Genomic DNA, 175,117 nt, shown 5'->3' with positions numbered 1-175,117 from the left:
CGCGTTGGAATGCGATGGAGATGCGGTACACATGCGCCGCAGTGCCGTGGAGCGGGACAAGCGCCGGAGCAACATCCTGCAAAGCCTGGGCTGGAGCACCCTTCAATTCACCACCAGGGAGCTCACCACCAACATGGACCATACGCTGAGCGTGGTGCAGGAGAGCATTGCACGATACGGCGGGCTGTGGCATCCGGGTGAAGGGTCAAAGCGAACGGAGTAGAATGTCCCCTTTCCTTCAGCCCTTTGCCAACACCGAACGAGCGATCTTTCTTACCTGCCATGAACGATAGCACATCCTTCCAGGAGACCCCATACTATCGATTCAATCGGGAGGAGCGCAACTATGCTGCCATCCTGTACCATCTGCTTCTGAGCGGGCAGCACAACCTGAAGGCCTTTCTCAACCTCATTGAACATCGCTCCGAACGATCGATTGAGCAATGTGACGTGTACTATGAGTTCGCCTTGCAACGGGATGCCTGGCACCAGATGGATGACGCGGCTAAGCGGGATTGGCTCCTTCTCAAATTACCGCTTGGGTTGGATCCGCCTTCGCATGAGGAGGGTTGGAACACATTCTTCGGGTTGACTAGGAATCCATCACGCACAGTGTATCAATCGCCCGCCAGCTGGGTCTTGTCTCGTATCGACGATTCGGTACAAGGTCAGCAATACCGGGACTTGGCCATGCTGAAGTGGTGCTTCAACATCAAGCCGGACCTCGTGATCATCACCGGAAGGAAGCAGGCCGTGTGCATTGAAGCGAAGGTGGAGAGCGGACAAGGCAAATACCCAACTTCCTCCATCGATAAAGCCGAATGGAAACGGCGTGTGGCTGGGTCCTACGTCGATCAGCTCGACTGCCAACGTCACTTGTTCCACCATGTACTGGAATTCCCGATTGAGGCGGTCACATACATCTTACTGGATGAAAAGGGGGCTGGCGCCGGAGAGGCAAAGGGCCTTTCGTGGAAGAGCGCCTTCGCTGCTATGGAAACGGCCCCAAGCCATCCGTTTGTAGAGAATTGGCTGCGGGATAGGAACTGGAAATAGTCGGCCCATGCACCTCCTCTCCAAATCCACCTACATGCGGGGCCGCCAATGCCCCAAGGCCTTGTGGCTGTACAAGCACCGCTGCGAGCTGCTGCCGCCGGTGGATGCGGCGCGCCAGGCCATCTACGACACCGGCACTGAGGTGGGACTCCTGGCCCAGCAGCTCTTCCCCGGCGGGGTGGACTGCACGCCGGAGTCGCCCACCGACTTCGCGCCGGCCATTGCCGCCACGCAGCGCGCCATCGCGGACGGCGCGCCGGTGATCTACGAGGCCGCCTTCCTGCACGAGGGCGTGCTGGCCGCGCTGGACATCCTGGTGAAGGACGCCGATGGCTGGAAGGCCTACGAGGTGAAGAGCAGCACCAGCGCCAAGGAATACCAGTGGCACGATGCGGCGCTGCAGGCGCATGTGATCGAGGGCTGCGGGATCGCATTGGCGGACGTGAGCATCGTGCACCTCAATAACCAGTACGTGCGGCAGGGCGCCATCAACGTGCTTGAGCTCTTCGGCATCACCTCCGTGAAGCACCTCGTGGATGCGGAGCGTAAGGACGTGCCCACGCGCATCGCCGCGCTCAAGGCCGCGCTGCAACAGCCCGAAGCTCCGGCGGTGGACATCGGCCCGCACTGCTCTTCACCATTCGATTGCGACTTCATGCACCATTGCTGGGCGCATGTGCCGAAGAAGGGGAGCGTGTTCGAGCTCACGCGCGCCATGGGCAGGGATTGGGACCTGTACCAGCGCGGCATCCTGCTGCTGAAGGACATCCCCGATGGCGAGCCGCTCACCGCTGCGCAACAGCGGCAGGTGGACGGCGCGAAGCACGGCACCGCCACGATCGACCGTCACGCCTTGCGCCGCTGGCTTGGCGAGCTGCGCTACCCGCTGCACCACCTCGACTTCGAGACGATCATGCCGGCCGTGCCGCTCTTCGACGGCACGCGGCCCTTCCAGCAACTGCCCTTCCAGTACAGCCTGCACGTGCAGCACGCACCAGGTGCGGAGCCTCTTCACCGCGCCTTCCTCGCCGATGGCACGGGCGATCCGCGCGAGGCCTTCGTGCAACGCCTGCTGAAGGACATCGGTCCGGAGGGCGACATCCTCGCGTACAATGCGCCCTTCGAGGTTTCGCGCATCAAGGAACTGGCGCGCGATCTTCCGCAGCATGCTGATTCCTTGCTTGCATTGCTTCCGCGCGTAAGAGACCTGCACACGCCCTTCAAGGCGGGCTGGTACGCGGTGCCGGACATGAATGGCCGCACGAGCATCAAGGTGGTGCTGCCCGCGCTGGTGCCGGACTTGAGCTACCAGGACCTCGCGGTGCAGGAGGGCGACACCGCCAGCGGCCTCTTCCTGCAACTGCTCAACGGCCGCTATGCAGGTGACCCCGCGCAGCTGCGCGCGGACCTGCTGGCCTATTGCGGGATGGATACGCTGGCCATGGTGAAGGTGCTCGGCGTGTTGGAGCGCGTGGTAGCTTGGGTGTGATGTGAGGAGGACGCCGACGTTCGGCTGCACGGGGAGCAGTGCGCTCGTATCCCCGCGCGCTCCGGGATGTCTTCTGAACAGAACACCGATTCAGAGGATCTCTTGCCGCGAAGCCTCCACTTATCTTTGAGCGACAACACGCAGGCGATGGTGTACACAGTGACCAAGAGGACCCCGAAAAGGCGGGCAGGTGCGGTGCTGAAACGCGCAGCCAAGCGCGCGCGCAAACCCGGTGCGGACTTCAGCGACCTGGTGGGCACGGCGCCCTTGCACAAGGACCCGGTGAGGTTCCAACGCGCGCTCCGCGATGAGGAATGAGCGCGTAGCCATCAATACCAACATCCTGCTCTACATCCTGGGCGGCGACATGTCTCTGGCGTCGCTGCTAACTGGCAAGGATGTGGTGGCCAGCGCCATGTTGCGTTGGGTGCTTATGTGGCGCTCAGTCACGCGCGCACGCTGACCGCCTCGCCCTGCAGCGCATGCCACAGCAGCACGTTGGCCTGGTGCGCGGCGTGGGCATTCACGTAGGGCTCCTGCCAGGTCAGCGGCGGGTGGATCCCTTGCGTGCTGAGCTCCAGTCGTTCGGCCTGTGCGTGCAGGGTGCGCTCATCGAGCGGCGCATCGTGGCGCAGGGCGTCGCGCAGCAGGAGGGTGAAGCGCGCGAGCTGGCGCTCATCGGCGCGCAGCGCCTCGAGCACTGTGGGCAGCGCCTGCTCCAGGTAGCGGCCCGTGCGGAGCAGCCTCGCCAGCAGCTCTTGCGCGTGCAGGGGCCCATTGGGCCCGAGGTAGCCCACGCCCTTCGCGGCGTACCCGGGCACATTGGCGATGGCGAAGAGCCAGCGGTAGGGGTGGGTGATGGTGACCTCGATGCGGTGCACCGTGCGGAGGGTGATGCGGCCGGTGACCAGCTCGCCATCGATGAGGGCGGTAACGACTTCCTGTGCTTCGCTCATGGTGTTGGGTGTTGGTGAAGCACCCGAACGCCCGCCTCTTGGAGGTCCACGACGCGCAACGGTCCCTGGTTCGACTTTTTTTGACCGGGCCGGTCCGCATCGTTCTCCCACCGTGGCGTCGAAGCTCGGTTGGGGGTCCGCCTTGCAGCGGACGCTCGGGATGCAGGGGCGAAAGTAATGCGCGTCGCGCAATGCCATAGGATGATGAAGTCGCGGCAGGCACGCAGCAGGCTGCGTGCGGTGGCTGTCCGTCATCTTGCTCGCGGCAGGCTGCGTGCGGTGGCGTCCGTCATCCAACTCGCGAGTGCTTGCTCGCGGCAGGATGCGTGCGGTGGCTGTCCACGGCCTGCGCGGGCGCGCCCAACTCGGGGAGCTCGTGCTGCGGGCCTGTGCGAGTTGGGCAGTGACTTGGCCGTGGCGGCTTTTTGGCTCCACCTTTTTGCCGCCAAAAAGGTGGAAAAAGAAATTTGACATGAACGTGTTCCTTTCGCTGAACGAGCAGCACGACTCCACAATCGCTGAAGCACTCGTGAGATTCCGAATACGCGGGTCCGCGCTGCACCGGTGAGCCTGCATTCGGAAAGCAGGCCCGCGTTCCGGAATGACGAGCTACGGAGAACCCGCGCGTGCTTGCTCACGGCAGGCTGCGTGCGTGGGCGTCCACCCCGGGTCTTCGCCCGGGGCAGGCTCCCGACGCGCGGTCGCCTTTTGGCGAAAGCCCCGCAGAATTGATGCGGGGTTGGCGAAGCATAAGGTGGAAAGAGAAGTTTGATCTGAACTCGTTCTTGCACTGAACGAATAATCCGGAACCACAATCACTGAAGCCCTTGTGAAACCAGCGCCTGCGCCGAACAGGTGGCATTCACCCCCCGCAATGGCAGTTCGGGCCCGGTTTCCACAGGGCCTCCACTAATCCCATGGACCACCCCAATCGCCACCCAATCACCCACCGCATGGGTCCGCCGACTTTTCTCATCAGCGAGGCTTACACGTTGCAACTAGTTCGGTGCCTACTTGAACTTGAATCCCAGATTCAGCCGCACCATGGCAGCCGGCCGGCTAGCTCCTTGTCCAGCCCATTCTCGCCCTCGCTGTCGTCGAACCACAGATTACCGATGGGCAGTTCAACGCCCGACATGAAACGGCCGGCCTTGAGGCCTACGTAAGGGCCGTGGGTGAAGCCCCAACTCGCATACGTATTGCTCCCAGGGCTTCGGCCTCGTGGCCCATCATTGCTCTGATTGATGAGCAGGACGCCCGCCGTGGGCATCACGATGTACTTCAGGTCAAGGACCGTGTTGCTGCCCACCAGCAGGCTCAGCAACAAGCCCGGCCGGAGCAACTGCATCTCCGGATAGAACTCCCATTCTTCGTAGTCGTTGCGGCCGGCATTCACCGAGATCTGGAGCCAATCCACGCTGAGGCCGTATCGTAGTTTGCGGTTGGCGCCAGAATCGAAGTAGTAATCGGTGCCCATGATCAGGTTGAGGCCAGATCCGGGCGTGAACTCATTCAGTGATCGGTTGTAGCCGCCACGTAGGAAACCGCTGCCCCGGATGACCGGCTCGGATTCCTGGGCTAGCACCATGTTGCCGGATCCCATGAAGAGGCAAGCGAGTTGCAGCATACGAATGCCATTCCCGGTCTTGTGGCGCATATGAAGGGCAGGTTTATCGCAATAGTATTGAATGGACCCGTTCCTCTCGTGGGGCACTGCTTGGCGGGCTTGAATGGAAGAGCCCCTTCGCCTTGCGGTTATCGTCTACATCCGGTCTCTGCAAATCCTATAACCCACCCCAATCGCCACCCCAACCACTCACCGCCGCATGGGTCCACCATCTTCAGCCACCCACTTCCAACACCTCACTCCTTCACCACTCGTACAGCCCCGGCGCTCCCCGCTTCGCGCAGCAGGTAGAGCCCGCGCGGCAGGTCCGCTAGCGTGAGCGTGGCCCGGGCTCCGTTCACGCGTTCGGTGCGCAGCACGCGCCCTTGCGCATCGCAGAGCAGCAGGGCATGCGCGCCATCGGTCGCGAATGACAGCGTGATCGCGCCGCCGGTGGGATTCGGGAACACCGCGAACGCATCGGTCGCGCGCGCGTCCACTGCGGTGGAGATGATCGACACGGGCACCGAGGGCGCGCTGGTGCAGCCCAGCGCATCGGTCACCACCACGGTGTAGTTGCCGGACGCATCGGCGGTGATGCAGGGCCCGGTGCCATCGGGCAGCGGCTCGCCGTTGAGGTACCACTGGATCTGCGGACGGTAGGCGGTGCACAGCGTGGAGCCGCTCTGCAGCACGCTGGGGATCTGCGGCGTGGGCGGACACTCCAGCGGCGCGCGGAACACATCGCCATGGTCGCCCACGGCCAGCAGGGCACCGTCCACGAGCTGCGCGTCGTTCAGGCCCACATCGAAGGGAGCGGGCACGATGGTCTCCCAGCTATCGCCGCCGTCGGTGGTGCGCAGCACGTAGCCGCTGTACTGCACCGCGTAGCCGGTGTCGGGGTCGGTGAAGAAGATGCTCATGGTGAACTGCGGCAATTCGTTGAGGATTGTCCACGTATCGCCGCCGTCGGTGGTGCGCGCGCCGCCGCTGCCCGAGAACCAGCCCAGTGTATCGTTGAGGAAGAAGAGGCTGTTGATGTCCGAGTTGGTCGGCGGGTCCAGCCATTCCCAGGTGGCGCCGCCATCGGTGGTGCGAGCCAGCACGCCGCCCTCGCCGCCGCAGAAGCCGAGGTTGTCGTTCACGAACCAGATATCGTAGATGTTGCCGCCATCGAGCACGTGGGTCCAGCTGCTGCCGCCGTTGGTGGTGCGGTAGCAGCCGCCGTTCACGTAGCCGCCGCAGGCCAGCGCGGTGGTGGTGCTGAAGGCCCAGGTGCTGCGGATGGCCACGCTGGGTCCGGGGTGATTGGTGCTGGTGGCGAAGTAGTCGGTGGTGTGTCGGTTGGCGCCCGAGCCGCCACCGAGCCAGCCGATGCCGTTGGACCGCAGGTGGATGCCCACCCAGGTGGCGCTGCCGGCGCTGGCGTTGGCCCAGTGGCGTCCGCCGTCGGTGGAGCGCATCACGCCGTTCTCGAAACCGCCCAGCGTCTGCCATCCGGCGGCGGCACCCAGCTGGTCGGTGCCGAAGCTCACCTTGCTCAGTTTGGTGTGGTAGGTGCCGATCTGCACCGGCGTCCACGTGGCGCCGTGGTCCGTGGTGCGGTACACGCGAGCTTCGCCGCCGAGCAATCCGAAGCCGCTGGGGTCCACGTACGCGTGGTAGAGGTCCTGGAAGGTCTCGAGGATCTGGGCGCTCCAGCTATCGCCGCCGTTGGTGCTGCGCATCACCACGCCGCCGTTGCCCACGGCGATCAGCAGGTTGCCGCGCGCGAAGAGGCTGAGCAGACTGTTGGTGGTGGGGCTGGTCTGTGCCGTCCACGTGAGGCCCGCGTCGCTGGTGCGGATGATCTCGCCCCCGATGCCCACTGCGAGCCCATTCAGCGCATCGGCGAAGTGGAAGCCGCGCATGTTATAGGTGATGGGCGCGGTGATCGGCGTCCACGTGTCGCCGCCGTTGGTGGTGCGCAGGAGCACCGCGCCGGTGGCCGATGCGAAGCCGAGGGTGTCGTTCACGAAATGGAGGCCCACGATGGCGTTGGTGGTGCCGCTCGTCTGCAGGGTCCAGTTGGCGCCGGCATCGGTGGTGCGGGCGATCTTGCCGCTCTCGCTCGCCGCCCAGCCCAGGGTATCGTTCACGAAGCTGAGGCAGGCGGCGTGGCCGAAGCCGAAGAGGTTCACCGAACTGGCGCTGCTCCAGTTGTCGGTGGTGCGGTAGAAGCGGCCGGACTCGGCACCGATGATGCCGCGCTGGTCATCCCACATCCACAGGCTGCGCGGCACGTTCAGCAGGTTGTAGGGCATGCGCTCCCAGCTGTCGCCCGCATCGTTGGTGCGCAGCACGTAGCCCAAGGTGCGGTCGATGGTGACGGCATCGGTGGGGCTGTGCATGCGCACGGCGGTCAGGTCGCTGCGGGTCTTGATCGGCGTCATCAGCTCCCAGGTCTGGGCGGAAGCAGTGAGCACGAGGAGGAGCGAAGACAGAAGAGCGGAGCGGTGCAGCATGGGTTTCATCCTTTCGGCGGAACGGCGAAGATCGTGCGGCGGGATTCGGAATGCATGACGAGGGGAATGCAACCGAGAGGGCATCGTGCGTGAACCGATCGAGCCGGCGTGCCGATGCCGGCCCGAATGCGCCAAGGCGTGATCCAGAGCGCTACTCTTTCAACACACGCAGCGAGCGCGCGGCCTGATGGCTTTGCTCATAGCGAACGGTGTACACGCCCGCCGGCAGCTCGGCTTGCACCACGGTGCGCTCTGCGTTGGTGCGCGCGCTATGCACAATCCGCCCAAGCGCATCGATCACCTGCAGGCTTCCATTCGCCACCGTACCGGGCACGGTGAACGCCTGTGTGAAGGGATTCGGGAAGGCCTGCAGCGCGATTTCCGCCATCGATGATGGCGTGCTCGTAGCGAGATCGTTGCTGAACCGCAACAGGAAGAGGTCGTAGTTGCTGCCGCTCAGGTAGCGTATACCGCCAACGATGATGCCGCCATCGCTCTGGAGGCCGATGGCGCGGCCATCGCCGAAGCCGCCTCCGGGCTGGTGCGTTGCGAAGCCGTTGCTGCCAAAGGACACGTCGGGGGTGCCGTCGGCATTGTAGCGGCCCAGGTACATGCCGTTGCCGGGGTTGAAGCCTCCTGTGATGAGCACCTTGTCCCAGGGCTGCCGGATGGCCTGGTACAAGGAAGTGGACGAGGCGCCCACCTGCACGATCACCTCGCCCTGATCGCCGAACGAGAGGTCGCTGCTGGCGTTGGGCATGATGCCCACCAGCGCGGCTTGGGTACCGCTGGGGCCGGCCAGTACGCAACGCTGATCGGGCATCAGTACGATGCTGTTGGCCGCATCATTGCCGGTGGTGAGGTCGTAGGTGTTCTCGAAATCGGCGGTCAGATGGCTGCCGTTGGCGCCGAAGGTGCCGTAGCCCATGCGCTGATTGGGGGCATTGGCGCTCACGGTGCCCACCACGAATTTCCCGTCGGCGCGAATAGCCATGCTGTTGCCCACATCGGAGAGGTCATCATCGAAGAGGTCGGTGAAAGTGGCGGAGCTGCCGCCGCCGACGGTGGGGTCGATGCCGCCCGTGGACGTGGTCTTCCAGAACGACACCGCATTGTAGTTGGGCTGGGTGAGCGTGTAATGCTCGTAGCCCAGCACCATGATGCCGCCGTCATCCATGCAGACCACGTCACGCGCGTAGCTGCCATCGTTGTACACGCTGGTGGCCCGGGTGACCTCTCCGTTGCCGGAGAAGCTGTTGTCGTAGCTGCCATCGGGCAGCAGGCATAGGATGAACATCTGCATTTCGCCGCTGGCGAGCTCGGTCTCGCCCGCCGCCACGATGCGGCCTTGATCATCGATGTCCACCGCGGCAAGGCGGTCATCGCCGCCGGTGCCGGTCCAGACCACCTGGCCGTTGGTGCCGAAATCGGTGTCGGGTGTGCCGTCGGCATTATAGCGGATGATGATGGCATCCTGGAAGGCTCCGCCACCGATGGCGCCGATGCTGCCGACCACCACGATCTTGTTATCGGGCTGTATGACCAGATCGTTCATCCAGTCGTACCCCGAGCCCGCGTCGATGAGCGCCTCGCCGTTCGTTCCGAAGCTGAGGTCGAGCGTGCCGGGCTGGGCAGTGGCTGCTGCCACAGAGATGGCTGCCAGGGCAGGAAGGATGGTTCTCATGGATGTACGGGTGCTACGCGCAAAGGTGGTGAACCGCCTGTACCCTGCGTGTACACGTTGGAACGGGCTGGCGCGTTGGGTGAAGGGGGCTTTCCATCCTCTGGGATTTCGCCATCCGGACCGAACGATGGCTGAGCCAAATGCGCATGGGCCGATCGTGCGGATCGAGTAAGCAAGGCACATGCGCATTTCCGGGCCGTGGAACGCTTGCGGGATCCGCACGCACGCGGCATGAGCGTGGCCATTCGAGCGGGCATGATGACGTGCATCATCCTTGCCCATGCCGCTTGCCGCTAGCTTGCCTCGAAATCACGTCCACCATGCGTCTCCTTACGCTGTTCACCGCAGCCTTGTCCGCCGCCGCGCTCACCGCTCAGCCCACCCTCACCCAAGCCACCAACGGCTTCACCATCGGCCAGAGCCTCTCGTTGAACTACAGCCCCTACGCTGACCCGGGCTTCGCGGGGCCCAACCAGACCTGGGACTTCGCATCGCTCGTGGTGGACAGCAGCACCACCGTGCAATGGGTGGATCCCGCCACCACCACCAGCGGCGCGCTCTTCCCGCAGGCCACCATCGCGGAGCTTTGGGACGTGGTCTCCTTCAGTGACCAGGACGCCACCGGCCTCTATGTGCAGGGCAGCGATGAGCAGGGCACCGTGGTGGCGCTCACCGACACCCGCCGCGCGCTGTTGTGGCCGCTCACCTACGATGACAGCTGGACCGACACCTATGCCGGCACCTATTCCGTGGCCGGCTTCGATGTGACGCGCACTGGCACGTACAGCGGTGAGGCCGATGCCTATGGCACGCTGCAGTTGCCATGGGGCACCGTGGTGAACGCGCTCCGCGTGCACATCACTGCCGAGCAGAGCGATGAGTCGCCCTTCGCCACCCTCGAGCAGGACATCGACTCGTACCAATGGTTCGTGGTGGGGGAGCCCTGGCCGGTGCTGGAAGTCGTGAGCAACACCATCAACAGCCCGCTGGGCACCTTCACCACCACCTATAGCCTGTGGAGGGCCGATGCCATTACCGGCATGCCGGATCCTGGTTCCGCGGTGTCGGATGCCCTGCAGGGCTGGGTCGTGCCCGGAGGCGCGTCGCTGTGGCTCAACCGTCCGGTGAGCGGGGTGCTGCTCGATGCTTCGGGCCGTGTGGCCGCCGCGCTGAATCGCCAATCGCTCATCGACTTGGCTTGTCTTGCGCCGGGCCTGTACACCGTGCGCACCGAAGACGGGGCCACGCTGCGGCTCTTGCGCTGAGCGGCCCGGGCGCCGGGTTGCCGGTGATCCCGTGCTCTTCAGCCCAGCATCCTCAGGGCACCAGTTCGACCATGACCTCGTTGCGACGGCCCACCAGGCGGTAGGGCGGGTCGTAGCCCATGAAGCTCCATTGGCCCGTATGCGCGATCCCTTCGCGCTCCAGCGCGGCGAAGAGCTTCTCCTTGTGCTCCAGGATGCGCGCATCGTTGGCGAATCCTCCGAAGGTGATGGCCGCCATGGTGCGCTCGGCCTCGGTCTTGAATTGCACCTCGGCGTTGTCCGGTTTCGGCAGGTCCTTCGGATCGTGCTCGGCGGGCAGCATGAATTTCATGGTCATCGGGCCGTCCATCTCCATCTCCACCGGGCTGGTCATGGCGATCTTCTGACCGGTTTCGTTGCCGCCGAAGATGTAGCCCGCCAGGGTCCGGAAGCCCCGGCTGCTCCCGCCCCGGTAGCTGTCGGCATCGATCGTCACGTAGATGAAGTTGGCCGAATGGTAGCGGCGCACCTCGAAGTCCGCGTAGGCCTTGACCACCTCGCAGGGGTACATCTCGATGTTGCGCACCTGTCCGTAGGCCCAAAGTTGAGAGAGCGCGAAGAGCCCCGCGAGGACAAGCGCGATGATGGCGAAGGTTTTCATGGTTCGATGAAGGGGAACAGACGAAGGGGCGTTCGGGTTCGGAGCAGGGCGGCGGTAGCTCCTTGATGCACGCGATGGAACGCTGCGAGCCCCGCCACGCACACGACGGCTACTTTCGCCGCCGCCAATCTTCCGATAACCTCGCTCCTCAAAGCCAAACACCTTGAAGCTTGAATCTTGAAGCTTGAGCCTGAATCTTGTGACTTGATACTTGAATCTTGACATGGCCACCAAGCCTTCCATCCCCAAGGGCACCCGCGACTTCGGTCCCGTGGAGATGCTCCGCCGCATCAAATCGCGCTGAGCAAGGGGACAGCGCTGGTCTGCGACCCTATCGGGTCGAACGCGGTACAATGAACTGACTCTCTCTCTAATTTCTTGGACCCCTTCGGGGTCTAAATCCTCGGAGCCATCGACCCCAAAGGGGTCAAAGACGTTAGGAATGTTCACCTGGGCATCGCCTGACGGGTCGCAGACGCACTCCGGGAGTATGTGATAACGTGGCCATCGCTTCCGGAGGTTACGCGTATCCTCTACGGCTACTTTCGCCGCCATGTCCAAGCCGAGTATCCCTAAGGGCACCCGCGACTTCGGTCCCGTGGAGATGCTCCGCCGCAAGTACATCTTCGGCACCATCGAGAAGGTCTTCCAGAAGTACGGTTACCTGCCGCTGGAAACGCCCGCCATGGAGCACCTGGAGACGCTCACGGGCAAGTACGGTGAGGAAGGGGACAGGCTCATATTCAAGATCCTGAAGCGCGGCGCCGATCGAAGCGCGCGGTGCAGGATGGAAGCAAGAGCCTCGCGGGCAAGCGTTGCGTTATGACCTCACCGTTCCCTTCGCGCGCTACGTGGTCCAGAACCAGAACGAGCTCGCCTTCCCCTTCAAGCGCTACCAGATCCAGCCGGTGTGGCGCGCCGATCGTCCACAGAAGGGCCGGTACCGCGAGTTCTACCAGTGCGATGCCGATGTGATCGGGAGCACGAGCCTCTTGAGCGAAGTGGAGCTGGTGCAACTCTTCGATGAGGTCTTCACCGCACTTGGCCTGCGCGTGGTGATCAAGATCAACGACCGCAAGGTGCTCAGCGGCATCGCCGAGGTGTGCGGACAGCCGGAGAAGGTGGTCGATATTGTCACGGCCATCGACAAGCTCGACAAGATCGGCCGCGAGAAGGTGGAGGAGGAGATGCGTGCGAAAGGAGTGAGCGACGATGCGATCAACGGCATCGCGCCGCTCTTCGATTTGAAGGGCAGTTGGAGCGAACAGCGGCCATTGCTGGAAAAGTGGCTGGCCTCATCCATCATCGCGCAGCAAGGATTGAAGGACCTCTCCTTCACCTTCGATGAGGTGGGCGCCTTGAAGAGCGCGACGCTCGAGTTCGACCCGACGCTCGCGCGCGGCCTCGACTACTACACCGGCGCGATCTTCGAGGTAAAGGCTGCCGAAGGCAACATGCCCGGCAGCATCTGCGGTGGCGGCCGCTACGATGATCTCACCGGCGTCTTCGGACTCAAGGGCATGAGCGGCGTGGGCATCAGCTTCGGCGCAGACCGCATCTACGATGTGCTGTTGGAGACGAACAAGTTCCCGGCGGAACTGGGCGGCAGCACGCAATTGCTCTTCGCCAATTTCGGGGAGAAGGAAGCGATGCATTGCTTGAAGCTCCTTCGCCAAGTGCGCGAGGCGGGCATCGCCGCGGAGCTTTATCCCGACCAAGTGAAGCTGCCGAAGCAATTCACCTACGCCGAGAAGAAGGGCATCCCCTACGTGGCAATCGTGGGCGAGACGGAGATGAACGCCGGCCTGGTGACCCTGAAGAAGATGGGGGCGGGGAAGAAGGGCCAGGCGATGTCAATAGAGGAGGTGATCGATCAATTGTCGCAGCACCCGTAGCGTCGACCCACTGGGTCGACCCGCCGAAGCCCATGCCCCCGAAACCACGCGCCATTACCACCACCGGGCCTGAGCCTTACGGAGCTGGATGCCATCCTGCGCGAGCGCCGGCCCATCGCCCTGGCGAAGGATGCCGTGAGCGCCGTGAAGCGCAGCCATGCCTGGTTGCTGCAGAAGCTGAAGGACAGCGATACGCCGATCTACGGCGTGAACACCGGCTTCGGAGCCTTGCATGATCGCAGCATCGCGAAGCGCGACCTGGCGCAATTGCAGAAGAACCTGGTGATGAGCCACGCCTGCGGCAGCGGTGATGCCGTGCCCGCGGAGATCGTGCGCGCCATGCTGGTGCTCAAAGTGCAGCACATGGCCTTCGGGCATAGCGCGGTGGCGCTCGCCACCGTTCAGCGCTTGGTCGACATGCACAATGCCGATGTGCTGCCCGTGGTGTACGAGCGCGGCTCGCTCGGCGCATCGGGAGACCTCGCGCCGCTCGCGCACCTCGCGTTGCCGCTGCTTGGTCTTGGCGAAGTGGTGATGGGCGGCAGGCGCATGACGAGCGCTGCCGCGTTGAAGAAGCTCGGTTGGGCGCCGTTGGAGCTCGGACCGAAGGAAGGACTCGCGCTGCTCAACGGCACGCAGTTCATGAACGCCTACGCCGCGCTGCTCACCGTGAAGAGCATGCGCCTCGCGCACCTCGCCGACATGATCGCCGCGGTCTCGCTCGATGCCTTCGACGGAAGGATGGAGCCCTTCCATCCGAGCGTGCATGCCGTGCGCCCGCATCCCGGTCAGGCGCAAGTGGCGGGGCACATGCGCGAACTGCTCGCCGGCAGCGCGATCGCCCTGCGCGAGAAGCACCACGTGCAGGATCCGTATTCGTTCCGCTGCATCCCGCAGGTGCATGGCGCCAGCCGCGATGCCATCGCGCACGTGGCCACCGTGGTGCAGCGCGAATTGGAGTCCGTCACCGACAACCCGACGGTCTTCGACGACGACAATCTGATCATCAGCGCGGGCAATTTCCACGGACAGCCGCTCGCGCTCTCGCTCGACTTCCTCGCCATCGCCATGGCCGAACTGGGCAGCATCAGCGAGCGCCGCATCTACAAGCTCATCAGCGGTCAGCGCGGCTTGCCGCCCTTCCTCGTCGCGAAGAGCGGCTTGAACAGCGGCTTCATGATCCCGCAGTACACGGCCGCATCATTGGTGAGCGCCAACAAGCAGCGGTGCATGCCCAACAGCGTCGATACCATCGACAGCAGCAACGGGCAGGAGGACCATGTGAGCATGGGCGCCGCAGCGGCCATCAAGACCTGGGATGTCGTGCATGATGTGGAGCGTGTGCTCGCTATCGAGCTGCTCACCGCGGCGCAAGCGCTGGAGTTCCGCAGGCCTTTGCGCAGCGCCAAGCCCGTGGAAGCCCTTGGTGACCGGTCTGCGCAAACGCGTGCCCTTCATCACCGACGATGTGGTGATGCACGGCCCGATGGAAGCGGCGCTAGCGATGCTGCGCGAGTTGGCCCTAGGCCATGGATCTCTACCTGCTCCCCGGCCTCGGCGCCGATGGCCGCCTCTTCAGCAAGCTGGAATTGCCCGGCCATGAGGAGCACGCATTGGATTGGCCGCAGATGCCGGAAGGCAGCACGCTCCGCGACTACGCCGAGGTGCTGGCTCGCCGCGTGAACGCCACGAAGCCGCATGCCCTCATCGGCGTGAGCATGGGCGGCATGGTTGCGCAGGAGATGGCTGCGATCACTAAGCCCGTGCGGACCATCCTCATCAGCAGCTGGAAGGGGCCGCACGAGATGCCCATGCACCTGCGCTTGCTCCGCGGCACGCATGCGGAGAAACTGCTCACGCCGGCCTTCATGAAACGCGTGATGCCCATGGTGCGCTACCAGATGGGGCTGGAGACGCGGGAGGACATCGCGCTCTTTGATGCCTTCACCGCCGCGATGCCGTTGGCCCAGCTGCGAATCCAGATCGCTGCCGTGCTGGGGTGGGAGGGGCCGGCTCAACCGGTGAAGGGATTGGCACACATCCACGGCGATCACGACCGGCTGATGCCCATCGCGCACGTGAAGGCGCCGGTGGTGATTCCGGGCGGTGGGCACTTCATGGTCTTCAATCGCGCACTGGAGGTGAGCTCAGCGGTGCAAAGGCAGCTTTCGTCGATCTAGTTGAAGGCAACGGACCCCGCTGGACGCTCGTCCATCTACAGCGGCACGGTTGATAACCCGGGGTCTCGCTGCCCATCCGGAAGTGAATGCCCCGGTAGTTTCGCACCCGCAGAATTGCGCCCATACATGACATTCACTCTCAGGGCCTTGGCCCTTGCGGTCTTGGGCTTCGCTTGCAGCGAGGGGTGGGCGCAGCCGTGCAACATGACCGTGAATGCCACGCCGAACGGCGTGCAGACGATCTGTGAGGGCGCATCGGTGCAGCTCAATTCGAACGTGAGCAATGGCAACGCGCCGTACACCTATAGCTGGACCCCCATCGCAGGACTGAGCGATCCCGCGATCGCCAATCCGGTGGCCAGTCCCACCACGAACACGGTGTACACGCTCACCGTCACCGATGACGATGGCTGCACCGCTAGCGACCAGGTGACCGTCAACGTGAACGCGGCGCCACCGGCGCAGCTCACGAGCACCGGCCCGGAGCAGATCACCACCTTCAACGGCCTCACCACCTTCAGCATCTGCGATCCCAGCGGCTCGTGGAACTTCAGCTTCACGGACCAGACGGCGGGCGGCACCTCGCGCACCATCAATTGGGGCGATGGCAGTCCGGTGGTGAACCCCGCGCAGGGATGGAGCCTGAGCCACACCTACAACCAGGGCCTGTGGACGATGACCTATTCGGTGACCTACGGCAACGGCTGCGTGCGCACCCAGCAGTACCAGGTCTTCCTCGGCACGAATCCGGGCGGCGGCATCAGCACCGACCCCAACACCAACATCTGCACCGGCGGCACGCTGCCTTTCTACATCAACAGTGTGGCTGGCAATTCGCCGGGCACCACCTACATCATCAACTTCGGTGATGGCAACAGCATCACCCTGAACCATCCGCCGCCGGCCTCGGTGAACCACACCTATCTCACCAGCACCTGCGGACTGCCGGGCGGGCAGCTCAACGTCACCTTCACCGCGCAGAATCCCTGTGACCAGACCCAAGGGCAGATCGGTCCTATCCGCGTGAGCGAGACGCCGCAGGCGCAGTTCACGCAGAGCACGGATACCGCCTGCGTGAATACCACGGTCACCTTCACCGACCAGAGCATCGGCCTCACCGCTCCGGGCTGTGCCACGCCTCCGCGCAACATCTGGAGCATTGCGCCGCTGGCCGGCTGGACCCTTGCGAGCGGCACCCTGGGCAACGACAATGGCCAGCCCGCGAACCCCGGCCTTTGGACCGATGGCAGCACCAGCATCGGCGTGCAGTTCACCGCGGCAGGCACCTACACCATCACCGACCGCACGGGCAATAGCTGCGGAACGCACACCCTCCAGCGCACCGTCTGCGTGGAAGAGCCGCCTGTTCCGTCCTTCACCCTGCCCACCCCGGGCTGCGCGCCCTACCAGCCGGTGAACACCAACACCAGCACCTACGGGCAGAATTGCCTGCTCACGCACTTGTGGACGGTGAATGGCGTGGCCTCACCATGCGGTGGACCGGCGTGGAGCTTCGCCAACGGCAATGCCCAGAGCCAGCAGCCGCAGTTCCTCTTCAGCGAGCCGGGCACCTACACCGTGCAGTACCGCGCGGTCAATTCGTGCAACGTGCCGCCGGTGCAGCAGGTGATCACCGTGAATGCGCCGCCGCAGGTGAACATGAACGCGCTGGCCGGCATCTGCGCGGGGCAATGCGTGAATCCATCGGCCGTCGTGCAGCCATGCGGGGATAACAACCTCACCTACGCCTGGACCTTCCCGGGCGGTGCACCCGCCAATGCGAACACCGCATCACCGGGCCAGGTGTGCTATGCGAATGCGGGCAATTCAACCATTTCCCTCACGGTGACCAATGGATGCGGCAATGCCACGGTGAACCAGAACCTCGCCATCGGCACCGCGCCGCCGCTGCCGGTGGTGGCCAGCAACAGCCCGGTATGCGCGGGGCAGACCCTCTCGTTGAGCGCGGCGCTCATTCCCGGGGCCACCTTCCAATGGACCAATCCGCAGGGCACGGTGATCAGCAACTCGCCGTCCGTGACGATCAACAACGTGAGCGCGGCCAATGGGGGCGTGTATGCCGTGGTGGCGATCAGCAATGGCTGCACCGGGCCGGCAGCCACGGTGAATGTGCAGGTGATCGCCGCGCCCACCCTGACCGTGGATCCGCCGAGCGCGGCGATCTGCAACGGCCAGAGCACCTCGCTCACCGCCAATGGCGCGGGCAACTATCAATGGTTCATCGGCGCCACGCAGATCGGCACAGGGCCCACGCTCACCACCAGTCCGGCGCTCACCACCACCTACACGGTGAGCGGCGATCTGGGCGGATGCCCCGGCAGCGCCACGGTCACGGTGACGGTGTACCCCTTGCCGATCGTGAACGCAGGGGCTGACCAGACCTTCTGTGATCAGGCGATCCCGGTGAACCTCATCGGCAATCCCGCACCGGGCACATGGAGCGGCGCGGGGGTGACGGCGGGCGGCGTGTTCACTCCCACGCCTGGTCAATTGGGCACGGTCACCTTGACCTACACGCATACGAATGCGAACGGGTGCACCAGTTCGGACCAAGTGGACATCGCCGTGCAAGCTGTGCCAGTGTTCGCTGATGCGGGTCCCGATGCCACGATCTGCCAGGGCAACACACCGGTGCAGCTCAATGGATGGAGCCCCGCGGGCGGTACGTGGGTGGGCGCTGGCGTGGGTGGTTGGTTCACGCCCAGCAACACGGGCAATTTCAACGTCACCTACAACTATGGAACGGGCACCTGCGCCACCAGCGATCAAGTAGTGGTGAGCGTGGTGCCGGCGACCTTGCTGAACGTGATGCCCGCATTCGCGCAATGCGCCGATGAAGCACCGACGGCGCTCGTGGGCAATCCGGTCGGCGGCACCTGGAGCGGCAGCGGCGTGAGCGGACCTCCTTGGCAATTCGATCCAGGCGCGGTCGCTCCCGCCACGCACACGCTTACCTACACGTTCAACAACGCGAACGGCTGTGTGTCCTCAGCATCGGTGGATGCCACGGTGAACCCATTGCCGAACGTGAATGCCGGGCCGGATGTGGTGCTCTGCGATCAACCCATCCCGTACCAGCTCAATGGGGCGCCCGCTGGCGGCACCTGGAGCGGCAGCACCATCGCGGTGACGCCCACCGGTGAGATCACACCCAACGGTGTGGCGAATGATGTGCTCACTTACAGCTTCACCGATGGCAACGGTTGCACGGCCACCGATCAGCTCACCGTCGATATCCAGCCCATCGTCAACCCGGCCTTCGCGGGGAATGATACCAGCGTGTGCGTGAACAGCGGCGCATTGCAGTTGAATGGCTCACCGGCGGGCGGCACCTGGAGCGGTTCTCCGCAAGTGACGGCCGGCGGCTCGCTGAGCTCGAACGTGCCGGGCTCCTACACGCTCACCTATTCATTCGGCACCGCTACCTGTTTGCTGCAGGATCAGATCACTGTGGTGGTGAATGCGCTGCCGGTGGTCGATGCGGGCACCGACATCAGCGTGTGCCTCGATGGCGGCGTGCAATTGCTCACCGCCGATCCGCCCGGAGGCACGTGGAGCGGCACAGGCGTGGATGCGGCCGGCAACTTCGATCCGATGCTCGCGCTGCCCGGCGGCAATCCGGTCACCTACGATTACACCGATCCGCTCACGGGCTGCAGCAACAGCGATGCGGCCACGGTCACCGTGCAGTCACTGCCGGTGGCGGGCTTCACCTATGCACCGGTGGCCTGCGCCAACGTGCCCTTCCAGTTCACGAACACCAGCGCGAACTACAGCGGATCCGAATGGGACTTCGGCGATGGCAGCGCATCGTTCGCTGATTCGCCTTTCCATGTGTTCACGGCGACCGGGACCTACGATGTAACGCTCGTGGTGAGCACCGGCGCCAATTGCACCGACACGATCACCAGCACCGTGCTCGTGTGGGACGTGCCCGAAGCGGAGCCCGTGCTCTCCGCCGATAACGGCTGCGGGCCGCTCACCATTGACTTCGACAACAACTCGTTGGGCGATGGCCTGAGCTATTGGTGGGACTTCGGCGTGCTGGGGACGAGCGCCCTTCAATGGCCTCCGCCCTTCACCTTCCCGATGGATCCGCAGGATGCGGTCGTGTATCCCGTGACGCTCACCGCCAGCAATGCCTGCGGATCGGATGCGCAGACGATCAACGTGACGGTGATGCCTTCGCCCACGGCCGTATTCGGCCCGAACGTGGACGAGCACTGCGCCTTCAGCCAGGTGCCCTTCGCGAATGTCAGCTACGGCCTGCCCGACAGCTTCCAATGGGACTTCGGCGATGGCGCCACGAGCGCATCGGATGCCACGATCGTCACGCATGCCTATGCGGCCGACACGGTGAACACGCCCTACACCATTACGCTCATCGCCAGCAACGCCTGCGGAAGCGACACCGCGCAGTACACGATCACGGTGCTGCCCAACCAGGTCACCTCGTTCTTCAATTTGGATCCCGTTCAAGGCTGCGCGCCGCTCACCGTGGAGCTCACGCACCTCACGGCGGGCGATACCGCGCTGTACTGGACGCTCGGCGATGGCAACACGAGCATCGCACCCGATCTCTCGCATACCTATAACCAGCCCGGCACCTACACCATTACGCTCGAGGCCTTCGGTTGCGGCTATGACAGCTACAGTCAGGAGGTAACGGTGTTCCCCGCGCCGCAGCCCTCCTTCACCGTGGCGCCGCAGGGCACCTGCGTAGGCGGAGAGTTCACCTTCACCAACACCTCGCCCGGCATCAGCGGCTCGCAGTGGGAATTCGGTGATGGAACCACCAGCACGCTCACCTCGCCCACCCACAGCTATGCCACCAGCGGGGTCTTCCCGGTCACGCTCACCATCACGAGCGCGCTCAATGGATGCACCGCCACCATCGCCCAATTCGTGAATGTGAGCATAACCCCCGTGGCCGCATTCACGCCAGCGCCCGACAACGGCTGTATCGACCTCGACGTGGCTTTCACCAACCAGAGCACCGGCGCCAGCTTCTACCAATGGAGCTTCGGCGATGGCAATTCCAGCGGCCAGGCCGAGCCTTTCCACACCTACACGCAGGCCGGCACCTACACGGTGACCATGATCGCCGAGAATCTGAATGGTTGCGCCGATACGGTGAGCCTCAACGTGGTGGCCCATCCGCTGCCGGATGCGCTCTTCGCGCTCTCCCAGGCGCAGAGCTGCGTATCGCCGGTGACGATCCAGTCCATCAATGCATCGCAAGGCGCCATCGGCTATACGTGGGACCTCGGCAACGGGCAAGCCTCCTTGCTGAACCAGCCTGAGATCACCTTCGATGCGCCGGGCACCTACACCGTCACGCTCACGGCACTGAACCAGTACGGCTGCACGGATACGCACGCGGTGGACTTCACCGTGCATCCCTCACCGGTGGCGGCCTTCACCGCCCAGCCGCAGCCCGCGTGCGCGGGGCGCCCGATCGAGTTCATCAACGAGTCCCAGAACGCTTCCTCGTTCCGCTGGCGCTTCGGCGATGGCAGCCAGAGCCTTGCCGATGCGCCCTTGCACAGCTATGCCCAGCCGGGGCAATACACGGTAACGCTCATTGCGACGGGCGCTGGTGGGTGCACCGATACGCTCATCGCCGTGAATGCGATCACGGTGAACCCGACGCCGATCGCGGATTTCACCGGTGATACCCTGGTGAGCGTCCGCAACGCGATCCAGTTCAGCAACCTGAGCCAGGGCGCCGTGCTCTACACTTGGGATTTCGGTGACGGGGAAGGCAGCGATGAGACGCACCCGTTGCACCTCTTCCCGGCCGATGGCGGGCTCTTCACCGTGTGCCTCGTGGCCGTGAACAGTTTCACCTGCCCGGATACGATCTGCAAGATCCAACCCGTCGGCAGTGACCCGCTGATCTTCGTCCCCAACACCTTCACCCCGAACAACGACGACCGCAATGAGGTGTTCCGGCCGATCATCGCTGGCTATGAAGGCTGGCGCTACAAGCTCACCATCTTCGACCGATGGGGCCTGGCGATCTGGAGCACCGAGGACCGGAACGTGGGCTGGGACGGCCGCAAGGAAGGTGCAGAGCCGGTGATCGATGTGTACGTGTGGAAGGTGATCGTGGAACGCGATGGCGATGCCCGCGACTTCATCGGGCACGTCACCCTGCTGCGCTGACGGGTCCCAAGGGCTTCCCGCAGTGCGGGCAAAAGCGCGCATCGGCCAGTTCGAAGAGCTTCCCGCATGCGGTGCAGGCCCGTTGCGAGGAACGCGTCCCCTGCCTCGAGAGCTCCACGCTGACGATGCCCGTGGGGATGGCGATGATGGCATAGCCCAGGATCATGATCACCGACGCGATGGCCTGTCCGAGCGGAGTGATCGGCGCGATGTCGCCGTATCCGACCGTGGTGAGGGTGACGATGGCCCAGTAGATGCTCCGCGGCACGCTGGTGAAGCCGGCCTCCGGCGATTCCACCACGTACATGATCGCGCCGAAGAGCGTGACCAGCGCAAGGACCGCCAGCATGAAGACGATGATGCGGTGGCGACTGGCGAGCAGCGCGAGCAGCAGCAGCCGCGCCTCGCGCACATAGATGAACAGGTTGAGGATGCGGAATACGCGCATGAGCCGCATGGCCCGCACCACGCCCAGCGCCTGCGCGCCGGGAATGAGCACGCTCAGGTACGAGGGCAGGATGGCCAGCAGGTCCACTGCGCCGAAGAAACTGAGCGCGTACCGGCGCGGCGGCTCACTGATCCAGAGCCGGATGAGGTACTCGATGGTGAACAGGATCGTGACCGCCCACTCCGCGGCTTTGAGCGCAGCGCCGTGCTGTTCCCTGATCTCCGAGACGCTCTCCAGGAAGACCAGCGCGACGCTGAGGAGGATGAAGGCGATGAGGACAAGGTCGAAGGCTATGCCGGCCCGCGTGTCCGATCCGAAGATGATGATGCGCAATTGCTGCTTCAACCGCTCCATGCCTCACTGCCTGGTTCAGGAACGCCAAGGAATCCCGCATGACGAATCATGGACGCGCGCTGGAATCAAGCACGGGCGCATCGCCCGGGCTGCGGGAGCCTCTCGCGTCGCTCGTGGCCTGCTTCGTCTTCTCGGCTGGGCCGGGCGCTCGCGCGAAGCGCTCTGCAGAGTACCGCGAAACCGTTCCGTCGGGCAGTACTTCGTCCGCCCGATTGGCGGCTACCGTCCACGTGAAGGGCGTATTGCTCGTGCCGTTCATCAGTTCCACCACGTCGAAGCCAGCGCCGCTCTTGTTGGTCACGAAGACTCCGTTGCAGTCGCCTTCAAGCTGCACGAATACGCGCAACGGATGCGCCGCATCCACGACGATGTTCTTCGAGAGGATGGGGTCGAGCGTGATGCGCGCACGGCCATTCACGAGCTGCCCGGTCCCGTAATCCTGGAACAGGTTCTCGGGCGCTTCGGGGCAGGAGAGGGCCACCTGATTGCCGTCGAGGTCCTTCACGATCGTGTTCACCGTGCCCGGCCCGATGATCTTGCGCAGGATCCCCAGGTTGTCGCGCACCGCCACATAGCTCCAGGTCTGGGCCGTTCCAGCGGTCTGCACCTCGAAATAGCCGCCCGAGGACGCGTTGGCGCCATTGAAGGCGCTGTTGTTGTTCGCAGTGGTGCTCACCGTGGTCGTGGCGAAGCCCACCACGCCGTACTGGTTGCCAGTGCCCACCACTCCAGCGCCTCGGGCAGGCGTGAAGATGGCTCCACCGTTGTTGCCCACGCCGACCACACCGATGCCATTGACCGCATTGCGCCCATAGCCGAAGTGCCCGACGATGGTGCCGTTGGCCGCCGTGCCTGTGCCGGCTACAAGGAAGGTGGTGGCGGCGTTGTTCCCGGTGAAGATCGCACCTGTTCCGCCTGCATTCGTATTCCACGCCTGCATGCCGAAGCCGGTGTTGATCGCCGCTTGGCCATAGACCCCCACCGGGTTCAGCGCTGCGGCCGCGATGGTGGAGAAGCCCGCCACGCCGATGCCATCATTCGCCGGCGATGCGCCGTTCACGCCACGGGCATCACCGGTGGCCATGGTTGCATTGATCACGGCCTGAACGCCTATGCCGACGGCCGTGCCCGCCAAGGTGCCATTGAGTTGCCCGAAGATGGCGCGGCTCGTGGTTCCCGTGGTGACCGCGGTGGCGCCTACGTTCCCGATGGCGGCAATGGGGATGGCCTGATGGAAGGTGGCCTCGCCGCGGATGCCGTTGGCAGTACCGGATACCGCGTTCGAGCTGCCATACACGCCAAAGGTGGTGCCCACGGTTCCCGAGGTGAAGCCCGCCACGCCGAAGCCCGTGCTCGTGTACCCATTGATCGCCCGAGTGCCCAGCGCAGAGGTGTTCGTGGTGGTGCCATTGGTGGTGCCGGTAGCATACACGCTGAACACATCGTTGGCGAATCCGCCCACGCCCACGTTGTTCACCACCACCTTGCCGCCGCTGAGCACGCGCGCCCGCTCATTCGCCGCTGCGATGCCTCCGGTCTTGATCACCCAGTCGGCTGCGTCATTCGTGCCAATCCAATTCGTGCCCGCCACGGTGCCGTAGTTGCCCGTGGTGAGCCAGCCATCGCCGGTGGCAGCGAAGCGCACCCACGCCACGCCGTTCCAGTAGTAGTAGCCGGGCACCACGTTGTTCGGCGCCGCGCCGGCCGTGGCCGTATTGTACACCAGCAGCGAGGCGGCAGGACCCACCACGGGCGCTGCCACGTTCGTTGCCGTGAGCGCCACGCGAGGCACCAGCAACCCGCGCTTGTTGTTGGCGGGCAGCGCGGTCACATCCACATCGAGCATCGCGCTCGCATTGGGCGCGGCGCCATCGGCGTTGATGGCCACGTTCTGCGCGGCAGCGCTGAAAGCGAACAGGCCGAAAAGGGCTAGGGCAATGGTCTGCTTCATGACGGCGGGGGTTGATGGGCAGACGAAAGGTAGGGGGGATGGGTGGTCTGGCAAGCAGCCGGGTTTCGTGTTCATGAACGGTGGAAGGTCAGGGTGTCTTTCCAGCGCCAAGCCCGGAGCAGATGCAAGGCCCGGTTCATATCCGGTTCGTGATTGGTGCAAAACTCGCAGTTCGGTTTCCGGGATCTTGAAGCATAGCTTGTGAACTCCAAGCCGAACCATGAGCCGCAGCGTACTTCGCAACATTCCTAGGCTAACATTGCTGCGCTGGTCAACAGTGCACTGCTCGGACCGCTGGGCCGCTGGGCCGCTGGGCCGCTGGGCCGCTGGGCCGCTGGACTCGAAGTTCTGACCCGCATCGGCTTCGCGGTCGCATCCATTCCGCATTCCGTCAACAACCGCGTGCGGCTATTGCCGTGCGCCGCAACACCCTTCGCGCATGAAAGCCCTGCTCGCCACCATGGCTGGCCTGGTCGCGCTGGCCATGGCCTTGTTCCCATCGGAACCGGAAGAGCGCAATAAGCACGGGATCGCAGCCGTGCGCGAAGCGCCGCCGTCCAACACCTGTGCGGATGAACGCCGCCACGCCCTCAGGCTCTTGCGGAACCCGCTGGCCGAGTGGTGCGAAATTGCCGACCGCCATCGTTGCGTTCACATGGACACTTTGCCCATGCAGCCGCAGGACCTGGTTCTCTTCGCCAGCATCGGGGAGTCGCCATTCGCACGGTTGCGCATACCGGAAGCGTTCTTGGATGGTTCCACAGATGGCTACCGGCCGTGGATGCACGGGAGTGATAGGATCATCTGGCCAACGTTTCAACAGGAGGATTCCATCCGCACGGACAGCACCGCCCCAGCAGGCGAAGCTCCCCTTGACAGCGCCGCAGCACTGCGCCATAGCCTCTACCTGAGTCCTTCCACTGTGCCGGCGTTCGATTGGGAGCGATGGGTGCAGCGCAACTTCGATCCGCATGGGATATTCGATGCCGCGCCTGTGGACAGCGCAGCGCGCGATACCATTCCTTCAACAACAAAACGCTACCCCATGGAGCAAGCACCACCATTCCATAAGTAGGCGCGGTCAGCTGATTGCATGCGCCTGCGGGCGCTTGGCCGCTCCCGGCCGCCGTAAGGGAAGGCATGCATGCGCGATTCCTACGCCCTGCATTCGTACGTTTACTTGAACAAGATCGAGGAACAATGCGCTTGGCACTGCTGCTTTCTTGCTTGCTGCTGCTAGTGCCACGCCTGTGGGCCCAGAACCTCGTGCCCAACTGGAGCTTCGAGGAGATCAGCAGCTGCCCGCAAAATCTAGGCGAAATCGAGAAGGCCATCGGTTGGCGCACCTTCAGAGGCGATTATTCCTGCGACCTGTACCATGTGTGCGGCCATCCGGATTCGTGCGGAGTGCCGCTGAACATGACCGGGGAACAACTACCCTCGTATGGCCAAGCCTATGCCGGCATCATCACTTTCAGTGAAGATGACGGCTGGCCTTGGTATTTGAGGGAGTGGATAGGTGCGCAGTTAACTACCCCATTAGAGGTAGGGACCACGTACTACGCTTCGCTCAAGGTCAACCTCACGCTAGGTTGGGGCACTGGATTTCCGGCGCTCGATAGAGTCCTCTTCGCCAGCGATCACCACGGTTTGCTTTTCACCATGAGCCAATGGCTTCAGGACGACTTTGATCCTGTTCCTGGTTATGCCCACGTGTTCGGCACTGAAGTGGTCGAAGACACGGTTGGCTGGACGGTGATCAGCGGCAGTTTCGTCGCCGATAGTGCATACCAGTACGTGGTAGTGGGCAACTTCTTCAGCGACGAGGAGACCAACTGGACGCTGATGGACCCCAATGGCACCAATAACCTGACCTATTCCTACATCGACGACGTGTGCGTTTCTCCGGATCCGCTGTATTGCGCCATTGCGTCTGGCTTGGCAATCAGGCCGCGGCAAGGGTTCAGGGTTTGGACTGATCCTTCGAGCGGCTACTTGCATGCAGCAGGACTTCTGGGACTCGGTGTCCGGCACATTTCGGTTGTGGATACACTAGGCCGGGAAGTCGCAACGCCGCTGGCGCTAACGGGCTCCGACAATTGGAGCGTTTCCGTCGGCACATGGGCGAGTGGCGCGTACATCGTGGTAGCCGAACTGGATGATGGCAGCCGAATAGCTGAGCGCGTGTTCCTCGGTTGTTGAACCGAGAACAATGAGACAGATCGATCGAGCGATGAGCCTGTCAATAGGCCTCTTCGCAATGACAACGTGCGCAAACGCGCAATTCACCAATGCTGGTGCAGGTTGGTGGCGAACCAATCCGATCGGACCGAACCAGGGAAGGGGCTTTGCCATAGGGAACCTGACAACAACGCCTTTCCCGGCAGCGTTTCAGATTCATGGGGATCTGACAGCCACACTAACGGGCGAGGTATTCCGCACCAACGCTTCCCAAACCATACTTGGCGTGGCGAACCCCACTTACTGGCGCATGTTTCATGGTGGTAGCACGCCAGCCGACGAGCGCGGGCAGTTGTTCGCGGTGCCCACACTAGGGCACTTCAACATCAATTCGCCCAATGGGCACTTCCAGCTGCATACGGAAACCGTTCAGCGCGCACGGTTGAACGGCAACGTGACCAGCAATATGGGCCCGCCCACCGCACCGCCCTTCACCAATGTGAACCGCGATGGCTTCTTCGCGCTGAGCGGCACAGCCGATGCCTTCACCAATATCGGGAGCCAGGCGCCATTCACACGGCTGCACTTGTTGGACAATGCCGTGAACCCCAACGACCCGGTGGTGTACGCGCAACAGCACGGCTTCCGCCCCTGGCAGCGCAATGGCATCACCTTCACGGGCAACAGCGACCAGAGCTACATCGGCCATAAGTACGATGCCAACGATAACACGGATTTCGTGATCCAGTGGAGCGACAATCCGAACGGCAGTCCATGGGGCACGGACCGAATGAAGTTCGTCTTCACAACGGAATACAATGCCGGTCAAGCGCGTGGCGCGCAATCGGTCAATGGCCTTGAAGCCATCCGGTTATGGCCACGGACCAATTTCGATGTCAACGTTGGCATCGGTGATTTCTTCGCAGGCAACCAGTTGACACCGGCGGTGGTAACGGATCCAACGGAACGGGTCGATATCCTCAATGGGCGGTTACGCATTCGGCAGCTACCGGACGATTCGGCTGCTGTTGATTCGTTCTACGTAATGGTTGTGGACCGCACCACGCTTACACCGGGCAATCAGGAACGCGGCGTGGTGAAGTGGGTTCCTCCTGCATCCATCGGTGGTGGCGCTGCGGATTGTGATTGGGAGGTGACACCAAATTCCGATGTGGTAACAGCTTACCTGCCTGACGGCAGCAATGGCAATTGCCCTGAGGAGGATGACCTGGTTGGAATTGGCATCGATTCACCGGAAGCGAAGCTGCATGTGAAGAAAGCGCTCGTGATTGACCCTGGTAACGACCGCGCGGCACTTTTCCACAACCCCAACGGGGCCTTCACTTCTGTTGGAGGAGAGGGAATGGCCGATGGTGGAATCAACAATATAGGCTTGCGCGGCATCGCCGAGAACAGTAGTCGTCTCTACGGCGTTTGGGGCATTGCGCGCAACGGCGGTGGCGGAGCAGTTGGCGTAAGAGCCGAGGCCTATGCAAGTGCAGCTCCAACCGCTGTTGAAGGCACTGCATGGGGTGGGGCCACCGCAAAGGCATTCCAAGGTGTAGCGTCTAATGCGAGCAATTTGAATCATGCTGGTGATTTCTCGGCGCTTGGAGGCCAGGAAACGCGTGGGGTAACCACAACGGGACAAGGCGGTGCCAGTGCGAACTATGGCATATGGGCCGATGCGAATGGTGCGAATCCGTGGGCGGGATGGTTCGTCGGCGATATCTGGGTGCAGAACACTGGTTGGTTCTCCAATGGCACGGCGACGATCTCGGACGAGGGCCTCAAGGTTGATATTGAGGATCTCAGCGGTGCGTTGTCATTGGTTTCGCAACTCCAACCGAAAACATACCTGTTCAATACGGCCGATTTCGCGTTGTTGGAGCTGAGCACGGCTCCTCAGATTGGTCTTCTGGCTCAAGAGGTTGAAGAGGTTATACCGGAGGCCGTATTGAGCACCGTGGTCCCAGCCAGGTTTGATAGCCTAGGGAACGAGACCAGCGCTGAGTTGCCGGTGAAGGGCATCGATTACAACAAGATCACCCCGGTGCTCATCGGGGCGATCAAGGAGCAGCAAGCAATCATTACAATCATTCAACAGCAATTGGCCGACTTACAAGAGCAACTCGCCGCTTGCTGCGCCTCACCCACCGATAGCGACCAACGCTCCGGCTCCGCTGTGGATGACGAGAAACTCACCCCCGCCCAAGAGCGCACCCTGCCTGCCGAAGGCACGGTGCTCCGCATCGCGCCAAACCCCTTCACGGATCGCACCACATTGTTCTGCACCTTGGAGCGCGCGGGCCGCATGCATCTCATGGCCAACAGCGCCGATGGCCGCAGCCTGATGGTGCTGAGCGAGGGCCAGCGCGAGGCCGGTGAGTTCCAGACCGAGTGGAGCACCGAGAGGCTCGCGCCCGGCGTGTACTACATCACCCTCTTGCTCGACGGTGAGCCGCTGGTGAAGCGCGCGGTGAAGGTGGGGCGGTAGTCACTAGGCCGCTGGATGCGCGGGATGCCACGTAATAAGGGTGCAAGGGAGCGAGCGTTCGCGCCCTTGCACCCTTTCGCGTTACAGCTACTCAGACGGCAACAAAGAGCTGGTCGATAGCAACCAAGGTTGGGAAGGATGAGGAAGTGATGGAGGTGATGGAGGACGCAGCCTCCCTCACATCCCTCTCCTCCATTGCGCCCCTTGCCTAGTTCGGATCTTATCCACCGTCTCGGTAGAACGGCGCCCTGCCGCTGAAGATGAAGGCCCCAATGCGAATGGAAGGACCCGATTCCGATCGTGCTGCATTCCTGCCTTGCAGCAATGGGCCACAAGGCTGAAGCATCCCTGTCGCCAAGGACCTACCGGAAGATGTCCGTCCGGAACTCCCCGTCGCTGCCCACCTGCCCGCGGTACATGCCCGTGCAGTTGAAGTCGAGCACGATGTTGCCGCTGCGGTCCACCGCGATGAGGCCGCCGTCGCCATCCAAGGGAGGCAGTTTCTCATGCACCACCACGCGCACGGCCTCCTGCAAGGAGAGGCCCTTGTAGGCCATGAGCGCATGCACATCGTGCGCGGCCACCGCGCGGATGAAGCTCTCGCCATGGCCGGTGCAGCTCACCGCGCAGGTGGCATCGTTGGCGTAGGTGCCAGCGCCGATGATGGGGCTATCGCCGATGCGCTGCCACTTCTTGTTGGTCATGCCGCCAGTGCTGGTGGCGGCGGCGAGGTGGCCGCGGGCATCGAGCGCCACGGCGCCTACGGTGCCGAATTTCTTCTCCTTGTCGCTGTGATCGAGCTGGTACGCATCGGTGCCCTGGGTCTCCTTCCATTGGTCGTACCGGAACTGGTCGAAGAAGTAGAGGTCGTCCTCCAGCTCGATCTTCTGCTTGTGCGCGAACTCGAAGGCGCCCATGCCGCTGATGAGCACGTGGCTGCTCCTTTCCATCACGCGACGGGCAAGGGTGATCGGGTTCTTCACGTTCTGCACCCCGGCGACGGCGCCCGCGCGCAGGTCGCTGCCGTTCATGAGGCTGGCATCCATCTCATGCTGGCCATCGGCGTTGAAGACCGATCCTTTGCCGGCGTTGAAGTGCGGCGAATCCTCGAGGGCGCGCACGGCGGCCTCCACGGCATCGAGCGCATCGCCGCCATCCAGCAGGATCGCATGGCCGCGCTTCAAGGCGAGTTCCAGCGCATCGTGATAGGCCTTCTCCCGCTCGGGCGTCATCAGTTCCCGGGCGATGGTGCCGGCGCCTCCGTGCACGGCCAGGGCGATCTTGCTCATGGTACTTTGTATGATTCAGATTCGCGGTGAAAGTAGGGGACCGCCAATCCCACGGCAGTGCCGACCAGCGCGCCTACGAACACATCGGTGAGGAAATGCTTGCCGGCCCGCATGCGCAGATAGCCCATGCAGAGGGGCGCAGCCAAAGCTCCAGCCCAGACCGCGCCTTTCATCCCTGGCGATGCATCGGAGCGCTGCACGAGCGCGGCCATACTGAATCCAACGGCGGCGGTGTTGGCTGCATGGCCGCTCCAGAAGCTCACGAAATCCTCACGTGGGTGATGCATGGCGTCCGGCACGTCCGGGTTGAAGCGATAGGGCCGGGGCCGGCGCACCAGTTCCTTGGCGATGCTCGTGAGCCCGGAGGTGAGCAGGAAGCTCTCAGCCGTGATGGCGGCTGCGTCGAAGGGGCGATCGCTGCCTTGCAGCACGAAACCACCTGCGAAGGAAGCTGTGACCGCACCAAGGAATAGCACGTTGCTGGCGCGGTGCGCCCCCGGTTGCCATTGCTGTGTGCTCCATCGGTCGATCGCAGGCACGCGCTCCATGTTGATCCCTGGGGCAGGCTTCGGTGAATTCATGTGGCGCAGCAGCAGGCCGATGCCGTTCACGCCCAGGCCAGCGCCTGCGAATGCCAGCTCGCGCCCCAGCTGCAGGCCGTGAGCGGTCTGAGCGGTTGAGGCGAGCGGGACCACGGAAAAGAGCAAGGCCCGGAAGAATCTCCCGGGCCTTGGTCGCGATGCAAGCGGCACCGTCTCGCGATCAGAAGGTGATGAGCACGCCGTCGGCGAGGAACATCAGGTTGTTCTCCGGCTCCGTGATCTTCTCGATCTCCTCCTTGCTCTTGCCAGCGTCCTCGGCGTAGTGGCGCAGGGTGGCCACATCAACCACTTCCTTGGTGGCATAGCCCTGAAGCACGGCGCGCTTGCCCTCGAGTCCCTTGGTGGGCACGAAAAAGCCGTAGTCCTTGAAGCGCACCATCATGTCCTGTCCGTCGGGGAGCTGCACCGTCATCCAGCAGCCTTTCTTGGTGCAGCTGGTGATGATGTCGCATTCGACCTTGGCTGCCAGTGAATCGGTGTTCGCCATCTGCTGCACGAGGTAGGCGATGTGCATGGCGCCATCAGGTGTGATGGCTGCGCCATAGCTCTTCACATTGTCCTGCGCGGTGGCGGGAACGGTGGCGGTGTTGCAGGCCAGCAAGATGGCGGCTGCGGCAACGGCGGAGTGGATGTTCTTCATGGTTGAGCGTTGGGCTTGCCCGCCTGAGCGGGGCGACGAAGATCGGCGTTCGGACTGAGTGTCCGGCATGACGAAGCGCAGGTTGCGTATTTTGGTCTGAAGGAGAGTATGCCACTGCATCTACATTGCGGCCAATGCGAACCAAGCTCCACCACCTCTTGATCGCCGGGGCGTTTCCGCTCATCGCTTCGGCCCAAGGCCCCACCATCCCCGTCACCGACAACCTCGTGGCCGAAGGCATACCTCCATTGCCCGCGAGCCTCATCAGCGAGGTGCGGGCGTACACCGAAGGACGCGGCGCTGGCCTCGCAGCGTGGCACCCTGTGCGCAAGGAGATGCTCATCAGCACGCGCTTCGGCAACACCAGCCAGCTGCACCAGGTGAGGTTCCCCGGCGGCGCGCGCATGCAGATCACCTTCTACGAGGATGCCGTGGGCGGCGCCAACTACGAGCCCAACGAGGGACGCTATTTCCTCTTCAACAAGGATGCGGGCGGCAACGAGTTCAGCCAGCTCTACCGCATGGATGCCGATGGCAAGGCTACGCTGCTCACCGATGGCAAGCGATCGCAGAATGGGAGAGGGGCGTGGAGCCGCGATGGCAAGCGCATCGCCTACAGCAGCACCATGCGCAATGGCAAGGACCGCGACATCCGCGTGATGGATCCCCTGGACCCGGCGACCGACCGCGTGGTGGCCGAGAACAGCGGCGGTGGCTGGGGCATCAGCGATTGGAGCATCGATGACAAGCAATTGCTGATCGGCGAAGGCATCTCGGTGAATGAGAGCCGCATCTATGTGCTCGACATTGCCACCGGGGTGAAGACGCGTTTGCTTCCGTTGAAGGACGAGCGCACCACCTACCGCGCAATCGCCTGGAATGCGGAGGGCACGGGCATCTTCCTCACCAGCAACAAGGACAGCGAGTTCAATCGCCTCTGCATCTACGATCTGAGGACGCGCAAGCTCAAGGCGATCACGGAGAGCATCCCGTGGGATGTTGGAGGCGTGGAACTCGCGCACGATCGCTCGCGCATGGCTTTCACCACCAATGAGGACGGCCTCTCGAAGCTCTACCTCCTTGACACGCGCACGCTCGCCTACGAGGAAGTGCCGGGCATGCCCGTGGGCCTCATCGGCGGCCTGAGCTTCACGAAGGATGGCCGCGCGCTCGGCCTGACGCTCACCACGCACGCCAGCACCAGCGATGTCTTCGAGCTGGATCTGGCCAGCGGGAAGCTGCTGCGCTGGACCGAGAGCGAGCTCGGCGGCATGGATGTGAGCGGCCTGCGCGCACCTGAGCTGGTGAAGTGGCCTTCATTCGACAAGCGCACGATCAGCGGCTACCTCTACCGGCCACACGCGAGGTTCACCGGCAAGCGGCCCGTGATCATCAACATCCATGGAGGGCCGGAGGGGCAATCGCGGCCGGGCTTCCAAGGGCGCAATAATTACTACCTGAATGAACTGGGCGTGGCCATCATCTACCCCAATGTGCGCGGCAGCAGCGGCTACGGCAAGACCTTCCTTGACCTGGATAATGGCTACAAACGCGAAGAGAGCGTGAAGGACATCGGCGCGCTGCTCGATTGGATCGCAACGCAACCGGATCTCGATGCCGACCGCGTGATGGTGACCGGTGGCAGCTACGGCGGCTACATGACATTGGCCGTTAGCGTCCACTACGCCGATCGCATCCGCTGCGCGCTCGATGTGGTGGGCATCAGCAACTTCAACACCTTCCTGAAGAACACAGAGGATTATCGCCGCGACCTGCGCCGTGTGGAATACGGTGATGAGCGCGATCCGAAGATGGCCGCCTTCCTCGAGGGCATCTCACCGCTCAACCGCGCCGAGAAGATCACCAAGCCGCTCTTCATCGTGCAGGGCGGCAATGACCCGCGCGTGCCCGCCAGCGAAGCGGTGCAGATGAAGGAACGCATCAAGGAGAAAGGCGGCACCGTCTGGTTCCTCATGGCCAACGACGAGGGGCACGGCTTCCGCAAGAAGGGCAACAGCGATTTCCAGTTCTATGCGACGATTGCCTTCGTCCGCGAGCACTTGCTGAAGTGAGGTCGGATGGAGCCGGTGGCTTTGTCGATGGCGTTCGTCCTGCTGCTTGGCGGCGGCATCGGCTGCATCCCCTTGGCGCTGCTCTTCGTTGATTATCGAAGGCGCGGCGAGATCCATAAGCCCTTCCTCTATATCGCTGCCTTCGGTCTCACGTTCACGGTGCTACTGCCCTTCATGCTGAAGAGCCTGGGCATCTGGATAGCGCTGGCTGCACCGATCGCTCTTTTCGTCCTGGTGCTTGTCGCGCGAAGACGGACATGGCCCTGATGCGATTGCACATGAACGGACTGATCAAGCAAGGTCTTTTGGTCCTCTCCATCCTTTGCGGTGCGCACAGAGCCATTGGTTCGGCAGAAGCGGGGGAGCGGGAGGTGCTGGTCGAGGTGCAGTCTTTCGGCAACAACCCCGGCAACCTGCGCATGTTCATGCGTGCGCCCCAGGGGGCTGGATCGCTCGAGGGCAAGCGGCCCATGGTGATGGTGCTGCACGGCTGCGGCCAGGATGCCGAGTCGATCCTCAAGCTCAGCGGCTGGGGCGCCATCGCCGATAGCGTGGGCGCCTACCTCGTCTTCGCGCAGCAGAGGCGCAGCAACAGCCCGATGCGCTGCTTCAACTGGTTCCGTGAAGGCGATGCCTTGCCCGGCATGGGCGAAGTGTTCTCGCTTGCGCAGATGATCGAGCACGCGTTCGCGCGTTATCCGGTCGATCCCTCAGGCGTGAGTGCGTACGGTGTGTCTGCGGGCGCGGCCATGGCGGTGGCGCTGGCGGCCTGCCATCCGAGGCTGCTGCAGCAGGCCGCGATCGTGGCGGGGGCGCCATATGGGGGAGTCGCGAAGGGCGATGCGGAGCGCAGGCCGGTGGTGCATCCCGAAGCGCTCACGCCGATGCAATGGGCTGAGCGTGTGCGCCAGGTGGCGCTCGATCCGGTTGTACGTTACCCGAGGATCGTGGTGGTTCATGGGGTTCGTGACCACGTGGCCGATTTCGAGCTGGCGCGCGCGCTCGTGGCCCAATGGACATCTGTTGCAGGAGCCGACAGCGTCCCTGAGTCCAAGGAGCGGGTCGATGCGCGTGCCACTGTGGTGCGCATGAGCTTCCGCGATTCAACCGGTGCAGAACCCGTGGTGCTCTACCGCATCGAGGAATTGGGCCATCGCTTGGCGCAGGATGATCAGGGAAGAGGCGGCTGGACCGGCAAGGATGTCGGCTTCAACAGCACACGGGCGATCGCGCGGGAGTTCGGGCTGGTGCGCTAGAGCACAGCGCTCGAATCACCCTTGCCTTTGCGAACCACCAAGGGCTCTCCTTGGCTGAGGTCGATCACCGTGCTCGGCTCCAATCCGCATGGACCCGCATCGAGCACCATGCCCAACTGATGCCCGAAGAGCTCTTCGATCCGCCACGCCTCGGAGGTGTGGTCCAGCAGGGTGTCCGGGTCGTGCACGCTGGTGGCGGCGAGCGCATGCCCCAATTCCTTCACCAACGCTTGCGGCACGGCATGGTCGGGCACACGGATGCCGATGGTCCTGCGGTTGTTCTTGAACAGTTTCGGGATGGCCGCGCTGGCAGGCAGGATGAAGGTGAATGGTCCGGGCAGCGCGCGCTTCACGATGCGGTATGCAGCGGTATCCGTCACCCGCGCATAGTCGCTGAGGTGGCTCAGGCTCTCGCAGATCAATGAGAGTTCCGCTTTGCCGCGCTTGCCGCCCTTCAATCGCGCCAGCTCTTCCACGGCACGCGCGCTCTCCGCACTGCATACGAAGGCATGCACCGTGTCCGTGGGGCACACGATCACTTCGCCGGCGCGCAGCGCATCAGCCGCCGCCTTGATCTTGCGCGGCTCTGGATGCGTGGGGTGGATGTCGATCAGCACGGCAGCGCTCAGGCCTTCACCGCTGCGGCCTTGCGGTGGTCCGCGAGGAATTTCTCCAGGCCGATGGTGGTGAGCGGATGGTCGAACAGCGCGGTGATCGCGCTCAGCGGGCAGGTGGCCACATCAGCGCCCACCTCCGCGCATTGGACGATGTGCATCGGGTGGCGGATGCTTGCCGCGAGCACCTCGGTGCGGTAGCCGTAGTTGTCGTAGATCAAACGGATCTGCTCGATGAGCGCAACGCCGTCGGTGCTCACATCGTCGAGGCGGCCGATGAATGGCGATACGAAAGTGGCGCCCGCTTTGGCGGCGAGCAGGGCCTGCCCGGCGGAGAACACCAGCGTGCAGTTCGTCTTGATGCCTTTACCGCTGAAGTGCTTCAGCGCCTTCACGCCATCGCGGATCATGGGCACCTTCACCACGATGTTGGGGTGCAGCGCGGCCAGCGCTTCGCCCTCGCGCACGATGCCTGCGAGGTCGGTGCTGATCACTTCGGCGCTCACCGGGCCGTCAACGATATCGCAGATGTCGATGTAATGCTGCCGGACGCGCTCTTCACCGCTGACGCCCTCCTTGGCCATGAGCGACGGGTTGGTCGTCACGCCGTCGAGCACGCCGAGGTCCTGGGCTTCCTTGATCTGCGCGAGGCTCGCGGTGTCGATGAAGAATTTCATGCTTGGATCGCCGCAGCCATTGGTGCGTTGGCGCGGCGGCGAAGGTATTCAGCGGTTGGCGGTTGGGCAGTGGGGGGGTATTCTGTTGAAGGTCGGGTCCAAGGATCGCTCAATGGTCCAGCACGCCGATCTTCAGTTGGTATAGCACCAGCGGGTCGGAGCCATCCTCCAATCCGTACCAGCGGAGGTAGCGGTGCGACCAACCAGGGCACCCGGTGGCCAATCGTTCCAAGCTCACCACACTGTCCATATTCCTGCTCTCGGGAGCCAGCACCAGGTGGATCGAATTCGATTTCGCAGGGACGACCTTTTCGGTGATGGTCTCGGTGCTTCCCGCTGACAGGTAGAAAGGCGGTATCCATTGCCGCCAATCACCGAGCAGGTCGATGTGGACCTGTTCAGCGCCGAATCGCTCGTGGATCTCCTTCGCGAGGGCGATGCGTCCGTTGCCTGCGGGAGTGAGGGCCGCCACGACCAGCGCGAGCAGGTTGATCGCCGCGAAAGGGAACAGCAGCCGCAGCCACAGATCGCGCTTCATCGTCACCGGCCATCGGATGCATAGGGCATCCCAAGCTGCTGCCAGGAGCCAGGGCATCAAGGGCGCAAGAGGAACGAGGAAGCGCGGCTCTTTGATGGGCAGCACGGAGTGCGCGACCAGGAAGGGGAGCAGCAGCCAGACGAGGATATGCTTCGGCTTCAGCAGAACGAGGGTCGTCAGCGCTCCGAACAAGAGCAGGGCGATAGGAGGCGTGGCGTACTTCACGACGAAGAGCACGTGCTGGTACCAGGGCAATGCGGTGAAGCGGGAGGCCTCCTCACCGGAGATCGCGGCGAGCGCATAATTCCAAAGCGAGAACGTGAGGGTGCCGTATGCCGCTGCATCAATGCCGGCGCCAACGGTCAAGGCTGCCGCGCCGCCGCCGATCATCCGCAGCAGCCGCGATCGGGATTCCTGCTTCACGAAAAGCAGCCAGAGCATTGCGGCCGCCGGCAGCAAAGCCACTGCAGGCCTGCAGATCACGGCGGCCCCCCACCAAGCACCGATGGCCCATGGATTACGCGGCTTCTCCCCCAGGACCAGCGTGAGCCCACGTGCGAAGAGCAAGGCGCTCCACGCCTCTCCGGAGAAGCGGATCAGCAGTACCGGCACGAACCAGAGGAACCAGCTGAGCGCGTCCAAGGCCTGGTGGCTTTCGGTGCGCAACCGCGCTTTGAAGGCACCCACGAGGCCATGCATCACCCAGAGCGCGATCAAGGCGGTGATCAGCCGCAGCAGTAAGGTGAGGATGAAGGGATCGCTGATGCCGATCGCTTCGCAGGCTGAGAAAGCCCCGGCGGCGATCACCGGGAGCAGCGTGCCCCGCCACCCGCGCTGATAGTCGATCGGCATGGCATCGGCCTCTACGTTGCCGCGCAGGTGCTCAGCGATCAGGATCACATGTTGGAACTCGTCCTCGGAGGAATGCCCCACGCCGAACCATGCGCAGGTGAGGAAGGCCAATGAAGCGAAGAGGATGTTCCAGCGGTGCGCCATGGTGAGCGGTGGCCGCTAAGATGGTGCGGTTGGCTCAAGTCCGTTCGGCCACCTGCATCCGACTCGCCAAGGAGCTCGGTGCAATGAGGCTGTGCGATCCGCAAGCATTCATACCGTTCGCATAGGTCGCTGGGAGCTCCGGTGCTGATTCACTCAGTGGGCGGCGGGAGCCCCGGCTCGATCCGCCCGCCCATTGATCAGCATCACGGTCCAGGTCACATTCACCACATGGTCCGCGAATGCGGCATCGCCCCGGACGAAGGTGCCGGTCTCCGTGCTTCGCTCCATATCGGGCACGCTCTGCACGCGCTCACGCACCACAGCGAACGGTACGCTCACATTCAGGTCGTGACGGCCTCGCATCCAATCGAGGCCCGGTTCGAGGGATAGCACATACCCCGGCCTGCGGAAGCCTTTGCTGCCGCCCACCAGATCCTTGGCGGGTATCCCTTCGATCCGGCCTCCGCAGAATGCGTTGAGGCCTTTGGATGGCACAACGGTATAGTTGAGTCCGGCGCGCGCCATGTACTGATCGGGGACGCTGCACACCATTTCATTCGCTCGGCTCCGGTAGGTCAATGTGCCATTGGTCTCCATCGGGTTCAACAGATAGAAGGCATTCACGTAGCCGTAGAGTTGTCCGGCGAGCTTCGCGAAACCCTGCATCTCCAGCGTGAAGCCCAGCCCACCATCACCGAGCTGAATGCTCTGGTCCACGGGCTGTAACTGGCCCCATGGATTGGATGCTGTGTTCGGCACGGTGTCCGTGCCTTCGCTGTAGAAGAAGTCCATCGCCCTGAAATCTCCGGTGGGCAGCTTCACGCCGGCGCTCACCATCACATTGCCCTTCCTCGTGCTGTCCGGATGCCAGAGCCAGCGGTTGTACTGCACGCGTATATCGCCGATGCCGACCGACCGCGTGCTCTGGCGGGAGCGTCCGCCGTGCTCATACAGGGAGGAGCGGGTGTTGTAGGCCCAGGGAAGCACGAAGGTGATTCCCTGCCGCTTATCCGTGTTGTAGGTGAATGCGGCATTCAGCTGGTTGGTCCAATTGAACACCTGGGTCTTAAGCTCATTGCGGTGGACGTGCTCATCCTGGCCGTTGAAGTGGCGATGCGATTCGAAGTACCTGTAGCTCGTGCTCAGCTGCCAGCCCTTTCCGACCAGATTGCTGTTCGTGAAGCTGTTCGGATTGCACGAGGTGAAGCTGCGGATGGCCACGCAGCCTTGTGCATGGAGCCATGCGGGGAAGATGGGCGCCAGAAGTGCGAGAAGGCGCAGTCGGTTCAGCATGGGCAGTGGTTTGTTGAGCGAAGGCTGAGAAGGACAGGACATCCCGTATTCAGCACCAGCCAACCGCTCGCGTCCGGATTACACAAGGTTAGGCAAGGATCCGTTCCAATCCAAGGCCCCGATCGATGAATTCAGGCGCGTTCCATCCCTTCCCGGAGCGCGTCCATGAATTTCTCCGTGGTGAGGTAATGGTCGGCGCTCACCTTCTCTCCATGTATGCACGCTGCAAGGTCCTTGGTCATCTTGCCGCTCTCCACCGCGCGGATGCACACGCTCTCCAGCTTCGTGCAGAAGTCGATGAGCGCTTGATTGCCATCAATCTTGCCGCGGAAGGCCAGGCCGCGCGTCCACGCGAAGATGCTCGCGATGGGGTTGGTGCTGGTGGGCTTGCCTTGCTGGTGCATGCGGTAGTGGCGCGTCACGGTGCCGTGCGCGGCTTCCGCTTCCATCGTCTTGCCATCGGGGGTGATGAGCACGCTGGTCATCAGGCCTAATGAGCCGAAGCCTTGCGCCACGGTGTCGCTCTGCACATCGCCGTCGTAGTTCTTGCAGGCCCACACGTAGCCTCCGCTCCACTTCATGGCGCTGGCAACCATGTCGTCGATCAAACGGTGCTCGTAAACGATGCCGGCTTCTTTGAAGGCGGCCTTGAAATCCTTCTGGTAGACCTCCTCGAAGATGTCCTTGAAGCGGCCATCGTACTTCTTCAGGATGGTGTTCTTGGTGCTCAGGTAGAGCGGCCACTTCTTCGCCAATGCGAGGTTGAAGCAACTGCGAGCGAAGCCCTCGATGCTCTCGTCGGTGTTGTACATGCTCAGGGCCACGCCGTTGCCCTCGAAGTCGTACACGTTCCAGGTCTGCGCTTCGCCGCCATCATCAGGGGTGAAGGTCATGGTGAGCTTGCCCTTGCCCTTGATCACGGCATCCGTCGCACGGTACTGATCGCCGAAGGCGTGACGGCCGATCACGATGGGCTGTGTCCAGCCCGGTACCAGCCGCGGTATGTTGCTGATCACGATCGGCTCGCGGAAGACCGTGCCGCCAAGGATGTTGCGGATAGTGCCGTTGGGGCTTTTCCACATCTGCTTCAGCCCGAACTCCGCAACACGCGCTTCATCGGGCGTGATCGTCGCGCATTTGATCCCCACGCTGTGCTTCAGGATGGCCTTGGCGCTCTCGACGGTCACCTTGTCGTCGGTCCTGTCGCGGCTCTCCATGCCCAGGTCGTAGTACTCGATCGGCACATCCACGTATGGAAGGATCAGTTGCTCCTTGATCCACTTCCAGATGATGCGGGTCATTTCATCGCCATCGAGCTCGACTACGGGGTTAGCTACTTTGATCTTCGACATATCCTATGGAACGGTTGGGGGGGCGGTTGAACGAAAGGCAGGTTGGGGGTTGGCTGCGCTGTGTTTCGGCGGCGAATGTACCCGCGCAAATTGAAGAAGATGTACGCGAGCAGGTAGTGCGCTTCAACCCTCGACCCTCAACCGCCTCAACATTCAACATCCAACCAGCGCTCACACCTCACTCATTCCCTTTCGAAGATCCTCAACGGTCTTCTCTGGCAGCTTGTTGAGGTCGAGCACCATGAGTCCGTCGAGGGCGTCGTTGAATTTGGGGTCTCGGTTGAAGCCGATGATGCGCGCATTGAGGAGCAGGTACTTCTTCAGCAACACGGGCATCGCGGTCTCGTGCGGGTCGATCTCCGCGATCAGGCGATCCATCTTCTTCAGGTCTGCCTTGCTGGCTTCCACCAAGGCCTCGCTGTCGGCCTTATCGGGCTTGATGCGGAAGCGGTGGCGCGGATGCACGTGCTGGGCCAGCTCATGGTCGTAGTGGTTGAGCCGCACGAATTCCATGATGAGCGTGCGCGAGAACCGGCTATAGGTGCCGCTGATGCTCACCGGGCCGATGAGAAAGTGCTGGTCGGGGTTGGCGATCAGGTGCAGCAGCAATCCTCTCCAGAGCATGAAGAGCGGGAGCCGCTGGCGCTGGTATTCGGGTGAGATGAAGGAGCGGCCGAGCTCGAAGCTGCGCCTGAGCACGCGCTCCATGGGCCGGCCCATGCGGAAGAGGGTGCTGGTATAGAAGCCGCGTTTGCCGTAGCGCGCCATGATCTTGCGGCCGTCGCCGATGCGGTAGGCGCCGACAAGCTGTTGCTTCTCGCGGTCCCAGAGGAATAGGTGCTCGTAGTATAGGTCGAACTCATCGAGGTCGATGGACTTATTGGTGCCTTCACCGACGGCCCGGAAAGTGAGTTCGCGCAAACGGCCGATCTCGCGAAGGATTCCGGGGATGCGATGGCTCGACGCGAGGTAGAGGTCGAACTCAGCTTGATGGTTGATGCGCAGATCCCCGATCGAGGCGATCTCACGGAGCAGCGCGTCATGGTCAACGGCTTCCACCACATCCTTGGGCTTCGCAGGGAAGCGCAGGGGGGCGAAGAGCTCGCGCTTCACTTGCAAGCCGCTGCCCAGGGCGTAGGTCTTCGCCCTGAGATAGCGGGCCAGGTGCTCGGCGTTGCCGAAGGCGGCAAGGTCCTTCGGGGCGATGGCTTTGCCGATGCGCATGCGCACGGTGCGGCCGCGCATCCGGAGCATTTCGTTCGGGAGCACCAAGGTGCGCAGGTTGGGGTGGATCATGCCCAGCATCTGGAACACGAGGCTGTTGGCCCCATCGAACCAAACGGGCACCACTGGCACCTCAGCGCGCTGAAGGATCTTGATCGCCGGGGTCTTCCAGCGGGGATCGGCAACGGCCCGCAATTCGGTGCGCCAGCTGCTCACCTCGCCCGCCGGGAACACCCCGAGCGCATGGCCCTCGGTGACATGGGCCAACGCTTGCCGCATGCCTTGGAAGCTGCTCTGGGAGCTGATCCCCTCCAGCGGATTCACCCCGATGAAGCGGTCGCGCAAAGGCTCGAGCTGCCGAAGCAGGAAATTCGCCATCACCTTCAGGTCCGGGCGCTTTCGGCCCAGCACCTTAACCATGGCCAGCCCGTCAATGGCGCCGTAGGGGTGATTGGCTACGAATACCAATCCGCCGCTTTCCGGAACATGATCGAGATCCTCTGCCGGTATCTCCACCTCGAGGTTCAGCTCCCGGAACACGGCTTCCGTGAACTCGATGTCGCTGAGATGCGCGATGTTGGAATAGACACGCTCTAATCGCTTCAGCCCGCTCACCTCGGTGAGCAGCGCGATTCGTGGATCGCCTTCGCGCATATGGCTCGCCTTAGCCAGTTCGGCAGGCGCAACGATCCGCTTCATCGCGAGCGAAAGTACCCTTGGGCCTCATCCTCGCAGGTCCTGTTGATAAGATGAGAGGGATTGAGGGGCGAGCAGGTCATCTACGGTCATGACCCGAAACCAGGCAAGCAGGCCTTAACCAACGTTAACCCGCGTTCATTGATATGATTGAGCCCTTGGTCGAACGAGATTGAAGGTCCATCGACTTGATTGGCGCGTTGTGGGAAGTTGGCAGCCCGCGCGCATTGCAGAGCGGCATGCCCGGATAGTTTTGCCGGCGACCATGCTGAACCTGCGAATGATTGCACTGTCCTGGGCCCTTGTTGGGGGCTTCTGGGTGCATGGGCAGGTTACCGACACCGTCAGCTTCGGCGGGCCGGATGGAATTGACATCTTCGATGAGCTGGCACCGGAGGAGGGTCCGGAGCATGCCCGATTGGAGATCAACCGAGCCGCGAATGCACTGGGCATCCTGTGCGATGTGAGCGATTCCCTGGCCATGATCCCCGGTTATGACCTCTATTGCCATTGGAATACCGAGACCATCTTCGATCGCGAGAATGCGCCGGCGGTTCATGATACCCTTTGCCTGGACCTGAGCGTCACCGGCGATGATTTCGCCATGCCATGCCCGGGCCATCTCACCTCGCCCTTCGGACCGCGCCGCGGGCGCATGCACTATGGCCTCGATCTGAAGCTGCAGACCGGTGATCCCGTGGTCTGCGCGTTCCCGGGGGTGGTGCGCATCTCCAAGTACAACAAGTCATACGGGCATGTGGTGGTGGTTCGGCACCACAACGGCCTGGAGACGCTCTATGCGCATCTCAGCAAGCGCTTTGTTGAGCCCGGACGGATCGTTGAGGCTGGTGATACGCTCGGCAAGGGCGGCAATACCGGCAGGAGCTATGGCAGCCATTTGCATTTTGAGGTGCGCTTCCTCGACCAGCCCATCGATCCATCGCTCATCGTCGATGTGGGGAACGGCATGCTGAAGGCCAAGACCTTCGACATCCACAAGGGCACCTTCGCCACCATGGCGGCGGCCAAGGCGCAAGTAGGCGCGCGCAAGTATCATGTGGTGCGCAGCGGCGATACCCTTTCCGCCATTGCCAGGCGCTACGGCACCAGCGTTAGCGCCCTGTGCAGGATCAATGGCATCAGCCAGCGATCCCTGCTTCGCTTGGGCCAGCGCGTGCGCTACAATTGAAGCGGGGCGGCGTTGCCGTCCTCGTGCCTGCGCTTGAGCTTCGAGATCTGCTCGACGAAATCCTGATTCCGTTCCGGGGAGAGCAGGAATTCCACTCCATTCTTCGCCCGTAGGAGGATCAGGTCGTGCCGCGAGCTCTCCATGCGATCAATGAACAGCCTGCCCAATCCGAAGGTGAACGAGCGTAAACCGATGTCGATGGTGCAGTAACGCAGGAAGCGTTGCTGAGCCGCCCGAGGGCTGGGAAGCCCGTCGCGGTTCTTCTTCACCACCTTGCGCTGCACATAATGCCGCCCCACCACGCGCTCCATCATGCTCGCGTCAATGATGTCAGCAGCAAGGACCCGGTCCTGGAAGCGGCCTCGCTCGAGTTCCAAGGCTTGCTCTGTGATCCGGTAGGTTGCCGGCCGCTTCCGATCACGGATGAACGCTATGATCAGCGCTGAGGCGACCGCAGCGGCCGTTCCGCCGATGAGCTTGATATGGCCCGTTGAGAACCCTATGCCAGCGGCTCCCGAGAGCATGAATGGCGCGGCCATGGCCACCACCTTCACGTTGTGCCACTCCAGCCGGGTCTTGTAAACCTTGTCAGTCATGCCTGCCGAACATGCCGCCGATAACACGAAGAGCGGCCCTCACAGCCGCTCTTGGTACCGGAGAAGGGACTCGAACCCTTACAACCTTACGGTCACACGCCCCTGAAACGTGCGCGTCTACCAATTCCGCCACTCCGGTGAGTGCCCCTTAACTCAGGGGGCGCAAATATAGGCGCGCATTCCAGCCGTGGTAGTTGGCATATTCAAGCATGAGAAGCACGTCGATAACGAAGGGCCCGAAAGCACGAAGCCCCCATCCGCCGGAGCGGACAGGGGCGACGTGACTCTTCAGACTGACCTTTGAACTACTTGGACAGGCCGGTTCAACGGGCGTGCCCGATCCCGGGTTTCACGTCCTTATCGCTGTTGCTGCCCACCAAGGGCAGCGATGCCACTGATCTCAACGTTCGCGCCACGTGGCAGGCCCTTCACCGCCAAGGCCTCGCGCGCCGGCGGTGTATCGGTGAAGCAGCTTCCGTACACCTCATTCACTGCTGCATAGTGGCCCATGTCGCTCAGGAAGATGGTCACCTTCACCAGGTGGTCAAAGCTGAGACCTGACGCATTGAGCAATACCCTCAGGTTCTCCATCACCTGCCGCGTCTCCGAAATGATGTCCTCCGATACGAGCCGCCCTTGGGCATCGAGCGCGATCTGGCCGCTGATGAAGAGGAATCCGCCTGCCGCGATGGCGGGCGAATAAGGCGCGATCGGACGCGCCGAATCCGGAGGATGAATGGCCTGCTTCATGTTCAAGGACCCGTGTGTTGGTGGGCTGGCAAAGTATCATGCATGCGGATGCGCCGGTCATGGGGCACGGCACCTTGGCTGGCGGATAGATTTGCCGCTCGCCATCGCCTTTGGGCCCGGCGAATTGCGCATGCCTGAACGCCCGCTCATCCTGGTCACTAACGACGATGGCATCTTCGCTCCCGGCATACTTGTGCTTGCGGAGGAGATGCTCCGGTACGGCCGGGTGCTGGTGGTGGCTCCCGACAAGCCGCAGAGCGCCATGGGCCACGCCATCACCATCCACAGCTTCCTTCGGCTGCAGCGCGTGGAGCAGGTCGATGGCGTGGAGGCCTGGAGCTGCTCCGGGACCCCGGTGGATTGCGTGAAGCTCGCCATCTACAAGCTGCTCGGCGGCAAGCGTCCGGACCTGCTAGTGAGCGGGATCAACCACGGGGCCAACATTAGCATCAATGTGCTCTACAGCGGCACCATGAGCGCAGCGGTCGAGGGGGCCATGGAAGGCATCCCCAGCATCGGATTCAGCCTCATGGATCATAGCATCGAAGCTGATTTCTCGCCGGTAAGGCCGGTGGTGCGCAGCGTGGTGGCCAATGCGCTGCAGCATGGCCTGGCACATGGCGCCTGCCTCAACGTGAACGTTCCCTTGACCCACGGCGCGCCCTTGAAAGGCATCCGAGTTTGCCGACAGGCCAAGGCCAATTGGGAGGATGAGTTCGAGACCCGGAGCGATCCCGGCGGCAAGGAATATTACTGGCTGCGCGGCGAGTTCCGAAGCCACGACCAAGGCGAGGATACCGATGTGTGGGCTGTGGAGAACGGATACGTGAGCATCGTGCCCACCCAGTACGACATGACGGCGCACCATGCCATCGCGGAATTGAACACCTGGCACCATGAAATTGGATAGCCGGTTAGCGGGATTCATCCTTGGACTGGGGGCGCCGTTGCTCGGGTTCGCCGCCTACGGCGGCATCTATGTCACCGCCATCAGGCCGCACCATGATTTCGCATGGTTCGTGAACGAGCTCTTCCTGGGCACAGCCGCCTACCGCCCGCGCATCGTGAGCCTGAGCCTGATCGCCGATGCCGGGCTCTTCTTCCTCTTCGATCGCCGGGGCATGCACCAGGCCATGCGCGGCGTGATCGTGGCCATGCTGATCTACGGCGCTTACATCGTGGGTGCCTTCATCCTGAATGAGCTCGCGGAGCAAGGCTGGCTGTGATGGAAGAGCGCTTGCCAACCCGACCCGGTGATCGCGGCTCCCGGGTGTACATGATCGCCGGCGAAGCCAGCGGCGACCTGCATGGCAGCAATCTCGTGCGCGAGCTCTTCATGTTGGCCAAGGGCCAGCCGAAGGCCTCGACTGATACGCTGCGCATCCGAGCTTGGGGCGGCGACCGCATGGCCGGAGCAGGGGCAGAGGTGGTGAAGCACTACCGCGAGCTCGCGTTCATGGGCTTCACGCAGGTGATCATGAACCTGCGCACCATCCTGCGCAACATGGAGGCGTGTAAGCGCGATATCGCGTCCTTCCAACCCGATGCGCTTGTGCTCATCGACTACCCGGGCTTCAACCTGCGGATCGCGGAGTGGGCGCATGCGAAGGGCATACCGGTTCACTATTACATCAGCCCGCAGGTCTGGGCATGGAAGAAGGGCCGTGTGCACTTGATCAAGCGCGTGGTGGATCGCATGTACTGCATCCTTCCGTTCGAAGAGTCATGGTATGCGCGCTACGGCGTCAAGGTCGACTTTGTCGGGCACCCGTTGCTCGATGCGATCGAGCAGGAGGGCAGGAGCCCGCTGCTGCCGCTGCCGGCCGAAGATCAGCGGTCCGTGGTGGCCCTGCTCCCCGGCAGCCGTCGGCAGGAGATCAGCCGGGTGCTCCCGCTGATGGCCGAGGTGGCGCGTCAACGCCCACAGCACCGATTCGTACTGGCAGCAGCGCCGTCGGTGCCGGATGATGCATATGAAGCGCTGATCGCCGGAACCGGGATCACCGTGGTGAAGGGCCGCACCTACGATGTGCTACGGCATGCGCGCGCCGCGCTGGTCACCAGTGGCACCGCTACGCTGGAGACCGCGCTCCTGGGCATTCCGCAGGCCGTATGCTACAGCGGAGGCGCGCTCAACGTTTGGATCGCGCGGCGCCTGGTCGACATCAAGTTCATCAGCCTGGTGAACCTGATCATGGACCGCGAAGTGGTGCGCGAGCTGATCCAAGGCGAGCTCACCGTGGAAACCCTTTGCGCGGAACTCGACCGGATCACGAGCGATGGACCCGCCAGGAAGCGCATGATCGACGACCTCGATAAGCTGAAGCAGAAGCTGGGCGGGCCCGGTGCAAGCGCGAAGGTGGCTGCGGCCGTGTGGAAAAGTCTGGCCCGCGGCACCTAAGGCCGCCGCTCGTCCCGGTAGTTTCGCGCCGATGCTCCGGAACCTTGTCCTGCTCGTTGCACTGGCGGGCCATGCTATGCAGGCTTTCCCGCAAGCCATGGAGCGCACGCTGCGCATCGGCCTGTTGCGCGATCAACGGGTGAAGCAGGTGCTGGTGATGAGCACGCGCGGCAGCTGCCGGGTGCTGGCCGATGGTGAGCCGAAGGGCGAGCTGAAGAGCACCGATGGGCTGCGGCTCGAAGCGGCGGGCACGGTGATCACCGCGAAATCGCTGGCCATGTCCTTCACCGCATCGCGCATCGAGCTCGTTCCCTATGGTGATGGCGGGATCAAGGTGAAGCCCGATGGCTCCAAGAATGGAAGGGAGTATGCGGGGCGCCTGATCGCGGGTGTCGTGGGCGGAAGGATGATGTTGGTGAACGAGGTGCCCATCGAAGCATATGTAGCGGGGGTGGTGAGCGCCGAAGCTGGTCCTGACCAGCACATGGAGTACTACAAGCTGCAGTCTGTGAGCTGCCGCACCTACGCGCTCACCAATCAACGCAAGCATGCGGAGGAGGGCTTCGACCTGTGCGATGGCGTGCATTGCCAGGTGCATCACGGGCGCAATCGGAACGCGCTCATCGCTGCAGCTACTGAAGCCACCCGCGGCTTGGTGATCGTCGATGCGCAGATCAAGCTCATCCATGCCACCTTCCACAGCAATTGCGGCGGCGAGACCATGAATGCGGAGGACCTCTGGAGCAAGCAAGAGACCTATCTGCGTGCCGTGCGCGACACCTTCTGCCTGAGGGCGCCGCACGCGAACTGGGAGAAGCGCCTCACGCGCGCCGAGTGGCTCGGTTACCTGGATCGGCGATTCGGCTTCGTGGCTTCCGACAGCAGCCAGCTGCACGCGGCGCTCAACTTCGCGCCGCAGTGCCGCAGCCAATACCTGCAGGGCACATGGCCCTTGGTCCACCTGAAGCATGTGCGCGAGGACCTTAAGCTCCGCAGCACCTTCTTCACCGTGAGCCCCGATGGTGATCACGTGCTCCTGCGCGGTCGTGGTTTCGGCCATGCGGTGGGCCTTTGCCAGGAAGGGGCCATGAACATGGCGCGGGCCGGCTTCAGCTATACCGACATCCTTCACCATTACTACGCCAGCGTCCATTTGATCGACCTTGGCACGCTCGATTTCTTCCGCGATGAAGGCGACACCTTGAAGGTTGGCGGCGCCGGAACGCAGCAGCCCTGATATGGCCCAGGCCCGCATCCGCATCGATGACCGCAGCGACCGCGTGCTCCTAGGGCATCCGTGGGTGTACGCGACCCAGGTGCTGAAGGAGGAAGGGACGTACGCGCCAGGTGATGTCGTGCTCGTGACCGATGTGAAAGGGCGCGCCATCGGTCAGGGCTACATCAATCCGGCCAGCATGATCCGGGTCCGCCTGCTCACCTGGAACCCGGAGGAGCGGGTGAGCCGGCACTTCATCGCTGATCGCATCCAGAAGGCCTGGAACCGGCGTGTGCGACTGGGTTATGGCACCAGCTGCCGGGCCGTTTTCGGGGAGGCCGATGGATTGCCCGGCCTGGTGGCCGATCTCTTCCACGACGCGCGCGACGGACGTCGGGTGCTATCGCTGCAATTCCTCACCCTGGGCATGGAACGCTGGCGCGAGCCGGTGATCGAGGCGCTGCGGGAATGCGTGCGCCCCGATGGCGTGTACATGCGGAACGATGTTCCCATCCGCGAAAAGGAGGGGCTTCCGATGGAGAAGGGATTCGAGGGCAGGCCTTTCGACCCTGATCTGGTGATTGAGGAGGGAATGGGCGATCATGCCGTGCGCGTGCACGTGGATGTGGCCGGAGGCCAGAAGACAGGGCACTTCCTCGATCAAGTACAGAACCACCTCGCTGCGCAACGTTTCCTTTCGGGCATGCGTGTGCTCGATTGCTTCACGCATACCGGTGGTTTCGCCCTGCATGCGGCGAAGGCCGGGGCCACCGAGGTGCTCGGCCTCGACATCAGCACGGAAGCCGTGGCCATGGCAGCGCGCAACGCCACGCTGAACAGCCTGGCGCAGTGCAGCTTCCGCGCCGCCAATGTGTTCGACTTCCTCACCGATGCGAGCCGAAGCGGCAAGCGATGGGACGCCATCGTGCTCGATCCACCGGCCTTTGCCAAGAGCAAGGGTTCCATGGCGAATGCCTATCGCGGCTACAAGGAGATCAACCTGCGCGCCATGCTCTGCATCCCGCCAGGTGGTCGCTTGATCACCTGCAGTTGCTCCCAGCACATGTCGCCAGCCGATTTCCGCAGCATGGTGGCCGATGCCGCCCGTGATGCAGGCCGCAGGCTCCGTGAGCTGCATGATGGCGGACAGCCCCCGGACCATGCGCCGCATTGGAGCGTGCCGGAGACGCGCTACCTCAAGTGCCTGGTGCTTGAGCTGGATTGATCCGCCAGTTACCTTTTCCTCGCCATGAACGATGCGGACCTGCACGGACCGTGGAGCGCGATCGTGCGTGCGCCGATGGTGCGCATGGCCACGCCCTTCGCGTTGGGAGTCGGCATCGGCCACCTGCTGAGCCCCTCATCGGCGCTCCTGTTCCCCTTGTTCGGTGCGGCATCGCTCCCGGCATTCGTACTGGTGCTCTCTCCACAGCCCATCAGCACGCGATGGCATCGCGGCGCCGTGCTCATGCTGTGGTTCCTGACGTTCGGAATGACCTGGCAGTCGCTCATGGATCCCGCGCGCGATCCGCTCGCTGCCGCTGCCAAGGCCGACGCCAAGGGGGCCTTCCTCGTTCGTATCGATGCTGTGAATCGAAGCTCTGACAAGGCGCTCCACGCCGATGTGAGCATCAGGGCTGTCATCCGCGAGGGCAGTACCCTGCCGGTTCGGGGTCGCGCCATGGTCACCCTGCTAGGCAACGAGGAGCCCTGGCCGGGTGCCGGGGATTTGGTCGCAGTGGACGCGGCACTGGAGCCCATTGCCCGGGTTCCTGATCCCGGCGGATTCGATCGCGCTGCTTGGGCGTCCTCACGGGGCATCACGCACGAACTGTTCGCACCGGCGCAGCGCTGGCATCTGGTCGGCGAAGCCCCGCGATGGAGCGATGCGTTCCGGCATGCGCGCGAATCGGTCAGCGAATGGTTGAATGCCACCGCGTTGGGCGCCAGGGAACGGGCCTTGGTGAAAGCATTGGTGCTCGGGCAGCGCGACGAGCTTGATCCGGATCAATCCGCGGCCTTTGCGCGCAGCGGTACCGTGCATGTGCTGGCGGTCTCGGGCATGCACGTGGGGCTCATCTATGCGGCGCTCTCTTTCCTGCTCGGCTGGTGGGGCGGCGGGCATGGGAGCCGGGTAGTGCGCGGCGTGCTGATCCTGTTGGCGCTTTGGGCATACGCGGGCCTCACGGGCGCCGCTCCAAGCGTGCTGCGCGCGAGTTTCATGTTCAGCTTGTTCACGCTCGCAGGGATGGGGCGTCGCCGCCCCGATCATCTCAACAGCTTGTTCGCTGCGGTGCTCTTCCTGCTGTTATGGGACCCCGGAATGCTGCAGCACGCGGGCTTCCAGCTCTCGGTGCTGGCCGTGCTCGGCATCATCACATTCTATCGGCCCATTTCCTCACTCTGGTCGCCCAGCCAGAGGCTCTTGCGACATGCTTGGTCCTTGTTGGTGGTTTCCTTCGCCGCACAACTGCTCACCGCACCCTTGGCCATCTGGCAGTTCAAGGCTTTCCCGGTCTGGTTCCTGCCCGCCAACCTGATCGTGGTCACGGGAGTCACCTTCGCCGTCTTCGGCGGCGTAGCGCTCATTGTGCTGCACCGGGTGCCATGGCTCGGTGATGCGCTCGCGTGGTGCATGCAGTGGCTATTGACGGCGGTTGACCATGTCAGCGCATGGTTCGCCGATCTGCCGCATGCCTACCCAGCCGTGCGCATCGGCGCGGTCGACATGCTGGTGATGTACGCATTGATCGTTGCGCTGGCTGCTGAGCTGGTCTGGAAGTGGCGGCGAGCGCGCCTGGCGGCCTTGGGATGCACGGCGCTGTTGATCGTCCTAGCCGCCGGGCGCTCCAAGCACCGGGCCGAGGAGGTCGGCTTCGTGGTGTACGATGACCACCGGTCCATGATGGCCTGCATGCTTACCGGCCGCGAGTTGGTGGTCATGGCAACGCATGACAGCATCTTCGATGATCCTTTCACCAAGCGCCGGATCGAGCGGCATGAGCGATCCATCGGATCGGACTCCGTGGCCATCGTCGTACAACCCGAAGACCTGGCAATAGCGCGTGCCGGCTCAACATGGTTGTCTCGTGATCAGTGGCGCTCTGGAGCCTTTGATGTGCGCTTCATTACGGGTCGTTTCCAACCGCATGCGGACCTCGATTCGTGCGATGCAGTGGTGTTCCACGATATTCGGGTGGTGCGTGATGAGGTGCTGAATCGGTGCTCCAGAACGCGGCATTGGGTATTGGCCGCAACGCTTCCCGGCTACCTGAAGGAGCGATTGATCCAGAAGGCCCAAGAATTGGGAATTCAAGCTCATTCGATCAGGGATCAAGGTGCTTTCGTTCTGCGAGCGATTCGTTGAGCACAGAATATCAGTGGAGTATGGGCCCGGGTCGATTCTGGATCGGGAGCAAGCCACATGGAACCAGGTGCCCGGAAATCCAAGGATCTTGCTGGCGATACGTGTTTTTTCACAGGGGGTACCCCGTGTAAACCACGCTATTATCCTCTGAAGCAGGCATCGACGTTTGCGCCATGCAAACGTTCCATGCATTCCTGCGCGGCGAGCTGCAGCCGTCAGCGGCTTGGAATCTGGTGAACCGGATCTGCTTGCTGGCATTCGTTTCCGCCGTGCTGGGGATCGTGCTGATCGCGGTTGCTGGTTGAGTCTGGTTTTCTACGACGGACAATCGAGCGTGCCTGCCTATAATCCCGTCGCATGATGCAGCCCCGGCAGCGAATGCCGGGGTTGCCCGTTCTTGGGGCCGGCACCAACAAAAGAGGCCCCCGCTTGCGGAGGCCTCTTCGATGCAGGCGGCTACGGCTCAGTAATAGATCAGGCGCCGCACCTTGGCTACGTGCTTGGCCAGGCGGATCACTTGCTTGGTATAGCCGAATTCGTTGTCGTACCAGGCGTAGAGCACACAGCTCTTGCCGTCCGGGCCGACGATGGTGGCGTTGCTGTCGAACACGCTGCAGCAGCTGTCGCCGATGATGTCGCTGCTCACCAGTTCCGGGTCGATGTGGTAGTGGATCTGATTCACCAGTTCACCGTTGAGGGCGGCGTGGCGGATCAGTTCATTCACCTCGTCGCGGGTCACTTTGCGATTCAAGTTCAGGCTCATGATGGCCAGCGAGCCGTTGGGCGTGGGCACGCGCACGGCGTTGGCCGTGAGCTTGTCCTTCAGGCTGGGGATGGCCTTGGTCACCGCGCTTCCGGCTCCAGTGCTGGTGATCACCATGTTGATCGCTGCGCTGCGGCCACGGCGCGGCTTCTTGTGGTAGTTGTCGAGCAGGTTCTGGTCGTTGGTGTAGGCATGCACCGTTTCGATGTGGCCCTTCTCGATGCCGACGCTGTCCTCCATCACTTTCAGCACGGGCGAAATGGCGTTGGTGGTGCAGCTGGCTGCGCTGAAGAGCTGCTCCTTGTCCACATCGAGATCCTTGTGGTTGATGCCATAGACGATGTTGGGCATCTCCTTTCCCGGCGCGGTGAGGATCACCTTGTTCACGCCCTTGGCCTGCAAATGCCGGCCAAGCGCTTCACGCTTGGTGAAGGCGCCGGTGTTGTCGATGATCAAGGCGTTATTGATCCCATAGGCCGTGTAGTCGATGTCCTCCGGGTTGTTGGCGGCGATGAGCTGCACGCGCTGGCCATTGATGACGAGGGCCTTGCCCGCAACGTCCTCCACCACGCTGCCTTTGAACGCTCCATGCACGCTGTCGTTGCGGAGCAATGCGGCGCGCTTCACGATCTCCTCATCGGTGAGGGTGCGGGTGACGATGGCGCGGAGGCGGAGCTGCTGGCCCTTGCCGGCCTGTTTCACCAGTTCGCGCGCGGCGATGCGCCCGATGCGCCCGAATCCGTATAGCACCACATCGCGCGGCTCGAAGCTGTGCTTGTCGAGCCCGACGAATGAGCCGAGTGTGGTGCTCAGGAATTTATCCAGGTCGCGCTTGCCACCTTGAGTGAACTCCCAGGTGAGCTTGGCGATGTCGATCTTGCTCGGGGCCAGGTCCAAGTCGAGCAGGGCCTTGGCGATCTGCACGCAGGTGAACACGTCGATGGGCTTCTTCACCACATCGCTGGCGTAATGGAACCGCTTGAGAGCCTCACTGGTGCTGATGTCGATCAGCTGGTCACGGAAGAAGACGAGCTCCACGCCCTTGCCGTACATCAATTGGCCAGCGGCGCTGAGCAGTTCAACGGCTGCGCGCTCTCGCGCCACGAATTCCTTCAGGCCGGCCTCGTAACCGGCTTTCGCTTCGAGGGTTTCCATTCGGTTGTAGGTGGGAAGTGATTGGGTGGTACAGGACGAACACGCCCCGTTCATTGGAACGGGGCGCGATGCTTATCCGAGGTAGGCCTTCAGCAATTTGCTGCGGCTGGTATGCCTCAATCGCCGGATCGCCTTTTCCTTGATCTGGCGCACACGCTCACGGGTGAGGTCGAACTTGGCGCCGATCTCCTCCAACGTGAGGCCGTGGTTGATGCCGATGCCGAAGAAGAGCTTCACCACATCGCGCTCGCGCTCGGTGAGGGTGCTCAAGGCGCGCTCGATCTCCTTGCTCAGCGATTCGTTCAGGAGCAGGCGGTCGGCTGGGGTGCTGTCATTGTTGGGCAGCACATCCAGCAGGCTGTTGCTCTCGCCTTCCACGAAAGGCGCATCCATGCTGATGTGGCGGCCGCTCACCTTCATGGTGTCGGCCACCTTCTCCGGAGGCAGGTCGAGGCTGGCGGCCAGCTCATCCGCGCTGGGCGGGCGCTCGAACTCCTGCTCGAGCTTCGCGAAGGCCTTGTTGATCTTGTTGAGCGAGCCCACCTGGTTCAGCGGCAGGCGCACGATGCGGCTCTGCTCGGCCAAGGCCTGCAGGATGCTCTGGCGGATCCACCACACGGCATAGCTGATGAACTTGAAGCCGCGGGTCTCATCGAATCGCTGCGCCGCCTTGATCAGGCCAAGGTTGCCCTCGTTGATCAGGTCGGGGAGGCTCAGGCCCTGGTTCTGGTACTGCTTGGCCACCGATACCACGAAGCGGAGGTTGGCCTTTACCAGCTTTTCCAGCGCTTTCCCATCACCTTCTTTGATGCGCCGGGCCAGTTCCACCTCCATGTCGGCGGTGATCAGGCCTTCTTTGCCGATTTCCTGCAGGTACTTGTCCAGCGACTGGCTTTCCCGGTTGGTGATCGACTTGGTAATCTTGAGTTGACGCATCCTTGATGCCACGGTCGTCTGGGTATTAGGTGATTATGTAGTTTGAGGCGCGACCGTCGGTCAGTTGCGGATATACTGAAGACGGGCGGCGAAGGTAGGGGCCTCCTGCTTCACCGGACAAGCCCCCGGGCACCGCAATCTTCCGGAATCCGCGAACACGCGGCTTGAGCGTCAGAGGCCCAGGCCGTAATAGGCTTTCATGCCGTTGGGATACACGCCTTCAACCAGCACGCCGCCGCGCTTGCTGGCCAAGGCCTTCTCCACATCGGCCGGGCCGCTCACCGGTTGCTGATCGATGCGCGTGATGATGAAGCCTTCGCGGATACCGCTCGCGCGGAACTTGCCGCCATTCACTGCTGCCACCTTCACGCCGCTCTTCAGCCTCAGCGCCCGGAGCTCTTCGTCCGTTGCCGGGCGGAGTTCAGCGCCGAACGTCTCCATCGGCGCCTTGCTGGTCTTCATCGCCACGGTGCTGCCTTCGCGGCCGCGCAGGGTGAGTTCCACCACGCGCTCACCGCCCTCGCGGAGCACGGTCACCGGAACGCGGTCGCCGGGCTTGAATTTGCCCACCTGCTCCTGCAGCTGCGGCACGTTGTTCACGGCGATGCTGCCCACGCGGGTGATCACATCGCCCTTCTCCAATCCGGCATCGGCCGCTGCACCGCCATCGGTGAGGCCGTTCACATACACGCCCCGGGGCTTATCCATGAGCAGTTCCTGCGCGAGCTTCTGGTCGATGTCGCGGATGCTCACCCCGAGATAGGCGCGCTGCACGCTTCCGTACTCCACGATGTCGCCCGCCACCTTCTTCACGATGTTCACCGGCACGGCGAAGGAGTATCCCGTGTACTGCCCGGTGTTGCTCGCGATGGCGGTGTTGATGCCCACCAGTTCGCCGCTGGCATTCACCAAGGCTCCGCCGCTGTTGCCGGGGTTCACGGCCGCATCGGTCTGGATGAAGCTCTCGATCGGGAACACGTCGCGGCTCGGGTCGTACTGGAGCAGGTTGATGTTTCGCGCCTTGGCGCTCACGATGCCGGCGGTGACCGTGCTGGTAAGGTTCATCGGATTGCCCACGGCCAGCACCCATTCGCCCACGCGCACCTCATCGCTATTGCCGTAGCCGAGTGTGGCCAGGCCTTCGCCTTCCACTTTAAGAACTGCGATGTCCGTGCTGGGGTCGCGGCCCACGATGCGCGCTTCGAATTGGCGACGGTCGTTCAGGTGCACCATGATCTTGTCAGCGCCTTCCACCACGTGGTTGTTGGTGACGATGTACCCGTCGGCGCTGATGATCACGCCAGAGCCCGCGCCTTGCTGCTGGCGCTGCTGGCTGGGCGCACGATAACCCCAGAAGAAGTCGGCGAAGGGGTCGCGCACATTGATCGTCGTCTCGGTGGTGACGTGCACCACGGCATTCACGCTGCGCTCGGCGGCCTCGGCGAAATCCACCGCCACCACTGGCGTACCGCTGGCCGTGGGGATGCTCACATACGATACTGGGGTGCCCGGTGCCGGCTGAAGCTCGGATTGAAGGGCAGGAGACTCCGCGAAGAAGCGCTGATGGATGGAAAGGGCGATGAAACCGCCAACGATGCCGAATAGGAGAGGGCCGATCACACGTTTCATGCTGGTTCTGTTTTGCTGGGCGCGCCGATCAAAGGGCATGCCCGTCACCACGAAACAACGATCTGTCAGCGCGGAAGTGACGCGCTGTCGCGTTAAGGTGTGTTGATCGCCGGATGCATCAGGACTCCTCCGGTGAGCCGCTCAGCCCTGTATATCGAAGCGGCATTCTCGCCGTGTAGAAAGATGCACAGGTCTCCACTGCGCGCTACCCTTGCACCGAGCGAAGGTCCGCCACCTGGCGGATTCAGTTCTGGTCGGCGGGCCGTCCACTCCAAGAGCGGGCGGCTCCGCTGTTTCGGGGCGGTGGCGATCGCTGTTCACCATGGTTGATGCGGTGTTCGCCCGGTGAACTTGGCAGATCGATCCGGGCGGCTACTTTCACCTCGCCAAACCGCACCACCATGAAGAAGCTATACGCACTCGCTTTAGCAATCCTCGCCGGATCCGCCAACGCTCAGCTCACCGTCACCGACAGCCTGAGCCTATCCGATGTGGCGCAATTGCTTGAAGGCTTGAACGTCTCCATCCAGAACGTGACGGTGAATTGCGCGGGCAGTGCCATGGGTCAGTTCAGCGGGGCCTCGGAGATGGAGATTGAAGAGGGCCTGGTGCTCACCACGGGTAGCGCGGATCTGGTGGCTGGATTGGCGGCCGATTTCGCCTCCAGCGCTCCGGGCACCTCCGGAGACCCTGACCTTTCCGCAGCGGTGGCCGGCTTCCCTACCTACGACGCCTGCGTGCTCGAATTCGATTGCATCCCGACGGGCGATACGCTGCTCTTCAACTTCAGCTTCGGCAGTGAGGAGTACCCCGAATTCGTGGGCAGTGGATTCAATGATGTATTCGCGATCTGGCTCAGCGGCCCGGGCTTTCCGACACCCACCAATGTGGCTGCGCTGCCCGATGGCACACCGGTGGCGATCAATAACGTGAACGCGGGCCAGAACAGCGCCTACTTCGTGGACAATTTGACCGGCAGCGGACAGTACGTGGCCTATGATGGCTTCACCACCAACCTCACCGTCTTCGCCGAGGTCTCGCCCGATGATGTCTACCACTTCAAGGTGGCCATCGCCGATGTGAGCGACATGGCCTTCGACAGCGGCGTCTTCCTCGAGGCCTTCAGCTTCCGCAGCAACGATATCAGCACGCGCGTGCCAGAGGAGAACGCCTCAGCGATGCGCGTGATCGCCGGAACCGATGGCATCACCGTGCTGGCGCCTGCCGATGCGATCAGTGCCGAACTGCTCGTGCTCGATTCCAGCGGACGCCTCGTGCTGCGAGAGCGGATCAGTGGCGAGCGCACGGTCGTCGGCACCAACGAGCTTGGCCAGGGCGTGTACGTGGCGCACGCCGTCGGCATCGAGGGACTGCAACCCGTGCGCTTCGTGAAGGAATGAGCCCGCTCAGCGCATTACGCATGGCGCCGCGCGGTTCTTGATCGCCCGTCGCGTGAAGTTCGATCAACCGCATGCGTAATCTCCTCATCGCCCTTTTCAGCCTGGTTGCGATCGGCGGCCATGCGCAGCGCATCGAGAACGCCTCCCGCAGCACCACAGGTTACATCAACGCCGATGGCCGGATCGAGAACGCCTCGCGCAGCACTGTGGGCTACATCAACAAGGACGGACGCATCGAAAACGCCTCGCGCAGCACCATCGGCTACATCAACGACGATGGCCGGATCGAGAACAGCAGCCGCAGCACCGTGGGCTATGTGAACGACGATGGGCGCGTGGAGAACAGCAGCCGGAGCATCATCGGGTACGTGAACGAGGATGGCCGCGTGGAGAACGCATCGCGCAGCACCATCGGCTATGCAGCAGGAATCCCGAAGGAGTGGGCCGCGGTCCGCTACTTCTTCTTCACCTTCGAATAAAGGGCCTCAGCCGGCCTTCAGCGCCGCCAGCCGTGCATCGAAGCTCTCTTCTGATACCGGCGCATGCACGCGTTGGAATAGCTCCACGTATCCTTCGTTGTGCGTGGCCACCTTGCCCGTGCGCAGGTCGAAATGGATGAAGCTCATCCAGCAGAAACTCTTCAGTGCCTTGCGGCCTTCGTCCCACATGCGCATCTCCACCTGCACATGCTTGGGCGACCAGCTGATCAACTGCGTCTCGATGAGCACCTTCTCCATGGTGATGGCCGGGCGCAGGTAGGCGATCTGGCTCGTGCTCACCACCCAGCACAGCCCCGTCTCGCGCGCGATCTTGTAGATATCAAGACCGTAATGCTCCAGCAGATGGTCCTCGCGCGCATTGAGGAAGTAGTCGGTGTAACGCCCGTTGTTGAGATGGTTGAAGGGGTCGCAGTCCTGGAATCGGATGGTGAGGATGCTACCGGGGGTGGGGGAGTAGTCGAGGGCCATGGAGCGAAGGTGCGAAGCCTAGCGTGTTCCGCATTCACTTCATGCGCACCAGGATGCCTTTGCGCACCAAGGTGGCCACATCAGCAAAGCGTTGATCAGGCATTCGGCACCATGCACCGGAGCATGCTGTGCCCGAGGCCCACATCGTCGATCCGCTCCACGATGCGCAGCCCGGCGCGCTCAACCAGGGGCTCAAAGTGCTCGGCGCGATACATGCGGCTGTTGCCGTTGGCGATGGCCGTGAAGTAGAGGGAGGTGGCGGCCAAGGAGAACTCGGCAGCCTCGAAGCGCTGCCGATCGATGAAGGTCTCCATGATCCACAGCGATGCATCCGCGCTTAGAGCAGCCTTAGCCTTCTGCAGGATGGTCACCACTTCTTCCTCGCCGAAGCAGTCGAGGAATTGGCTCATCCAGATGGCATCGGCGCCTTGGGGGAGCGTGCTTGCCGGATCGAGCATGTCTGCGGGGTGCGTGGTCACGCGGGAGCTCATGCCTGCTTGGGCGATGTTGCGCTCGAGGTCGCGCAGCTGGCCGGGGAGGTCCACGGCGATCATGCGCACGTCCGGATCGTGACGCAGGCACGCCAGGCTCCATTTGCCGTTGTTGGCGCCTACATCCATGACCACGCGAGGGGAGCCGCGGAATACGATTCTAAGCGCTTCAGGATAGGAGCGGTCGCTGTAGTAGTTGTCGAACTCGAACCAGCTCTTGCGGAAATCACCAGGCAGGTGCGCCAGCCCCTGGTACACCGTGGGCCAGGAACCATGCTCGCGCAGCCCGGCTGGCGTTCCGGTGCGCACGGCCTCCTCGAGGTGGGCGAGACCCTTGTAGCAAACGTCGTCCACGAAGTCGAGGTTCACGCGCGTCATCTCATCGGTGGCGAGCATGTGTCCGGTCTTGGTGAGACCGAAGCGGTCGGCGCGCTGCCAGGCCACGTTCGCGGTGAGGGCCATGTCGATGAGCACGCGGAAGCCGTAGGGCGATATGCCGCAGGAGGCGATCAGCTCGGCTTCGGTGGCTCCTGCGGTGCGGGCCTCTGCCATCGCGTGCAGCAAGCCGATGCGGCGCATGGTTTGGCAGGCCTGGAAGAGCACAGGGCCGAATGCGATGCGCTGAGCTTCGGAGCGCGCATCGGCAGCACTGCTCTCGTCCGCGTCACCGCGCTTCCTTTCCACTTTGTTCATGAGCATGATGCCCCGTTCGTTGGGCGCCTAATGTAGGTCTGCGGCTGCCTGGGCTCCTCGACTGTCATCGCGCAGCCGGATCGCGTGCGCCAGGGCGCGGACCGCCTTGCCGTGCTTGATCACATAGGGATTGGTCCTGTCCCATACGTAGCCGGCGAGCACCGAGATGATGCGCTCCTTGTGCGATTGCTCCACATCATCTGCGAAGAAGACCTCTTGGAGGTCGCCGTCGTACCAGGTGTCCACGTACGTGCGGAACACCTCGGCGCCGCTGCGGATATGGTCCTCGTATTCACTCTTCCAATCGATGGCCTCGCCGCGCAGCTGCCGATCAAGGAGCTTGGCCGCGCAGAGCCCGCTCTCGGTGGCGAAGGCCACGCCGCTGCTGAACACGGGATCGAGGAAGCCCGCGCAGTTGCCGGTGAGCACGTAACGCTGGCCGGTTAGGGCGTGGTTGTAGTGCGTGTATTCGCGGATCACCTGCGGGCCATGCACGAACTCCACGTTGGAGTAGCGGTCGCCGAAGGCATTGGGGATCTGCAGCATGCGCTTCATGGCCAAGGCATCGGAGCCCAGCGCCATGGCTTCCGCGAAATGGCTCTTGTCACCCACGAAACCGATGGAGGTGCGGCCATTGGAGAAGGGGATGCTCCAGAGCCACAGCTCGCGGGCCAGCACATCGAAGCTGATCTGCATGGGCTCGAAGTAGCGGGCTCGGTGCTCGTCGGTCTCTTCCACGTGCGCGAAGAGGGCCATGCGGCCATTCTGGGAGGGCGGGTCCTGCAAGCCAAGCAATTTCACCAAGGTGCCGCCATAACCGCTGCTGTCGATGATGAAGCGGCCGGTGAAGCGGTGCTCGCGTCCTTCGTGCCGGGTGATTAGCTCCACGCCATCGGCATGCTCCAGATCCAAGCGCAACGCCTCATGGCCGAAGTGGACTTCAGCGCCCGATCGCTGCGCCTCCTGCGCGAGCACGTTGTCGAAGTGGTCGCGCGGCACCTGCCAGGTCCAGGTCCAGCCGGGCGTGAAGTTCTCCCCGAAGGCCAGATTGAACTGCTTGCCATCGCGGTAGAAGCGCGCGCCACGCTTGATGGCGTAGTTCTGGGCTTGCAGCGCGGGCAGCATGCCGGTCTCCTCCCAATGGCCCATGCTCAGTGGCAGCAGGCTCTCGCCGATCACGAAGCGAGGGAAGGTGGCGCGCTCGAGCACCGCGACGCGATGGCGCTGTTTCGCGAGCCAAGCCGCAGCCACGGTTCCCGAAGGGCCAGCGCCGATGATGAGGGCGTCGTACCGCGACTCAGGCGCGGCGGTCACTTACCCTTCACGTATTTGGCCTCCCACGCCTTGTAGTAGGTGCCCTTGATCTCCTTCAGCACACCGGCAACGGCGCCTGCCCAGAAATTGCGCAGGCCGAAGCCCGCAGGTTTGCCGCTGATCTGCTCGGCATGCAGCACTTCTTTGGTCTGTGCATCGAAGAAGACAACCACGAATTCGCCGCGGAGCGCAGGTTTGCTCAAGCTGTGCGCGAGGAGCACCACGCCTGCACCCTCGAAGCCGCTCATGTCGTAACGCGCGATCATATCAGGCACGCGCTCACGGTCGAAGGCTTGGATGGAGGCCGGGTAGCACTTCGAGAGGTCGATCGCATCGTTGATCGGCAGCACCACGCTGGTGGCGTGCTTCACGTAGCCCAGTTTCAGGGCGCCGGTCATGTCGAATTTGGCAGGTTCGGCTTCAAGAAGGTTGTTCCACCGGGCGAAGTATCCAGGGCCGTTGCTCTCCAATTCACCGAAGTCGGCGCGCGTGGCGAGCTGTACGGCGCTGAAGTCGATGCCCACCCAGGTGAGCGTGGTCTTGCCGGTGAGGATGGAATTCATGCTGGCCTGTGCACAGGCGTGCGAAGGGCTCAGCAGAAGGAGGCACACGATGGCGCAGAGAGTGATTGCTGATGAACGCATGGGCTCTTGGGGATTGATGAGTGTTTCGGGTGCGGCGCAAAGGTGCTACACCTGGGCGGTTCGATCGATGACGATCATCGGTTTCCGCTGCCTCGGGTCATGGATCAGCTTGTCGAGCTCGAATCTGCTGATGGCTTCCACCACAGGGCGCACGCGGAGCCGGTCGGCCAGCCGGTCTCCAAGGTCATGCAGCACGGGAGCCGGGGCTGCGGCCAGCACGCGCAGGGCATCGCCGCCGTGCTCATCGCGCTCGCGAATGATCGCGAAGCCTTCGAGCCCCTCCTCCGCATTGAGCGCATCAATGATCTGCTGTGGCCAGAGCGTGGTGCCCTTCACCTTGAGCCGTTGCTCCTTTCGCCCCAGCACAGGACCAAGCAGCTTGGCCGGATGGCCTTTCGCGTCGATGCCCCAACGCCAAGCGCACACATCGCCGGTGCGGAAGCGCAGCAGGGGCATGGCCTCGACCCCGAAGGGTGTGGCCACGACTTCACCGGCTTCGCCTTCGGGCACGGGCCTGCCTTCATCATCAACCACTTCGATGTGCATGAGATCGCTGGGCACCACGTGCCCCGCGAAAGGCCGTGCTTCGGTGCAAGCCGTGGCCATTTCGGTGCTGGCGTAGGTGCCGTTCAAGGACCATCCGCAAAGCTCCATGATGCGCTGCGCAAGCAGGTTGGGCGCGCCGAATCCGGATGCGATGGGCTCACCGATGCACACGGCGCGGGTGATGGACGTTTGGTCCACGCGCAGCCCGCGCTTCTCCCATTCGCGCAGCATGCGCAACAGGAAGGAAGGCACGCCGATGAGCGTGGTGGTCCCGCATTCCTTTGCCGTCTCCCACTGGCCCTCTGCATTGCCAGGACCGCTGCGCACCACGCCAGCGCCGATGGCCCGAAGCCCGAGCCAATAAGCCAGTCCGGCCATGAAGCGCTTGTCGAGCGTGGTGGTGATCTGCACGGTGTCGGCGGCGGTGATGCCGGCCATGGCGAGTGATTGGCGCTCATTGGCGCCCAAGCGATCCACATCGGTGGCGCTAAGCGCGAAGGGCACGGGCCTGCCCGTAGTCCCGCTGGTGAACACATGCTCCGCGATGTCGGATCGCGTCACGCTGAGGAAGCGGCCATGATGCTCGCTCAATTCCTGCTTGGTGGTGAAAGGGAGGCGCGTGAAGTCGTCGGCGGTGCGCAGGCTTCCCACGGTGGCGAGCCGTTCGCGGTACCACGGGGATCGCGAACGCAGGTCCTCCACATATGCCTGAAAGCGTTCGAATGATAGCGCGGCGAAAGAGGGAAGCGGGTCGCTCATGGCTCAGCGGCCGCCAAGGTGCAAGCGCGCAAGCGTTCCTCCAAGCGTTCACGTTCTTTCTCCGACGCAACGGGCAGGCGAAGCGCAGCGCTGTACCGCTCCGCTGCTAAGGCTTTCTCCTCGCGGGCGCGATGCAGATCGCCCAATGCCATGTGCGTGATGTAGCTGGCAGGTGCTGCCGCGACGAAGCGCTGCGATTCCTGAGCGGTTAGGGTGATGGGCGCGCCTGCAAGCACGCTGCTTGCGATCCGCGTGCGCTGCTGCTGCCACCATTGGTGCTCGGCGAATTGAGACGTGCGGAGGAAAGGGTCGGGACCAATGGTTCGCGCGGTATCGCGGATGATGGTGAGCCCGTCTATCGAAGCGCTGCGCGCGAACACGTCACGGAGATTATAGCAGGCGAAGGCGCCCAATTGGTAAGGCCATGCGCTCACATAGAGGCGGCGCTCGGCCGGCTGCATGATCACAGCATGATGCGCGATGAGCTGGTTGATCAATGCCGGGTTGCCCATGCCCAGTTCAGCGCCGTTGAGTCCTTTGCGATCGCGCAGGATCGCCGCCGCATTGCTCGGGTCAAGCGGGCCTGCCGAGTCAATGAGCTGCTGCATGCGCCTGTAGCGCGCCATGCTGTCACTCTCGCGGATGTTGGCTTGGTTGGGCGCGCTGTCTTTGAAGCGATCACTTTGATAGTGGTTGGCGCAAACGAGCAGATCGCTGCCGGGATCGTACACGTCCATGCCATCCGGGGCCTTCTCAATGATCACGGCGCGGCCATCACGCGCGCTGGCCACCAGGATGCTCTCGCTCACGAACACCTCATGCTTTGCGGCGATGGCGATGGCCTCGTCGATCGTTGCGGCATGCTGCACGATGGCGCGCGCCAGCAGTGCTATGGGGGTGCGCGCGCCGTAGGGCAGTTCGCTGCGCGCGGCGTTGATGGTTACGGATAGGCCCTCGAGGTTCATGGCCGAAGCGGCCCCCATGAAGCCGCCCCAACTCACCAATACGTGCGGGATCCCTTCATCGGGCCTGATGAAGAGGATGAGCTTTTTCCGGGCGAAGTCGTCGCCCATCCAGAAGTCGAAGTTGCGGCCGATGATCAGCTGGCCGTCTGCCGATCGTTCTCCCTTCGCCGCGAAAGAGGTGCAGCCCACCATGGCAAGGTCGGTGAGCGCATGGCCGATGTCGTGCGCCGCGTGGTAGTTGAGGGCGCGCATGTACTTCGGCCCTACGAAGTCGTACGCATCGGAGAAGGAGCGGCTCACGCCGTAGATCTCGCGCAGGTATTCGTGCGGCACGTGCTCGTCGAGGTCACGGTTGTACCAGGCGGTGAAGTACTTCAGGTAATCTAGCCGCACGGCTCCCGGCACCATCTCGCGCAAGCGGCCTACGAAGATCCGCTCCTGCTCTTCGATGAGTTCGTTGGCCAGGGCGCCATAGGCTAGGCCACGCTCCAGCTCCCCGCCTTCGATATGCGCCTCATAAAGGCCAAGGCTATCGCGACCGAGCCAATTGCGGCCTACGTGCCAGCGGCCATCGGGGCCGAGCGTGCGCACTGGCACCTGATCCGATTCGCCTTCCTTCAAAGGTGCGGATACATGCACCTCGATGGCGAACCACATGGCACCGATGACAAGCAGCGCTAATGCGGTGAGCGCGATGTTGCGGAGGCGGCGAAGCGCGCGGCGGGCGGGCATGATTCAGAACCCGATGCCGACGCCGCCGCCGAGGATTGGCCCGCGCCAGAAGCGGTACACGCTGTTGGGGTCCTGCATCACCTCATAGAGCAGTTGCACATAGAGCGAGCTGCCAGGGCTGATTCGTTGCATATAGCCCCCGCCTACGAGCAGGTGCGGGACCCAAGTGTTCACGAATCCGCGATCGGTAGGGCTCCACACCGGCACCCGCAGATGCAGGAACTCGGCGTGCAGGAACACCGGCGGAATCACCCGGAAGCGGTTGAAGGCGCGGTAGCCGAGGCCCGTCTCACGGTACTGGTAGCCCGGCGTGTTGTCGCGGAAATGCCAGTAGCTGCCACCCAGGCCCACCGAATAGCGGCCCTTCTGGTCCAGCTTATACCCGACCACGGGATCGATCTGCACAGCAGTGATGGTGCCGAAGCCGACATTCAATCCGCCGCCGAACCAGATGCGGTCGCGCCAGCTCTGCGGGGGATCGTCCCAATCACCGAAGTCCTGGGCTGCGCCCTGCACGGCGGCCAGGAGCAGGATCGCGAGAATCGGGCTTCGCATGGGACGAAGTTAGGCGGGCCGATGGTGCTTCTCGAAGTGCAGGGCGAGCAGCAGGCCGCGCACGGCCATCCACAGGAGGAATGCGGTCCACACCGCGAAGAGCCTGGCATCGAGCAGGTGCATGCCCCAGGCCACCGGGATGAAGACGCCGAAGGCCGAGATCAGCAGCACGTTGCGCAGGATCTTGCCGTTGCCGAGGCCCTTGTACACGCCGTCGAAGGCGAAGGCCACCGCGTTGATCGGCTGCGTGATCACCACCATCCAGAACACGGCATAGAGCAGTTCGAGCACCCGCTCATCCTGCGTGAACAGATGGCCGATGCTGCGATAGCCAATGAGGTAGATCAGCGCCAGCGCCGCTCCGATCAGCACGCTCATGCGCACCACCTGCCAGCTCACCCGGTGCAGCTCGCGCCAGTTGCGCTCCCCATTGAGCCGCCCTACCAGCACGCTGCCGGCAGCCGCATAGCCGTCGATGAAGAAGGCGCTGAAGAGCCAGATCTGCATGGCGATGCTGTGCGCGCCGATGTATGCCTCGCCATAGCCCGTAGCGTAGCGGTTGCCCAGGTAATAGCAGATGTTGAGGGCGATGGTGCGCGTAAAGAGATTCGTGCTGAGCAGCCAGAGGCCCTTCAGCTCCGGGTGATGCCAGCTCTTGGGTACTATGCTGAAGGGCGTATGCGCCTGCATGATCCATACGGCGATGGCGAACATCACGACCTGCGCGGACAGGCTGGCCCATGCGCTGCCAGCGATTCCCATCCCTTCAATCGGACCCCAGCCGAAGATCAGCAGCGGATTCAGTGCGCCGTTCACCGCCGCGCCGATGATGCTGATCCACATGCCCCATCTCAGGTTCTGGATGCCGCGGAAAGCGCCGGTGAGGGCGAAGGTGGCCAGCACGATCGGGTGGCCCAAGCTGCGGATGCGGTAGTACTCGACCGCCTTGTCCAGGATCTCGCCTTCGGCATTGTAAAGGCGGAAGATCGGCTCGGCAAGGGCGGTGGTAAGGGCGAAGAAGACGAAGCCCAGCGCGAAGTTCATCCAGATGGCTATGGGCACCAGGCCGGCCACCGCTTCCAGACGGTCCTCGCCGTAGTACCGCGCCACCACGGCGAGCACCGCGCTGCGTGTTTGGGCCAGCACCCAGACCACCAGCAGGAAGAAGCTGCTCGCAATGCCCACCGCCGCCAGATCCGCAGTGCCCAGTCGCCCCACGAAGGCCGTATCAACCAACGAGATCACTGGCTCCGCGATGCCGCTGATGATCGCCGGTACCGCCAGCCGGTCGATGTCCTTGCGTGAAATGGGTGGGCGCGCGCTCAAGGCGGCGCAAAGATGATGGCGCTCCGGTTGCCGTTGGGCGATGGCGCCGTCGGCCTTGTCTTTGCTCCTCGAGGGGCCTTCACCCCTCAACTACTTTCGCGCCGTGCGAACCCGTGCCTTCCTCATTGTCCTGTGCGTCCTTGCGGTGCTCTCTTCGGCCGCCCAGCCAGCACCCAACACCACCGATGCCAAAGGCCGCAAACAGGGTGCGTGGAGCAAAGCCTGGCCCAATGGTCAGCTGCGGTATAAGGGCCATTTCATCGACGATAAGCCTACGGGCGAATTCAGGCACTATGACGAGAAGGGGCGCCTGACCACTACGCAGCTCCACGCCGGCGATGGACGAACGAGCCGCGCGGAGCACTACCACATCAACGGTGCGGTGATGGCCCGAGGCAGATACACCGGGCAGCAGAAGGACAGCACTTGGAATTACTATTCGGAGGACGCCAGCCTGCGCAAGGTCGAGCGCTTCCGCGACGGAAAGCTCCACGGCGAGCAGCTCTCCTACTACCCCAACGGACAAATGGCCGAGCGTGAGGAGCGCGTGGCCGGCGAGCTTCACGGTGCAAGCAAGAGCTGGTTCGCCAATGGCAAGCTGAAGAGCGAAGCCACCTATGTGAACGGTGAGGCTGACGGCCGCATGACCTTCTACCACCCGAATGGCAAGAAGGAGATCGAGGGCGATGCAGTGAACGGCGTTCGCGAAGGGACCTGGCACTACTTCAATGCCGATGGATCACTGCAGCTGCAAGCGCTTTATGCCAAGGGCGAGCTGGTAAGGGAGCGCAAGGAGAACGGCACCTTCATCGAGTACTTCGACGATGAGCGCCCCAAGAGCGAGCATACCTACAAGAAGGGCAAGCGCGAGGGCAGATTCACCGAGTGGCACGACAACGGGAAGTGGGTGGTGAAGTCGGCCAAGCCCGATGAATCGATGGGACTGCCGGCCGACATGGAGCGCGTGCTCGAAGGGCAGACCAAGAAGCGCGAGGGCACCTATGTGAATGACCTGCTCGAAGGCGAGGTGAAGGAGTATGATGAGAAGGGCAAGCTATTGCGGACGGTGAAGTACAAGGCAGGGGAGGAGCAGAAGTAGGGAGTGAGGCAGGGAAGGGGCGAAGTGCGGAAGGGTGGTTGATCGGATAGCACGGAAGGAATCAAGAGGGAACGAGCATGAGCAAGCACGGACGCATCCTAGTGGCCATGAGCGGCGGAGTGGACAGCTCCGTTGCCGCGCTGATGCTGCACGAGCAGGGCTATGAGGTGATCGGCGTCACCATGAAGACCTGGGACTACGCCGATGCCAGCGGCGGCAAGCGGATCACGGGCTGCTGCGACCTCGATAGCATCAACGATGCACGGAACATGGCAGTGAGCCGCGGCTTCCACCACATGATCATCGACATCCGCGAGGAATTCGGCGATGCCATCATCGGCAACTTCACGCGCGAGTACATGGCCGGCCGAACGCCGAACCCCTGCGTGCTGTGCAACACCTTCATCAAATGGGAGGCCCTGCTCAAGCGCGCGGACATGATGGACTGCGAACTGATCGCCACGGGGCACTATGCGCAATCGCTCCAGCACGCCGACGGCCGATGGGCCGTGCGCAAGGGGCTCGATGAGACCAAGGACCAGAGCTACGTGCTGTGGGGCCTCGAGCAGAAGAACCTCGCGCGCACGCGATTCCCCATCGGACACTTCCGCAAGAGCGCCATCCGCCAGATGGCCATGGACAGCGGATTCCCTGAGCTCGCGCAGAAGAGTGAGAGCTATGAGATCTGCTTCATCCCCGATAACGACTATCGCGGGTTCCTGAAGCGGAAAGAGCCCGAGGCCACGGCCAAGCTGGCGCAAGGAAAGCTGGTGAGCACCGGCGGTGAAGCCCTCGGCGAGCACGATGGCTACCCCTTCTTCACCATCGGCCAGCGCAAAGGCCTGGGCATTGCCACCGGAGAGCCGATGTACGTGACCGACATCCAGCCGGAGTCCAATACCGTGGTGCTGGGCCGGAAGAGCGACCTGGACCGGTCCAGCATGTGGGTGCGCAAGCCGAACTTCCAGCTGGTGGAGGCGTTGGTAGGAGAGATGGAGGCCATGGTGAAGATCCGCTACAAGGACAAAGGCACGCCCGGAACACTGAAAATGGATGGCGAACGCGTGCAAGTGGAATTCCACGCCCCCGTGGCAGGCATCGCACCCGGGCAGAGCGCCGTCTTCTATCTGGGCGATGATGTGCTCGGCGGCGGGTTCATCGATAGGCCTTGACCATGAAGCACACCCTCATATTCGTGGTGAGCGCGATCGCTGCGCTCAGCTCCTGCAAGAAGGAGGAGGCCATGCAGCCCGATCTGGGCTACGGTTATTTCCCGCGCTCGGTGGGCGCTTGGATCGAGTACCAAGTGGACAGCTCTTGGCGCGATGATGGCGCCGCCGTGCAGGGCTCCGTGAGCTACCGCCTGAAGGAGAAGGTGGTGGAGCAGTACACGGATCCCGCCGGGCGCACCGCATGGAGGATCCATCGATCCGTGCTCGATGCGGACAGCAATTGGGTAGTGCGCGATGTCTGGACGAGCACCGTGGACGAGAATGCGGCCGAGGTCTCTGAGGAGAATCACCGGCGCTTGAAGCTCAGCTTCCCCGTGCGCGATGGTCGCCGCTGGGACCTTAACGTGTACAACATCGAGGATGAATTGGAAGTGGCCTTCCGCGAGGTCGGACTGCCATGGAGCGGTGGTGGCCTCAGCCATGGAGCCACCGTGCTGGTGAAGAACACCGTGCCACCGAACCTGGTGGATACGGTCGTCCACGAAGAGCGCTACAGCCAGGACATCGGCTTGGTGCACAAGCGCTGGGTGGTCTCCAATTCACAATGGCACTACCCGCCGCCGCCTGCCCCGGCCCAACTGAGGATCAGGGGGAATTATCTCACGATGGTGGCTGTGGCCCACGGAACCGATTAGCATGCGCGCAACCATCACTTCCGGGCTCTTCGTCTTCGCCTTCGGCGCCGCCGCGCAAACCGGCCCCGATACCTATTGGGTGCAGTTCACCGACAAGGACGCCACGCCTTATTCCATCGGTGAGCCGCAGGATTTCCTCTCGGAGCGTTCGATCGCCCGGAGGCAAGCGCAGGGCATCGCTGTCGACGAGAGCGACCTGCCCGTTGACCCGGCGTACATCAGCGCCGTGCTCGCCATCGGTGAAGTGCAGCTGATCAATCGGAGCAAGTGGCTCAACGCAATCACCATCCGCACCTCGGATGCAGACGCGCTGGATGCCATCGGACAGCTGCCCTTCGTGAGCAATGTTAGGAGTACCCGTCGCCTTTCCCTTTCCCCGCAGCCACTGGAGAAATTCGCCCTGGAGGCGCCGCCGCCCATGGTAGCGCGCGGAGGCCAGCCCGAGGATTACGGCTGGTCTTGGGCGCAGATCAGCATGCTCAACGGACATGAGCTGCATGCCATGGACGCCAAAGGGCAGGGCATGCTCATCGGCGTGCTCGATTCCGGCTTCGAGGACACCGATTCGCTGGCCGCCTTCGCCGACCTGCGCGCGCGCGAGGGCATCGTGCTCACCCGCGACATGGTGAACCACGACGGCGATGTGTACGACGATCACTGGCACGGCCGCAGCGTGCTCTCGTGCATGACCGGAATACTCCCCGGCTACCTTCAGGGCACCGCGCCCGCCGCCGATTACGCCTTGGTGCGCACCGAGGAGGTCGCCTTCGAAATGCCTGTTGAAGAGGACAACTGGGTGGCCGGCGCTGAATTACTCGACAGCCTGGGCTGCGATGTGCTCAACACCTCGCTCGGCTATACCACCTACGACGACTCGCTGCTGAGCCACACCTATGCGGAACTCGACGGCGCCACCACGCGCATCAGCATCGCAGCGGGCATGGCCGCGCAGAAGGGCATGATCCCGGTGCAGAGCGCGGGCAACAACGGCTGGGGGGCATGGCACTACATCAGCGCGCCAGCGGATGCCATCGACATCCTCGCAGTGGGCGCGGTGGGCGAGAACGAGTTGCACGCGGGGTTCAGCGCATTCGGCCCCAGTGCCGATGGCCGCGTGAAACCCGATGTGATGGCCATGGGCGCCGGGGCCATCGGACTCCGGCTGGAGGGCGATAGCGTGGCCGCGATCAATGGCACTTCCTTCAGCTCGCCGATCCTCGCCGGGCTCGTGGCCTGCCTCTGGCAATTGCATCCGCAGCGCACTGCGCATGATCTGATGGACGCCGTGCGACGCAGCGCCCACCTCTACCTCACGCCCAACGACAGCATGGGCTACGGCATCCCCGACTTCATGCAGGCGCATGCATGGCTCACGCTTACCACGGCGGTAGCGGACACCGGAGGCGCATCGCCAATATGGGCCTATCCCGTTCCCTTCGATGACAGGGTGACCCTGACCATACCGGGCATGGCCGATGGCCTCGCGACGGTGGGCATCCTCGATGCTTCCGGCCGATCGTCCTTTCAGCGCAGCGCGATGGTCGCCAATGGAACCTTGCAGGTCGGGTCGTTGGAAGAACTGCCGCGCGGCCTTTGGTTCTTCCAGGTCAGTGTGGATGGTGCAACGCGGACGGTGCGTGCCGTGAAGTGATGGTTGATGCTGAAGCGGGCATCGGTCTTTCTGCTGATGTGCTCTTGCAGCTCTATCAGCGCGGCTGGTTCCCGATGGTTGATAATGATGGGGTGATCCACATCCATCGGCCCGTGCGTCGAGCGGTGTTAGAACTGTCCAGCTTGAAGCCCGACACCACGACCGAGCGCCACCTCCGAACTGGTCGCTTCACCATCACGTTGAATCGCTGCTTTGAAGAAGTGATGCGCCGATGCGCCGATCGCGCTGAGACCTGGATCGATGATCGCATGATTGACGCCTACACCGAGCTTCATCGACAAGGCCATGCGCATTCAGTAGAGGCCTGGCGCGAGGGCAAGCTTGTAGGCGGCATCTACGGTGTGGCCTTTGGGGCGGCCTTCTTCGGTGAGAGCCTCTTCGGCTTGAACAATGCAGGCAAGGCGTCGTTCTTCGCACTCGCGGCTGAACTCAGAGCTGCACGATTCATGCTCTTCGATACCCAGTACATCAACCCCTTCACCCGGTCATTGGGCGCCTTCGAGATCAGTGCAACGGACTTCGACCGCCGATTGAAGGATGCCCTAGCAAGCAACGCGCGATTCCCATGCGAACCCTGATCCTCCTCATCGGCCTTCTCTCAGCATGCCTCGCTCAAGCGCAGGCCTCTCTAACCATCGACATGATCCTGAGCAAGCCCGAGGCTGGCGGCAAATTGCTGGTGGCCTTGTGCCCGAGTGAAGCGGCGTACACAACCGAGAAAGGGTGCTTGACCAAAGAGGTGACCGCAAACGGGGCCAAACCGCGTGTCGTGTTCCTGAGCTTGCCTCCCGGAGATCATGCCATCAAGGTCTTCCACGATGTGAACAGCAACGGTGCGCTCGACACGAATGCGATCGGAATCCCCAACGAGCCGTATGGTTTCGGCAATGATGCGCGCGGCCGGTTCGGACCTCCCACATTCGAGGAAGCAGCGGTGACCATCGGGCATGTGCCGGTAGTGACCGCCGTGAAGCTGAAGTAGGGGAGGGCTAGCGCGTGTTGCGCAGCACCACTGGCTCCACGGCTTGGCGCTCGCTCAGGTAGCGCTGATATGTTTCGGAGTAGGCCGTGCGGTGCGCGATCACGTCCGCTCCATTGCCCAGCAGTGCGATCACGGCATCCGTGGCTTCTCGTAAACCATTTGCGCCGCCGTTGTTCGCTGTTACAAGGTCCACCTCGCCACGCGCGATGGCCTGTTCCACGAGCCACGCCGTCACCGAGCTGCCGATCATCACCCGCAGGCCGCAGCGCGCAGCCACGGGCAGGTCCAGCACGTCATCGAAGAAGAAGGCCACTTCATCGGCCTGCAGGCCATGCTTCGCAAGGAAGGCATCGAAGGCCTCGGGCTTGTTGGTGAAGCCCATGTACACGCCATGCAGCCGCTCGCGCTGGGCGAATCGCTCCGCGTAGGGGTTGTGTTGGCCGGTGATTACTGCGGCCTTTGGCAGCGAGCTGTTCCGCAACCACAGGGCGAAGCGCAGCAGGTTCACGCCCATGCTGCCCACTTCGCTGAATGGGCTTCCGCCGTCGGCATCCTTGAATCCGTCGTTGAAGACGCCATCCCAATCGAAGAGCACGGCCTTGGTGCGCGCAAGTCGGCGCAGGAGTTCGGACTCGCTATGGATGGAACGCGGCATCGTGCGATTCGATCGAGCTGCATTCAAATTGCACCCCGTTCAACCTTCAACCCTCAACCCGCAATGGCCTTCATCAGGTCCTGGATGTCGAGCATGCCGAGCTGCTTGCCGTTCTCGCTCACGCTGAGCGTATCCACCTTGTGCTCCTTGAAGGCTTTCTGGGCCTCGTCGAGCAGGGCCTCGGGGCTGATGGTGAAGGGCGCGTTGAACTTCAGCGTGCTCAGCTTCTTGGCGAGGAACTTGTTGCCCTCCTTCTCGATGCCGCGACGCAGGCCGCCATCGGTGAAGACGCCGAGGTTCTTGCCTTTGGCATCCACCACCATCACCGCGCCGAAACCGTGCTTGGTCATTTCCACGAGCGCTTCGCTCACGGTGGCGCTGTCCTTCACGATGGGGTTGCTGCGCGAGAGCACGTCCTTCACTTTCATCGTGATCAGGCGCGTGTCCACATAGAACTGCTTGGTACCGATGGCCGTGAAGTGGTTGTCGGTGAGCTGCTTCATGAGCTTCCAAGGCACGGTGATCGTGTGAACGCCGAGGTCCACCGCATTGCGCACATGCTCCACGGTGCGCACGCTGCTGAACATGATCTTGGTGTCGTAGCCGTAGTAGTTCACGGCGCGCACGCACTGCTCCACAAGGGCGAGGGCATCGTGGCCCTGATCCTGCAATCGGCCTACAAGCGGGCATACGTAAGTGGCGCCGGCTTGCATGGCCATGTACGCCTGCTGGATGGTGTACACCAGGTGCACGTTCACCATGATGCCCTTGCTGCGCAGCATCTTGCACGCGCGCAACCCCTCCAGGCTCACGGGGATCTTGAAGACAGTGGTGTCCTTCTTCAGGCCCATCTTCAACTGGCGCTCCGCCTCCTTCACCACTTCTTCGGCGGTCTCGCCCAGGGCCTCCACCTGTAGGATGGGGACCTTCTTGGCGAGGTCGAGGATCATCTTGTCGATGTTCGTGACACCGCCGCGGTGCATGAACGTCGGGGTCGTGGTGAGGCCGGTGAGGAAGCCGAGCTTGAAGGCTTCATCGATTTCTTTGATGTCGGCGCTGTCGAGGTAGAGTTCCATGGTGGTGGTTTGGCCGCAGAGGCGCAAAGGCGCGGAGAATGCGGATGGTTGGTTCGTGTAGGTTTTCTCAGCGACTCTGCGTCTCTGCGGCGAACTGACGGTGCTTCACTTCCACCGCGTGCAATTCGAGCAAGGGTTTGATGAACTCCTCGAGGTCGTAAACGCAGAGCTGGCTGGCGGCGTCGCACTTGGCGGTCGCGGGATCGGGGTGCGTCTCGATGAAGACGCCGTCAACACCGGCAGCCACGCCGGCGCGAGCGATGGTGGGCATCACATCGCGGTTGCCGCCGCGCGGGTCGGCGCTGGGGATGCCGTACTTGCGGATGCTGTGCGTGATGTCGAAGACCAGCGGGTAGCCCGTCCTGCGCATGTGGTAGAAGGCGCGTGGGTCAACCACCAGGTCGTTGTAGCCGAAGGTGTAGCCGCGCTCGGTGAGGATGATCCTGCTGTTGCCGAGGCTCTCGCACTTCTTGGCCGGGTTGATCATGTTCTCCGGCGCGAGGAACTGCGCGTGCTTCAGGTTGATGACAGCGCCGGTCTTCGCGGCCTCGGTCACCAAGGTGGTTTGCATCACCAGGTAGGCGGGGATCTGCAGCACGTCAACCACTTCGGCTGCGGGCTTGGCTTGGCTGGGGTAGTGGATGTCGGTGAGGATTGGGAAGCCGAAGTCTTTCTTGATCCGCGCGAGCACCTTCAGCCCTTCATCCAGGCCGGGACCTTGGTAGAAATCGATGCTGCTGCGGTTGTCCTTGGTGAAGCTGCTCTTGTAGATGATGGGCAGCTTCAGGCGGTCGCTCACCTCTTTGAGCTTCTCGGCGGTGCGCAGCATCACGTCCTCGGTCTCGATCACGCAAGGACCGGAGATGAGGAAGAGCTGGTCGGAGCCGCAGGAAATATTGCCGACGTTGACGATCCGGGTCATGGGCGGCAAATGTACCCGACTAGGCCCTAGGGCCCTCTACGCTCAAGTCGAAACGCTTTCGATCCAGGAGGATCCCCTCCAACCGGTCGCCAGCGTTCAGCGGCCCCACGCCGGCCGGCGTCCCTGAGAAGAGCAGGTCGCCGTCCTCGATGCGCATGTACTTCTCCGTGCAGGTGATCAGCGTTCCCAAATCAAATATCATCTGCCCGTTGTGGCCTTCCTGCACCACCGTTCCGTTCTTGACCAGGCTGAAGGTCTGGTATCGCTGCGTAAGGGCTTCATCGCCGAGGAATGGCAGCGCCACGTAGGCTGAGCCATCGAAGGCCTTTGCCTTTTCCCATGGCAGTCCCTTCTTCTTCAATTGCTCCTGCACGTCGCGCGCGGTGAGGTCGAGCCCGATGGTGACGCCATTGGCCACCGCCTTTCCGTTCACGCGAGCGAGACGGTACACCAGTTCGATCTCGTGATGGATTTCTTTGCTGAAGATGGGTAGCCGGATGGGCCCTCCTGTCGGGATCAACGCGCTCTCAGGCTTCAGGAAGATCACGGGTTCATCGGGCACGGCATTGCCGAGCTCCTTGGCGTGGTCGCTGTAATTGCGGCCGATGCAGATGATCTTCATGCGTGCGGTGCTTGGTCGTGGTCCTTTGATCGATTCGGCGCAAGACTATCTTACTTCGTGATCGAGCCTCACGATGGCCTCAGGGCTGCCCAACAGGTAGAGCACGTCGTCGGTGAGGATGCGCGTGCTGCCGGAAACGTTGGTGATGTGCCGGTCCTTGCGCCGGATGGCGAGCACGGTGATGCCGTACTTCTCGCGCAGTCCTATCTCCGCCACGGTCCGGCCCACCACCTTGCCGCGCCCCAAGGTCACAGGCAGCGTGGCGATCTCGATGCCGGGTATGGGCAAAGGGGCCGTGGCGGGCTCCTCGGCCGCTTGGCTCACGCCGCGCAGCATGCGGTAGTGTCCCCCGCGGATGCGGGCTACCAGGTCCTGGATGCGCTGCTCGGGCACCAGGTATTTGCGCAGCACGCGGTAGAAGATCTCGATGCTGGTCTCGAATTCCTCTGGGATCACTTCGTTAGCGCCTGCGTCGAGGTTCGCCTGGATCTCTCGCACGTAGCGCGTCCGAACCAGGATGTACACGGTTCCGCTGATGGCGCGCACGGAGGCTACGATCTTCTTGGTGGCCTCCGGATCGCTGATGGCCACCACCACCACGCGGGCGCGCTCCACATGCGCCTCATGCAGCACATGGTCGTTGGTGGCGTCGCCATGAAGCACGGGCAGGCCTACGAGCTGGGCCTTGCGAGCCAAGTCGGGGTCCTCTTCCACCACGGCGCAGCGGATTCCGCTCTCCATGGCGGCTGTGGCCACGTTCTGCCCGTTGAGGCCGAAGCCGATGATCACCACGTGGTCCTTGAGCACCGTGGCCATGCGCCTTTCCTGCTCGCGCTTCACGCGCATGAGGCTGTCGAGGCGGTTGCTCACGCGCGCCGGCACGAATTGCAGGAAGACCTTGCGTACGATGCGCTCGCTGCGATCGAGCATGAAGGGCGTGATGGCCATTCCCAGGATGGCTACGGCGAGGAAGAGCTGGTAGTGCTCCTGGCTGAGCAGGCCGAGCTTCAAGCCGGGAATAGCGAGCACGAAGCCGAATTCGCCGAGCTGGAAGAGGCCGAGGGCACTGTGGAGCGCGGTGCGCAGGGGGTAGCGCATCACCCATACGGCCAGCGCGGCCACGATCACCTTGAGCGCGGTGGCTCCGGCGAAGAGGCCCAGGATCAACAAGGGGGCATCGAAGAAGAGCCGCAGATCGACCAGCATGCCGATGGAGACGAAGAAGAAGCTCAGGAAGAGCTCATGGAAGGGCTGCACGATGCCGGTGGCATGGTAGGCGTGCTCGGTCTCGCTGATCACCAATCCGGCGAAGAAGGCACCCAGTGCGAGCGATAGTCCCATGGCCTGCGTAGTGAATGCGGCCGCGAAGCAGATCACCACGATGGTGATGATGAAGAGCTCCTTGCCCCGGCCCTTGATGGCCGCCCGGAGCAGCTTGGGCACGAAGTACCGGCCGCCAACGAAGACCAGCACCAGGAGCAGGGCCATCTTGCCGAGCAGCACCAACATGTCGCCAGCGATGTCTTGGCTCTGCCCGGCCAGCAGCGGTGTCACCAGCATCATGGGCACCACGATGATGTCCTGGAAGATCAGGATGGCGGTGGCCACGCGCCCCGGCGCGCTGTCCATGCGGCCCTTCTCCTGCAGCACCCGCAGCACGATCGCGGTGCTGCTCAAACTGGCCAGGAAACCGATGAATACTGCGCTCTCCGGACGCACGCCAAAGGCGTGCAGCACCGCGCCCGCGCCGGCGATCGTGAGGCCGACCTGGAGCCCACCGCCACCGAACACCGTTTTACCCAAGCTCGCGAGCTTCTTCAGGCTGAACTCCATGCCGATCACGAAGAGGAGGAATACCACGCCGATCTCGGCCAGTGCCTCAACCTCCTTCACCTCCTTCACCCAGCCCCAGCCATGAGGGCCGGCGATCATGCCCGTGAGAATGAAGGCCAGGATGCCCGGCAATCTGAATCGGCGGAAAAGCAGCAGGATCCCCGCGGCCAGCGCGAGGATCACAACAAGTTCACCGAACAGGGGGAAGTGCATGCGGAGGTTGAAGGTCGTGAAGTTGAGGGTTGTAGGTTGACAGCCGTACGAAACAAGCGCACAAGATCCGAATCGACCTCCTGCCTGCCGTAGATAGGCGAGCATGCCTCGGCATCAACCCACAGCCTGCCTCTGCATCAATCAGCAACCGCCAACCTGCCACCCCGCGCTGCTTCTTGAACACGAGCCAAACCGCTGCCATGAGCAATGCGGCGGCGAGCGCGTGATTCCAGCGCAGGGCCTCGTGCTTGAAACGATGAGCGTGAACACAGCGAAAGCAACGCGCGTGATTGCTTCCTGCAGCACTTTCAGTTGGACCAAGTTGATGGGCCCACCAAGCAGATTGCTGCCGGTGCGGTTGGCTGGCACCTGCAACATGTATTCGAATACCGCGATGCCCCAACTGATGCCGACGATGGCGAAGAGCCCGAGGTCCTGTCCCAATCCTAGTCCTTGAAGCCCAGGTGCCCGTACCAGGCCAGGGTCATGTAGGGGTTGCGGAGGATCACCAGGCCGATGGTCCTAAGGGCTTTCATCCGCGCGGTGCGAGGCTCTGCTCCCAGCCGCGATCAGCGCGAAGCCCTGCGCATTCACGCTCAACGCGCGCTTGTAAATGGCAGTGCTCTTAGAGAGCCTCGATCACCATGGCACTGGCACCGCCGCCGCCGTTGCAGATGCCGGCACCGCCGAAGCGGGCTTTGTTCTGCTTCAGCACGTTGATCAGCGTAACGATGATGCGCGCACCGCTGCACCCCAGAGGGTGGCCCAGGCTCACGGCTCCGCCATTCACGTTCACCTTGGCGGGGTCGAGGCCCATGAGCCGGGTGTTGGCGATGCCCACCACGCTGAAGGCCTCATTCAGTTCAACGAATTGGAGGTCGCTCATTTTCAGACCGGCCTTTTCCACAGCACGGGGGAGGGCCTTCGCTGGCGTGGTGGTGAACCATTCAGGTGCCTGCTCCGCATCCGCATAGCTTAGGATCCGGGCAAGGGGCTTCAAACCAAGGGCCTTCGCTTTCTCCGCGGTCATGAGCACCAGTGCAGCGGCGCCGTCGTTGATGGTGCTGGCGTTCGCCGCGGTCACGGTGCCGTCTTTCTGGAACACCGGCTTAAGCGCGGGAACCTTGTCGAAGTTGACGTTCTTGTACTCTTCGTCCTCGGCCACTTGCACATCGCCTTTGCGCGTGGCAACGGTCACAGGCACCACTTCATCGGCGAAACGGCCTGCGGACCATGCGGCTGCGCTGCGTTTGTAGCTCTCGATGGCGAATGCGTCCTGTTCTTCGCGGGTGATCCTGTGCTCCTTGGCGCAGAGCTCGGCGCTCACGCCCATGGCGGTCTGGTGGTAAACGTCGGTGAGGCCGTCCCTGCCGATGCCGTCAATGAGCACTCCATTGCCGAATCGGTAGCCGTAGCGCGCCTTCTCGACATAATAGGGTGTCTGGCTCATGCTCTCCATGCCGCCGGCCACCACCACATCGGCATCGCCGAGAAGGATATCCTGCGCGGCCATCATGATTGCCTTCATGCCGCTTGCGCAGACCTTGTTCACCGTGGTGCATGCCACTTCATCCGGGAGGCCGGCGAACTTGGCGGCTTGCCTGGCCGGCGCCTGGCCCAGGTTGGCCTGCAGCACACTGCCCATGATCACCTCCTGCACTTCTTCGGCCTTGACCCCTGCCTTGGCAATCGCACCTTGTATCGCGGCCGCGCCCAGCTTGGTGGCGGGCACTTCGGAAAGACTGCCGCCGAAGCTGCCGATGGGGGTGCGCACTGCGGAAACGATGACGACTTCAAGTGCCATGTTGGTTCGGGTTTGATGGAAGGGCGGCAAAAGTAGCCGCTCGATCCCGCGATCGGTAGCGAACGGACGGTCCGTCTATATTTGCGCTCCCTTAACGGGGGCGTTCTTTGCAAGGATCATTCGGAGAGGTGGGTGAGTGGCTTAAACCAGTAGTTTGCTAAACTGCCGTACGGGTTAAACTGTACCGGGGGTTCGAATCCCCCCCTCTCCGCAAAGGCCCGTCAGCCGGGCCTTTTTCGTTCGGGGCGTAGCGTAGCCCGGTATCGCGCCTGCTTTGGGAGCAGGAGGTCGTCAGTTCGAATCTGGCCGCCCCGACAATGGAAAGGGTCAACCTCGGTTGGCCCTTTTTCGTGGCCACCTTTGCCGACCAAGGTCCCGTAGCTCAGCTGGATAGAGCACCTGCCTTCTAAGCAGGCGGCCGTTGGTTCGAATCCAACCGGGATCGCAGGGTGTTCTTCCCCATCGGCGGCTGGTCTGGGGGCGCATGGAGTCGCGCCGAGCTGCGCCTGAGAAAGCTCCCTTCGCTTCTGCAATGCGCCTTTCCTGAGGTTATCAACATCGATTGGGGGGGGCGCGTGCGGCAATCAACCGCATTCTCACCGGGTTGATGCGGGGTGCTCCGGCTCTATCGGGCACCAAGTGCCGCTGGTCGAATTGTGGATGGGCTGTTGATAGGGGAAGCCTAGAGCGGCGCGGGCTGGGGCCAATTTCGCGGCGCCCGGAACGGAACCACCGAGGCCCTGGAACAATGCGTCAACTGCTCTCGCTGTACCTCGCGCTTTGCGGCGCCTTCGCTCAAGCCGCTACCTACTATCTCTCGCCCACCGGCAACGATGCCAATAACGGTACGAGCAGTTCCACGCCTTGGCGCACCATCAACCGGGCCAACCAGCTCAGCAGCAGCTTTCAGCCCGGTGATCGCATCCTCTTCCAGCGCGGCGGGGAGTATCGCGGCAGGCTCAACATCCAGAACAGCGGCAACGCCAACGCCTACATCGAGGTGGGAGCGTATGGCAGCGGTGCCCAGCCGATCATCAGCGGGAGCGTAGCCATCACTGGTTGGACGCTCCACAGCGGGAACATCTGGAAGGCGCCCTTCACCCAAGCCACCAAGCAGGTCTTCGTGAACGGCGCCATTCAGCAGATCGCGCGCTTCCCCAACACCGGATGGCTGCGCGTGGACCAAGGCACGAGCACCAGCCTCACCGATAGTGAACTCAACCAATCGAACGGCTACTGGACCGGCGCAACGGCGGTGATCCGTACCACGAATTGGAGCTACGATACGGCCTTCGTCTCGGCCTTCAGCAACAGCACGCTCACGCACAGCTCCACGGGCAATAACCTGGGCACCTGGCAATGGGGCTATTACCTGCGCAACAAGCTGGCCTTGCTCGACGCACCGGGCGAGTGGTTCCTCGACCGCGCGGCCGGCATGCTCTACCTGTGGTGCCCCAGCAATGCCAATCCGAACAACGTGCTCGTGGAGGCCTCCGTGACCGACTATGGTGTGTACGTGGGCTGGCAGCGCCACCACATCAAGGTGAACGAGATCCATTTCCGGCACCAGACCTCGGCCAGCCTCCGGCTCTCGGGCAGCTACGACCTGCAGGCCTACAACTGCACCTTCAGTGATACCTGGCAGGCGATCTACAGCACGGGCAGCAATCAGCACTTCCACCACCTCGACATCCAGCGCACTTACGGAAGCGCTGTGGTCCTGCTCGACAACAACTCCGTGATCGAGCACTGCAACCTGCTGGACATCGCACTGGTGATCGGCCTGGGCGAGCAGAACATGGGCTACATCGCCATCCGCACCAACGGCACGGGCATGGTCGTGCGCGACAATCATGTGGAGAATGTCGGCTATTGCGGCATCGCCGTGAGCGCCAATGCCATCGTGGAGCGCAATGCGGTAATCAACAGCATGGCCATCCTGAATGATGGCGCGGGCATCACCTTCGATAGCACCGACGGAGCGATCATCCGGGACAATGTGGTGCGCGACCTGCAAGGCACCGTGGAGAGCAGCGCAATCGGGTGGGTGAACAGCATCCCGATCTGCCACGGGATCTACTTCGGGAACGTGTTCAACAAGAATGTGCTCGTGAAGGGAAACACCGTGATGAACTGCCGCGGCGCGGGGCTGCACGTGGATCATACCATGTTGGCCACCGGGAACCGCATCGAGGACAATGTGCTCTTCAACAACGAGATCCAGCTCTTCCTCTCGGACTACAGCAATTACAACGGCCCGGGCGCCACCGCGCCATTCCATGTGCCATCCTTCAACACCGTGTACAGCGGCAACGTGATGTATTGCCTGACCAAGGACCAGTTGTGCATGCGGCAGTACCATGTGTACAGTGCCAACCCGGTTGACTTCGGAACCTTCAGCGGCAACCGCTACTTCAATCCGTACAACGACCGCAGCATCTACGTGCGCAACTCGGTCACCGGCGCGCACACCTATTACACCCTCGAGCGCTGGCAGGCCGTCACGAACGATGATCAGGGCAGCACGCGCAGCCCCTTGTACCTGCCCAGCATGGAGCTTCAGCAGGTGCTCGCAACGCTGGCCGTACCCAATAGCACCTTCGCGAGCAACGTCACCGGCTGGACCGGCTGGCCCAGTCAGGGGGCGATCACGCACAACACCACGCGGCTTGACAACGGTTGCTTGAAGACCAGCTTCTCGAGCAATGCCACCTATGACACGCACAACCTGAACCACAGCGCCACCGTGGGCATCCAGCAGGGATCCTGGTACCGCATGCGCTTCAGCATGGTGGGCGATGTGATGGGCGAGCTCACCGTTGGATTCAAGGCGAACAGCCAGCTGAATGAGCCGTGGCGGGTGGGGGAGCGGGTCTATCCTTTTGATGCCAACCGCCGCGATGTGGAGCATTACTTCCAGAGCGATCGCACGGACCAGGGCGTCTGCATGTTCACCAGCCATTACGCGGCAGGCATCTATTACCTCGATAATGTCGCGCTCGAACGCGTGAATGCCTCGCCTGTGGATCCTTATCAGACCAGCATGATCCTCTTGAATGAAGCGGCCACAGCGCAGTCCATGGCTGTGCCCGCTGGTTGCTGGAAGGACACGGATGGGAACATAGTCTCAGGATCGGTCGTGATCCAGCCATACAGATCGCGCGTGATCTACCGCTACAGCACCAGCGGCACCTGCGCGCAGCAAACGGATTGCGCAGGCGTTCCGGGCGGTGCCGCAGTGCCCGGCACAGCATGCAATGACAACAATGCCTGCACGATCAACGACACTTGGAATGCCAGCTGCCAATGCGTGGGCACCCCATCAACCCCCACGGCGAGCATCACGGCAGGCGGGGCCACCAGCTTCTGCTCGGGTGGCAGCGTGGTACTCACCGCATCCACCGGAACAGGCTACAGCTATCAGTGGAGGAACAACGGCAGCAACATTAGCGGGGCCACGAGCAGCAGCTACTCCGCGACGGCGAGCGGCGCCTATTCCGTGGTGATCTCGAGCGGAGGATGCAGCGCGACCAGCAACGCCGTCACAGTCACGGTGAGCGCAGCGCCTTCGGCCACCATCAGCGCCGGGGGCAGCACCACCTTCTGCAGCGGCGGAAGCGTGGCGTTGAATGCGAGCACGGGCACTGGCCTCACCCATCAATGGCGGCGCAACGGCACGAGCATCAGTGGCGCAACGGCCAGCAGCTACACGGCCACCTTGGCGGGTTCGTACACCGTGGTGGTGAGCAACGGAGGCTGTAGCACCACCAGTTCGGCCATCAGCGTAACGGTGAATGCTGCTCCAGGAGCAAGCATCACTGCAGGAGGCGCTACCAGCTTCTGCACGGGCGGCAATGTGGCGCTCAGTGCATCCACGGGAACGGGCTACGCCTACCAGTGGCGCAACAACGGCAGCAACATCAGCGGCGCCACGGGTAGCAGCTACACGGCGTCAATAAGCGGCAGTTACACCGTGTTGATCACCAGTGGCGGCTGCAGCACCACCAGCAATGCCATCGCGGTCACGGTGAGCGCAGCGCCTTCGGCCACCATCACCGCCGGGGGCAGCACCACCTTCTGCAGCGGCGGAGGCGTGCCACTGAATGCGAATACTGGCACGGGCCTCACCCATCAATGGCGGCGCAACGGCACGAGCATGAGCGGCGCAACGGCCAGCAGCTACACGGCCACCTTGGCGGGTTCATACACCGTGGTGGTGAGCAACGGAGGCTGCAGCACCACCAGTTCGGCCATCAATGTCACGGTGAATACCGCCCCGAGCGTGAGCATCACCGCAGGTGGTCCAACGAGCTTCTGCACCGGTGGCAGCGTAGTGCTGAGCGCCACCTCGAGCTTGTCCTACAACTACCAGTGGCGGCGCAACGGCACGAACCTGAGCGGTGCGACCTCGAGCAACTACACCGCCTCCACCAGCGGCAGCTATTCCGTTGTGGTCACGCAGGGTGGCTGCAGCACCACCAGCGCCACGGTTTCTGTCACTGCGAGTGCGGCGCCTTCGGCCACCATCAGCGCAGGCGGGATAACCAGTTTCTGCGCCGGTGGCAGCGTGATGCTCACGGCGAATTCGGGTACGGGCCTCACGTATCAATGGCGAAGGGACGGTGCGATGATCAGCGGCGCCACCTCGGTGAGCTACTCGGCCACCCAGTCCGGCGCCTACACCGTGATGGTCGCCAGCGGCGGTTGCAGCGCCACATCTCCGGCAACCACGGTGACCGTGAAGGCAGCGCCAGTGGTGAGCTGTTCATCGAGTGCCAGCACGAGCACGGTGAGCGTTACGGCCACAGGCGGCCAATCGCCATACATCTATTCTTGGAATACCAGCCCTGTGCAGAACACGGCCACCGCTGCAGTGAGCGCTTCCGGCACCTATACCTGCACCGTGACCGGCAGCAATGGTTGCTCGGCTTCCTGTTCCACCACCATCACGCTGGCCGCGGCGAGCTGCGTCGGGATTCGCACCGAGACGCAGTCGACATGGGGGTCCACCAGCACCACTTCGGCTCAAGTGGCCTACCTGCACGGCAACTTCGCCGCGGCATTCCCAGCGCCCAATTACCTCACCATCGGGTGCGGTCAGCGGCAGGTCCGCTTCACCTCTTCACAGGCCGTGGCCGCTGCGCTGCCGCTCTACGGCGACTTCGCCCTGTTGCCCACGGGCACCACGATGAATCCGGGTGGGGCATTGAATAACGCGCTCCTCGGCAACCTCACTGCGCTGAAGCTGAATGTCCGCTTCGACGAGGTGAATGCCTCTTTCAGCTCATCGACGGTGATGCTCAAGGACATGGTCGTGGCCCAAGGCACCTTCGCCGGTTGGACCGTGCAGCAGATCGTGAATCTGGCGGACCAGACCCTGGGCGGCTGCGTGAGCACCTACACCTTCAACACGGTGAACACCATTGTGCGGAACATCAACTCCGGATATCAAGGGGGTACCATGAACAGCGGATTACTCACCTGCCCGGGCATGTCGGCATTCGCCGCGGAGAATGGGGAGGGCCATGGTTCGCTGACGGATGAGCTGCGGGCGGTTGCATTCCCGAACCCGACGTTGGGCGCAACGACCATCAGCATCACCGGCTTGGAAGCGGCTGCCCCACTAGAGGTGCGGGTTTTCGACCTGAGCGGCGCCATGGTGCGGAACCTCTATCTCGGCGAAGCGCCCGAGACGGGTGCGCTGCTGCTCCCGTGGGATGCAAGCGGACGTGCCGCCGGACTGTACTTCTATGAAGCCGTGAACGGCGATCGCGCGGTGCGCGGAAAGCTGATCGTCGAATAATTCAGATCCGCTCGAGCGAGGCGCAGCGCAGCCAACCGGTGCTGCCGTTGGGCAATTGCACGGAGCACCATCCATCGGCGTTGGGACCGGCCTGCAACTTGGCGCCTCGGTGCAGCACGAAGAGCGGCTTGGCTCCGTCGCGCGGCTCAGCGAGCGCTTCGGCCTTGGCCACCATGATGATTGCCTCCTGGTCCGATAGAAGCTCACGGTGGCTGATCCACGCCACCACCAGGCTGGTGAGCAGCGCCAGAGTGAAGAGCGCGCTGAGCGAATGTGCGAGCTGCCGTTTCCAGCCCTTGAGCATGGTGGCGGTTCCGAGCGCGATGAAAAGGAGAAGGCACGCGAAGAGCGAGTAGCGGGCCCACGCGTCCGGATCGTTGCCGCGCAGCAGTTGCCAGCTCACTCCCAGGCCCGCAGGGCGATCGGCCTCAATGCGGTCGCGGATCTGCTCGTCGGCCAGATCGAGGTTGGCCCGCAGGTCGTCATCGTTAGGCGCGAGGCGCAGCCCGCGCTCATACCAGAGGATCGCGTGCGCGACATTCCCGAGCTTGTAATGCGAATTGCCGAGCGCCAGGCAGAGCGATGCGGACCGGTGGTCGGCGGCGAGGCTGTCGAACGCGTTGAGCGCCTCGTGGTATTGGCCTTCCGCATAGGCCCGCTGCCCGATAGCGGCGAGCGAATCCGCGCTGGTGCCAGCAGTAGCAGCCGCATGCACGGCAACTGCAAGGGAGCAGGCGAGGAGCGTTGAGCGGATCATGCGTTCATGGCGCGTTCGATGCGCTGGATGAGTTGATTGGCTTCATCGTAGAGCGCCTGCTGCGGCGTTTCCTCCACCGGTGAGAAGCGGGCGCGGTCGCAGGTGCCGATCAGCCGCATCGCATCGTCCCCCATCCGCTCTGCATCGGCATGCGGGTGCAGGCGTTCGGCGATCCTCGCGGCGGTGATCTCCGCAAGGCCGAGCCCCAGCTTGTCACTGAGGTATCCGTGCAGGGCCTTGGAGAGCGCGCTGTGGAAAGCAGCCCGGTTGCCGGTCCGAAGCGCCTCCTCGGCCTCGCGCAATCGCTTTCGCGCCAGCCTGTCCGCGGCGCGGCGGCGCGTGCCGGCGGCGTCGGCCAGCTCACGCGTTCGCTTACGGCGCCAAAGCAGCAGGAGCGCGTAGGCCAATGGCGGGGCGCTCATGCCGGCGGTCCACGGCCAGGAACCGAGAAGGTAGCGGTCCTTGGCGCGCAGCTGCATGTTGCCGGCGCGGATGTAACGGATATCGCTGTCGAGCGTGGCCACTTCAGAGCGCTGCACGCGGTTGGGCGTTGCGCCGGGCTGCAGGCCGTCGCCAAGGGCCACGGTGATCGTGAGCGGCTGGCTGCGCAGCGTCTCGTACGCGCCGGTCTTCGGATCGAAGCAGCTGAGCGTGACCGAGCCAAGGTCGAAGGTACCGTCGTGCCGGGGGATCACGGTGTACTGGAAGCCGCGCGATCCACTCATGCCGCCGGTGCCCACGGAGATCCGGTCGGTGACGCGCGGCTCGTACACCTCGAAGTCCGACGGGAACAGCAGCTTGGGCGCTTCGATGAGCTTGAGGTTGGCCCGGCCGCTGAGGCGCAGCTCCACTTCGATGGCGTCGTCCACGCTCACGGTGTTCCGATCGGCGTTCACTGTGAGTTCGAGGTCACCCACGGCACCGGTGTAATCAGCCGGCGCTCCGTCCGGCAGCGGGAGCGCGGTGAACTCCACCGCGTTGCTCTTCACCTCGATGGTGCGTCCGGGATGGAAGAAGCTCCGGCCCACGATGCAGGTAATGCCCATTGGGTCGATCCGCAAGGTGCCCGCGCGCTGCGGGATCAGCAATTGCTGCTTCACGGTGATCACCCGGTAGCCCAGCCCGTTCACCACACGCTCCTCCCAGCGCGCGTTCTGCGTGTCGATCTCCTCGCTCCAGAATCCGTTCAGCTTCGGCGGGTCCATGCTCGGTGCCTCGAGTCCGGAGTAACGGTTGTAGATCTGGTAGGTGGCCACCACCTGCTCGCCCACGTAGGACTTGCTCTTGCTCAGGCTCAAGGCGATGAAGAGGTTCGGGTCCCGATGCTGCCCCTGCGCCACGGCAGGCTCCTGCGGCGCGGCGCTGCCTTTGGCCACCGTAATGGTGATCGGCTCCGTCTGGAGCAGGCGACCGCCCGCCTTCGCCTTGGCGGCGCCGATGGTGTAATTGCCGGGGCGCGTGGCCGTGAGCACCCAGCTGCGGCTCACCGTGCTGCTGCTGCGACCGTTGATGAAGTTGAAGCTGCTGCTCTCGAAGGGCCCCTGCACGATCACCAGGCCGCCGAGGTCGGGCGCCTCAAAGCGCTCTTGCGCATTGCTCAGGGTGAGCGTGAGCTTCACATGCTCGCCTGCCGCGATCTGCGTGCGATCCACTTGTGCCGTGAAGCTCGTTTCCTGCGCTACGGTGGCCAAGGTGGCCAAACCCGCTGCGAGCATGAGGATGATCGATCGCATCGCCTTCATCTCACCAATCTTTTTCAGGCCTTGGCCTGCGCGAAGAAAGCCGTTGCGATCGCGCGCGCTCCTGAACATCCTGCTCCTCGCGGTTCAATTCATCGAGCAGGCGCTCCGCGTCGCGTTTGTCCATCCCGCCGCTCTTTCGCTCTTCTTCCTGCTCTTGGGCCCGCTCTTGTGACTGCCTCTGCTCTTGCTTTTCCTGTTGCTCTTGCTGTTGTTCTTGCTGCTGCTGTTGTTCTTGCTGCTGCTGTTGCTCTTGCTCTTGCTGCTGATCATCCTTGAGCAAGGCTTCAGCGAGCTTCAGGAGCTTCGGGTCGCCCGGATGTGCGCGCAGGCCGCGGTCGAGCTCGCGCATGGCGCTGCCCTTGTCCTCTTTCACGTACTGCTTCGAGGCTCTGTTGAAGAAACCTTCGGCGTCCTTCGTTGCGGCGGAATCTGATTGGGCCGTTGCGCTCTGGGCACGACCCTGCATGGCGCTGAGCGCGAACGCTGCGGTGGCGATTACGATGCGTCCGTTCATGATGCTTGTGCGGCGCTGGTGACCGTCTCGAGCTTCTTCATGTACTCTTCCTTCTGTTTCAGGCTGGGGTCCTCGCGCAAGCCTTGCTGCAGGAGCTCCAGCGCCTTGTTGAACCGGTACTGCTCCACGAGCGAATCGGCCTGCTGCATGATCAACTGTGCGCGGGCGCTGAGCTCCTTGCCTGCGTCCTTGTCCTTGTTGCGCTCGTCCCGGGCCTCGCGCGCGCGCATGCGCGCATCATAGGCGCGCTGGGCTAGCACCAGGTTCAGGCGCGCATCATCATCTTCGGGCGTCACGCGCAGCGCGGCCTTGTTCCAGCGTATGGAAGCGGCGAACGAGGAATCGATGGAGCCTTCGAGGCGCACGAGTTCGCGGCGCAGGCTGTCGCGGAGCACGAAGGTGCTCACATCCTGCGCGATGTCATGCCCTTCTATCCGAAGGCCGCCGAGTTCGCGCGTAAGGCGCACGATGGTGGTGTCAGCGTCCCGGGCATCGGCCAGGTGCGCCGCGCCGAGATTAAAGGGCACATGGGCGCGGTGATCGAAGGCGCTGTCGAGGTGCTGCGCGGCGCGGAATCGTTCGATGGCATGGCTCCACCGGCCATCGCGGAAGGCACTGTTGCCGCTGTTGAAGAGGGCGCGTGCGTCGAAGGGCGCCATGCTGAAGAGACTGTCGGCCTCCGCGAATCGATCGGCATCGTAGGCATCCGTGCCGGTGCGGAGCGCATGCTCGGCCAGGCGCTCCCCGGGCGAGGCGCATCCCGTGAGCGCGATGATGAAGAGGGCGGCGAAGCGTCTCATGATGCGGTGGTGCGCCAGAAAGCACGCGGGTTGCGCCGCTCGCCTAGCAGCAGGAATCCGGAGATGCAGGCGATTGCAGCGCCCAAGGGCCACTGGAACTGATCGTCATAGGCGGTGTAGCGCATGGTGCCCACTTCGGCTTGCTCCATCTGCTTGAGTTGGGCGACCAGGTCAACGATGCCCATGTTGCTGTTGGAGGCGAGCACGAAGGAGCCGTTACCCGCCGCTGCGATGCGCCGGAGCAGGGCCTCATTCAGCCGGGTGACCACAGTGCTGCCGTTGCGGTCCTTGCGGTAGCCGAGGTGCTGGCCGCCCTTCTTCACCGGGATGGGCGCCCCTCCAGGAGTGCCGATGCCCACGGCATGCACCACGATGCCGGCAGCGGCGGCTTCCTGCGCCGCCGCCACGGCATCTGGCTCGTGGTCCTCGCCATCGCTGATCACGATGATGGCCTTGCCCGCCGGGCTCTCTTCCTTGAAGGCATGCTGTGCCAGGGCGATGGCCGCTCCGATGGCGGTGCCCTGCGTAGGCACTGAATGCGTGCCGATGGTGCGGATGAAGAGCTTGGCTGCGCTGCGGTCCGTGGTGAGCGGCAATTGCACGTAGGCATCGCCGGCGAAGACCACCAGGCCGATGCGATCGCCCTGCAGACGGTCAATGAGCTGGAGCATGGCGCGCCGGGTGGCCATCATGCGGCTAGGGCGAAGGTCCTCGCATTCCATGCTGTTGCTCACGTCAACGCACAGCACCAGGTCGATGCCCTTGCCTTTCACGGTCTCTGGCCGTGATCCGAGCTGCGGGGTGAGCAGCGCGGCTCCCGCGAGGCCGATGCCGGTGCGTAGCAGCAGGTATCGGCCCAGGTTCCGCGTGGCGCTCACGCCCGGCATCATCCTCCCGAGGGTACCGGCTTGCGCGAAGCGGCGCAGGGAGCGGTCGCGCCAGGCGCTGTTGAGCACGAAGACGAAAAGCGCTGCCGGCCCTGCGATCATCACGGGCCAGAATTCCGGATGGCCCAGGTGGAATGAGGGCACCCAGTTGCTGATGAACCACCAGGTGCCGATGGCGGCAGCCGTGAGGATGATCTCAAGGCCGATCGCGGCCCAGCTGGCCACGCCCCAGTGGTATGTGGTGCGGGCGCTCATGCGATGCCGCGCAACAGGCTGCGGTCAATCAGGAATCCGGTGAAGATCAGGCCTGCGCCGAGGAGGGCGAAGGGATGGAACTCCTCTTTGCGGCTGGTGAACTGCTCCACTTCGATGCGGGTGCGCTCCAGCTGGTCGATCTCATCGTAGATCGCGCGCAGGCGCTTCTCGTCGGTGGCGCGGAAGTACTTGCCGCCGGTGAGCCTTGCGATTTCGGTCATGGTGGCCTCATCGATTTCCACGTCCACGTACTCGAAGCGGTAACGCCCATCGGGATAGCGCGCCACAGGGGAGAGTGCCTTGCCGCGCGTGCCTACGCCAATGGTGTAAACGCGTACGCCCAGCGCCTCGGCGATGTGGGCCGCGTCGATGGGCTGCACGGATCCGGTGTTGTTCACGCCGTCGGTGAGCAACACCACTACCTTGCTCTTGGCCTCGCTCTCACGCAAGCGGTTCACTGCGGTGGCGAGGCCCATGCCCACGGCGGTTCCGCCGGCGATCAATCCGCTGCGCGCCTCGGCCAGCGATTGCTTCAGCGTGGCGTGATCGGTGGTGAGAGGGCACTGCGTGAAGGCCTCTCCTTCATAGACCACGAGCCCCAGCCGGTCGTTCGGCCGTGCATCTATGAAGCGAGCGCCGGTGCGCTTGGCGGCATCGAGGCGGTCGGGTTTCAGGTCCTTGGCGAGCATGCTGCCCGAGATGTCCATGGCGATCACGATATCGATGCCCTCCTGATGGACATCCTCACGGGTATCGTGGCTCTGTGGCCGCGCGAGGGCGATGACCAGCATCCCAACTCCTGCGAGGCTCATGGCCATCGGCATCGGCTTCAGCCAGGCCTTGAGGCTCGTGCGCCCGCCCAGATGCGTGCTGAGCGTGCTCAAGCGCGTGAGCACCGATCGTCGGCGCTCACGCCAGGCTTGAAGCGCGGCAGCGAGAGGGAGCACGGCGCAAAGCCCAAGCAGCTCGCGGTGAGCGAACGAGAAACGGGTGCCTGCGAACCAGGCGCCGCCAGCCACGATCACGAAGGCCGCACCGCACCAGATCCAGTAGGTGATATCGGCTTCAGGCTTACGCATGGGTGCTGGGGGACTCGGCGGTCGCGAGGATGAATCGGCGAGCGGAGGCCATGAGCTGTTCGTTCTCTTGGGGCCCCGGCAACGCCTTGGCGAATTTCACCAGGTCTGCGGCGCGCAGCATGTTGCCGAGCACCGTCTGCTGATCGGTGCTCAGGGGGCTCACGCGCAACTCGTGCATCAATTCGTCGGTGGTGCGCTCTAATGCGGGCACCTGGTAGCGCTCTTCGATGTAGCCGCGCAGCAGGTCGGTGAGGCGCGACTGATAGGCTTTGTGCTGTCCCCGCTGCCAGAGGCGCTCCTGATCCAAGGCGTCGAGCTCGGCGAGCATGCGTTCATGCAAGGGCACGGGTGCCGCTTCAGCCTCCTCCGGCGCTTTCGGTTTTCTGAGCCGCCGCAACAGCAGCATGATCGCCGCCACCAGAGCGGCGAGCACCGTCGCACCCGCGATCCATTGCCAATGCCGCCGCGCCCACCAGATCGGGCTGAACGGGAGCCTTACGATGGGCTTGATGTCCGCAGGCACCGCGCTTTCATCCACCGCGAACCCGTCAACGCGCAGCAGCAGCGGCTCGGTCTCTGCGGCTCGTCCGCCTGCCTTGAGCTCGAAGGGCGGAACTGCCCAATAGCCCGTGTCGAAGGAGGTGATGGTGATGCGGCGAACGACCCTGACCGCTGCAGGACTCCCCATTCCATCAAGCTCAACGGTGTCGGGCTCGGTGATCCCGATGACCTCGATATGGCCGGTGAGCGTATCGCCGATGGCCGGCCATTGCAGGGCGGGGCCGTCGGCTTTCGCGCTCAGGCTGATCACCGCGTGTTCGCCGATGCGGATCCTGAGAGGATCAAGTGCGGCGTGCACGGTTGCGGCCTCCTGCGCCATCATCAGCGCAGGCGCCATCATCGCTGCTATGGCCAAGGCACGGCTCATCGTCCACCCTCGCGCTGCTTCAGCAATTGCATCAACGGCTTCACATAGCCCGTGTCGGTGCCGATCACGGCATGGTCCACCCCGCTGCGGCGCAGGATCTCACGGGTGCGCTGCGCGTGCTTGAGGCCGGCAGCGCGATACGCGCTGCGCACTCGGCGGCTGCTGGTGTCCACCCATTGTTGCTCGCCGGTCTCGGGATCGGCCATGCGCACCAGGCCGATGTCCGGCAGCTCGCCTTCGCGCGGATCGGCCGTGCGAAGCACCACCAGGTCGTGGCGGCGGTTGGCGATCTTGATCGCATCCTCATAGCCGCTGGCCAGCAGGTCGCTCACCAGGAAGGCGATGCTGCGCTTCTTGATCACGCTGTTGAGGTATCGCAAGGCGCCGGCGATGTCGGTTCCGCTGCCCTTGGGCGTGAACTCGATGAGCTCACGGATGAGGCGCAGGATGTGCAGGCGGCCCTTCTTCGGCGGGATGAACTTCTCCACGCTGTCGGTGAAGAGCAGCAGGCCCACCTTGTCGTTGTTCTTGATGGCGCTGAAGGCAATGGTGGCGCAGGCCTCGGTCACGAGCTCGCGCTTAAGCTGGTGCGTGCTGCCGAAATCGCCGGATCCGCTGAGGTCGGCCACGAGCATCACGGTGAGCTCGCGCTCTTCCTCAAAGACCTTCACGAAGGGATGCCCGAAGCGCGCGGTCACGTTCCAGTCGATGGTGCGGACCTCGTCGCCGGGGCTGTATTCGCGCACTTCGCTGAAGGTCATGCCCCGCCCCTTGAACGCGCTGTGGTACTCGCCGCTGAAGATGTGCTCGCTGAGCCCGCGGGTCTTGAGCTCCACGAGCCGCACCTTCTTCAGGAGTTCCTTGGTATGCTGGACGGTGTTCATGCGGGGGTCAGGGGCAAAGGCTGGCGCAGGGTCATTGCGCCCCCACCTGCCCCTGCTTCTCGGGATCAGGGAACCTCAACGGTATTCAGCACACGGTCGATGATCTCGTTCACCGTGATGTTCTCAGCCTCGGCTTCGTAGGTGAGCCCGATGCGGTGGCGCAGGACATCGGGGCACATGGCCCTCACATCCTCGGGGATCACGTAGCCGCGACGCTTGGTGAAGGCCAAGGCCTTCGCGGCGAGTGCCATGTTGATGCTGGCGCGCGGGCTCCCACCGAAGGCGATCATGCCGGTGAGGTCACCGAGCCTGTGCTGGTCGGGCTTGCGCGTGGCATGCACGATATCGACGATGTAATGCTCGATCTTCTCATCCATGTAAACCTCGCGCACGAGCTGGCGCGCCGTGAGGATCTCCGTTGGGGAGACCACACGCTGCGGCTCGGGTTGCTTGCCGGCCCGCGTGTTCTGCCGGATGATGAGCTTCTCTTCCTCCTGGCGCGGATAGTCCAGCACCACCTTCAGCATGAAGCGATCAGTTTGCGCCTCGGGCAATGGATAGGTGCCTTCCTGTTCGATGGGGTTCATGGTGGCCAGCACAAGGAAGGGCTCCGGCAGGGGGTAGGTGGTCGAGCCGATGGTGACCTGCCGCTCCTGCATCGCCTCCAGCAAGGCGCTCTGCACCTTGGCGGGCGCTCGGTTGATCTCGTCAGCGAGGATGAAGTTGCTGAACACGGGCCCCTTCTTAACCGTGAACTCCTCGTTGCGCTGGCTGTAGATGAGCGTGCCGATGAGGTCGGCGGGGAGCAGGTCGGGCGTGAACTGGATGCGGCTGAAGCCGGCGTCGATGGTGCGCGCAAGCGATTTGATCGCGAGGGTCTTGGCCAGGCCGGGCACGCCCTCGAGCAGCGCATGGCCATCGGCCAGCAGGGCAACGAGGAGCTTCTGCACCATGTCCTTCTGCCCCACGATGGATTTCTCCATCTCGTGGTCGATCAGATCCACGAATGCGCTCGCTTGCTGGATGCGGTCGTTGAGCGCGCGGATACCCTCTGAGGTGACGCTCTGCTCGGATCGAGAGATGGTGGGTTCCATGAGGATAGCTGGTTGAAGGCAAAGGTGCCGGGGGCGCTTCCGGGGCGATGACGGCCCGCCGTTAAAGCGTGTTAACCAGCGCTGCCGCTACTTTCGGCGCATGCACAGCAATTCAACACCGCTCACGCTCGCCGAGGCCACCGCGCACGTGCGCGCCTTCCACGACGCCTTCGGGATCGCCAATGCGCAATCGCCGACCGGGAACATCGGTGACCGCGATGCCCTGCTCCGGTACAAGCTGATCCGCGAGGAGAACGAGGAATACCTCGAAGCGGCCTTGCGCGGCGATCTGGTGGAGGTTGCCGATGCGCTCGGCGATATCCTGTACATCCTCTGCGGCACTTTGCTCAAGCATGGGCTCGAGCACAAGATCGACGCGGTGTTCAGGGAGATCCAGCGCAGCAACATGAGCAAGCTAGGCGCCGATGGCAAGCCGATCTACCGGGCGGACGGCAAGGTGATGAAGGGGCCCGGTTACTTCAAGCCCGACATCGCCGCGCTGCTCGAGGGATCGAAGGCGTGATCAGCGCGATCATTCATAGGCGAGGCACCACGCAAAGAGAGCCTTGATCGCTGCTTCTTCCCGGTGCGGATCCGGAGCGTTGCGCCAAGGAAATCGGTGAAGGCCACGTGCCGGCGCAATGCCCCATCGCCGACAGCGCGACATCCATCAGGGCTGCTGCACGAACCGCAGCGAGCGTCGCCCTTCGCGTTCAACCAGCGTGACCAGGTATGTGCCATTCGGCAAGACATCCACCGGCAACAGGGCGTCCTCGCCGGCAGCCAACCGCAGCGCATGCCGCGCGACCAATCGCCCGGCGTCATCGCGCAGCTCGGCCGCGCCATCGAAGCGCCCGGCGCCGCGGATGATCAAGTGCCCGTGCGCAGGACCGAGCAATCGGAATCCATTCACCGCATCGCGCTCCGCTGACCCGGTCACCACATCGTGCAGGTCGAAGAAGTACGCGGTGGCCACATTGCCGGGACTGCCCCACGCAGCGCCCAACAGGCCATTGGCGAGCGGCACCAGCGCAGGCGCGCCATTGATGCCCTCCACGCGCGGCACGTTCTCGCTGAAGGCGGTGGCGCTGCTGAACGCACTGGGCAACCCGGCGCTGGCTGTGCGGTACTCGAGGCGATCCACGGCAGGGTCACCGGAGGCCGGCACCGAATAGCGCGCGTAGATCAGCTCGCATCGCGTGGTGCCCCCCCATCCGCGCGCAATGGCAGTGAAGCCGGCGATGCGCTCACCATTGCCGCCCGCCAATTGGAAGGGCGATCCGTACACGGCGCCGTTGTTGGTGCTCACGCGGCCATGCAAGGTGCTCGTGGCCGCTGGGCCCTGCTCCCAGAAGAACCAGACGCGGCCATTGCGGATCGCTGCGGCGTAGCGCCACTTGTCCACCGTATCATCGGTCACCACATCCTGGAAATTGGCGGCGCTCACGTTCAGGTTGCCCGGCGAGCTGGTGTTGTAGAACGCGGCGCGGATGCGGCTCTTGGGCCGATCCGCGAGCACGGGGCCATAGTAATTGAGGATCACGGTATCGGCGGGGCTCACCGAAACGCGCGGCACGGCGCCATTGCCGGTGACGAGCGCCTCGTTGCCGGTCCAAGTGATGCCGCCATCGCCGCTGCCCGCGCGGCGGATGGAGTTGCCCGTGCTCAGCTGCACGAAGAGGTAGATCCAGCCGGTGCTCGACACGGCCGCATCGAATTCAGAAGCGCTATAGGCCATGTACGCGCCGCTGTTTGCCGTGGCCGTGTTGTAGAAGCGCACCGTGGTCCCGTCGAGGTAGGCGCACACAACGGCATTCGGCAGCCGCAGCATGCGGACACGCTGGCAAACGCCGATGCCTGCAATGGAGTAGGGGGCATCGCTCCAAGTCTGGCCCTGATCATCGCTCACGAGGAAGTGAATGAGAATTCCGTCATTGGCGGCGGTATCAGCCAATGCCGCGATCAGCTGGCCGTTGGGCGCTTCGGCGGCATCGTGGCTCCCAGCCATCGTGATGCCCATGAAGCTGTCAGGGCCCCACGCCTGTGAAACGGAAGCGCTTACCAAGCCAAGAAGGAGTGTGAACAGCGGTTTCATGGGGTTGAAAGTAACGGTGGTGCGACCTTCGATTACGCGCGCCCGATAGCCTGCGCACCTTCAGGCTCCATAGGCCATCATACGCCGAACCGCCCATCACGCATCCGCATAAGCGATTGGATCGCTTCCCTAGGTTGCGCAAGCGCGATGGACGACAAACCCGTCATTGCGGAACAGATGGACATTACCACGAATGCACTCAACTGGTTCGAGATCGCCGTGAGCGATCTTGACCGCGCGCAACGCTTCTATGAGACCGTCTTCGGCATCAACATGGAGGCCATGGACTTCCCTGGCATGCAGATGCGCGCCTTCCCCGGCGATGGCATGAACGGCAAAGTGGGCGGCGCACTGGTGAAGAGCGAGCAGCACACGCCGAGCGCCACGGGCGCGGTGATCTACCTGAATGCGAATCCCGATCTGAGCGAGGCGCTGGGCCGCGTGGAGAAGGCCGGGGGCCAGGTGATGGTGCCCAAGACGCAGATCTCACCCGAGATCGGCTACATGGCTTTCTTCATGGACACCGAGGGCAACGCGGTGGCCATGCACAGCCAGGGTTGAGAACGGGTCACCGCTTCACCACCTTCACGCTTTGCCGCCCGGTCGCACTTTCGACCAGGAGGTGATAGGCGCCGGGGCTCAGGTAGCGCAGGTCGGCGAAGGCACGGCCATCAGCATGCATGGGTGCATCGTGGATCAGCATGGCCTCGCGGCCCAAGGCATCGCGAAGGCTGATGCGCACGCGTTGATTGCTGGTGCTGCCTAGGGTGATGGCGAGGATGTCGCTGGTGGGGTTGGGGTACACTTCGGTGAGGACCGGTCCCTGTGCTTCAATGCCCGCGTTGATGTCGAGCACGCGGAAGCGCCACCATCCGTGCGGCGCGGTGATGGGGCGCACCTGCTGCTTGCCGCTATTGGCCGTGGCGTGGATGTAGTAGTAGATGAGGCTGCCGGCGGGATGCGCGGGGATGGCGGCGTTCCAGCTATTGTTGGCGCCAGCCGTCATGCTCACCGGCGTATAGCCGGCGGTCGTGTCGGTGGTCCAATAGACCTCAGCTGATGCGATACCGCTCTTGTGCCGGATGTATGCCTCCACGTCGTAGGGGATGGCAGTCTCGTACGTGTCGGTGAGGCGCTGGTGGCGGATCAGCAAAGGATCGGCCACGCCGATGGTCTTGGTGATGCAGTGGATGGCGCCGCTCTGGCTGATGATGTTGTTGCCGCTGTCGTCGCAATCGATGCCCACCACGCGGTAGCCGGGCAGGTTCTCGCGCAGGATGCGCAAGCCGGTGGTGTCGTACTGTTCGCGGTAAGTGGGCACGATCACCGTTTTGTTGATGAAGATGTTGTTGGCATACGTGCGGTAGCTGGCCGTGGGAGGGTAGGCGCCCCCGGTGCTAGGCGGCATGGGGATGCGCGCGATTCGGTAGGGCGTGCCGAATACCGAGTTGTAGTTGGCCATGATGGCCTGGATGTTCTGCTCGAGTTGGGGGCCATCGCTCACGCCGGTAGGGAACTCCCCGATCAGCAGGGTCTCCTCATCGAGCAGCTTCATGTGCATGTCGATGTGGTGGATGCCGTCGTAGGGCAAAGTGTTCATCTTGATGTAGCGCCCGGGTTGGATGCCCATGAACTGGTTCATCACATTGTCCACGCCGGCCGCATCGCGAACCGTGGTGTTGTAATCGCCGTTGGGGCCGTTCTCCTCGAGCACCAGGTTGCTGCTGAATGCGGTGCCGAAGCCATCGGCCATGAAGTTGCCGCCGGTATGCACCAGGTCCCATGGCGCAGCGGTGGTGCTGTAGATGCCGATGTTCTTCGCCGCAGCGATCTCGTCGCTCAGCGCATTGTCCAGTGGACGCGGGCGATTATAGATCCAATCGAGCAGGTAGAGCGAGTCCACCTCGTTGGCGTAAATGCACTCCGGACCGTAATCGCGCATCCAGATGCTGTTGAAGGGCGCTTCGAGGAAGCTGATGTTATCGAGGTCTGTGATGGGGCCGCCGTTACTGGTGCTCTGCAGGGTGTTCATCACGGCATCCTGATCGCTGCACACGATCAGCACCTCGCACTCGTCCTTCGCGTAACGCACGATCTGCTTCAGGATCCCGGGAAAGCTCGTCCAAGTGATCACCAGGGTCTGCACCTCCTCCCATTCCGCCATGGTGCGGGGTGTGAAGGAGGGCGGAGTGGTGATCCCGCGCGCGCCTGCAGCGAGGCCTTCCCGATAAGCCGGGATCAGCGGCACCTCATGCGGCGCGATCTGGTGCGGAAGGTCCTGGGCTTGCAGGTTGATAGCCAAGGCAAGGGCGGAGAATGCAGCGAAGTGCTTCATGGTTCTGGATAGTGAGCCGCAAGGTAGCGCGCGGCCCTATGCGATCGAGTAGGCTTCGACCTAAGGCTGATTCCATCCGCTGGACCCATCGATGAAAGCTAGCCGCGCGCCATCTGTCGCGCTGAGCAATGAAAGGCTTGGATGCAGCGGGACAAGGCGCGCTGTGCGCTTCAATCATCAACCATTCACTCCGGGGACCGCGACGTGGGCCCTTTCCGCTTTCCTCCCAGCTGCTCGCGCACAGCCAGCACGCCGCGTACGTAGTTGAACACCTGGCTGCCGTTGCAATAGCCGTTCTTCATGCCAGGCCGCAGGTAGTAGCGGGGCTTGGCCAGCAGCAGCACTGCGCGTTCCACATGGCCATCCCAGCGCGTAGGGTCAAGGCCGAGCTGATCGGCAAGGCGCTGTGCGTCGATGATGTGCGCAGGACCGGCGTTGTAACTGGCCAGCACGAAGCGCATGCGCTGCTGGCGGTCGGGGATGGCGCGCAGCCAGATGGTGTCGAGCCGGGCGAGGTAGCGCGCAGCAGCGCGGATGTGGTCCTCTACCACGCTACTGGTATCGAGGCCGAAGCGGGCTGCGGTGCGCGGCATGATCTGCATGATGCCCATGGCGCCTTTGTGCGAGGTCACGGTACTATCGAATCGCGATTCCTTCCAGGCCATGGCGGCCAGCAGCTTCCAGTCGTAGGCTAGGCCCGAAGCGTGCGCGCGGAAGTACTGGTCGAAGGGCGAAATGCTATCGCGGGAGAGGCCTCTCATGCGGCGCGCGCGCAAGGGACCTGGTGGCGGCACAGGGGCCGTATGTGCCTTGATCAGTTTCGCCAACGCCATGAGCTCGCGTTCATCGCTCTGCCAGGCCTCTAATGATCTGCGCAGGGCCGGTGCGTTGCGGCGGATCACGAATCGCCAAGGCAGCGCCTCGCCTGCGGGTCCTTCGAATTGCAAGGCTGGGAGGCGCGTAGCTTCATGCTCGGCACGCAGGCGCGAAACGATGGCGGCGGGCACGCGGCCCAAGAGCACCTCGGTGAGCAATTCATCTTCCGTGTCAACGCTGTCGTGCAGCGCGCGCTGCACCGTGAATTTGTTCCATCCAGAATACCGTTGGTGCGCGAAAGGCGAGGAAATGGCAAGCGCTGCGCTGTCCATGACGGGACCCAGCGCCGGACCGGTGCTTTCTTGCGCATCAGGTCGCAGCCTGACGATCATAGGCACCGAAGAAGCGAAGGGGGCGGATTGATGGTAGTGGCGCCGTTCGGCACGGTCCAGGAAGAGAGGCGCAATGATGAGGTCTGCCCGGCCATCCCAGAGAGCGGCGAGCATGTCGTCGGGATGCTCCATAGGCACGGCGCTGACGTTTAGGCCTTGCGCCTTTGAGAAGCCCGTGATCCACTGCCACGCCAGTCCGCGTTCGCCTTTCGGCGTTTCTTCCCACACGAGGGGGTCTCGCAGCACGATCACGCGCAGTGTGTCGTTCGCGATGATGTCGAGATCACGTTCCGCTTCGATGCCGCTCCAGGGATCAATTGGGTCGTCATTCACTACGGTCCATTGAACCAGAGCGTACACCAGGATGAAGGCCGCTGCGGCCGCTACGAACACCCACCACCTGCGCTTCATGCTTCGGCCACGTGTACGATGATGCCTTGAAGGAAGGGTTCGAACTCCTGCTCGAATTGGCTACGGTGATCGAGGAGCACCTTTTCGGCGCCTGCCATCCGGGAACCATTCACCGCGCGCCGGCTGAGGCCGTGCAATGCCCTGGCCAAGCCATCGAGGCGGGCATAGCTGGTGAGCCAGTCTCCCGCGACCATGTACGGGAGCATGCGCTGCGTGCGCTCGGGCATGTGCGCCGCGTTGGCTTGCAGCACCTCATACATGCGCGCGGCGAAGCGGTGCAACGGTTCCGTGTGCCAGCGTTCCCATTGGTGCGCGAGCAAGTGGTCGAAGAAGAGGTCGAGCACCACGGGCGCGTAGTGGCCAGTGTGCGTTCGAAGCGCCGTGCGGCCTGTGTGCTCGGTCCGGTGCGCATCGGTGAAGGTGTCAATGCGGCGATGCAGGCGTATGCCTTGCTGCAGGCGAGGATCGAAACGGGATAGGTCGCGGCCCTTCACCGCGTCGGCCATGAAATTGCCAGTGATTACCAGCGGATCGTCGCCGCTGAGGAAGAGATGTCCGAGGAAATTCATGGCGGCGGCAAGGTAGCGTGGTGCCGGGGGCGCCTTCCGCCATGCGTTCTCGCCGCTCATGTAGGTGATTCAGGCCCACCGCACGGGCGGGTAACTTGCGCGGCGAACATGGACCACGCGCGCTCACGGCCCTTGCAGCGCATCCCGCGCTGGGCGATCTATTGGTCGGCGCAATTCATCGGATGGGGACTCTTCTTCGGGCTGAGCCTGCTGGCTTCATGGGTTGACGGCACCTACGATCCTCGGCTCTGGCGCATGCTACTGCCTGAGCTCGCCACCGGCATCGGCGTCAGCCATTTCCTGCGAGCGGTGATCGTTCACCGCCATTGGCTCGAGCGGCCCATCGGCGTGGTGCTGCCCCGCATCGCACTGGCTGCGGTGGTGCTCAGCGTACCGGCCTTCATCGTCGAAGGCGTACTGGTCTCGGCCGTGCTAGCCGATGCTTCGGCCATCGTGGCGCGCGCGACCTTGGAGCATGTTGCGCGCCTGATCAATTGGGCCCTGCTGCTGGCGGTGTGGAGCTTCCTGTACTTCGCCTACGGCTATTTCATGAGGCACCGGCGCGAGGAGATTCGCAACCTTCGGCTGGAGGCCGCCAACCGCGAGAACCAGCTGGGTACCCTGCGCGCGCAGATGAATCCCCATTTCATGTTCAATGCGCTCAATGGCATCCGCGCGCTCATCGACGAGGACCCTCACCAGGCCAAGCGCGCCATCACGCAGCTCAGCGCTATCCTGCGCAATGCGATGACCACCGTGCGGCGCCGCACCGTTCCGCTCGGCGAGGAGCTCGATATCGTGAAGAGCTACCTGGCGCTCGAGGCCATGCGTTACGAGGAGCGCCTGCGCGTGCGCTTCCACGTGGACGAATCGCTCGTGCGTGAGCACGTGCCGCCCATGCTGCTGCAGACCTTGGTGGAGAATGCCGTGCGCCACGGCGTAGCCCGCTTGCCGCAAGGCGGCGACCTCGTGATCGGCGCGCAGCGCGGCGTGCATGGCATGGTGCTCTCCGTGGCCAACAGCGGCCATTACGAGCCTGGCAAGGTGAACGGCTCGGGCATCGGCCTGCGGAACACGCGCAAGCGGCTCGATCTCATCTACGGGGGGAATGCGGCCATGCGCATCGGCAACCACGAAGGAATGGTGCTCATGGAGGTGGAATTGCCGCTGAACCCGGCCTACAGCACCCGACCTGACTCATCCCAACCTTCAACCTGAACGAGAAATGAAAGCCCTAGTGATCGATGACGAGCGCCTGGCGCGCAAAGAGCTCATCTCCCTGTTGGAGAAGCACGATTCCATCGAGGTGGTCGGTGAAGCGGCCAACGCCGATGAGGCGGAGGCACTGATCGCCGAGAAGAAGCCCGACCTGCTCTTCCTCGACATCAACATGCCAGGGCGCACCGGCTTCCAGCTGCTCGAGTCGCTCGACCATGCGCCGCATGTGGTCTTCGTCACGGCGTACGATGAGCACGCGCTCGAAGCCTTCAAGGTGAACGCGCTCGATTATGTGATGAAGCCAGTGGACCCGGAGCGCCTGGCCGCGGCCATCAGCAAATTGCCGCACAAGAGCGAAGAGGGCGCACCGCAGCGCGAAGTGCTGAAGGCGGAGGACCAGATCTTCCTCAAGGACGGCGAGAAGTGCTGGTTCGTGACACTCAAGGACGTGCGCTACTTCGAAAGCGAGGGCAACTATGTGCGCGTGCGCTTCGCCGACCAGAAGCCGCTGGTGCTACGCTCGCTGAACAAGCTGGAAGAGAAGCTCGATCCGCTCGTCTTCTTCCGCGCCAACCGCAAGCACATCATCAACCTGCGCTGGGTGGACAAAATCGAGCCATGGTTCAGCGGCGGCCTCATGGTGAAGCTCAAGCACCTGGGCAAGGACGGCGAGCCGGAGGCCATTGAGGTGAGCCGCAGGCAGGCCGCGCGATTCAAGGACTTGCTGAGCCTGTGAACGCGCTCACAGATTCTCTGGCAGCCACTTCATCCGGATCGCCTCGAATTCCTTCGGGAACCAGCGGCGGAGCACCGCCACATGATAGTTGTAGGGCTTGTGCTGATAGAATGAAGGCTCTTTGCGGTAGAGCTCAGGGTTGGTGAAATGGCCATCGGCATCGCGTGGCTCCAACCGAAGGATCGAATCGTTCCGCAAGCAGCTGCTGTCCTTCAGGCAAACGGGATAGGCGAACGGCGCCAGGTCCATGCGACCCTCCATCGGTGCATAGTTGATCTCGTCCCGGTAAGGCGGCAGTTCCACTTCACCCACGGTGCTCGCAATGCGCTTCTCCACGGAACCGCTCAAGTAAGCCGTGATCCCCGTGATCGGCCTGCGCAGCATCTTGATCGCGGCCGACCGCACCCGGCCCATCGGGTCCAACGGCTCTTGGCCGGTGATCACCGCGAAGACGCGATCGCTGCTCACCAAGCGGCCATCGTCGTAGGCCAGGGGCATGCGCGGCACCGGGTCAGCCGGATTCACCAGGCTGAAGCAGCCGGCGCCTTGCGCATTCATCTCGGAGAATTCATCCATGAAGGCACGGTTGCCCACCATGGGGTGCGCAAAGGCATAGGTCTTGATCCGGATCGGCGCACCGATCGCCGATGACGGCAGATGATGCAAGTAGGCGCGCAGCAGCAGCGCGAGCGCCCCGCCCTGGCTGTGGCCAGTGATGATGAGGTCTCGGACGCCGTTGTCGTTGAGATGGCGAATCCGCGCGACCGCGTCGTTCGCGATGCAGGCGATGCCAAGCGCATAGCCGGCATGCACGGCTGCTGCGGTGTCCTCCGCGAAGCGGTATGGGAAGGGCCGCCCATCGATGCGGATGACGCCTTGGGCCGGGATCATGGCGGCCTGGATATTCTCCATCCAGCTTATCGCGCTCGAGGTGGAGCCGCGGATCTCCAGCACGGCCATGTCACCCTTGCGGAAGAGCTGGAACTTGTTGTCCATGCCCATCACCGGCGATTCATACACGCGCTGGTAACCGTCGGGGATCATGTCGCCATCATCGCCATACAATTCCATGAAGGTGTGCGTGGTGCACAGCGCGCTGAGATCGCGGGCCTCGGCGGGGGCGAAACCCGGTTGGAGCTGGGCTTTCACGCCGGTGCCTGTTGCCGCTGCGAGAAGAATGATGATCACGTATCGGCAGGGCATGGCAATGGAACGCGTGTCGCGAAGGAAATCGCATGCCAAGGAATCTCAGCGGGTTGCTTTGGGCTCTTACCAACGACCGGATCAACAAGCGGGCTGCGTAGGATCAGGGATGAACTCCATGGCCGTGCCCCCAGTTCAGGATGCTGGTGCCCTTCGACCGGCGTGGTGCGGAAATCACGGGATGCCGCGAGAAGGTCAGTGCGATCCGGGAATGGATGGATCGAAAAAGCGCCTGAAGGTCTCCCTCCAGGCGCTTCGTCATTCGTTCGTGATGATTGCTACTCCACGCACTGCCCATTCGCGCAGGTAAAGCCTGGTGGGCAAGGGATTCCGCATTGGCCGCAATTCTGCGGATCGGTGAGCAGATCGATGCCTTCATCCGATTGGCCATCGCAATTGTCGTCGATGGTGTTGCAGGCCTCAGGTGCCGCCGGGTTGATGTCCGGATCCGTGTCATCGCAATCGGAGCTGTTGCTCACGTAACCGGCTGGCTGGTTGCAGGACTGCGCGGTGCTGTTCAGGTCGCCGAAACCATCGAGGTCCAGGTCGCGGTACCAGGTCTGGCCATCGATCGGGTCCTCGTCGATGAGGCCATCGCAATCGTTATCCACGCCATCGCACAGTTCACCAGCGGCATTGTAGGACGATGAAGCGTTCGCATAGTCTGCTGGAGCGCAAACGAGCCAGATGCCATTCACGCAGCTGGATGCCGGCTTCATGGCCCCGCCGCACGCGCCGACCTGGTTCTCGCATGGCACAAGCACAAGGTTGGGGTCGTCCGCATCGATCAGGCCATTGCCCGTGTTGTCGATGCCGTCACAGATCTCCGGGCAGCCGTTGTCATCCACAACGCCGTTGCAATCATTGTCCAGCCCGTCGCAGGGTTCCGGCGCTCCTGGGTACACGGTGTTGCTGTTGTCATCGCAGTCCTGCGGGCCCTGTACGCCATCGCCGTCCTGGTCCACCATGCCGGCGCAGGTGGCGAAGGCCCCATGGCATCCGCTCGCGATCATGCATTCGATGCATTGCGGGGTCCCGGCCACCACTTCGTTAGAACCGAGCAGCCAGGGCAGGCATTGTGGCCCGCAGTTGTTCATGGCACAGATGGCGCGCTCGGCGGCGCATTGCAAGCAGCTCGGAGCGAGCGGCGTTACTACCTGGAGGTAGCCGAGGACGCACTGCCACGCATCGGGTCCAGTTTGACCCTCGCACAAGGTCATGGCATTACCGGTCTCATTCCAAAGCTGCAGATAGTTGTCCTGGATCCATTGCTGATCAGCTGCGGAGCACGAGGGGCATCCGATGCCCGGACCAGCAAGCGGGTAGATGTTCATATCCTGATCATTGCAATCACCCGAGACGGAGACGAACCCGGGCGGCTGGATGCAATCGAAGGTGCCGGTTGAAGTAGTCCCGAAGCCGTCGCCATCTGAATCCTCGTACCAGGTGAAGCCTTCATCCGCTGTTCCGTTGCAATCGTTGTCGAGGCCGTCGCAGAGCTCGTTCGCACCAGGGAACACATCGGCATTGTCGTCGTCGCAATCCCCGTCGCAATTGGTGAACCCATCCTGGTCATTGTCCTCGCACGGCACGCAAACTCCATTCTCGCATATGCCGGATTCGCAAGTGCCTTGGTCAACACCGTAGAAGAAGCCGCACTCGAGGCCTGGGCACCCTTGGGCCGGGAACACGCTGGGGTTGGTGTCGTCGCAATCATGGCCATCCGTGGTGAACTCCGGCCCGGGGGCGTCGCAGGCTTCCACACCGGCGTTAATGTCTCCGAAGCCATCGCCATCCATGTCCGGGTACCAGGTGGTCTGCGCGCCTTCATCCACTTGGCCATTGCAGTTGTTATCGATGCCATCGCAGAACTCGGGAGCGCCGGGGTAGCGATCCGGGTTGGCGTCATCGCAATCCGAGCCGGAGGTCCAGCCATCACCATCCGCATCGGTAAGGCCGAGGCAGTTGATGTAGGCGGGGTCGCAATTGAGCTGCACGCACTCGACGCAACCCGTGCTTCCGAATCCACCGACACACTGGCTAAAGCATGAGCTGAACAGGCATTCCATGCGGTCCAGCGCACAGGAATGGCAGAGCTGTCCCACAGGGATGCTTCCTTCCAACTGTGCTTCCTCCAGTACCGCCTCCGTGCATGTCCGTGCTGCTGGAATGCTGAGTCCATTGGCGAGCAAGCAGCCTTGGAAGGCACCTGCGACGAAGTTCATGTAAGTCTCCTGGTTCTGGTCGATCCAATCCTGATCCGCCGCGGAACAGACCGTGCTGCAGCCTTGGCCGGGGAACCGTGCGGGATCAGTGTCGTCGCAATCCTCGTTGTTGCTGACGTAGCCGATTGGCTGTGCGCAGGCTATCTGGCTCACAGCGGCATCGCCGTAACCGTCATCATCGGCATCCTGGTGCCATGTGGCATGTGCGTTGACATCAGAATTGTTGTCGATGGCGCCATCGCAATCGTTGTCCTTACCGTCGGCACATAGCTCAGGAGCACCGGGGAACACGGTAGGGTCGTTGTCGTCGCAATCCAATGGATCGCTGCATCCGATATGGTCGTACACGCCATCGCCATCCAGGTCGAGGCATCCACCGTTGGCCGCGCTGATGCCCGGGATGATCACGAAGCACCCGTTCCCTTGCTTCAGCGTATCGCCGAGCAGTGAGACTGAGAAGCAATCCACGGCCCGCGCGTGCAGCGCATAAGGCACGCTGAGCAATTGCGTGGTGCCCATGTCTGTGAATGACGAACCACCGGATGCGTCCATCTCCACCTGGATGAAATGCGACGAGGCGCCCCAAGCGATGGCTGGGAAACTTCCCTGCGTTGGCGTGCCGGCACCCACGGCGATGGTGAATAGGCCGAAGGCGCTGGTGGTCAGCGTGTGGGTTTCCTGATAGGCTACCGGACCTCCGGGCGCTTCCGCATGCAGTGAGATCCGCAGGGCGATGGCCTGTGAGGAGAGCACTTGGCCCCCGGCATCCCGGGCCACGCCTTGGAAGTCGAAGCCTTGTGGTGCTTGTGCGAAAGCGCCAGCACTGATCAGCGCGGCGCACAGGATGTGGAGGAAGCGTTTCATGGCGGGATGGTTCAGGGGACTTGCTGCGTGCGGGTGTTTGTGGGCACGCTGCCACCGATGGTCTGCAGGATGGGATCGCGGTCGTTGTCCTCACCCACGTATTTCACCACGCCATCCAGGTTTATGTCCTCGGGCACATAGCCGCTTGATGTGTTGGTGGGCACGCTTCCGCCGATGGCCTGCAGGATGGGATCGCGGTCGTTGTCCTCGCCCACGTATTTGATGGTGCCATCGCCGGTCACATCGCCGGCCCAGAGCAAGCGAACGCTTCCGCGGAGGCGTTGCGCCTCGTTGCCGTAGGTGGCTACGCTGCCATTGGTGAAGTCGATGCTGTTGAGCCCCTGTGCGAGTGGAATCACGCTGGCTGTGAGCACCGGCAAGTGGTTCCGGTGATGGATCGCGATGCGGTAATCGGACGGAAGCGCAGGCAGCTCTACCGGTGATTCGCCATCCATGTCCACCACATCGCCATCGCGCTGAACCACCGCCGACCGCGTGGCCATCAGGGTCACGCCATCGGGTGCGCGCAACTCGATCAGCACCCAATCGACCACGGCGTCATGCCCTGAAACCGAAAGGGCGGAAGGCTGAAGTTGTTCGCCCCCGCCGCCGGAATGCGAGTATCCAAGCGCGGTGAAAGGCTCTTGCAATGGGAGCAGCGCGCTGGTGCGCAGACCGTCGTCCATCAATCCCGAGGATTCCCTGTAAGGGCCATCGAGCAAAGCGCGCATGTTGATCGCGAGCCGGATCGCATCAGGCTGCTGCACGCCAGCAGTGATCAATTCATCCGCAGCGTAGGTGCCGCTCGCAGCTTGGCCCAATGACCAGCCGAGCGAGGCATTGCCCGTAGTCCCGGACCCTCCTGCGGGAACGACAGCCCTTGGTTCGATGCTCTGTGCAAGGGTAAGCGCGCTGAGCGCACAGCAAGCTGAAGCAACGCTCCAGCGGGCGAGGATCCTCCAAGTGGTGCATGTGCGTGTCCGCATGATATTCTGGATTGCGCGTTGCGAAAGTCCCGGACCTGGCGCCAGCCGTCAATAGAACTTTCGTTAGGGTAGGGGACGCGCCGCTGCAAGGAGGATCCCGGACATGCTTCTCCGACTCGTCGAACTAGCTTCGGCCCGCAACCGGATCACATGAGCGACGGCTATGTCAATTCCACCACCGAGGGCAGCATCGCCACGGTCACCTTCCACCACCCTAAGAGCAACAGCCTGCCCGGCCGCATCCTGCGCGGAATCGCGGACGCGATCACGAGCGCAGGGAAGGACCCCTCCACGCGCGTCATTATCCTGCGGAGCGATGGCGACAAGGCCTTCTGCGCCGGCGCCAGCTTCGATGAGCTGGTGGCCATTGAAGATGATGCACGCGGACTGGACTTCTTCAGCGGCTTCGCGCACGTGATCAATGCCATACGCACCGCGCCTGTATTCGTCATCGGCCGCATCCACAGCCATTGCGTGGGCGGCGGCGTGGGCCTCGCCTGCGCGGTGGACATCGCCTATGCGCACAGCAGTGCCAGTGCGCGCCTCAGCGAGCTCGCCGTGGGCATCGGTCCATTCGTTGTCGGGCCTGCGGTGGAGCGGAAAGTGGGCACCGGCCATTTCGGCCTGCTCAGCGCCACGCCCGCCACGCGACGCAGTGCACAATGGTGCGAGCAGCATGGCATCTACGCGGAGGTCTTCGAGACGATGGAGGCGCTGGATGCGCGGATTGACGCACACGCCAGAGAGCTTTCGGCCTACAGCCCAGAAGCCATGGCCGACATCAAACAGGTGATGTGGAATGGCACCGAGGATTGGGATGTGCTCCTGATCGAGCGCGCCAAGATCAGCGGGCGGCTGGTGCTCTCGGAGTTCACGCGCAATGCCATCGCCAAGTTCAAGGCGGAAGCGGCAAAGCGTTGATCCTGCCCGTGCACGGGCTAGAGGGAATTTCCCAATTCCTGCCAAGACACTTGGGCACCGGTTGCTCGAAGGCTGGGGCGGACTCCCCGTAGGCCGCAAAGCCCTACTTTCGCGCGCCTTTTCGCAGGCCCGCCCATGAAAGAGCTCCGCAACATCGCCATCATCGCTCACGTCGACCACGGCAAGACAACGCTGGTGGACAAGATCCTGCACCAATGCCAGCTCTTCCGCGTGAATGAGGAGGTGAAGGACCTGCTGCTGGATAACAATGACTTGGAGCGCGAGCGCGGCATCACCATCCTGGCCAAGAACGTGAGCGTGCGGTACAAAGGCACCAAGATCAACATCATCGACACCCCCGGCCACAGCGATTTCGGCGGCGAGGTGGAGCGCGTGCTCAACATGGCCGATGGCGTGATCCTGCTGGTGGATGCCTTCGAGGGCCCCATGCCTCAGACGCGCTTCGTGCTGGGCAAGGCCATTGAGCTCGGCCTTAAGCCCGTCGTCGTGATCAACAAAGTGGATAAGCCGAACTGCACGCCGGAAGAGGTTCATGAAGCCGTCTTCGATCTCATGTTCGCCCTTGATGCGAGCGAGGACCAGCTCAACTTCCCCACGGTTTACGGCAGCAGCAAGCAAGGGTGGATGGGACCCGATTGGAAGACGCCGACGGAGGATGTGAGCCACCTGCTCGATGTGATCCTGGAGCACGTGCCTGCGCCCAAAGTGGTGGAAGGCACCTTGCAGATGCGCATCACCAGCCTCGACTACAGCAGCTTCCAAGGCCGCATCGCCGTGGGCCGCATCACGCGCGGCAGCATCAAGCCCGGCCAGCCGATCACGCTGATGAAGAACGATGGCACCGTGAAGAAGGGCCAGGTGAAGGAACTCATGGTCTTCGAAGGCCTCGGCAAGGAGAAGGTGAAGCAGGAGGTGGGCTGCGGCGAGATCGTGGCCGTGATGGGCCTCGAGAACTTCGACATCGGCGATACCGTGGCCGATGCCGAGAACCCCGAGGGACTGCCCAAGTTCAAGGTGGACGAGCCCACCATGAGCATGCTCTTCACCATCAACAACTCGCCTTTCTTCGGCAAGGAGGGCCAGTTCGTGACCAGCCGCCACGTGCGCGACCGGCTCTTCAAGGAGATCGAGAAGAACCTGGCCATGCGCCTGCAAGAGACCGACAGCCCGGACCGCCTGCTGGTCTTCGGCCGCGGCATCCTGCACCTGAGCATCCTGGTGGAGACCATGCGCCGAGAAGGCTACGAGTTCCAGCTCGGTCAGCCGCAGGTACTGTACAAGGAGATCGATGGCGAGCGCCATGAGCCGATCGAGTTCCTCACCGTGCAGGTGCCGGATCAATTCAGCAGCCGCGTGATCGATCACGTGACCCGGCGCAAGGGCGAGATCCTCAACATCGAGCAGAAGAGCGACCGCGCCGTGCTCGAGTTCAAGATCCCGGCACGAGGGATCATCGGCCTGCGCAACGCGCTGCTCACCGCCACCGAGGGCGAGGCCATCATCGCGCACCGCTTCGCCGGATACGAGCCGCACAAAGGCTCGATCGCCGCGCCGCGCCCAGGTTGCATCGTCAGCGGTGAGCAGGGCGCCGTGGTCGCCTACGCCATCGATAAGCTGCAGGACCGCGGCAAGTTCTTCGTGGATCCAGGCGATGAGATCTACGTGGGCCAGGTGATCGGCGAGAGCCCCAAGCCAGGCGAGGAACTGGTAGTGAACGTGGTGCGCACCAAGAAGCTCACGAACATGCGCGCCAGCGGCACCGACGAGAAGCTCAATATCGCCCCTGCGGTGAAGTTCAGCCTCGAGGAGTGCATGGAGTACATCGCCGATGATGAGTACCTGGAGGTGACGCCCAAGAGCCTGCGCATCCGCAAGATCCTATTGGACGAGAACGAGCGGAAGCGCGCGGCGAAGCGGATGCAGGAGGCCTGAGGCACCTGTGCCCAGAATCACCCCGCGGAATGGGATCACCGGTTCTTGATCTTGCATCAAGATGACCGAGGCGATGCTCGGTCATTGGACGGGTTGCAGGGAGATGCCCTGGATGCCGCGCAACGTGCGCCGCTCAGCTTTCCGCGTGGATCCGGCCCAGCAAGTAGGATTTGCCCACGATCTCCGAGCAGGTGGCAACGGCACTCACGGTCACGCCCAACAGTCCGTGCAGGTTCAGGTTCTGGCCGGTGAGCAGCAGGTTGGGCACTTTGGTGCGCGGTGCGATGAAGGTGCGCAACGGCGAGGCGCTGTCCTTGCGGATGCCGTAGATCGTGCCATCGGGCGTGCCGATGTAATCCCGGAAAGTGAGCGGCGTGGTGCTGTGCACCGATTTGATCCCTGCCCGCAGGCCCGGGAACCGCTCCTCGATGATGTCGATCAACTGCTGCTCACGCGCGTGCTTGAACTCGAGGTAAGCAGGATCACGTTCGCCCGGTTCGGCCACGGTGCTCCGGCTGCCGGCCCATTGTTCCACCTCGCGGTAGCGCATGTACGTCATCACGGTGATGGCCTCCGCTTGATCGGGTGATCGCTTGGTGGCCGGCGTGGAGAGCATGTAGCCCGATGGCCATCGGCCCTCGGTGTAATCCACGGCGTCCCACACGCCGCCGTATAGCATGCGGTACACATTGTAATTGAGGTAAGGGAAGGCTCCGGGCTTCATCACCAGGTGCAGCGCGTGCGATGCCACCGTGTTCTCCAGCGATTTGATCCGTGTGCGGTAAGCGGGCCGCAGATGTCCAGGCTCGATCATGTCCATCAGCACGGCCGGATGGATGTTGGCGATGCAATAGGTGCAGGCGAACGACTCGCCGGAAGCGGTCAGCACGGCGCGTACGCCATCCGGACCCATGTCGAATCCGGTGACGCGGGTGCGCGAGCGGATCTCGGCGCCGGCCGACCGGGCGTTGCTCGCCAGGTGCTTGGCGATCTGCGATCCTCCATCGACGCAGCGCCACGAGCTCTCTACGTAGGTGTTCTGCACCAGCGCGTGCACATAGAAGGGCGATGCATGATCGCCTGCGTAAAGGGCATTGTTGCCGGCGAGCACCGTGCGCAGGGTCTCATTGGCCGTAAGCGATGCGATCACCTGCTCCGCGTTCAGCGAGAGGCGCTCGTCCATCCAGTCCTTGGTATCGGTATCGCGCACGCGATAGAGCGGGAACAGGTCACAGGTCTCCTGCACCAGCTGCGCGTACCGTTCAATGGCACTGCGCTCACCGGGGAAGTGCTCGGCCAAGCGGGCCACGAAGTTGTCCCAGCCTTGCGCGTACGGGTAGCTCACCGGGTCGTTCGGCAACTCGATCCGGTCGAAGGCATCCATGTCCATGCGCCGCAGCTTCAGCTTGTCAATGATCCCGTAATAGCTGAAGTAGCGGTGCAGGTTCTGGCCGGGCATCAATCCGCCGATGTAGTGCACGCCCGTATCGAACACGGTCTTGTCGCGGCTGAATACCTGGAGCGTGCCGCCGAGCTGGTGGTTCTGCTCCAGCACCAGCACCTTCATCCCCTCGCGGGCCAGTGTCACGGCGCATTCCAGGCCGCCAAGCCCTGCGCCGACGATGACCACGTCGTAGCGCTCGCTGCTCATGCCTTGGAGAGGATGGCCAAGGCGTTGGAGGTCCTGTTCGCGTGGTGGGCCCATTCCACCTTCAGCCCTGCTGCTGAGGCCATTCCTTCGAATTCCGTACGCGAGATGAAATGCATGTCGTTCTCTGTTTTGCTGAAGCCGGCCGCTACCGCGAATCGTTCGGTCATGACCGTGCGCTCATGCCCTTCCCCGCTTGCCCGGAAGCCGTCGCGAACATAGATCGCCCCGCCCGGAGCCAAGGCCGATGCGCATCGGTCGAGCACCATGCGCTGCTCATCGGGAAACAGGTAATGCAGCACGTCCTTCAGCACGAAGGCATCGGAGAGCGGCAACGGAGAGGTCCGCGCATCGCCCTCGGCCACTGTGATGCCGGCCCAAGGCCGCGCGGCCTCGCGGGCAATGGCCACCTTCTCCGGATCGCGCTCGAGGGCGGTGACCGTGCGGCCGCGTGAGCACCAGTGCAGGAGCAGGGCCACTATGCCGTGCCCGCTGCCGATGTCCGTGATACGTGCATCCGGCGCGATCCTGGAATGGAGCAGTTCGTGAAGCTCCGCATCCATGCGCCCCTTGATGCGCGTATGCCATTCGAGCACCGGCCCTTTGTAGGTGAATGTGCGCACCAATCGCTCGTGGAAATAGCGCGGAGTCTCCCGTTCGCGCCGCAGCGCCCCGTATTGGGCCTTGTACCAGGCGGAGATCGCCTTCGTGCGGTCACGGGCACCGGTGCCGAATCGAGGATCGCCCGGCTCGATTGGCGGGAGCGGCCGCATGGTGATGGTGGCGTTCTTCAGCAGCGCATCGCCTTTGCTCATGGCATCGCCGAATCCGTGAAGCAGCACCGGCACGATGGGCGCGCCGATCGCCTCAGCGATATGGAAGGCACCCTTGTGGAAGCGGCCGATGCTGCCATCGCGCGATCGCGTGCCCTCTGGGAAGATGATCACTGAGATGCCATCCGCGATATGCTCCCGCGCGCGCTCCACGTTCGGCTCCGTTCCGTCCTCGCTGCGGAGATAGCCCGCATAGCGCACCACACGGCCGAAGAAGGGGCTGTTCCACACCCAGCGGTTGGTCATCATCACCGCCCGCGGGGTGATCATGAGCATGGCCAGGATGTCGATGAAGGAGGCATGGTTCGCGATCACGATCGCCGGCCGGTCCTTCAGCAGCGGCGCGAAGGAACGGATGTCCTTGCGGACGTTCGCCATCACGTAAACGAGCGATCCGGTGAAGAGCCGTACGACGCTGCGCGTCCAGTGCTGCTTGGCGCGCTTGGGCGCAGGCACCGCCATGAACAGCAGCCAGGAGATGCTCAGCAGGATGCAGCCCAGCAGGAAATAGCTGAAGGCGAAGAGCGAGATCAGCAGGGAAAGCAGCGTGAAGGGTTGCCGGCCCCTGGCCGCGCGGTCGCCGATGAAGAGGCCGAAGAGCGCCGGCTGCGCGGTGAGCGCTACCGCCAGAAGTGCCGCCATGCCGGTGACGGAGAGCGCAGCGATGGAGCGCAGGGCGGGATGCGCGGCCAGGAAGAGCGCACCGGTGCCGATGATGGTGGTGACTGCCGAGAGCACGATGGCGCTGCGGAAGGAGCGCGTATGGTCGGTGCCGGTGCGGTGCCTGGCGAGCAGGCCCTCGGTGGTGAAGATGCAGTAGTCGTCACCGAGGCCGAAGATGAAGGTGCACACCATGATGTTCACCAAGTCGAAGCGGATGTCGAGCAGCCCGCAGAGCCCGAGGATCCAGGACCAGCCCAGGGCCATGGGCATGAAGGTGAGCAGCGCCAGCTCGATGCGGCCGTAGGTGACCAGCAGTGCAACGAAGACGATCCCGATAGTGCGCCAGAGGATCCCGTTGAGGTCGTCCTCGATCACCTTCGCCACGTGCGCGCTGAGCTGGCCACGGTGCATCGCTTCCACGCCTTCGAGCGCGGCCATGCGCTGGCTGAGCGCATCCGCATCATCCGGTGGCACCAGCAGCCGGACGGCCACGAGGGTTTCACCATCCGCCGATCCGATGAATTCGCCGGGCAGTACCGGGCCCGTGGTCATCGGCAATGGCCGTTCGACACTTTCAATCTGCTGCACGAAGCCGTCGAAGGCTTCAGGCGTGAATCCGTTCCTGAATGCCGCTTCGCGAATGCGCCTGGCCAATCGATCCGCAGGCTCAGCATGGAAGGCGTCGCTCCAGGCCTTCAACCTGAATTGCGCTGTGCGCTTCGAAGGAGCCAGGTCGCATGGCAGCGCTTCTGCCCATCTCCCCGCGCTGCGCTCAACGGCAATGGCCTCCTCCAAGCGTTGCCGCGCTTCTTCCTGCGTTCGGCCCTTGCCGGCGATGAACACCGGCACCGCGCGATCGCCACGGCCTTCCATCCGGTCCCGCACCTCGCGCATGTCCTCCGGGATCAGGCTCAATCGCTCCGGATCGGCATCCTGCTGCACCTTTCCAGCGAAGGGAAGCAGGCCAGCGGTGACGATCACGATACCCAGTAGCGCGATCCATCGGCCTACACCCGGACGATGCGCATTCATTCCGCTTTGCGATCGGCTTCCTTGCATGGAGCGTGCGTACCCGGGCGGAACGAAATGCGGCAGCACCACCAGCACCATGAAGAGCGCCCCGGCCAGCATGAAGCCCGCGATCATGCCCAGATCGGCGAGCACGCGGCTGCTGGCGAATGACAAAGCACCGAAGGCGAGCACCGTGGTTATGCAGCCCAACAGCATGGGCGCCGTGACCTCGCGCAGCGTTTCGGCCGCATCTCGCCGGTGGCGCAGGTGCGTGAGGAAGTGGAAGGAATAATCGAGCGCGATGCCGAGCAGGGCGGAGCTGGCACCGATCGCCAGGCCGGAGATGCTGCCCCGGAAGAACGCCAGTGCGCCAACGCCAAGGACGAAGCCGAATGCCGGCGGCAACAGGAAGAGCGGCATGAAGCGCAGGTCGCGGTAATACCAGATCAGCAGCAACAGCACCAGCGCAAGGGCCACGGCCGACGTTCGCATGGAATCGGCGCCGATGGCGGTGCGATTGGCCACCTCCATGGGCCCAGTTCCGAACGCTTCCGCACGAACCACGGAGGAAGCTGCGGAGCTCATGCACCGGTTGATCGCGGCTACCAGGTGATCGGGTCCCGCAGCTCCTTCGGCAGTGGGCCAGAGCAAGGCCACCGCCATGCTGCTGTCCGGGCTGAAGAGCACGCCATCGATGAGCAGTGCGCTAGCCGTTGTGGGGCCTGCAGTGATCCGGTCGCGCAAGCCGCTCGTGAATCCGAAGGGGTCGGCGAGGAGCAACTCCGCATCGAATTCGCCACCGGGTGCCGCAAGGGCAGCCCGCAACGCGCCGAGGGCGCTATCGAGCGCCGCTTCGTCGGCCGATGCCAGCCAGCGGAGTCGGGTCGGATCGGCGTGGATCGGGATTCGATCGGTGATCGTACGCAGCAGGGCATCGGCCCATGCTGCATCCGGCCGGCAGAACACGCTGTCGATCACGCCCGATCGATCGGCATGCGCCGCTGCCACGAAACGATCCGCTGATGCGATAAGGCTGTCCCGATCCGGACCTTCACCGAAGAAACCGACCGTAATTGGTCCTCGGCTTCCGCTCTGATTGAGCAGCGCACGGAAATGCTTCAAGGAGGGATCGTCCGGGAGCGCATCGAACAGGTCGGTGCCGAAACGGGCTCGTGAAGCTGACCATACTGCGAGCCCGGCGATGATGGCGGCTACCAGTGCCCACCCCCAACGGCGGCCATGGGTGCGCTTGTACAATGCTGCCGCTGCTCCTCCCATCTGACCTTGGCGGGTAAACATAGGCGAAGGCCTACTTTCGTGGCCCCTTAGAAAAATGGCAACCGGAACAATGCTTGTGATGCGGGCAGAAGAGCTCGATCTGAACGCATTCGCCTGGATCGTGCGCGGTGAAGGCACCTTGGCCGTTGCCGAACCGGATTGGGCGCGAGTTCGTCGGGCATTCGATTACCTCAGTGGAGTGGCCGCCAAGCAGGTGGTGTACGGCATCAATACCGGCTTCGGGCCCATGGCCCAGCATGCGGTAAGCGCCGCCGACCAGCACGCCTTGCAGTACAACCTGGTTCGGAGCCATGCCTCCGGGGCCGGTGAGGACCTGCCAGAGCAAGCCGTGCGCGCCATGATGCTGGTGCGCGCCGTTACCTTCCTGCACGGGCGATCCGGCGTATCCGAACCGGTGGTGCAGCAACTGCTCACCTACCTCGAGCGCGGTATCTGTCCGCGCGTGCCCAGGCTCGGCGGAGTGGGCGCCAGCGGCGACCTCACGCAGCAAGCGCACCTGGCCTTGGGCCTGATCGGCGAAGGTCAAGGAACACAGCACGGCAAGCCCGGGAGCATGGCCTCCATCCTCGAGGCCAACGGGCTTGAACCGGTTGAGCTCCGCCTGCGCGACGGGCTCGCGCTGCTCAACGGCACGGCCGCCATGACCGGGATCGGCCTGCTCAACGTGCATCGGGCGCACGAGCTCGTGCACACCTCAGTCACGCTCTCCGCCCTGATCACCGAGGCCCTCGGCACCTGGACCGATCATCTGGGCGAGCCGTTGAACCACGCCAAGCGCCACGCCGGCCAGCGTGAAGTGGCCCTGCGCATGCGCGAGGCGCTTGAGGGATCAGGCTGCGTTCGAGACCGCATGGACCACCTGTCGCCGGGACGCACCAGCCCGAATGGCACCTTCAGCCACATGGTGCAGGAGCATTACAGCATCCGCTGCGTGCCGCAGGTGCTAGGCCCCATCCTCGATCAGGTTCGCAACAGCGAGCGCGTGCTCCTTGATGAATTGCACTCCATCGACGACAACCCTGTGATCGATCCCGACCGCGGCATCCACCATGGCGGCAATTTCCACGGCGATCAGGTCTCGCTGACCATGGATACGCTGCGGCTGGCCATGGTGAAACTGTGCATGCTCTGCGAGCGGCAGCTCAATTTCCTTCTGAACGACAAGGTGAACCTGCGCTTCCCGCCATTCCTGAACATGGAGGCGCCCGGCCTCACCTTGGGCATGCAGGGCATGCAGTTCACCGCCACGAGCACCACGGCTGAATGCCAGGCCCTGGCTACTTCGCTGTACGTGCACAGCATCCCGAACAACAACGACAACCAGGACATCGTGAGCATGGGAACCAATGCCGCGTTGGCCACTGCGCGCGTCATCGGCCATGCGCAGCGCGTGGCGTCGATACTGGCCATCGGAGCCGCGCAGGCCGCCGATCTCGCGGAGGCCGTTCCGCGCCTGTCGCCCATAGGGAAGGCCGCTCACGCGCGGATCCGCAGCGCTTCGGCCTCGATCCGCTCGAACAGCGATCCGGCCGCCGCGATCCAATCCGTTCACGACGAATTATTCGGAACCGCCAGCCACGCATGAGCAACGGTAAGAGCAAATGGGCCCTGGTCACCGGCGCATCACGCGGGATAGGCCGGGCCGTGTCGTTGGAACTGGCGCGCGCCCACGGCTTCAGCATCATCGTGAACTACGCCGCCAACGAAGCGGCCGCCCGCGAAACGGCCGATCAGGTGCGCGCGCTCGGCGCTGACGCCCACCTGGCAGGTTTCGACGTGCGCGATGCGGCCGCAGTGACGGCTGCGATCGAGGCATGGCGCGAAGCGCATCCGGAAGCGCGCCTCGAGGTGCTGGTGAACAATGCCGGCATCACGCGAGACAACCTCCTGGTATTCATGAAGCCCGAGGATTGGCATGCCGTGATCGACACGCACCTGAACGGATTCTTCAATGTGACCACGGCGGTGCTGCAAGGATTCGTGCGGCAGCGCGGCGGGCGCATCATCAATGTGGTATCCCTCAGCGGCGCCAAGGGTGTTCCCGGCCAGGCGAATTACTCAGCTGCCAAGGCTGGCGTGATCGGCGCCACGCGATCGCTGGCGCAGGAGGTCGCAAAGCGCGGCATCACGGTGAATGCCGTGGCTCCCGGCTTCATCGAGAGCGACATGACCAAGGACCTTCCCGTTGACCAGCTCAAGGGCCTGGTGCCGATGGGCCGGTTCGGAACGCCGGAGGAAGTCGCATCGGTGGTCAGCTTCCTTGCCTCGCCCGGCGCATCCTACATCACGGGCGAGGTGATCCATGTGAACGGAGGACTGCATTCATGATGGAACAGCGCGTCGTCATCACGGGAATGGGGCTCTGGAGCTGCCTGGGCACCAGCTTGCAGGAGGTGGAGGCATCGCTGCGCTCGGGCCGATCAGGCATTGGCTTCTCGCAGGCGAGGAAGGACATGGGCTATCGCAGCGCGCTCACCGGCGTGGTGCCCATGCCCGATCTGAAGAGCCGTCTCACCCGCCGCGAGCGCATCGGCATGGCCGAGCAGGCCTTCTACGCCTTTGCAGCCACCGAGCAAGCCATGGCTCAGGCCGGGATCGACCGTGCCTGGCTGGAGGCCAATGAAACGGGCATCATCTTCGGGAACGACAGCTCCGCGCTGGCCGTGATGGAATCAGTGGACACCATCCGCAAGAAGAAGGATACCACGCTGGTGGGCTCGGGGGCCATCTTCCAGGGCATGAACTGCACGGTGACCATGAACTTGAGCACGATCCTCAAGCTCAAGGGCATCAACTTCACGCTCAGCGGCGCTTGTGCGAGCGGATCCCACGCCATCGGCATCGGTTATCTGCTGATCAAGCAGGGGCTGCAGCGCATGGTGATATGTGGCGGAGCGCAGGAAGTGAACGATTACGCCTTCGGGAGCTTTGATGGCATCAGCGCATTCAGCACCAAGGAGGATGACCCTGCCGGCGCATCGCGCCCCTTCGATGCCAACCGCGACGGCCTGGTGCCCAGCGGCGGAGCGGCGGCCCTGATCATCGAGAGCCTCGATTCGGCCTTGGCCCGCGGCGCCACGATCCTGGGCGAGATCACCGGCTACGGATTCTCGTCCAATGGCGATCACATCTCGGACCCCAACCTCGACGGGCAGGTACGCGCCCTGCGCATGGCCCTGAACATGGCCGGCCTCACCGCGCACGACATCGATTATGTGAACGCGCATGCGACCGGAACCCCCGTTGGCGACCGCATCGAGGCCCAGGCGATCGATGCCGTATTCGGTGAACGGAGGCCCCTTGTGAGCAGCACCAAGAGCATGACCGGCCACGAATGCTGGATGGCCGGCGCCAGCGAGGTGGTGTATTCCATGCTCATGATGCTGGGCGGTTTCGTGGCGCCGAACGTTAATTTGCGCCAGCCCGACCAGGATAGCTCGAAGCTCAATCTCGTTCGGGACACCCTCGAAGCACCAATCAACAGGTTCCTCTCCAATTCCTTCGGTTTCGGTGGCACCAATTCCACCTTGATCGTGCAACGCCTTCAGGACTGACCTTCGCCATGGCCAACACCGCCCTTCGATCAGAGATCATCGAGAAGACCAAGAAGTTCCTCAGCGAGGAGTTCGAGGTCGATCCCGCCACCATTGCGCCCGAAGCACCGCTGAAGGAGACCTTGGCGCTCGATAGCCTCGATTATGTGGACCTGGTGGTGGTGATCGAAGAGAACTTCGGGTTCAAGGTGAAGGGGGAGGACTTCCTGAAGATGGCCACCTTCAACGACTTCTTCGACCACATCGAAGCGAACGTGGCCGCGCAGGCGTGAGCTCGCAAGGCGGAACCTGGCAAGGCACCAGCCGTGGCACACCGCTCGGCTATCGGTTCTTCATCCTCATCCTGCGCGCGCTCGGTCCTCGGATGGCGCACGCATTCCTGTGGTTCGTGGTGCCTTGGTACGCCCTTACGGCGCGAGCCAGCAACACGGCCATCCGCAGCTATTTCCGGCGGCTTCGCGCCGCGGGCCGTCGCGATAGCCTCACCGTTCTCGACTCGTACATGGCCTTCGGCCGGTCGCTCATTGATCGAGCCGCCATGCGCGCGGGCCGCGCCGGCGATTACACCTGGAATAAGCTCGGCACCGTGCAGCCCTTGAAGGATGCGGGTGGGGGGGTGGTGATCAGCGCCCATGTGGGTAACTGGGAGCTCGCTGGCAACCTGCTCGGTCATCAGTCCGACATGCCCGTGCATGTGCTCATGCAGGATGCCGAAGTGGCGGCCATCGCCCGTGCGCAGGAACAGGGCCAGGAGCGCCGTGCCTTCAATGTGATCGCGATCAAGGAAGACTTCTCGCACGTGTATGCCGCAGCCGAGGCCTTGCGCAGTGGAGGCCTGCTCTGCTTGCATGGCGATCGTTTCCTTCCCGGTGCGCGCACGGTCACAAAGCCCTTCCTCGGCGCCGATGCGAAATTCCCGGTCGGCCCCTTCGCGCTCGCACGTTCGCTGCAAGTGCCGGTGAGCTTCGCATTCGTGGTGAACACCGCGCCGCTCCAGTACGCTTTCCATGCCACGGCCCCGATGCCGGCAGGCTCCACCGTCGACACGCTCATCGATGCTTATGTGCTTGCATTGGAAGGGGTGGTGAACAAGTACCCGCTCCAGTGGTTCAATTATTATGACTTTTGGCGGCCATGACCAATCCATTGGCCAGCGGCGATGAGGCCCGTGCGCTGATCCCGCAAAAGGCGCCCTTCGTCCTGGTGGACACACTGATCGATGCAACCGCAGTGCGCTACCACAGCGGATTCACGGTTCCTACGGACCATGTGCTGGTGAACCATGGTGCCCTGAGCGAAGCCGGGCTCATGGAGAACGCGGCACAGACCGCCGCACTTGGCATGGGGCACTTGGCGAAGGAGCAGGGTGCAGCACCGCCCTTGGGCTTCATCGGCGCGCTCTCCAAGGTTGAGTTGCTCGGCCGGGCGCTCGTCGGTGATCGCATCGAGACCGTGGTGGAGCTGCGCCACGAGGTGATGAGCGCCCGCGTGCTGGAGGCTGTCGTGATGCGCCAGCGCGAGGTGATCGCACGGCTCGAGCTCAAGGTATTCCTCATTGATGAGCCGGCAGCACCATGATCGAGAGCCAGACGGAGCAAGCCATTTCCTTCGGCGATCTGGATCCGATGGGAATCGTGTGGCACGGGAACTACATCGGGTTCCTTGAACTCGGCCGCGAAGCCTTCGGCAGGCAGCACGGCCTCGATTCGGTGCACATGTACGAGCAGGGGTACTTTACGCCGATCGTTCGCATCACCATCGATCATAAGGCCATGCTCGCGTATGGCGATACCGTGGTGGTGAGCGCCCGGTTCATGCCCAGCCCGGCTGCAAAGATCATCTTCCATTACCAGCTCACGCGGAAGAAGGATGGCGTGGTGGTTGCCACCGCCGAAACGGTGCAGGTCTTCCTCGACCGGCAACGCAGGCTCCTGCTCGACGTGCCGGCGTTCTACCGCGAATGGCTGGAACGCCATCAGCTCAGCGTGCGATGAAGCGGACGTCCATTTGGATCGGAGCGCCCCGCTGCGTGAGCGCTCTTGGCGAGGGACTGCCGCAGCATGTGCAGCGCATGAAGGAAGGCGGCACCGCGCTCAGCTCGTGGAAAGGCGCTGCCAGCAAGCCCTTGATCGCCGGTGCGATCCCGGAAGGGCTTCTGCCCTTTGGCCCGCAGCGCATCCAGCGCTTGCTGGATCGCTGCCTGATGGATCTCGTGGAGCTACTGAAGCCGCGCCCCGCTGAGCGATGGCTGCTGGTGCTGGCCAGCACCAAGGGCGATATCGACGCACTGGAACGAGGGAATGCCGAGGCGAGCGCATTGCCGCTGCTCGGTGAGTACGTGCGGCGATGCGCGGGCATCAGCGCTCCGCCCATGGTGGTCTCCTTGGCCTGCGCATCCGGGACCGCGGCGCTCATGGCGGCTTGCAGCGCCATTGAACAGGACCGTTGCGATCATGCGCTGGTGATCGGTGCTGACGTGCTGAGCCGTTTCGTGCTCGAGGGCTTCGCATCGCTCTATGCGCTCGATGCAGGGCCTTGCCGCCCATTCGATGCCGGCCGCGCCGGAACCACCTTGGGTGAGGCATGCGCTGTGGTGATGGCAACGCGCGACCGTGACCGCATGCCCCAGGTGATCGGGCGATGGGTGGCCGGCGCCATCGCGCATGATGCCAATCACATCTCGGGCCCCTCGCGCACCGGCGAAGGGCTGTTGCGCGCGGTGAATGGAGCCTTGCGCTTGGCCGCTCTCGACCCCGGCGCGATCACCGCTGTGAATGCGCATGGCACCGGCACGCCTTACAACGACGCCATGGAATCCATCGCCTTCGAGCGCTGCGGCTTATCCGTTGTGCCGCTCAGCGGTTACAAGGGCTGGTTCGGGCACACCCTCGGCGCCGCCGGCCTGCTAGAAGCCATGATCGCCGTGCAAGCGCTCCGCGAGGGCACGGTGCTGCGCACCATGGGCTTGCAGGAGCAGGGCGTGCCCGGGAAGGTGAATGCCGTTCAAGAGGACTGCACCGTCACTGGCCGCACGCTGCTCAAGACCTCATCAGGCTTCGGCGGATGCAACGCCGCGGTGATCATCGAAGCTGAAGCATGAGCATCTTGGCCAGCACCACCTACCGCGATGGCGTATTCGCCCAGGCTGATACGCGCTTCAGTGCCGATCAAGGCGATGCCGATCAGCGTATGGCGGCTGCATGGGAACGGCTCGGAGCCGATTACCCGCGCTTCCATCGCGCAGACCGGCTCTCGCGCCTGGTGCTGCTCGGTGCGGCACCTTTCTTCGAGCCATCGGGACCGCTGGCCGGGGTTGACCGCGAAACCATCGGCATGCTGCTTTGCACCTGCACGGGCAGCATGGAATGCGATGCCCGGTACCATGCGCTGCTCCGTTCGGAAGGCACCGCAAGCCCGGCCCTCTTCGTGCCCACCCTGCCCAGCATCGCCGTGGGCGAGTTGAGCATCCGCCATGGCCTTCACGGCAGCGGCCTCTGCCTGATGATGCCATCACCGTCGGCAGTGGCCCTTGAACCCGCCATCGGCATGCTGCTCCAACAAGGCATGCGCTGGATCGTGTGCGGCTGGGCCGATACCTTCGCCAGCCATGCCCATGCAGCCTTCGCGGCGATTGACACCGCCGGATGGGACCGCTCCGCATTGAACCGACTCCAAACCATTTTCGATGAGCACTGAACCGACGACTGAATTGAAGCAGGAGCTGAAAGCACGGATCATCCAGCACTTGAACCTGCCGGGTGTCACCGTGGAGAGCATCGCGGACGATACGCCCCTCTTCGGCGAAGGGCTCGGGCTCGACAGCATCGATGTGCTGGAGCTGATCGTGCTGATGGACCGCCACTACGGGGTGCGCATCAGCGACCCCCAGGAAGGCCGAAGCGTTTTCCAGAACGTGACCACGATGGCCGAACACATCATGGCCAAGCGGTGAAAGGCCCGGCAATCGCGATCACCGGCGCCGGCGCGGTCTGCGCCATCGGCACGGGTGCTGCCGCGATCGCGCATTCGCTATCCGAGGGCCGGAGCGGCATCGTGCCGCGGCAGATGAAGGATTTCCCCGTCCTGCATTTCGGGGCCGTAGAGCTGAGCAACGAGGAACTCGCCGAACGCTTGGGGCTGAACACGCGTGCTCCGCGCTCGCGCACCTCGCTGCTGGCCCTTATGGCCGCGCGCGAAGCCCTGGGCCCGGGCATGCACACGGATACCGCAGTGATCAGCGCGAGCACCGTGGGCGGCATGGACATCACGGAAGACCTGTTCGATGGTTGGCGCCAAACGCGCATGGAACAAGCCAGGCTGGCGCGCGAGCATGCCGTCAGCGCGCACACCGATGCGATCGCGGAGGCGATCGGCTCGCAGGCGTTCCGATCAACGATCAGCACGGCCTGCAGCTCATCGGCCAATGCCATCGCCCTGGGCGCGCGCCTGTTGCAGCAGGGCCGCGCTCGGCGTGTGCTCGCCGGGGGCTCCGATGCGCTCTGCCGCTTCACCGTCGCAGGCTTCCGCGCGCTCAGCGCCATGGATCCCCTGCCGACCAGGCCATTCAGCCCGGACCGCAAAGGCATGAACCTCGGCGAAGGCGCTGCCTACCTGGTGCTCGAGCGACTTGATGATGCGCTTCGCAAAGGCCATGAGCCGCTCGGCCTGCTGGCCGGTTGGAGCAACCGCAACGATGCGCACCATGCCACCGCCACCTCACCCGAAGGCCACGGGCCCTTCCTGGCCATGCAGGAAGCCATCGCCCGTGCGGGGCTTGTTCCGGCGGACATCGATCACATCAACGCGCACGGCACGGGCACCGACAACAACGACGACACGGAGCTCCGCGCCATGGAGCGGCTCTTCGGAACCGTTCCGCCCTTTACCAGCACCAAGGCGCTCACCGGCCATACGCTCGCGGCGGCAGGCTCGCTCGAAGCCGTGATCGCGCTGCAATGCCTGCGCATCGGCCTGGTGCCAGCTGCTTCCTCCGCGATGGAGCCGATGGCTGGTCACGCTTGCATGCCGGTTGCGGCGCCCTTGCGCAAGAAGATCCGCAACGTGCTCAGCTGTTCCTTCGGATTCGGTGGCAATTGCTCCGCGATCGTGATCACCCAGCCTGTATGAGCACCGTGCGCAGCATATCTCGGTTGGGCCCCTGCAGGGGCGATCCCCCAGCGGTTCCTGCATCGGCAGCAAGGAGGCTATCGGGAATCCAGCACCGGGCCTGCCAACTCGCCCTCGCCGCGCTGCACCGTGCCGGCATCGAACGGCCCGACGCCATTGTGGCCAGCACGGCGCTCGGCTGCCTCGCGGACACCGAGCTGTTCCTCGCCGAGCTGCACGATGCGGGCGATGCACTGCTCTCCCCGCTGCCCTTCATGCGATCCACCCACAACACCATGGCGGGCCAGCTTGCGCTGATGCTGGGGTGCGATGGCCCGAATATCACGCACGCGCAAGGCTTCGAAGGTTTCCATGCCGCGCTGGTGGAGACGATGCTGCTGTTACAGGAGCACCCGGAATGGAATGTGCTGGTTCTGGCGATTGATGAGCGTACCGATGTCCTTGAGCGCGTGGCGCAGGCCATTGGGTCCGGCGCCCGGGTCGGCGAAGGGGGAGAAGCCTTCTTGATCACTGGTGCGGCGCTGTCGGGACTGGCGCGCATGGAATGGGCGGACGGGCGCGAAGGCGCGATCCTGCTGCCGGATACCGCAAGGGCCCTGCATGGCTCCGTGCTTGCCGTCCAATTGGGCGATGCCCTGATCGACGGCATTCGCACGCCGATCCGTTTGAGCAATGGCCGCGATCGAGCAACCGAGCTGTTATTCTCGATATGCTGACGCACGCTGTCACCCGCTGGCCCTTCGCGCTGCTCCATGTCATCGCCTTTGGGGGTCTGTTGCTAGGATGGTGGGGCGCTTGGCCGTTGGTGATTACGCTGGCCTTGCACCTGGCCCTGCTGGCATGGGGAAGCGCCACACCCGGCGCTGGCTTTTTCATTGTGCATGCGAGGTCGCTGCCGGATCGCGAGATCGCGCTCACGTACGACGATGGGCCTGTTCCGGAAAGGACACCTGCACTGCTCGACCTGCTGAAGCGCGAACAGGTACAGGCCACCTTCTTCTGCATTGGGGAACGCGTGGAGCGCGCGCCTGATCTGGCCAAGCGCATCGTCGATGAAGGCCATGCCATTGGCGTGCACACCCAGCGCCATGCGTGGTGGTGGGGCTTCATGCGCCCGCGCGCCGCCCGGCGCGAGATCGAACTTTGCGCAGACGCCATTGCTGCGGCCACTGGCATGCGTCCCGCGCTCATGCGGCCGCCCTTCGGAGTAACCAGCCCAGCAACCGCCCGAGCGATCCGTGATAGCGGAATGATCCCCGTGGCCTGGGACCTTCGCACCTTCGACACGGCTGTGACTAGCCGTGAATCGCTTATCGAGCGCAGCATCCCGCGGCTGAAGGGGGCTTCCATCGTGCTGATGCATGACCACGCCCCAGCTGTGATGGGCCTCACGAAGGCCATGATTCTCGAAGCGCACCGGCTTGGCAGGAAGTTGGTGAGGCTCGATGCCATGATGCTCTCTTCGCGCATGCTGTGCGCAGTGATCGCCTGCGGCACCTGGTTCAATGCCTCGGCCCAGCAGGGGCCTCAGCCCATCGGAAAGGATCACCAGTTGGTGCAGCGCTTGAATGCCCAAGCCAGCACCAGCGCTTCGGTGCAGGCCCGCTTCACGCAAGAGAAACGGATCAAGGGCCTGTCGCAGCCGATCATCAGCGAGGGCCGATTCGCGTTCCTGGCACCCGACCGCATGCGATGGGAGGTGAGTGCGCCGGAACCTTTGGTCGCCGTGGTCGTTGGCAAGAGCGTACGCATGCACGAGCATGGAGCCGAGCGTGCGGCCACGGCGCGCGAGAAACAGGTGTTCGAGGGAATCCAGCGGCTGGTGGGATCACTGTTCACCGGAACGGCCTTCACCGAGGGCGGCATGCAGCCCGCTTTCTTCAGCGATGGCGATGAGTTGCTGGTTGAACTCAAGCCCAACCAGCCGGGCATGAAGAGCAGGATCGACCGGATCATGCTGCGCTTCACCGGAATGACCTTGCTACTTATGGAACTGAGGATCATTCGGCCCAATGGCGATGTCACAATCACACGGTTCCAGGACGCCAGCCAAGGATCATTGCTGCCGAAAGGGATCTTCGACCTGCCATGACTGAGAGCGGAACAACATCCTTATTCACGATTGACCGGATGCTGGATCCGGGATCGCATGCCACCGTGCTCGCGCGCGTTCAGGCCGATCACGCCATTCTCCAAGGACATTTCCCCGGACGGCCGGTAGTGCCCGGCGTATGCCTCGTGGACCTGGTGGTGCGGATCTGCAGCGCACTGGCCGGCGCCGATCAGCGGATCATCCGCGCGCGATCCATCAAATTCCTGCAGCCCGTTGAGCCGGGACGGGCACCAGAGCTTCTGGTGACCGTGGACCTTCAGCCGGGCGATGGCTGCAACAAGGCAGAAGCGCGCATCACCTTCGGTGAGACGGTGGCCATGAAAATGACGGCCGATCTTGTGCCCTTCGCTTGAAACGCACGTCATCGATGCCGACGAGGATCGCCGTGGTGATGGCCACCTACAACAACGCGGGCACGCTGGCGGGGGTGATCGAGGGCGTGAAGCGGGCGGCAAGCAGTCCGGTCATCGTGGTGGACGATGGCAGCACCGATGGCACTGATGCGATCCTGCAACGCATGGAAGGCATCGTGCCCTTGCGGGTGATGCCGAACAAGGGGAAGGGGAACGCGCTGCGCACGGGATTCGCGCAAGCACGGGCGTTAGGCTGCACGCATGCCATCACCATCGATTCCGATGGCCAGCACGACCCGGCCGACATCCCGGCCATAGCAGCGGCGATCGCAGCGCAGCCTGGTGCCATGGTCATGGGCGTGCGCAACATGGAGCAGGCGAGTGTTCCGGGGCGCAGCTCCTTCGGCAATCGGTTCAGCAATTTCTGGTTCAAGGTTGAGACCGGCCTCACGCTGCGCGATACGCAGACCGGTTTCCGGGGCTGGCCTCTTGTGCCGCTGGAAGGCCTGCGGTGGCTCACCGATCGCTTCGGCTTCGAGGTGGAGGCCATCGTGAAGCTCGCCTGGCGCGGAGTGCCCTTTGCGCAGGTCCCGGTGAAGGTGCGCTACGATTTCCCGGAGCGCGTGTCGCACTTCAAGCCCTTCCTCGACTTCTCGCGCATCAGCGTGCTGAATGCCTGGCTGGTGACCTGCGCGCTCGCTTGGTACTGGCCGAAGCGCTTGATCCTGGGCGGTGGCCTGTGGCGCGCGATCAAGGCGGAAGCTGTGCACCCGGAGGAGAGTTCCATGCGCAAGGCTTGCGCCATCGGATTCGGGCTATTCATGGGAATCGTTCCGGTATGGGGACTCCAGTTGCTCATCGGGATCCCGCTGGCCTACCTCTTCCGCTTGAACCGCGTGCTTTTCGTAGCTGCGGCGAACATCAGTATCCCACCGATGATCCCGCTGATCCTTTACGCGAGCTACCGGATGGGCGCGGTGTTCATGGGTGACCAGGCCTTCGTGCCAGACCATCCGACTGGCCTCCGGTTGGCCGATGTGCAGGCGCATTTGGCGCAGTACGCGGCCGGTGCGGTTCTATTGGCCATGATGGCCGGCGCAGCGGGCGCGCTCATAGCCTTCGCCGTGCTGCGCAGCCTTCGGAACAGGTAGCGCCCCGGAACTAGTTCTTCCGGCCCCAATCACTCTTCGTCAGCCAGGCGCCGAGTTCCTTGCCCAGCTTGGCGTAGCCCTCGCCGATACGGCCGCTCGCATCGAAATCGAAGCCCATGGCATCCTGAGCGGGCGCCCGTTGGATCTCGACCTCGGCGAGCACCTCATCGGGCTTGCCCACCTCATGCAACGTGATAGTGGCGGTGATGTAACCCGGCATGCGCGAGATGCCGACATTGTAGCCTGGCTCGGTATCGGTGGTGTGGACCTTGATCATGTAGCGCGCGCTTTCCTTGTCGCGACCTGCCATCAATGCCACCTTGCCCTTTGCGAGCCGTTCATTGAGCAGTTCCTCAAAGCGCGGCTCATACACGTTCGCTCGGGCAGCTACCCACTTCTCCGCCCAGGAATCGCCCTTGCCGGCCTCCTTCTCGTTGTGCTCCTTGCGCTTCTTCTCCACATATTTCTCCTCGGTGAATTTCCCGACCACCATGTTCTCGTAGCTGTAGGTCAGCAAAACGGTTGATTCTCCGGCAAGCGCGGAGAAATCGCCTTTCTTGAGGATGGTTCGCATGCCGCCACCGGCGAATTGGGCGGACGCGCTGCATGCAATGGTGGCGACCAGTAGGAGGGAGGCGATCCGTTTCATGGGTTTTTGGCTTGGGGTGCGAATCTACGTACGCCCCGGTCCGTTCGGAGACGCCGAGGCCGGGCAATGGTCCCGCAGCGCATCGCGCGGCAACCTGCTACCTCTTCCTGCGATCGGCTCGTGCGTCACCGCTTCGGTCACATGGCGTGTCCGCACCGATCACGTCGTCTGCGGCCACAAAGTGCTGGGTAGATTCCATTTCCGCGCGGCCGATGTCCTCGCCATCGCAAACGGCGATCATCTTTGCCCTTCGGCCATGCCACGCACCCTTACGCTTTCGGCAACCCCGCCCTTTGCTCCGGCGTATGAGGCCGCCATGCAACGGCAGCAATTCGCGGTGATCGACGTGGAGGTCACCGAAGGGGACCCTACGCGCGGGAGGGTGATGGAGGTGGCAGCGATCGCGCTCGATGGCAGCCGTGAGCGCATGCGCTGGGAGAGCCTGGTGCAGCCCAGGGAACGGGTGCCATGGTTCACGCGCAAGCTCACCGGCATCGACGATTCCATGCTGCGCGATGCGCCAGGCTTCCACGAGATCGCGGGGACCTTGTCCACGATCACCCAGGATCGCATCGTGGTGGCGCACAACGTCCGTTTCGACATGACGGCCCTGCGGCACGAGTTCGCGCGGACCGGACTGGCCTTTGAGCGCGCTACGCTCTGCACCGAGCGTGTGAGCCGCAGGCTGATGCCCCACCTTGCGCACCATAACCTGTCGAGCGTATGCAGGCACCTGGGCATCGCCTTCCCGAAGGCGCATCGGGCCCTGGCCGATGCGGAGGCCACCGCCGAAGTGCTCAAGCGCATGATCATCGAGTTCGGCACTGATTCAGTGCTGCTCGGCATGCAGCCCGAGCACCTGGCCAAGCGCGCTTAGCCCAGCAGGGCGTTGCTCGCCCACAGCACCAACATCACGATCGCCGCGCTGGTGCCGAAGAGGGCGAGGCGGCATCCCCAGCGCGCGCGCTTTACACTGGCTGCGGTGTAGCGCAGGATGTGCCGGTTAGCGCGGCGCTGCCCCCACCAGCCGAATGCGATGGCATAAAGCCCGAGCACGACGGCCAGGGTGCACAGATGCCCTGCGAAGGCCAGTGGGATGCTCAGGGCGCCGAAGACCAGCGTGACCGTAGAAAGCGGCAGGCGGCGCTCTTCCTGTTTCATGGCTGCGTTGCCCGGAGTTCGGCATCCATCTCGAGCACCTGCGGGATCACAAGCACGTTCTCATCGTTGCGCACGATGAAGTCCGCGATGGCCTCGCGGTCGGCATCCGTGGCCTGGCGCAGCATGCGTGCGCGCACCGCCTCCTCCGTGATGCCGTCGCGTGCCATCACCCGTGCGATCCGCTCATCCTCCGGGCAGCTCACGGTGATCACGCGGTCAAAGCGCTTCCAGCCCTCGTTCTCAGCCATCAGCGCCGCTTCCATGATCCCGTACGGCGCATCCAGCTTGTCGGCCCAGCGGTCGAAATCAGCGCGGACCGCGGGGTGAACGATGCAATTCACGGCTTGGCGCGCCTCTTCGTCGCTGAATATGATCGCCGCCAGCGCTGCGCGGTCCAATCGGTCGTCCGTATAGATGCCGGGGCCGAAGCGAGCAATCAGCGCGGCCTTCACAGTGGCGTCATCTTCCATCAGAGCCCGTGCGCGCTCATCGGCAAAGTACACTGGGATCCCCAGCACCTCGAACACCTTGGCCACGGTGCTCTTGCCGCTCCCGATCCCTCCGGTGAGGCCTACGCGCAGCATGATTCGTTTGGTGGTGGCGTGGAAGGTTGCCTTGAAGTCCTGCAGTTCGAGGTGTTCCTCAGGTCCGCTGGGCTGACTGCTTGAACAACTTGAGCGCTTCAAGCTACAAGCCGCAGGCTGCAACCTTCTACCCTCAGGCTATCAACATTCAACCCTTCGCAGCCTCGTTCAGCTGCATGGTGTTGTCCATGGCGATGGCGCTCTTCTCGAAGCGGAGCTTCACGTTGCTGTCCACCTCGAGCAGGATGGTGGTATCCGCCACTTCCAGCACTTTTCCGTGGATGCCGCCGATGGTGACCACCTTGGAGCCCTTCTGAAGTGACTCCCGGAACTTCTTGGCATCCTTTGCCTTCTTCTGCTGGGGGCGGATCATGAAGAACCAGAAGACGACCATGATCAGGCCCATCATGATCCAGAACTGAGGGCCGCCGCCCGCACCGGTTTCGGCGGGCGTTGCCTGAAGGAGGAAAGAGGAGAGGAGCATTCGGTTTGTTGCTTAGGGGTTGGTGCTTGTTGGATTCTCGGGGCCGATCACTTCGCCGGTGATGGTCAGGACGGTGCTCGCTGGGAGGGCATTGCTCACCACGGTCACGCTCTTGTGCTGCATGCCGCTGCGCCCTTCGCTGTCGAATGCCACGGTGATCTCGCCGCCTTTGCCGGGTGCGATGGGCGACTTGGGCCAGTCCTTGCCGACGGTGCAGCCGCAGGAGCCGTTCACGGCGGAGATCACCAGCGGGCTGCCCCCGGCGTTGGTGAAGGCGAATCGCATCTCCACGCGCTTGCCCTGGACCACCTTGCCCATATCGTGCGCTGTGCGCTCGAAGGCGATGCGCGGGTAGTCCTCTGCATCAAGCTGCTCGTAGCCCGATGCGGGGAAGTTGATGTCACGCGTGCTCACCTCGCCGCGATCGCCGCTATCCGTGAGGAAGCAGCCCTGGAGAGCGGGCGTTAGAGCGAGGAGCAGCAAGGCGTGGCGCATGGCGGTTCAGGTCTCGAGCAGGCCGCGGCCAACCTTGCGTATGCGGCCATCGGCGCGCATCTCGGCGAATAGCTTGTCGAGCACCCCGTTGATGAAGACCTTGCTCTTGGGGGTGCTGTAGGCCTTGGCCACCTCGATGTACTCGTTGAGGGTGACCTTCACCGGTATCTGATCGAAGACGCGTGCCTCGGTGAGGGCCATCTTCATCAGGATCATGTCCGTGTAGGCGATGCGGTCGGTGTCCCAATTGCTTGCTTTCGCGGCGATGAGCGCTTCGTGCTCCTGGTCGTGCGCCACGCATTGCCGGAATAGCTCGTTCACGAAGGCGCGCTCCTCTACCGGGTCGTGCGTGAGGCCGTTGAGGCATTGGTCGCCGCCGTCGGATTCGCGCCATTGCTCCAGCACACGCTTCACCAGGCCGGCTGCCAGGTCAAGGTCCTCGAGCCAGTAGATGCTCCGCGCTTCGAACACATCCTGGATGGACTCGCTGTTGGCGATCTGCTCGCTCAGGAGCTCTACGGCAAAGGCGCGGTCCTTCGTGAAGGAAGGCGCCGTTTCGGCCATGTACGCCTTGTAGGCATCGCTCTCCTCCATGGCCTTGAACAGGGCGGTGAAGAGCTCCATGTGACCCACCCAGCTCACCCGGCGCTTCTCGCATTCGAGGCGCAGCCGCTCGCTCTGGGCGATGTCGCGCACGATCACATGCTCCACGAAACGGCGGCTGGGATCGAGGTCCGCAGCTGTGGGCAGGTGCTTCCTCTTGCGCTCCTCCATGCGCAGCTCGGCCACATGCCGCAGTTCGCCGAAGGCCAACAGCAGGGCGAGGTAGAGGTCGTGCGTGCGCTCGATGCCCTGATGCAGCTCCTTCTCCACGGCGGCCGTGCTGGCATGCTCGCCCTGCCCATAGGCATACAGTGCTTGATAGACCTTGATGCGGAGGTAGCGGCGATTGAGCATGTCGGTCAGAAGCGCAAGCCTGCTTCGCGGATGCTGCTGATGCGGTGCTCTGCGGCCTGGTTGGCGGCCAGGTAGGTGGGGATGCTGAGCTCGGCGCTGGCCTTGAAGATGCGCAGGGCGGTGTCGTAGATGCCCTCGGTCTGGCGCATGGCGGCTTGGCGATTATAGCCCTTGCGCTCCCAGGCGCAGTTGATGATGCCGCCGGCGTTCACCAGGAAATCGGGGGCGTAAAGGATGCCCTTCTTCATCACTGCTTTGCCATGCACGGCTTCATCGGCGAGCTGGTTGTTGGCGGCGCCGCAGATCACGCTGCACTTGAGTTTGGCCAGGGTGTCATCATTCACGGTTGCGCCCAGCGCGCAAGGCGCGTAAATGTCAACCTCGAGGTCGTAGATCGCCTCGGGCTTCACGAGGTTCACGGCGGGAATCTCGGCCTTTATCGCGGCGAGTTTGTCGTCGTGGATATCGGTGATGAAGACCTGTGCGCCGTCCTTCACCAGCAAGGCTGCCAGGCCTCGGCCCACGTTGCCGCCGCCTTGGATCGAGACCTTCCGGCCGCTGAGATTCTCGCTGCCGTATGCCTGCTTGGCGGCGGCCTTCATGCCGCAGTACACGCCGTACGCGGTCACCGGGCTGGGATCACCGCTGCCGCCCATCTCTTCGGGGAGGCCAGCGACGCTGTTCGTCTCTTTCTTGATGTTCACCATCTCGGCGGTGCTCATGCCCACGTCCTCGGCGGTGATGTAGCGCCCGTTGAGCGAATCGACGAATTGGCCGAAGCGGCGGAACATCGCCTCGGTCTTCTGCGTGCGGGCATCGCCGATGATCACGGCCTTGCCGCCGCCGAGGTCCAAGCCGGCCAGAGCGCTCTTATAGGTCATGCCGCGGCTCAGGCGAAGCACATCGCTGAGCGCCTCGGCCTCGCTGATGTAGGGCCACATGCGCGTGCCGCCCAAGGCTGGGCCCAAGGTGGTATCGTGTATGGCGATGATGGCCTTGAGGCCGGTGGGGCGGTCGAAGCAGAAGAGGACCTCTTCGTGGTCGTGCTGTTCCATGCGGCCGAGCACGATGGCCTCGGCGGCAGTCCTGGTGGCTGTTGCAGGCATGTGGGTGCGCTGTTTCTGTTGGTTCGATCCTTGTGCGGATCAGGCAACGAAGCCAGCCTTATTCAACCGGTCAACGCGCCTGCACCGCCCTTCGGCCCCGCCTACCTTTGGCGCCCGAAGAAAACAGGGCATCGCTGGAAAGGCGGCCAAAAGTAGAAAGTTCCCTTCCGCCCCGATGCGACCGCTCCTGAAGCTGAATCCGTACTTCGCCAAGTACCCTTGGCAATTGCTGCTCGGCACGGTGTTCATCGTGCTCAGCAACCTTTTCGCCGTTTACGCGCCACAGGTGGTGCGCGAGGCCATTGACCTGATCACAGCTGGCTTCGCGCAGCTCCAATTGCCCGCCAATGAGCGCACGCTGGCGGTGCCCGATACCCTGGATCGCTGGGTCAGCTGGACGGGCATCGGGCTGAACGACCGTGTGCAGCGGCTGGGCGACGGCGGCGAACTGGCGCGCACCATCGTCTGGCTCGCCGGATTGCTCGCGCTGCTCTACCTGGCGCTTGCGCTGCTCAAGGGCTTCTTCCTCTTCCTCATGCGGCAGACGATCATCGTGGTGAGCCGGCTGATCGAGTTCGATCTGAAGAACAACGTCTTCGACCACTACCAACGCCTGGACCGGGCCTTCTACAAGCGCAACAGCACGGGCGACCTCATGAACCGCATCAGCGAGGATGTGGGCAAGGTCCGCATGTACCTCGGTCCTGCGGTGATGTACACCATCAACCTGGTGGTGCTCTTCGTGATGTGCATCGGCTTCATGCTGCATGTGAACACCGAGCTCACCTTGTGGACGCTGGCCCCGCTCCCGCTGATGAGCATCGCCATCTATTACGTGAGCGACGTCATCAACCGCAAGAGCGCGCGCGTGCAGGAACAGCAGAGCCGCTTGAGCACCCTGGCCCAGGAGACCTTCAGCGGGATCCGCGTGCTGAAGGCCTATGCCAAGGAGCCGATGGCCGTGGACCGTTTCCGCGAGGCCGCCGGCGAATACCGCGCACGCAGCCTGGAGCAGGCCAAGGTCGATGCGGTCTTCATGCCCGCCATCATGCTGCTGATCGGCGTGAGCTCGGTGCTCACCATCCTCGTGGGCGGACTGAAGCTGATCAACGGCGACCCCAGCGTGACGGTTGGCAACATCGCCGAATTCATCATCTACGTGAACATGCTCACCTGGCCCTTCGCGAGCCTTGGATGGGTCACCTCACTCAATCAGCAGGCCAGCGCCAGTATGGTGCGCATCGATGAGTTCCTCTCCACCGAACCGGCCATCGCCGATGCGGACGATGAGCTCCAAGAGATCCACGGCGCCATCACCTTCAAGAAGGTCAGCTTCACCTACCCCGATACGGGGATCACCGCGCTGCATGAGGTGAGCTTCCACCTGCCTGCCGGAGGAACCCTTGCCGTGGTGGGCCACACCGGCAGCGGCAAGAGCACGCTCGCCGACCTGATCGCCCGCGCTTATGACCCCACCAGCGGGCAGGTGCTCATTGATGGAATCGATGTGCGGCGGATCAAGCTCGCACGGCTGCGGCATCAGCTCGGCTTCGTCCCGCAGGACGTCTTCCTCTTCAGCGACAGCATCCGCAGCAACATCGCCTTCCGCTTGGAACCGTCGGCCGACGTGGAGGAACGGGTGGTGCAGGCGGCACGCACCGCGCAGGTGCACAACGACATCATCGGCTTCCCCAAGGGCTACGACACGTTGCTGGGCGAGCGCGGCATCACCCTGAGCGGCGGACAGAAACAGCGCGTGAGCATCGCCCGGGCCATCGCTGCACGACCGCGAATCCTGCTCTTTGACGATGCCCTGAGCGCCGTGGACACCGCCACGGAAGAGGCCATCCTGCGCGAGTTGCGCAGCGTGATGAAGGGCCGCACCACGGTGATCATCAGCCACCGCATCAGCGCCGTGCGCGACGCCGACCGCATCCTGGTGCTCGATCACGGGTGCGTGGTGGAGGAAGGCACGCACGCCGAGCTCATCGACAAGGGCGGCGTGTACAACCAGTTGCACGAAGAGCAATTGCTGGAGGAGGCGGAGGGCTGAGGAAACCTGATCGCCTCATGGACGTCTTTCCGATTGAATGCATCATCCACATAGCGGTATCGCGGACAGGCTCTTGTGGCTCCTTCGCTTAGCGGCACTTCCGGGACTATTGGCGTTGGCTAACGTGGCTTACGGATCTGAAGGTGCCGATCCTCCTGGTTCCCCCGCGATCAACCCCGTGCCGCTGAAGCGCGGCAGCCGCATGCTGCACCGTTCTCGCTCGAACACCACGCATGACACGCACTACCTCTTCGGCACCTCGGCCATCGCCATGGAAAGCGGTCGCGGCTGCTACCAAGTGCATGATGTGCTGCTCCACAGCGCGAGCTTCTCGCCGGTGCAGGGCCTGGCCATCGGTGGCGGGGTGCAGGTGGCCTCGCTCGTGAGCAGTTTGGCCTCCCGCGAGCGCGAGCCCTTGCTGTTCGCGCGAGCCAGCTTCAGCGGGAAGCTCGGGGGCGGCGCGCACTTGGGCGGCTTCGCACTGGCCGCACGCACCAGCGTGAGCCCATCGGCGCGCGAGCGCAGCACCTTTCCCGTGAGCCTGGGCCTCGGCGGAGCGCAGCTCACCCTCGGCAACGACCGCGCCCACGCGACCATCTCCATTGGCGGAGCCATGGACGACCGGGGCATGAAGGACCGTCCGCTATTCGGCCTGGCCGGGCTCGTGCACCTCACCGACCACTTCTGCCTGATCACCGAGCATTGGCAATTGCCATTCGGCCCCGACGGCTACCGTGTGCACGGCTATGGCGTGCGCTTCACGCACCGTGCCATGGCCCTCGATGCCGCCTTCGCCGTGAACCGCGAGCTCGCGGACTTCTTCTTCCTCGGCGTGCCGGTGCTGGGGCTGTCGCTGCGGTTGTGAGACGGGGGATAACCCATTGCGGTCTTGGTCGACCCAGTGGGTCGACGAAACCAATGTGGTGGCCGAAATCCCCAACAACCGCAGAATTACCTTCCCGCCATGTTCGCCACCCTCATCGGCAACACGTTGTTGCGCGCGTTCGATCTGTACCACGCCTTCCCGCGCCGCCTGCTTGAATTGGGCCTATTCCTGATGATGGCTTCGCTCGCCTTCGGCTTCGTGGCTGGCGGCGTGGTGAGCCGACTCGCTTGGGAACTGCAATTGGTACCGGGCGCTTACGCTTCGGACTTCCAATTCTCCATGTACTTCGGGATGTTCGATGAGCAGCAAGGAACGGTGTGGAGCTTCATGGTGCTGGCGTTAGGCCTCGCGGCGGTGCGGCTCTGGCGTGAAGGTGAGCTCGCATTCGCGGAACTCACCTTCAAACAGCTCTGGGCAGGCATCAGCCATCGGAACTGGACCGTGTTCGGCGTATGCTGCCTGACGCTGGTGATGATCAAGGTGGCCCTATACAACCCGGTCTTCGACCTCTCGGGCCTGCGCGATCCGTTCTGGGAAGGCATGGGCGACGAGATGGGCCCGCGCAAGTACCGCTTCATGAAATGGATGAATGACCTCATCGCCGAGTTCTTCGCATGGGTGCCGGATGCGATGGTGGTCACCCTGCTCTGGACCGAAGCCCACCAGCGCTTCGACCGATCGCGATGGCGCGAGGCGCTCACGGTCTTCGCGGCCATGGCGGTGGGAATCTATGTTGTGAATGCTGTGCAGCAGTCCTTGCTGACGACATTGAAGCTCTACGCTTTCCCGGCATTCAGCATCCCCTTCGAGGCTTCGTTGATCCCGTTGGTGATCCAAGGCGCATTGATCGTGCTGCTCGGCGCCTTGCTGCTTCCGGCGCACTTGCTCTGCTACACGGTGCCTTTCGAGCAGTGGGCCGGTCCTGGGCCGAAACCCGATCTTGACCCGTTCGAAGGAGCCCCGGAATCGACCAAGGCGTGACGCTTGCGCGAACGCGGTCGGGATTCAACCTCGCCAACTTTTCCACGTACAGACGGCCCGAATGAACTTGGCCGTTAGGACCTATCTCAAAAACACCCTTCGGGCTGCGCCGGGGTCTTTACGCGTCCAGACGTCGTTGCTCAACCCTTACAGAGCCGCCAGCAATGCGCGGGTTTCGCGTCTCGTCTTGATCGCGAAATCCCTCCGGCTCGCTTCCGAAAGCATTTGTGAGATAGGTCCTAAATTCGCAACCCTCTGCTTCGGCGCTGGATTGGAACCTCAGCGTCGGTATACGGGCAGATGGAACCTGCAAGGAAGAATGAAGCTCAACTGGGCCTTGCTATTGCCGTTGCTTTGGCTGCTACCAGCGGCTGCACCCGCCCCTGACCCATCGGCTGGTCCCTCGGTGGATGAAGTTCGCGAGCTCTACACGCAGATCGGACTTGAAGGCTGCGTGGCTGAGAGCGCCTTCAGCAAGGGATTCAGCAGCGTAGCGCGAAGGGCGGCCCGGCCGAAGGTGCTGGCCATCGCCGACATGACCTTGCCCAGCACCGCGAAGCGCCTCTCGATCATCGACCTGGAGAAGAAAGAACTGCTGCTCACCACCTACGTGGCGCATGGACAGGGCTCGGGCGAACTGCTCTGCACCAGCTTCAGCAACCGTCACGGCTCACATGCCACCAGCAAAGGGTTGTACCGCGTGGGCGCCGAGATCATCAGCCCCAAGCACGGCGCCGCGCTGCTGCTGCACGGCCTCGATGCCAACCTCAACTGCCAGGCACTCGCGCGTGAAGTAATCATGCACGGCGCCGATTACGTGAGCGAGGCCTTCATTGCCGAGCACGGACGGCTGGGCCGGAGCTGGGGATGCCCCGCCGTGAGCCGCACCGACATGCCGCGCATGATCGAATTGCTGGCCGACGGTGGATATCTGTACGTCCACGGCCGCTGAAGCGCGCTTGCCCGGTCTTTTCCTTCGCGGCGGCATTCCTGCTGCACATGCGTTCACTTCCCGCCTTGGGCATCTTGGCCCTGCTTGCGTCCTGCGCCTCCCCCATCGCCGAACCCGACATCGCGGAGCAGGCGCAGGCCATCGAGGCCGTGTTCGAGACGCCGGCCGCCTACACGGTGCGGACACTGGACCCAGCGGCCATCAGCGACTTCATCGCGAAGCATCCCGAGCACCTTCCTGATTCCAACGGTATCGCGGGCTTCTACCAGCGGCGCGGATTCCAATTCGCTTGGTTCGTGAACGATTCGCTCTCGCAGAGCGCAGCCGCCTTCCACAACCTGGTGACCAGCGCCGATACGGTGTACCGCGAACTCGGCTACGTGCGCGCGCGCCTCGATGAACTGATGCTGCGCGGGAAGGTCAACGGCGATCACGACTGCGACAGCTGCATGCAGCACATCGAGTTGGCCCTCACGGCGCAATTCTTCCGTTTCGCCGACAAGAAATACGGGGGCACCGTGGGCAAGGACCTGCGTGAGCTCGACTGGTTCATCCCGCGCCGCAAGAAGAACTTCGACCGGCTGCTGGACTCGCTCGTGGCCGGCCGCATGGACCTATCACCGGTGGAGCCGCTGCACCCGCAGTATGCGCAGCTCAAGTCGCAGTTGAAACGGTACCACGACCTCTCCTCCGTGCAGTGGCCTACGCTGAGCCTCGGTGATCGCCGCAAGCTCGAGCCCGGGAACGAGGATCCACTGGTGCCCGAACTGCGGCAACGGTTGATGCTGCTCGGAGACTTCATCGCCACAGGCGACAGCATCCTGCTTTTCAGCCAGGATTACGACAGCCTGCTCGTGGCCGCTGTGATGCGCTTCCAGGAACGCCACGGACTGCACCCCGATGGCGTGATCGGCAAAGGCGCGATCGCGCAGCTGAACATCTCACCAGCGGACCGCGCGCGCACGATGCTCGTGAACATGGAGCGCCTGCGCTGGGTGCCCGAGCAGAACGCCCCCGACCTGCTGCTGGTGAACATCCCCGAGTTCCGCCTCTACGTGCATGAAGCCGACACCGTGGCGTGGAGCATGGTGGTGGTGGTGGGCGCCACGGCGACGCGTACCGTGATCTTCAGCGATTCGCTCAGCACCATCGTCTTCAGCCCCACCTGGACGCCACCGCCCAGCATCGTGCGCGGAGAGATCATGCCTGCCCTTGCCAAGGACCCGAACTACCTCAAGAAGAAAGGCATGGAGGTGATCGGCGGATCGGAGAAGAATCCGGTCATCCGACAGAATCCTGGCGCGAGCAATGCGTTGGGCCGCGTGAAATTCCTCTTCCCCAACAGCTACAGCATCTACTTCCACGACACGCCCAGCAAGAGCTTCTTCGCCCGCGAGAGCCGCGCCTTCAGCCACGGCTGCATCCGCCTCGCCGAGCCGCAGCGCTTTGCCGAGTACCTGCTACGCGCCGATACGGCCTGGACCACGAAGAAGGTGAAGGAGGCCATGCACAGCGGCGAGGAGCAATATGTGCGGCTGAAGAAGAAACGCCCCGTGAGCATCGGCTACTTCACAGCCTGGGTGGATCGAAACGGCCTGTTGCACTTCCGCGACGATGTGTACGGCCACGATGCGCGGCTGGCGGAGGAGCTCTTCGCGCTGCCTGCCACGATGGATTCTTCTGGAGGGCGACTGGAAGGGGATGCGGTGCGCTTACACGCCCGGTGAGTTGTTCCGCACCGATATCGAGCGGCATCAGGCCCTCATCGGACGGCAATCGCCGAATCCACCCGTGCATCCTTCTTCGCGCCCGCTTTCCAACGTTGGCTGCCATCGTCGTACCAGCGCACCATGGCCGTTACGCCTTGGGCGATTGAGAAGGGGGCCTCACCCACGGCGGCGATCGTCCGGTCCATGGGCGTGATGTAATCGCTGGTCATGCTGCGGTAGCGGCCGCTGGTGATGGGGAAGGGGAGACCGATTGATTTGAAGGCATCGCCGATGAGTGCCAAGGAGCGCACGAGCCAACTGGGGATGTATCGCACGGGTTTGCCCACGAGCTGCCGCGAGACCTCCTCGACCCACATCTTAAGGTCGAAGGGCTGATCGCCGACATAGAGGACTTTATGGTTCACCGTCTCGGCCGGCGCCTCGAGCATGCGCAGGATCTGCCATACCACAGTGCCCACGTAGCCGTAGGAGCGCACCACGCGTTGGCGGCCGGGGTGGAAGTAGAGCCCCTTGCGCATCACCTTGAACAGGACATCTCGGTATCGCAGGCTCCACGGCCCCCAGATGGTGGTGGGGCGGATGATGACCCATTCGCAGGCTAGGCCGGCTTCGCGCGTGTTCATCTCGGTGCGCCGCTTCGATTCGCCATACACGGTGAAGGGCTTGAAGTCGAGGTCGTGCTCAGGCTGGTAGCCCGCTTCGCACACGAACTGTGTGCTGGTGACGATGATGCGGCGCACGCTGGGGCATTGCTTCACCGCTTCGAGCAGCACGCGCGTGCCCTCGTGGTTCTGACGGTAGGCGTCCACATCGATAGGCTCCTCGGTATCGGTGCGGGCGGCGAGGTGAACGATGTGCGTGGGTGCGAATTGAGCGAGCGCCGATGCCACCGCGGCGCCATCGAGCAGGTCGGCTTCGCGCCAATGCGGGGCGTGCGCCGGGTTCAGCGGCGGGTTCCAATCGAGGTTGAGCAAGGCGGTGCCCTGCGCAAGGCACTCCTCCACGAGATTGGTGCCGATGAATCCCGAGCCGCCAGTAATCAACAGGCGCATATCGCTGGTCATGTTCAAGAGAAATGCTTCCGGCGATTCCGGCCGATAAGAGGGCCTTCAACGGAGGAAGTGCCGCGAAGATGCAATGGGCCGCGAGTGGTTCCATCTCGGTCAGCGCCGGCACAAATGCTCATCAGGTCCGCAATCGGAACCCATCGGCCCCGGCTCATGCCGAATGCGGAACGGCGTTCGTCGGAGGAATGCTCCGTTCGTCGGGGTGGTCCGAATCCCGGTCGAGTTTCACGAACGTTGGCCGACCTGCTCCGGTTGAACGGCCCAAGTTCACCGACCCATGCGATTCCTCAACATCCGCGCGCTGCTCTTCGTCGCCACGGCCCTCACGGCCTTCACAGTTCGGAGCGCTACCTACTACATCTCGCCCACGGGCAACGATAACAACAACGGCACGAGCCAGGCTACCGCATGGCGCACCATCGACCGCGCCAACCAGTTGAGCAGCAGCTTCCAACCGGGTGACCGGATCCTGTTCCAGCGCGGGGGCGAATACCGGGGCAAACTCAGCATCATGAACAGCGGCGCAGCCGGCAACCTGATCCAGATCGGCGCCTATGGGAGCGGCGCACAGCCCATCATCAGCGGAAGCAAGGCCGTTACCGGCTGGACCCAGCACAGCGGCAGCATCTGGAAGGCCCCGATCACGGACGCGCTCAAGTACGTGTACGTGAACGGCGTGCTGCAGGAGCTGGCGCGCTTCCCCAATACCGGATGGCTCCGCAACGACCAAGGCACCAGCACGAGCCTCACCGATAGCGAGCTCACCCAGCCCAACGGCTATTGGGTGGGAGCCACGGCGTTGATCCGCACCACCAACTGGAGCTACGACACGGCCTACGTCACGGGCTTCAGCAACAACACGCTCACGCATACATCCACCGGCAATAACCTGGGCACCTGGCAGTGGGGCTATTACCTGCGCAACAAGCTCGAATTGCTCGACGCCGCCGGCGAGTGGTACCACGACCGTGCTGCGGGCATGCTCTACCTGTGGTGCCCCAACAACGCCAATCCGAACAACGTGCTGGTGGAGGCCTCCGTGACCGACTTCGGGGTCTATGTGGGCTGGCAGCGCCACCACATCAAGGTCGAGGGCCTGCACATGCGCCACCAGCACACGGCCAGCCTGCGCCTCTCGGGCACCAGCGACCTGGAAGCCCTCAACTGCACCTTCACCGATACGCGCCAGGCCATCTACAGCACCGGCAACAACCAGCACTTCCACCACCTCGATGTGCAGCGCACGTACGGTACCGGGATCCAGCTGCTCGACAACAACACGGTGCTCGAGCACTGCACGCTCACCAACATCGCCATGGTGAAGGGACTGGGTGAGCAGAACATGGGCTACAACGGCATCGGCATGAACGGCAGCGGCATCACGGTCCGCGACAACCGCCTCGAGAACATCGGCTACTGCGGCATCGCGGTGGCCAACGATGCCCTCGTGGAGCGCAACCTGGTGATCAACAGCATGGCCATCCTCAACGATGGCGCCGGCATCACCTTCGATGCCACCGACGGCGCCATCATCCGCGACAACGTGGTGCGCGACCTGCAGGGCGACATCGAGAGCAGCGCCATCGGCTGGGTGAACAGCATCCCCATCTGCCACGGCATCTACTTCGGCAATGTGTACAACATGAACGTGCTCGTGAAAGGGAACACCGTGATGAACTGCCGCGGTGCGGGCCTTTACGTGGACCACACGATGCTTGCCACCGGAAACCGCATCGAGGACAACGTGCTCGTGAACAACAACATGCAGCTCTTCCTCTCGGACTACAGCAATTACAATGGCCCCGGCGCCACCGCTCCCTTCCACGTTCCCACTTTCAATTCCATCTATAGCGGCAACGTGCTCTACTGCATGACCAAGGACCAGCTCTGCGTGCAGCAGTACCATGTGTACAGCGCCAACCCCGTTGACTTCGGCACCTTCACCGGCAACTACTACTTCAACCCGTACAACGACCGGAGCATCTACGTGCGGAACTCGATCACCGGGGCGCACACCTACTATACGCTGGAGCGCTGGCAAGCAGAGGCCAATGAGGATCCCACCGGCTCGCGGAGCCTGCTGCGGCTGCCCAGCATGGAGGTGACCCAGGTGCTCGCCGCCAGCACGGTTCCCAACGGCAACTTCGGCAGCAACGTGAACGGTTGGACCGGATGGCCCAGCCAGGGGCAGATCACCCACAACAACGCCCAGCTCGACAACGGCTGCCTCAAGCTCAGCTTCACCAGCAACGCCACTTACAACACGCACAACCTGCGGCACAGCGCCACCATCGGCATCCAGAACGGCGCGTGGTACCGCATGAAGTTCAGCGTGGTGAGCGACGTGATGGGCGAATTCACCGTGGGCTTCAAGGCCGACAGCCAGGCCGACAATCCCTGGCGCGTGGGTGAGCGCGTGTACGCTTACGACGGGGAGCGCCGCGACGTGGAGCACATCTTCCAGAGCGACCGCACCGACAATGGCTCGCTCATGTTCACCTGTCACTACTCGAGCGGCATCTACTACCTGGATAACGTATCATTCGAGCGCGTGCAAGCCGTGCCCGTTGATCCCTTCGATCGCCACTTGGTGCTGATCAACGAAGAGGCGGCCGCGCAGGATTTCGACCTCGTGGGCTGCTGGAGCGATGTGGACGGAAACCTCCACACCGGCTCCGTCACCCTGCAACCATACGGATCCATCATCCTCATCAAGGAATCCGATGAGGAGTGCCTGAGCACCGATACGGACGACGAGGCCGCCGGGCCCGCCACCCAAGGGCTCCGAGCCTATCCGAATCCTGCGCAGCGAGGCGAATCACTGGTGGTGGAGACCGCGGATGAAGCGCCTGCCGCGCTGGAGCTTCGCGGCATGCAGGGGCAGCTGATCTGGCAGGGCCGTGCGAGTGCAGGCCAGACCCGCATCGACATCCCGGCGCAGCTGCGCGCTGGTGCCTACCTGCTCATCGTGGAGCAATCCGGAGAGCGCCGCCAGCAGCGAATAAGCGTGCTTTGATCAAGTGGGATCCATCCGAAAGGCCCGCCCCAACGGCGGGCCTTTCATTTCAGCAAGGCCGCATCCGAGGCAGGAGGCCTGACGCACAGCGGAGCCAGCATGGCGAACAGGATCGCGTGGCCGAGGTCCATGCCGTAGCAGAAGATGTCGATCTGCCAGATGAAGAGCAGGTAGCACAGCCCTGCGAACAGCGGAGCCTGCGAAGTGCCCTCGAGGTATTGGCTGCGGTAATGCTTGAAGGCTTTCCAGAAAACCGCGTACAGCAGCAGCACCCCGACGATGCCCTGCGACACGAGCACTTCGGCGAATGTGCTGTGCGAATGGATGTTGTAGCTATGCGAGGTGCCCCAGAGCACGGCCACATGGTCATACAGGCGAAGCGCATAGTGGCCCTTGTAGCCATTCCCCCAGAGCAGGCCGGTGCGGTCGCTCCAGACCCAATCGCCGATCGCCTGCCAGATGTGGCTTCGGCCATTGAAGGAGGTCACGTCCTCATAAGAGACACGGCCCAGGATGGCGGCGAAGAAGGGCTTGCTGATCACTTGGTACACCAAGGCCGAAAAGCTCAGCAGCAGGGGCAGGGTGAAGAGCGAGATGGCATAAAGTCCGCGCACCACCTTGATCGCCTTGGTCACGAAGAGCACGGTCAGCATCATGAAGATGAGGGTGGATAGGCGGCTATTGATGCGCAGCATGAAATAGAGGCCGATGGCAAGGGCCAGCATAGCAAGCACGGTGGCCGCTGGACGCTGGGCGGCGCCGCGCATGCGCACCATGAGCATCAGGGCCCAGACGCTGAGCAGGTGCGCACCGGTGTAGATCCCGCGCAGGAAGGGGAAGTTGGCCCGACCCTCGAAGGCATGGCCCACCGCGCGCACGCCGCCCAGGAAGCCCAGCACATTCAGCGCGAGCAAGGCGCTGAGGCCGATGAAGAGGATCCTGCCGAAATCAAACCCGGGATCGCTGCGCCCATTCAGGTGCACCACCACCGCCGCCAGGAAGGGCAAGAGGTAGAAAAGGCCGCTGATCACCGCATTCCCGAAGAGAACGCCGGGGATGCCGCCTCGCAATGCGACGAACTGCGAGGCGATCAAGGTGCCGATATAGGCCATGGCGAGCCACCAGACCGGCGTGAGCGAACGCCGCAGGCCCCGCCTGTAAGCCGCGTCGATCAGGTGGATGAGCACGATGGCTGCGAATGGCGCAATCGAAATCAGCATGCCTTCGCTGATGCTGCCCTTGCCGCCCTGGTAGCTGCCCAAGCCGAAGACCGGGAAGCCCGCGATGAACAGGGCGTTGAACAGCTGGCTCTTGCGGATCACAGTGGCAGATGGGGTCTCGGTCAGTGGCCTTTGATCCTGCGCTTCAGCTTGATGATGCCTTGCACCACGGCGCCTTCCTGGCCGCCGAGGGCATCCTTCAAGCTGTTCTTGATGCGCTCCATCGGGGTGAAACCGATGTATCGCCTGAAGTATTCGGCATCGCGCTGCGCGTCGAGCATGATGCGCTCCGGATGCCTCAGCGGGAATGCGATCGCCTTCGACGTGCGCTTGTTGCGCGGATCATCGGGTCCGGTGGTGTGCGTGCCGTCGCCATCGAAGCCGATGTTGTCGATCTGGTTCACATGCGGGATGATGTTGAGCGCGTGGTTGGCGATCCGCGTGATGTCCATCTGGTAGCTCCACGAGTTCATTCGTCCCTCATGCACCCGGTCGAATATCTCACGGGCGAGCTGCTCTTCATGCTTGTCCAGGAAGAAGTCGGCGAGCAGCGGACTCTGTTTCATGGCCGGCCATTGCTTCATGTCCACGTCGTAATGCTGCCACACGCGGCGCCAGCTGGCCCAGCCCCAGGGTGCGCCGTATCCATGCGCGCTGAAGTAGTAGTCGCCCTCCTTCGCGCCCGTCCAGTCGTCCATGAGGTTGTTGCCCATGATCACCCAGATGCGCTCATCGTGCCGGTAGCGTTCGAGCAGTTCCTGCGCGAAGCGGAAGAACGAGGGCACGGGCAGCGTGTCGTCTTCCAGCACGATGCCCTCCTCTTCGTGCTCGAAGAACCAGTTGATGGCGCTGCTCACGCCTTTGCGCAGCCCCAAGTTGCTTTCGTTGAAACGCGTGTGCAGCTCACAGGGCCAATCGACCAGATCCACCAAGGCGCGCACCTCTTCGCAGCGGGCGTGCTCGGCACGGTTGCGCGGGCCGTCACAAGCGAAGTAGAGGCGGGGCGGCTGCGCGGCGCGCACGGCATCGAAGACCTGCCTCAGGGGCCCAACGCGATTGAAGCCGATGAGCAGCACGGCCGTGTCCAACCGGTGATTCGTTTCAGCGTTCATCGGGCAAGGGAGGATTCACGAGGTTGTTGCGTCGGAAGTGCTCGAAGTACTGCAGCATGCTGACGGCGTGCAGCGCCACCTGGCGCGGGCCCGCGAACTCATCGAGGAAGCGGTAGAGGAAGAGCAGCATCACGTCGCGCCGCCGATGCGCCACGTCCTGCGCGATGTTGCCATGGCGATCATGCGGGAGGATCTCGATGCAGCCGCCGGAGAGCGCGGTCGGCAGCAGCATGTTGCTGCCGTGCACGCCCACCACGATCTGGCTGCGCGCGTAAGCATGGCACCAGGCGCGCTCGGTGGCCGGGTTCATGGCCCGGGTGCGCAGGTCCTCGATTCCCGCTGGCAACGATGAGGGTGCGCCCAGGCCCACCACGCTCGCGGTGAGCGTGGGCACCGCTTTGCGCATGAGGCGGAGGGCGCGAAGGGCCATGCGCTGCTGGTCCCAACGAAAGAACGGGTCGGCCACGCGCTGGAGACCGAGCTTGCGCATGATTCGGTGCTTCTCCTTATGCAGCGGCGTGCGGTACCAGAGCCGGTCCTCGCGCAGCACGAAGGTGATGTGCGGCGGCGCGCTGGCGAAGGCGTCCGTGGGGAAGGGCTTCACACCGGTGAAACGCTCGATGTCGATGCTGCTCTTATCGGGATGCGCATACCCACGCCCGAGCTGCACCTCCTCGAAATCGGCGAGGAAGCCCTTCACTTGCCGGTCGATGCTCCGGTACCAGCCGTGCGCTCGGCCTAGCTTCTGATCCACAAGCCACACCTCAGCGACCCCATCGGGCACGAGCCATTCAAAGGAGCGCGGGATCAACAGGACCAGGCCAAGATCCGGGTGCCGGTCGAGGTAATGCTGTGCGTTCCAGAGCTTCAGCAGCACGTGGCCATAGAGGAAATCCAGCGTGTTGAGCAGCACGATGCGCTTGCACGGGCGCAGCACGCGTCGCTCGATGCGTACCTCAGCATCGCTGGGCGCGCGGAAGCCTTCCATCAAGGGGCCATGAACCCAGTGGCTCACACCCTTGGGGTTGTGCAACGCGCCATCGTCCAGACCGATGGCTACGTCGTAGTCAACCGCGAAGCCTACCGGGAGGTCGTGATAGAAACGGTATCCACAGGCGGTGCAAGCGTACTCGCCGAGGATGTGGATGCCGGGGAATGCCACGTCAACCACCCGGGGTTGGCTGGCGCCGCATTTCGGGCAGCATCGCTCGGCGAATGGCGCTGGCTTCAGCGGCACCAGGTGGCGTGAGGGGGCGTTCATGCGGCGCGGTGGAACTTCCAGAAGGTGAGGATGCCGGTGACCATCAGGCGCAGGTTCTCACGGGTGCGCGCGGTGATCAGGTCGAGCACGAAGATGCTCACGAAGAAAGAGATGATGGTGGCCCAGATGGCACCGATGGAGCGCAGGTCAGGTATCAGGACCCAGTTGATGCCCACATTGAGCGCGACGCCCACCAAGGCCGTGAAGAGCGAGTAGCGGAAGAGGCCCTCGTTGGTGATGAAGCCGCGCTTCCCGGTGCCCATGTTGGTGAAGAAAAGACGGATGGCGAAGAGGCCCAGCAGCGCGCCGGCCGGCTCGAACTCCTCTCCGAAGAGCAGCACCACGATGGGCTTGGCCAAGAGATAGATCGGGATGGCGGTAGCCAGGAAGAGGCCGAACATGAGCCGGTACTGATTGAGCAGGCGATCGGTGTAGAGCGCATGCGAAACGGCCTTGGCCTTGGTGATTGCCGGTGCCAAGCTTCCTTGCACGATCACCGGCAGGAATCCGAGCGCTTCGATCATGCGCAGCGCCACGCTGTACTGGCCCACTTCGGCAAAGGCGGCTTCTTCGCCGTCGGAGGCGGTGAGCAGGTCCTTGATCATCACCTGATCGATGCGGGCCTGCACGAAGAGCGCCATCCCGTACACGAGCATGGGCCACGATTCACCCAGCAAGCGCACCACCATGGCACGCGTCGCCCGCCAATGCTTCCATGAAAGCCCCGCACGGTTGAAAGCGCTGAGATAGCCGATCGAGAGCAGCACATACTCCAACGCGTACATCCATGCGAAACCGGTGAGCGCTGCCTTGCCGCTGACATGGCCAGCGTGCACGGCCCAGGCCAGGGTGAGCTTCGCCGCAGAGGAGATGATTGATTGCGCCATCTGAACGCGCGCCACCGGCCCCGCCTTCACCTGCGACATGAACCATTGGTCGATCACGCCGATGGGCCTCAGGAGTTCCGCGGAGGCGATGATCAGCACCAGGGTGACCGTGAAGCCATCCATGCCCTTGATGAAGGCACCGGCCGTGCTCAACAGCACGATGAGGATGGCGCCGAAGAGCTTCAGCAAGGCCGCGCTCCCAAGCAGATCGTCGCGTTTCTCCGGATGCCGCACCAGGTCGCGCACCAGGATCTCGTCGATGCCCATGGCGCCGAGCGCGAAGAAGAGCCCCACGAATCCCGTGGCGTAATTGAGCTGCCCGAAGAGCTCATCACCGAGCGCGCGGGCCATCGCCACGCCGGTGAGCAGAACCACGCCCAGGCGGATGATGCGCTCAACGAAGAGCCACGATACGTTCTTGAGGACCTTCTGCGCGCCTTCGGACCGGAGCATGCGCGGGCTACTTGGTATAGTAGCCGTACCCGTTGCCGCGCTCGGCCTTCACATCATTGAACAGCACATCCACCCGGCCGAGCTGACCCTTCTGCACCAAATCGGTCACGGTGCGCAGGGTGCTCCGGCGGGTATAACGCTCGCGCACCACGTACAGGGTCACATCGAGGTGTCCCATGAGCACGACGAATTCGCTCACCAGGCCAAGGGGCGAGGAGTCCACCACGATGTGGTCGTAGCGCTGGCGCATGGATTCGATCAGTTCGGCCATTCGCGGGCTCTCGGCCAGTTCGCCCGGATTCGGCGGTATGGGCCCTGCTACGATGGCATCCAGGCCGGGCACATCGGTATGTGTGATGATGGCGCTCAGATCGGCCTCACCGATCAGGTAGGTGCTCAGTCCCTGGCCTTCGGGAAGGTCCATGGTCCGGTGCACGTTCGGGCGGCGCATATCGGCATCGATCAGCAGCACGCGCTTGCCCGAGAGCGCGAGCACGCTTGCCATGTTCACCGCGCAGAAGGTCTTGCCTTCACCGCTGGTGCCGCTGGTGAAGCCGATGACCTGACGAGGGGCATTGGCCCGCAGGTATTGCAGGTTGATGCGCGCGGTGCGGAACGATTCGGCCAGCAGGCTCTTGGGTTCATCCGCTGCGATCCGGCGCCGCTTGCTGCCGGGGATCACGGCGAGCACGGGCAGTGCCGTGAGGCGCTTGAGCTCGTCGAGGTCGGTGATGCGGTCGTTGAAGAAGTCGAGCAGAACGATCAGCAGGACCGGCAGCAGCAGGCCGATCAGCAGGGCGCCGCCCAGCACCATCTTCTTATCGGGGCCGATGGCGCCGACCAGCGATAGCCGCGCCTCATCCACCACGCTCTTGTCCACCTGATCCGAGGCGATGGCGATACCGGCCTCGGCTTTCTTCTCCTGCAGGTACTTGAACACGTCTTCGTTCAGGCCGAGCTTGCGCTGCTTTATGCCCAGCTCGCGCTCCTCGCGCGGGATCTGCCCAAGCTGGTAGCCGAGTGAGCTGATCCGCGCAGTGATCTCGCTGTAGTCGATCTCCGCGCGCTCCACCAGGCTCGCACCGGTTTGCTCGAGCGATTGCACGAGGTTCTTCAGCTTGCGTTCCATGGCGATCGTGGCAGGATCGTTCTTCACGCCGGTGGTGCCCGTGCGAGCGGCCAGATCGGAGCTCAAGCGCGTGATCTCGAGCACGAGGTTGTTGAGCACGGGGTCGTCGATGCCGCTGCTCGAGGGGGCGGGAACGTTGCGCAGGTCGCTCTGGGAGCGGATCTTCTCCAGCAGCCCTGTGCAGTACACGCGGCGGCGCTGGATCAAGCTCCGTTCGTTCTCGAGCCGGGAGCGCTCCTGGGCCAGGGCGTCGGCGGTGCCGGCAGCATTGAAGAGGCTGGTGCTCGTGCGTACCTGCTGCATGTCCTGCTCGGCGCGTTGGAGCGAATCGCCCACCACGCCGAGCTGCTCGTCGATGAAGGCGATGGTGCGAAGGCCCTTCTGCTGCTGCTTGTGCAGGGCTGATTCGATGAATGCGGCCATCAGGGTGTTTATGAAATCGATGTCCTTCTTCGGCGTGGCGCCCACCATGGAGAGGGAGACCACGTGGCCGTTGTCCTCGGGCGCAGTCACGCTCAACCGGGCGCTGTAGTTCATCACTTGCGCATCGAGGCTGTTGATCTTGAAGAAGTAATCCGTCTCGGGGCTGTATTGGCGGTCCTCCGGGAACTCGATGGTGAAGCTGAGGTGCTCGCCGATGAAAGGCTCGCCGATGGCGGCCGTCTGGTCGAGCTCGTAGTCGGCCACGTAGTCCTCGGTGAGCTCCTGTTTCTGCACGTTGTAGAGCAGCACGTTCTTGCCTTTGGCGGTCACGCGATAGGTGCCCGCCGCACGATCGACCTTCACGTGGATCGGGATGCCGCTGACCTGCACGCTCACCGAATCGAGCTGCACGCGGAAGGGCGGGAAGCCGTACTGCTCCTGGGTGAGGAAGCGCTTGGTGGTGTGGTAGCTGACCCCGAAGTCGAGGCGCCTGAGGGTCTTCACGATCATGCTGCGCGAAGTGAGCAGCGCGATATCGTCCTCGAGCTCGGAGCTGCCGCGCACCAGCGACATGCCCTTGATGAAATCCTCCTGCCGGGCTCCGAATCCGCGCTGCCCCTCGCCCATGAGCATGCGGGCGCCTACGTAGTAGGTTTTGGGCGTGGTCTTCAGGTAAGCCACGCCAAGCGCGCCGGACATGATGCCGGTGAGCAGGAACCACCACCAGCGGCGCAGGATCTTGCGCACCACGGCGCGCAGGTCGATGACGTCGGAGCCTTGCGCGGCCATGGCTATTGGGTGTTGTTCTTCACCACGGTGAACACCACGGCGGCGGTGCTCAGCGTGCTGAGGATGATGGAGAGGATCTCGATGTTTATCCGGGCCGGGCGCGCGCGCAGGTGGGGCACGAACACCACATCGTTGGGCAGCAGGTAGTAGTACTCCGAGCGCAGCACTTCGGTGGTGCTCAGGTCAACGTACAGGGCCTGCACGCCGCGGTCGCTCTGCCGCATCAGCGTTACATGGCTCTTGTCCGCGAGCTCCACTGGGCCGCCGGCCATGCTGAGCGCATCGAGGATGGTGATCTGGTTGTTATAGACCATGTAGGTGCCGGGCCGGCTCACCGCGCCTAGCAGGCTCACGCGCCAGTTCACCATCTTCAGGATCACCGTGGCGTTGGTGAAGTACTCGTTGATCTTGCGCTGCACCAGGTCCTGCGCCTCTCCCAAAGTGAGGCCCTGCAGCTTCACCTTGCCCACCTGGGGCAGGTGCACGTAGCCGTTCTTGTCCACCGAGAAGCCGTTCACGTAGAGCATGGCGTCGTTCACGCCCATGCCGCCGCCCGGCCCTTCGATGTTGAAGTAGCGGTGGGTCTGGTCGTCTAGGCCGAGCACGCGGATGCTGAGCACATCATTCACCTGCAGCCGGTACTCGAACTTCTGGTTCTCGAAGAGCTTGCTGGCACCGGGTGCGAGCGAGGGGTCGTTGAGGTAATTGACGCTGCGGCGGCTCACGCAGGAGGCCAGGAGCAGCAGCGCCAGCGGGAGCAGGAGCCGGTGAGGTGATCGCATGCGGTGCGGGGATGCGGCGGAAAGGGCCTTTTCAGGCACGGCCAAATATAGAGGGGCCTTTCGCGGCGCATCGAAGGAGTGGATGAACCGCCGTCAACGATCGCCCGGTGAAAGCGTGGCCCGATGGGTTCAGCCCTTCAGCAGGCCGCGGCTGATCACGATGCGCTGCACCTCGCTGGTGCCCTCGTAGATCTGGGTGATCTTGGCATCGCGCATCAGGCGCTCCACGTGGTATTCCTTCACGTACCCGTAGCCGCCATGCACCTGCACGGCCTCCACCGTGGTACGCATGGCCACCTCGCTGGCGAACACCTTGGCCATGGCGCTGGCCTGGTCGTAGTTCAGGTGCTTGTCCTTCAGCCAGGCGGCTTTCAGGCAGAGCAGGCGCGCGGCCTCGATCTCGGTGGCCATATCAGCCAGCTTGAAGGCGATCGCCTGATGCTCGCTGATGGCCTTGCCGAAGGCTTTCCGCTCCTTGCTGTAGGCCAGTGCCAGTTCATAGGCGCCGCTGGCGATGCCCAGCGCTTGTGAGGCGATGCCGATGCGGCCGCCGCTCAAGGTCTTCATGGCGAAGGTGAAGCCGAATCCATCAGCGCCGATGCGGTTCTCCTTGGGCACCTTCACATCCTGGAACATCAGGGTGTGGGTGTCGCTGCCGCGGATGCCGAGCTTATCCTCCTTGGCGCCCACCACGAAACCGGGCATGCCCTTCTCCACGATCAGGCAATTGATGCCCTTGTGCCCTTTCGCCGCATCGGTCTGAGCCATTACCAGATAGGTGCTGGCGGATCCGCCGTTGGTGATCCAGTTCTTGGTGCCGTTCAGCAGATAGTGGTCGCCCATATCGATGGCCGTGGTGCGCTGACTGGTGGCATCGCTGCCGGCCTCGGGCTCGCTCAGGCAGAAGGCGCCGATCACTTCGCCCTTGGCCAGCGGCACCAGGTACTTGCGTTTCTGCTCTTCGTTGCCGAAGTGCTCCAGGCCCCAGCACACCAGGCTGTTGTTCACGCTCATCACCACGCTGGTGCTGGCGTCCACCTTGCTGATCTCTTCCATGGCCAGCACATAGCTGATGGTGTCCATGCCGCCGCCGCCGTACTCGGGGCTCACCATCATGCCCAGGAAACCGAGTTCGCCCAGCTGGCGGATCTCATCCTTGGGGAAGCGCTGCTCCCGGTCGCGGTCGATCACGCCCGTCTTCAGCACGTTCTGCGCGAAATCACGCGCTGCGTCGCGCACGGCGAGCTGTTCTTCGCTGAGTTCGAAGTTGAGGCCGGCGAGGGTGTCGGTTGCTTGCATGGTGATGTTCCGTCAAGGGCTGGCGAATGTAAACCAGCTGCACGGTCCGTTGTTCGGTCGACCGGCACCGGGCCCGGGGCCTTCACGGATCGGCGGCTCGCCCACCTACATTTGGCGCCCATCGACCAACACCCCACACACCAGCACATGCCGCTCACGTACCTCTGTTCCGCGCTTCTGGCCCTCACCGTTGCGGCCTGTTCCAGCAGTGATGGCGCGTCCGCGAACGACCAAACAACCAAGAAGAACGTGGAAACCTTACCCGAAGGCGTTTACGCCCGCATCACCACCAGCAAAGGCGTGGTCCTTATCCGATTCGAGCATGAGAAAGCGCCCATGACCGTGGCCAATTTCGTGGCCTTGGCCGAGGGCAAGATGAAGAACACCGCGAAGCCTGAAGGCACGCCGTACTTCGATGGCTTGATCTTCCACCGGGTGATCCCCGGTTTCATGATCCAAGGCGGCTGCCCGCTGGGCACGGGCACCGGGAACCCCGGTTATGCCTTTGCCGATGAGATCCATCCGGAACTGAAGCACACGCGCGCCGGAACGTTGAGCATGGCCAATGCGGGCCCGGCTACGAATGGGAGTCAGTTCTTCATCACCAATGGCCCCACGCCGCACCTTGATGGCCGGCACGCGGTGTTCGGTTATGTGGTGCAGGGCCAGGATGTGGTGGATGCCATTGCGGGCGTGCCCCGGGGCCGCGGCGATCGGCCGAATGAGGATGTGGTGATGCAGAAAGTGGCCATTGAGCGCGTGGGCAAGGCTGCCAAGGCTTGGGATGCCGTAGCCGTGCTCAAGGCCAACCAAGGCAAGTTCGTGCAGCGCTAACGCCTGCTGCCGCGACCAGCACCACGGCCTCCGCCCCGGCGGGGGCCGTTGCTTTTCTCCCGTCTCGTGGGATCGTAGGCCGGTCCGGGCGGAAGGCCCGTTGGCATGGGCATCTTCCTCACCTCGTAGCCGATCAGCGCTTCGATCCGGCCGAATTCGCGCATCTCCTTCTCATTCACGAACGTGATGGCCGTGCCCTTGCGCGCGGCGCGAGCCGTTCGGCCCACGCGGTGAACGTAATCTTCGGGGTCCTTGGGCACATCGTAATTCACCACCAGGTCGATGTCATCGATGTCGATGCCGCGGCTCACCACATCGGTGGCCACCAGGATGCGCAGCTTGCGGTTGCGGAAGGCGAGCATGGTGGCCTCGCGCTCGCTCTGGTCCAGGTCGCTGTGCATGCCGCTGCTGCTGAAGCCGCGCTTCTGCAGGTGCCGGTTCAGGTTCTTCACCTCCACCTTGCGTCCTGCGAAGATCACGATGCTGGTGGCCTCGCTCGACCGCAGGATGTTCTCCAGCACATCGGCCTTCTTCATGTCGTACACCACATAGGCCTGCTGGTCAACGCCTTCTGCGGGCTTGCTCAGCGCGATGGTGATCTCTACGGGATCATGCAGCACCTGCTTGGCCAGCTCGCGTATGACGGGCGGCATGGTGGCGCTGAACATCAGGGTCTGCCGTTCGGCGGGCAGGAATTTGATGATGCGCTTGATGTCGTCGATGAAGCCCATGTCGAGCATGCGGTCGGCTTCGTCGAGCACGAGGAACTCGAGGCCCTTCACCGGCACGTAGCCCAAATTGAGGTGGCTCAGCAATTTGCCGGGCGTGGCGATCACCACTTCAACGCCGCTGGTAAGCGCCTGCTTCTGCTGGTCGAAGGTGTTGCCATCGCTGCCGCCGTAGAGCGGGATGCTGGTGATGGGCGTGTAGTACGCGATGGCCTGCAGCTGTTGGTCGATCTGCAAGGCGAGCTCGCGCGTGGGCACCACCACGAGCGCGCGGATGCTGCCTTCCTCCTTCGGTCTGTAGCCGGTGATCACATCGATGAGCGGGAGAAGGAAGGCGGCGGTCTTCCCAGTGCCGGTCTGCGCGCAGGCGATCAGGTCGCGGTGGCCCAGCGCAGCCGGGATGGCCTGCTGCTGGATGGGAGTGGGCACCTTGATATTCATGGCGTCGAGCCCTTGAAGTAGCTCGTCGCTGATGCCGAGGGAATGGAAATCCATGGGTGGAGGGCGGCTGCGCAGGTTCCTGGATGCGCGCTTAAGCTCTGCCTTGAGCGGGGCCGAAGATAGTCGGCCATATCCGGGCGTTCAGGAAGCCTTGCGCAGGGCGAGGCTATCCGGCGCAGCTTCCACGGCGTATGTGGTCTGGAGCCCAGCTTGGATGCTGATCCGCCCATTGAGCTGCTCGGCCAGCGCCTGCATGAGCTCCATGCCGAAAGTGCCGCGCTGGTGATCGGACGTGGCCGGCGCGCTGTGATCGCAATAGCGCAGGTCCAGGCCACGGGCTGTGCGGCGAAGCACGATGCGGATGGAGCCGTGGGAATCAGGCGCGATGCCGTGCTTGAGGCTGTTGGTGAGCAATTCGTTCACGATCAGGCTGAGCGGCAGCAGGTCTGTGGCGTGCAGCTCGATGGGGTCAGCATCGAGGATGACCGAGATGCGGTCATGGCGGCCGTGGGCCACGATCACGTTGCGGGCCAGTTCCTGCAAATGGTCGCGGATGGGCAGGGCGCTGTCATCGCCCAGGCGGTAGATGGATTGATGCACCAGGGCCATGGCGCTCAGGCGTCCGCGGGCCTCGCGCAGCACCTTTTCAGCAGCAGGGTCGGAGAGGGCCCCGGATTGCATCTGCAAGAGCCCGTCGATCGTCTGCAGGTTGTTCTTCAGGCGGTGGTGCATCTCGCCCAATGCTAGGCCATGTCGCTCCTCGCGCATCAAGGTCTCGGCCAAGCGCATGTTCTGCCGTTGCAACTCGAGGCTGCGGGCATGGATCTCTTCCTTCTGTCGCTCGATCACCGCGCTCTTGAGCTTGCTGCGCTTGGCCGAGCGCTGGTGCCGGAGGGCCAGCATGAGCAATGCAGCGCTCAGGATGGCCAGGCCTGCAAGGGCAGCGACCAGCGCGCGGTTGCTGGCGACCTGGTCCGTGAGCTGCGCCTCAGTGCGCTCCGCGGCGGCAGCCAGGTCGATGCGCTCGCGCTCCCGCGCGTCCAGCTCATGCACCATCATGATGCCCGCGAGTGCGGATTCTCGGGCGCTGCGATGCGCTGAATCGGCCTGTTGCGCGATGGCCTTCAGGTGCTCGTGCGCCGAGCGCCAGTCCTGTGCGGATAGAGCGAGCTGGTAGCCTACGCGGGTCATTGGGGTCGATGTGAGGTTGCTAGGCAGCCTTTCTGAAAGCCGTTCGGCCAACTGGAGATGACGCAGACCATCGTTCATGCGCCCGGTCCCTGCGGCCCATTGGGCCATGTCGATCGCTTGGTTGAAGCGGTCGTGATCATCGCCTTCGGATTCGATGGCATGCCCGGCCTGCGCCAAGTGGGGCAGGGCGTCGCTGTGCTTGTTCAGCGCCATGAGCGCACGCGCCACCAAACGCCGGAGGCGCGCCTGCTCGATGGCCGTCAATGCAGCGGCATTGGCGAATGCGCGCTCCGCGCTGCGCACGAGCTCTTCATATCGGCCAGCATTGAAGAGCGCTTCGAGCAGGAAGCGTTCGGCCCCTGCAATAGCCACCCGGTCGTGCGTGGGCATCCTGATGGCCAGCGCCTGGCGCGCATGCTCCACGGCTTCATCGAGGCGATTCGCGCCGTGATAGGCCTTGGAGAGCTCTTGAAGATCTGCGCTTAGGAGCCCGGGATCACCGATGGCGCGCGAGAGGTCAACCGCGCGCATGGTGCTCTTGATGTGCTCAGGCACGAGCCCCAGACGGAATTGCGCGGTTCGCAGCGCGCACAGGGCCTCATGGATCACGCGTTCCCCGCCGTCGATCTCAGCGATGCGCAACGCATTGGAGGCATGGGCCAGCGCCCCGGCCGGGTCGCTGATGAGCTGTCGCTCCGAGAATGTGCACAAAGCCTTGGCGCGCTCCGCCGCCGACGCATCAGAGTCTAGCACATAACGCAAGCTGTCATTCACATGGGAGGCCATGATGGGTGCACCGCACCATGGCCCGCAAAGCGAGGCGAACACCAACAAGCCAGGGATTCGGATTCGCATGGCGCCTTGGTACGCAGCGCAACAATGCATGTTGCATGGTCGCCCGTATGTTCGCTGCATGCGCGTGGCAGTTGAGGTGTGCGTGGCAACCGTTGAGGAGGCCATGGCAGCGGCGGATGCCGATACTGTGGAGGTGTGCACCTGGTTGGCCTCCGGCGGGGTCACACCCAGCAATGGCTTGGTGGATGCGGTCCGCAGCGCTGTCGGATTGCCCGTGCGCGTACTCGTTCGGCCCACGCCCGGCGGTTTCGTTCATACCGGAGCGCAGGCGCATGCCATCCTGGTGGATGCCGAGGTGTTCGGCGGGGGGGCGCTCGGCATTGTCACCGGGGGGCTCACAGAAGCTGGCGCGCCCGATGCAGCGCTGATGCGGGAGGTGAAGCGCGTGGCCCCGGAGAGCGAGATCACCTTTCACCGTGCCATTGATCATGCGGGCGATATGCTCCTCGCGATCGATGCTTGCCTCGACCTTGGCGTGCAGCGTGTGCTCAGCTCCGGCGGTGAAACACTGGCCATCGATGGTGCTGCGCGTTTGAAGGCGATGGTGGACCGCGCTGGAGACCGGCTCCTGATCGCGGCAGCGGGCGGCATCAATCAGGGCAATGTGGTGGAACTGGTGGAGCGCACCGGCGTGCGCGAGGTCCATTTCGCGGCGCAGCTGGCGGTGAAGCGCGTGGTGCACGGCGCGGCGATGAGTTCGACGCATGCAGGCGTGAGCTTCGATACGGAGCCTGATCTGGCCAAGATCGAAGGGGTGCTGAACGCATTGGTGAAAGCCGGGCTCAGATGAGGCGCTGGCTGGGGGTTGCAGGCATGATCGGCTTGAGGGTTGCTGCCCTCGGTCAGGAAGTCCACATCCCATTGAACGAAGGATGGAGCTTTATGCAAGCGGGCAAAGAGGATTGGCGCAGCGCCGAAGTCCCTGGCGTGGTGCAGACCGATCTGCTGCGGCACGGGCTGATCCCCGACTTCATGAAGGGCAGCAACATCGACAGCGTTCAATGGATCGAGAACGAGGACTGGATCTACCGGCGCACGCTGTTCGTGGCTGATACGCTGCTGCACCATGAGCACCTCGACCTCGTCTTCAAGGGCCTCGACACCTTCGCCGAGGTCTATCTCAACGACTCACTCATCGGCAAGGCCGACAACATGTTCCGCACTTGGGAGTGGAGCATGAAGCCGTTGCTGAAGAAAGGTGAGAACGAGTTGAAGGTCATCTTCCGCAGCCCGATCAAGGAAGGCGCGAAGCTGCGCGAGGCCTACGGCATCCAACTGCCGCACGACAGCGATCCCAGCGGCGTGAGCCCCTACATCCGTAAGGCGGCCTACCAATTCGGCTGGGACTTCTGCCCGAGGCTGGTGACAAGCGGGATCTGGAAGGAGGTGGAGCTGAGGGGGTGGAGCGGGGCGAGGATCTTCGATGTCCTGACCACGCACTCAGGCGACTTGGTGAGTTTCATGGTATTCCCGCAGTATGGCACGAAGGGCATAGAAAAGAAGTTGAAGTACGAAGTGGAGGTGAACGGCCAAAGAGTGGCCGCAGCGCGGAACAGGCCAGGTCACCTATGGAAGCTCTGTGCGAAGCGATCCGACGTCATTCCTGATCGTTGGTTTCCGGCCGGGCATGGTTCGCATGCGGTGCAGAAGGTGATCTATCGAATGCTGAAAGGGAAGGAGCTACTCTCGGAAACATCGATGCCCCTCGCATGGACGGATCATCAATTCAGCGCAAGGTCCGATAGTATCGGGGGCGAGTTCACGGCGTATTCGCACGCGCGCCTACTCTTCGCCAAGGGATGCAATCTGGTGCCGCCTGACCTTGTGCCCTCGCGGATTACCGATAGCGCTTGGGTTGCTCAAGTGAGCCATATGCAGCGCGCGGGTATGAACATGGTGCGTGTGTGGGCTGGCGGCGTCTATCCACCCGATGCTTTTCTCAGCGCTTGCGACACGGCTGGCATCCTGGTCTGGCAGGACTACATGGTTGCAAACCTTTTGCCTGCAGAAGGCCGATTCTTGGCGAACCTGAAGGAAGAGGCAAGGGAGCAGGCCCGACGAATCGCGAAACACCCGAGCACGATCATCTTTTGCGGCAACAATGAGCTTCGGATCGCTTGGCACAATTGGGGATGGCAGGAGCGCTATGGGTTGCACGGCATGGACTCCGTGCGTGTAATCGATTCGAATGAGCGGCTTTGGACGCGCGAGTTTCGACATAGCCTATGGTCGAATTGGTCCGATAGGTACACGGCGACCTCACCGATGAGCAACTGGGGGAATGAAGTCGGCCTGAAGTACGGCGACCTCCACTACTGGGGCGTCTGGCACGGCGACAGCGCCTTCTCCTCATTCAAGAACAACGTGGGCCGCTTCGTGAGCGAATGGGGCTTCCAGAGTTACCCCGACAGCGCTCTGCTGGCCAAGTACATCCATCCGGACAGCCTCTATCTGGGTTCGCCGGCGGTAGCACGGCTGCAGCGCAGTTACAAGACCGACCGGCCCATTTGGGAAGCCATCGAGCGCGAGCTAGGGGAGGAGCGACCCACCACGCTCGGCGGTTTCATCGAGGCCAGCCAGCGCGCCCAGGCCAAGGCCTACCAGATGGCCACCGATGCCCACCTCGATGCCCGCCCGCATTGCATGGGAACCCTGCTCTGGCAGCTCAACGATTGCTGGCCCGGCCCGAGTTGGAGCATCATCGACTACGAGGGCAACCCCAAACCGGCCTACGAGGCGGTGAAGAAGGCATTCGCAAGGCCCTAGCCAAGGCCCTGAACGGAAGGCCCAGCGGGCTACCAACAGCAGTTGTTGACAGGTAGTTGGTTCTCGGCGACCCGGCCCATTGTAAAAACTACCTTCGGCCACCAACTTCACGGACCAAAACCCAAGACCATGTCTCGACTTGGACGCCTGCTCAGCGTTGCGCTGGGCTTCACCCTGATCGCCTCGGCACCTGCCTTCGCACAAGGCGATTGCCTCAATGAGTTCCTCTATCCCTCGGCTGCGGTGACTCCCGATGCCGGTGGTGCGGTGACCATCATCTCCACCTGCAGCTTCGAATCGGAATACTCGCATGTGACCGGAATCCAGAGCGGTGCCACCTATCGCTTCCGGTTGGATTCCGAGGGCTACATCACCGTGCGGGAAGGAACCCCTGAAGGACCCGCGGTCGCACAGGGCTATGCCATCGTGGATTTCACCGCCACCAGCGCGGCCGACCTCTACCCGCACTGGACCATCGATGAGACATGCGCGCAGCAGAGCGAATGCACGGAGACCAGCGTGCAGTTCTTCGGGAATTGCTCGCCTGTGCTCGCCTTTGCCACAGTGGTGGAGGATTGCGCCAGCGGCTTCTTCATGATCAATGTGGATGTGGTGAGCACCGGCGATGGCGCCACGGTGACCATCACCTACGATGTGTTCGGCGCTGTGGTCGATATCCCGGACGTAGGCGTTGGCACCACCGAATTGGGACCGTTCTTCCCCGGCGAGGAAGTGGCCATCCTGGTGCAGCATGAGTCCAATCCGGATTGCAGCCAGGATCTCGGCCTCTTCACGGAGACGGGCGAGTGCCCTGTGTTCATCTTCTGCGGTGACATGGCCCAGTCCTTCAGCTACTGCTACGACAATAGCCAGACGAAAGTGTGGAACTACTCTTCCCTCGGCGGCAGTGGTTCGTTGGTCCTGGAATTCATCAATGGCAACATCGAAGCGAGCTTCAACGACCAGCTCACCATCTATGATGGCACCGACGATACCGCGCCGATCCTGTTCCAGCACAACGCAGGGGCTGTATTCGACCTGAGCGATGTCTTCGTGGCCAGTACCAGCGGGTCGCTGCACATGAAGCTCATCAGCAGCGACTTCGGTTCCTGCGCCGATGGTCAGTTCCAAAGCTGGAACTGGCAGGTGCAATGCCTCAACTGCCAGCTGCCTCAGGCCACGGCCGTGAACGTGGATGATTGCTTGAACAACCAGTTCAGCGTGGATGTGGACGTGCTCAGCACGGGCGATGGCAGCACTGTGACCATCGTTTATGCGGTGGATGGCGGCGCGCCGGAATTCCTTCCCGGTATCGGAGCAGGGATCACCACCCTCGGGCCCTTCACCGTGAATCAGCTGATCTCGGTGTTCGTGCAGCACGAGAGCGACCCCGCATGCAACATCGAGCTGGGCGTGATCACCGATGGCGGTGATTGCCCGAACCTGATCCCTTGTGGATCCCCAGCGTTGGTTGAGACCTATTGCTATGAGCCGAGCGACTTCCAGACCTGGGAGTACCAGAGCATCGGCACGGGCACCTTGCGGCTGCGGTTCATTCGAGGCACCATTGAGAGCAACACCTTCGATGACCTTCGGATCTATGACGGCCCTGATGCCACTGGCACCTTGGTCTTCGAGCACACGAATACGGAAGCATACAACCTGGGCCCGGTGGGCAGCGCCATCAACAATGCGCTCACCACCTATTACGGGGTCGAGATCTACAGCACTACGGGCCAGATCTTCATGGAGATGAGCTCGGATGGCTCGGTGCAATGCGGTGGGCCATTCCCCACCACCACCTACGACGCCTGGGAGTGGGAGGTGGTCTGCCTCGATTGCGAGATCCCGCAGGGCACCGTGACCGTGGTGGATGATTGCGCCAACGACCAGTTCAGCCTGGATGTGGACGTGACCAGCACGGGTGATGCCACCACTGCTTCGGTGATCTACACGGTGGATGGCGGTGCGCCCACCACGCAGACCGGCCTCCCGCTCGGCATCACCACCATCGGCCCCTTCAACTTCGGTGAGATCGTGAACGTGACCCTCGCCCACGAGAGCAACAGCCTCTGCGATATCTCCAAGGGCAACTTCACCGACACCGGCACCTGCCCCGAACTGATCACCTGCGGCACTCCGATCACCGTGAGCTATTGCTACGCGAACAACAACGATGTGCGCTACTACTACCAGGGCACCGGCACCTTCCCCTTGGGCATCCTATTCACAGGGGGGACCGTTTTCGCGGGCGACCTGATCCAGGTATATGACGGCGGCGATATCAACGCACCGCTCATCTACTCCGGCAATGGCAACGCCACGGACATCACGGGCCTCTTCTTCTTCACCACGAATCCGGATCACCGGATGACGGTGCGTATCCTGGCCAACGGATTCACCGATTGCGCCACCAGCGCCACCCAGGTGCCCGTGCAGTTCTCAGTCGATTGCCTCGATTGCGTGCCGCCCACGGCCACCTTCGGCATCGTGCAGGATTGCGCTAATTTCCAGTACTCCGTGGCGGTGGACATCAGCAGCTTGGGCAGCGCAAGCAGCATGGAGATCACCAACACCGGCGGTGCGAGCACGGTCACTGCGAATGCCGCTGGCACATACACGGTTGGCCCCTTCACGAGCGGCACGCCGGTCTCGATCACGATAGTCAATGCGGACAACGGGTTGTGCAGCATCTCATCCGGAAGCCTGGTGAACCCGTTGTGCCCCACCTTCCTCTGCGGATCTACGCCGCTCACCGAGACCTACTGCTATGTGAACAGCGACAACCGCGCCTGGGCTTGGGAGGCGCCGACGCCCGGGGCTACGCTCAACCTCGCCTTCGTGCGCGGCACGGTCGAGAGCAATACCTGGGATGACCTCATCATCTACGACGGGCCGGACGCAAGCAGCCCCATCCTGTTCGAGCATGGTACGGGCACCACGAACCTAGGTCCTCCGGGAAGCGCGATCCTGGGTGCCGTGTTCACCTATGAGACCGTGAACGTGACCAGCACCGGGCAGAACCTGTACATGACCTTCACCTCCGACCCCTCGGTGGCCTGCACAGGAAGCACCAACTACGACCCCTGGGAATGGAACGTGACATGCTCAGGCTGCGCAGCGCCCGGCGTGAGCTACAACATCATGCCCGATTGCCTGCACCGCTCCTATATGACTGAGGTGATCGTGACCGCCCCACCCAGTGCGGACGGCATGACCATCGAGAACGTGATCACCAGCCAGACGCAGACCGTGACCGCTGTCGGGGTGTACAGCTTCGGCCCTTATGAGGTTGATGACCTCTCCATCTTCGGGATCACCGACCTGAGCGAGCCGGGCTGCACCTACTTGAGCGATTCGCTCACCTACCCGAGCGATAGCTGCCACATCGTCTCCTGCGGATTCGACAACTACGAATACTGCTATGAGAACGGTGAGGACCGCTGGTACACCTACGTGTCGCAGATCCCTGTGCCCACCAGCATCCAGTTCCTGCAAGGCCAGATGCTGGCAGGCGACCGCATCGTCGTGTACAACGGCCCGGATGATGGGTCAACGGTGATCTACCAGGGCAACAATGGCGGCAACCTCGCGGGCTTCGCGGTGAACTCCCAGAACCCAGCGAACATCGTGACCCTGCGGATCCAGAGCAATGATGCCGGCTCGTGCGATGATGGCCTTGTGTCGATTCCCTTGCGCTGGACCGTGGGCTGCGGTGCGGTCGGCATCGAAGAAGGATCAGCTGGTGGTTTCAGCCTTTACCCGAACCCGACTGACGGCTTGCTGTACATCGCCTTCGGAGGAACGAAGGGCAAGGCCCGCGTGCGCGTGCTCGATATGAGCGGGCGCACCGCGATCGACGCGCCGGTGAACCTCCAGGCAGGCAGCGTTGGCACCATCGACCTGAGTGCTTTGCAAAGCGGTCAGTACGCCGTTCAGGTGAGCACCGATGAGTGGACCCGCGTGCAGCGCGTGCAAGTGGCGCGCTGATCATTGATGATTCCGAAGAGGCCCCGGCGGAAGCCGGGGCTTCTCTTTTCCGGTTTGTCGTGACCGGTTGGTTGTTCGCGGATGCTCCCCGCGATTCGAAGCCGTCGAGTGATGGAAATCCCCAAGGTGCCGGTCTGTGGCAAATCAGGTGGTGCTCGGCTTCGATGCGAATCAGCCCATTGGAGAAACAGCGGGGCTTCATCGCACAGAATGCCATCCGCTCCAAGCAACGGAGAGCCGTGCCAGCTCCCGAGTCATGCCTCAAGCAGCAATCCCGGATCGTCGATGTGGCGTTGGAGTCAGCAACACCACGAGGCTCTCGATTGCCTTGGATCCAAGGGCTCGTTGCGCATCGCGAAGTTTCATTCCAAGCGTTCCAGCTCAATCGAGGGAATCGCGTTCATCGGATCAACGGTCTGCAGCTCCCCCGCGGGCGGCACCTGGTCCAAACGAAGCCGATTCCCAATCCATGTGAAGCGGTGCGCAATCCCAAGCTCAGCCAGTCCAGGGCCGTAGAGGAATATGACGTCGCCAGCCTCCATGCCAAGGGCGAAGTCCGTGTGCACCTCATAGCGGGTGATGGTGTCCAATCCGAGCAGGCTGCCGTTCGCACTGATTTCGACCACGACCGAATCGCGCAGGTGCTGGTAGCGGCCAGCGACCGTGAGGCTATTGATGCACTCCTGCTCGGAAGTGATGCGGACGAATTGCAACGGAGCCCCTGAATCGGACAGCCAAAGTGAGACTGCGTCCTGGCCGGTATCTGCCGCCAGTCGTACAGTGCTCCAACCGTTCAGCGGATCACCTGCGGGCTCGCCCGCGAAGACTTTATTCGCCGGACGAAAGCCGAGCACGGCCTCAGTTCCGCCTTCATGCGTACCGTGCCAGCTCCAATGCAGGCTGTCACCGGCGGCATTCCGCTCCAGTTCCATGACGAAGATCTCCTTGATCTCATTCCGGCACGTGAAGGGAGATCGCCTTCTTTCCAAGCATTGGCAATAGGACTCTGGCATCCACTGTCCCTCCAACGCCTGAGCAAGGGCACGAGCCTCCATCCCTGAGCGTGCGTCCGGGGCGGGTGCAATTGGATCGGAGCACCCGACCACGAGTGCCATGGCAACGATGATCTGCCGGAACTGGGCATGCTGCAAAACAGCGCGGCCGCTCCATTGGAGCGGCCGCGTCGTTGCTGCTGGTATCGGGATCAACGGCCCATGACCAGCTTCTGCACACTCTGCCCATGCGCGTTCTGTGCGCGCACCAGGTACATCCCATCGGTGAGGCCGATGGTGCGGCCCGCGAGCTCGATGTTGTCGTTGCCCGTGGGCTGGTAGGTATTCTGATAGACCACCGCACCGCGCAGGTCGGTGATGGTCACCTCTGTGGCGTCGGTGCCCATGCCATAGATCTGCAGGGTGAACTGATCATTGGCGGGGTTCGGGAACACCGCGATGAAGTTCTCGCTGAGCCATTCCTGCACGCTCACGGCCGAGCTGCCGAATTGGATGTCGTCGATGAACAGGTCGCCGGAATAGCCGCTGCTGATGTAGCGGAAGCGGAAGCGCATGTTCGGCCCGAGCTGGGAGCTGAGCAGGTTCAAGGTCTTCAGCCTCCAGGAATCGGGTGGGGGAGGCATCTCGTCGAAGTTGCCATTGGTGACCAGGTTGGTGCCGGTGATCTCGCCGGTGGACGTTGTGCCCAGCAGGCTCCAGGTGCGGCCGCAGTTGGAGCTCTGTTCCACGACGAGCTTCTCGGTGATGTTGGCCGGCACGTTCGTGTTGGTGCGGTAGGCGTAACGGAAGCTGAGCTGCGAGATGGGTGCGCCGGTCATGTTGATGTGCGGCGACACCAGGTCGTCGTAATCGCCGATGTTATCGGGGCGGATCAGCTCCAGCGGATCGCGATCTCCGCTGTTCAGGCGCGCACAGGCATTGCCCGAATAGCCGCCACCCTCGAAGCGCTTCCACGAGGTGTGGTTGTTCTCGTAGTTGTAGCCCACCAGCGGGAAGAGATTCTCGCCATCACCATCCTCGAAGTTGATCGCGAAAGCTGTCAGCTCTTCGCTCGAGTTGCCGGCGTAGATGGAGAAATCCTTGGTCTTGGTGTCGCTGCCCTGGTCGTTGCTGACCGTGAGCGTCACGGTCTTCCAGCCGCGAGCCGTGAATTGCACGACCGGGTTGCGCGCTGTGCTGGTGGCCGGGTTGCCGTCCTGGAAGGTCCAGTTCCAAGAGGTGACCGATGCGCGCTGCGTGTTATCGATGAAGCGGACATTGGTATTGATGCAGGTCATGGGCGGGAACGGCACGGGCGGCGTGCTGCTGCCGGGCGATGTGGAGTACTCAACCTGTGCATAGAAATCGGCGATCGGAGCGCAGAGCTGCTCGTGCCCTTCAGCCACGCCGGTGGCGATCAGGTTCTGCTCCGTCCAAAGGTTGTCGCGCTCGAGCACCGGTGATAGCAAGGCCGTGCGCGCGCGCTCGCGCTGTCCTTCGGTGAACATGATGGAGCAGTAGGAGTACTCCATGTAGTTCTGCACGTTCTCGATGGTGCCGCTCTTGCCGCGCACCACCAGGCTGTCGATGCCGAAATAGCCGCTGGGGTCCTCGGCATTGTATGCGTAGATGCGCAGGGTGATGCCCGACTCGCGCAGGCCGAAGCCGGTGTTCGCCGGATTCACGGTGATCACCGTGCCGTCATAGGCCGCATCGTCCGTGAAGAAGCCCACGTTGCCGCCCTCGGCGCTGATGCCCGTGGCGGTGCCCATGGCGATATTCGTGCTGTAGTTGTTCGCGCTGCTGCGCACGGCGAAAGTGCGCGGGCCGTTGTCGCTGCGCATGGCCTTGAAGGTGAGCCCGTAGAAGTAGAGTTGCTGCTGCACCGGCGTATTGATCGTGAACTCGTAGTACTTCCCGGTGTTGATCGAGCCCGTGAGGTTGGCATAGTCCGTCTCCCCATCGTTCGCGCCCGTGTCCCAGTTCGAGAAGGCGAATGCACCGGCCACCGAGCTGTTCGCGGAGACCCCAGTTGCGCTGAAGGGTGAGAGCGGGATGCGCACGGTGGCACTGTCAAGCGAGTCGGCGATGATGGGAATCACGGAGAGGTTGTCCACCGACCCGGATCCCGTGGTGACGCCCTCGAAATCATAGCGTGTTGGCGTAGAAGGAACGATGAAAGGAATTGAGCGGCCGTGGTAGCTCTTGAAGCTCTGCTGGTCGCAATTCCCCCACGGCCGCGTGGTATTATCCGAATGGCCGGGGCCATTGCAACCGCTGGCGGGGCTCCAGCCGCGCGTGATCGGCGTATCCTCCACACCGTCATCGCCGCAATCCGCCTGCATGGCCCATGGCACGCCCGTAGGGCCAGGGATCCCGTTGTTCTCGCCCCACACGTGCGCCAGATCCAGATAGTGCCCAACCTCATGCGTGAGCGCGCGTGAAAGGCCTTCATTCCCGGTGAATGGAATACCGCCTGCATTGCCCGAACGACCAACGTATTGGTGGATGATCATGATGCCATCAAGCACGCTCCAGCCCCCGGGCGTGAAGTAGCCGGCGGCACCGCTGAGGATTCCTCGCACCACGTACACGTTCATGTACTTCTCGCGCGGCCAGGGACGCAGCTTGCTGGTGCCCTCCCCCCGCAGGGTCTCGGTGCTCTGATAGCGGATGATGCCGTTGGTGCAATTCCCCGAAGGGTCCTTGGTGGCCAACTTGAACTGCACACCCATATCGCCGATGCGGTCCTGCATCGAGGGGTGCACCTGTGCGGTGTCCGGGTTCTGCTTCGCCCAATCGCGGTTGAGCACGAACATGGCGTCCTCGATCTGCTCGTTGCTGATGTTCTCCACGCTGTTGAGGTGGATGATGTGGAAGACCACCGGGACGGTGTAGACCACATCGCGGTTCTTGAGGCTCGCGTTGTTGGCCATCAATTGCCGCATCTCGCTGCGGAACTGGGCCATCTTCTGCGCGAAGGCCGGGTCCTTGGCCATTTCCTCGGCCATGCGGCGATCGGTTTCGCACCAATGGGTCTCCTGCGCGATGCCGAAGCTGGCGAGCAGGATGGTGGCCAGGCTGCTGAGTAGGGTACGTTTCATGGTTCCTCTTCGGTTGGGGTCGGTTGCTCCTTGCTTAAGGCGGTCGCAAGATAAACGTGGCTTCGATCGGGCAATGACGCCGTTGCTTGGACCGATGCCGCCGCCGCCCGGTCCGGACCGGACGGAAGCGCCTGCAATGCCTGTTCAGCAAGGCCTGCAGCCGTCCGCATTCGTTCACAGTGGGCTCCTGAACCTGTTAAGATTCGGAGGATTCTGGCAATCGCCCCGCTTGTTCCAAGGCGTTCAGGATCACCCCACAGCCATGCCGGACCTCTTCCTCAGAGATGGTAAGCGGAGGCGCGATTCGGAAGGCCGTTGGGCAACTCAGGAACCAGAACCCGAGGACCCCTTTGCGCAGACAAGCCTTCACCACGCCTTGAACCAGGTCCGCATCACCCAGGTCAACCGCCAGCATCAGGCCCAAACCGCGCACTTCGTTGATCAACGGGTGCTTAAGGTGCTGCTTGAAAAGGTTGCCCTTGCGCCACGCGTTCGCGGCCAGATCCAGATGCTCCAGCACATTCAAGGCGGCTAGGCCTGACGCGCACGCTAAGGGATGCCCCCCGAAGGTGGTGATGTGGCCGAGCACCGGGTCGTGGGTGAGGAGGTCCATGCGCTCCTTCGAGCTGATGAATGCACCCATGGCAAGGCCGCCGCCAAGGGCCTTGCCCAGCACCAGGATGTCCGGCTCCACATCGAAATGCTCGAATGCGAATCTTCGGCCGGTTCGCCCGAACCCGGTCTGCACTTCATCGAAGATCAGGAGCGCACCGACCTCCGTGCAGCGCGCACGCAGGCTGCTCAGCCACACGCGGTCGGGCACGCGCACACCGGCATCGCCTTGGATGGGCTCAACCACCACAGCGGCGGTCCGCCCATCGATGCGGTGCAGTTCAGCCAGGTCGTTGAAGGCTATATGGTCCGTGTCAGGCAGCAAGGGACGGTTGCGGTACTTCTTCGCTTCGTTGTCGGTGAGGCTCAGCGAACCATGGGTGCTTCCATGATAGCTCTTGCGGCAGCCGATCAGGCGTGTGCGGGCCGTGGCGCGCTTGGCGAGCTTCAGGGCTCCTTCGATCGCCTCCGTTCCGCTGTTCACGAAGTACACGGCATCCAAGCCTGACGGCAGGAGCCCGGTCAATCGCTCAGCGAAGCGCACCTGTGGCTCCTGCACGAACTCGCCGTACGGGATCACATGCAGGTAGCGGTCCGCTTGGGTCTTGATGGCCGCCACCACTTCGGGATGGCGGTGCCCGACGTTGTTCACGGCCAGGCCAGCGACCAGATCGAGGTAACGGGTGCCGTCGCGCGCGGTGAGCCAGCATCCCTCGGCGTGGACGATATCGAGCGCCAACGGTGAATGGCTGGTCTGGGCCAGGTGCTTCAGGAAGCCGGGATGCAATGCGTCCATCTCGATCGGACGCGAAGGTGGGGAAACGTCCTATTGGCGACGCATGGGTCCTCTAGGGCCATCTCGCCGCTCCTCCATGCGCTCACGCATGCGCCTGAGCACCTCGCGCTGGAAATCGCGCTCTGCACGGATGAGTTCCACGGTCTTCACAGGGCCGATGGCCTTGGTGAAGCGCTCCGCGGAGGTTCTTTCCAGATCCACTTCGCGCTGCCGGATCTGCAACCCTTTGGTGAGCATCTGCTCCGCCTCCGGATCGGTGAGGGCCTCCGTTTGCTTCCGCGCTGGGCGCATGTTCTCCCGCAATTCGCGGCGCAGGGCATCGCGCGCTTCGTCGAACTCATTGTAGATGGGCCAGAAGCGCTGGGCTTCTTCGGTGGTGAGCCGCAATTTGGTGGTGAGGTAGGCGGTCTTCTGGGCCTTGATCTCACGCAGCCGATCCTCGGGGAGCGGCGGCATATCGTCGTCCGGCCCTTGGGCCATGATTCGGGGCGCGCTCAGGAGCAATGCGCCCAAAGCGAAGGTGAAGAGGCGCTTCATAGGGTTTCAATGATCAATTCGAGTTCAAGGTCCTCCTGCTCGAGGTAGCGGCTCAGTTCCTCGGCGGTGAGCGTTCCGGACCAGTCGGTCTCCCAATCCTCTAAGGCCGATGCAGCCAGCAGGTCATCCTCGTTCACTTCGAGGGCAAGCAGCTCATCGGCTGTGAGCTCAATGGAAGCCGCTTCATGTTCACCGGCCGAAAGGCCTCCCACCAAGGCGGTTCGCACTACGAGCACGGCCAGGGCCAGGCCGCACACGGCTGCGGTGATCCGCCAGGCCGGATGCGCCATCCGGAAGTGCATGAGGATCGCCTTCCAGCCGCTGTGCCTGCTGGTGATGGCCGCCTGCACCTGCATGGGGAAGCGGTCGAAGAAACCGTCAGGCACCACGAAAGGGTCGGTCGTCGGGATGCTTCGCAGGAGCGGGGCTTCGCTCAGCGGATCAGTGTCTTGGCGCTCAGTCATCGGGATTCGGTTGCTTCGACGATGTGGACATCGGTTTGGTTTGATCGCTCAAGAGCCATTGCTCGATCTTCTTCACGGCGATGTGGAAGCTGCTCTTCAGCGCGCCCACGCTGGTGCCGGTCACGCGGCTCATATCCTCGTACTTCATGGCCTCGAAGTACTTCATGGTGAACACTGCCCGCTGCTTTTCGGGCAAGCGCATCACGGCGAGCTGGAGCTTGCGTTGGATGGCATCGCCGTTGAAATGCTCGCTGCTGTCCAAGTTGGTGCTCAATCGCTCGATTACGGCATCGTTGCTCACGAAGATCCGGCGCTTCGCCTTCCTCAGGTGGTTCAGGCATTCGTTGTGGGCGATCCGGTAGAGCCAGCTGTAGAGCTGCGATTCGGCGCGGAAGCCATCGATGCCCTGCCAGGCCTTGATGAAGGTGCTCTGCAGCACGTCCTGCGCTTCATCGTGGTCCGTGACCATGCGGCGGATGAAGCCGTAGAGCCTGCGCTGGTACTGGCGCACGAGCAGGTTGAAGCCGTAGTGCCGGCTCTCTTCCGTGCGGAGGAGCGCGAGCAGCTCGCTGTCGCTCAGGTCATGGTTCATCGGGCCGGCCGGCGAGGGGTCTGAGTTCCGCCGCGTCCGAAGGTTTGATCACTTGCGCGCCATGGCCCGCTTGGCGGCCTCCACGATGTCGGCCGGCATCAGGCCGTACTTCTCCAGCAATTGGCCCGGTGTCCCGCTCTCCCCGAAGCTGTCGTTCACGGCCACGAATTCCTGCGGTGATGGACGGAACAAGGCAAGCACCTGCGCCACGGATTCGCCCAGCCCGCCGTGCCGGTTGTGCTCTTCGCAGCTCACCACGCAGCCCGTCCTGGCCACCGACGCGATGATGGCATCGGCATCGAGCGGCTTGATCGTGTGCATATTGATCACGTCAGCCTTCACCCCTTCTGCGGCGAGCTGCTCTGCGGCCTGCAAGGCGTGCCACACCATGTGCCCGCAGGCGATCAGGGTCACGTCGTCCCCTTCACTGAGCTTCTGCGCCCTGCCGATCTCGAAGGGCAGATCGGCCGGTATGAACACCGGCCATTTGGGCCTGCCGAAGCGCAGGTAGCAGGGGCCTTCGTGGGCCCCGATGGCGATGGTGGCCTGCTTGGTCTGGTTGTAGTCGGCCGGTACGATCACGGTCATGCCCGGCAGCATGCGCATCAGTCCGATGTCCTCCAGGATCTGGTGCGTGGCACCGTCCTCGCCCAATGTGAGCCCCGCATGGCTGGCGCAGATCTTCACGTTCTTGCCGGCGTAGGCGATGCTCTGCCTCACCTGATCGTACACGCGGCCGGTGCTGAAATTCGCGAAGGTGCCGGTGAAGGGGATCTTGCCGCCGATGGTGAGACCCGCTGCGATGCCCATCATGTTGGCTTCGGCGATGCCCACTTGGAAGAATCGGTCGGGGAATTCCTTCTGGAAGGCGTCCATCTTCAGGGACCCGGTAAGGTCCGCGCACAAGGCCACCACCTGCGGATTGCTGCGGCCCAGATCGAGCAGTCCTGCTCCGAATCCGCTACGGGTGTCTTTCTGGTCGAGCACGGGGTAGTTCATGGCGTGGGCCGATGCGTCGGCAGGGGTGTTGGCTAGAAATTGATGGTGGCGCTGCGTCCGCTCTCGATGGTGACGTCCTTGATCAAGGTGAGCTCCGTTCGGCGGGCGAATCCGCTGCGATAGGTGACTTGATAGCTGCCCGGCTGCAAGCGGAGCTGGTGGCGCGCATTCCCCGGTTCGAGGTCAGCCACCCAGGCAAGTTCATCCCCCTGCTTCAGGAATATGCTGCCGGGACCGGGCGCTTGGGCCTGGATGTTCAGCACGCCGGGCTTGGGCACCACGATGTCGGTGGGCTTGCCCTGCTCAATGGCCGCATCGTTGATCAGCGTGCGTGGAAGGGTCAGCACTTCCAGATCGTAGGCACCTGTGCGGAGACGCTGGCTCGTGCCCATCGGCAGCGCGATCAGGGTGCCGGTCTCGCCTTTGCGGCGCACGATGCAGCTCACCTGGCTGGCATCGGCCGGACCTGTGCCCATGCGCAGGTTCAAGGTTCCCATGCCGGCATCCACAGCGATCACGGTATGGGTTCCGGGCCGCACGGTCACGTTCTCGCGCACCGAGGCTGGCACGGTGTGCGCCACCAATCGATAGGTGAAGATCGGGTCGATGCTGAGCGTGTCCGGCAGGCCTTTCTCCGTGAGCGTATGCTCGATGTGGTAGCGCACCTGCCCGGTCTTCTGATCGTAGAGCGTAACGGCCACATCGGTCTCGGTGGGCTTGCCGTCCGCGGTCATCAGGCTGATCTGCGCGGTGGTGCTGTTCAATGCTTGCGTGACCACCACATCGAGCACATGGGCGAAGAGCTCCGGTGTGCTCGCGTCGTAGTAATTGCCCACGCATTGCAGCGCGAATTTGTCCATCTCCGTAAGGCCCACGCCGATCACGAAGGGCTTCAACACGATGCCCTTCGCCTGCAGCGCACGGCTCACCGCGCAAGGGTCCTCGTCGCAGGCCTCGATGCCATCGGTGATCAGGATGATCACGTTGCGCACCGGCCGGGCCCCCTTGCTCTTGTCGGCTTCCGGGAAATCCTGAGCGGCCTTCTCCAGTGATCGCGCGATGGGCGTGGTGCCGAGGCAGCGCGTGGCCAGCAGCTTCTTGCGGATATCCGGGATGCTGTTGTCGGTGAAGGGCACTTCGAGCCTCGTGTCGTCGCAATCCTGCTTGCCCGGAGCGATGGGTGTCTGGTGCCCGTAGAGGCGAAGCGCAAGTTCGAGGTCAGGCTGGCCCTCGAGGCGCTTCAGGCTCGAGAGCAGCAGTTCGCGCGCCGTGTTAATCTTGGGCTGGTTGCCCCAGAACGCATTCATGCTGTTGCTGGCATCGAATACGAAGAGCATCCTCGTGAGCGGGGGCTGGGGCGCTGCCTGTTGCGCGATCAAGCGCGCGGGATGGGCGAAGAGCAGGCCGGCGATGGCCAAGGCGGCAAAAAGGAGGATGCCGTGGGAGCTGTGGGTCGCGCGCATGGTGGGCGCTCCGGCCAAGCCCATGCCATCCCGGCGCATTCGCGTGGGGTGCTGCATTCCGCGGGGAGCTGGCATGGCTCAATAATCACCCAAGGTCTCTTCGAGCTGGGCCAGTGCGCTGGCGAGCTGCGCATCATTCGGGGCGATGCCATGCCAGGCGTGGCTGTGCATCATGAAATCGACGCCCTGGCCCATCTCGGTGCGCATCAGCACCATCACCGGCTTGCCATGTCCGGTGCGCTGCTTGGCCTCGGCCATGTCCGCAAGCAGCCGGGCCATGTCGTTGCCCTCGGTCTCGATCACCTCCCAACCGAAGGCCTGCCACTTCGCGCGAAGGTCACCCAAGGGCATCACCTCGTCCACGTCACCATCGATCTGGCGTCCGTTCCAATCAACCGTAGCGATCAGGTTATCGACCTTTTTCCCAGCCGCGTACATGGCGGCTTCCCAGATCTGGCCCTCCTGCAATTCGCCATCGCCGTGCAGGGTGTACACGAGCGCATCGTCGTGGTTGAGCTTCTTCGCCAGGGCCGCGCCGATGCCCACGCTGAGGCCCTGACCCAGCGACCCGCTGGCCATGCGCACGCCGGGCAGGCCTTCGTGCGTGGTGGGGTGCCCCTGCAAGCGGCCGTTGATCCTTCGGAAGGTGGCCAGCTCGCTCACGGGGAAATATCCGCTCCGCGCCAGCACGCTGTACCAGACCGGGCTGATATGCCCATTGCTCAGGAAGAACAGGTCCTGGCCGTGGCCGTCCATGCTCCATGCGGCGGGGTC

141 protein-coding genes, 4 tRNA genes, 3 pseudogenes and 1 riboswitch (1 of these 149 running past the window's edge) are annotated in these 175,117 nt (G+C 63.2%); of the genes and pseudogenes, 67 read left to right on the top strand and 81 right to left on the bottom strand.

The features are described 5' to 3' along the window. The 5 genes from IPM12_14865 to IPM12_14845 form a co-directional block, all read left to right on the top strand. Nucleotides 1–223, top strand: a 223-nt coding sequence (locus IPM12_14865) for a DUF559 domain-containing protein (protein MBK9149083.1), incomplete at its 5' end; no start/stop codon positions are given. 23 nt (nucleotides 224–246) lie between these two features. Continuing rightward, entirely contained in the window at nucleotides 247–1,056 is an 810-nt protein-coding gene (locus IPM12_14860; GenBank protein MBK9149082.1) for a hypothetical protein, read from the top strand. A gap of 7 nt (nucleotides 1,057–1,063) precedes the next feature. Further along, nucleotides 1,064–2,545, top strand: coding sequence for a DUF2779 domain-containing protein (locus IPM12_14855; GenBank protein MBK9149081.1), 1,482 nt, complete (start codon nucleotides 1,064–1,066; stop codon nucleotides 2,543–2,545). A 126-nt stretch (nucleotides 2,546–2,671) separates the two neighbouring features. Then, nucleotides 2,672–2,863 (top strand): hypothetical protein, encoded by a 192-nt coding sequence (locus IPM12_14850; protein ID MBK9149080.1) that lies wholly within the window; start codon nucleotides 2,672–2,674, stop codon nucleotides 2,861–2,863. Further along, complete coding sequence (locus IPM12_14845) at nucleotides 2,853–3,008, top strand: hypothetical protein (GenBank protein ID MBK9149079.1); 156 nt, start codon at nucleotides 2,853–2,855, stop codon at nucleotides 3,006–3,008. Before IPM12_14850 ends, IPM12_14845 begins: the two co-directional genes overlap by 11 nt. Here IPM12_14845 and IPM12_14840 read toward each other — a convergent pair. From IPM12_14840 to IPM12_14825, 4 genes are all read right to left on the bottom strand, one after another. Further along, the gene (locus IPM12_14840) at nucleotides 2,992–3,501 is read right to left on the bottom strand and encodes a hypothetical protein (GenBank protein MBK9149078.1); all 510 of its coding nucleotides are present in this window, start codon (nucleotides 3,499–3,501) and stop codon (nucleotides 2,992–2,994) included. The two genes, IPM12_14845 and IPM12_14840, sit on opposite strands and share 17 nt — an antisense overlap. A gap of 66 nt (nucleotides 3,502–3,567) precedes the next feature. After that, a riboswitch (SAM riboswitch) is annotated at nucleotides 3,568–3,670 on the bottom strand. An 864-nt stretch (nucleotides 3,671–4,534) separates the two neighbouring features. Next, nucleotides 4,535–5,158 carry a hypothetical protein gene (locus IPM12_14835; GenBank protein ID MBK9149077.1) on the bottom strand — a complete coding sequence of 208 codons (624 nt, stop codon included), beginning with the start codon at nucleotides 5,156–5,158 and terminating at the stop codon, nucleotides 4,535–4,537. 206 nt (nucleotides 5,159–5,364) lie between these two features. Further along, nucleotides 5,365–7,611, bottom strand: a complete 2,247-nt coding sequence (locus tag IPM12_14830) for a T9SS type A sorting domain-containing protein (protein ID MBK9149076.1) — start codon at nucleotides 7,609–7,611, stop codon at nucleotides 5,365–5,367. 151 nt (nucleotides 7,612–7,762) lie between these two features. After that, complete coding sequence (locus IPM12_14825; protein MBK9149075.1) at nucleotides 7,763–9,295, bottom strand: T9SS type A sorting domain-containing protein; 1,533 nt, start codon at nucleotides 9,293–9,295, stop codon at nucleotides 7,763–7,765. A gap of 320 nt (nucleotides 9,296–9,615) precedes the next feature. On the opposite strand from IPM12_14825, the gene IPM12_14820 reads away from it, so the two are divergent. Further along, nucleotides 9,616–10,560: a hypothetical protein gene (locus IPM12_14820; protein MBK9149074.1), complete on the top strand. Its 945-nt coding sequence runs from the start codon at nucleotides 9,616–9,618 to the stop codon at nucleotides 10,558–10,560. 52 nt (nucleotides 10,561–10,612) lie between these two features. Here IPM12_14820 and IPM12_14815 read toward each other — a convergent pair whose 3' ends face one another. Continuing rightward, nucleotides 10,613–11,200, bottom strand: a complete 588-nt coding sequence (locus tag IPM12_14815; protein MBK9149073.1) for a heme-binding protein — start codon at nucleotides 11,198–11,200, stop codon at nucleotides 10,613–10,615. A gap of 553 nt (nucleotides 11,201–11,753) precedes the next feature. Here IPM12_14815 and IPM12_14810 point away from each other — a divergent pair. From IPM12_14810 to IPM12_14795, 4 genes and pseudogenes are all read left to right on the top strand, one after another. Beyond that, nucleotides 11,754–13,095: pseudogene (locus IPM12_14810) on the top strand (histidine--tRNA ligase). A gap of 69 nt (nucleotides 13,096–13,164) precedes the next feature. Beyond that, a pseudogene (gene hutH / locus IPM12_14805) lies at nucleotides 13,165–14,698 on the top strand (histidine ammonia-lyase). Then, nucleotides 14,625–15,275, top strand: coding sequence for an alpha/beta hydrolase (locus IPM12_14800; protein ID MBK9149072.1), 651 nt, complete (start codon nucleotides 14,625–14,627; stop codon nucleotides 15,273–15,275). The pseudogene hutH and the gene IPM12_14800 overlap by 74 nt, the downstream one beginning before the upstream one ends. Nucleotides 15,276–15,401: 126 nt before the next feature. Continuing rightward, the gene (locus IPM12_14795) at nucleotides 15,402–21,464 is read left to right on the top strand and encodes a PKD domain-containing protein (protein ID MBK9149071.1); all 6,063 of its coding nucleotides are present in this window, start codon (nucleotides 15,402–15,404) and stop codon (nucleotides 21,462–21,464) included. On the opposite strand, the gene IPM12_14790 is transcribed toward IPM12_14795, so the two are convergent. Continuing rightward, the gene (locus IPM12_14790; GenBank protein ID MBK9149070.1) at nucleotides 21,448–22,266 is read right to left on the bottom strand and encodes an ion transporter; all 819 of its coding nucleotides are present in this window, start codon (nucleotides 22,264–22,266) and stop codon (nucleotides 21,448–21,450) included. The two genes, IPM12_14795 and IPM12_14790, sit on opposite strands and share 17 nt — an antisense overlap. Before the next feature lie 46 nt (nucleotides 22,267–22,312). Beyond that, nucleotides 22,313–24,217 carry a hypothetical protein gene (locus IPM12_14785; GenBank protein MBK9149069.1) on the bottom strand — a complete coding sequence of 635 codons (1,905 nt, stop codon included), beginning with the start codon at nucleotides 24,215–24,217 and terminating at the stop codon, nucleotides 22,313–22,315. A 439-nt stretch (nucleotides 24,218–24,656) separates the two neighbouring features. Here IPM12_14785 and IPM12_14780 point away from each other — a divergent pair, with 439 nt between their 5' ends. The 3 genes from IPM12_14780 (at nucleotide 24,657) to IPM12_14770 (ending at nucleotide 28,895) form a co-directional block, all read left to right on the top strand. Beyond that, nucleotides 24,657–25,292 carry a hypothetical protein gene (locus tag IPM12_14780; GenBank protein MBK9149068.1) on the top strand — a complete coding sequence of 212 codons (636 nt, stop codon included), beginning with the start codon at nucleotides 24,657–24,659 and terminating at the stop codon, nucleotides 25,290–25,292. Between the two features lie 131 nt (nucleotides 25,293–25,423). Continuing rightward, nucleotides 25,424–26,419 carry a hypothetical protein gene (locus IPM12_14775; protein ID MBK9149067.1) on the top strand — a complete coding sequence of 332 codons (996 nt, stop codon included), beginning with the start codon at nucleotides 25,424–25,426 and terminating at the stop codon, nucleotides 26,417–26,419. A 265-nt stretch (nucleotides 26,420–26,684) separates the two neighbouring features. Next, nucleotides 26,685–28,895 carry a tail fiber domain-containing protein gene (locus IPM12_14770; protein MBK9149066.1) on the top strand — a complete coding sequence of 737 codons (2,211 nt, stop codon included), beginning with the start codon at nucleotides 26,685–26,687 and terminating at the stop codon, nucleotides 28,893–28,895. 362 nt (nucleotides 28,896–29,257) lie between these two features. Here the strand turns inward: IPM12_14770 and IPM12_14765 are convergent, their stop codons facing one another. Genes IPM12_14765 through IPM12_14755 form a run of 3 tightly spaced genes read right to left on the bottom strand, consistent with a single transcriptional unit; the run spans nucleotide 29,258 to nucleotide 31,426 of the window. Continuing rightward, nucleotides 29,258–30,184: an isoaspartyl peptidase/L-asparaginase gene (locus IPM12_14765; protein MBK9149065.1), complete on the bottom strand. Its 927-nt coding sequence runs from the start codon at nucleotides 30,182–30,184 to the stop codon at nucleotides 29,258–29,260. Then, nucleotides 30,181–30,891 carry a phosphatase PAP2 family protein gene (locus IPM12_14760; GenBank protein MBK9149064.1) on the bottom strand — a complete coding sequence of 237 codons (711 nt, stop codon included), beginning with the start codon at nucleotides 30,889–30,891 and terminating at the stop codon, nucleotides 30,181–30,183. Before IPM12_14760 ends, IPM12_14765 begins: the two co-directional genes overlap by 4 nt. Before the next feature lie 55 nt (nucleotides 30,892–30,946). Further along, the gene (locus IPM12_14755) at nucleotides 30,947–31,426 is read right to left on the bottom strand and encodes a DUF4920 domain-containing protein (GenBank protein MBK9149063.1); all 480 of its coding nucleotides are present in this window, start codon (nucleotides 31,424–31,426) and stop codon (nucleotides 30,947–30,949) included. Between the two features lie 134 nt (nucleotides 31,427–31,560). Between IPM12_14755 and IPM12_14750 the strand changes: the two genes are divergently transcribed. From IPM12_14750 to IPM12_14740, 3 genes are read left to right on the top strand one after another with little or no spacing between them, the layout of a single operon-like run. Next, nucleotides 31,561–33,498: a S9 family peptidase gene (locus tag IPM12_14750; GenBank protein MBK9149062.1), complete on the top strand. Its 1,938-nt coding sequence runs from the start codon at nucleotides 31,561–31,563 to the stop codon at nucleotides 33,496–33,498. Between the two features lie 27 nt (nucleotides 33,499–33,525). Next, complete coding sequence (locus IPM12_14745) at nucleotides 33,526–33,765, top strand: hypothetical protein (GenBank protein MBK9149061.1); 240 nt, start codon at nucleotides 33,526–33,528, stop codon at nucleotides 33,763–33,765. Then, entirely contained in the window at nucleotides 33,765–34,754 is a 990-nt protein-coding gene (locus IPM12_14740; GenBank protein MBK9149060.1) for a PHB depolymerase family esterase, read from the top strand. The genes IPM12_14745 and IPM12_14740 overlap by 1 nt, the downstream gene beginning before the upstream one ends. Here IPM12_14740 and IPM12_14735 read toward each other — a convergent pair. The 6 genes from IPM12_14735 to IPM12_14710 all read right to left on the bottom strand — a co-directional run bounded on the left by IPM12_14735 (nucleotide 34,751) and on the right by IPM12_14710 (nucleotide 42,147). Further along, nucleotides 34,751–35,371 (bottom strand): threonylcarbamoyl-AMP synthase, encoded by a 621-nt coding sequence (locus tag IPM12_14735; GenBank protein MBK9149059.1) that lies wholly within the window; start codon nucleotides 35,369–35,371, stop codon nucleotides 34,751–34,753. The two genes, IPM12_14740 and IPM12_14735, sit on opposite strands and share 4 nt — an antisense overlap. 8 nt (nucleotides 35,372–35,379) lie before the next feature. After that, on the bottom strand, nucleotides 35,380–36,045 hold the full coding sequence (gene fsa, locus IPM12_14730; protein ID MBK9149058.1) for a fructose-6-phosphate aldolase: 666 nt from the start codon (nucleotides 36,043–36,045) through the stop codon (nucleotides 35,380–35,382). A 109-nt stretch (nucleotides 36,046–36,154) separates the two neighbouring features. After that, the gene (locus tag IPM12_14725) at nucleotides 36,155–37,579 is read right to left on the bottom strand and encodes a hypothetical protein (GenBank protein MBK9149057.1); all 1,425 of its coding nucleotides are present in this window, start codon (nucleotides 37,577–37,579) and stop codon (nucleotides 36,155–36,157) included. 153 nt (nucleotides 37,580–37,732) lie between these two features. Further along, nucleotides 37,733–38,872 (bottom strand): hypothetical protein, encoded by a 1,140-nt coding sequence (locus tag IPM12_14720; protein MBK9149056.1) that lies wholly within the window; start codon nucleotides 38,870–38,872, stop codon nucleotides 37,733–37,735. 131 nt (nucleotides 38,873–39,003) lie between these two features. Continuing rightward, the gene (locus IPM12_14715; protein MBK9149055.1) at nucleotides 39,004–40,224 is read right to left on the bottom strand and encodes an isocitrate dehydrogenase (NADP(+)); all 1,221 of its coding nucleotides are present in this window, start codon (nucleotides 40,222–40,224) and stop codon (nucleotides 39,004–39,006) included. A gap of 171 nt (nucleotides 40,225–40,395) precedes the next feature. Beyond that, the gene (locus IPM12_14710; GenBank protein MBK9149054.1) at nucleotides 40,396–42,147 is read right to left on the bottom strand and encodes a lysophospholipid acyltransferase family protein; all 1,752 of its coding nucleotides are present in this window, start codon (nucleotides 42,145–42,147) and stop codon (nucleotides 40,396–40,398) included. 262 nt (nucleotides 42,148–42,409) lie between these two features. Here IPM12_14710 and IPM12_14705 point away from each other — a divergent pair, with 262 nt between their 5' ends. After that, nucleotides 42,410–43,333, top strand: coding sequence for a peptidoglycan DD-metalloendopeptidase family protein (locus tag IPM12_14705; protein MBK9149053.1), 924 nt, complete (start codon nucleotides 42,410–42,412; stop codon nucleotides 43,331–43,333). Here the strand turns inward: IPM12_14705 and IPM12_14700 are convergent. The 3 genes from IPM12_14700 to IPM12_14690 all read right to left on the bottom strand — a co-directional run bounded on the left by IPM12_14700 (nucleotide 43,324) and on the right by IPM12_14690 (nucleotide 44,679). Beyond that, nucleotides 43,324–43,929 (bottom strand): hypothetical protein, encoded by a 606-nt coding sequence (locus IPM12_14700; protein MBK9149052.1) that lies wholly within the window; start codon nucleotides 43,927–43,929, stop codon nucleotides 43,324–43,326. The genes IPM12_14705 and IPM12_14700 overlap by 10 nt on opposite strands. Nucleotides 43,930–43,981: 52 nt before the next feature. Then, nucleotides 43,982–44,068 (bottom strand) — tRNA-Leu (locus IPM12_14695). 218 nt (nucleotides 44,069–44,286) lie between these two features. After that, complete coding sequence (locus tag IPM12_14690; GenBank protein ID MBK9149051.1) at nucleotides 44,287–44,679, bottom strand: RidA family protein; 393 nt, start codon at nucleotides 44,677–44,679, stop codon at nucleotides 44,287–44,289. Nucleotides 44,680–44,809: 130 nt separating this feature from the next. Between IPM12_14690 and surE the strand changes: the two genes are divergently transcribed. The 6 genes from surE to IPM12_14660 are packed head-to-tail and all read left to right on the top strand — an operon-like array spanning nucleotide 44,810 to nucleotide 51,663. Then, on the top strand, nucleotides 44,810–45,589 hold the full coding sequence (gene surE / locus IPM12_14685) for a 5'/3'-nucleotidase SurE (GenBank protein ID MBK9149050.1): 780 nt from the start codon (nucleotides 44,810–44,812) through the stop codon (nucleotides 45,587–45,589). Continuing rightward, entirely contained in the window at nucleotides 45,576–45,905 is a 330-nt protein-coding gene (locus IPM12_14680; protein MBK9149049.1) for a hypothetical protein, read from the top strand. The genes surE and IPM12_14680 overlap by 14 nt, the downstream gene beginning before the upstream one ends. Next, entirely contained in the window at nucleotides 45,905–47,080 is a 1,176-nt protein-coding gene (gene lpxB, locus IPM12_14675; protein MBK9149048.1) for a lipid-A-disaccharide synthase, read from the top strand. The genes IPM12_14680 and lpxB overlap by 1 nt, the downstream gene beginning before the upstream one ends. A gap of 31 nt (nucleotides 47,081–47,111) precedes the next feature. Continuing rightward, nucleotides 47,112–48,317, top strand: coding sequence for a SpoIID/LytB domain-containing protein (locus tag IPM12_14670; GenBank protein MBK9149047.1), 1,206 nt, complete (start codon nucleotides 47,112–47,114; stop codon nucleotides 48,315–48,317). 1 nt (nucleotide 48,318) lies between these two features. Then, the gene (locus tag IPM12_14665; GenBank protein MBK9149046.1) at nucleotides 48,319–49,521 is read left to right on the top strand and encodes a class I SAM-dependent rRNA methyltransferase; all 1,203 of its coding nucleotides are present in this window, start codon (nucleotides 48,319–48,321) and stop codon (nucleotides 49,519–49,521) included. A 24-nt stretch (nucleotides 49,522–49,545) separates the two neighbouring features. Further along, on the top strand, nucleotides 49,546–51,663 hold the full coding sequence (locus tag IPM12_14660; protein MBK9149045.1) for a ComEC/Rec2 family competence protein: 2,118 nt from the start codon (nucleotides 49,546–49,548) through the stop codon (nucleotides 51,661–51,663). A 463-nt stretch (nucleotides 51,664–52,126) separates the two neighbouring features. Here the strand turns inward: IPM12_14660 and IPM12_14655 are convergent, their stop codons facing one another. From IPM12_14655 to IPM12_14645, 3 genes are all read right to left on the bottom strand, one after another. Continuing rightward, complete coding sequence (locus tag IPM12_14655) at nucleotides 52,127–53,581, bottom strand: glyceraldehyde-3-phosphate dehydrogenase (protein MBK9149044.1); 1,455 nt, start codon at nucleotides 53,579–53,581, stop codon at nucleotides 52,127–52,129. 72 nt (nucleotides 53,582–53,653) lie between these two features. Next, a complete protein-coding gene (locus tag IPM12_14650) occupies nucleotides 53,654–54,517 on the bottom strand; it encodes an RNA polymerase sigma factor RpoD/SigA (GenBank protein ID MBK9149043.1) in 864 nt (287 codons plus the stop codon). 171 nt (nucleotides 54,518–54,688) lie between these two features. After that, the gene (locus IPM12_14645; GenBank protein MBK9149042.1) at nucleotides 54,689–56,137 is read right to left on the bottom strand and encodes a Do family serine endopeptidase; all 1,449 of its coding nucleotides are present in this window, start codon (nucleotides 56,135–56,137) and stop codon (nucleotides 54,689–54,691) included. A gap of 410 nt (nucleotides 56,138–56,547) precedes the next feature. On the opposite strand from IPM12_14645, the gene IPM12_14640 reads away from it, so the two are divergent. Together IPM12_14640 and IPM12_14635 are read left to right on the top strand one after the other, a co-directional pair. Beyond that, nucleotides 56,548–57,546 (top strand): choice-of-anchor L domain-containing protein, encoded by a 999-nt coding sequence (locus IPM12_14640; GenBank protein MBK9149041.1) that lies wholly within the window; start codon nucleotides 56,548–56,550, stop codon nucleotides 57,544–57,546. A gap of 71 nt (nucleotides 57,547–57,617) precedes the next feature. After that, a complete protein-coding gene (locus IPM12_14635; protein MBK9149040.1) occupies nucleotides 57,618–58,025 on the top strand; it encodes a hypothetical protein in 408 nt (135 codons plus the stop codon). Nucleotides 58,026–58,031: 6 nt separating this feature from the next. On the opposite strand, the gene IPM12_14630 is transcribed toward IPM12_14635, so the two are convergent. From IPM12_14630 to IPM12_14595, 8 genes are all read right to left on the bottom strand, one after another. Next, on the bottom strand, nucleotides 58,032–58,514 hold the full coding sequence (locus IPM12_14630; GenBank protein MBK9149039.1) for an acyl-CoA thioesterase: 483 nt from the start codon (nucleotides 58,512–58,514) through the stop codon (nucleotides 58,032–58,034). A 95-nt stretch (nucleotides 58,515–58,609) separates the two neighbouring features. Next, the gene (locus IPM12_14625) at nucleotides 58,610–59,698 is read right to left on the bottom strand and encodes an SAM-dependent methyltransferase (GenBank protein ID MBK9149038.1); all 1,089 of its coding nucleotides are present in this window, start codon (nucleotides 59,696–59,698) and stop codon (nucleotides 58,610–58,612) included. 27 nt (nucleotides 59,699–59,725) lie between these two features. After that, nucleotides 59,726–61,012 carry a tryptophan 7-halogenase gene (locus tag IPM12_14620; protein MBK9149037.1) on the bottom strand — a complete coding sequence of 429 codons (1,287 nt, stop codon included), beginning with the start codon at nucleotides 61,010–61,012 and terminating at the stop codon, nucleotides 59,726–59,728. Next, nucleotides 61,009–61,656, bottom strand: coding sequence for a hypothetical protein (locus IPM12_14615; protein MBK9149036.1), 648 nt, complete (start codon nucleotides 61,654–61,656; stop codon nucleotides 61,009–61,011). The genes IPM12_14620 and IPM12_14615 overlap by 4 nt, the downstream gene beginning before the upstream one ends. A 45-nt stretch (nucleotides 61,657–61,701) precedes the next feature. Continuing rightward, on the bottom strand, nucleotides 61,702–62,961 hold the full coding sequence (locus IPM12_14610) for an AMP-binding protein (protein MBK9149035.1): 1,260 nt from the start codon (nucleotides 62,959–62,961) through the stop codon (nucleotides 61,702–61,704). Beyond that, nucleotides 62,958–64,658 (bottom strand): peptidase C45, encoded by a 1,701-nt coding sequence (locus IPM12_14605; protein MBK9149034.1) that lies wholly within the window; start codon nucleotides 64,656–64,658, stop codon nucleotides 62,958–62,960. Before IPM12_14605 ends, IPM12_14610 begins: the two co-directional genes overlap by 4 nt. Before the next feature lie 3 nt (nucleotides 64,659–64,661). Next, on the bottom strand, nucleotides 64,662–65,213 hold the full coding sequence (locus IPM12_14600; GenBank protein MBK9149033.1) for a hypothetical protein: 552 nt from the start codon (nucleotides 65,211–65,213) through the stop codon (nucleotides 64,662–64,664). Nucleotides 65,214–65,222: 9 nt separating this feature from the next. Beyond that, nucleotides 65,223–66,539, bottom strand: coding sequence for an MATE family efflux transporter (locus IPM12_14595; GenBank protein ID MBK9149032.1), 1,317 nt, complete (start codon nucleotides 66,537–66,539; stop codon nucleotides 65,223–65,225). Between the two features lie 103 nt (nucleotides 66,540–66,642). Here IPM12_14595 and IPM12_14590 point away from each other — a divergent pair, with 103 nt between their 5' ends. From IPM12_14590 to IPM12_14565, 6 genes are all read left to right on the top strand, one after another. Beyond that, on the top strand, nucleotides 66,643–67,638 hold the full coding sequence (locus tag IPM12_14590; protein ID MBK9149031.1) for a toxin-antitoxin system YwqK family antitoxin: 996 nt from the start codon (nucleotides 66,643–66,645) through the stop codon (nucleotides 67,636–67,638). 77 nt (nucleotides 67,639–67,715) lie between these two features. Continuing rightward, nucleotides 67,716–68,810, top strand: a complete 1,095-nt coding sequence (gene mnmA, locus IPM12_14585) for a tRNA 2-thiouridine(34) synthase MnmA (GenBank protein ID MBK9149030.1) — start codon at nucleotides 67,716–67,718, stop codon at nucleotides 68,808–68,810. Nucleotides 68,811–68,812: 2 nt separating this feature from the next. Further along, a complete protein-coding gene (locus IPM12_14580; GenBank protein MBK9149029.1) occupies nucleotides 68,813–69,505 on the top strand; it encodes a hypothetical protein in 693 nt (230 codons plus the stop codon). Nucleotide 69,506: 1 nt separating this feature from the next. Next, entirely contained in the window at nucleotides 69,507–71,156 is a 1,650-nt protein-coding gene (locus IPM12_14575) for a S8 family serine peptidase (GenBank protein ID MBK9149028.1), read from the top strand. Then, entirely contained in the window at nucleotides 71,156–71,755 is a 600-nt protein-coding gene (locus IPM12_14570; protein ID MBK9149027.1) for a leucyl/phenylalanyl-tRNA--protein transferase, read from the top strand. Before IPM12_14575 ends, IPM12_14570 begins: the two co-directional genes overlap by 1 nt. Next, nucleotides 71,743–72,159: a DUF2141 domain-containing protein gene (locus IPM12_14565; GenBank protein ID MBK9149026.1), complete on the top strand. Its 417-nt coding sequence runs from the start codon at nucleotides 71,743–71,745 to the stop codon at nucleotides 72,157–72,159. Before IPM12_14570 ends, IPM12_14565 begins: the two co-directional genes overlap by 13 nt. Nucleotides 72,160–72,166: 7 nt before the next feature. Here the strand turns inward: IPM12_14565 and IPM12_14560 are convergent, their stop codons facing one another. From IPM12_14560 to IPM12_14530, 7 genes and pseudogenes are all read right to left on the bottom strand, one after another. Next, entirely contained in the window at nucleotides 72,167–72,814 is a 648-nt protein-coding gene (locus IPM12_14560) for a phosphatase (GenBank protein ID MBK9149025.1), read from the bottom strand. A gap of 53 nt (nucleotides 72,815–72,867) precedes the next feature. Next, nucleotides 72,868–73,890 carry a CBS domain-containing protein gene (locus tag IPM12_14555; GenBank protein ID MBK9149024.1) on the bottom strand — a complete coding sequence of 341 codons (1,023 nt, stop codon included), beginning with the start codon at nucleotides 73,888–73,890 and terminating at the stop codon, nucleotides 72,868–72,870. Nucleotides 73,891–73,957: 67 nt separating this feature from the next. After that, on the bottom strand, nucleotides 73,958–74,812 hold the full coding sequence (gene kdsA, locus IPM12_14550; GenBank protein ID MBK9149023.1) for a 3-deoxy-8-phosphooctulonate synthase: 855 nt from the start codon (nucleotides 74,810–74,812) through the stop codon (nucleotides 73,958–73,960). Between the two features lie 19 nt (nucleotides 74,813–74,831). Further along, nucleotides 74,832–75,434, bottom strand: coding sequence for a fumarylacetoacetate hydrolase family protein (locus tag IPM12_14545; protein MBK9149022.1), 603 nt, complete (start codon nucleotides 75,432–75,434; stop codon nucleotides 74,832–74,834). A gap of 45 nt (nucleotides 75,435–75,479) precedes the next feature. Then, complete coding sequence (locus tag IPM12_14540) at nucleotides 75,480–77,480, bottom strand: cation:proton antiporter (GenBank protein MBK9149021.1); 2,001 nt, start codon at nucleotides 77,478–77,480, stop codon at nucleotides 75,480–75,482. Continuing rightward, a pseudogene (locus IPM12_14535) lies at nucleotides 77,458–78,016 on the bottom strand (DMT family protein). The gene IPM12_14540 and the pseudogene IPM12_14535 overlap by 23 nt, the downstream one beginning before the upstream one ends. Before the next feature lie 89 nt (nucleotides 78,017–78,105). Beyond that, nucleotides 78,106–79,284, bottom strand: a complete 1,179-nt coding sequence (locus tag IPM12_14530) for an acetyl-CoA C-acyltransferase (protein ID MBK9149020.1) — start codon at nucleotides 79,282–79,284, stop codon at nucleotides 78,106–78,108. Nucleotides 79,285–79,406: 122 nt separating this feature from the next. Between IPM12_14530 and IPM12_14525 the strand changes: the two genes are divergently transcribed. From IPM12_14525 to IPM12_14510, 4 genes are all read left to right on the top strand, one after another. Further along, nucleotides 79,407–79,495, top strand: a tRNA-Ser gene (locus IPM12_14525). A gap of 30 nt (nucleotides 79,496–79,525) precedes the next feature. Beyond that, nucleotides 79,526–79,599, top strand: a tRNA-Pro gene (locus tag IPM12_14520). A gap of 56 nt (nucleotides 79,600–79,655) precedes the next feature. Next, nucleotides 79,656–79,729: transfer RNA gene (locus tag IPM12_14515), tRNA-Arg, on the top strand. A gap of 303 nt (nucleotides 79,730–80,032) precedes the next feature. Continuing rightward, nucleotides 80,033–85,087, top strand: coding sequence for a T9SS type A sorting domain-containing protein (locus IPM12_14510; protein ID MBK9149019.1), 5,055 nt, complete (start codon nucleotides 80,033–80,035; stop codon nucleotides 85,085–85,087). Nucleotide 85,088: 1 nt separating this feature from the next. Here IPM12_14510 and IPM12_14505 read toward each other — a convergent pair whose 3' ends face one another. The 9 genes from IPM12_14505 to IPM12_14465 form a co-directional block, all read right to left on the bottom strand. Beyond that, on the bottom strand, nucleotides 85,089–85,844 hold the full coding sequence (locus tag IPM12_14505; GenBank protein MBK9149018.1) for a tetratricopeptide repeat protein: 756 nt from the start codon (nucleotides 85,842–85,844) through the stop codon (nucleotides 85,089–85,091). After that, complete coding sequence (locus IPM12_14500) at nucleotides 85,841–87,586, bottom strand: protein BatD (protein MBK9149017.1); 1,746 nt, start codon at nucleotides 87,584–87,586, stop codon at nucleotides 85,841–85,843. Before IPM12_14500 ends, IPM12_14505 begins: the two co-directional genes overlap by 4 nt. Before the next feature lies 1 nt (nucleotide 87,587). Further along, nucleotides 87,588–87,959 (bottom strand): hypothetical protein, encoded by a 372-nt coding sequence (locus IPM12_14495; protein ID MBK9149016.1) that lies wholly within the window; start codon nucleotides 87,957–87,959, stop codon nucleotides 87,588–87,590. A 137-nt stretch (nucleotides 87,960–88,096) separates the two neighbouring features. Then, a complete protein-coding gene (locus tag IPM12_14490; protein MBK9149015.1) occupies nucleotides 88,097–88,900 on the bottom strand; it encodes a hypothetical protein in 804 nt (267 codons plus the stop codon). Beyond that, the gene (locus IPM12_14485) at nucleotides 88,897–90,042 is read right to left on the bottom strand and encodes a VWA domain-containing protein (protein ID MBK9149014.1); all 1,146 of its coding nucleotides are present in this window, start codon (nucleotides 90,040–90,042) and stop codon (nucleotides 88,897–88,899) included. Before IPM12_14485 ends, IPM12_14490 begins: the two co-directional genes overlap by 4 nt. After that, nucleotides 90,039–90,866 carry a VWA domain-containing protein gene (locus IPM12_14480; protein MBK9149013.1) on the bottom strand — a complete coding sequence of 276 codons (828 nt, stop codon included), beginning with the start codon at nucleotides 90,864–90,866 and terminating at the stop codon, nucleotides 90,039–90,041. The genes IPM12_14485 and IPM12_14480 overlap by 4 nt, the downstream gene beginning before the upstream one ends. A gap of 247 nt (nucleotides 90,867–91,113) precedes the next feature. Further along, nucleotides 91,114–92,049: a hypothetical protein gene (locus tag IPM12_14475; protein MBK9149012.1), complete on the bottom strand. Its 936-nt coding sequence runs from the start codon at nucleotides 92,047–92,049 to the stop codon at nucleotides 91,114–91,116. Further along, nucleotides 92,046–92,933 (bottom strand): DUF58 domain-containing protein, encoded by an 888-nt coding sequence (locus tag IPM12_14470; protein ID MBK9149011.1) that lies wholly within the window; start codon nucleotides 92,931–92,933, stop codon nucleotides 92,046–92,048. Before IPM12_14470 ends, IPM12_14475 begins: the two co-directional genes overlap by 4 nt. Before the next feature lie 65 nt (nucleotides 92,934–92,998). Next, nucleotides 92,999–94,027 carry a MoxR family ATPase gene (locus IPM12_14465; protein ID MBK9149010.1) on the bottom strand — a complete coding sequence of 343 codons (1,029 nt, stop codon included), beginning with the start codon at nucleotides 94,025–94,027 and terminating at the stop codon, nucleotides 92,999–93,001. 100 nt (nucleotides 94,028–94,127) lie between these two features. Between IPM12_14465 and IPM12_14460 the strand changes: the two genes are divergently transcribed. Further along, nucleotides 94,128–94,550 (top strand): nucleoside triphosphate pyrophosphohydrolase family protein, encoded by a 423-nt coding sequence (locus IPM12_14460; protein ID MBK9149009.1) that lies wholly within the window; start codon nucleotides 94,128–94,130, stop codon nucleotides 94,548–94,550. Between the two features lie 147 nt (nucleotides 94,551–94,697). Here IPM12_14460 and IPM12_14455 read toward each other — a convergent pair whose 3' ends face one another. Next, nucleotides 94,698–96,122: a hypothetical protein gene (locus IPM12_14455; GenBank protein ID MBK9149008.1), complete on the bottom strand. Its 1,425-nt coding sequence runs from the start codon at nucleotides 96,120–96,122 to the stop codon at nucleotides 94,698–94,700. Between the two features lie 177 nt (nucleotides 96,123–96,299). Between IPM12_14455 and IPM12_14450 the strand changes: the two genes are divergently transcribed. Further along, nucleotides 96,300–96,683: a VOC family protein gene (locus IPM12_14450; protein MBK9149007.1), complete on the top strand. Its 384-nt coding sequence runs from the start codon at nucleotides 96,300–96,302 to the stop codon at nucleotides 96,681–96,683. A 7-nt stretch (nucleotides 96,684–96,690) separates the two neighbouring features. Here IPM12_14450 and IPM12_14445 read toward each other — a convergent pair whose 3' ends face one another. The 3 genes from IPM12_14445 to IPM12_14435 form a co-directional block, all read right to left on the bottom strand. Further along, the gene (locus tag IPM12_14445) at nucleotides 96,691–98,457 is read right to left on the bottom strand and encodes an agmatine deiminase family protein (GenBank protein MBK9149006.1); all 1,767 of its coding nucleotides are present in this window, start codon (nucleotides 98,455–98,457) and stop codon (nucleotides 96,691–96,693) included. Nucleotides 98,458–98,642: 185 nt separating this feature from the next. After that, entirely contained in the window at nucleotides 98,643–100,076 is a 1,434-nt protein-coding gene (locus tag IPM12_14440) for a transglycosylase SLT domain-containing protein (GenBank protein MBK9149005.1), read from the bottom strand. Continuing rightward, complete coding sequence (locus IPM12_14435) at nucleotides 100,073–100,645, bottom strand: DUF479 domain-containing protein (GenBank protein ID MBK9149004.1); 573 nt, start codon at nucleotides 100,643–100,645, stop codon at nucleotides 100,073–100,075. The genes IPM12_14440 and IPM12_14435 overlap by 4 nt, the downstream gene beginning before the upstream one ends. 108 nt (nucleotides 100,646–100,753) lie before the next feature. Here IPM12_14435 and IPM12_14430 point away from each other — a divergent pair, with 108 nt between their 5' ends. Both IPM12_14430 and IPM12_14425 read left to right on the top strand, forming a co-directional pair. After that, entirely contained in the window at nucleotides 100,754–101,863 is a 1,110-nt protein-coding gene (locus IPM12_14430; GenBank protein ID MBK9149003.1) for a histidine kinase, read from the top strand. 7 nt (nucleotides 101,864–101,870) lie between these two features. Continuing rightward, the gene (locus tag IPM12_14425; GenBank protein ID MBK9149002.1) at nucleotides 101,871–102,599 is read left to right on the top strand and encodes a response regulator transcription factor; all 729 of its coding nucleotides are present in this window, start codon (nucleotides 101,871–101,873) and stop codon (nucleotides 102,597–102,599) included. A gap of 6 nt (nucleotides 102,600–102,605) precedes the next feature. Here the strand turns inward: IPM12_14425 and IPM12_14420 are convergent, their stop codons facing one another. The 3 genes from IPM12_14420 to IPM12_14410 form a co-directional block, all read right to left on the bottom strand. After that, nucleotides 102,606–103,802 (bottom strand): hypothetical protein, encoded by a 1,197-nt coding sequence (locus IPM12_14420; GenBank protein ID MBK9149001.1) that lies wholly within the window; start codon nucleotides 103,800–103,802, stop codon nucleotides 102,606–102,608. 278 nt (nucleotides 103,803–104,080) lie between these two features. Next, the gene (locus tag IPM12_14415; GenBank protein ID MBK9149000.1) at nucleotides 104,081–106,891 is read right to left on the bottom strand and encodes a putative metal-binding motif-containing protein; all 2,811 of its coding nucleotides are present in this window, start codon (nucleotides 106,889–106,891) and stop codon (nucleotides 104,081–104,083) included. 11 nt (nucleotides 106,892–106,902) lie between these two features. After that, a complete protein-coding gene (locus IPM12_14410; protein MBK9148999.1) occupies nucleotides 106,903–107,877 on the bottom strand; it encodes a hypothetical protein in 975 nt (324 codons plus the stop codon). A 150-nt stretch (nucleotides 107,878–108,027) separates the two neighbouring features. Here IPM12_14410 and IPM12_14405 point away from each other — a divergent pair, with 150 nt between their 5' ends. Both IPM12_14405 and typA read left to right on the top strand, forming a co-directional pair. Then, nucleotides 108,028–108,798, top strand: coding sequence for an enoyl-CoA hydratase/isomerase family protein (locus IPM12_14405; GenBank protein MBK9148998.1), 771 nt, complete (start codon nucleotides 108,028–108,030; stop codon nucleotides 108,796–108,798). 135 nt (nucleotides 108,799–108,933) lie between these two features. Then, a complete protein-coding gene (gene typA, locus IPM12_14400; protein MBK9148997.1) occupies nucleotides 108,934–110,751 on the top strand; it encodes a translational GTPase TypA in 1,818 nt (605 codons plus the stop codon). A gap of 133 nt (nucleotides 110,752–110,884) precedes the next feature. On the opposite strand, the gene IPM12_14395 is transcribed toward typA, so the two are convergent. After that, complete coding sequence (locus IPM12_14395) at nucleotides 110,885–112,402, bottom strand: NAD(P)/FAD-dependent oxidoreductase (GenBank protein MBK9148996.1); 1,518 nt, start codon at nucleotides 112,400–112,402, stop codon at nucleotides 110,885–110,887. Then, a complete protein-coding gene (locus tag IPM12_14390; GenBank protein MBK9148995.1) occupies nucleotides 112,399–116,184 on the bottom strand; it encodes a 1-acyl-sn-glycerol-3-phosphate acyltransferase in 3,786 nt (1,261 codons plus the stop codon). Before IPM12_14390 ends, IPM12_14395 begins: the two co-directional genes overlap by 4 nt. A 79-nt stretch (nucleotides 116,185–116,263) precedes the next feature. Here IPM12_14390 and IPM12_14385 point away from each other — a divergent pair, with 79 nt between their 5' ends. Genes IPM12_14385 through IPM12_14315 form a run of 15 tightly spaced genes read left to right on the top strand, consistent with a single transcriptional unit; the run spans nucleotide 116,264 to nucleotide 128,503 of the window. After that, nucleotides 116,264–117,790, top strand: a complete 1,527-nt coding sequence (locus IPM12_14385) for an aromatic amino acid lyase (protein MBK9148994.1) — start codon at nucleotides 116,264–116,266, stop codon at nucleotides 117,788–117,790. Next, a complete protein-coding gene (gene fabG, locus IPM12_14380; GenBank protein MBK9148993.1) occupies nucleotides 117,787–118,533 on the top strand; it encodes a 3-oxoacyl-ACP reductase FabG in 747 nt (248 codons plus the stop codon). Before IPM12_14385 ends, fabG begins: the two co-directional genes overlap by 4 nt. Next, complete coding sequence (locus IPM12_14375) at nucleotides 118,533–119,759, top strand: beta-ketoacyl-[acyl-carrier-protein] synthase family protein (GenBank protein ID MBK9148992.1); 1,227 nt, start codon at nucleotides 118,533–118,535, stop codon at nucleotides 119,757–119,759. The genes fabG and IPM12_14375 overlap by 1 nt, the downstream gene beginning before the upstream one ends. Before the next feature lie 8 nt (nucleotides 119,760–119,767). Further along, nucleotides 119,768–120,031, top strand: a complete 264-nt coding sequence (locus IPM12_14370; protein MBK9148991.1) for an acyl carrier protein — start codon at nucleotides 119,768–119,770, stop codon at nucleotides 120,029–120,031. Next, nucleotides 120,028–120,897 (top strand): lysophospholipid acyltransferase family protein, encoded by an 870-nt coding sequence (locus IPM12_14365; protein ID MBK9148990.1) that lies wholly within the window; start codon nucleotides 120,028–120,030, stop codon nucleotides 120,895–120,897. Before IPM12_14370 ends, IPM12_14365 begins: the two co-directional genes overlap by 4 nt. Further along, nucleotides 120,894–121,337, top strand: a complete 444-nt coding sequence (locus IPM12_14360) for a hypothetical protein (GenBank protein ID MBK9148989.1) — start codon at nucleotides 120,894–120,896, stop codon at nucleotides 121,335–121,337. Before IPM12_14365 ends, IPM12_14360 begins: the two co-directional genes overlap by 4 nt. Further along, nucleotides 121,334–121,753, top strand: a complete 420-nt coding sequence (locus IPM12_14355; GenBank protein MBK9148988.1) for an acyl-CoA thioesterase — start codon at nucleotides 121,334–121,336, stop codon at nucleotides 121,751–121,753. Before IPM12_14360 ends, IPM12_14355 begins: the two co-directional genes overlap by 4 nt. Continuing rightward, the gene (locus IPM12_14350; protein MBK9148987.1) at nucleotides 121,750–122,859 is read left to right on the top strand and encodes a beta-ketoacyl synthase; all 1,110 of its coding nucleotides are present in this window, start codon (nucleotides 121,750–121,752) and stop codon (nucleotides 122,857–122,859) included. The genes IPM12_14355 and IPM12_14350 overlap by 4 nt, the downstream gene beginning before the upstream one ends. Further along, nucleotides 122,856–123,455 carry a hypothetical protein gene (locus IPM12_14345; GenBank protein ID MBK9148986.1) on the top strand — a complete coding sequence of 200 codons (600 nt, stop codon included), beginning with the start codon at nucleotides 122,856–122,858 and terminating at the stop codon, nucleotides 123,453–123,455. Before IPM12_14350 ends, IPM12_14345 begins: the two co-directional genes overlap by 4 nt. Beyond that, the gene (locus IPM12_14340; protein ID MBK9148985.1) at nucleotides 123,445–123,711 is read left to right on the top strand and encodes an acyl carrier protein; all 267 of its coding nucleotides are present in this window, start codon (nucleotides 123,445–123,447) and stop codon (nucleotides 123,709–123,711) included. Before IPM12_14345 ends, IPM12_14340 begins: the two co-directional genes overlap by 11 nt. Continuing rightward, entirely contained in the window at nucleotides 123,708–124,886 is a 1,179-nt protein-coding gene (locus IPM12_14335) for a beta-ketoacyl-[acyl-carrier-protein] synthase family protein (protein MBK9148984.1), read from the top strand. Before IPM12_14340 ends, IPM12_14335 begins: the two co-directional genes overlap by 4 nt. Then, nucleotides 124,883–125,602 (top strand): beta-ketoacyl synthase chain length factor, encoded by a 720-nt coding sequence (locus IPM12_14330; GenBank protein MBK9148983.1) that lies wholly within the window; start codon nucleotides 124,883–124,885, stop codon nucleotides 125,600–125,602. Before IPM12_14335 ends, IPM12_14330 begins: the two co-directional genes overlap by 4 nt. Then, nucleotides 125,596–126,978 (top strand): polysaccharide deacetylase family protein, encoded by a 1,383-nt coding sequence (locus IPM12_14325; protein ID MBK9148982.1) that lies wholly within the window; start codon nucleotides 125,596–125,598, stop codon nucleotides 126,976–126,978. Before IPM12_14330 ends, IPM12_14325 begins: the two co-directional genes overlap by 7 nt. Beyond that, complete coding sequence (locus IPM12_14320; GenBank protein MBK9148981.1) at nucleotides 126,975–127,352, top strand: hypothetical protein; 378 nt, start codon at nucleotides 126,975–126,977, stop codon at nucleotides 127,350–127,352. The genes IPM12_14325 and IPM12_14320 overlap by 4 nt, the downstream gene beginning before the upstream one ends. A gap of 14 nt (nucleotides 127,353–127,366) precedes the next feature. Then, on the top strand, nucleotides 127,367–128,503 hold the full coding sequence (locus IPM12_14315) for a DUF2062 domain-containing protein (protein ID MBK9148980.1): 1,137 nt from the start codon (nucleotides 127,367–127,369) through the stop codon (nucleotides 128,501–128,503). A 10-nt stretch (nucleotides 128,504–128,513) separates the two neighbouring features. Here the strand turns inward: IPM12_14315 and IPM12_14310 are convergent, their stop codons facing one another. Further along, nucleotides 128,514–129,152 (bottom strand): hypothetical protein, encoded by a 639-nt coding sequence (locus tag IPM12_14310; GenBank protein ID MBK9148979.1) that lies wholly within the window; start codon nucleotides 129,150–129,152, stop codon nucleotides 128,514–128,516. A 256-nt stretch (nucleotides 129,153–129,408) separates the two neighbouring features. Here IPM12_14310 and IPM12_14305 point away from each other — a divergent pair, with 256 nt between their 5' ends. Beyond that, complete coding sequence (locus tag IPM12_14305) at nucleotides 129,409–130,029, top strand: 3'-5' exonuclease (GenBank protein MBK9148978.1); 621 nt, start codon at nucleotides 129,409–129,411, stop codon at nucleotides 130,027–130,029. Here the strand turns inward: IPM12_14305 and IPM12_14300 are convergent. The 6 genes from IPM12_14300 to IPM12_14275 all read right to left on the bottom strand — a co-directional run bounded on the left by IPM12_14300 (nucleotide 130,026) and on the right by IPM12_14275 (nucleotide 133,888). Further along, a complete protein-coding gene (locus IPM12_14300; GenBank protein MBK9148977.1) occupies nucleotides 130,026–130,313 on the bottom strand; it encodes a hypothetical protein in 288 nt (95 codons plus the stop codon). The two genes, IPM12_14305 and IPM12_14300, sit on opposite strands and share 4 nt — an antisense overlap. Beyond that, a complete protein-coding gene (locus IPM12_14295) occupies nucleotides 130,310–130,897 on the bottom strand; it encodes a dephospho-CoA kinase (protein MBK9148976.1) in 588 nt (195 codons plus the stop codon). The genes IPM12_14300 and IPM12_14295 overlap by 4 nt, the downstream gene beginning before the upstream one ends. A gap of 148 nt (nucleotides 130,898–131,045) precedes the next feature. Further along, nucleotides 131,046–131,381: a preprotein translocase subunit YajC gene (gene yajC, locus IPM12_14290; GenBank protein ID MBK9148975.1), complete on the bottom strand. Its 336-nt coding sequence runs from the start codon at nucleotides 131,379–131,381 to the stop codon at nucleotides 131,046–131,048. 12 nt (nucleotides 131,382–131,393) lie between these two features. Then, entirely contained in the window at nucleotides 131,394–131,876 is a 483-nt protein-coding gene (locus IPM12_14285; protein ID MBK9148974.1) for a DUF1573 domain-containing protein, read from the bottom strand. Nucleotides 131,877–131,882: 6 nt separating this feature from the next. Further along, nucleotides 131,883–132,833: a transcription antitermination protein NusB gene (locus tag IPM12_14280; protein MBK9148973.1), complete on the bottom strand. Its 951-nt coding sequence runs from the start codon at nucleotides 132,831–132,833 to the stop codon at nucleotides 131,883–131,885. A 5-nt stretch (nucleotides 132,834–132,838) separates the two neighbouring features. Further along, nucleotides 132,839–133,888, bottom strand: a complete 1,050-nt coding sequence (locus tag IPM12_14275) for a Glu/Leu/Phe/Val dehydrogenase (protein ID MBK9148972.1) — start codon at nucleotides 133,886–133,888, stop codon at nucleotides 132,839–132,841. Between the two features lie 226 nt (nucleotides 133,889–134,114). Here IPM12_14275 and IPM12_14270 point away from each other — a divergent pair, with 226 nt between their 5' ends. From IPM12_14270 to IPM12_14250, 5 genes are all read left to right on the top strand, one after another. Further along, nucleotides 134,115–135,992: an ABC transporter ATP-binding protein gene (locus tag IPM12_14270; protein ID MBK9148971.1), complete on the top strand. Its 1,878-nt coding sequence runs from the start codon at nucleotides 134,115–134,117 to the stop codon at nucleotides 135,990–135,992. A 202-nt stretch (nucleotides 135,993–136,194) separates the two neighbouring features. Next, on the top strand, nucleotides 136,195–136,857 hold the full coding sequence (locus tag IPM12_14265) for a hypothetical protein (protein ID MBK9148970.1): 663 nt from the start codon (nucleotides 136,195–136,197) through the stop codon (nucleotides 136,855–136,857). A gap of 99 nt (nucleotides 136,858–136,956) precedes the next feature. Next, a complete protein-coding gene (locus tag IPM12_14260; GenBank protein ID MBK9148969.1) occupies nucleotides 136,957–137,859 on the top strand; it encodes a hypothetical protein in 903 nt (300 codons plus the stop codon). Between the two features lie 319 nt (nucleotides 137,860–138,178). Further along, nucleotides 138,179–138,811, top strand: coding sequence for a murein L,D-transpeptidase catalytic domain family protein (locus tag IPM12_14255; GenBank protein MBK9148968.1), 633 nt, complete (start codon nucleotides 138,179–138,181; stop codon nucleotides 138,809–138,811). 47 nt (nucleotides 138,812–138,858) lie between these two features. Further along, a complete protein-coding gene (locus IPM12_14250) occupies nucleotides 138,859–140,538 on the top strand; it encodes a L,D-transpeptidase family protein (protein MBK9148967.1) in 1,680 nt (559 codons plus the stop codon). 35 nt (nucleotides 140,539–140,573) lie between these two features. Here the strand turns inward: IPM12_14250 and IPM12_14245 are convergent, their stop codons facing one another. Next, the gene (locus IPM12_14245; protein MBK9148966.1) at nucleotides 140,574–141,605 is read right to left on the bottom strand and encodes an NAD(P)-dependent oxidoreductase; all 1,032 of its coding nucleotides are present in this window, start codon (nucleotides 141,603–141,605) and stop codon (nucleotides 140,574–140,576) included. A gap of 280 nt (nucleotides 141,606–141,885) precedes the next feature. Between IPM12_14245 and IPM12_14240 the strand changes: the two genes are divergently transcribed. Beyond that, nucleotides 141,886–144,624, top strand: coding sequence for a right-handed parallel beta-helix repeat-containing protein (locus IPM12_14240; protein ID MBK9148965.1), 2,739 nt, complete (start codon nucleotides 141,886–141,888; stop codon nucleotides 144,622–144,624). A gap of 44 nt (nucleotides 144,625–144,668) precedes the next feature. On the opposite strand, the gene IPM12_14235 is transcribed toward IPM12_14240, so the two are convergent. From IPM12_14235 to IPM12_14205, 7 genes are all read right to left on the bottom strand, one after another. After that, a complete protein-coding gene (locus IPM12_14235; protein MBK9148964.1) occupies nucleotides 144,669–145,946 on the bottom strand; it encodes an O-antigen ligase family protein in 1,278 nt (425 codons plus the stop codon). A gap of 20 nt (nucleotides 145,947–145,966) precedes the next feature. Further along, nucleotides 145,967–146,956: a hypothetical protein gene (locus IPM12_14230; GenBank protein MBK9148963.1), complete on the bottom strand. Its 990-nt coding sequence runs from the start codon at nucleotides 146,954–146,956 to the stop codon at nucleotides 145,967–145,969. After that, nucleotides 146,946–148,217 (bottom strand): hypothetical protein, encoded by a 1,272-nt coding sequence (locus IPM12_14225; protein ID MBK9148962.1) that lies wholly within the window; start codon nucleotides 148,215–148,217, stop codon nucleotides 146,946–146,948. Before IPM12_14225 ends, IPM12_14230 begins: the two co-directional genes overlap by 11 nt. Then, nucleotides 148,214–149,557 carry a flippase gene (locus IPM12_14220; GenBank protein MBK9148961.1) on the bottom strand — a complete coding sequence of 448 codons (1,344 nt, stop codon included), beginning with the start codon at nucleotides 149,555–149,557 and terminating at the stop codon, nucleotides 148,214–148,216. Before IPM12_14220 ends, IPM12_14225 begins: the two co-directional genes overlap by 4 nt. Nucleotides 149,558–149,564: 7 nt before the next feature. Further along, a complete protein-coding gene (locus tag IPM12_14215; protein ID MBK9148960.1) occupies nucleotides 149,565–151,898 on the bottom strand; it encodes a polysaccharide biosynthesis tyrosine autokinase in 2,334 nt (777 codons plus the stop codon). Between the two features lie 2 nt (nucleotides 151,899–151,900). Further along, nucleotides 151,901–152,680 (bottom strand): polysaccharide export protein, encoded by a 780-nt coding sequence (locus IPM12_14210; protein ID MBK9148959.1) that lies wholly within the window; start codon nucleotides 152,678–152,680, stop codon nucleotides 151,901–151,903. Nucleotides 152,681–152,809: 129 nt separating this feature from the next. Continuing rightward, on the bottom strand, nucleotides 152,810–153,979 hold the full coding sequence (locus tag IPM12_14205; protein MBK9148958.1) for an acyl-CoA dehydrogenase: 1,170 nt from the start codon (nucleotides 153,977–153,979) through the stop codon (nucleotides 152,810–152,812). A 147-nt stretch (nucleotides 153,980–154,126) separates the two neighbouring features. Here IPM12_14205 and IPM12_14200 point away from each other — a divergent pair, with 147 nt between their 5' ends. Then, on the top strand, nucleotides 154,127–154,813 hold the full coding sequence (locus IPM12_14200; protein MBK9148957.1) for a peptidylprolyl isomerase: 687 nt from the start codon (nucleotides 154,127–154,129) through the stop codon (nucleotides 154,811–154,813). Here IPM12_14200 and IPM12_14195 read toward each other — a convergent pair. Together IPM12_14195 and IPM12_14190 are read right to left on the bottom strand one after the other, a co-directional pair. After that, nucleotides 154,810–156,036, bottom strand: a complete 1,227-nt coding sequence (locus tag IPM12_14195; protein ID MBK9148956.1) for a DEAD/DEAH box helicase — start codon at nucleotides 156,034–156,036, stop codon at nucleotides 154,810–154,812. The two genes, IPM12_14200 and IPM12_14195, sit on opposite strands and share 4 nt — an antisense overlap. Before the next feature lie 87 nt (nucleotides 156,037–156,123). Further along, on the bottom strand, nucleotides 156,124–158,028 hold the full coding sequence (locus IPM12_14190) for a sensor histidine kinase (protein ID MBK9148955.1): 1,905 nt from the start codon (nucleotides 158,026–158,028) through the stop codon (nucleotides 156,124–156,126). A 58-nt stretch (nucleotides 158,029–158,086) separates the two neighbouring features. Between IPM12_14190 and IPM12_14185 the strand changes: the two genes are divergently transcribed. From IPM12_14185 to IPM12_14175, 3 genes are all read left to right on the top strand, one after another. Continuing rightward, nucleotides 158,087–158,818, top strand: a complete 732-nt coding sequence (locus IPM12_14185) for a hypothetical protein (GenBank protein ID MBK9148954.1) — start codon at nucleotides 158,087–158,089, stop codon at nucleotides 158,816–158,818. Then, complete coding sequence (locus IPM12_14180) at nucleotides 158,815–160,794, top strand: hypothetical protein (GenBank protein ID MBK9148953.1); 1,980 nt, start codon at nucleotides 158,815–158,817, stop codon at nucleotides 160,792–160,794. The genes IPM12_14185 and IPM12_14180 overlap by 4 nt, the downstream gene beginning before the upstream one ends. Before the next feature lie 129 nt (nucleotides 160,795–160,923). Then, entirely contained in the window at nucleotides 160,924–164,784 is a 3,861-nt protein-coding gene (locus IPM12_14175; GenBank protein ID MBK9148952.1) for a T9SS type A sorting domain-containing protein, read from the top strand. Nucleotides 164,785–165,146: 362 nt separating this feature from the next. On the opposite strand, the gene IPM12_14170 is transcribed toward IPM12_14175, so the two are convergent. The 9 genes from IPM12_14170 to IPM12_14130 form a co-directional block, all read right to left on the bottom strand. After that, a complete protein-coding gene (locus IPM12_14170) occupies nucleotides 165,147–165,716 on the bottom strand; it encodes a hypothetical protein (protein ID MBK9148951.1) in 570 nt (189 codons plus the stop codon). Between the two features lie 272 nt (nucleotides 165,717–165,988). Further along, a complete protein-coding gene (locus IPM12_14165; GenBank protein ID MBK9148950.1) occupies nucleotides 165,989–168,880 on the bottom strand; it encodes a T9SS type A sorting domain-containing protein in 2,892 nt (963 codons plus the stop codon). A 196-nt stretch (nucleotides 168,881–169,076) separates the two neighbouring features. Beyond that, nucleotides 169,077–170,288, bottom strand: coding sequence for an aspartate aminotransferase family protein (locus IPM12_14160; protein ID MBK9148949.1), 1,212 nt, complete (start codon nucleotides 170,286–170,288; stop codon nucleotides 169,077–169,079). A gap of 30 nt (nucleotides 170,289–170,318) precedes the next feature. Beyond that, nucleotides 170,319–170,825: a hypothetical protein gene (locus IPM12_14155; protein MBK9148948.1), complete on the bottom strand. Its 507-nt coding sequence runs from the start codon at nucleotides 170,823–170,825 to the stop codon at nucleotides 170,319–170,321. Next, nucleotides 170,822–171,289: a hypothetical protein gene (locus IPM12_14150; protein ID MBK9148947.1), complete on the bottom strand. Its 468-nt coding sequence runs from the start codon at nucleotides 171,287–171,289 to the stop codon at nucleotides 170,822–170,824. Before IPM12_14150 ends, IPM12_14155 begins: the two co-directional genes overlap by 4 nt. Next, entirely contained in the window at nucleotides 171,282–171,869 is a 588-nt protein-coding gene (locus IPM12_14145) for a sigma-70 family RNA polymerase sigma factor (GenBank protein MBK9148946.1), read from the bottom strand. Before IPM12_14145 ends, IPM12_14150 begins: the two co-directional genes overlap by 8 nt. Nucleotides 171,870–171,929: 60 nt before the next feature. Next, nucleotides 171,930–172,880 (bottom strand): transketolase family protein, encoded by a 951-nt coding sequence (locus IPM12_14140; protein ID MBK9148945.1) that lies wholly within the window; start codon nucleotides 172,878–172,880, stop codon nucleotides 171,930–171,932. A 32-nt stretch (nucleotides 172,881–172,912) separates the two neighbouring features. Further along, a complete protein-coding gene (locus IPM12_14135) occupies nucleotides 172,913–174,418 on the bottom strand; it encodes a VWA domain-containing protein (protein ID MBK9148944.1) in 1,506 nt (501 codons plus the stop codon). Between the two features lie 3 nt (nucleotides 174,419–174,421). After that, nucleotides 174,422–175,117: the 3' portion of a transketolase gene (locus tag IPM12_14130; protein MBK9148943.1), read on the bottom strand. It continues 183 nt past the right edge of the window; the window shows 696 of its 879 coding nt (coding positions 184–879); its start codon lies beyond the right edge, outside the window; the stop codon is at nucleotides 174,422–174,424.

The organism is Flavobacteriales bacterium, assembly GCA_016716605.1.
Classification (GTDB): Bacteria; Bacteroidota; Bacteroidia; order Flavobacteriales_F; family PHOS-HE28; genus PHOS-HE28.
This window is presented reverse-complemented; position numbering and strand designations above follow the sequence as displayed.

Excerpts from the sequence above, each read along its gene's own strand:
- IPM12_14855 (MBK9149081.1), top strand. The coding sequence starts at position 1,064 with ATGCACCTCCTCTCCAAATCCACCTACATGCGGGGCCGCCAATGCCCC.
- IPM12_14845 (MBK9149079.1), top strand. The coding sequence starts at position 2,853 with ATGAGGAATGAGCGCGTAGCCATCAATACCAACATCCTGCTCTACATC.
- IPM12_14840 (MBK9149078.1), bottom strand. The coding sequence starts at position 3,501 with ATGAGCGAAGCACAGGAAGTCGTTACCGCCCTCATCGATGGCGAGCTG.
- IPM12_14835 (MBK9149077.1), bottom strand. The coding sequence starts at position 5,158 with ATGCGCCACAAGACCGGGAATGGCATTCGTATGCTGCAACTCGCTTGC.
- IPM12_14830 (MBK9149076.1), bottom strand. The coding sequence starts at position 7,611 with ATGCTGCACCGCTCCGCTCTTCTGTCTTCGCTCCTCCTCGTGCTCACT.
- IPM12_14825 (MBK9149075.1), bottom strand. The coding sequence starts at position 9,295 with ATGAGAACCATCCTTCCTGCCCTGGCAGCCATCTCTGTGGCAGCAGCC.
- IPM12_14820 (MBK9149074.1), top strand. The coding sequence starts at position 9,616 with ATGCGTCTCCTTACGCTGTTCACCGCAGCCTTGTCCGCCGCCGCGCTC.
- IPM12_14815 (MBK9149073.1), bottom strand. The coding sequence starts at position 11,200 with ATGAAAACCTTCGCCATCATCGCGCTTGTCCTCGCGGGGCTCTTCGCG.
- IPM12_14800 (MBK9149072.1), top strand. The coding sequence starts at position 14,625 with ATGGATCTCTACCTGCTCCCCGGCCTCGGCGCCGATGGCCGCCTCTTC.
- IPM12_14795 (MBK9149071.1), top strand. The coding sequence starts at position 15,402 with ATGACATTCACTCTCAGGGCCTTGGCCCTTGCGGTCTTGGGCTTCGCT.
- IPM12_14790 (MBK9149070.1), bottom strand. The coding sequence starts at position 22,266 with ATGGAGCGGTTGAAGCAGCAATTGCGCATCATCATCTTCGGATCGGAC.
- IPM12_14785 (MBK9149069.1), bottom strand. The coding sequence starts at position 24,217 with ATGAAGCAGACCATTGCCCTAGCCCTTTTCGGCCTGTTCGCTTTCAGC.
- IPM12_14780 (MBK9149068.1), top strand. The coding sequence starts at position 24,657 with ATGAAAGCCCTGCTCGCCACCATGGCTGGCCTGGTCGCGCTGGCCATG.
- IPM12_14765 (MBK9149065.1), bottom strand. The coding sequence starts at position 30,184 with ATGAGCAAGATCGCCCTGGCCGTGCACGGAGGCGCCGGCACCATCGCC.
- IPM12_14755 (MBK9149063.1), bottom strand. The coding sequence starts at position 31,426 with ATGAAGAACATCCACTCCGCCGTTGCCGCAGCCGCCATCTTGCTGGCC.
- IPM12_14750 (MBK9149062.1), top strand. The coding sequence starts at position 31,561 with ATGCGAACCAAGCTCCACCACCTCTTGATCGCCGGGGCGTTTCCGCTC.
- IPM12_14745 (MBK9149061.1), top strand. The coding sequence starts at position 33,526 with ATGGCGTTCGTCCTGCTGCTTGGCGGCGGCATCGGCTGCATCCCCTTG.
- IPM12_14740 (MBK9149060.1), top strand. The coding sequence starts at position 33,765 with ATGCGATTGCACATGAACGGACTGATCAAGCAAGGTCTTTTGGTCCTC.
- fsa (MBK9149058.1), bottom strand. The coding sequence starts at position 36,045 with ATGAAATTCTTCATCGACACCGCGAGCCTCGCGCAGATCAAGGAAGCC.
- IPM12_14725 (MBK9149057.1), bottom strand. The coding sequence starts at position 37,579 with ATGGCGCACCGCTGGAACATCCTCTTCGCTTCATTGGCCTTCCTCACC.
- IPM12_14720 (MBK9149056.1), bottom strand. The coding sequence starts at position 38,872 with ATGCTGAACCGACTGCGCCTTCTCGCACTTCTGGCGCCCATCTTCCCC.
- IPM12_14715 (MBK9149055.1), bottom strand. The coding sequence starts at position 40,224 with ATGTCGAAGATCAAAGTAGCTAACCCCGTAGTCGAGCTCGATGGCGAT.
- IPM12_14710 (MBK9149054.1), bottom strand. The coding sequence starts at position 42,147 with ATGAAGCGGATCGTTGCGCCTGCCGAACTGGCTAAGGCGAGCCATATG.
- IPM12_14705 (MBK9149053.1), top strand. The coding sequence starts at position 42,410 with ATGCTGAACCTGCGAATGATTGCACTGTCCTGGGCCCTTGTTGGGGGC.
- IPM12_14700 (MBK9149052.1), bottom strand. The coding sequence starts at position 43,929 with ATGACTGACAAGGTTTACAAGACCCGGCTGGAGTGGCACAACGTGAAG.
- IPM12_14690 (MBK9149051.1), bottom strand. The coding sequence starts at position 44,679 with ATGAAGCAGGCCATTCATCCTCCGGATTCGGCGCGTCCGATCGCGCCT.
- surE (MBK9149050.1), top strand. The coding sequence starts at position 44,810 with ATGCCTGAACGCCCGCTCATCCTGGTCACTAACGACGATGGCATCTTC.
- IPM12_14680 (MBK9149049.1), top strand. The coding sequence starts at position 45,576 with ATGAAATTGGATAGCCGGTTAGCGGGATTCATCCTTGGACTGGGGGCG.
- lpxB (MBK9149048.1), top strand. The coding sequence starts at position 45,905 with ATGGAAGAGCGCTTGCCAACCCGACCCGGTGATCGCGGCTCCCGGGTG.
- IPM12_14670 (MBK9149047.1), top strand. The coding sequence starts at position 47,112 with ATGCTCCGGAACCTTGTCCTGCTCGTTGCACTGGCGGGCCATGCTATG.
- IPM12_14665 (MBK9149046.1), top strand. The coding sequence starts at position 48,319 with ATGGCCCAGGCCCGCATCCGCATCGATGACCGCAGCGACCGCGTGCTC.
- IPM12_14660 (MBK9149045.1), top strand. The coding sequence starts at position 49,546 with ATGAACGATGCGGACCTGCACGGACCGTGGAGCGCGATCGTGCGTGCG.
- IPM12_14655 (MBK9149044.1), bottom strand. The coding sequence starts at position 53,581 with ATGGAAACCCTCGAAGCGAAAGCCGGTTACGAGGCCGGCCTGAAGGAA.
- IPM12_14650 (MBK9149043.1), bottom strand. The coding sequence starts at position 54,517 with ATGCGTCAACTCAAGATTACCAAGTCGATCACCAACCGGGAAAGCCAG.
- IPM12_14640 (MBK9149041.1), top strand. The coding sequence starts at position 56,548 with ATGAAGAAGCTATACGCACTCGCTTTAGCAATCCTCGCCGGATCCGCC.
- IPM12_14635 (MBK9149040.1), top strand. The coding sequence starts at position 57,618 with ATGCGTAATCTCCTCATCGCCCTTTTCAGCCTGGTTGCGATCGGCGGC.
- IPM12_14630 (MBK9149039.1), bottom strand. The coding sequence starts at position 58,514 with ATGGCCCTCGACTACTCCCCCACCCCCGGTAGCATCCTCACCATCCGA.
- IPM12_14625 (MBK9149038.1), bottom strand. The coding sequence starts at position 59,698 with ATGAACAAAGTGGAAAGGAAGCGCGGTGACGCGGACGAGAGCAGTGCT.
- IPM12_14615 (MBK9149036.1), bottom strand. The coding sequence starts at position 61,656 with ATGCGTTCATCAGCAATCACTCTCTGCGCCATCGTGTGCCTCCTTCTG.
- IPM12_14610 (MBK9149035.1), bottom strand. The coding sequence starts at position 62,961 with ATGAGCGACCCGCTTCCCTCTTTCGCCGCGCTATCATTCGAACGCTTT.
- IPM12_14605 (MBK9149034.1), bottom strand. The coding sequence starts at position 64,658 with ATGCCCGCCCGCCGCGCGCTTCGCCGCCTCCGCAACATCGCGCTCACC.
- IPM12_14600 (MBK9149033.1), bottom strand. The coding sequence starts at position 65,213 with ATGCGAAGCCCGATTCTCGCGATCCTGCTCCTGGCCGCCGTGCAGGGC.
- mnmA (MBK9149030.1), top strand. The coding sequence starts at position 67,716 with ATGAGCAAGCACGGACGCATCCTAGTGGCCATGAGCGGCGGAGTGGAC.
- IPM12_14580 (MBK9149029.1), top strand. The coding sequence starts at position 68,813 with ATGAAGCACACCCTCATATTCGTGGTGAGCGCGATCGCTGCGCTCAGC.
- IPM12_14575 (MBK9149028.1), top strand. The coding sequence starts at position 69,507 with ATGCGCGCAACCATCACTTCCGGGCTCTTCGTCTTCGCCTTCGGCGCC.
- IPM12_14570 (MBK9149027.1), top strand. The coding sequence starts at position 71,156 with ATGGTTGATGCTGAAGCGGGCATCGGTCTTTCTGCTGATGTGCTCTTG.
- IPM12_14565 (MBK9149026.1), top strand. The coding sequence starts at position 71,743 with ATGCGAACCCTGATCCTCCTCATCGGCCTTCTCTCAGCATGCCTCGCT.
- IPM12_14560 (MBK9149025.1), bottom strand. The coding sequence starts at position 72,814 with ATGCCGCGTTCCATCCATAGCGAGTCCGAACTCCTGCGCCGACTTGCG.
- IPM12_14555 (MBK9149024.1), bottom strand. The coding sequence starts at position 73,890 with ATGGAACTCTACCTCGACAGCGCCGACATCAAAGAAATCGATGAAGCC.
- kdsA (MBK9149023.1), bottom strand. The coding sequence starts at position 74,812 with ATGACCCGGATCGTCAACGTCGGCAATATTTCCTGCGGCTCCGACCAG.
- IPM12_14545 (MBK9149022.1), bottom strand. The coding sequence starts at position 75,434 with ATGAAGATCATCTGCATCGGCCGCAATTACAGCGACCACGCCAAGGAG.
- IPM12_14540 (MBK9149021.1), bottom strand. The coding sequence starts at position 77,480 with ATGCACTTCCCCCTGTTCGGTGAACTTGTTGTGATCCTCGCGCTGGCC.
- IPM12_14530 (MBK9149020.1), bottom strand. The coding sequence starts at position 79,284 with ATGGCACTTGAAGTCGTCATCGTTTCCGCAGTGCGCACCCCCATCGGC.
- IPM12_14510 (MBK9149019.1), top strand. The coding sequence starts at position 80,033 with ATGCGTCAACTGCTCTCGCTGTACCTCGCGCTTTGCGGCGCCTTCGCT.
- IPM12_14505 (MBK9149018.1), bottom strand. The coding sequence starts at position 85,844 with ATGATCCGCTCAACGCTCCTCGCCTGCTCCCTTGCAGTTGCCGTGCAT.
- IPM12_14500 (MBK9149017.1), bottom strand. The coding sequence starts at position 87,586 with ATGAAGGCGATGCGATCGATCATCCTCATGCTCGCAGCGGGTTTGGCC.
- IPM12_14490 (MBK9149015.1), bottom strand. The coding sequence starts at position 88,900 with ATGAGACGCTTCGCCGCCCTCTTCATCATCGCGCTCACGGGATGCGCC.
- IPM12_14485 (MBK9149014.1), bottom strand. The coding sequence starts at position 90,042 with ATGAGCGCCCGCACCACATACCACTGGGGCGTGGCCAGCTGGGCCGCG.
- IPM12_14480 (MBK9149013.1), bottom strand. The coding sequence starts at position 90,866 with ATGCCGATGGCCATGAGCCTCGCAGGAGTTGGGATGCTGGTCATCGCC.
- IPM12_14475 (MBK9149012.1), bottom strand. The coding sequence starts at position 92,049 with ATGAGCCGTGCCTTGGCCATAGCAGCGATGATGGCGCCTGCGCTGATG.
- IPM12_14470 (MBK9149011.1), bottom strand. The coding sequence starts at position 92,933 with ATGAACACCGTCCAGCATACCAAGGAACTCCTGAAGAAGGTGCGGCTC.
- IPM12_14465 (MBK9149010.1), bottom strand. The coding sequence starts at position 94,027 with ATGGAACCCACCATCTCTCGATCCGAGCAGAGCGTCACCTCAGAGGGT.
- IPM12_14460 (MBK9149009.1), top strand. The coding sequence starts at position 94,128 with ATGCACAGCAATTCAACACCGCTCACGCTCGCCGAGGCCACCGCGCAC.
- IPM12_14455 (MBK9149008.1), bottom strand. The coding sequence starts at position 96,122 with ATGAAACCGCTGTTCACACTCCTTCTTGGCTTGGTAAGCGCTTCCGTT.
- IPM12_14450 (MBK9149007.1), top strand. The coding sequence starts at position 96,300 with ATGGACATTACCACGAATGCACTCAACTGGTTCGAGATCGCCGTGAGC.
- IPM12_14445 (MBK9149006.1), bottom strand. The coding sequence starts at position 98,457 with ATGAAGCACTTCGCTGCATTCTCCGCCCTTGCCTTGGCTATCAACCTG.
- IPM12_14440 (MBK9149005.1), bottom strand. The coding sequence starts at position 100,076 with ATGAAGCGCAGGTGGTGGGTGTTCGTAGCGGCCGCAGCGGCCTTCATC.
- IPM12_14435 (MBK9149004.1), bottom strand. The coding sequence starts at position 100,645 with ATGAATTTCCTCGGACATCTCTTCCTCAGCGGCGACGATCCGCTGGTA.
- IPM12_14430 (MBK9149003.1), top strand. The coding sequence starts at position 100,754 with ATGGACCACGCGCGCTCACGGCCCTTGCAGCGCATCCCGCGCTGGGCG.
- IPM12_14425 (MBK9149002.1), top strand. The coding sequence starts at position 101,871 with ATGAAAGCCCTAGTGATCGATGACGAGCGCCTGGCGCGCAAAGAGCTC.
- IPM12_14420 (MBK9149001.1), bottom strand. The coding sequence starts at position 103,802 with ATGCCCTGCCGATACGTGATCATCATTCTTCTCGCAGCGGCAACAGGC.
- IPM12_14415 (MBK9149000.1), bottom strand. The coding sequence starts at position 106,891 with ATGAAACGCTTCCTCCACATCCTGTGCGCCGCGCTGATCAGTGCTGGC.
- IPM12_14410 (MBK9148999.1), bottom strand. The coding sequence starts at position 107,877 with ATGCGGACACGCACATGCACCACTTGGAGGATCCTCGCCCGCTGGAGC.
- IPM12_14405 (MBK9148998.1), top strand. The coding sequence starts at position 108,028 with ATGAGCGACGGCTATGTCAATTCCACCACCGAGGGCAGCATCGCCACG.
- typA (MBK9148997.1), top strand. The coding sequence starts at position 108,934 with ATGAAAGAGCTCCGCAACATCGCCATCATCGCTCACGTCGACCACGGC.
- IPM12_14395 (MBK9148996.1), bottom strand. The coding sequence starts at position 112,402 with ATGAGCAGCGAGCGCTACGACGTGGTCATCGTCGGCGCAGGGCTTGGC.
- IPM12_14390 (MBK9148995.1), bottom strand. The coding sequence starts at position 116,184 with ATGGGAGGAGCAGCGGCAGCATTGTACAAGCGCACCCATGGCCGCCGT.
- IPM12_14385 (MBK9148994.1), top strand. The coding sequence starts at position 116,264 with ATGCGGGCAGAAGAGCTCGATCTGAACGCATTCGCCTGGATCGTGCGC.
- fabG (MBK9148993.1), top strand. The coding sequence starts at position 117,787 with ATGAGCAACGGTAAGAGCAAATGGGCCCTGGTCACCGGCGCATCACGC.
- IPM12_14375 (MBK9148992.1), top strand. The coding sequence starts at position 118,533 with ATGGAACAGCGCGTCGTCATCACGGGAATGGGGCTCTGGAGCTGCCTG.
- IPM12_14370 (MBK9148991.1), top strand. The coding sequence starts at position 119,768 with ATGGCCAACACCGCCCTTCGATCAGAGATCATCGAGAAGACCAAGAAG.
- IPM12_14360 (MBK9148989.1), top strand. The coding sequence starts at position 120,894 with ATGACCAATCCATTGGCCAGCGGCGATGAGGCCCGTGCGCTGATCCCG.
- IPM12_14355 (MBK9148988.1), top strand. The coding sequence starts at position 121,334 with ATGATCGAGAGCCAGACGGAGCAAGCCATTTCCTTCGGCGATCTGGAT.
- IPM12_14350 (MBK9148987.1), top strand. The coding sequence starts at position 121,750 with ATGAAGCGGACGTCCATTTGGATCGGAGCGCCCCGCTGCGTGAGCGCT.
- IPM12_14345 (MBK9148986.1), top strand. The coding sequence starts at position 122,856 with ATGAGCATCTTGGCCAGCACCACCTACCGCGATGGCGTATTCGCCCAG.
- IPM12_14340 (MBK9148985.1), top strand. The coding sequence starts at position 123,445 with ATGAGCACTGAACCGACGACTGAATTGAAGCAGGAGCTGAAAGCACGG.
- IPM12_14330 (MBK9148983.1), top strand. The coding sequence starts at position 124,883 with ATGAGCACCGTGCGCAGCATATCTCGGTTGGGCCCCTGCAGGGGCGAT.
- IPM12_14325 (MBK9148982.1), top strand. The coding sequence starts at position 125,596 with ATGCTGACGCACGCTGTCACCCGCTGGCCCTTCGCGCTGCTCCATGTC.
- IPM12_14320 (MBK9148981.1), top strand. The coding sequence starts at position 126,975 with ATGACTGAGAGCGGAACAACATCCTTATTCACGATTGACCGGATGCTG.
- IPM12_14315 (MBK9148980.1), top strand. The coding sequence starts at position 127,367 with ATGCCGACGAGGATCGCCGTGGTGATGGCCACCTACAACAACGCGGGC.
- IPM12_14310 (MBK9148979.1), bottom strand. The coding sequence starts at position 129,152 with ATGAAACGGATCGCCTCCCTCCTACTGGTCGCCACCATTGCATGCAGC.
- IPM12_14305 (MBK9148978.1), top strand. The coding sequence starts at position 129,409 with ATGCCACGCACCCTTACGCTTTCGGCAACCCCGCCCTTTGCTCCGGCG.
- IPM12_14300 (MBK9148977.1), bottom strand. The coding sequence starts at position 130,313 with ATGAAACAGGAAGAGCGCCGCCTGCCGCTTTCTACGGTCACGCTGGTC.
- IPM12_14295 (MBK9148976.1), bottom strand. The coding sequence starts at position 130,897 with ATGCTGCGCGTAGGCCTCACCGGAGGGATCGGGAGCGGCAAGAGCACC.
- yajC (MBK9148975.1), bottom strand. The coding sequence starts at position 131,381 with ATGCTCCTCTCCTCTTTCCTCCTTCAGGCAACGCCCGCCGAAACCGGT.
- IPM12_14285 (MBK9148974.1), bottom strand. The coding sequence starts at position 131,876 with ATGCGCCACGCCTTGCTGCTCCTCGCTCTAACGCCCGCTCTCCAGGGC.
- IPM12_14280 (MBK9148973.1), bottom strand. The coding sequence starts at position 132,833 with ATGCTCAATCGCCGCTACCTCCGCATCAAGGTCTATCAAGCACTGTAT.
- IPM12_14275 (MBK9148972.1), bottom strand. The coding sequence starts at position 133,888 with ATGGAACAGCACGACCACGAAGAGGTCCTCTTCTGCTTCGACCGCCCC.
- IPM12_14270 (MBK9148971.1), top strand. The coding sequence starts at position 134,115 with ATGCGACCGCTCCTGAAGCTGAATCCGTACTTCGCCAAGTACCCTTGG.
- IPM12_14265 (MBK9148970.1), top strand. The coding sequence starts at position 136,195 with ATGCTGCACCGTTCTCGCTCGAACACCACGCATGACACGCACTACCTC.
- IPM12_14260 (MBK9148969.1), top strand. The coding sequence starts at position 136,957 with ATGTTCGCCACCCTCATCGGCAACACGTTGTTGCGCGCGTTCGATCTG.
- IPM12_14255 (MBK9148968.1), top strand. The coding sequence starts at position 138,179 with ATGAAGCTCAACTGGGCCTTGCTATTGCCGTTGCTTTGGCTGCTACCA.
- IPM12_14250 (MBK9148967.1), top strand. The coding sequence starts at position 138,859 with ATGCGTTCACTTCCCGCCTTGGGCATCTTGGCCCTGCTTGCGTCCTGC.
- IPM12_14245 (MBK9148966.1), bottom strand. The coding sequence starts at position 141,605 with ATGACCAGCGATATGCGCCTGTTGATTACTGGCGGCTCGGGATTCATC.
- IPM12_14240 (MBK9148965.1), top strand. The coding sequence starts at position 141,886 with ATGCGATTCCTCAACATCCGCGCGCTGCTCTTCGTCGCCACGGCCCTC.
- IPM12_14230 (MBK9148963.1), bottom strand. The coding sequence starts at position 146,956 with ATGAACGCTGAAACGAATCACCGGTTGGACACGGCCGTGCTGCTCATC.
- IPM12_14225 (MBK9148962.1), bottom strand. The coding sequence starts at position 148,217 with ATGAACGCCCCCTCACGCCACCTGGTGCCGCTGAAGCCAGCGCCATTC.
- IPM12_14220 (MBK9148961.1), bottom strand. The coding sequence starts at position 149,557 with ATGCTCCGGTCCGAAGGCGCGCAGAAGGTCCTCAAGAACGTATCGTGG.
- IPM12_14215 (MBK9148960.1), bottom strand. The coding sequence starts at position 151,898 with ATGGCCGCGCAAGGCTCCGACGTCATCGACCTGCGCGCCGTGGTGCGC.
- IPM12_14210 (MBK9148959.1), bottom strand. The coding sequence starts at position 152,680 with ATGCGATCACCTCACCGGCTCCTGCTCCCGCTGGCGCTGCTGCTCCTG.
- IPM12_14205 (MBK9148958.1), bottom strand. The coding sequence starts at position 153,979 with ATGCAAGCAACCGACACCCTCGCCGGCCTCAACTTCGAACTCAGCGAA.
- IPM12_14200 (MBK9148957.1), top strand. The coding sequence starts at position 154,127 with ATGCCGCTCACGTACCTCTGTTCCGCGCTTCTGGCCCTCACCGTTGCG.
- IPM12_14195 (MBK9148956.1), bottom strand. The coding sequence starts at position 156,036 with ATGGATTTCCATTCCCTCGGCATCAGCGACGAGCTACTTCAAGGGCTC.
- IPM12_14190 (MBK9148955.1), bottom strand. The coding sequence starts at position 158,028 with ATGCGAATCCGAATCCCTGGCTTGTTGGTGTTCGCCTCGCTTTGCGGG.
- IPM12_14185 (MBK9148954.1), top strand. The coding sequence starts at position 158,087 with ATGCGCGTGGCAGTTGAGGTGTGCGTGGCAACCGTTGAGGAGGCCATG.
- IPM12_14180 (MBK9148953.1), top strand. The coding sequence starts at position 158,815 with ATGAGGCGCTGGCTGGGGGTTGCAGGCATGATCGGCTTGAGGGTTGCT.
- IPM12_14175 (MBK9148952.1), top strand. The coding sequence starts at position 160,924 with ATGTCTCGACTTGGACGCCTGCTCAGCGTTGCGCTGGGCTTCACCCTG.
- IPM12_14170 (MBK9148951.1), bottom strand. The coding sequence starts at position 165,716 with ATGGAACTGGAGCGGAATGCCGCCGGTGACAGCCTGCATTGGAGCTGG.
- IPM12_14165 (MBK9148950.1), bottom strand. The coding sequence starts at position 168,880 with ATGAAACGTACCCTACTCAGCAGCCTGGCCACCATCCTGCTCGCCAGC.
- IPM12_14160 (MBK9148949.1), bottom strand. The coding sequence starts at position 170,288 with ATGGACGCATTGCATCCCGGCTTCCTGAAGCACCTGGCCCAGACCAGC.
- IPM12_14155 (MBK9148948.1), bottom strand. The coding sequence starts at position 170,825 with ATGAAGCGCCTCTTCACCTTCGCTTTGGGCGCATTGCTCCTGAGCGCG.
- IPM12_14150 (MBK9148947.1), bottom strand. The coding sequence starts at position 171,289 with ATGACTGAGCGCCAAGACACTGATCCGCTGAGCGAAGCCCCGCTCCTG.
- IPM12_14140 (MBK9148945.1), bottom strand. The coding sequence starts at position 172,880 with ATGAACTACCCCGTGCTCGACCAGAAAGACACCCGTAGCGGATTCGGA.
- IPM12_14135 (MBK9148944.1), bottom strand. The coding sequence starts at position 174,418 with ATGCCAGCTCCCCGCGGAATGCAGCACCCCACGCGAATGCGCCGGGAT.